The 226315-nt window shown below is 71.3% G+C and carries 206 protein-coding genes, 2 tRNA genes, 1 pseudogene and 1 riboswitch (2 of these 210 running past the window's edge); of the genes and pseudogenes, 80 read left to right on the top strand and 129 right to left on the bottom strand.

The window, feature by feature from the left end; translation table 11 throughout:
- Positions 1–64, top strand: partial view of a multifunctional oxoglutarate decarboxylase/oxoglutarate dehydrogenase thiamine pyrophosphate-binding subunit/dihydrolipoyllysine-residue succinyltransferase subunit gene (locus tag AMK10_RS05080; RefSeq protein ID WP_073745151.1) — the 3' portion only. Its footprint begins 3740 nt before the window's first position; 64 of the gene's 3804 nt are visible here — the last part of the coding sequence; the start codon falls outside the window, past its left edge; it ends in the stop codon at positions 62–64.
- Between the two features lie 90 nt (positions 65–154).
- The gene (locus tag AMK10_RS05075) at positions 155–337 is read left to right on the top strand and encodes a DUF6104 family protein (RefSeq protein WP_003961784.1); all 183 of its coding nucleotides are present in this window, start codon (positions 155–157) and stop codon (positions 335–337) included.
- Here AMK10_RS05075 and AMK10_RS05070 read toward each other — a convergent pair whose 3' ends face one another.
- The gene (locus AMK10_RS05070) at positions 338–1195 is read right to left on the bottom strand and encodes a hypothetical protein (protein WP_073745149.1); all 858 of its coding nucleotides are present in this window, start codon (positions 1193–1195) and stop codon (positions 338–340) included.
- A gap of 166 nt (positions 1196–1361) precedes the next feature.
- On the opposite strand from AMK10_RS05070, the gene AMK10_RS05065 reads away from it, so the two are divergent.
- Positions 1362–2219 (top strand): DUF4097 family beta strand repeat-containing protein, encoded by an 858-nt coding sequence (locus tag AMK10_RS05065; protein ID WP_073745147.1) that lies wholly within the window; start codon positions 1362–1364, stop codon positions 2217–2219.
- 1 nt (position 2220) lies between these two features.
- Positions 2221–3195 carry a PadR family transcriptional regulator gene (locus AMK10_RS05060; protein ID WP_073745145.1) on the top strand — a complete coding sequence of 325 codons (975 nt, stop codon included), beginning with the start codon at positions 2221–2223 and terminating at the stop codon, positions 3193–3195.
- A 256-nt stretch (positions 3196–3451) separates the two neighbouring features.
- Here AMK10_RS05060 and AMK10_RS05055 read toward each other — a convergent pair whose 3' ends face one another.
- From AMK10_RS05055 to AMK10_RS05035, 5 genes are all read right to left on the bottom strand, one after another.
- Positions 3452–4024: a Clp protease N-terminal domain-containing protein gene (locus AMK10_RS05055; protein WP_073745143.1), complete on the bottom strand. Its 573-nt coding sequence runs from the start codon at positions 4022–4024 to the stop codon at positions 3452–3454.
- On the bottom strand, positions 4024–4233 hold the full coding sequence (locus tag AMK10_RS05050) for a helix-turn-helix domain-containing protein (RefSeq protein WP_073745141.1): 210 nt from the start codon (positions 4231–4233) through the stop codon (positions 4024–4026). Before AMK10_RS05050 ends, AMK10_RS05055 begins: the two co-directional genes overlap by 1 nt.
- A gap of 31 nt (positions 4234–4264) precedes the next feature.
- Positions 4265–4810, bottom strand: a complete 546-nt coding sequence (locus AMK10_RS05045) for a GNAT family N-acetyltransferase (RefSeq protein WP_073745139.1) — start codon at positions 4808–4810, stop codon at positions 4265–4267.
- Positions 4807–5772, bottom strand: coding sequence for a zinc-binding dehydrogenase (locus AMK10_RS05040; protein ID WP_073745137.1), 966 nt, complete (start codon positions 5770–5772; stop codon positions 4807–4809). Before AMK10_RS05040 ends, AMK10_RS05045 begins: the two co-directional genes overlap by 4 nt.
- A 152-nt stretch (positions 5773–5924) precedes the next feature.
- Positions 5925–7160, bottom strand: a complete 1236-nt coding sequence (locus tag AMK10_RS05035; protein WP_073745135.1) for an NAD(P)-dependent malic enzyme — start codon at positions 7158–7160, stop codon at positions 5925–5927.
- Positions 7161–7682: 522 nt separating this feature from the next.
- Here AMK10_RS05035 and AMK10_RS05030 point away from each other — a divergent pair.
- From AMK10_RS05030 to AMK10_RS05020, 3 genes are read left to right on the top strand one after another with little or no spacing between them, the layout of a single operon-like run.
- Complete coding sequence (locus AMK10_RS05030; protein WP_073745133.1) at positions 7683–8642, top strand: ABC transporter substrate-binding protein; 960 nt, start codon at positions 7683–7685, stop codon at positions 8640–8642.
- 29 nt (positions 8643–8671) lie between these two features.
- The gene (locus AMK10_RS05025) at positions 8672–9613 is read left to right on the top strand and encodes an amino acid ABC transporter permease (protein ID WP_073745131.1); all 942 of its coding nucleotides are present in this window, start codon (positions 8672–8674) and stop codon (positions 9611–9613) included.
- Positions 9610–10371: an amino acid ABC transporter ATP-binding protein gene (locus AMK10_RS05020; RefSeq protein ID WP_073745129.1), complete on the top strand. Its 762-nt coding sequence runs from the start codon at positions 9610–9612 to the stop codon at positions 10369–10371. The genes AMK10_RS05025 and AMK10_RS05020 overlap by 4 nt, the downstream gene beginning before the upstream one ends.
- An 80-nt stretch (positions 10372–10451) precedes the next feature.
- On the opposite strand, the gene AMK10_RS05015 is transcribed toward AMK10_RS05020, so the two are convergent.
- The 3 genes from AMK10_RS05015 to AMK10_RS05005 all read right to left on the bottom strand — a co-directional run bounded on the left by AMK10_RS05015 (position 10452) and on the right by AMK10_RS05005 (position 12614).
- Positions 10452–11234 (bottom strand): hypothetical protein, encoded by a 783-nt coding sequence (locus tag AMK10_RS05015; RefSeq protein WP_073745127.1) that lies wholly within the window; start codon positions 11232–11234, stop codon positions 10452–10454.
- Complete coding sequence (locus AMK10_RS05010) at positions 11231–11722, bottom strand: SigE family RNA polymerase sigma factor (RefSeq protein ID WP_073745125.1); 492 nt, start codon at positions 11720–11722, stop codon at positions 11231–11233. Before AMK10_RS05010 ends, AMK10_RS05015 begins: the two co-directional genes overlap by 4 nt.
- A gap of 136 nt (positions 11723–11858) precedes the next feature.
- Positions 11859–12614 (bottom strand): class I SAM-dependent methyltransferase, encoded by a 756-nt coding sequence (locus AMK10_RS05005; RefSeq protein WP_073745123.1) that lies wholly within the window; start codon positions 12612–12614, stop codon positions 11859–11861.
- 102 nt (positions 12615–12716) lie between these two features.
- Here AMK10_RS05005 and AMK10_RS05000 point away from each other — a divergent pair, with 102 nt between their 5' ends.
- Positions 12717–13346 (top strand): CGNR zinc finger domain-containing protein, encoded by a 630-nt coding sequence (locus tag AMK10_RS05000; protein WP_073745121.1) that lies wholly within the window; start codon positions 12717–12719, stop codon positions 13344–13346.
- Here the strand turns inward: AMK10_RS05000 and sodX are convergent.
- On the bottom strand, positions 13250–13687 hold the full coding sequence (sodX, locus tag AMK10_RS04995) for a nickel-type superoxide dismutase maturation protease (RefSeq protein WP_073745119.1): 438 nt from the start codon (positions 13685–13687) through the stop codon (positions 13250–13252). The genes AMK10_RS05000 and sodX overlap by 97 nt on opposite strands.
- 180 nt (positions 13688–13867) lie before the next feature.
- Here sodX and sodN point away from each other — a divergent pair, with 180 nt between their 5' ends.
- Positions 13868–14263, top strand: a complete 396-nt coding sequence (sodN, locus tag AMK10_RS04990; protein ID WP_073745117.1) for a superoxide dismutase, Ni — start codon at positions 13868–13870, stop codon at positions 14261–14263.
- 128 nt (positions 14264–14391) lie between these two features.
- Here sodN and AMK10_RS04985 read toward each other — a convergent pair whose 3' ends face one another.
- The 7 genes from AMK10_RS04985 to AMK10_RS04955 all read right to left on the bottom strand — a co-directional run bounded on the left by AMK10_RS04985 (position 14392) and on the right by AMK10_RS04955 (position 20703).
- Positions 14392–15273: an SDR family oxidoreductase gene (locus AMK10_RS04985; protein WP_073745115.1), complete on the bottom strand. Its 882-nt coding sequence runs from the start codon at positions 15271–15273 to the stop codon at positions 14392–14394.
- Positions 15270–15623: a DUF952 domain-containing protein gene (locus tag AMK10_RS04980; protein WP_073745113.1), complete on the bottom strand. Its 354-nt coding sequence runs from the start codon at positions 15621–15623 to the stop codon at positions 15270–15272. Before AMK10_RS04980 ends, AMK10_RS04985 begins: the two co-directional genes overlap by 4 nt.
- Positions 15624–15632: 9 nt before the next feature.
- Positions 15633–16637, bottom strand: a complete 1005-nt coding sequence (locus AMK10_RS04975; RefSeq protein ID WP_241839473.1) for an NAD-dependent epimerase/dehydratase family protein — start codon at positions 16635–16637, stop codon at positions 15633–15635.
- A gap of 82 nt (positions 16638–16719) precedes the next feature.
- On the bottom strand, positions 16720–17388 hold the full coding sequence (locus AMK10_RS04970; RefSeq protein ID WP_073745106.1) for a DUF6304 family protein: 669 nt from the start codon (positions 17386–17388) through the stop codon (positions 16720–16722).
- Positions 17389–17466: 78 nt separating this feature from the next.
- The gene (locus AMK10_RS04965) at positions 17467–18063 is read right to left on the bottom strand and encodes a GNAT family N-acetyltransferase (RefSeq protein ID WP_073745105.1); all 597 of its coding nucleotides are present in this window, start codon (positions 18061–18063) and stop codon (positions 17467–17469) included.
- A gap of 94 nt (positions 18064–18157) precedes the next feature.
- Positions 18158–19201 carry a family 2 encapsulin nanocompartment cargo protein polyprenyl transferase gene (locus AMK10_RS04960; RefSeq protein ID WP_073745104.1) on the bottom strand — a complete coding sequence of 348 codons (1044 nt, stop codon included), beginning with the start codon at positions 19199–19201 and terminating at the stop codon, positions 18158–18160.
- A gap of 95 nt (positions 19202–19296) precedes the next feature.
- Positions 19297–20703, bottom strand: coding sequence for a family 2B encapsulin nanocompartment shell protein (locus AMK10_RS04955; protein ID WP_073745103.1), 1407 nt, complete (start codon positions 20701–20703; stop codon positions 19297–19299).
- A gap of 268 nt (positions 20704–20971) precedes the next feature.
- Between AMK10_RS04955 and AMK10_RS04950 the strand changes: the two genes are divergently transcribed.
- Entirely contained in the window at positions 20972–22117 is a 1146-nt protein-coding gene (locus AMK10_RS04950) for a questin oxidase family protein (protein ID WP_079180609.1), read from the top strand.
- A gap of 55 nt (positions 22118–22172) precedes the next feature.
- On the opposite strand, the gene AMK10_RS04945 is transcribed toward AMK10_RS04950, so the two are convergent.
- Positions 22173–23600, bottom strand: coding sequence for an FAD-binding oxidoreductase (locus AMK10_RS04945; RefSeq protein ID WP_198959624.1), 1428 nt, complete (start codon positions 23598–23600; stop codon positions 22173–22175).
- Between the two features lie 99 nt (positions 23601–23699).
- Between AMK10_RS04945 and AMK10_RS04940 the strand changes: the two genes are divergently transcribed.
- The 4 genes from AMK10_RS04940 to AMK10_RS04925 all read left to right on the top strand — a co-directional run bounded on the left by AMK10_RS04940 (position 23700) and on the right by AMK10_RS04925 (position 27231).
- Positions 23700–24152, top strand: a complete 453-nt coding sequence (locus AMK10_RS04940) for an RrF2 family transcriptional regulator (RefSeq protein WP_073745101.1) — start codon at positions 23700–23702, stop codon at positions 24150–24152.
- 129 nt (positions 24153–24281) lie between these two features.
- A complete protein-coding gene (locus tag AMK10_RS04935; RefSeq protein ID WP_073745099.1) occupies positions 24282–25478 on the top strand; it encodes a globin domain-containing protein in 1197 nt (398 codons plus the stop codon).
- A gap of 143 nt (positions 25479–25621) precedes the next feature.
- Entirely contained in the window at positions 25622–26212 is a 591-nt protein-coding gene (locus AMK10_RS04930) for a peptidoglycan recognition protein family protein (RefSeq protein ID WP_198959623.1), read from the top strand.
- 83 nt (positions 26213–26295) lie between these two features.
- Entirely contained in the window at positions 26296–27231 is a 936-nt protein-coding gene (locus tag AMK10_RS04925; protein ID WP_073745097.1) for a 1-aminocyclopropane-1-carboxylate deaminase/D-cysteine desulfhydrase, read from the top strand.
- On the opposite strand, the gene AMK10_RS04920 is transcribed toward AMK10_RS04925, so the two are convergent.
- The gene (locus AMK10_RS04920) at positions 27207–28808 is read right to left on the bottom strand and encodes a Na+/H+ antiporter (RefSeq protein ID WP_073745095.1); all 1602 of its coding nucleotides are present in this window, start codon (positions 28806–28808) and stop codon (positions 27207–27209) included. The two genes, AMK10_RS04925 and AMK10_RS04920, sit on opposite strands and share 25 nt — an antisense overlap.
- Before the next feature lie 35 nt (positions 28809–28843).
- Between AMK10_RS04920 and AMK10_RS04915 the strand changes: the two genes are divergently transcribed.
- From AMK10_RS04915 to AMK10_RS04905, 3 genes are all read left to right on the top strand, one after another.
- Positions 28844–29104 carry a UBP-type zinc finger domain-containing protein gene (locus AMK10_RS04915; protein ID WP_073745093.1) on the top strand — a complete coding sequence of 87 codons (261 nt, stop codon included), beginning with the start codon at positions 28844–28846 and terminating at the stop codon, positions 29102–29104.
- Positions 29105–29334: 230 nt separating this feature from the next.
- Positions 29335–29748, top strand: coding sequence for an anti-sigma regulatory factor (locus tag AMK10_RS04910; protein WP_073745092.1), 414 nt, complete (start codon positions 29335–29337; stop codon positions 29746–29748).
- The gene (locus AMK10_RS04905) at positions 29745–30707 is read left to right on the top strand and encodes an RNA polymerase sigma factor SigF (protein WP_382563541.1); all 963 of its coding nucleotides are present in this window, start codon (positions 29745–29747) and stop codon (positions 30705–30707) included. The genes AMK10_RS04910 and AMK10_RS04905 overlap by 4 nt, the downstream gene beginning before the upstream one ends.
- A 57-nt stretch (positions 30708–30764) precedes the next feature.
- On the opposite strand, the gene AMK10_RS04900 is transcribed toward AMK10_RS04905, so the two are convergent.
- The gene (locus AMK10_RS04900; RefSeq protein WP_198959622.1) at positions 30765–31214 is read right to left on the bottom strand and encodes a hypothetical protein; all 450 of its coding nucleotides are present in this window, start codon (positions 31212–31214) and stop codon (positions 30765–30767) included.
- Between the two features lie 320 nt (positions 31215–31534).
- Between AMK10_RS04900 and AMK10_RS04895 the strand changes: the two genes are divergently transcribed.
- Positions 31535–32503 carry a diacylglycerol/lipid kinase family protein gene (locus AMK10_RS04895; protein WP_073745090.1) on the top strand — a complete coding sequence of 323 codons (969 nt, stop codon included), beginning with the start codon at positions 31535–31537 and terminating at the stop codon, positions 32501–32503.
- A 320-nt stretch (positions 32504–32823) separates the two neighbouring features.
- Complete coding sequence (locus tag AMK10_RS04890; RefSeq protein ID WP_003953983.1) at positions 32824–33081, top strand: WhiB family transcriptional regulator; 258 nt, start codon at positions 32824–32826, stop codon at positions 33079–33081.
- Positions 33082–33261: 180 nt separating this feature from the next.
- Here AMK10_RS04890 and AMK10_RS04885 read toward each other — a convergent pair whose 3' ends face one another.
- On the bottom strand, positions 33262–34743 hold the full coding sequence (locus AMK10_RS04885) for a sensor histidine kinase (protein ID WP_073745088.1): 1482 nt from the start codon (positions 34741–34743) through the stop codon (positions 33262–33264).
- A 546-nt stretch (positions 34744–35289) separates the two neighbouring features.
- Between AMK10_RS04885 and nagB the strand changes: the two genes are divergently transcribed.
- The gene (gene nagB / locus AMK10_RS04880; RefSeq protein WP_073745087.1) at positions 35290–36075 is read left to right on the top strand and encodes a glucosamine-6-phosphate deaminase; all 786 of its coding nucleotides are present in this window, start codon (positions 35290–35292) and stop codon (positions 36073–36075) included.
- Between the two features lie 69 nt (positions 36076–36144).
- Here nagB and AMK10_RS04875 read toward each other — a convergent pair whose 3' ends face one another.
- The 4 genes from AMK10_RS04875 to AMK10_RS04860 form a co-directional block, all read right to left on the bottom strand.
- Complete coding sequence (locus AMK10_RS04875) at positions 36145–37671, bottom strand: glycoside hydrolase family 3 protein (protein ID WP_073745085.1); 1527 nt, start codon at positions 37669–37671, stop codon at positions 36145–36147.
- Positions 37672–37680: 9 nt separating this feature from the next.
- The gene (locus AMK10_RS04870) at positions 37681–38553 is read right to left on the bottom strand and encodes a carbohydrate ABC transporter permease (protein WP_073745083.1); all 873 of its coding nucleotides are present in this window, start codon (positions 38551–38553) and stop codon (positions 37681–37683) included.
- Positions 38550–39566, bottom strand: coding sequence for a carbohydrate ABC transporter permease (locus tag AMK10_RS04865; RefSeq protein WP_073745081.1), 1017 nt, complete (start codon positions 39564–39566; stop codon positions 38550–38552). The genes AMK10_RS04870 and AMK10_RS04865 overlap by 4 nt, the downstream gene beginning before the upstream one ends.
- 123 nt (positions 39567–39689) lie before the next feature.
- On the bottom strand, positions 39690–40988 hold the full coding sequence (locus tag AMK10_RS04860; RefSeq protein WP_073745079.1) for a sugar ABC transporter substrate-binding protein: 1299 nt from the start codon (positions 40986–40988) through the stop codon (positions 39690–39692).
- Between the two features lie 283 nt (positions 40989–41271).
- Here AMK10_RS04860 and AMK10_RS04855 point away from each other — a divergent pair, with 283 nt between their 5' ends.
- From AMK10_RS04855 to AMK10_RS04830, 6 genes are all read left to right on the top strand, one after another.
- Positions 41272–42042, top strand: a complete 771-nt coding sequence (locus tag AMK10_RS04855) for a GntR family transcriptional regulator (protein WP_073745077.1) — start codon at positions 41272–41274, stop codon at positions 42040–42042.
- 212 nt (positions 42043–42254) lie between these two features.
- The gene (locus tag AMK10_RS04850) at positions 42255–42518 is read left to right on the top strand and encodes a DUF3311 domain-containing protein (RefSeq protein WP_073745075.1); all 264 of its coding nucleotides are present in this window, start codon (positions 42255–42257) and stop codon (positions 42516–42518) included.
- On the top strand, positions 42515–44149 hold the full coding sequence (gene mctP, locus AMK10_RS04845; protein ID WP_073745073.1) for a monocarboxylate uptake permease MctP: 1635 nt from the start codon (positions 42515–42517) through the stop codon (positions 44147–44149). Before AMK10_RS04850 ends, mctP begins: the two co-directional genes overlap by 4 nt.
- Positions 44150–44272: 123 nt before the next feature.
- Entirely contained in the window at positions 44273–44773 is a 501-nt protein-coding gene (locus AMK10_RS04840) for a GNAT family N-acetyltransferase (protein WP_073745071.1), read from the top strand.
- A 53-nt stretch (positions 44774–44826) separates the two neighbouring features.
- A riboswitch (cobalamin riboswitch) is annotated at positions 44827–44949 on the top strand.
- 141 nt (positions 44950–45090) lie between these two features.
- Positions 45091–47487, top strand: a complete 2397-nt coding sequence (locus AMK10_RS04835) for a ribonucleoside-diphosphate reductase subunit alpha (protein WP_073745069.1) — start codon at positions 45091–45093, stop codon at positions 47485–47487.
- The gene (locus AMK10_RS04830; protein ID WP_073745067.1) at positions 47487–48503 is read left to right on the top strand and encodes a ribonucleotide-diphosphate reductase subunit beta; all 1017 of its coding nucleotides are present in this window, start codon (positions 47487–47489) and stop codon (positions 48501–48503) included. Before AMK10_RS04835 ends, AMK10_RS04830 begins: the two co-directional genes overlap by 1 nt.
- Here AMK10_RS04830 and AMK10_RS04825 read toward each other — a convergent pair.
- Positions 48500–48712: a hypothetical protein gene (locus AMK10_RS04825; RefSeq protein WP_073745065.1), complete on the bottom strand. Its 213-nt coding sequence runs from the start codon at positions 48710–48712 to the stop codon at positions 48500–48502. The two genes, AMK10_RS04830 and AMK10_RS04825, sit on opposite strands and share 4 nt — an antisense overlap.
- 81 nt (positions 48713–48793) lie before the next feature.
- On the opposite strand from AMK10_RS04825, the gene AMK10_RS04820 reads away from it, so the two are divergent.
- Positions 48794–49768, top strand: a complete 975-nt coding sequence (locus AMK10_RS04820; RefSeq protein ID WP_073745063.1) for a GlxA family transcriptional regulator — start codon at positions 48794–48796, stop codon at positions 49766–49768.
- Between the two features lie 25 nt (positions 49769–49793).
- Here AMK10_RS04820 and AMK10_RS04815 read toward each other — a convergent pair whose 3' ends face one another.
- The 9 genes from AMK10_RS04815 to AMK10_RS04775 all read right to left on the bottom strand — a co-directional run bounded on the left by AMK10_RS04815 (position 49794) and on the right by AMK10_RS04775 (position 58218).
- The gene (locus AMK10_RS04815) at positions 49794–50531 is read right to left on the bottom strand and encodes a D-Ala-D-Ala carboxypeptidase family metallohydrolase (protein WP_073745061.1); all 738 of its coding nucleotides are present in this window, start codon (positions 50529–50531) and stop codon (positions 49794–49796) included.
- A gap of 185 nt (positions 50532–50716) precedes the next feature.
- Complete coding sequence (gene def, locus AMK10_RS04810; protein WP_073745059.1) at positions 50717–51355, bottom strand: peptide deformylase; 639 nt, start codon at positions 51353–51355, stop codon at positions 50717–50719.
- An 80-nt stretch (positions 51356–51435) separates the two neighbouring features.
- On the bottom strand, positions 51436–52428 hold the full coding sequence (locus AMK10_RS04805) for a tetratricopeptide repeat protein (protein ID WP_073745057.1): 993 nt from the start codon (positions 52426–52428) through the stop codon (positions 51436–51438).
- 91 nt (positions 52429–52519) lie between these two features.
- The gene (locus tag AMK10_RS04800; protein WP_073745055.1) at positions 52520–53767 is read right to left on the bottom strand and encodes an HD-GYP domain-containing protein; all 1248 of its coding nucleotides are present in this window, start codon (positions 53765–53767) and stop codon (positions 52520–52522) included.
- Complete coding sequence (locus tag AMK10_RS04795; RefSeq protein ID WP_073745053.1) at positions 53764–55146, bottom strand: HD-GYP domain-containing protein; 1383 nt, start codon at positions 55144–55146, stop codon at positions 53764–53766. Before AMK10_RS04795 ends, AMK10_RS04800 begins: the two co-directional genes overlap by 4 nt.
- A 282-nt stretch (positions 55147–55428) precedes the next feature.
- On the bottom strand, positions 55429–55749 hold the full coding sequence (gene rsrA, locus AMK10_RS04790; protein WP_073745051.1) for a mycothiol system anti-sigma-R factor: 321 nt from the start codon (positions 55747–55749) through the stop codon (positions 55429–55431).
- Entirely contained in the window at positions 55746–56402 is a 657-nt protein-coding gene (locus tag AMK10_RS04785; protein WP_198959621.1) for a sigma-70 family RNA polymerase sigma factor, read from the bottom strand. The genes rsrA and AMK10_RS04785 overlap by 4 nt, the downstream gene beginning before the upstream one ends.
- Before the next feature lie 330 nt (positions 56403–56732).
- On the bottom strand, positions 56733–57386 hold the full coding sequence (locus tag AMK10_RS04780; RefSeq protein ID WP_073745047.1) for an alpha/beta hydrolase family protein: 654 nt from the start codon (positions 57384–57386) through the stop codon (positions 56733–56735).
- A 16-nt stretch (positions 57387–57402) separates the two neighbouring features.
- The gene (locus tag AMK10_RS04775; RefSeq protein WP_073745045.1) at positions 57403–58218 is read right to left on the bottom strand and encodes an SOS response-associated peptidase; all 816 of its coding nucleotides are present in this window, start codon (positions 58216–58218) and stop codon (positions 57403–57405) included.
- A gap of 74 nt (positions 58219–58292) precedes the next feature.
- Between AMK10_RS04775 and AMK10_RS04770 the strand changes: the two genes are divergently transcribed.
- From AMK10_RS04770 to AMK10_RS04755, 4 genes are all read left to right on the top strand, one after another.
- A complete protein-coding gene (locus tag AMK10_RS04770) occupies positions 58293–59006 on the top strand; it encodes a M50 family metallopeptidase (protein ID WP_073745043.1) in 714 nt (237 codons plus the stop codon).
- Between the two features lie 115 nt (positions 59007–59121).
- Positions 59122–60501, top strand: a complete 1380-nt coding sequence (gene aroA, locus AMK10_RS04765; RefSeq protein WP_073745041.1) for a 3-phosphoshikimate 1-carboxyvinyltransferase — start codon at positions 59122–59124, stop codon at positions 60499–60501.
- A 4-nt stretch (positions 60502–60505) separates the two neighbouring features.
- Complete coding sequence (gene rsgA, locus AMK10_RS04760; protein WP_073745039.1) at positions 60506–61522, top strand: ribosome small subunit-dependent GTPase A; 1017 nt, start codon at positions 60506–60508, stop codon at positions 61520–61522.
- A gap of 153 nt (positions 61523–61675) precedes the next feature.
- Positions 61676–61999: a DMT family transporter gene (locus AMK10_RS04755; RefSeq protein WP_073745037.1), complete on the top strand. Its 324-nt coding sequence runs from the start codon at positions 61676–61678 to the stop codon at positions 61997–61999.
- On the opposite strand, the gene AMK10_RS04750 is transcribed toward AMK10_RS04755, so the two are convergent.
- Positions 61891–62532, bottom strand: coding sequence for a TetR/AcrR family transcriptional regulator (locus AMK10_RS04750; protein ID WP_073745035.1), 642 nt, complete (start codon positions 62530–62532; stop codon positions 61891–61893). The genes AMK10_RS04755 and AMK10_RS04750 overlap by 109 nt on opposite strands.
- A gap of 128 nt (positions 62533–62660) precedes the next feature.
- Between AMK10_RS04750 and hisN the strand changes: the two genes are divergently transcribed.
- Positions 62661–63461, top strand: coding sequence for a histidinol-phosphatase (gene hisN, locus AMK10_RS04745; protein ID WP_073745033.1), 801 nt, complete (start codon positions 62661–62663; stop codon positions 63459–63461).
- An 86-nt stretch (positions 63462–63547) separates the two neighbouring features.
- Here hisN and sigJ read toward each other — a convergent pair whose 3' ends face one another.
- Positions 63548–64477: an RNA polymerase sigma factor SigJ gene (sigJ, locus tag AMK10_RS04740; RefSeq protein ID WP_073745031.1), complete on the bottom strand. Its 930-nt coding sequence runs from the start codon at positions 64475–64477 to the stop codon at positions 63548–63550.
- A 147-nt stretch (positions 64478–64624) separates the two neighbouring features.
- Here sigJ and AMK10_RS04735 point away from each other — a divergent pair, with 147 nt between their 5' ends.
- Positions 64625–65704, top strand: coding sequence for a nuclear transport factor 2 family protein (locus AMK10_RS04735; protein ID WP_073745029.1), 1080 nt, complete (start codon positions 64625–64627; stop codon positions 65702–65704).
- Between the two features lie 152 nt (positions 65705–65856).
- Positions 65857–66258 (top strand): CBS domain-containing protein, encoded by a 402-nt coding sequence (locus tag AMK10_RS04730; RefSeq protein ID WP_073745027.1) that lies wholly within the window; start codon positions 65857–65859, stop codon positions 66256–66258.
- Positions 66259–66358: 100 nt separating this feature from the next.
- Here AMK10_RS04730 and AMK10_RS04725 read toward each other — a convergent pair whose 3' ends face one another.
- Complete coding sequence (locus AMK10_RS04725; RefSeq protein WP_073745025.1) at positions 66359–67813, bottom strand: catalase; 1455 nt, start codon at positions 67811–67813, stop codon at positions 66359–66361.
- Between the two features lie 176 nt (positions 67814–67989).
- Here AMK10_RS04725 and AMK10_RS04720 point away from each other — a divergent pair, with 176 nt between their 5' ends.
- Positions 67990–68409, top strand: coding sequence for a Fur family transcriptional regulator (locus AMK10_RS04720; protein WP_073745023.1), 420 nt, complete (start codon positions 67990–67992; stop codon positions 68407–68409).
- Between the two features lie 148 nt (positions 68410–68557).
- Here AMK10_RS04720 and AMK10_RS04715 read toward each other — a convergent pair.
- The 4 genes from AMK10_RS04715 to AMK10_RS04700 form a co-directional block, all read right to left on the bottom strand.
- Positions 68558–68631 (bottom strand) — tRNA-Met (locus AMK10_RS04715).
- Positions 68632–68915: 284 nt separating this feature from the next.
- Entirely contained in the window at positions 68916–70955 is a 2040-nt protein-coding gene (locus AMK10_RS04710) for an SEL1-like repeat protein (protein ID WP_073745021.1), read from the bottom strand.
- Between the two features lie 212 nt (positions 70956–71167).
- Positions 71168–71241 (bottom strand) — tRNA-Met (locus AMK10_RS04705).
- 42 nt (positions 71242–71283) lie between these two features.
- Positions 71284–74208: a UPF0182 family membrane protein gene (locus tag AMK10_RS04700; protein WP_073745019.1), complete on the bottom strand. Its 2925-nt coding sequence runs from the start codon at positions 74206–74208 to the stop codon at positions 71284–71286.
- A gap of 127 nt (positions 74209–74335) precedes the next feature.
- Here AMK10_RS04700 and AMK10_RS04695 point away from each other — a divergent pair, with 127 nt between their 5' ends.
- The gene (locus AMK10_RS04695) at positions 74336–74905 is read left to right on the top strand and encodes a PPA1309 family protein (protein ID WP_241839472.1); all 570 of its coding nucleotides are present in this window, start codon (positions 74336–74338) and stop codon (positions 74903–74905) included.
- A 21-nt stretch (positions 74906–74926) separates the two neighbouring features.
- Here the strand turns inward: AMK10_RS04695 and AMK10_RS04690 are convergent, their stop codons facing one another.
- The 4 genes from AMK10_RS04690 to AMK10_RS04680 form a co-directional block, all read right to left on the bottom strand.
- The gene (locus tag AMK10_RS04690; RefSeq protein WP_073745017.1) at positions 74927–76030 is read right to left on the bottom strand and encodes a YlbL family protein; all 1104 of its coding nucleotides are present in this window, start codon (positions 76028–76030) and stop codon (positions 74927–74929) included.
- A gap of 183 nt (positions 76031–76213) precedes the next feature.
- Positions 76214–76384, bottom strand: coding sequence for a hypothetical protein (locus AMK10_RS37615; protein WP_014048224.1), 171 nt, complete (start codon positions 76382–76384; stop codon positions 76214–76216).
- 127 nt (positions 76385–76511) lie between these two features.
- Positions 76512–76973, bottom strand: coding sequence for a molybdenum cofactor biosynthesis protein MoaE (locus tag AMK10_RS04685; RefSeq protein ID WP_073745015.1), 462 nt, complete (start codon positions 76971–76973; stop codon positions 76512–76514).
- Positions 76974–77085: 112 nt separating this feature from the next.
- Positions 77086–78228 (bottom strand): SDR family oxidoreductase, encoded by a 1143-nt coding sequence (locus AMK10_RS04680; protein WP_073745013.1) that lies wholly within the window; start codon positions 78226–78228, stop codon positions 77086–77088.
- 191 nt (positions 78229–78419) lie between these two features.
- Here AMK10_RS04680 and AMK10_RS04675 point away from each other — a divergent pair, with 191 nt between their 5' ends.
- Positions 78420–79868, top strand: coding sequence for a zinc-dependent metalloprotease (locus AMK10_RS04675; RefSeq protein WP_073745011.1), 1449 nt, complete (start codon positions 78420–78422; stop codon positions 79866–79868).
- On the top strand, positions 79865–80410 hold the full coding sequence (locus AMK10_RS04670) for an NUDIX hydrolase (protein WP_073745009.1): 546 nt from the start codon (positions 79865–79867) through the stop codon (positions 80408–80410). The genes AMK10_RS04675 and AMK10_RS04670 overlap by 4 nt, the downstream gene beginning before the upstream one ends.
- A 90-nt stretch (positions 80411–80500) precedes the next feature.
- Here AMK10_RS04670 and AMK10_RS04665 read toward each other — a convergent pair whose 3' ends face one another.
- The 4 genes from AMK10_RS04665 to AMK10_RS04650 form a co-directional block, all read right to left on the bottom strand.
- Entirely contained in the window at positions 80501–81256 is a 756-nt protein-coding gene (locus tag AMK10_RS04665) for an AIM24 family protein (protein WP_073745007.1), read from the bottom strand.
- 18 nt (positions 81257–81274) lie between these two features.
- Positions 81275–81955 (bottom strand): AIM24 family protein, encoded by a 681-nt coding sequence (locus AMK10_RS04660; protein ID WP_073745005.1) that lies wholly within the window; start codon positions 81953–81955, stop codon positions 81275–81277.
- Between the two features lie 11 nt (positions 81956–81966).
- The gene (locus AMK10_RS04655; RefSeq protein WP_073745003.1) at positions 81967–83586 is read right to left on the bottom strand and encodes a TerD family protein; all 1620 of its coding nucleotides are present in this window, start codon (positions 83584–83586) and stop codon (positions 81967–81969) included.
- A gap of 106 nt (positions 83587–83692) precedes the next feature.
- Positions 83693–84316 carry a M48 metallopeptidase family protein gene (locus AMK10_RS04650; RefSeq protein ID WP_198959620.1) on the bottom strand — a complete coding sequence of 208 codons (624 nt, stop codon included), beginning with the start codon at positions 84314–84316 and terminating at the stop codon, positions 83693–83695.
- 181 nt (positions 84317–84497) lie between these two features.
- On the opposite strand from AMK10_RS04650, the gene AMK10_RS04645 reads away from it, so the two are divergent.
- Together AMK10_RS04645 and AMK10_RS37920 are read left to right on the top strand one after the other, a co-directional pair.
- The gene (locus tag AMK10_RS04645; protein WP_073745001.1) at positions 84498–85646 is read left to right on the top strand and encodes a ThiF family adenylyltransferase; all 1149 of its coding nucleotides are present in this window, start codon (positions 84498–84500) and stop codon (positions 85644–85646) included.
- Positions 85647–85709: 63 nt separating this feature from the next.
- Positions 85710–87371 (top strand): ABC1 kinase family protein, encoded by a 1662-nt coding sequence (locus AMK10_RS37920; protein WP_079180608.1) that lies wholly within the window; start codon positions 85710–85712, stop codon positions 87369–87371.
- A 94-nt stretch (positions 87372–87465) separates the two neighbouring features.
- Here AMK10_RS37920 and AMK10_RS37610 read toward each other — a convergent pair whose 3' ends face one another.
- From AMK10_RS37610 to AMK10_RS04615, 5 genes are all read right to left on the bottom strand, one after another.
- Positions 87466–87624, bottom strand: coding sequence for a hypothetical protein (locus AMK10_RS37610; protein WP_198959619.1), 159 nt, complete (start codon positions 87622–87624; stop codon positions 87466–87468).
- 287 nt (positions 87625–87911) lie between these two features.
- Positions 87912–88250, bottom strand: a complete 339-nt coding sequence (locus AMK10_RS04630) for a hypothetical protein (RefSeq protein ID WP_073746055.1) — start codon at positions 88248–88250, stop codon at positions 87912–87914.
- Positions 88251–88267: 17 nt separating this feature from the next.
- A complete protein-coding gene (locus AMK10_RS04625) occupies positions 88268–88636 on the bottom strand; it encodes a WhiB family transcriptional regulator (protein WP_073744999.1) in 369 nt (122 codons plus the stop codon).
- Positions 88637–88806: 170 nt separating this feature from the next.
- Entirely contained in the window at positions 88807–89130 is a 324-nt protein-coding gene (locus AMK10_RS04620) for a hypothetical protein (protein ID WP_073744997.1), read from the bottom strand.
- Between the two features lie 167 nt (positions 89131–89297).
- Positions 89298–91526, bottom strand: a complete 2229-nt coding sequence (locus tag AMK10_RS04615; protein WP_073744995.1) for an ATP-dependent DNA helicase UvrD2 — start codon at positions 91524–91526, stop codon at positions 89298–89300.
- 188 nt (positions 91527–91714) lie between these two features.
- On the opposite strand from AMK10_RS04615, the gene AMK10_RS04610 reads away from it, so the two are divergent.
- Positions 91715–91957 carry a mycoredoxin gene (locus tag AMK10_RS04610; RefSeq protein WP_073744993.1) on the top strand — a complete coding sequence of 81 codons (243 nt, stop codon included), beginning with the start codon at positions 91715–91717 and terminating at the stop codon, positions 91955–91957.
- Positions 91958–92023: 66 nt separating this feature from the next.
- On the opposite strand, the gene nudC is transcribed toward AMK10_RS04610, so the two are convergent.
- The 5 genes from nudC to AMK10_RS04585 form a co-directional block, all read right to left on the bottom strand.
- Positions 92024–92971 (bottom strand): NAD(+) diphosphatase, encoded by a 948-nt coding sequence (gene nudC / locus AMK10_RS04605; RefSeq protein ID WP_073744991.1) that lies wholly within the window; start codon positions 92969–92971, stop codon positions 92024–92026.
- Between the two features lie 44 nt (positions 92972–93015).
- A complete protein-coding gene (locus AMK10_RS04600) occupies positions 93016–94410 on the bottom strand; it encodes a dipeptidase (protein ID WP_073746052.1) in 1395 nt (464 codons plus the stop codon).
- A gap of 19 nt (positions 94411–94429) precedes the next feature.
- The gene (locus tag AMK10_RS04595) at positions 94430–98017 is read right to left on the bottom strand and encodes an ATP-dependent DNA helicase (protein WP_073744989.1); all 3588 of its coding nucleotides are present in this window, start codon (positions 98015–98017) and stop codon (positions 94430–94432) included.
- A 60-nt stretch (positions 98018–98077) separates the two neighbouring features.
- Positions 98078–101440 carry an ATP-dependent helicase gene (locus AMK10_RS04590; protein ID WP_073744987.1) on the bottom strand — a complete coding sequence of 1121 codons (3363 nt, stop codon included), beginning with the start codon at positions 101438–101440 and terminating at the stop codon, positions 98078–98080.
- 397 nt (positions 101441–101837) lie between these two features.
- On the bottom strand, positions 101838–102254 hold the full coding sequence (locus tag AMK10_RS04585) for an MGMT family protein (protein WP_073744985.1): 417 nt from the start codon (positions 102252–102254) through the stop codon (positions 101838–101840).
- 216 nt (positions 102255–102470) lie between these two features.
- On the opposite strand from AMK10_RS04585, the gene AMK10_RS04580 reads away from it, so the two are divergent.
- From AMK10_RS04580 to AMK10_RS04570, 3 genes are all read left to right on the top strand, one after another.
- Complete coding sequence (locus AMK10_RS04580) at positions 102471–105206, top strand: lysylphosphatidylglycerol synthase transmembrane domain-containing protein (RefSeq protein ID WP_073744983.1); 2736 nt, start codon at positions 102471–102473, stop codon at positions 105204–105206.
- 123 nt (positions 105207–105329) lie between these two features.
- Positions 105330–106922: an alpha/beta hydrolase gene (locus AMK10_RS04575; RefSeq protein WP_073744981.1), complete on the top strand. Its 1593-nt coding sequence runs from the start codon at positions 105330–105332 to the stop codon at positions 106920–106922.
- A 94-nt stretch (positions 106923–107016) separates the two neighbouring features.
- Positions 107017–108567, top strand: a complete 1551-nt coding sequence (locus AMK10_RS04570) for an alpha/beta hydrolase (protein ID WP_073744979.1) — start codon at positions 107017–107019, stop codon at positions 108565–108567.
- Between the two features lie 118 nt (positions 108568–108685).
- Here AMK10_RS04570 and moeZ read toward each other — a convergent pair whose 3' ends face one another.
- From moeZ to AMK10_RS04515, 12 genes are all read right to left on the bottom strand, one after another.
- Complete coding sequence (moeZ, locus tag AMK10_RS04565) at positions 108686–109864, bottom strand: adenylyltransferase/sulfurtransferase MoeZ (RefSeq protein ID WP_073744977.1); 1179 nt, start codon at positions 109862–109864, stop codon at positions 108686–108688.
- 84 nt (positions 109865–109948) lie between these two features.
- Positions 109949–110776 carry a spherulation-specific family 4 protein gene (locus AMK10_RS04560; RefSeq protein ID WP_073744975.1) on the bottom strand — a complete coding sequence of 276 codons (828 nt, stop codon included), beginning with the start codon at positions 110774–110776 and terminating at the stop codon, positions 109949–109951.
- Positions 110764–111729, bottom strand: a complete 966-nt coding sequence (locus AMK10_RS04555) for an NAD-dependent epimerase/dehydratase family protein (RefSeq protein ID WP_073744973.1) — start codon at positions 111727–111729, stop codon at positions 110764–110766. The genes AMK10_RS04560 and AMK10_RS04555 overlap by 13 nt, the downstream gene beginning before the upstream one ends.
- Positions 111730–111863: 134 nt before the next feature.
- Entirely contained in the window at positions 111864–113075 is a 1212-nt protein-coding gene (locus tag AMK10_RS04550; protein WP_073746050.1) for a hypothetical protein, read from the bottom strand.
- 34 nt (positions 113076–113109) lie between these two features.
- The gene (locus AMK10_RS04545; protein WP_073746048.1) at positions 113110–114927 is read right to left on the bottom strand and encodes a DUF3492 domain-containing protein; all 1818 of its coding nucleotides are present in this window, start codon (positions 114925–114927) and stop codon (positions 113110–113112) included.
- Between the two features lie 189 nt (positions 114928–115116).
- The gene (locus tag AMK10_RS04540; RefSeq protein WP_073744971.1) at positions 115117–116838 is read right to left on the bottom strand and encodes a dipeptide ABC transporter ATP-binding protein; all 1722 of its coding nucleotides are present in this window, start codon (positions 116836–116838) and stop codon (positions 115117–115119) included.
- Positions 116835–117824 (bottom strand): ABC transporter permease, encoded by a 990-nt coding sequence (locus AMK10_RS04535; RefSeq protein WP_073744969.1) that lies wholly within the window; start codon positions 117822–117824, stop codon positions 116835–116837. Before AMK10_RS04535 ends, AMK10_RS04540 begins: the two co-directional genes overlap by 4 nt.
- The gene (locus AMK10_RS04530; RefSeq protein ID WP_073744967.1) at positions 117821–118828 is read right to left on the bottom strand and encodes an ABC transporter permease; all 1008 of its coding nucleotides are present in this window, start codon (positions 118826–118828) and stop codon (positions 117821–117823) included. The genes AMK10_RS04535 and AMK10_RS04530 overlap by 4 nt, the downstream gene beginning before the upstream one ends.
- Before the next feature lie 2 nt (positions 118829–118830).
- On the bottom strand, positions 118831–120561 hold the full coding sequence (locus AMK10_RS04525; RefSeq protein ID WP_073744965.1) for an ABC transporter substrate-binding protein: 1731 nt from the start codon (positions 120559–120561) through the stop codon (positions 118831–118833).
- A gap of 201 nt (positions 120562–120762) precedes the next feature.
- The gene (locus AMK10_RS38585; protein ID WP_323179282.1) at positions 120763–120858 is read right to left on the bottom strand and encodes an Ms4533A family Cys-rich leader peptide; all 96 of its coding nucleotides are present in this window, start codon (positions 120856–120858) and stop codon (positions 120763–120765) included.
- Between the two features lie 91 nt (positions 120859–120949).
- Positions 120950–122284, bottom strand: coding sequence for a DUF3152 domain-containing protein (locus AMK10_RS04520; RefSeq protein WP_073744963.1), 1335 nt, complete (start codon positions 122282–122284; stop codon positions 120950–120952).
- Between the two features lie 8 nt (positions 122285–122292).
- Positions 122293–123258 carry an alpha/beta fold hydrolase gene (locus tag AMK10_RS04515; RefSeq protein WP_073744961.1) on the bottom strand — a complete coding sequence of 322 codons (966 nt, stop codon included), beginning with the start codon at positions 123256–123258 and terminating at the stop codon, positions 122293–122295.
- 110 nt (positions 123259–123368) lie between these two features.
- Here AMK10_RS04515 and AMK10_RS04510 point away from each other — a divergent pair, with 110 nt between their 5' ends.
- The 4 genes from AMK10_RS04510 to AMK10_RS04495 all read left to right on the top strand — a co-directional run bounded on the left by AMK10_RS04510 (position 123369) and on the right by AMK10_RS04495 (position 125230).
- Positions 123369–123584 carry a hypothetical protein gene (locus AMK10_RS04510; RefSeq protein ID WP_073744959.1) on the top strand — a complete coding sequence of 72 codons (216 nt, stop codon included), beginning with the start codon at positions 123369–123371 and terminating at the stop codon, positions 123582–123584.
- A 170-nt stretch (positions 123585–123754) separates the two neighbouring features.
- Positions 123755–124396: a TetR/AcrR family transcriptional regulator gene (locus AMK10_RS04505; protein ID WP_073744957.1), complete on the top strand. Its 642-nt coding sequence runs from the start codon at positions 123755–123757 to the stop codon at positions 124394–124396.
- A gap of 137 nt (positions 124397–124533) precedes the next feature.
- Complete coding sequence (locus tag AMK10_RS04500; RefSeq protein WP_073744955.1) at positions 124534–124761, top strand: DUF3107 domain-containing protein; 228 nt, start codon at positions 124534–124536, stop codon at positions 124759–124761.
- A gap of 196 nt (positions 124762–124957) precedes the next feature.
- Entirely contained in the window at positions 124958–125230 is a 273-nt protein-coding gene (locus tag AMK10_RS04495) for a hypothetical protein (RefSeq protein ID WP_073744953.1), read from the top strand.
- Positions 125231–125283: 53 nt separating this feature from the next.
- Here AMK10_RS04495 and AMK10_RS04490 read toward each other — a convergent pair whose 3' ends face one another.
- On the bottom strand, positions 125284–126030 hold the full coding sequence (locus AMK10_RS04490) for a ferritin-like fold-containing protein (protein ID WP_073744951.1): 747 nt from the start codon (positions 126028–126030) through the stop codon (positions 125284–125286).
- A gap of 474 nt (positions 126031–126504) precedes the next feature.
- Between AMK10_RS04490 and AMK10_RS04485 the strand changes: the two genes are divergently transcribed.
- Both AMK10_RS04485 and AMK10_RS04480 read left to right on the top strand, forming a co-directional pair.
- Positions 126505–128454 (top strand): DEAD/DEAH box helicase, encoded by a 1950-nt coding sequence (locus AMK10_RS04485; RefSeq protein WP_073744949.1) that lies wholly within the window; start codon positions 126505–126507, stop codon positions 128452–128454.
- A gap of 105 nt (positions 128455–128559) precedes the next feature.
- Complete coding sequence (locus tag AMK10_RS04480) at positions 128560–129411, top strand: alpha/beta fold hydrolase (RefSeq protein ID WP_073744947.1); 852 nt, start codon at positions 128560–128562, stop codon at positions 129409–129411.
- A 10-nt stretch (positions 129412–129421) separates the two neighbouring features.
- On the opposite strand, the gene AMK10_RS04475 is transcribed toward AMK10_RS04480, so the two are convergent.
- A complete protein-coding gene (locus AMK10_RS04475) occupies positions 129422–130333 on the bottom strand; it encodes an NYN domain-containing protein (RefSeq protein WP_073744945.1) in 912 nt (303 codons plus the stop codon).
- A 210-nt stretch (positions 130334–130543) separates the two neighbouring features.
- Here AMK10_RS04475 and AMK10_RS37605 point away from each other — a divergent pair, with 210 nt between their 5' ends.
- On the top strand, positions 130544–130696 hold the full coding sequence (locus AMK10_RS37605; RefSeq protein WP_014154223.1) for a hypothetical protein: 153 nt from the start codon (positions 130544–130546) through the stop codon (positions 130694–130696).
- A 130-nt stretch (positions 130697–130826) separates the two neighbouring features.
- Here AMK10_RS37605 and AMK10_RS04470 read toward each other — a convergent pair whose 3' ends face one another.
- The 3 genes from AMK10_RS04470 to AMK10_RS04460 all read right to left on the bottom strand — a co-directional run bounded on the left by AMK10_RS04470 (position 130827) and on the right by AMK10_RS04460 (position 133148).
- On the bottom strand, positions 130827–131432 hold the full coding sequence (locus AMK10_RS04470) for a MarC family protein (protein ID WP_073744943.1): 606 nt from the start codon (positions 131430–131432) through the stop codon (positions 130827–130829).
- A gap of 102 nt (positions 131433–131534) precedes the next feature.
- Positions 131535–132401 (bottom strand): PHP domain-containing protein, encoded by an 867-nt coding sequence (locus tag AMK10_RS04465; protein ID WP_073744941.1) that lies wholly within the window; start codon positions 132399–132401, stop codon positions 131535–131537.
- Between the two features lie 108 nt (positions 132402–132509).
- Complete coding sequence (locus AMK10_RS04460) at positions 132510–133148, bottom strand: DUF6758 family protein (protein WP_073744939.1); 639 nt, start codon at positions 133146–133148, stop codon at positions 132510–132512.
- Between the two features lie 157 nt (positions 133149–133305).
- Between AMK10_RS04460 and AMK10_RS04455 the strand changes: the two genes are divergently transcribed.
- Complete coding sequence (locus AMK10_RS04455) at positions 133306–134538, top strand: MFS transporter (RefSeq protein ID WP_073744937.1); 1233 nt, start codon at positions 133306–133308, stop codon at positions 134536–134538.
- 82 nt (positions 134539–134620) lie between these two features.
- Here AMK10_RS04455 and AMK10_RS04450 read toward each other — a convergent pair whose 3' ends face one another.
- Entirely contained in the window at positions 134621–135205 is a 585-nt protein-coding gene (locus AMK10_RS04450; protein ID WP_073744935.1) for a suppressor of fused domain protein, read from the bottom strand.
- Positions 135206–135617: 412 nt separating this feature from the next.
- Here AMK10_RS04450 and AMK10_RS04445 point away from each other — a divergent pair, with 412 nt between their 5' ends.
- Together AMK10_RS04445 and AMK10_RS04440 are read left to right on the top strand one after the other, a co-directional pair.
- Positions 135618–136733, top strand: a complete 1116-nt coding sequence (locus AMK10_RS04445; RefSeq protein ID WP_073744933.1) for a magnesium and cobalt transport protein CorA — start codon at positions 135618–135620, stop codon at positions 136731–136733.
- 12 nt (positions 136734–136745) lie between these two features.
- The gene (locus tag AMK10_RS04440; RefSeq protein ID WP_073744931.1) at positions 136746–137261 is read left to right on the top strand and encodes a hypothetical protein; all 516 of its coding nucleotides are present in this window, start codon (positions 136746–136748) and stop codon (positions 137259–137261) included.
- A gap of 11 nt (positions 137262–137272) precedes the next feature.
- Here the strand turns inward: AMK10_RS04440 and AMK10_RS04435 are convergent, their stop codons facing one another.
- Positions 137273–138025, bottom strand: a complete 753-nt coding sequence (locus AMK10_RS04435; protein WP_073744928.1) for a hypothetical protein — start codon at positions 138023–138025, stop codon at positions 137273–137275.
- Between the two features lie 171 nt (positions 138026–138196).
- On the opposite strand from AMK10_RS04435, the gene AMK10_RS04430 reads away from it, so the two are divergent.
- From AMK10_RS04430 to AMK10_RS04420, 3 genes are all read left to right on the top strand, one after another.
- Positions 138197–139471, top strand: coding sequence for a magnesium transporter MgtE N-terminal domain-containing protein (locus AMK10_RS04430; protein ID WP_073744925.1), 1275 nt, complete (start codon positions 138197–138199; stop codon positions 139469–139471).
- Entirely contained in the window at positions 139461–140039 is a 579-nt protein-coding gene (locus AMK10_RS04425) for a DUF1003 domain-containing protein (RefSeq protein WP_073744923.1), read from the top strand. The genes AMK10_RS04430 and AMK10_RS04425 overlap by 11 nt, the downstream gene beginning before the upstream one ends.
- 79 nt (positions 140040–140118) lie before the next feature.
- Entirely contained in the window at positions 140119–141252 is a 1134-nt protein-coding gene (locus AMK10_RS04420) for an Mrp/NBP35 family ATP-binding protein (RefSeq protein ID WP_073744921.1), read from the top strand.
- Positions 141253–141320: 68 nt separating this feature from the next.
- Here the strand turns inward: AMK10_RS04420 and AMK10_RS04415 are convergent, their stop codons facing one another.
- The 5 genes from AMK10_RS04415 to sigE all read right to left on the bottom strand — a co-directional run bounded on the left by AMK10_RS04415 (position 141321) and on the right by sigE (position 146460).
- Positions 141321–141983, bottom strand: coding sequence for a hypothetical protein (locus AMK10_RS04415; protein WP_073744919.1), 663 nt, complete (start codon positions 141981–141983; stop codon positions 141321–141323).
- A 126-nt stretch (positions 141984–142109) separates the two neighbouring features.
- Positions 142110–142577: a sec-independent translocase gene (locus tag AMK10_RS04410; protein WP_073744917.1), complete on the bottom strand. Its 468-nt coding sequence runs from the start codon at positions 142575–142577 to the stop codon at positions 142110–142112.
- A 119-nt stretch (positions 142578–142696) separates the two neighbouring features.
- Positions 142697–144649, bottom strand: coding sequence for a S1C family serine protease (locus AMK10_RS04405; RefSeq protein WP_073744915.1), 1953 nt, complete (start codon positions 144647–144649; stop codon positions 142697–142699).
- Between the two features lie 90 nt (positions 144650–144739).
- On the bottom strand, positions 144740–145702 hold the full coding sequence (locus tag AMK10_RS04400; RefSeq protein ID WP_073744912.1) for an anti-sigma factor family protein: 963 nt from the start codon (positions 145700–145702) through the stop codon (positions 144740–144742).
- Positions 145699–146460 (bottom strand): RNA polymerase sigma factor SigE, encoded by a 762-nt coding sequence (sigE, locus tag AMK10_RS04395; protein WP_198959648.1) that lies wholly within the window; start codon positions 146458–146460, stop codon positions 145699–145701. The genes AMK10_RS04400 and sigE overlap by 4 nt, the downstream gene beginning before the upstream one ends.
- Positions 146461–146637: 177 nt before the next feature.
- Between sigE and AMK10_RS04390 the strand changes: the two genes are divergently transcribed.
- Complete coding sequence (locus tag AMK10_RS04390; protein ID WP_073744908.1) at positions 146638–147303, top strand: O-methyltransferase; 666 nt, start codon at positions 146638–146640, stop codon at positions 147301–147303.
- Positions 147304–147422: 119 nt separating this feature from the next.
- Here AMK10_RS04390 and AMK10_RS04385 read toward each other — a convergent pair whose 3' ends face one another.
- Positions 147423–147590, bottom strand: a complete 168-nt coding sequence (locus AMK10_RS04385) for a DUF3117 domain-containing protein (RefSeq protein ID WP_018105485.1) — start codon at positions 147588–147590, stop codon at positions 147423–147425.
- Positions 147591–147904: 314 nt separating this feature from the next.
- On the opposite strand from AMK10_RS04385, the gene AMK10_RS04380 reads away from it, so the two are divergent.
- Positions 147905–148714 (top strand): enoyl-CoA hydratase/isomerase family protein, encoded by an 810-nt coding sequence (locus tag AMK10_RS04380; protein WP_073744906.1) that lies wholly within the window; start codon positions 147905–147907, stop codon positions 148712–148714.
- 30 nt (positions 148715–148744) lie between these two features.
- Here the strand turns inward: AMK10_RS04380 and AMK10_RS04375 are convergent, their stop codons facing one another.
- Positions 148745–149329 (bottom strand): DNA-3-methyladenine glycosylase I, encoded by a 585-nt coding sequence (locus AMK10_RS04375; protein WP_073744904.1) that lies wholly within the window; start codon positions 149327–149329, stop codon positions 148745–148747.
- Positions 149326–149718 (bottom strand): DivIVA domain-containing protein, encoded by a 393-nt coding sequence (locus AMK10_RS04370; protein WP_198959646.1) that lies wholly within the window; start codon positions 149716–149718, stop codon positions 149326–149328. The genes AMK10_RS04375 and AMK10_RS04370 overlap by 4 nt, the downstream gene beginning before the upstream one ends.
- A 96-nt stretch (positions 149719–149814) precedes the next feature.
- On the opposite strand from AMK10_RS04370, the gene folP reads away from it, so the two are divergent.
- Positions 149815–150687 carry a dihydropteroate synthase gene (gene folP / locus AMK10_RS04365; RefSeq protein WP_073744902.1) on the top strand — a complete coding sequence of 291 codons (873 nt, stop codon included), beginning with the start codon at positions 149815–149817 and terminating at the stop codon, positions 150685–150687.
- Between the two features lie 132 nt (positions 150688–150819).
- Here the strand turns inward: folP and AMK10_RS04360 are convergent, their stop codons facing one another.
- Both AMK10_RS04360 and dapE read right to left on the bottom strand, forming a co-directional pair.
- Complete coding sequence (locus AMK10_RS04360; RefSeq protein ID WP_073744900.1) at positions 150820–151605, bottom strand: TIGR00730 family Rossman fold protein; 786 nt, start codon at positions 151603–151605, stop codon at positions 150820–150822.
- 85 nt (positions 151606–151690) lie between these two features.
- Entirely contained in the window at positions 151691–152770 is a 1080-nt protein-coding gene (gene dapE, locus AMK10_RS04355) for a succinyl-diaminopimelate desuccinylase (protein ID WP_073746044.1), read from the bottom strand.
- Positions 152771–152832: 62 nt separating this feature from the next.
- On the opposite strand from dapE, the gene AMK10_RS04350 reads away from it, so the two are divergent.
- Both AMK10_RS04350 and AMK10_RS04345 read left to right on the top strand, forming a co-directional pair.
- Positions 152833–153738 carry a hypothetical protein gene (locus tag AMK10_RS04350; protein WP_073744898.1) on the top strand — a complete coding sequence of 302 codons (906 nt, stop codon included), beginning with the start codon at positions 152833–152835 and terminating at the stop codon, positions 153736–153738.
- A gap of 307 nt (positions 153739–154045) precedes the next feature.
- A complete protein-coding gene (locus AMK10_RS04345) occupies positions 154046–154378 on the top strand; it encodes an ATP-binding protein (protein WP_073744896.1) in 333 nt (110 codons plus the stop codon).
- 100 nt (positions 154379–154478) lie between these two features.
- On the opposite strand, the gene dapC is transcribed toward AMK10_RS04345, so the two are convergent.
- Both dapC and fdxA read right to left on the bottom strand, forming a co-directional pair.
- Positions 154479–155582: a succinyldiaminopimelate transaminase gene (dapC, locus tag AMK10_RS04340; protein ID WP_073744894.1), complete on the bottom strand. Its 1104-nt coding sequence runs from the start codon at positions 155580–155582 to the stop codon at positions 154479–154481.
- 101 nt (positions 155583–155683) lie between these two features.
- The gene (gene fdxA / locus AMK10_RS04335) at positions 155684–156004 is read right to left on the bottom strand and encodes a ferredoxin (RefSeq protein ID WP_014154250.1); all 321 of its coding nucleotides are present in this window, start codon (positions 156002–156004) and stop codon (positions 155684–155686) included.
- Between the two features lie 118 nt (positions 156005–156122).
- Here fdxA and AMK10_RS04330 point away from each other — a divergent pair, with 118 nt between their 5' ends.
- The 3 genes from AMK10_RS04330 (at position 156123) to AMK10_RS04320 (ending at position 158629) form a co-directional block, all read left to right on the top strand.
- The gene (locus AMK10_RS04330; protein ID WP_073744892.1) at positions 156123–157124 is read left to right on the top strand and encodes a GNAT family N-acetyltransferase; all 1002 of its coding nucleotides are present in this window, start codon (positions 156123–156125) and stop codon (positions 157122–157124) included.
- A gap of 139 nt (positions 157125–157263) precedes the next feature.
- Positions 157264–158115 (top strand): transglutaminase-like domain-containing protein, encoded by an 852-nt coding sequence (locus AMK10_RS04325; RefSeq protein WP_073744890.1) that lies wholly within the window; start codon positions 157264–157266, stop codon positions 158113–158115.
- An 82-nt stretch (positions 158116–158197) separates the two neighbouring features.
- A complete protein-coding gene (locus AMK10_RS04320; RefSeq protein ID WP_107428369.1) occupies positions 158198–158629 on the top strand; it encodes a MarR family winged helix-turn-helix transcriptional regulator in 432 nt (143 codons plus the stop codon).
- 43 nt (positions 158630–158672) lie between these two features.
- Here AMK10_RS04320 and AMK10_RS04315 read toward each other — a convergent pair whose 3' ends face one another.
- Complete coding sequence (locus AMK10_RS04315) at positions 158673–159767, bottom strand: NAD(P)/FAD-dependent oxidoreductase (RefSeq protein WP_073744886.1); 1095 nt, start codon at positions 159765–159767, stop codon at positions 158673–158675.
- Positions 159768–160003: 236 nt separating this feature from the next.
- Here AMK10_RS04315 and AMK10_RS04310 point away from each other — a divergent pair, with 236 nt between their 5' ends.
- The gene (locus AMK10_RS04310; protein ID WP_073744884.1) at positions 160004–161818 is read left to right on the top strand and encodes a coagulation factor 5/8 type domain-containing protein; all 1815 of its coding nucleotides are present in this window, start codon (positions 160004–160006) and stop codon (positions 161816–161818) included.
- Between the two features lie 76 nt (positions 161819–161894).
- Here the strand turns inward: AMK10_RS04310 and AMK10_RS04305 are convergent.
- The 6 genes and pseudogenes from AMK10_RS04305 to AMK10_RS04280 all read right to left on the bottom strand — a co-directional run.
- Positions 161895–162113: pseudogene (locus tag AMK10_RS04305) on the bottom strand (RNA polymerase subunit sigma-24); the annotation flags it as partial.
- Positions 162114–162260: 147 nt separating this feature from the next.
- Positions 162261–162698 (bottom strand): VOC family protein, encoded by a 438-nt coding sequence (locus AMK10_RS04300; RefSeq protein ID WP_073744882.1) that lies wholly within the window; start codon positions 162696–162698, stop codon positions 162261–162263.
- Between the two features lie 128 nt (positions 162699–162826).
- Positions 162827–164869 carry a hypothetical protein gene (locus tag AMK10_RS04295; RefSeq protein WP_198959618.1) on the bottom strand — a complete coding sequence of 681 codons (2043 nt, stop codon included), beginning with the start codon at positions 164867–164869 and terminating at the stop codon, positions 162827–162829.
- A gap of 174 nt (positions 164870–165043) precedes the next feature.
- Entirely contained in the window at positions 165044–165505 is a 462-nt protein-coding gene (locus tag AMK10_RS04290; protein WP_073744878.1) for a DUF6113 family protein, read from the bottom strand.
- Entirely contained in the window at positions 165502–166413 is a 912-nt protein-coding gene (mshB, locus tag AMK10_RS04285) for an N-acetyl-1-D-myo-inositol-2-amino-2-deoxy-alpha-D-glucopyranoside deacetylase (RefSeq protein ID WP_073744876.1), read from the bottom strand. Before mshB ends, AMK10_RS04290 begins: the two co-directional genes overlap by 4 nt.
- Positions 166414–166484: 71 nt before the next feature.
- On the bottom strand, positions 166485–166679 hold the full coding sequence (locus tag AMK10_RS04280) for a hypothetical protein (RefSeq protein ID WP_014154257.1): 195 nt from the start codon (positions 166677–166679) through the stop codon (positions 166485–166487).
- A gap of 166 nt (positions 166680–166845) precedes the next feature.
- On the opposite strand from AMK10_RS04280, the gene AMK10_RS04275 reads away from it, so the two are divergent.
- On the top strand, positions 166846–168972 hold the full coding sequence (locus tag AMK10_RS04275) for a S9 family peptidase (protein WP_073744874.1): 2127 nt from the start codon (positions 166846–166848) through the stop codon (positions 168970–168972).
- An 8-nt stretch (positions 168973–168980) separates the two neighbouring features.
- Here AMK10_RS04275 and AMK10_RS04270 read toward each other — a convergent pair whose 3' ends face one another.
- The 16 genes from AMK10_RS04270 to AMK10_RS04195 all read right to left on the bottom strand — a co-directional run bounded on the left by AMK10_RS04270 (position 168981) and on the right by AMK10_RS04195 (position 189770).
- Complete coding sequence (locus AMK10_RS04270; RefSeq protein ID WP_073744872.1) at positions 168981–170105, bottom strand: hypothetical protein; 1125 nt, start codon at positions 170103–170105, stop codon at positions 168981–168983.
- A gap of 206 nt (positions 170106–170311) precedes the next feature.
- Positions 170312–171517, bottom strand: a complete 1206-nt coding sequence (locus AMK10_RS04265; RefSeq protein WP_073744870.1) for an ABC transporter ATP-binding protein — start codon at positions 171515–171517, stop codon at positions 170312–170314.
- Positions 171507–172484 carry an ABC transporter ATP-binding protein gene (locus AMK10_RS04260; protein WP_073744868.1) on the bottom strand — a complete coding sequence of 326 codons (978 nt, stop codon included), beginning with the start codon at positions 172482–172484 and terminating at the stop codon, positions 171507–171509. Before AMK10_RS04260 ends, AMK10_RS04265 begins: the two co-directional genes overlap by 11 nt.
- 13 nt (positions 172485–172497) lie before the next feature.
- Complete coding sequence (locus AMK10_RS04255) at positions 172498–173490, bottom strand: ABC transporter permease (RefSeq protein WP_073744866.1); 993 nt, start codon at positions 173488–173490, stop codon at positions 172498–172500.
- Entirely contained in the window at positions 173483–174406 is a 924-nt protein-coding gene (locus AMK10_RS04250) for an ABC transporter permease (RefSeq protein ID WP_014154263.1), read from the bottom strand. Before AMK10_RS04250 ends, AMK10_RS04255 begins: the two co-directional genes overlap by 8 nt.
- A 130-nt stretch (positions 174407–174536) precedes the next feature.
- A complete protein-coding gene (locus tag AMK10_RS04245; protein WP_073744864.1) occupies positions 174537–176168 on the bottom strand; it encodes a peptide ABC transporter substrate-binding protein in 1632 nt (543 codons plus the stop codon).
- Positions 176169–176328: 160 nt separating this feature from the next.
- The gene (locus AMK10_RS04240) at positions 176329–177471 is read right to left on the bottom strand and encodes an ABC transporter ATP-binding protein (RefSeq protein WP_073744862.1); all 1143 of its coding nucleotides are present in this window, start codon (positions 177469–177471) and stop codon (positions 176329–176331) included.
- A complete protein-coding gene (locus AMK10_RS04235) occupies positions 177464–178522 on the bottom strand; it encodes an ABC transporter ATP-binding protein (RefSeq protein ID WP_073744860.1) in 1059 nt (352 codons plus the stop codon). Before AMK10_RS04235 ends, AMK10_RS04240 begins: the two co-directional genes overlap by 8 nt.
- Positions 178523–178533: 11 nt before the next feature.
- Positions 178534–179475: an ABC transporter permease gene (locus tag AMK10_RS04230; protein ID WP_073744858.1), complete on the bottom strand. Its 942-nt coding sequence runs from the start codon at positions 179473–179475 to the stop codon at positions 178534–178536.
- Positions 179468–180397: an ABC transporter permease gene (locus AMK10_RS04225; protein WP_073744856.1), complete on the bottom strand. Its 930-nt coding sequence runs from the start codon at positions 180395–180397 to the stop codon at positions 179468–179470. The genes AMK10_RS04230 and AMK10_RS04225 overlap by 8 nt, the downstream gene beginning before the upstream one ends.
- A 121-nt stretch (positions 180398–180518) precedes the next feature.
- Positions 180519–182147: a peptide ABC transporter substrate-binding protein gene (locus tag AMK10_RS04220; RefSeq protein WP_073744854.1), complete on the bottom strand. Its 1629-nt coding sequence runs from the start codon at positions 182145–182147 to the stop codon at positions 180519–180521.
- A gap of 443 nt (positions 182148–182590) precedes the next feature.
- Positions 182591–184465: a translational GTPase TypA gene (gene typA, locus AMK10_RS04215; protein WP_073744852.1), complete on the bottom strand. Its 1875-nt coding sequence runs from the start codon at positions 184463–184465 to the stop codon at positions 182591–182593.
- Positions 184466–184799: 334 nt separating this feature from the next.
- Positions 184800–187076, bottom strand: coding sequence for an ABC transporter family substrate-binding protein (locus AMK10_RS04210; RefSeq protein ID WP_073744850.1), 2277 nt, complete (start codon positions 187074–187076; stop codon positions 184800–184802).
- Between the two features lie 196 nt (positions 187077–187272).
- Positions 187273–187824, bottom strand: coding sequence for an isochorismatase family protein (locus tag AMK10_RS04205; RefSeq protein ID WP_073744848.1), 552 nt, complete (start codon positions 187822–187824; stop codon positions 187273–187275).
- A 51-nt stretch (positions 187825–187875) separates the two neighbouring features.
- Positions 187876–189276 carry an MFS transporter gene (locus tag AMK10_RS04200; protein ID WP_073744846.1) on the bottom strand — a complete coding sequence of 467 codons (1401 nt, stop codon included), beginning with the start codon at positions 189274–189276 and terminating at the stop codon, positions 187876–187878.
- Between the two features lie 20 nt (positions 189277–189296).
- Positions 189297–189770: a MarR family winged helix-turn-helix transcriptional regulator gene (locus AMK10_RS04195; protein ID WP_073744844.1), complete on the bottom strand. Its 474-nt coding sequence runs from the start codon at positions 189768–189770 to the stop codon at positions 189297–189299.
- Positions 189771–189988: 218 nt separating this feature from the next.
- Here AMK10_RS04195 and AMK10_RS04190 point away from each other — a divergent pair, with 218 nt between their 5' ends.
- The 8 genes from AMK10_RS04190 (at position 189989) to AMK10_RS04155 (ending at position 200600) form a co-directional block, all read left to right on the top strand.
- Positions 189989–191044 carry a LacI family DNA-binding transcriptional regulator gene (locus tag AMK10_RS04190; RefSeq protein WP_073744842.1) on the top strand — a complete coding sequence of 352 codons (1056 nt, stop codon included), beginning with the start codon at positions 189989–189991 and terminating at the stop codon, positions 191042–191044.
- 384 nt (positions 191045–191428) lie between these two features.
- The gene (locus AMK10_RS04185) at positions 191429–192673 is read left to right on the top strand and encodes a sugar ABC transporter substrate-binding protein (RefSeq protein ID WP_073744840.1); all 1245 of its coding nucleotides are present in this window, start codon (positions 191429–191431) and stop codon (positions 192671–192673) included.
- Between the two features lie 5 nt (positions 192674–192678).
- Complete coding sequence (locus tag AMK10_RS04180; RefSeq protein WP_073744838.1) at positions 192679–193671, top strand: carbohydrate ABC transporter permease; 993 nt, start codon at positions 192679–192681, stop codon at positions 193669–193671.
- Positions 193668–194537, top strand: a complete 870-nt coding sequence (locus AMK10_RS04175) for a carbohydrate ABC transporter permease (RefSeq protein ID WP_073744836.1) — start codon at positions 193668–193670, stop codon at positions 194535–194537. The genes AMK10_RS04180 and AMK10_RS04175 overlap by 4 nt, the downstream gene beginning before the upstream one ends.
- A 79-nt stretch (positions 194538–194616) precedes the next feature.
- Positions 194617–195819, top strand: coding sequence for a glycoside hydrolase family 1 protein (locus AMK10_RS04170; protein ID WP_073744834.1), 1203 nt, complete (start codon positions 194617–194619; stop codon positions 195817–195819).
- A gap of 328 nt (positions 195820–196147) precedes the next feature.
- Positions 196148–197614 carry a glucoamylase family protein gene (locus AMK10_RS04165; protein ID WP_073744832.1) on the top strand — a complete coding sequence of 489 codons (1467 nt, stop codon included), beginning with the start codon at positions 196148–196150 and terminating at the stop codon, positions 197612–197614.
- Positions 197615–197692: 78 nt separating this feature from the next.
- A complete protein-coding gene (locus AMK10_RS04160; RefSeq protein ID WP_073744830.1) occupies positions 197693–199789 on the top strand; it encodes a TPM domain-containing protein in 2097 nt (698 codons plus the stop codon).
- Between the two features lie 97 nt (positions 199790–199886).
- A complete protein-coding gene (locus AMK10_RS04155) occupies positions 199887–200600 on the top strand; it encodes a PspA/IM30 family protein (RefSeq protein WP_073744828.1) in 714 nt (237 codons plus the stop codon).
- A gap of 114 nt (positions 200601–200714) precedes the next feature.
- On the opposite strand, the gene AMK10_RS04150 is transcribed toward AMK10_RS04155, so the two are convergent.
- The 6 genes from AMK10_RS04150 to AMK10_RS04125 all read right to left on the bottom strand — a co-directional run bounded on the left by AMK10_RS04150 (position 200715) and on the right by AMK10_RS04125 (position 207881).
- The gene (locus tag AMK10_RS04150; RefSeq protein ID WP_198959645.1) at positions 200715–203297 is read right to left on the bottom strand and encodes a SpoIIE family protein phosphatase; all 2583 of its coding nucleotides are present in this window, start codon (positions 203295–203297) and stop codon (positions 200715–200717) included.
- A gap of 193 nt (positions 203298–203490) precedes the next feature.
- Positions 203491–203928: an ATP-binding protein gene (locus AMK10_RS04145; RefSeq protein ID WP_073744824.1), complete on the bottom strand. Its 438-nt coding sequence runs from the start codon at positions 203926–203928 to the stop codon at positions 203491–203493.
- A gap of 471 nt (positions 203929–204399) precedes the next feature.
- Complete coding sequence (locus AMK10_RS04140) at positions 204400–204804, bottom strand: (deoxy)nucleoside triphosphate pyrophosphohydrolase (RefSeq protein WP_073744822.1); 405 nt, start codon at positions 204802–204804, stop codon at positions 204400–204402.
- Between the two features lie 30 nt (positions 204805–204834).
- A complete protein-coding gene (locus tag AMK10_RS04135; protein WP_241839470.1) occupies positions 204835–205017 on the bottom strand; it encodes an SPOR domain-containing protein in 183 nt (60 codons plus the stop codon).
- A 198-nt stretch (positions 205018–205215) separates the two neighbouring features.
- Complete coding sequence (locus tag AMK10_RS04130) at positions 205216–206946, bottom strand: purine-cytosine permease family protein (RefSeq protein ID WP_073744818.1); 1731 nt, start codon at positions 206944–206946, stop codon at positions 205216–205218.
- 182 nt (positions 206947–207128) lie between these two features.
- A complete protein-coding gene (locus tag AMK10_RS04125; protein ID WP_073744816.1) occupies positions 207129–207881 on the bottom strand; it encodes a GntR family transcriptional regulator in 753 nt (250 codons plus the stop codon).
- 278 nt (positions 207882–208159) lie between these two features.
- On the opposite strand from AMK10_RS04125, the gene AMK10_RS04120 reads away from it, so the two are divergent.
- Positions 208160–209503, top strand: coding sequence for a glycoside hydrolase family 18 protein (locus tag AMK10_RS04120; RefSeq protein WP_073744814.1), 1344 nt, complete (start codon positions 208160–208162; stop codon positions 209501–209503).
- A gap of 85 nt (positions 209504–209588) precedes the next feature.
- On the opposite strand, the gene AMK10_RS04115 is transcribed toward AMK10_RS04120, so the two are convergent.
- The gene (locus AMK10_RS04115) at positions 209589–211175 is read right to left on the bottom strand and encodes a S8 family peptidase (RefSeq protein WP_073744812.1); all 1587 of its coding nucleotides are present in this window, start codon (positions 211173–211175) and stop codon (positions 209589–209591) included.
- A gap of 246 nt (positions 211176–211421) precedes the next feature.
- Here AMK10_RS04115 and AMK10_RS04110 point away from each other — a divergent pair, with 246 nt between their 5' ends.
- Positions 211422–212552, top strand: coding sequence for a threonine synthase (locus tag AMK10_RS04110; protein WP_073744810.1), 1131 nt, complete (start codon positions 211422–211424; stop codon positions 212550–212552).
- A 7-nt stretch (positions 212553–212559) separates the two neighbouring features.
- Here the strand turns inward: AMK10_RS04110 and AMK10_RS04105 are convergent, their stop codons facing one another.
- Entirely contained in the window at positions 212560–213042 is a 483-nt protein-coding gene (locus AMK10_RS04105) for a cupin domain-containing protein (RefSeq protein WP_073744808.1), read from the bottom strand.
- A gap of 90 nt (positions 213043–213132) precedes the next feature.
- Between AMK10_RS04105 and AMK10_RS04100 the strand changes: the two genes are divergently transcribed.
- Positions 213133–215733, top strand: a complete 2601-nt coding sequence (locus tag AMK10_RS04100; RefSeq protein WP_073744806.1) for a glycosyl hydrolase family 65 protein — start codon at positions 213133–213135, stop codon at positions 215731–215733.
- A gap of 87 nt (positions 215734–215820) precedes the next feature.
- Positions 215821–217083, top strand: coding sequence for an LmeA family phospholipid-binding protein (locus tag AMK10_RS04095; protein ID WP_443333118.1), 1263 nt, complete (start codon positions 215821–215823; stop codon positions 217081–217083).
- 95 nt (positions 217084–217178) lie between these two features.
- Here AMK10_RS04095 and AMK10_RS04090 read toward each other — a convergent pair whose 3' ends face one another.
- Both AMK10_RS04090 and AMK10_RS04085 read right to left on the bottom strand, forming a co-directional pair.
- The gene (locus tag AMK10_RS04090; RefSeq protein ID WP_073744802.1) at positions 217179–218294 is read right to left on the bottom strand and encodes a PP2C family protein-serine/threonine phosphatase; all 1116 of its coding nucleotides are present in this window, start codon (positions 218292–218294) and stop codon (positions 217179–217181) included.
- Between the two features lie 9 nt (positions 218295–218303).
- Positions 218304–219293, bottom strand: a complete 990-nt coding sequence (locus AMK10_RS04085; RefSeq protein WP_073744800.1) for a GlxA family transcriptional regulator — start codon at positions 219291–219293, stop codon at positions 218304–218306.
- Positions 219294–219381: 88 nt separating this feature from the next.
- On the opposite strand from AMK10_RS04085, the gene AMK10_RS04080 reads away from it, so the two are divergent.
- Positions 219382–220314, top strand: coding sequence for an NADP-dependent oxidoreductase (locus tag AMK10_RS04080; protein WP_073746042.1), 933 nt, complete (start codon positions 219382–219384; stop codon positions 220312–220314).
- Positions 220315–220420: 106 nt separating this feature from the next.
- On the opposite strand, the gene AMK10_RS04075 is transcribed toward AMK10_RS04080, so the two are convergent.
- From AMK10_RS04075 to AMK10_RS04055, 5 genes are all read right to left on the bottom strand, one after another.
- The gene (locus AMK10_RS04075; RefSeq protein ID WP_073744798.1) at positions 220421–221452 is read right to left on the bottom strand and encodes a LacI family DNA-binding transcriptional regulator; all 1032 of its coding nucleotides are present in this window, start codon (positions 221450–221452) and stop codon (positions 220421–220423) included.
- Positions 221453–221541: 89 nt separating this feature from the next.
- Complete coding sequence (locus AMK10_RS04070; protein WP_073744796.1) at positions 221542–223281, bottom strand: glycoside hydrolase family 43 protein; 1740 nt, start codon at positions 223279–223281, stop codon at positions 221542–221544.
- A gap of 26 nt (positions 223282–223307) precedes the next feature.
- Positions 223308–224231, bottom strand: coding sequence for a carbohydrate ABC transporter permease (locus AMK10_RS04065; RefSeq protein ID WP_073744794.1), 924 nt, complete (start codon positions 224229–224231; stop codon positions 223308–223310).
- 27 nt (positions 224232–224258) lie between these two features.
- Positions 224259–225212: a carbohydrate ABC transporter permease gene (locus tag AMK10_RS04060; protein ID WP_073744792.1), complete on the bottom strand. Its 954-nt coding sequence runs from the start codon at positions 225210–225212 to the stop codon at positions 224259–224261.
- Between the two features lie 156 nt (positions 225213–225368).
- Positions 225369–226315 carry the 3' portion of an ABC transporter substrate-binding protein gene (locus AMK10_RS04055; protein WP_073744790.1) on the bottom strand. 334 nt of this gene lie beyond the right edge of the window, so only the last 947 of its 1281 coding nucleotides appear in the window; its start codon lies beyond the right edge, outside the window; it ends in the stop codon at positions 225369–225371.

Genomic DNA, 226315 nt, shown 5'->3' with positions numbered 1-226315 from the left:
CGGCTCGGCCAAGCGCCACCAGGCCGAGCAGGCCCAGCTGGTCGCCGAGGTCTTCGAGGCCTGATCAGCGGCTGTACGTCACCGGAGGGCCCGGTCCCGCGAGATGCTCGCGGGGCCGGGCCCTCGGGCTGTCCGGGCTCGTTATTCTTGAGCCATGTACTTCACGGACCGTGGCATCGAGGAACTGGAGAAGCGGCGCGGCGAGGAGGAGGTCACCTTCGAGTGGCTCGCCGAGCAGCTCCGTACGTTCGTCGACCTCAACCCCGACTTCGAGGTGCCCGTAGAGCGCCTCGCGACCTGGCTGGCGCGGCTGGACGACGAGGACGAGGACGAGTAGTCACCTTCCGGGACCGCTTCCCCCTGGGGACCTGTAGCGGTTGTAGGCGAGCCCGAGAACGCCCTGGACGAGCAGGACCAGGCCTGCGGCGACCCAGCCGCCGCTGCGCCGGCGGGCGCCCCACAGGGTGAGCGGCAGACCGGCGGCGACCTGCGCGGTCGCCACGGCGCGGGCCCTGGGGCCGAGCATCCAGGGACCCAGGCCGCTGCTCTCCACGGCGTCGAGCTCCACGCGTACGGCATCGCGCCAGCCGGCCCACTCGATGGGTTCCGCCTCCGGGTGGACTCCTGCGACCGAGCGCAGCCGGTCGGCGGGCTCGCCGGGCGAGAGTCCCTGGGGCAGGACGACTCCGGCCCGGCTGACCACGGCGATCAGGCCCCGCAGCCGGGCGTCGGCGTCCGCGTCGGGGTCCGCGCGGGTGAGCGCCTCCAGCTCCTGGACGTCCTGTACGGGGTCGAGGCCCAGCCGGGCCGCGAACGTGCGCATGGCCTCGTCCTCGGCGGCGGGGGTGCCGTCGGCCAGCCAGATGTATCCGACGGGGCGGCGGAATCCCGAGGCGAGGGTGTAGCCAGAGCGGTCCCCGTCCCACCACAGGGCTAGCACCGGCCAGGTCGAGCCCACCGCGAGCGCTGTGGCCCAGCCGCCGACGACCCGGTCGACGGGCTCGGCGCCTGCTCCGGCCGCCGCTCCGCTCCCGTGCGCGTCGGTCCGCCAGGGCTTTCCCTCGGGGACGAGCACGCTCCAGCCGTCCCCGGCGGGCATCAGCAGCATGCGCTCCTGGAGCAGGTGGGCCACGGGCCGTACGGTCTCGGGTTCGGCCCGGCAGAGGAGCAGGGCACCCACGGATGTCGCGGTCATGCGTCACACGCTAGGGCAATTTGCCCATTGATGAACCATTTACCCCCTCGCCTCACCCCCGCTGAGCCCTCTCCGGATTCACCCTTGACTTCCCCGAACCACGATATATCGTGTTGGAAAGAGACGCGATATGTTGCGTCGCTCCACCCAGTGGGAGGTCGGATCCATGCCCGAGTCGACGTGGACGGTCGCCGAGCCGCAGAAGCTCACCTTCGACGACCCCGTGACGGCGCTCCATGTGCGCATCGTCGACGGCGCGGTCAACGTGGTGGGCACCGACGAGTCGACCGCCCGGCTGGAGGTGTCGCGGATCGACGGGCCTCCGCTGATCGTGACTCAGGAGGGCGGCACCCTCACCGTCACCTACGAGGACCTGCCGTGGCGCGGGCTGCTCACCTGGCTCGAGCGCAAGAAGCCCCGTCACCGCGCGGAGGTGTCCCTCGCCGTGCCGGCCGGCGCGACGGTGGAGGTCGGAGTGGTCGGCGCGGAAGCGGTCGTCTCGGGAGTCCGGGGCCGCACCGAGCTCCGTGGCGTCACCGGCGACAGCACCCTGGTCGGCCTGCCCGGCGCGGTCCGGGCCGAGACCGTGTCCGGCAATCTGGAGGCCCAGTCCGTCACCGGCGACCTCCGCTTCCAGTCCGTCTCGGGTGATCTGACCGTCATCGAAGGCGCCGGCACATCGGTCAGGGCCGAGTCCGTCAGCGGCCACATGGTGCTCGATCTGGACACCTCGCCGGAGCCGACGGACATCCGGCTGACGTCGGTCTCGGGCGAGATCGCCATCCGGCTGCCGCACCCGGCCGACGCGAAGGTCGAGGCGAACACCGCGAGCGGCGCCGTCTCCAACGCCTTCGAGGACCTCCGGGTGGGCGGCCAGTGGGGGGCGAAGAAGATCACCGGCACCCTGGGCGCGGGCACGGGCACACTGAGGGCGACCACCGTCTCGGGCTCGATCGCCCTGCTGCGCCGCCCACCCGCCCAGGACCACGCACACGATGCCGAGCCGACCGGAAAGGTGCTCTGACATGCCCCCCGTTTTCGCCCACGGCCGTCTGCGCCTGTACCTCCTGAAGCTGCTGGACGAGGCCCCCCGCCATGGGTACGAGGTGATCAGGCTCCTGGAGGAGCGCTTCCAGGGTCTGTACGCACCGTCGGCGGGCACCGTGTATCCCCGGCTGGCCAAGCTGGAGGCCGAGGGGCTGGTCACCCATGCGACCGAGGGCGGCCGCAAGGTCTACTCCATCACCGACGCCGGCCGGGCCGAGCTGGCGGGCCGCGGCGGCGAGCTGGCCGATCTGGAGCTGGAGATCCGCGAGTCGGTCTCCGAGCTGGCTTCCGAGATACGCGAGGACGTGCGAGGGGCTGCGGGCCGGCTCCGCAAGGAGATGCGTGCGGCGGCTTCCGAGTCCCGCCAGGGCTCCGGCGCCAAGGGGAGCGGCTGGGACGCCGGCTTCGGGGACAACGAGGCATGGCGCACGGCGAAGGAGGAGCTGCGCAAGGCCAAGCAGGAGTGGAAGGAGCAGGCTCGCAGGGCGAAGGACGAGTCACGCAGGGCCCGTGAGGACGCCGAGCAGGCGCGCCGTCAGGCCCAGGAGGCTCACGAGAAGGCGCGGGAACAGATGCAGACCGCCGCGCGCCAGGTCCAGGAGCACTTCTCGCGGGGCGACTGGCCGAAGGGCGTGCGGGAGGGCCTGGCCGAGATCACCGGCCAGCTCGGCAGTTTCGCGAGCACCGGCGCCTGGCACTACACCAGGCCGGCCCCCGAGGAGCCGGACGTCGAGTGGGCTTCCGACGCCACGAGCACGGGCGATCCCGCCCGGGACCTGGACCGCCTGCTGGACCGCTTCCGCGACGACATCCGGGACGCGGCCAGGGACCACGGGCTGACCAAGTCCCAGCTCACGGAGGCCCGCCACCATCTGGCCACGGCCGCGACGCAGATCGGCAGACTGCTGCGGGACCCGGCCGACCGGCCGAAGGGCTCCTCCGGCAGCGCCTGAGGGCGGGGCGGCCCTCCGGAGGCGGCCGGGCCGACGGGCCCGGATCCGCCGCCCGGAACGGGGTGAGCCCCGGGGGCAGCCGTCCGGGACGGGTGAGCGCCGGGGAGCAGTTGGCCAGGACCGACGGGCCCGGATCCGCCGGCCAGGACGGGGGACCTGGGGCCAGGTCCGGGACAGGCGAGCCCCCGGGGGCCGGCCGACCGGGACGCGGGTGAGCCCGGAGGCCGCGGCCGGCCGGCGACGAGCGGGCCCGGGATCAGGAGGCCAGGGCCTGGCCCTGGCCTCCTGTGCCGTAGAGCGCGCGTTCCACCGTCGCGTATGTCGCGCCGTGGTCGGCGAGCACGTCGGCGACGACACCGGGGCGGGCCGTCAGGGCCAGCAGCAGATGCTCCTCGCCGATGAAGCGGTCGCGTCGGCCGAGGGCGATGCGCAGGGACTTCTCCAGGATGCTCTTCGCTCCCCCGGTGAAGGCACGGTGCCCGGACCACCGCCGGCGGCTCCGGCGGTCGCCCGCCAGGACACCCTCCCCGTGCTCCCCCTCGACCCGGGCGACGATCGCCCCGACGTCGATACCGATGCCGGCCAGCGCCTCCGTGTCGGCCTTGGTGAGACCGCCCCGGCGGCGGGCTTCCGCCAGAGCGGTCTCGATCGAGGCGCGGCGGTCGGTGAGCCCGAGGGCGGCGACGGCGAAGGCGGCACGGCCGCCCTCCTGGTCCAGCAGGGAGAGCAGCAGGTGTTCCTCGGTGACGGAGTCCGATCCGGCCCGCTCGGCGTGGGTCACCGCACCGGTCACGGTGGCGCGGGCACCCTTGGTGAATCGCTCGAACATCAATGCCTCCCGTACTTCTTGTGCACGGCCTGCCTGCTGACACCCAGCTCGGCAGCGATTTCCTGCCAGGACCATCCCTTGGCACGGGCGCTTCTCACCTGGACGGCTTCGAGTTGCTCCAGCAGGCGCCGCAGCGCGGCGACGGCCCGCAGCCCGACGCGCGGGTCGTGGTCACCGGCACGGGCGGCGAGATCCGTTGCTTCGGTCATGACGTCAACTTACGTTGACATCGAAGTACTGTCAATCATCGTTGACAGGATCGGTGGCGAGGCGGGCGTGCCGCTCCACGTCGAAGCGTTCGTCGCCGTAGCGGAGCTTCTGCCGGTCGACGCCCTCGACGGCGAAGCCGGCCCGCCGGGCGACCGTGCAGGAGGCGGGGTTGTTCGTCCGGTGTCCGAGTTCCAGCCGGTACAGGCCCAGTTCGCCGAAGGCCCAGCGGGCCAGCGCCCGTACACCCGTCAGGGCGACGCCTCTCCCCCGTGCCGACTCGACGGTCCAGTACGAGACCCAGCCGGTGTCGTGGACGTGGTTCACCGCCGCCACGGCCACGGACCCGAGCGGGACGTCCTCGCTGACGACGGCCCATGTGTACGCGGTGCCCGCCGCCCGCTCCTCATCCCGGGCAGCCACCCAGTCCAGGGCCTCGGTCATGGTCGTGACGGACCTGCCCGCCTGGCGGGCCATCTCCTCCGGCACGAAGGCGCGGAGGACGGCAGGCGCGTCATCGGGACGCCAGGGCCGCAGCAGCAGTCCCTGAGGTGTGGGCAGCTCCTCCGCCCCGCTCATGACGTGGTGAGGACGATCTTCCCGAACAGGTCCCCGGTGGCGAGGCGCTCGAAGCCCTCGCGGGCCCGGTCCAGCGGCAGGGTCGCGTCGATGACGGGCCGCACCCCGGTGGCCGCGCAGAACGACAGCAGGTCCTCCAGCTCGTCCTTGGAGCCCATCGTGGAACCGACGACCTTGAGCTCCAGGAAGAAGATCCGGGTCAGCTCGGCGTGCGAAGGCCGGTCACCGCTGGTGGCACCCGAGATGACCAGGGTGCCGCCGGGCTTCAGCGACTTGACCGAGTGGGACCAGGTCGCGGCCCCCACCGTCTCGATGACGGCGTCGACGCGCCCCGGCAGCCGCGCTCCCGGCTCGTACGCCTCGACGGCCCCCAGTTCCACCGCGCGCTTGCGCTTGCCCTCGTCACGGCTGGTGGCGAACACCCTGAGCCCCGCGGCCTTGCCGAGCACGATCGCGGCGGTGGCGACACCGCCGCCCGCTCCCTGCACGAGGACGGAGTCGCCGGGCCGGACACCGGCGTTGGTGAAGAGCATCCGGTACGCCGTGAGCCAGGCCGTGGGCAGACAGGCGGCCTGCTCGAAGGTGAGCTCCCTGGGCTTGGGCAGCACGTTCCAGCTGGGGACGGTGACCTGCTCGGCGAAGGTGCCCTGATAGCGCTCGGTGAGGATGGAGCGCGGCTCGTCCGGGCCGACACCGTGTCCCGTCTGGCCGATGACGGAGTGCAGGACGACCTCGTTGCCGTCCTGGTCGATCCCCGAGGCGTCGCAGCCGAGGATCATGGGCAGCTTGTCCTCGGCGAGGCCCACCCCGCGCAGGGACCAGAGGTCGTGATGATTGAGGGACGCGGCCTTGACCCGGACGGTGGTCCACCCGGGCCGGGCCTCGGGTGCGGGGCGTTCCCCCAGCTCAAGCCCTTCGAGGGGCCGGTCACGGTCGATGCGGGCTGCGTAGGCGGCGAACATGGCACGACGATAGGACGTGACGCGCCGTGACGTAACCGTTCGATGGTGTGACACACGCCCCAGCTCGCGTGCGGGGCAGCGCCCCGACACGAAGAAAGGGCGGGGGGTGACGCGGCCGCACGGACCGCCTCACCCCCCGCCCCGGCCGGGCGTCAGCGCCGGGCCACACCCTCCGCACGGGCGGCGGCGGCCACCGCGGCCGTGACGGCCGGGGCGACCCGCTCGTCGAACGGCGACGGGATCACGTAGTCCGCGGCGAGCTCGTCGCCGACGACGTCCGCCAGCGCGTTCGCCGCCGCGATCTTCATCCCCTCGGTGATCCGGGAGGCCCTCACCTGGAGCGCCCCCGCGAAGATGCCGGGGAACGCCAGCACGTTGTTGATCTGGTTCGGGTAGTCCGACCGTCCGGTCGCCACCACGGCCGCGTACTTGTGCGCGACGTCGGGGTGGACCTCGGGGTCGGGGTTGGCCATGGCGAACACGAACGCGCCGGGAGCCATCGAGGCCACGGCCGCCTCGGGGACCGTACCGCCGGAGACGCCGATGAAGACGTCGGCGCCGGCGAGCGCCTGCTCCAGGGAACCGGTGATGCCGGCCCGGTTGGTGAGCTCCGCCAGCTCGCGCTTGACGTCCGTGAGGTCGTCGCGGTCACCGCTGACGATGCCCTTGCGGTCGGCGACGGCGACGTCGCCGATGCCGGCCTCCAGCAGGAACTTCGCGATGGCCACACCGGCCGCGCCCGCGCCGGAGATGACGGCGCGCAGGTCGCCGAGCGTCCGGCCGGACAGCTTGGCCGCGTTGCGCAGGGCCGCGAGTGTCACCACGGCCGTGCCGTGCTGGTCGTCGTGGAAGACCGGGATGTCCAGCCGTTCCTGGAGCTTGCGCTCGATCTCGAAGCACCGGGGCGCCGAGATGTCCTCCAGGTTGACCCCGCCGAAGGACGGCGCGAGCCGCACGACGGTGTCGACGATCTCGTCCGCGTCGGTGGTGGCGAGCGCGATCGGCACCGCGTCGACCCCCCCGAACTGCTTGAACAGAATCGCCTTGCCCTCCATCACGGGGAGGGATGCCTCGGGACCGATGTCCCCCAGGCCGAGGACGGCGGTGCCGTCCGTGACGACGGCCACGACCTGCGACTTCCAGGTGTAGTCGTGGACGAGCTCGGGATTCTCGGCGATGGCGCTGCACACCTTCGCCACTCCGGGCGTGTACGCGAGGGACAGGTCGTCCTTGTCGCGGATCGGAACGGTGGCCTGCACGGCCATCTTCCCGCCGCGGTGGAGGGCGAAGGCCGGATCGAAGGGCTCGTCCGCCCCGATGGTCCCTGCCGCCCCGGCCGTGCCGTGCGTCGTGCTGTCGCTGCGAGGATTGACGATCTCCGCTGCCATTGTGTTGACCCCTTAAGTCTTCATCAGTTGAGGGTGGCCACTCCTGGTTGAGGAGGGGTGGGCGGGCACCGCGTACGTTCCCTGCACCGAGCGGTTGGCCCGCTCCGGCAGGGGAGACACATACGCGCGGGCGCGCCGCACACGCGCCCTGAGCCCCGGATGAGGGGTGTAAACGTCTTTCTTACCGGACGGACCGGTCCTCTTACGAGTCGGTATCGACTCGGTGACATGACTCATAGCCGAATATCTGGACAAGTCCACTAAGGACCACAAAGGCCGTCCGAAGGCTGAGACGCACCGGAGATTCTCCGGAGGAGTGCTCGCTTTTCAGCAGATGGTCCGGCCTTGCCGTGCCACGCCGTTGAGGTTCGGGGGTCGCCCGTTACCCGATTTTGACATGACCGGCCCCCTGAATGGGCGAGTCCGAATGGCAAGATGCCCTAATCACACAAGGTGGCGACACTCGAAGGTGCGTGCTTGCCCGCCTGACCAGCATTCCCTCACCGCCGGAGGATTCCGATCATGACCGCAAGCACCCTCTGCCGTACGGCCGCGAAGTCCCGGATTGCCGCGGTCTGCGCAGTCGCGGTCGCCGGCACCCTGCTGCTGACCGCGTGCGGCGACCAGACCGACAGCGCGAGCACCAAGGAGTCGGGCGCGGCCGCCACGAAGGACGCACCGCTCGCCGACCTGCTCCCCAAGGCCATCAAGGACAAGGGTGAGATCAAGGTCGGATCGGACATCGCCTACCCGCCGGTGGAGTTCAAGGACGAGTCCGGCAAGACGGTCGGCATCGACCCCGACCTCGCGGACGCCCTCGGCAAGCAGCTGGGCGTGAAGTTCGTCTTCGAGAACGGCACCTTCGACACGCTGCTCACGGGCCTGCGCTCGAAGCGCTACGACCTGGCGATGTCGGCCATGACCGACACCAAGGACCGCCAGGAGGGTGTCGACTCCGAGACGAAGAAGAAGGTCGGCGAGGGCGTCGACTTCATCGACTACTTCACCGCGGGCGTCTCCATCTACACGAAGAAGGGCGACGACAAGGGCATCAGCACCTGGTCGGACCTCTGCGGCAAGAAGCTGGTCGTGCAGCGCGGCACGGTCTCCCACGACCTCGCCAAGGCCGAGAGCGCCAAGTGCGGCAGCAAGGGCAAGATCTCCATCGAGGCGTTCGACAACGACCTGGAGGCCCAGACCCGGCTGCGTGGCGGCGGCGCCGACGCCGGCTCCTCCGACTTCCCGGTCGCGGCGTACGCGGTGAAGACCTCGGGCGGCGGCAAGGACTTCCAGCTGGTCGGCGAGCAGGTCGAGGCGGCCCCGTACGGCATCGCCGTCGCCAAGGGCAACGACGAGCTCACCAAGGCCATCGAGGCGGCCCTGAACGCGGTCATCAAGAACGGCGAGTACGACAAGGTCATCGCCAAGTGGGGCGTCGAGGCCGGCGCGGTCACCGAGGCCAAGATCAACGGCGGGTCCTGACCGGGTCCCGGCGCTGAAAGGCATCATCTGTGACTGACATCAAGAAGGCGGACCCGGCGGCCACCCCGCCCACCCCGTCGGCGGGGCCGGAGGCGATCAAGGCCATCCCGGTGCGCCACTACGGACGGTACGTCTCGGCGATCGTCGCCCTCGGACTCCTGGCCTCGCTCGTCTACGCGTTCGCGCAGGGCGACATCAACTGGAACGCGATCCCGGACTACTTCTTCGACGACCAGATCCTCGAAGGCGTCAAGAACACCGTCATCATCACGGTCCTGGCGATGATCATCGGCGTCGTGCTGGGCATCGTCCTCGCCGTGATGCGGCTGTCCAAGAACCCGGTGACGACCTCCATAGCCTGGGGCTACATCTGGTTCTTCCGCGGCACCCCGGTCTATGTGCAGCTGCTGGTCTGGTTCAACCTCGGCATCGTGTTCGAGTACATCAACCTCGGGCCGGTCTACAAGGACGAGTGGTCGTCCTTCATGACGCCGTTCCTCTGCGCGCTGCTCGGTCTCGGGCTCAACGAGGCCGCGTACATGGCGGAGATCTGCCGGGCCGGCCTCCAGTCGGTCGACGAGGGGCAGACCGAGGCGGCGCACGCGCTGGGCATGAGCCACGCCAAGACGCTCCGCCGGATCGTCGTCCCGCAGGCGATGCGCGTGATCGTGCCGCCGACGGGCAACGAGGTCATCAACATGCTGAAGACCTCCTCGCTCGCGGTCGCCGTCCAGTACACCGAACTGCTGCGTTCCACCCAGAACGTCTCGCAGACCTCGGGTGCCACCGTGGAGATGCTGTTCCTGGCCGCGGCCTGGTACATGGTGCTCACCTCGGTGCTCAGCGTCGGCCAGTACTACCTGGAGCGGCACTACGCACGCGGCTCCAGCCGCAGCCTGCCGGACACCCCGTTCCAGAAGATCAGGGCCACCATGCTGTCGCTGGGCCGCCCGAAGGGAGGCGCCGCATGACCGCCATGGTGAAGGCCGAGGGCGTCCACAAGTCCTTCGGCCCCGCGCACATCCTCAAGGGCATCGACCTGGAGGTCGCACCCCGTGAGGTCTTCTGCCTGATCGGCCCGTCCGGCTCCGGCAAGTCGACGTTCCTGCGGTGCATCAACCACCTGGAGCAGATCAACGCCGGCCGGCTGTACGTCGACGGCGATCTGGTCGGCTACCGCCAGAAGGGCGACAAGCTCTACGAGCTCAAGGACAGCGAAGTCGCTCTGAAGCGCCGGGACATCGGCATGGTCTTCCAGCGCTTCAACCTGTTCCCGCACATGACGGCCATCGAGAACGTCATGGAGGCCCCGATCCAGGTCAAGGGCGAGACCAAGGCCGTCGCCCGGGCCCGCGCGGAACGCCTGCTGGACCGGGTCGGCCTGTCCGACAAGGCGAAGAACTACCCCTCCCAGCTCTCCGGCGGACAGCAGCAGCGCGTGGCCATCGCCCGCGCCCTGGCCATGGAGCCGAAGCTGATGCTCTTCGACGAGCCGACCTCCGCGCTCGACCCGGAGCTGGTGGGTGACGTCCTGGACGTCATGCGCGGACTGGCCGAGGAGGGGATGACGATGATCGTCGTCACCCACGAGATGGGCTTCGCCCGCGAGGTCGGCGACGCGCTGGTCTTCATGGACGACGGCGTCGTGGTCGAGTCGGGCCACCCGCGCGAGGTCCTGGGCAACCCGCAGCACGACCGGACGAAGTCGTTCCTGTCCAAGGTGCTCTAGCACCTGGGCGGAGGACGGCGAGGAGGGCGGTACGGACCTGGTCCGTACCGCCCTCCTCGTCGTCCTCCCCGTACCGTCCGCTACTTCGCGGTCCCCCCGGCCGGCACCAGCTCCGGCCTCAGCAGCAGGTCACGCAGCTGCGTCCGGTCCAGCGGCGGGCTCTCCAGCAGCGGCCCCTGCGACCTGTCCCCCTCGTAACCGGTGCTGGAGCGCGCGGCCAGCAGCGATCCGTCCTTCAGGACGAGGCGGGCGGTGAACTCGGGCCCCCACTGCGGGGTGCCGTCCCCGTAGTCCATGGAGTCGTGCCAGATGGTCAGGATCCGGCCGTCCGGCAGTTCCTCGCGTACGCAGTCGACGCGGGGCGGCTCCTTCCCCCGGACCACGCAGAGGTCGGCCGCGGGGTCGAAATCGGGGGACTTCCTGGCGACCTGCGCCCGGTGCGTGTACGAGAGGGTGAGGAAGCCGACGCCTCCGTCCCTGCGGACGGAGTACTGCCCGTCCAGCGGACCCACGTACGTCTCCTTGGCTTGTTCCGGAGTGGCGTTCTTGATCAGGACGGCGAGGGACACCTGCTCGACGGTCCCCACACCGGAGGGCAGCAGCGCGGTCAGCCGCCCGGCCCTGTCCTCCTTGCCGCTCTTCTCGGCGGGTGCCGCCACCGAGGTCCGTTCCGTCCCCGGCCCTGCGGCGAATCCGGGGAACGCGACCACTCCCGCCGCCACGACGGCCAGCGCCGCCCCCGAGACGGCGGCACGACGGCGCCTGCGCACCCTGCCGGCCCTGGCGTACACCGCGTCGGTGGTGAGCCCCGGGTGTCCCGCGCCTTCGGCGGCCCGCCCCAGCAGTTCGCGTACGTCGTTCATACGAGTTCCTCCGCCATCTCGGCGCGCAGCGCCGCCAGTCCCCGTGCCGTGTGGCTCTTGACCGTGCTCTCCCGCATCCCGAGCAGTTCGGCCGTGGCCTGGACGCTCAGGTCCTCCCAGTAGCGCAGCACCAGCACCGCCCGCTGCCGGGCCGTGAGCCGGGCGAGCGCCGCCCGGATCATCAGGCCGGTGTCCGAGTCGGCCTGGTCTCCGACGGTGTCGGGCAGTTCGCCGTACGGCCGCTCCCGCCGCCAGAAGCGACGGCGTGCGGCGATGTGTGTGTTGACCAGGGTCTTGCGCGCGTACGCCTCGATGTTGTCGAGCCGCCCGTGCCTCCTGCCGCCCAGTACGACCTTGACCAGCGTCGTCTGGACGAGGTCCTCGGCCTCGTGCCGGTCGCCGCACAGCAGGTAGGCGCTGCGGAACAGCGCCGTGCGTCTGCTCTCCACGAAGGCGTGCAGCGCGGCGTCGTCGTCGGTCCGCGTCATCGGCGCCCCTCTCCGGGTCCGCGGGCGCGGACCGTCTCACCCTTCCAGTGCGGTGGGGCGGTCAACAGGTTGCGGCGGAGGGGGAAACGGCTGAGGGGCGGCCGGAGCCGCCCCTCGTCCCCTGGTCGCGCGGACCCTACTTCAGTGCGAGCACCATGCTGTCCGAGGGGGAGGACCAGACCGCGCGCGCCTCGGCGAAGCCCGCCTCGCGCAGGGTGCGGGCGTGCCAGTGGACGGAGGGCATGTCGCCGTCCGCGTGCTCGCCGTAGATGACGAACCGCTCGGCCGTGGGCGCCGCGAGGGCCGGGTCCTCGGCGGCCAGGGCCCACCACTCGGCCCAGTCCACGGCACCGCCGGCCTTCGCCCGGTCCATGACGGCGTGCCGGTGGGCGCGTTCGGCCGCGTTGATGCGGGGGGTGTCGGTGTCGATCATGTGGTCCGCGTTCATGAACACCCCGCCGTCCCTGACCAGGCCGCCGATCTGCCCGTACAGGGCCGCGAGCGGTTCGGTGTGCAGCCAGTGCAGGGCGGTGGCGGTGAGCACGGCGTCGTACGAGGTGTGCGGGAGCCGCTCGGTCCAGCCGCTGTCCTTGAGGTCGGCCGTCACGAAGGTGACCCGGTCGTCGCCCTCGAAGGTGCCGCGCGCGATGGCGAGCAGCGCGGGGTCGAGGTCGACACCGGTGCTGGTGGCCTGCGGGAACCTCTTGAGGAGCCGGTCCGTAATACTGCCCGTACCGCACGCGAGGTCGAGCACCCTCGGTTCGGGCCCCACGACGGCCCCGACCATGTCCAGCATCACCCGGAACCGCTCCTCGCGGTCCGGCATGTACCACTCCTGCTGCCGGTCCCAGCTCTCCTGCCAGGACTGCCAGTCGGTGCCCGTAGCCGTCATCCGAACCTCCACCTGTACCCCCATGCGTAAGCCTCGTTAAGCACGACCGACCATTACACTGGTCGACACAGCGACCATAGACCGACGCCGTAAGGACTACAAGTGGAACTGGACCATTACTCGGACTACGCCGTGCGTCTGGTCAACACCGAGGAGCCGGCCCGTGGCAAGGACTCCCTCACGACGGTCGAGTCCGTGCGCGAGCTGTTCGGTGCCAACCAGCAGGCGGCCCGCCGTGCGACCGACGCGGACGTGACCCGCTTCCGGTCCGTACGGGCGCGGCTGCGCGCGGTCTTCGATGCGGCCGACGGCGGCGAGGCGACCCTGGCGGTCGACCTGCTCAACTCGCTGCTGCTGGAGTTCCCCGTGAGCCCGCAGATCTCCGGCCACGACACCCGGGACGAGGACGGCGAACCGGACTGGCACATGCATCTGACCGACCACCCGTCGAACGCGACAGCGGGGTTCGCCGCGATCGCGGCGATGGGCCTGGCCTTCCATCTCACCTCGCACGGCGTGGACCGGCTGGGCCTGTGCGAGGCGGTGCCGTGCCGCAACGCCTACCTCGACACGTCCACCAACCGCTCGCGGCGCTACTGCTCGGACCGCTGCGCCACCCGGGCCAACGTGGCGGCCTACCGGGCCCGCAAGCGCCTGGAGACGGACCGCTCCGGGGAGACCCGGCGCACCGCGGACGCCGCCCAGCCCAGCAGCCCGAGCACCGATCGCTGATCCTTCCTCAGAGGCCGGTAGCGGGCCCGCACCCTGGCCAGGACCAGCTCCTCCGGGACGGTTCCGTAGTCCGTGCTGTCGCCCCCCGCGAACGAGTTGTCGCCCAGCACCCACCAGCCCTTGCCGCGCCGCTCGGCCGCCCGCTTGACGACCAGAAGATCCTGCTGGAACGGGTGACGCAGGATCACCACGTCCCCGGGGCGCACCGGCGCCCCGTGCTGCACGAGCAGCCAGTCCCCGTGGTAGAGCGTGGGCACCATCGAAGGCCCCGTCACCTCCACCACCTGGAACGGCCTGCGCTCCGCACGCCCGCTCCCTGCTCCCTGCGCCGGTTCCGGCATGTGTGGCACCTCCCGGGTCCATCCTCCAGTACACCGCCGCGCGCACCGTCCGTCTTTTCGGCCGGCGGTCCCAGCCGCACCCTGGACTTTTGGCCTAAGCCCCAGGGGGCAGCCGCAAAAAGCGGCTCCCTACGGAGTAATGTCCCACCTGAGAAGACGATCACGAGGAAGGACAGCTCCATGCTTTCCCGCCTGTTTGCCCCCAAGGTGAAGGTCAGCGCCCACTGCGACCTGCCCTGCGGTGTGTACGACCCGGCCCAGGCCCGCATCGAGGCGGAGTCCGTCAAGGCCGTCCAGGAGAAGTACCAGGCCAATGAGGACGCGGACTTCCGCACGCGCGCCGTTCTGATCAAGGAACAGCGTGCCGAGCTCGCGAAGCACCACGTCTCGGTGCTCTGGAGCGACTACTTCAAGCCCCCGCACTTCGAGAAGTACCCTCAGCTGCACCAGCTGGTCAACGACACCCTGAAGGCGCTCTCCGCGGCCAAGGGCTCGAACGACCCGGCCACGGGCCAGAAGGCTCTGGACCTGATCTCCGAGATCGACAAGATCTTCTGGGAGACCAAGAAGGCTTGATCCATGCCTGGGAGACCCGGCCCGCGCTCCGCGGGATCCGGACGCCCCGGCTGTCCGCACCCGGCCCGCAGGCCGCCGAGAACGGCGTCCACGCAGGCCGGGTGCGGTCGTTTCCCGCCCCTGGAGGCTCAGGAGTCCGGCAGGAGGTGGCGGTAACTGTCCGGGTTCTCCTGGAGGTAGCCGGCCAGGCTCTGCGCCGGGCGGCCGGTGAGGGTGGGAACGGCGTCCGAGACGGTCTCCAGCTCGCCTGCGGCGATCGCCTCGTACGAGGTGACCCAGCCGGCCACCTCCCAGTCCTCGGCGCCGTAGTGGGCGCGGGAGGCGTAGGCCTCCTCCCGTGTCTCGGGGACGTACCGGATCGTGCGGCCCGTGCGCCGGCTCAGCTCCTCGGCCGCCTCCGCGAGGGTGAACGCCTCGGGGCCCGTGAGGTCGTACGCCGTGCCGTCGTGGCCGGTCCCGCCGTCCAGCAGGACCGCTGACGCCGAGTCCGCGATGTCCTGGTGGGACACGGCGGAGACCCGCCCGTCGCCGCCCGGCCCGCGCAGGACGCCGTCGGTGCCCGTCATCGCGGGAAGGGCGGCCAGATACCAGCTGTCCCGCAGGAAGGTGTGGCGCACGCCCGCCACCCGGATGTGCGCTTCGGTGTGCCAGTGGTCCCGCGCGAACGTGAACGTCGCGTCGGGTGCGGCGCCGAGGAACGACACGTAGACGATGCGCTCGATGCCCGCCGCGAGGGCGGCGTCCACCGCCGTGGTGTGTTCGAGGACCCGGCCGGGGCTCTCGTGCGCCGAGACGAGGAACAGGGTGTGCGCGCCGTCGAGTGCGCGGCGCATGGCCTCACCGTCGCCGTACGGAGCGGGAGGCGCGGCGTCCGCGCCGGGCAGCCGGGGCAGCCGCGAGGGGTCCCGGCCCAGCAGCCGTACGGGGGCGCCGGACCTGGCCAGCCGCGCCGCGACCCGGCCGCCGACCGCTCCGCTCGCGCCGGTCACCGCTACGAGGGGGACGGTCATCGCGCCTCGCCCTCCTCACGCGCCGCGGCCCCGGACCAGGGGCGCACCTCCACGACCGCGCTGGTCGGCAGCGGGCCGTAGATGTGCGGGAACTCCTCGCCGCCGGGCCGCAGGGCCTCGTAGCGCACGGGGGCGGGGAGCAGGTCCTCGTCGATGACCAGCACCACCAGTCCCTGGTCGTCGGTCCCGTACAACGCCCGGACCACGGCGGGGAGCTGGTGGGGCAGCGAGCAGTGGATGAACCCTTCCTCGCGCAGGGTGCGGCCCCTGGTCGACATCTCGTACGTCCCCGCCCTGCGGGCGGCCTCCCACAGGGGTTCTTCCGTGAGGTGCAGCAGTTGTCCGGTCATCGGGCCACGCTAAGCGCTGCCGGGCGCGGCGAGGAGCTTCGCCTCGGTCCGCGCGTCGAGACCGACGGCCGGGCGGTCGGGCCGCAGCGGGGCCGTGCCTCCTCTCCCGGACAGCCAGGCCCAGGTGTCGGCGACGGTCTCGCCGACGGGTCTGCACCGGAGGCCGGCGGCGTGCGCCTTGGTGGCGTCGCCGCGGTGCAGGGTGTCGTGGAGCTCCCCGGCGGGCAGCCAGACCGGCAGGTCCGTCCAGGGCTCGACGCCTGCCGCGAGGAGCGCCTCGGGGTCCGTCCAGCGCAGCCGCGCCCGGGCGCCGGTGACCCGGACGCAGGTGTCCAGGAGCTCGCCCATGGTGGTGTGTCCCGGGTGGCTCACCGTGTTGTACGCCCCGCCGAGTCCGCTCGCCGCGGCGTCCAGCAGCCAGTCGGCGAGGTCCCGTGCGTCGATGTACTGGAGTCCGGCACCGGGCGGTCCCGGCGCGATCACGTCACCGCCCCGCGCGATCCGTGTCAGCCACCAGGGCAGGCGGCCGATGTTCTCCCCCGGGCCGAGGATCAGCCCGGGCCGGGCCAGCAGTGCCCGGTCCCCGAAGGCGTCCTGGACCGCCAGCTCCCCGCCTCGCTTGGCCTGGGCGTACGGGACGTCGGGGCCGTCGTCCGGGGAGGCCCCGGCCACCAGCGGCCCGTCCTCCGCGAGCCCCGCCGCGGCCGGGTACGCGTGCACGGACCGGCTGGAGACATAGCTGAAGTGCCCCGCCCTGCCCGACAGCAGCCGGGCGGCGTCCCGCACGGCCGAGGGCGCGCCGCTCCAGGTGTCGACGACCAGGTCCCAGGTGCCCTCGGCCAGCGCGGCGAGGCCCGCCCCGCCTTCCGTCCGGTCACCGGTGAGCGTGCGCGCCCCGGCGGGTGGTGCGTGACGGCCGCGGTGGAACACCGTGACCTGCCATCCCCTGCCGAGTGCGGCCTCGGTGACGGCGCGCCCGACGAATTCCGTGCCACCCAGCATCAAGAGCTTCATGCGGTGAGCGTGCCCCGCGCCGCGCGCGGGGGAAACGGGAACTCGCCCTCGGCAGAACGGGGAACTCCCGGCCCGGGGCCCTTCAGGCGTGTTCGAGCGGGAAGGCTCCCCGGTGCCCCGTGCCCGCGCCGTGCGCGGGGCGCGGTTCGAACTCCCGGCAGCTCCATATCTCCTGGACGAACCCGGTGCGCCGGTCCCACAGCCCGGCGACGTCCTCGCCGCCCGCCACGTCGCGGTAGGCGTCCTTCGCACCGCGGAAGCAGGCGAGCCCGCCCGAGAGCCCGCGGACCGGAGCCGGGAAGTAGTCGGAGAAGGCGCAGGCGATGCATGTCTGCAGATGCATGTCCGGCGGCAGGATCCGCTGGACCGTGGCCAGCGCGGCGGCGAAGTCGCCCTCGGCGCGGTTGGACTCGTAGACCGCGCCGTCCAGATGGAGCGCGAGATACAGGTCCGGGTCGGCCCTGCGCAGCGACAGCAGGCACCCGAGCGTGGCCTGGCGGACCGTGCCGGACACGAGGACCGGGAGCGGGAGGTCCCACTCCAGCACACAGTCGCCGAGCACACCGTCCACCAGGTCGAACACCCCGTCCTGGACCTGTGCGCCGGCCACCGGGCCGAGCGCGTCGAAGCTCTCGCCCTCGAAGTCCGTGCCCCGGACGCGGATACGGAGCTGCTGCCCGTCCGTGGTGAAAACGACGGCCGCGGAACCATGACGGTCCCGGTACCAGCCTGCCCACGACTCATCTGTCATGAGCAGGGACTGTAGCCCGTGCCCCCGCCCCTTCCCGGCGGCACCCTCCCCTTTGTCCGCCCGGTGACTGAATACCGGTCAGCGGGGCTTCGGCTCACGCCACATGGGCCACATGGCCGGGCCCTCCGGCAGATCGACCGTCCGTCCCATGAAGGTGAACCCGAGCCGCTCGTAGAGACCGCGGCTGCGCTCGCTGCTCGCCTCCAGATAGACGGGGGTCCCCTCCCTGTCGCACTGCTCGAGGACCCCTCTCATCAGCTCCTCGCCGAGGCCCTCCCCCTGGCGTTCGGGACGGACACCGATCATCAACAGGTAGGCGTGCGCGCGGTCGTGGGGATGGACGGCACCGGTCAGTCTGCCCACCAGCTCCGCCCGTTCGTTGTCGGGGTCGGCGGTCTCCCTCATGAGCGCGGGGGTGTCGTCCTCCTCCTCCGGTTCGCCGGCGGGCACCGAGAGCCAGAGCGCGGCGGCGACGCCGTCCTCCAGCAGGTCGATACGGCCCTCCTCCAGCGCGACGTCGGCGAAGACACCGAGGAACCTGCCGTGCACCGCCCGCCGGTGGTCCTCGTCCGGGAACACCCAGCTGCTCACCGGATCATCGTGGAACGCCTCTTCCAGAATCCCTACGACCTGGCCCCTGTCCCGCTCGTCCGCCTGCCGTATCCGTACGCCCATGACCGGTCCCGCCCCCATCGATTCCCTGGTTCTGACCCAACTGACGCAGGGAATCCTAGAGTTGTGCGCCGGGGCCGGTCACGGGCGCCCACGGTCAGTGCGTCCTGCGGGTGACGAACTCCGCCAGGGCCAGCAGATCTCCGGCAGCGGACGTGCCGGGCACCGCGACGGACAGATGGTGGACCGCTCGGGCCATCCGGTCGGCGGCGGCGGTCTGCGCCCAGTCCCGTCCGCCGGCCCGGTCGACCGCGTCGGCGGCCCTCCTCACCTCTTCCTGGGTGTTCATGGCGCCTCTGTAGAGCGCCGCAAGCTCGTCCGAGGCCGGGGTGCCCGAGGTGAGCGCCGCGACCACCGGAAGAGACTTCTTGTGGGCGGTCAGATCCGCCCCGGCCGGCTTCCCCGTGCGGTCGGTGTCCCCCCAGATGCCGATCAGATCGTCGATGAGCTGGAAGGCGAGGCCCGCCTCCCGGCCGAAGCCGTCCATGGCCCGCACCACCCGCTCCTCCGCCCCGGCGTAGAGGGCGCCCATGGCGCAGGCACAGCCGAGCAGGGCGCCCGTCTTGGCCATCGCCATGGCCTGGCACTCGTCCAGCGTGACGTCCTCCGGGCCACGCTCCTCCAGGGCGCAGTCGGCCTGCTGTCCCGCGCAGAGCTCGACGATGCAGGTGGCGAGCCGCACGGAGGCCTGCACGGAGGCGGGGTCCGGGTCGTCCGCCAGCAACCGCAGCGCCAGTGCGAGCATGGCGTCGCCCGTGATGACGGCGTCCGGCACACCGAACACCGCCCAGGCCGTGGGCCGGTGGCGACGGGTGGTGTCCTCGTCGATGACGTCGTCGTGGAGCAGGGTGAAGTTGTGCGCGAGCTCGACGGCGACGGCCGCCCTCATCGCGGCCTCCGGGTCGCCGCCCAGCGCACGGACGGCGGACAGCACGAGTGCGGGTCTGATGGCCTTGCCGGCCTGGCCGGACGCGGGTGTCCCGTCGGCGTTCTGCCATCCGAAGTGGTACATGGCGACCCGGCGGATCGCCCCGGGCAGGGATTCGACGGCTGCTCTGAGATGGGGGTCGACGGCACTGCGGGTGTGCTCCAGGAGCACGGCGGCCTTGCGCCCCTCCATCGCGGCATCCGTACTGGTCATGGTCACGGTCACTCCTTCCGGGCGCCTCGGGGCACCTTGGTCGCGGCCTCGGCCTGCCAGGGCCCGGGCGGACACCGCCCGGGCCCCGGGGAGCGTCACCGCCAGCGGCTCACCTCCACGTTCTCCAGGACGCCGAGGGCATCGGGCACCAGGATCGCGGCGGAGTAGTACGCCGTGACGAGGTAGGAGATGATCGCCTGCTCGTCGATGCCCATGAAGCGGACCGAGAGGCTCGGCTCGATCTCGTCCGGGATTCCGCTCTGCTGGAGTCCGATGACTCCCTGGTTCTCCTCACCGGTCCTCATGCAGATGATCGACGTGGTGCGGGCGTCGGTGACCGGGATCTTGTTGCACGGGAAGATCGGCACCCCGCGCCACGCGGACACATGCTGTCCGCCGACCTCGACGGTCTCCGGCACGAGGCCGCGCTTGTTGCACTCGCGGCCGAAGGCGGCGATGGCCCGGGGATGTGCGAGGAAGAGTTTCGATCCGCGCCGCCTCGACAGGAGTTCGTCCATGTCGTCGGGGCCGGGCGCTCCGTCGTGCGGCTGGAGCCGCTGTCCGTAGTCGCAGTTGTTGAGGAGTCCGAACTCCCTGTTGTTGATGAGCTCGTGCTCCTGGCGCTCACGCAGCGCCTCGACCGTGAGCCGCAACTGCTGCTCGGTCTGGTTCATCGGCTGGTTGTAGAGGTCGGCCACCCTGCTGTGGACCTTCAGCACGGTCTGGGCGACGCTCAGTTCGTACTCGCGTGGCGCCGCGTCGTAGTCCACGAAGGTGTGCGGGACGACGGCCTCCCCCACATGCCCGGCGGAGAGGTCGATCTCCGCCTCGCCGTAGCGGTTGGTGCGCTGGTGCGGGATGGCGAGCAGCCCGGCGAGGTGGTCGCGGAGCGAGTCCGCGCGGGCGGCGAGATTGAGCACGTCCGACCGGCGCAGGGTCAGCAGCGTGCAGGCGGTCACCGCGCGGGCCGTGTACTCCCAGGTCGCGTCCCCGTCGACCAGGACGTGGTCGCCGAAGTAGGCGCCGTCCGCGAGGACTCCGAGCACCGTCTCGTCGCCGTACGGGCCGGAGCCGATCTTCTCGATCTTGCCGTGGGCCAGCAGATGGACGCGGTCCGCCGCGTCGCCCGCGGCGGCGAGGACCTCGCCCGCCTCGACATCACGCTGTTCGCACCTGCGCGCCAGCTCGGCCAGCACGTCCTCGTCCCCGAAGTCGCGCAGGGCGGGAAGCTCGCCGAGCTCGGCGGGGATGACCGTGACCCGGTCGCCCGTCTGGACGAACGTCACCCTGCCGTCTCCGACCGAGTAGCTCAGCCGGCGGTTCACCCTGTACGTGCCGCCCTGCACCTGCACCCACGGCAGCGTGCGCAGCAGCCACCGGGAGGTGATCTCCTGCATCTGCGGGGCGGACTTGGTGGTCGTCGCGAGGTTCCGCGCAGCCGCTGTGCCGAGACTCTGCTGCGGCGGCGGCTGCGTGTCGCGAACCTCTTCACCAACGGACATCCGACATCCTCTCGATCATGAGCTGACCTGCGAGAAGAAGCCTTCCAGCCGGAGGACGCCGTGCGCTATTACACAAAAGAGTGTGACTAATCGGGCTTGGGCGGGGCACATTGCCCGCACCCGGCCGCGGACATGTCGGGCGGACGGGCGCCGTCGTACGGACCGCGGGAGAGCCGGAACCGGGCCCCCGGACCTAGGACCCCGGTCCGCCGCGGCTGGGGCTTCCGACCGTTACGCCGCCGAGGCCCGGCCGCCTAGCGTTCCCGGCATGGATACGACCGGCACACTCGACGCGAAGACGACCGGAACACCCGGCACGGACACGGCCCGAGCATCCGGAACGGACGCGTCCGGCACGCCCCGCACCACAGCGGCCGGCGCGGACACGGACCGAGCACGCGGCGCGGACACGACCGGCACCCTCGACGAAGCCCTCCAGCGCCTGCACACCTCCGGCCCCGAGCGGCTCGGCAGGCTCACCAACCACGCGCCCATGGCCGTGGAGGCGCTCGCAGCCAACGGACAGGCGCGCTCGGTGCACCGCTGGCTCGATGTGTACGCCTCCAGGCTGGAGGAGTTCCCCCCGGCCGTGAAGCCGGTCACGGACCTCGACTGGCATGACGCACTGGGCGATCCGCGCCGCGCCGCCGACTGGATCGGCTACTTCGGCCGGGAGATCGCCGAGCGCCCCTGGCGCGACGTGCTCGCCCAGTGGTGGCCCCGGCTCCTGCCCGGCATGTACGGGGGATCGACGCACCCCGCGATCCGCGTCGGCCACGCGGTGCGCACCCTGCTGGCCGGCGAGAGCACCGGTCCGAGGCTGGACGAGCTGGCGCACGGCCTCGGTTACTGGGCCGCACGCCACCATCCCGTCACCGGCCTGGCCCCCGTCGCGGGCGCCGACAGCGCCGCCGGGGCCCTCGACGCCGTACGGCCCATCGCCGAGCGGGAGGGCGGGTTCCCCACCCGGCTCGGGCGCGTGACGAGCCTGCCGGTGTGGGCCGCCTCCGTCACCGACCCGGACGAGGCGCACCGCCGGCTCACGGAGCTGGTGCGGGCGGCCACCCACCGGTACGCCACCCACGGGCACGGCCAGGAGACGATGATGGTGCACGCCGCGACGGCCCCCAACGCCGTCCTGCGCACCCTCCCCGCACTCCCCCGCGCCCTGTGGGTGCCGAGCCTCCGGGCGGCCTGGACCGCGTCCGCCGCGGTCACCGCCATGTACGCGCCCGACGCGGCGGTGGTCCACGTCCCGCCGGTCTCCCTCACGCCCGAGGAGGTCTTCGAACAGGCCCTGGCGCACGGCGACGAGCACGTCATCAAGCTGACCGACACGGCGCTCGACGTCGGCGACGAGCAGGCGCTCGCGGCGGCTCTGCGGGCCGTCGAACTCAGCGAGCCCCTGCGTTAGCGCGGCCGGACGGACGGCGGCGCCCCGACGCGCGACGGCCTTGCCCGGGCCGGGGTCAGCCGGACAGCGGCGCCCCCGACGCGACGACCTTGCCCGGGTTGAGGATGCCGTACGGGTCCAGGGCGGCCTTGACCGCGCGCTGCATGGCGAGGTTGACCGTGCCCACCTCGCGGTTCATGCCGCCCATCTTCAGCAGGCCCACACCGTGTTCACCGGTGACGGTCCCGCCGAAGGAGATCGCCGCGTCGAGGATGTCCTCGAAGGCGAGCTGGGCGCGTGCCCGGGCCGCCTCGTCGCCGGGCTCGGTGATGATGAGGGGGTGGAGGTTGCCGTCGCCTGCATGGGCGATGTTGGCGATGCGTACGTCGTGCTCGCGGGCGATCTCCTCGACGCGCGCCAGCATCCGGGGCACCAGGGCCCGCGGTACGACGACGTCCTCGGTGAGCACCGGGCCGAGCCGCTCCAGCGCCGGGTAGGCGAGCCGCCGGGCCTGGAACAGGGCGTCGGCCTCCGCCTGGTCGGTGGACACCTCGGCCCAGGCGGCGCCCGCCGCCGCGAAACAGGCCCTGATCGCCTCCGCCTCGGCGTCCCCGGCGGCCCCCGGGGTGTCCACACGGCCCAGCAGGATCGCGTCCGCGTCGGCCGACAGCCCCATGTTCTTCCAGTCGTCGACGGCCTTCAGGCAGTGCCGGTCCAGGAGTTCGAGCGCTGAGGGCACGATGCCCGCCCCGGTCACCCTGCTCACCGCGTCGCCGGCCGCCACCACCGAGTCGAAGAAGCCCGCCACCGTGCGCTCGGCGGGCCGCGCGCCACGCAGCTTCACGGTGATCTCGGTGATCACGCCGAGGGTGCCCTCGGAGCCGACCAGCAGCCCGCACAGGTCGTACCCGGCGACGCCCTTCGCGGTCTGCCGCCCCACCCGCACGACCTCGCCGAGGCCGTTGACCGCTTCGAGCCCGAGTACGTAGTCCCGGGTCACGCCGTACTTGACGCAGCACATGCCGCCCGCGTTGGTGGCGGCGTTGCCGCCGATGGTGGACCACGGGGAGCTGGCGGGGTCCGGCGGGTACCAGAGGCCCTGTTCGGCGCACGCGGCGCGCAGGTCGTCGTTGACGACGCCCGGCTGGACGACGGCGAGCCGTTCCACCGGGTCGATGCGCAGGATCCGGTTCATGTCCTCGAAGGAGAGGACGACCGCGCCGTCCACCGAGTTGGCCCCGCCCGACAGCCCCGTGCCCGCGCCGCGCGGCACCACGGGGATGCGGTGCTCGACGCAGTACGCGACGACGGCCCGCACCTCGTCCGTGTCCTGGGGCCGCACGACGGCGAGCGGCCGTCCGGCCGGGGCCCACTCCGCCTCGTCGTGTGCGTAACGGCCCAGGCTGTCCGGGTCGGTGATGACCTTGCTCGCCGGTATCCCGTCGGCTGCGTTCGGCTTCGGCACGGCCGCTGACCACCTTTCTCGCACTCGCGCACCCCGCATCCTCCGCGGAGCCGCACCCGTCCATCATGACGCCCTCGGTGCGGCGGCGGATGGGCGGTCTAAGTTGCATCCCTGATGCAACTTATCTATTCTGCCGCCATGCGGCTGACGCGATTCACCGATGTGGCGCTGCGGGTGCTGATGCGCCTCACCGTCACGACAGAGGGCGAGGACCCGCCGACCACCCGCGAGGTGGCGGACACCATGCAGGTGCCGTACACCCACGCGGCCAAGGTCGTCGCACGCCTCCAGCACCTCGGCCTCGTCGACGCGCGCCGCGGCCGCGGCGGGGGGCTCTCCCTCACCACCGCCGGGCGGTCGGCGTCGATCGGCGCCCTGGTCAGGCAGCTGGAAGGGCCGGGCGAGGTCGTCGAGTGCGAGGGCAGCACGCCGTGCCCCCTGCGCTCGGCCTGCCGACTCCGCTCCGCGCTGCGCCAGGCCGAAGAGGCCTTCTACGCCTCCCTCGACCCGCTGACGGTCGGCGATCTCACCGCATCCCCCACCGGCCCGCTGCTGCTCGGCATCAGCCGCAGCCGCCCCGCGCCCGTCTGATCCCCCCTCACTCCACTCGTGCGCTCCCGACACCGCACGGGCGGCGTCACGCCACACAAAAATAGGCATCTCACTTACCAATTAACCGGGCGACCGTCGCACGGCGCCTCCGGACAGAGGAGTCAACGCATGCTCTCCGAGACCTCGACCGTCACCGTCCGAGCCACGCTCCCCGCCGTCGGCGCGGCCATCGGGGACATCGCGGACCTCTTCTACCGCAAGCTCTTCGAGGCCCACCCGGAGCTGCTCCGGGATCTGTTCAACCGGGGCAACCAGGCGTCCGGCTCCCAGCGCCAGGCGCTCGCCGGGTCCATAGCCGCCTTCGCCACACAGCTCGTCGAACACCCCGGCACCCGGCCCGACGTGATGCTGGGCCGGATCGCCAACAAGCACGCCTCCCTGGGCATCACCGCCCCCCAGTACGAGATCGTGCACACCCACCTCTTCGCCGCCATCGCCGAGGTGCTCGGCGACGCGGTCACCCCCGAGGTCGCCGCGGCCTGGGACGAGGTCTACTGGCTGATGGCCAACGCCCTGATCGCGATCGAGGAACGGCTCTACGCGCAGCAGGGCGTGGTGGCGGGCGACGTGTGGCGTGAGTGGACGGTCGTCTCCCGCAGCGAGGAGACGGCCGACGTGGCCACCTTCCGGATCACCCCGTCCGACGGCGCGCCGGCGCCCGCGTTCCGGCCGGGCCAGTACGTCTCCGTGCAGGTCGAACTCCCCGACGGCGCGCACCAGATACGCCAGTACAGCCTCATCGGCGCGCCCGGTGCAGATCTGCGGTCCTTCTCGGTGAAGCGGGTCCGCGACGGGAGCGGACCCGAGGGCGAGGTCTCGGCGCACCTGCACGCGCGGCTGCGCGCCGGTGACCGGCTCCGCGTCTCGGCACCGTACGGCGACCTGGTGCTCGACGGCTCCGACGCCCCGCTGCTCCTCGCGTCCGCCGGCATCGGCTGCACCCCGATCCTGTCGATGCTGGAGCACCTGGCGGCCGAGGGACACCGTTCGCCCGTCACCGTCGTGCACGGCGACCGGTCGCCCGCCGACCACGCCCTGCGCACCGAGCACACGGCACTGACGGCCGGACTTCCCGACGCCTCCGCGCACTTCTGGTACGAGCACCCGGAGCCCGGAAGCAACGGCGAGCGGACGGGCACGGTGGACCTGAGCGGCCTTCCCGTCGCCCCGGGTACGCACGCCTACCTCTGCGGGCCGTTGCCGTTCATGCGCGCCGTCCGCTCCCAGCTGCTCACCAAGGGGGTCGCCGCCGCCGACATCCACTACGAGGTGTTCGGCCCCGACCTGTGGCTCGCCCAGGACTGACCACCGCGGACTCCCCGTTGCTCGCGGACTGTCCGGATCGGCTCGCACAAAGCCCGGCGCACATCCGAACAGGTTTGCCGGAGCCCGTCGTTCCGGTAGAAGCGCTGTACGGACACGCTCCCCGAGCACCGAAGGAGTCGGCCATGTCCTCACCCATGTCCGCGAGCAACTTCCTCAAGGCCCTGAAGGACGAAGGTCTCACCGTCGTCCAGGTGGGCGACTGGCGTACGCACAACCGCAACCACCAGGGCCCCTGGGGACCCGTGCACGGGGTGATGCTCCATCACACCGTCACCCGGGGCACGGCCCGCACGGTCGAGATCTGCCGTGACGGCCACGCGGGGCTTCCGGGCCCGCTCTGCCACGGCGTGATCGCCAAGGACGGCCGGGTGCATCTGGTCGGCTACGGCCGCACCAACCACGCGGGCCTCGGCGACGACGACGTCCTGCGCGCCGTCGTCGCCCAGAAGCGCCTGCCGACGGACAACGAGTCCAACACCGACGGCAACCGGCACTTCTACGGCTTCGAGTGCGAGAACCTCGGCGACGGCGACGACCCCTGGCCGGCGGTGCAGCTCGAAGCCATCGAGAAGGCGGCGGCGGCCGTCTGCCGCTTCCACGGCTGGGACGCCCCCTCGGTCGTCGGGCACCGCGAGTGGCAGCCGGGGAAGGTCGACCCGCGCGGCTTCTCGATGAGGGGGATGCGCAACCGGATCCACGACCGGCTCAAGTAGGACGCTCCCGGGGCCCCGCGCGCCCCGGGAGCGGCCTCGGGGGCCGCCGACCGCAGAGACCCCGGGCGGCCCACAATGAAGGCATGCCCGACGAACCGCTCGACCTCTCCCCGCTGCGGCCGGCGCTCCCCTCGCCCCTGCGGCCGGCCGAGGACGAGCGCTTCGCCCGGTACGGGGTGACGCTGCTGCTGAAGCGCGACGATCTGATCCACCCCGACCTGCCGGGCAACAAGTGGCGCAAGCTCGCGCCCAATCTGCGGGACGCCGGCGGGCGCACCGTGCTGACCTTCGGCGGGGCCTACTCCAACCACCTCCGGGCCACGGCCGCCGCCGGGCGGCTGCTGGGCTTCCCCACCGTCGGTGTCGTACGGGGCGACGAGCTGGCCCGCCGTCCGCTGAACCCCTCGCTGGCGCAGTGCGCCGCCGACGGCATGCGGCTGCACTTCGTGGACCGCACGACGTACCGCGCGAAGGCCGCTCCGGAGGTCCTGGAGGGCCTGCTGAGCCTCTTCGGTCCGTGCGTGGTCATCCCGGAAGGGGGCAGCAACGCGCTCGCCGCACAGGGCTGCACAGAGCTCGGCCGGGAACTCCGCGGGCGGACCGGGACGGTCGCGGTGGCCTGCGGGACCGGCGGTACCCTGGCGGGCCTCGCCGCCGGACTCGGACCCGGTCAGCGCGCCCTGGGCATCCCCGTCCTGCGCGGCGGCTTCCTCGGGGACGCGGTGCGCACCCTGCAGCGGGAGGCCTTCGGGTCCCCGGCCGGGCGGTGGGCCCTGGACGAGCGCTTCCACTTCGGCGGGTACGCCCGGACGACCCCCGAGCTGGAGGCCTTCGCCGAGGACTTCGAGGACCGGCACGGGCTGCCCGTCGAGCGCGTCTACGTGGCGAAACTCCTGTACGGGCTGACCGTGCTCGCCGGGGAGGGCGCCTTCGCGCCGGGCTCCACGGTCACCGCGGTCGTCACCGGCAGCCCCTGGGACGGCCGGGCGCCCGGTCACGCGCCGTCCGACTCCCGGTAGGCGGCCGCCTCCTCCAGATCCAGCCTGCGCAGCAGGGCGCGCAGCATCTCGTCGTCGATCTGCCGCGCGTCCCTGAGGCGTACGAAGACCTCGCGCTCGGCGGCGATCATCTCCCTGGCCAGCCGCCGGTAGGTGTCGTCCGCCGACTCCCCCGAGACCGGGTTGGCCGCGCCGAGCCGTTCCCACACGGCGTTGCGGCGCCGCTCCATGACGGTGCGCAGCCGCTGGGTGAGCGGGTCGGGCAGCGCGTTGCGCGGGTCTTCCATCAGGGCCGCGAGCCGGGCGTCCGCGGCCTCGGAGGCCTCGCTCTGCGCCTGGGCCTCGGCCAGCGTCTCCGCGCGCTCGCTGCGGCGGGGAAGCTTCAGCACGCGCACCAGGAGCGGCAGGGTGAGTCCCTGGACGACCAGGGTCCCGATGACGGTGGTGAACGTCAGGAACAGCACGAGGTTGCGCGCGGGGAAGTCCTCGCCGTCGTGGGTGACCAGAGGGATGGAGAAGGCGATGGCGAGCGAGACGACGCCCCGCATACCGGCCCAGCTGACGATCAGGGGCGAGCTCCGGGCGAGGGGGGCCTCACGCTCCCTGATGCGCCTGGACAGCCACAGCGGCAGATAGCTCGCCGGGTACACCCAGACGAAGCGCACGACGACCACGGCGATGAACACGAGGACCGCGTAGCCCAGGGCCTCGGCCACGCCGTAGGAACCCAGTCCCTTGAGCACGAAGGGCAGCTGCAGCCCGATGAGCGCGAAGACCGCGGACTCCAGGATGAAGGCGACCATCTTCCAGACGGCCGCCTCCTGGAGCCGCGTCGCGAAGTCGACCTGCCAGGAGCGGTGGCCCAGGTAGAGCGCCACGACGACGACGGCGAGCACACCGGAGGCGTGGACCCGCTCGGCGGCCGCGTACGCCACGAACGGGATCAGCAGCGACAGGGTGTTCTGGAGCAGCGCCTCCTTGAGGTGCGTGCGCAGCCAGTGCAGCGGCACCATCAGCAGCAGGCCCACGCCGACGCCCCCGACGGAGGCCAGCAGGAACTCGCCGACCCCCTCGCCCCAGCTCATGCCCTCGCCGACGGCCGCGGCGAGCGCGACCTTGAAGGCGGTGATCGCGGTGGCGTCGTTCACCAGGGACTCGCCCTGGAGGATCGTGGTGACCCGGGCGGGCAGTCCGACCCTGCGGGCGATCGCCGCGGCCGTGACGGCGTCCGGCGGGGCGACGACGGCACCGAGCACCAGCGCGGCGGTCAGCGGCAGGTCGGGGACGAGCAGATAGGCCAGCCACCCCACGGCGAAGGTCGCGAAGAGCACGTACCCCACGGAGAGCAGCGCGACCGGCCGCAGATTTGCCCGCAGGTCGAGGTACGAGCTGTCGACCGCGGCGGTGTACAGCAGGGGCGGCAGCAGCAGGGGCAGCACGACGTGCGCGTCCAGCGTGTAGTCCGGCACCCCCGGCAGATACGCGGCGAGCAGGCCCGCGGCGACCAGCAGCAGCGGCGCCGGCACCGGCGTCCTGCGGGCGGCCCCCGCGACCGCGGCACTGACCGCGACGAGTGCCACCAGCGGCAATGCGTCCATCTCACCGTCCCCGCATCCGACGTAACGTGGCCATCATGAGTGAGTGCCTCCACGTTGACGAACTGCCGCGCCCCGAGCCCGCCCCGCTCAGCGACACCTGCCTGGAGTGCCGGGCGGCCGGGACGCATCCCGTACAGCTGCGGCTCTGCCTCGTCTGCGGCCATGTCGGCTGCTGCGATTCCTCGCCGCTGAAACACGCGACCGCGCACCACGAGGAGACCGGCCATCCGGTGATGCGCAGCTTCGAATGCGCGGAGAGCTGGCGCTGGTGCTTCGAGGACGGTTCGATCGTCTGACGTCTGGGTACGTCAAACCGGCGCCGGTTCTTCGCAATTGACCGCCGCAGACCTCTAGCCACTGTGTGTACTCATATGCCTACCATGAGTAACGACGGGGTTGGAGTCTCGGCGACACGGCATCATGGGGCGCGATAGCGTCGCCGAACCACAGAACCGACGACGGACCGCACGGCCCCGGGCACTCGTCCCGGAGCCTCGAACGAGTTTGTGCCACCTTGGAGGTGAGGGTGTCCCAGATCGCAGGCGAGCCCGGGAACCAGGACTTCGTAGAGGTCCGGCTGCCCGCTGCGGGTGCCTACCTGTCGGTGCTGCGTACGGCCACGGCCGGTCTCGCAGCGCGCTTGGACTTCACTCTCGACGAGATCGAGGATCTCCGTATCGCGGTCGACGAGGCCTGCGCGATCCTGCTCCAGCAGGCCGTGCCGGGCTCCATCCTCAGCTGCGTCTTCCGCCTCGTCGGGGACTCCCTCGACGTGACGGTCTCGGCCCCCACCACGGACGGCCGCGCCCCCGAGCGCGACACCTTCGCCTGGACGGTGCTCTCCGCGCTGGCCGGCAAGGTCGAGTCCACGGTCGCCGACGACCGTACGGTCAGCATCAGCCTCTACAAACAGCGCGGCGCGGGACCCGGGCCGGCGTGAGCGACGGGAACGGGGACGGTCCTGTGCGGGACGAGACGATCCGGTCCGAGGCGGTGCGCCCCGCCGCCCTGCCGGAACAGCAGGCCCGGCCGCATCCTGAGGTCGGGGCGGACGGCGCGGACGGAGAGCAGGACGGTCCGGTCGCGGGGGAGCAGTCGCAGGCGGAGCGGGCGGGCCAGATGAGCGAGCACAGGCAGCACGATCCACACGACCGGAGCGGGGCGCGGGCGCTCTTCGTCGAGCTGCGGGAGCTTCCCGACGGCTCGCCCGAGAAGGCCGAGCTGCGCAACCGGCTGGTGCGGATGCATCTTCCGCTCGTGGAGCACCTGGCCCGCCGCTTCCGCAATCGCGGCGAGCCGCTGGACGACCTCACCCAGGTCGCCACGATCGGCCTGATCAAGTCGGTGGACCGGTTCGACCCGGACCGCGGCGTCGAGTTCTCGACGTACGCGACCCCCACGGTCGTCGGCGAGATCAAGCGCCACTTCCGGGACAAGGGGTGGGCGGTGCGGGTTCCGCGCCGTCTCCAGGAGCTGCGGCTGTCGCTGACCACGGCAACCGCCGAACTCTCCCAGCAGCACGGCCGCTCGCCGACGGTGCACGAGCTGGCGGAGCGTCTGGGCATCTCCGAGGAGGAGGTCCTGGAGGGGCTGGAATCGGCCAATGCCTACAGCACGCTCTCCCTGGACGTGCCGGACACGGACGACGAGTCGCCCGCGGTGGCGGACACCCTGGGCTCCGAGGACGAGGCCCTGGAGGGCGTCGAGTACCGGGAGTCCCTCAAGCCGCTCCTGGAGGACCTCCCGCCGCGCGAGAAGCGGATCCTGCTGCTGCGCTTCTTCGGCAACATGACCCAGTCGCAGATCGCGCAGGAGGTCGGCATCTCCCAGATGCACGTCTCCCGGCTCCTCGCCCGCACGCTGGCACAGCTGCGCGAGCGGCTGCTCGTCGAGGAGTAGCCGAGGACGGGGGCGCGGCGCCGGGCCGGCCGGCCGCGGCGCGCCCTCCGGTCCGCGTCAGGCGTCCGGGGTCGTCCGCGGCCCGCGGATGCCCAGCTCCTTCGTGGTGGCCGGGTTCAGCAGCAGCACGAGGGCCGTGACGGCGACCGCGGCGAGCACGATGCCGGCGGGGATCATGGCGCCCTGCGCCCTCAGCAGCGTCCAGGCCACCGGCATCGCCATCAGCTGGGTGATGAGCGCGGGGCCGCGGCTCCAGCTGCGCCGCAGCAGCAGCCCGCGGGCGGCGAACAGCGGGATCAGGCCGAGCGCCACCAGGGTGAGCCCTCCCATCTCCGCCTGCTGGATGCTGTCGGGCCTGCCGAGCAGCCCGACGGCCAGCATGTAGATCCCGCCGACGGCGAGCGCCGCGCCTTCGAGCGCGGTGAGTGCGGCCAGGGCGGCGATCCTGCCCGGCTTCCCGACGCCGGCCGAGGGCGACGGGGAGGGCGTGTTCTGCTGAGTGCTCACGCCATTCAGACTGGCATCCCGGGCCACCGAAAGCGAAGCCGGGGCCGGAGCCGGACCGGAACCCCATGACCGGAGCCGGAACCGGGACCGCGCCCGGAGCCGGGACCGAGCCCGAAGCCCGAACCGGAGCCGGGACCGGGCCCGGAGCCGAAGGCGGGCCGAGCCCGGAACCACCGCCCATGACCGGAGCCGGGACGCCCACCGGCCGACCCGCACCGCGACGGAGTCGCCGACCGGCCTACGTCACTCTCCGTACACGCACCCGCACCCCATGGATCAGGACTTCAGGGCGGTACCGCGCGGTAGGTACTCTGGCGGACATGCGCGCACTCCTCGTGGTCAACCCAGCTGCCACCACTACCAGTGCGCGGACACGCGACGTGCTGATCCACGCGCTGGCGAGCGAGATGAAGATCGAGGCCGTCTCCACGGAGTACCGCGGGCACGCCCGCGACCTGGCACGCCGGGCCGCCGACTCCGACGAGATCGACCTGGTGGTCGCGCTCGGCGGTGACGGCACGGTGAACGAGGTGGTCAACGGGCTGCTGCACCGTGGCCCCGACCCGGAGAACCTGCCGAGCCTGGCCGTGGTCCCCGGCGGATCGACCAATGTCTTCGCCAGGGCCCTGGGCATCCCCAACGACGCCGTGGAGGCGACCGGCGCCATCCTGGACGCCCTCGCCGACCGCAGCGAGCGCACCGTGGGCCTCGGCCTCGCGAGCGGCACGCCGGGCACACGGGACGAGGCCGTCCCGGAACGCTGGTTCACTTTCTGCGCCGGGCTCGGATTCGACGCCGGCGTGCTCGGCCGGGTCGAACAGAAGCGGGAGCGCGGCAAGCGTTCGACCCATCCGCTGTACGTGCGCCAGGTGGTCCGGCAGTTCATGGAGGAGCCACACCGGCGCAACGGCCTGATCACGCTGGACGTGCCCGGCCAGGAGCCCGTCACGGACCTCGCGCTCTCCATAATCTGCAACACCGCGCCCTGGACCTACCTGGGGAATCGTCCGATGTACGCCGCTCCCAAGGCCTCCTTCGACACCGGCCTGGACGTCCTCGGACTGAAGCGTCTGACGACCGCCGCGGTGGCCCGGTACGCCACTCAGCTGCTCACTTCGAGCCCGGAGAAGGGCCCGCACGGCAAGCACGCCGTCTCCTTGCACGACCTCACCGACTTCACCTTGCATTCAAAGGCGCCGCTGCCCTTCCAGATGGACGGCGACCACCTGGGACTGCGTACGAGCGTGACGTTCACAGGCGTACGCCGTGCACTGCGTGTGATTGTGTGAGTGGAAGGGGCCAAAGTCCTTTGACTCGAACGTTTGGGCTGGCCCCCACCCCTTAGAAGTACGGCTGTGACCTAGTCGACACCGAGGAATCAAAAAAAACTTTCCAGAAGGGGTTGTATCCGCCGCCGAGGTTTGCGAATCTCTACATGGCGATCGGGACGGCCCGCAACATCGGCCTCCACTGAGAGCCAGAACCCCTCCTCACCACAACAGGACCACAACCAGTTCATCTGGGCGTCGGACCTTCGTCTGCGGGGGGATTCGTGAAAGCGTTCACATTCACAAGCACCAGCATGTAATACCAAGGAGAGGTAGCAGCCATGGACTGGCGTCACAACGCCGTTTGTCGTGAGGAAGACCCCGAGCTGTTCTTCCCCATCGGCAACACCGGTCCTGCGCTGCTGCAGATCGAGGAAGCCAAGGCCGTCTGCCGTCGCTGCCCCGTCATGGAGCAGTGCCTGCAGTGGGCGCTCGAGTCCGGTCAGGACTCCGGCGTCTGGGGTGGCCTCAGCGAGGACGAGCGCCGCGCAATGAAGCGCCGTGCCGCTCGCAACCGGGCGCGTAACGCCAGCGCCTGACCGACGCCCCCCGCACGACGAGCCTCAGCCCGGCGGCGCGTACAGAGCGTACGCACAGCCCCGCCTTCGAGTCGCAGCGCGCAGTACCCCCGAAGCGCATCGCACCGTGAGCACCACGCAGTGGGCCCGGACCGTTACCACGGTCCGGGCCCACTGCTGTGTCCGCCGAGCGGTGCTCCGCTACTTCTCGTTCCGGGCGGGGGCGTTCCGGACGGGGATGTCGAGCACGACCTGTGTGCCGCGCACCGGCGCGGGGACCATGCCGAAGGTGCCGCCGAGTTCGCCCTCGACCAGCGTCCGCACGATCTGGAGTCCCAGATTGCCGGCCTTCTGAGGATCGAAGCCCTCGGGCAGGCCCCGCCCGTCGTCCGTCACGGTGATCAGCAGCCGGCCGTCGGCCGATGAGCCGCCGCGCACGGCGGACACCTCCACCGTGCCCTGCTCGGCGACGGTGAACGCGTGCTCCAGCGCGTTCTGGAGCACCTCGGTGAGCACCATCGAGAGCGGAGTGGCCACTTCCGCGTCGAGGATGCCGAAGCGCCCCGTGCGGCGGCAGGTGACCTTCCCGGGCGAGATCTCGGCGACCATCGCGATCACCCGGTCGGCGATCTCGTCGAACTCGACCCGCTCGTCCAGATTCTGGGACAGCGTCTCATGCACGATGGCGATCGAACCGACGCGCCGTACCGCCTCGTTGAGCGCCTCGCGGCCCCGCTCCGAGTCCATCCTGCGCGCCTGGAGACGCAACAGGGCGGCCACCGTCTGGAGGTTGTTCTTCACCCGGTGGTGGATCTCCCGGATGGTGGCGTCCTTCGTGATCAATTCCCGCTCGCGGCGCCGCAGTTCCGTGACGTCGCGGAGCAGGACCAGGGAGCCGATGCGGACGCCCTTGGGCTTGAGCGGGATCGCCCGCAGCTGGATGACTCCACCCGCTCCTTCGACCTCGAACTCCCTGGGCGCGTATCCGCTCGCCACCTTGACCAGGGCTTCGTCCACCGGGCCGCGCGAGGGCGCGAGTTCGGCGGTCGTGGCGCCGAGGTTGTGGCCGACGAGGTCCGACGCCAGGCCGAGCCGGTGGTAGGCGGAGAGGCCGTTGGGGCTGGCGTACTGCACGATGCCGTCGGCGTCGAGCCTGATCAGCCCGTCGCCGACCCGCGGCGAGACATCCATGTCGACCTGCTGACCGGGGAACGGGAAGGTCCCGGCGGCGATCATCTGGGCCAGGTCGGAGGCGGACTGGAGGTAGGTGAGCTCCAGCCTGGACGGCGTGCGCACGGTGAGCAGGTTGGTGTTGCGGCCGATGACCCCGAGGACCCGGCCCTCCCTGCGTACGGGGATCGACTCGACCCGGACGGGCACCTCCTCACGCCACTCCGGATCGCCCTCGCGCACGATGCGGCCCTCGTCGAGGGCCGCGTCCAGCAGCGGGCGGCGGCCACGCGGCACGAGGTGGCCGACCATGTCGTCCTGATAGGAGGTGGGGCCGGTGTTGGGCCGCATCTGCGCCACGGACACATAGCGGGTCCCGTCGCGGGTGGGCACCCACAGGACGAGGTCGGCGAAGGAGAGATCGGAGAGCAGCTGCCACTCCGAGACCAGCAGATGGAGCCACTCGAGGTCGGTGTCACTGAGGGCTGTGTGCTGGCGGACCAGATCGTTCATGGAGGGCACATGTGCGAGCGTACCCGCGGAAACGAAGAGGTTCCGAACCGATCGGCCCTCCGATGCGTGACACTGTGGGAGGGGCGCACCTCGACAGGAAATTCCGCGCCCATGGATGGACACGGGCTATTGGTCTAGTCCACAATGCACCGTGTAGGGACGTCACACTCAGGAGACGTCCCGTACACGACAGACCTCCGTTCTCCCCGCACAGGAGAACGGACCGGGGTACCCGGCGCTCTCTGCCCTGACTGCGCCGGTGCCTCACATGGCCGGAGGCACCGCACACCGCCGGCCAGGAAACTCCGGGCTGCGGTGCCGGACGGGCTGAGGGTCCCGTCCCGGCGCCGCGGCCCGCGGGTGTTTCCGGGGGTCCCGCGAGGCCCTCCGAGGGGCTTGCGCCCCCGCGGACGTGATCGTCCGCCGACAGGGCGACAACCAGCGACCCGTATACGGACGGTTCACCTTCGGGCCGCCCCGTTCTGCTAGATTGGGCGCCTAGATTGGTCTATACCACCCGCCACTCTTCAGATCGGCAGGCACAGCGTGGAAGTTGTCATCGTCCCGGACGCCTCGGCAGGCGGAGAACTCATCGCGGAGGCCATCGCGGCCCTGCTGAGCCGCAAGCCCGACGCCCTGCTCGGCGTTGCCACCGGCTCGACCCCGCTGCCCATCTACCAGGCCCTCGCGGCGAAGGTCCGTTCCGGCGCCGTGGACGCGTCGGACGCCCGCATCTGCCAGCTCGACGAGTACGTGGGGCTGCCCGCCGGCCACCCCGAGTCCTACCGCTCCGTCGTGCTGCGCGAGGTCGTCGAGCCGCTCGGGCTGTCCGAGAAGTCCTTCATGGGCCCCGACGGCAGCGCCGAGGACGTCCAGGCCGCCTGCGAGGCGTACGACAAGGCGCTCGCCGAGGCGGGCGGAGTGGACCTCCAGCTGCTCGGCATCGGCACCGACGGGCACATCGGCTTCAACGAGCCGTGCTCCTCGCTCGCCTCCCGCACCCGCATCAAGACGCTGACCGAGCAGACCCGGCTCGACAACGCGCGCTTCTTCGACGACGACATCGCGCAGGTGCCCCACCACGTCATCACCCAGGGCATCGGCACGATCCTGGACTCGCGCCACCCGATCCTGCTGGCCACCGGCGAGGGCAAGGCCGAGGCCGTGGCGCGCACGGTCGAGGGCCCGGTGGCCTCCGTCGTCCCCGCCTCGGCGCTCCAGCTGCACCCGCACGCCACGGTCGTGGTCGACGAGGCGGCCGCGTCGAAGCTGAAGCTGGCGGACTACTTCCGCGCCACCTACGCGGCGAAGCCGCAGTGGCAGGGCCTCTGAGCCTCCCCGTACGCGTGAGGGCCGGGTCACCTGTGCGGTGACCCGGCCCTCACGCGTTGCCCGGCCGGTTCAGGACCCGGTGCGCCCCGTGATCACTTCCGCCGCCGCGACGCCGCACACCCGCGCCGCGCCGTACGTCGCGATGTGCCGCGCACCCCGGGGCGGCGCCTCGGGCAGGCCCATCTCGACCACGACCGTGTCGGGGCGGGCCGCCACCAGGGCGTCCACGGCGGCGGCCATCCAGGCGTGCCGGTGGAGGTCGCGGACGACGGCGACGACGCGCCGCTCCCCCGCCGCCCTCAGCACCTCGGCCGCGGGCGCCTCGCTGTCGCTGCCGTAGGTGTCCGTCGTGGTGCCCGGCAGCATCCGGGACAGCTCGGCACCGAGGCCCCAGGGGGTCTCCGCGCCGACCGCGATGTTGGCGACCGGGGTGAAGGCCGCGACGTACGCCGGCTCGGTCAGCGGCTCGGCGGAACCCGTGACCGTGACGGCACGGCGGGCCGCGATCAGCCCGATGCCGGCTCCGGTGCCGGGCGCGGTCCCCTCCTGCGTGTCCGCGCCCGGCTCCGAGGCAGCCCCCCTGGCCCCCCGCGTCCACGACGCGAGGGTCCGTACACGTGCGGCGGCGTCGGCCAGCCGCTCCTCGGGCAGTTCTCCGGTCCGCACCGCCGTCACCAGCGCGTCGCGCAGCCGTAGCACGGTCTCCTCGTCGGCCAGCCCGCCGCCGACGCAGATGGCGTCGGCGCCCGCGGCTATGGCGAGTACGGACCCGCGCTCGATGCCGTACGTGCCGGCGATGGCGTCCATCTCCATGCCGTCGGTGACGATCAGCCCGTCGTAGCCCAGCTCCTCGCGCAGCAGACCGGTGAGGATCTGCGGGCTCAGGGTCGCGGGCCGGGTCGGGTCGAGTGCGGGTAGCAGGATATGTGCACTCATCACTGATTTGGAACCCGCTGCGAGAGCCGCCCGGAAAGGCACCAGCTCACGGGCGTGCAGGGTGTCCAGGTCCACATCGATGCGGGGCAGCGAGAGGTGCGAGTCGACCGCGGTGTCGCCGTGCCCGGGGAAGTGCTTGGTGCACGCGGCGACGCCGGAGGCCTGGAGCCCCTCGACGTACGCGGCGGTGTGCCGGGCGACCAGCGCGGGATCGGCGCCGAAGGAGCGCACTCCGATGACCGGGTTGCCCGCGTTGGAGTTGACGTCGGCGGACGGCGCCCAGTTGAGGTTGACGCCGCACTCGGCCAGCCTGCGGCCGAGCTCCCGGGCGACGGCCCGGGTCAGCTCCACGTCGTCGACGGCGCCGAGCGCGAGGTTGCCGGGGAAGGAGGAGCCGTCGCGGACCTCCAGCCTGGTGACGTCGCCGCCCTCCTCGTCGATCGCGACGAGTACGTCGTCCCGCTCGGCCCGCAGCCGGGCGGTGAGCGCGGAGAGCTGCTCGGGAGAGTCGATGTTGCGGCCGAACAGCCCGACGGAGGCCAGGCCTTCGCCGACCCTGCGCAGGAGCCAGTCGGGGGCGGTCGTGCCGGTGAAGCCGGGCTGGAGGACCGCGAGCGCGTCACGTGTGACGGTGTCCGTGGTGGATACGAGGGTGGTCATGGGGCTGCGTTATCCCTTCACGGCGCCGGAGGTGAGCCCCGTAGCCATCTTCCCCTGGATGATCATGAAGAAGATGACGACCGGGATGGAGATGAGCGTGGACGCCGCCATCAGCGCGCCGTAGTCCGTTCCGCGCTCGGTGGTGAAGGTCATCAGCCACACGTTGAGCGTGTACTTGGAGTTGTCGTTGATCAGGATGTACGCGAACAGGTACTCGTTCCACGCGTTGACCAGCGCGAAGATGGACGCGGCGGCGAGCCCCGGCGCCAGCAGCGGGAAGATGACCCGGCGGAAGGCCCCCATGCGGGTACAGCCGTCCACCATGGCGGACTCCTCGAGCTCCACCGGGATGTTGATCACGAACCCGCGGATCATGATGGTCGCGAAGGGCAGCGTGGAGACGAGGTAGACGACGATGAGTCCCCAGTACTCGTCGATGCCCCCCATCGCGTTGAGCTGGAGGTAGATCGGGATCAGCATCGCGGTCGGCGGAAGCATCTGGACGAGGATCATGATCATCATCAGTGCCTTCCGCCCGAAGAAACGGAAGCGTCCGATGGCGAGCGCCGCGAGCGTCGCGATGATCATGCCACCGAGGACGGCGGTGACCGAGACGATGAGGCTCGACTGGATCGCCGTGGCGAAGTTGTCCTGCTTCACCGCGCGCGCGAAGTTGTCGAAGGTGAGGGACGACGGCCACAGCGTCTGGTCGTAGGACCGGATCTCGTGGTTCGGGCGGAGCGAGCTGACGATCAGCCAGTAGACCGGGAAGGCCATGACACCGGCCGTGACCAGCGCCAGGATGTTGTAGCCGAGGCGGTTCCTCTTGCGGTCGGGCCTCAGGACCTGGGCCGGCGCGTCGGTGGGTGTGGAGGCGCTCATTCGACCTCTCCCGTCTTGATCAGCTGGCGCAGGTAGTAGACGGCGACGCCGGAGAGCATCACGACGGTGATCAGCGCGATCGCACTGCCCTGGCTGAAGGAGGTGGACTCGAACGCCTTGGAGAAGGAGTAGAGGCCGAGGGTCTCGTACTCGGGTTCGGGCTTGTTCCCGCGGAGCAGCCAGATCTGGCCGAACACGTTGAAGTCCCAGATGACCGAGAGCGTGGCGACCATCGTGAACACCGGCTTGATGACCGGCCAGGTCACATAGCGGTACACGCCGAACGCGGTGGCGCCGTCGAGGGAGGCGGCCTCCTCCAGCTCCTTGGGGACCTGGGTGAGCGCGGCGTACATGGTGATCACGACGAACGGGATGGCGCCCCAGACGACCAGGAGCGTGATGATGCCGAATCCCTGCCAGGGGTCCAGGAACCAGTTGTGGCCGAGCCACCGGTCCTCGTTGCCCGTGATGTCCGCGAGCAGGGTGTTGATCAGGCCGTAGTCGGAGTCGGAGAGCCAGCGGAACACCGAGGCGGCCACCATGAGGGGCATGGACCAGGCGGCGATCAGCGCCACGGTGAGGACCAGCCGCACCCAGGTGGAGAGCCTCAGCATCATCAGGGCTATCAGCAGGCCGATGCCCATGGTCAGCACGACGCAGACGGTCATGAAGACGATGGTCCGGCCGACGACCGACCAGAACTCGGGGTCGCCGAGGATGTTGGTGAACTGCTCCAGGCCGACCCATGGCGTCTCGCCGTTGCCCCAGAGAGCCGCCCGCCCCATGTCCTGGAAGGACATGATCACGGTCTTGATCAGCGGGTAGACGTAGACGGCGGCGATGGCGAGGATCGCCGGCAGGATCAGGAAGTAGGGAAGGAGTTCCCCCTTCCTCCGCCGCTTCTTCGGGCCCGGCCCGGCGGCTTCCTGCTCGGAGGGCGGGTTCCCGGTCTTCTCCGGGACACCCGGTACGGGAACCGGTGGACCGGCGGCCTTGGTGTCGGCAGCAGTCACGTGACTGACCTTCCATCGGGATTCCCGGGGTCTCTACCCGGGAATCACGGCGTTCTCAACCTAAGAAAGGGACGGGGGCCCGGTGTTCGCCGGGCCCCCGCCTGGAGAGCCGAAGGCTCGCGACTACTTGTTGATCAGCTCGTTGATCTTGTCGTCGGCCTTCTTGGCGGCGTCGGCCACCGAGGTGCCCTTGAGGATCTCCAGGAGCATGTTCTCCAGGACCTCCTCCTTCTCGATCGAGGTCCAGCCCGGCGCGATCGGCGTGAACCAGGCGTCCGGCACCGCGTTGGCGACGGCGGCCGTCTCAGGCTTCGACTTCAGCGGCTCGAGCTGCTTCTCGTTGTTCGGGAGGATGTTCTTGGAGGCGAGCACCTCCTGCGACTTCTCGCTGGTGAAGAGCGAGACCCACTCCTCGCCCAGGTCGGTGACCTTGGACTTCGCGGTCACCGCGAGGTCCGAGCCGCCGATGAAGGACGGAAGCGCCTTGCCCTCGGGGCCGGGCATTCCGGCGGGCGCGATCTTGCCCTCGAGCTTCGGGTTGCCGTTGTTGGCACCGTCGACGACGGAGCCGGCCTCCCAGCCGTTGCCGTAGATCAGGGCCGCCTTCTCGTTGGCCATGACGTTGGCGTGGTCCTGCTCGTCCTTGGTCTGGTCGGCCTTGTTGTACTTCTTGACCAGGTTGACGAAGTGCTCGATGCCCTTCAGCGACTCGGGGGAGGAGAGGTTGCCCTTCCACTCCTTCGCGCCCTCGTCGTACTCGGCGATGGAGCCGCCGTAGGCCGCCACGTAGGACATGGCCGCGTACCAGTAACGGCCCGGCAGGTAGAGGGACGAGAAGCGCTTGTCCTTCTTCGTGTACTCCGCCGAGACCTTGTCGAGCGCGGCGAGCAGCTCGTCCTCGGTCTCCGGGAGCACGTCGCTGCCGGTGCCCTTCTTGAACATGTCCTTGTTGTAGATCGCGACACGGGCGCCCGCGTAGTAGGGCACGCAGAACTGCTTGCCCTCGAAGGTGCAGGTGTCCTTCAGACCCTTGATCCAGGTGTCCGAGTTGTCGTACTTCTTGGGGTCGATCTCGGCAAGGGCGCCGTTCAGGATGTACTGCATCGTCTCGGTGTTGCCGAGCTCGACGACATCCGGGAACTTGTCGCCGCCGAGGGCCGTGTCGAGCTTCTTGGCCTTGTCCGCCCACTGCTGGTACTGGACGTTGACCTTGACCTTCGGGTACTTCTTCTTGAACTGCGCGTTGACGTCCTTGACCAGTTCCGGCCAGGTGCTCTGCGCGTCGACCATGAGCCAGACCGTCAGGCTCTCGGTGCGGTCCTTCGGGTCCTTCGAGGCGTTTTCATTACTGTCCCCACCACACGCCGCGATTCCGGTCATCATCGCTGCGACGCCTACTGCCGCAATGAGCTTGCGCTTCATGCCACACCCTCCTCAGGGATACCAGCAACCCCCCGCCCACCGCGAAGACGTAAGCCTGGTGCCTGTGGGGCTGGGACCTGGTCTTTAATGGTTTAGACCAGTACCGGGAGCTTGGCCTAGACCTTTAGGGGTGTCAAGGGTGTATAAGAAGTGCACTCGCGTCCGTTATCGGACCGACACCTGAGGGAGGGCGACGACCCGTGACCGGACCGTGCCACCATGTGAGCCGCGACAGACGGAGGAGCCGGTGACGGCAGCAACGCAGCAGTCGGGAAGGCGGGCCATGGGTGCCGACGGGGCCAGCAGTACGAGCGAGACCGGTACGGGTGCGGGTGCGCGTACGGCCCGCGTCCCCAAGTACTACCGGCTCAAGCGCCATCTCCTCGACATGACGGACACCATGCCGCCGGGCACCCCGGTGCCTCCCGAGCGGACCCTGGCCGCCGAGTTCGACACCTCGCGCACCACCGTGCGCCAGGCCCTCCAGGAGCTGGTGGTCGAGGGCCGACTGGAGCGCATCCAGGGCAAGGGCACCTTCGTGGCCAAGCCGAAGGTCTCCCAGGCCCTGCAACTCACCTCGTACACCGAGGACATGCGCGCCCAGGGCCTGGAACCCACCTCCCAGCTGCTGGACATCGGCTACGTCACGGCGGACGACACGCTCGCCGGACTGCTGGACATCACCGCGGGCGGGCGGGTGCTGCGGATCGAGCGGCTCCGGCTCGCCAGCGGGGAGCCGATGGCCATCGAGACCACGCACCTCTCGGCCAAGCGCTTTCCCGCGCTGCGCCGTTCGCTGGTGAAGTACACCTCGCTCTACACCGCTCTGGCCGAGGTGTACGACGTCCGGCTGGCCGAGGCCGAGGAGACCATCGAGACCTCGCTCGCGACCCCGCGCGAGGCGGGGCTGCTCGGCACGGACGTCGGCCTTCCGATGCTCATGCTCTCCCGTCACTCGATCGACGGACACGGCGAACCCGTGGAGTGGGTGCGCTCGGTGTACCGGGGCGACCGCTACAAGTTCGTGGCGCGCCTGAAGCGTCCCACCGACTGAGACCGCCCCGGCCTCCTCGCCCACGATCCCCTCGCGCCCGCGCGAGGGGATCGGTCGTTCCGGGCACCGGCGGGTTCCGGCCACGCCTGTTCCCGCGCTCCGGCGGACCGTTGCAGGACCGCAATGCGGACGGGGGGTGACGGTGGCCGGACCTCTCCCCTAGATTTCCTGCGCATTACACCAGGTGATCAGCGAGGGGACGGAGTCGCCACATGCCGGAAGAAAACGAAGCGAACCCACCGACAGGACCCACGGTGACACCCGTCAGGGTGGTCATCGCACTCTGTCTGGTGGCCCCGTTCGTGGCGATGCTCTGGGTGGGCTCGTACGCGAAGATCGAACCGACCTTCATCGGCATCCCGTTCTTCTACTGGTACCAGATGCTCTGGGTGCTCATCTCGACCTCGCTCACCATGGTCGCGTACAAGCTGTGGCAGCGTGACCAGCGCGCCCGCAAGGGGGGTGCTTCCGCATGAAGGACGGCGTGAACGGCGTCGCGCTCGCCGTGTTCATCTTCTTCTTCCTGGCCGTCACGGTCATCGGATTCATGGCCGCGCGCTGGCGCAAGGCCGAGAACGAGGCCAGCCTCGACGAATGGGGCCTGGGCGGACGGTCGTTCGGCACCTGGGTGACCTGGTTCCTGCTGGGCGGCGACCTCTACACGGCGTACACCTTCGTCGCGGTGCCCGCGGCGGTCTACGCGGCGGGGGCGGCCGGCTTCTTCGCGGTCCCCTACACGATCCTCATCTATCCGCTCATCTTCACCTTCCTGCCGCGTCTGTGGTCGGTCTCGCACAAGCACGGCTACGTCACCACCTCGGACTTCGTCCGGGGGCGCTTCGGCTCGAAGGGGCTCTCGCTGGCGGTCGCCCTCACGGGCATCCTCGCCACGATGCCGTACATCGCGCTCCAACTGGTCGGCATCCAGGCCGTGCTGGACGTCATGGGCGTCGGCGGCGGCGAGACCACGCACTGGTTCATCAAGGACCTGCCGCTGCTGATCGCGTTCGCGGTCCTCGCGGCCTACACCTACTCCTCCGGCCTGCGCGCGCCGGCGCTGATCGCGTTCGTCAAGGACGGTCTGATCTACCTCGTCATCGCGGTGGCGATCATCTACATCCCGATAAAGCTGGGCGGCTTCGACAGCATCTTCGCCGCGGCGAACGAGAAGTTCTCGGCGGCGAACGAGGCGGCGGGCAAACCCGTGGCCGGGCTCGCGCCGGGCGCCTCCGGCCAGTGGGTGTACGCCACCCTGGCCCTGGGCTCGGCACTGGCCCTCTTCATGTATCCGCACTCGATCACGGCGACGCTCTCCAGCCGCAGCCGTGAGGTGATCCGGCGCAACACGACGATCCTGCCGCTGTACTCGCTGATGCTGGGTCTGCTGGCCCTGCTCGGCTTCATGGCGATCGCCGCCGGGATCAAGGTGGACAACGGGCAGCTCGCGATCCCGCAGCTGTTCGAGAACATGTTCCCGGACTGGTTCGCTGGCGTGGCCTTCGCCGCGATCGGTATCGGCGCGCTGGTGCCGGCCGCGATCATGTCGATCGCCGCGGCGAACCTCTTCACCCGCAACATCTACAAGGACTTCATCAAGCCCGACGCGACCCCGGCCCAGGAGACCAAGGTCTCCAAGCTGGTCTCGCTGCTGGTGAAGGTCGGCGCGCTCGTCTTCGTCCTCACCATGGACAAGACGGTCGCGATCAACTTCCAGCTGCTGGGCGGCATCTGGATCCTCCAGACGATGCCCGCCCTGGTGGGCGGCCTGTTCACCCGGTGGTTCCACCGCTGGGCCCTGATCGCCGGCTGGGCGGTCGGCATGATCTACGGCACGGTGGCCGCGTACGGTGTCGCCAGCCCGACCCAGAAGCACTTCGGCGGGTCCTCGAAGGAGATCCCGGGCATCGGCGAGATCGGCTACATCGGTCTCACCGCGTTCGTGCTGAACGTCGTCGTCGTGCTCGTGCTGACCTTCGTCCTCAACGCGGTGAAGGCCCCGGCGGGTATCGACGAGACGTCCCCGTCCGACTACACGGCGGACGTGGGCGACCCCGGCGTCCAGAAGACGCTGCCGCCCGCCACGGTGGGCGCCCCGGGCGGTCACTGACCCCGCGGGCACCAGGAGCGCGGCGCCGTCCCGGCAGGGCCCACCCTGCCGGGACGGCGCCGTTCATGCCCCCCCCCGGAGACAGAGAGGCGTCCCCGCGTCCGGCTGCGGCAGACTGCGCCCATGGACCTATCGATCAGGCGGATCCGGCCCTCGCAGTACGCGGCCCTGGGCGAGATCACCGCGGAGGCGTATCTCAGGGACGGACTCCTGGACTTCGGCGCCGACGACCCGTATCTGGAGAAGCTCCGCGCCGTCGGGCAGCGGGCGGCCGAGACCGAGGTGCTGGTCGCGGTCGACGGCGACGGCCGGCTGCTGGGCGGCGTCACGTACGTCGCGTCCGGTGGCCCGTGGGCGGACGTCGCCACCGCGGACGAGGCCGAGTTCCGGATGCTCGCCGTCTCCCCGGAGGCTCGTGGACGGGGCGCGGGCGAGGCGCTCGTACGGGCGTGCGTGGACCGGGCGAGTGCCGCCGGAGGGCGTTCCGGAATCGTCCTGTCGACACAGCCGGCCATGCGCGGCGCCCACCGGATCTATGAGCGCCTCGGCTTCGTACGGACCCCGGAGCGGGACTGGAACCCGCTGCCGGCCCTCCGGCTGCTGACGTACCGCCTGGCGCTCTGACTCCTCCGCGACACAACATGTGGGGGCTGCCTGAATGGGCAGCCCCCACATGTATGCTCGACCTCGCTGTCGCCGCAGGGGAATCCGGTGTGAATCCGGAACTGTCCCGCAACGGTGTGATCGGTGCGCTCATCCGCACCCGAAGTCCGAAGACCTGTCGACAGTGCGTCCGGCTCGACCGAACCGGACGCCGAGACGTCCGGGCCCCGCGGAGGGCCGGTGGACGCCGTGCACGCCGTGCTGCCCTCTCGTGGGCGCAGTCGTGCCCCGGCTGCCCCCGCTCCCGCAGGCCCAGAGCCGAGCGAGGGATAGCCCCAGTGACCATCGCGCCAGCCGATCCGGTTTCAGCCGAGGAATCCGAAGGCCTTGCGGCCGACGCCCCCGGGACCGCCCTGCTGCGGACCCTGACCGGTCTCACCGCCGATCTGCCCGACACCGACCCCGGACGGGTCGCGGCCGCCGCGCTGCGCGGCCGGAGCGCGCGGGCGGACGAGGCCGAGCTGCGCTCGCTGGCCACCGAGGCCGCCGCCGGCCTGATCTCCGAGGACCCGGCCTACTCCCGGCTCGCCGCGCGGCTCCTCACCCGCACCATCGCGGACGAGGCGGCCGGACAGGGTGCGGTCTCCTTCTCGGCCTCGGTCGCCACCGGGCACCGCGAGGGCCTGATCGCGGACCGTACGGCGGAGTTCGTCACGCTGCACGCCGCCGCTCTGGACGCGCTGGTCGAGCAGGCGCTCGCCGACGGGGCGGACGACCGCTTCGGCTACTTCGGGCTGCGGACGCTGTACAGCCGCTATCTGCTGCGCCACCCGCTCACCCGCGAGGTCGTCGAGACCCCGCAGCACTTCATGCTGCGCGTCGCCGCCGGGCTCGCCGAGGACACCTCCGAGCGCGCCCTGGAGGAGGTCGCGGCCCTGTACGGCCTGATGAGCCGGCTGGACTACCTGCCCTCCTCCCCCACCCTCTTCAACTCCGGCACCCGGCACCCGCAGATGTCCTCCTGCTATCTGCTGGACTCGCCGCTGGACGAGCTCGACTCCATCTACGACCGCTACCACCAGGTGGCGCGCCTCTCCAAGCACGCGGGCGGCATCGGCCTCTCGTACTCCCGCATCCGCGCCCGGGGTTCCCTGATCCGGGGGACGAACGGGCACTCCAACGGCATCGTGCCGTTCCTGAAGACGCTCGACGCCTCGGTCGCGGCGGTCAACCAGGGGGGTCGGCGCAAGGGTGCCGCCGCGGTCTACCTGGAGACCTGGCACGCGGACATCGAGGAGTTCCTGGAGCTGCGCGACAACACCGGCGAGGACCAGCGGCGTACGCACAACCTCAACCTGGCGCACTGGATCCCGGACGAGTTCATGCGCCGGGTCGACGCGGACACCGAGTGGTCGCTGTTCTCCCCGGCGGACGCCCCCGAGCTGGTGGACCTGTGGGGCGAGGAGTTCGACGCCGCGTACCGCGCCGCCGAGGCCAAGGGGCTGGCCCGCAAGACCCTGCCGGCCCGTGAGCTGTACGGGCGCATGATGCGCACCCTCGCGCAGACCGGCCAGGGCTGGATGACGTTCAAGGACGCGTCCAACCGCACGGCGAACCAGACCGCCGAGCCGGGCAGGGTCGTCCACTCCTCGAACCTCTGCACCGAGATCCTGGAGGTCACCGACGACGGTGAGACGGCCGTCTGCAACCTGGGGTCGGTCAACCTCGGCGCGTTCGTCGCCGACGGCACCATCGACTGGGAGCGGCTGGACGCCACCGTGCGTACGGCGGTGACCTTCCTGGACCGCGTCGTGGACATCAACTTCTACCCGACCGAGCAGGCCGGGCGCTCCAACGCCCGCTGGCGCCCGGTGGGTCTGGGCGCGATGGGCCTCCAGGACGTCTTCTTCCAGCTGCGGCTGCCCTTCGACTCTCCCGAGGCCCGCGCGCTCTCCACGAAGATCTCCGAGCGGATCATGCTCGCCGCCTACGAGGCCTCCTGCGTTCTCGCGGAGAGGTCGGGCCCGCTTCCTGCGTGGTCCGAGACCCGCGCCGCCCGGGGCGTGCTGCACCCCGACCACTACGCCACCGAGCTGAACTGGCCGGAGCGCTGGGACGCCCTGCGCGCCCGGATCGCGAAGAGCGGGATGCGCAACTCGCTGCTGCTCGCCATCGCGCCGACGGCGACGATCGCCTCGATCGCCGGGGTGTACGAGTGCATCGAGCCGCAGGTCTCCAACCTCTTCAAGCGCGAGACGCTCAGTGGTGAGTTCCTCCAGGTCAACGCCTACCTGGTGGACGAGCTGAAGAGGCTCGGCGTCTGGGACGCCCGGACCCGCGAGGCACTGCGCGAGGCGAGCGGCTCCGTGCAGGGCTTCGCCTGGATCCCCGAGGACGTGCGGGCGCTGTACCGCACGGCGTGGGAGATCCCGCAGCGCGGTCTGATCGACATGGCGGCGGCCCGTACGCCGTTCCTCGACCAGAGCCAGTCGCTGAACCTGTTCCTGGAGACGCCGACGATCGGCAAGCTCTCCTCGATGTACGCGTACGCCTGGAAGCAGGGGCTGAAGACGACGTACTACCTGCGTTCGCGCCCGGCGACCCGGATCGCCCGCGCGGCGTCCGGGACGGCCGTCGCCGCCGCCCCGATTCCCGTGCAGCAGGCCGCCGCTCCCGACGCGGACGCGATCGCCTGCTCCCTCGAAAACCCCGAGTCCTGCGAGGCCTGCCAGTAATGAGCACCACCGAGAACAAGAACCTGCTCGACCCGGGCTTCGAGCTGACCCTGCGTCCCATGCGCTACCCGGACTTCTACGAGCGCTACCGGGACGCGATCAAGAACACCTGGACCGTCGAGGAGGTCGACCTCCACTCGGACGTCGCCGACCTCGCCAAGCTGTCGCCGGGTGAGCAGCACATGATCGGCCGGCTGGTCGCGTTCTTCGCGACGGGGGACTCGATCGTCTCCAACAACCTGGTGCTGACGCTCTACAAGCACATCAACTCCCCGGAGGCGCGCCTGTACCTGTCGCGCCAGCTGTTCGAGGAGGCCGTGCACGTCCAGTTCTATCTGACGCTGCTCGACACCTATCTGCCCGACCCGGAGGACCGTGCGGCGGCCTTCGACGCGGTCGAGGAGATCCCTTCGATCCGCGAGAAGGCGCAGTTCTGCTTCCGGTGGATGGACTCGGTCGAGAAGATCGAGCGGCTGGAGACGAAGGCCGACCGCCGCCGCTTCCTGCTCAATCTGATCTGCTTCGCCGCGTGCATCGAGGGGCTGTTCTTCTACGGCGCGTTCGCCTACGTCTACTGGTTCCGCTCGCGCGGTCTGCTGCACGGCCTCGCCACGGGCACCAACTGGGTGTTCCGTGACGAGACCATGCACATGAACTTCGCGTTCGAGGTCGTGGACACCGTCCGCAAGGAGGAGCCGGACCTCTTCGACGACGAGCTCCAGCAGCAGGTCACCGACATGCTGAAGGAGGCCGTCGAGGCGGAGCTGCAGTTCGGCCGCGATCTGTGCGGCGACGGCCTGCCGGGGATGAACACCGAGTCGATGCGCCAGTACCTGGAGTGCGTAGCCGACCAGCGGCTCACCCGGCTCGGCTTCCCGCCGCTCTACGGCTCCGAGAACCCGTTCTCGTTCATGGAGCTCCAGGGGGTGCAGGAGCTGACCAACTTCTTCGAGCGCCGGCCCTCCGCGTACCAGGTGGCGGTGGAGGGGTCGGTCGGCTTCGACGACGACTTCTAGATCCTGGCCCAGGACCTGAGGTGGGGGCGCCGCGTGGCCGCGAAAGGCCGCGCGGCGCCTGCCGTTTCCGGGGGTTGCGCCTCGTGGCGGCGTTCCGCCTCCCGCAGCTCGCGGTCGATGCGGAGCTCGCGGGCGAACCCGAGAACCGCGGGCAGCACGACGAGGGCGAAAAGTACGGCTATGGACAGGAAGCTCAGGAATGTGTTCATGGCTCTACTGTCGTCCGTCCGGATCGATTCCGGCAGTGGCAGGACTGTCATACAGCATCGAATTACTGCCACACTCGCCTCATGCTGAAGAATGTCGCCGCTCTGCTGCTCGACGAGGTCCATCCCTTCGAACTCGGGGTCCTGTGCGAGGTGTTCGGCCTCGACCGCTCCGACGAGGGGCTGCCGGTCACCGACTTCGCGGTGGTGTCGGCCGAGGGCCCCGTCCTCCGGACGCACGCCGGGTTCACCATCAGCACCCCCTACGGTCTCGACCGCCTGGAGGAGGCCGACCTCGTCGCCGTACCGGCGGGGAGCCACTTCGTGGGGCGGGAGTATCCCGTGGAGGTCCTGGACGCCCTGCGCCGGGCCGTGGAGCGCGGGGCGCGGGTGCTGAGCGTCTGCTCCGGCGCGTTCGTCCTCGGCGCCGCCGGGCTGCTGGACGGCCGCCGCTGCACCACCCACTGGCGGCACGCACAGGAGCTGGCCCGCCGCTTCCCGGAGGCCCGGGTGGAACCGGACGTGCTCTACGTCGACGACGGCCCGGTCATCACGTCGGCGGGCACCGCAGCGGGGATCGACGCCGCCCTGCACCTGGTCCGCCAGGCGCACGGGCCCGCCGTCGCGAACGCCGTCGCCCGCCGCATGGTGGTCCCGCCGCACCGGGACGGAGGGCAGGCGCAGTACATCAAGCGGCCGCTGCCGCGCACCCGGTGCGACACGGTCGGCGAGACGCTCGCCTGGATGGAGGCCCATCTCGACCAGGAGATGACCGTCGAACAGCTGGCGGCCCAGACCCACATGTCGCCGCGCACCTTCGCCCGCCGCTTCCAGCAGGAGACGGGCACCACGCCGTACCGCTGGCTGCTCCGGCAGCGGATGCTGCTGGCGCAGCACCTCCTGGAGACCTCGGACGAGACCATGGACACGATCGCGGGGCGGACCGGCTTCGGGAACGCGGCGGCACTGCGCCATCAGTTCGTACGCGTTCTCGGTACGACACCGAACGCGTACCGCCGCACCTTCCGGGGACCGGCCGAACTGACCGAGGTGGCCTGAGCGGACGGCCCCGGAGCGGTGCCGGTCAGATACCGCAGCTGGAGGCGGACCAGAAGTGGCTCGGCCCCTGGTTCACGTGGATGTGGTCACCGTGGCCGGGGTAGCCCGGGCCGAGGATCCCGTTGAATCCGTGGTTGCGGGCCTGCTTGGCGATGGTGCACAGCGAGTGCGGTCCGGCGCCGAGGTCGACGGCGTCACCGTAGAGATGGCGGCTGTTGGTCGCCCCGCCGACCGCCGCGTTGCAGCTGGTGGACCGGAAGCCGCTGGTGACACGGAGGGGCTGGTCGCCCAGCGCGTGCCGCAGCGCCTGCAGCTTCCACATGCTGCTGAGGGCGTTGGCCTTGGCCGTGCCCGCGGCGACCGCTCCGCCCGCCCAGGTGCTGTTGCACTGGTTGAGCTCGGGGTAGGTGAAGTTGACGGGGGTGCAGTCGTCGTCCTGGAGGGCGTAGAGCTTGGACTGCGTGGCCGGGCCCGCGATGCCGTCGGCGGCGAGGCCGTAGGCGGACTGGAAGCGCTTGACCGCGGCCGTGGTGGCGGGGCCGTACGAACCGTCGATGGCGAGCACGGAGTTGTATCCCGGATAGCCGGCCACCCGGATCTGGAGCTGTGTGACGTCGTTGCCCGTGGCGCCCGGCGAGAGTGTGCGGGTCCAGGTGTAACAGCCGTCGGCCTGAGCCGTGCCGGCGGTGACGAGGGCACCGCCGACCGCGAAAGCCATGGTCATGACAAGGCCGAGCAGCAGATGTGCGGTACGTCTGAGCATTGGGGGTCTCCCTGTGCTGTGAGGTCTGGCCGTGAAGCGTGGGAGAGAGCCTGTCGGACGGGTCGACGCGCGTCAACCACGCCCGGGAGAACACTGGCCGGCGAACACCCCACGCCCGCACCGGACACGCGAAAGGGGCCCCGCCATGGGCGGAGCCCCGTCATCACCGTCCCTCGGGGGCCGGATCAGTCGTTCGGGACGACCTCGTAGCGCGGCGTGCCCTCGGCCATCTGCTTCAGCGCGTCCTTGCGGTCCCGCTTGGAGAGCCGGTCGATGTAGAGGTAGCCGTAGAGGTGGTCCGTCTCGTGCTGGAGGCAGCGCGCGAAGTACCCGGTGCCCCGCACCTTCACCGCGTTGCCCCGGGCGTCCTGACCGCGCACGACCGCGTAGTCGGGGCGCGCGAGCGAGGCGTACGCCGTCGGCACGGAGAGGCAGCCCTCGTTGGAGTCGTCCAGAACGCGCCGCTCCGGCGCGAGCTCCTCCAGCACCGGGTTGCAGATGGCGCCGACATGGCGCACACCGTCGTCGTCCGGGCAGTCGTAGACGAAGACCTTGCGGTCCACACCGATCTGGTTGGCGGCCAGGCCCACGCCCTCCGCCGTCCGCTGGCTCGCGAACATGTCGTCGATCAGCTGCGCGAGCTCGTCACCGAACTCCGTGACGTCGCTGCACTCCTTGTGCAGGACCGGGTTGCCGACCACCGTGATGGGGCGGGAGGTGCCGCGCTCGCGGTGCGCCGCCTCGCGCGCCTCGCAGTCCTCGGTGTCCACGAGGAATCCCTCGTCGTCCACACCGGCCTGCTGGTCCGTCTCCTGCTGCGACATGTCCGCCGTACGCCTTCCTGCAACCTGAACCCGTGAGTACCCGCACCGCAATCGGTGCCCGTACAGCCTACGGGCACCGCTCAGCAGACTTCTTCCAGATCCCGCCACTCACGGCTGTCCGGACTGTCCGCGACCCAGCCGTCCAGCAACCCGCGCACCAGCCCGGCGGGGGCCGCTATGCCGCACTCCCGCTCCGGCACCCAGAGGTCTCCCGCCGTGCGATGCCCCAGGGGCCCGGGGTGGCCCGGCTCGCTGTGGTCGTGCGGGTCCAGGTGCTCGCCGTCGCCCTCATCGCTCTCCATCCGGCTCTCCGAACAGGCACGGCAGAGCAGCCGCACGGAGGACGACCAGTCCTCGGCGGCGAAACCGGCGTCGGAGGCGAGCTGCTCCAGCGCGTCCCTGTCCTCCTCGGTGGCGGCCTCCAGGAGCACCACCCAGGTCGGCACGGGAGAGGGCGCCCACAGCTCGATCTCGTCGAAGACGGGGTACGCGGGCCCGGCGGCCGTGATCCGCTCGCCGTTCGGCACGCCGTCGTGCAGGACGACCTCGCCCCAGCGCCGCCCGGAGGACGGCAGGGGGATCGACAGCACTTCCATCCGCGCCGGGTCGAGCCTGCGGCCCCAGACGACCTCGGCCTCGCCCTCGGGCGAGAGCCGCACGGCCGCGCTGCCCAGCTCCATGCCCGTCGGCTCGCTGTTGGACGCCGCGTTGTGCTGGCCACTGCCCGGCACCTTCAGCCCGTACGCCTGCCATGCCCTGCGGGCCAGCGGCCAGTCCTGGAGCGCCGTGGCGGCGATCCCGACGTTCCACCAGTCCGGGGCGCCGGACTCACGGTCGAGCAGGGCGACGGCCCGCAGACCCGCGGCCCTCGCCTGCTCCCAGTCGTGCCTGAACTTGTGCAGCAGCGCGAGATTGAACCAGGACTCGGAGAGCCAGGGCTCCAGGTCCGCCGCGCGTGTCAGCAGCGCCCCCGCGTCCTCGTACCGGCCGTCGCCGATCAGCGTGAACGCGCGGTCCGTGGCCTGCCGCCAAGAGGCGGACGGCCGATGCCGTACCTTCCCGAAGATCCTCACGATTCCCGCCTGTCCCGACTGGGCACCCTCGTTTTCCGCTCTCCTTCGCATCCAACCATGCCGGGCCGGACGCTCGCTCATTACCCATGGGTTACCCCGCACGCACCGGGGCCAGACCACCTCGCGCCAGGACTCTGGCCAGCGCTTCGACGACCTGTGGCTGGTAGTCGCGGCCGGTGCCGAGCCTGAGCTGCTCCAGCGCCCCCAGAGGGCCCTTGACGCCTTCCCCGCACAGGTCGTCGTACGCGTTGACCGCACGGACGATCCTGGCGGCGGTCTGCTGCTCCCTGTACGGATCCGCCTGCTGTTCCACCACCAGGGCGACCGCGGGGTCCACCCCGGTCTGCCGGACCACCGCGCCTCCGAGCAGCGCGATACGGCGCTGCTCGGAGGCGGGCAGGACGGCCGTCGCACCGTCGGCCACCGGGTCGACGAGCGAGAGCTGCCCGATGTCGTGCATCAGCGCCGCGTACTCCAGGACGTTCAGCTCGGGCCCGGCCAGGCCCAGCTCCCGGCCCACGGCCGTCGAGAGGTCGGCCACCCTGCGGGCGTGCCCGTGCGGGGTGTAGCCCGCGATCTCGGTGGACCGGGCCAGTGAGGCGATGGTCTGCCTGTACGTCGTACGGACGGAGACGTACCTGCGGAAGGACAGCTGGGTCAGCAGCAGCGGCACACACAGCACGGGCAGTGCCCACAGCCCCGCCGCGGCGACCCCGAGCGCCATCACCACGCCGGTCGCGCAGACGGCCGACCCGATGCCGCTGAGGGCCCGGAGCTCGTCGCGGAGCTGCGGGCCGAACGGGCGGTCCGTCCCCGCGGTGAGCGCCGCGAGGACGGCGTCGCACAGGGCGGTGAGGAGCAGCAGCAGGAGCAGGAAGAGGGCGGCGTACGGGCCCTCGCCGAGCCAGCGCTCCGAGAGCCCCGACCGGTGGAGCGGCTGGAAGCACACCGCGGCGAAGGCGACGGTCAGGACGCGGCGGGCCAGCTGGTCCGGGCCCGGGCCCCTGCCCCGCGCCACATGGGGCACGGAGGCGAGCAGCTGCGCCGCGACGACGACGGTGACCACCTGGAGGACGCCCTGTGTGGTCGCCTCACCGCCGCTGCGCCCGAGCAGCGCGTAGGCGAGCGCCCCGGCCGCCCCCAGGGGCGCGGGCTCGCGCTCCCCTGGCAGCGCGCCCCAGCGGGCCAGCTCGCCGACGGCGACCAGGAGGCCGAAGGCGAGGGCGTGCCCGGGCTCGACGACGCCGTTCCACAAGGTGTGGCCGAGCGCGACGACGGCGAGGAGCAGCGCGGCGGCGCGGACCACGAGGACGGCCAGCGCCGGCCGCCGGGGCGTCACCGGGGCCGTCCGGGCCGGCCGGCGGTCCCGGTGCGCTCCCCCGCCCGCTTCTGCGAGGGCAGACCGGGCGGCTCCTCGTCCGAGGTGACCGTGTTGGCCGCGGCGGACCAGCCGTGGCGGTCCAGCGCGCGTGCCAGGGCGCGCACCATCCGCGGGTCGAACTGGCTCCCGGCGCAGCGCTCCAGCTCCTCGACGGCCACCGGGACGGGGCGCCCGCGACGGTAGGAGCGGGTCGAGGTCATGGCGTCGAAGGCGTCGGCGACGGCGACGACCCTGGCGAACTCGGGGATCCGGTCGCCCGCGAGGCCGTACGGATATCCGCTGCCGTCGAGGCGCTCGTGGTGGTGGAGGATCGCGGCGCGTGCCTCGTCCAGGAAGCCGATGCCCCGGACGATCTCGTGCCCGTACTCCGGATGCAGTTCGATCACACGGCGCTCCTCGGGGGTCAGCGGCCCGTCCTTGCGCAGGACCCGCGTGGGGACGCCGAGCTTGCCGACGTCGTGCAGGATCCCGGCGAAGCGGAGGGCTTCCATCCGGCTCTCCTCCATGCCGAGTTCACGGGCGATCAGCTCGGACGCGCGCCCCACCCGCTCGCTGTGCCCCCGGGTGTAGCCGTCCTTGATGTCGACGGCCTGGACGAGCGCCCTGATGGTGGCGCGGTGGGCGGCGTGCTCGCGGTGGTACTGCGCGAACACCCAGCAGGAGATGTACATCGGCAGCAGGACGACCAGGGCCGACACCGGGCCGTACGAACTGCGCCAGAGGACGGCCATCATGAGCCCGGCGAGCGCGTGCACCAGGTGCGGCCCCACGGAGCCCGCGACCGCTCCGCGCCACGCGTGCCGGAGGGCCACGCGCTCGGCCAGGGCGAGGATGCCGCCGTCCAGCGCGGCCGGCACGAGGCTGAAGACGAGCGCCGCGGCGCAGGCCGGGAGGAGGGCGTACGGCAGGTCGGGCACGGCGCCCCCGGCCGCGCCGCCGAGGGTGGCGGGCCCGCTCAGGAGCGCATGGGTCCAGGAGGCCGCCCCCACGGTCAGGGCGAGCTGCGCGGCCCGCCAGATCCGGCGGGCCGTCGCGGGCGGCTGCTCGACCCGGCCGGCGAGCGCGCCGGGCACGGCGACGAGCACGGCGGCGGACGGAGGGAGCAGGAAGGCCGCGGCGAGCAGCAGAGGGAAGAACGATCCGGCGCTCATGGGGACGGAGCTGCCGAAGAAGGGGCAGCGGCCGGGAAGCTCGCAGACCAGGTAGAGCGCGGTGAGGAGGCCGAGCGTGCCCCAGGGGGTCTCGGCGCCCGGGGACAGCGCGGGAAGGGCGCAGAGTGCGGCGCAGACCGCCACACACAGGATGTAGACGCGCGCCGCCGCCGGTGTGCCCCTCACCCGTACCGCCCGCCCCCCGACCTGATCAATGAGGGCGCCAGGCTAGCGAGTTGGGCGTGCAAGAGGTTCCGAACGAGTCGGATTAGCACATTCGGGTGACACGACCGGCCGCCGACGGGGACGGGCGGCGCTTCGGCGGCACGCAGTCAGTGGGGACGACCGGCCGTCGACGGGGACGACCGGCCGCCGGCACGACGGACCACCGGCGGGAACGGCCGGCCGCCGGCGTCACACGCCGACGGCCCGGGCGGGCGGCGGGCCGTCAGCCCGCCGCGACGGCCGTCACTCGGCGGTGGCGGCCGGACGGTCGGCGCCGCCCAGGGCGACGTCCTGCCCGGGCACCGCCTGACCGGAACGGATCAGGTCGATCCGCCCCATCACCTTCGAGCGCAGATCGGCGGGGACGTCGTCCTGTCCGCAGCAGCGCTTGACCAGCTTCTTCACGGCCTGTTCGAGGCCGTACTTCTCCAGGCAGGGGGAGCACTCCTCGAAGTGCACCTCGAACTTGGTGCAGTCGCCCTCGGGCATCTCATGGTCGAGAAACTCGTAGAGATGATCGAGAACCTCTGAGCAGTCCGTCTCGTGCGGCTCTCCGCAGCTCATGAGGCCGAGCCTTTCATGTCGTCCGACTCACCGGCTCCGGCCGGGACGAGCCCGCGCTCACGCGCGTAGTCCTCGAGCATGCCGCGCAGCTGACGGCGCCCACGGTGCAGCCGGGACATCACCGTACCGATGGGTGTCCCCATGATGTCCGCGATCTCCTTGTAGGCAAAGCCCTCTACATCGGCGAGATACACGGCGATGCGGAACTCTTCGGGGATCGACTGCAGCGCGGACTTCACGTCGGAGTCCGGCAGGTGGTCGAGCGCCTGGGACTCGGCCGAGCGCAGACCGGTCGACATGTGCGACTCCGCACGCGCCAGCTGCCAGTCCTCGATCTCCTCGGCGGCGCTCCGCTGGGGTTCGCGCTGCTTCTTGCGGTACGAGTTGATGAAGGTGTTGGTGAGGATGCGGTACATCCACGCCTTGAGGTTCGTGCCCTCACGGAACTGGTGGAAGGAGCCGTAGGCCTTCGCATACGTCTCCTGGACCAGGTCCTCGGCATCCGCGGGGTTGCGCGTCATGCGCAGCGCGGCCGAGTACATCTGGTCGAGATATCCGAGGGCGTCCCGCTCGAAGCGCGCGTTGCGCTCGGCAGTCGTCTCCTGCGCACGGCCGTCGTCGGTCCCTGTGTCGGTCCCAGTGACCGGACCCACCTCCTCCAACGATGTGGCGGAACCGAGACCGGACCCGCTCGCATCGGAGAATAGTCGACCTTGCTTCCGCGCGGGCTGTCGATCGGCACCGCCCTGGGCGCGCGCCGGGGTGCTCTTGGCCGCGTGGAGCACCGTCCACTCAAGCTCGGCGGCGTTCGAGCGACTCGGGCAGATGGTCGAACCCATGCGGCGGACTCCCTCTCGACTAACGGCGTTGTCGTACCGACACCACCGACAACAGCCGCCCCCCGCGCCGCATTCCCGGGGGTGCCCGCGGGCGCCGGGAGTGTGAGGAGGACTACGGGCCGGACGCGTTCGGGACGGGGTGCCTCAGGAGAGACCGTCCAGCCATCCGGCCACCGCGTCCGTGAGGATTTCCACAGCCTGATCCTGGGTCAGCGGGGCCTTCTTCGGTACGGCGAAGCCATGATCCGCGTACGGCACCTCGACGAGCCCGTGCTCGCCCGGGGGGAATTCCTCAGGCCGCCCGAACGGGTCACGTCCGCCCTGCACCACGAGGGCGGGCCGCCCCGCGCCGAGCAGTTCGCCGGCCCGGGACTTCTCCGGCCGGCCCGGTGGGTGCAGGGGGAAGCTCAGCGCCAGCACCGCGCGGGCGCCCAGCTCCTCGGCCGTGCGGCAGGCCACCCGGGCCCCGGCGCTGCGGCCCCCCGCGACGACGGGGGGCCCGGCGGCGGCCAGCGCGGGCCACAGCCCGCGCCAGCCGGTGTCCAGGGTTCGGGGCGCCGGGGCGACCTTCTTCCCCGCCACCCGCCACGGCTGCTCGACCAGCGCCACGGTCACCCCGCGCTCCGGCAGGACGGCGGCCAGTGCCTGGAGATCGCGGGCCTCGATGCCGCCTCCCGCGCCGTGGCCGACGGCGAGCACCAGCCGGGCCTTCTTCGCGGGGAGCCAGGTGATCCTGGCGTCCCCGGCGTCGGTGGAGACGGTCTCGGCGCGCTGGGCTGTCCCTGGGATACGGCTCACGGTTCCATCCTGCCGGTCAGAAGAGGGTGCCGACCTCAGGCGCGGCCAGCTCCTCCAGGAGTTCCGGGCCGTTGTTGCGGACGTTGCTGACGGCGGTGGCCACCGGGTAGGCCCGCATGAGTCCGCCGGGCGGCGGCTCCAGCAGCCCCTTCAGCTCGTCGACGTCCGTACGCGCGGGGTCGAGCCAGGCGTCCCAGCGGTCCGGGGTGAGCATCAGCGGCATCCGGGGGTGGATGTCGGAGAGCGAGGACGGGCCCTCGGCGGGGGCCACGGCCAGGGGTGACGTCTCCGCCTCCGTGGTGATCACGGAGCAGGTGACCCACCAGGCCTGCGGGTGGTCGTCGGGAAGCGTCCGGTCGCGCCAGAACTCGTACAGCCCGGCCATGGCGAAGACGGAGCCGTCGGCGGGCGTCACGAAGTACGGCTGCTTGCGGGGGCGCTTCTTCCTCCCCTTCTCCTCCAGCTGCCTCTCGTCCGCGCCGGTGACCCACTCGTAGTAGCCGTCGGCGGGCAGGATGCAGCGCCTGGACACGAAGGGACGGCGGAAGGACGGCTTCTCGTGGACCGTCTCCGCACGGGCGTTGATCATGCGGGCGCCGCCTTCCGGCGATTTGGCCCAGGACGGCACGAGTCCCCACTTCAGGGCGCGCAGCTGGCGAACCGGACGCCGGTCCTCTGCGTCCTTCACAGGACGGTCGAGGACCGCGTAGACCTCCTTGGTCGGCGCCACGTTCCAGTCGGGCTCCAGGGTCTCGGTGGGTTCCCACTTCTCCACTCCGAAGAGCCCGGTCAGATCCTCCGGGCGTCGACTCGCCGCATACCGTCCGCACATAAGTGCCAGACTGCCACGACCCGCCGGCCGAGTGGACGCCGATCCCTCGACGACCTCAAGGAGCCGCTCGCACCATGGACAGCACCGAACTGGGCGATCTGTGGGATCGCGTCTTCGGAACCCAGCCCGCGCCCGAGCAGTGGCTCGTCGTCGTCACGGCCACGGCGGCACTGATCGCCGTCGTACCGAACCTCATATGGCGGCTCTCCCGCAACGCGATCACCATCGCGCACGAGGGCGGCCACGGACTGGTCGCCCTGCTCACCGGGCGGCAGCTCTCCGGCATCCGGCTGCACTCGGACACCAGCGGCCTCACCGTGAGCCGCGGCAAGCCCACCGGCATCGGCATGATCCTCACCGCGGCGGCCGGCTACACGGCGCCCCCGCTGCTCGGCCTGGGCGGCGCCTGGCTGCTGACCAACGGCCGGATCACCCTGCTCCTGTGGCTGGCGACCGCACTGCTGGCCGTGATGCTGGTGATGATCCGCAATCTGTACGGGGCGCTCACCGTCATCCTCACGGGTACGACCTTCCTGCTGGTGTCCTGGCTGACCTCGGCCGACGTACAGTCCGCCTTCGCGTACACCGTGGTCTGGTTCCTGCTGCTCGGCGGCGTACGCCCGGTGTTCGAGCTGCAGTCCAAGCGCAGGTACGGCGGTGCGCCCGACTCCGACGCCGACCAGCTCTCCCGGCTGACGCACGCCCCGGCCGCGATCTGGCTGTTCCTCTTCCACGCGGTGTCGCTGAGCTCGCTGATCGGCGGCGGACGCTGGCTGCTCGGGCTGTGAGGGTGCGCGAGCGGGCGGAGCCGGGAGGCGGCCCCGTACCACCCTTGCGTTACGCCCTGGTTTCATACCATTTGATCAGGATCTGGGATTGCGCCGAGCCACTAAAGTGAGGGGCATGACCGAAAGTTCCGTGCACCCCGCCCTCTGGCCCGCCCCCCGTGCGACCGGGGCTGTCGACGCGACCGTCACCGTGCCCGGATCGAAGTCGGTCACCAACCGCGCCCTGGTCCTCGCCTCGCTCTCCTCCGAGCCCGGCTGGCTGCGCCGCCCGCTGCGCTCCCGCGACACCCTGCTGATGGCCCAGGCCCTGCGCGCGATGGGCGTCGGCATCGAGGAGGGCGTCGGCCCGGACGGCTCGGGCGAGGCCTGGCGGGTGATCCCGGCCGGCCTGCACGGCCCCGCCCGCGTGGACGTCGGCAACGCGGGCACGGTCATGCGCTTCCTGCCGCCGGTGGCCTGCCTGGCGGACGGCCCCGTCCACTTCGACGGGGACCCCCGGTCCTACGAGCGGCCCCTGCACGGCGTGATCGGCGCGCTGAAGTCCCTGGGAGCCAGGATCGACGACGACGGCCGCGGGACGCTCCCCCTGACCGTGCACGGCGCGGGCGCGCTGGACGGCGGCCCGGTGTCCATCGACGCCTCGTCCTCCTCCCAGTTCGTCTCGGCACTGCTGCTCTCCGCCCCCCGGTTCAACCAGGGCGTGGAGGTGCGCCACACCGGCTCGGCCCTGCCCTCCATGCCGCACATCCGCATGACCGTCGACATGCTGCGCTCGGTCGGCGCCCAGGTCGACGAGCCGGAGTCGGGCGGCGAACCCGATGTCTGGCGGGTCTCCCCCTCCGCTCTGCTGGGCCGCGATCTGACCGTCGAGCCGGACCTCTCGAACGCCCAGCCGTTCCTGGCCGCCGCGCTGGTGACCGGGGGCCGGGTCACCGTCCCCGACTGGCCGCTGAGGACCACCCAGCCGGGTGACGCGCTGCGGGAGATCTTCACCGCAATGGGTGGCGCGTGCGAGCTGACCGAGCGGGGACTCACCTTCACGGGCTCCGGCACGGTCCACGGCATCGACGTCGACCTGAGCGAGGTCGGCGAGCTGACGCCCGGCATCGCGGCCCTCGCCGCCCTCGCGGACTCCCCGTCCACGCTCCGCGGCGTCGCCCACCTGCGGCTGCACGAGACGGACCGGCTGGCGGCGCTCACCAAGGAGATCAACGGCCTCGGCGGTGATGTCACGGAGACCGCCGACGGTCTGCGGATCACGCCCCGCCCGCTGCACGGCGGCGTCTTCCACACGTACGACGACCACCGGATGGCGACGGCGGGCGCGATCATCGGCCTCGCCGTGGCGGGGGTGGAGATCGAGAACGTCGGCACGACGGCCAAGACCCTGCCGGACTTCCCCGAGATGTGGACCGGCATGCTCGGGGAACCCTCCGGCGCCGTCGGCGTCTCATCGGGGGCGCTCGGCGCCGCCGCGGCAAGGCGCGGGGTCTGAGGGCATGCGCCGCTACGGGAAGAACCCCGACGAGGACGACATCCGCGTCCGCCCCAACCCCAAGGGCAACCGGCCCCGCACGCACACCCGCCCCAAGCACGAGGACGCCGAGGACGGCATGGTCCTCACCGTCGACCGGGGCCGGCTCACCTGTCTGGTCGACGACCGCACCGTGGTGGCCATGAAGGCCCGCGAGCTCGGCCGCAAGGCCGCCGTCGTGGGCGACCGGGTCTCGCTCGTGGGCGACCTCTCAGGCGACAAGGACACCCTGGCGCGCATCGTGCGCATCAGCGCGCGCACATCGGTGCTCCGCCGCACCGCGGACGACGACGACCCCTTCGAGCGGGTGGTCGTCGCCAACGCCGACCAGCTGGCCATCGTCACCGCGCTCGCCGATCCCGAACCGCGCCCCCGCATGATCGACCGCTGCCTGGTGGCGGCGTACGACGGCGGGCTCACCCCGCTCCTGGTGCTGACCAAGTCGGACCTGGCCTCGGCGGACAAGCTCCTGGAGGCGTACACCCCGCTCGGGGTCCCCTACATCGTGACCAGCCGCGAGGAGCTCGAGAACGGCGACGCCGCCGACCGGGTGCGCGAGCTGCTGAACGACAAGGTGACCGCGTTCGTCGGGCACTCCGGGGTCGGCAAGACGACCCTGGTCAACGCCCTGGTGCCCAAGGACAGACGGCGTACGACCGGGGTGGTCAACGCCGTCACGGGGCGTGGCAGGCACACCACCACATCGGCGCTCGCGCTTCCGTTGCCGGACGGCCGGGGCTGGGTGGTCGACACCCCGGGTGTGCGCTCGTTCGGACTGCACCACGTCGATCCCTCCCGGGTCATCAACGCCTTCCCCGATCTCCAGCCGGGGACGGAGAACTGCCCGCGCGGCTGCACCCACGACTCCCAGGAGCCGGAGTGCGCCCTCGACGCCTGGGTCGCGGACGGCCACGCCGACCCGGCCCGGCTCGACTCGCTGCGCCGGCTCCTGTCGACGCGGGAGCGCCGCGAGGGCGACTGACGCAGGGGTCCGGGAGAGCGACCGGCCCAGGCGTCCGGGAGGGCGACGAAGCAGGACTGCCCGACTCGCGCACGTTTGCGAGCTACCGGGGCTGGTAAGGGCATAATCGCGTCGAGCGGGACGAAGCATCACCTACGTGGGAGGCACCTGACGATGGCGTGGTTGCTGGTCGTGGTCGCTGGACTGCTGGAGACCGGCTTCGCTGTGTGCCTGAAGCTCTCCCACGGATTCACCCGGCTCTGGCCGACGATCGCGTTCTGCGCGTTCGCGCTCGGCAGCTTCGGTCTGCTGACGCTGGCCCTCAAGAAGCTCGACGTCGGCCCGGCCTACGCGGTGTGGACGGGCATCGGCGCGGCGGGGACGGCGATCTACGGGATGATCTTCCTGGGCGATCTGGTCTCCGCGCTCAAGCTGGTGTCCATCTCGCTGGTGATCATCGGCGTGATCGGTCTGCAGCTCTCCGGTTCGGCGCACTGACCCCCGGGGTACGCCGGGACCAGCGTGTAGGAGATCGCGAGCCGCAGCGCCGTCTCACAGGCGATCTCCAGCTCGGCGCGGTCCCGCGACAGGGAACGGTCCCCCATCACGGCCACGGCCCTGTCCCGTACGAGCGCGAGCAGTTCGGCGGGCGTCGGCGGGGCCGGATGTGCGCGGCGGCCGGGGGAAGGATCTCCCGGCCTGGGTAACCGGTCCCCCCAGACCCCCGTGAGCAGCGCCTCGACCAGTGCGTCGGCCCTGGCCGCCCGGACCGTCCAGCGGGCCAGTTCCGCGGGCCCGTCCCCGGTGGCACGGGACGCGCCGAGCACCTGTTCCACCCCGGCCAGATAGCCGTCGGCCGCGCGATGGATCAGTGCGCGGGCCAGACCGGCCTTGCTCCCGAACTCGTTGTAGAGGGTCTGCCGGGACACCCCCGCCGCCGCGGCCACGTCGACCATGCGCACCGCCGTCCAGGGCAGCCGGGAGAGCGCCGAGTCTGCGGCGTCCAGCAGAGCTTCTCGCGCCGTAGGCATCGTCGCCTCCCACGCCAGGGGGACCTGCGATTCAGAGTTGACGCGCTCCGGGGCACTGTCAAGGGTCCGCGCACCGCCCGGCCCGGGGCCGTGTAGCCCGGGCGGGTGGCTGTGGATACTGTGACGGCATGCCCGATTACCACGATGATCTGCGCCTCGCCCATGTCCTGGCGGACGCCGCCGACGCGGCGACGATGGACCGGTTCAAGGCTCTGGACCTCAAGGTCGAGACCAAGCCGGACATGACCCCGGTGAGTGAGGCCGACAAACACGCCGAGGAGCTGATCCGCGGGCATCTGCACCGGGCGCGCCCGCGCGACGCGATCCTGGGCGAGGAGTACGGCATCGAGGGCACGGGGCCGCGGCGCTGGGTCGTCGACCCGATCGACGGCACCAAGAACTACGTACGGGGCGTGCCCGTCTGGGCCACGCTGATCTCCCTGATGGAAGCGGGCGAGGACGGCTTCCAGCCCGTGGTCGGCGTGGTGTCGGCCCCCGCGCTGAACCGCCGCTGGTGGGCGGCCAAGGGTGCGGGCGCGTTCACCGGCCGGAGCCTGACGTCCGCCACGCGGCTGCGGGTGTCGAAGGTCGAGCGGATCGCGGACTCCTCGTTCGCGTACTCCTCGATGACCGGCTGGGAGGAGCAGGGCCGGCTCGACGGGTTCATGGACCTGACGCGGGCCTGCTGGCGCACCCGGGGTTACGGGGACTTCTGGCCGTACATGATGGTCGCCGAGGGCTCGGTGGACATCTGCGCGGAGCCGGAGCTCTCCCTGTGGGACATGGCGGCGAACGCGATCATCGTCCAGGAGGCGGGCGGCCTGTTCACCAGCCTGGACGGGGTCTCCGGTCCGGGCGGCGGCAACGCGGCGGCGTCCAACGGCCTGCTGCACCACGAGCTGCTCGGATACCTCAACCAGCGCTACTGAGGGCCACTCGTCCGGATCGTGCGGGGCCCGCTCCCCGGGCCTTCCTGATCCGGACGAAGACCCCGGGGCCGTCCGGGCGGCTCTCCTCAGCCGGTCTGCCAGGGGCGGAGCTTCTCGGGGTTCCGCACCGCCCAGATGTGCCTGATCCGGTCGCCCGCGATCTCGAACGCGTACACGGTCACGGTGGTGCCGTCCTGCCGCGCCACCAGGCCGGGCAGGCCGTTGACCGTCCGTTCCAGGAACGTCGTGCGGTCGCCCGCCAGGCGCGCGATCTCGGCGTAGGCGCGGGCGATCCGCTCTCCGCCCAGGATCGGGTGGAGGTGGGTGACGGCCAGCCCGCCGCCGTCGGCGGTCGCGGTGGCGCCGGGGTCGAGCAGAGCGATCAGGGCCTCGATGTCCTTGGCCTCCCACGCGGTCCTGAACCGCCTCACGATGGCGGCCTGCTCCGCGCCCGGTGCCGCGGGGGCCTGGGCGCTGCGGATGCGGCGACGGGCCGACGAGGCCAGCTGGCGGCACGCCGCCGGGGTGCGGCCGACGATTCCGGCGACCTCGCCGAAGGGGTAGCGGAAGACGTCGTGCAGGACGAAGGCGACGCGTTCGGCCGGGGTCATCGAGTCGAGGACGACCAGGAAGGCCGTCGTCACCGACTCGTCGAGGGTGACCCGGTCGGCGGGGTCGGTGCCGGGGCGCCCGGTGATCCACTCCGTGGGCTCGGGCAGCGGCTCCGGGAGCCACTCCCCCACGTACGTCTCCCGCCTGGCCCGTGCCGAGCCGAGCAGGGTGAGGCAGACGCGGCCCGCGACGGTCATCAGCCAGGCGCCGGGCGACTCGATGGCCTGCTGCTCCCGGACGGACATGGCGTACCAGCGGGCGTAGGTCTCCTGCACGACGTCCTCGGCGTCGGCGAGGGAGCCGAGGAGCCGGTAGGCGAGGTTGAGCAGCCTGCGCCGCTCGCTCATGATCACGCCGAGGTCCGGATCGTTCCGGTCGTCGCCCGGCTCGGCTCTGCTGGTCATGGTCCGGTCTCTCCCTCGCTCGTTCCCCGGCCGTCACCCGATACGACGGAACAGCCCCGCGGAATGTGAGGCGGCTCTCCGGCCTGACATTCCGAAGGGCCGCGTTGTCGTAACGGTGACGACGACAACGAGAGGGAGCGGACTTCCATGAACGACTTCCAGGCCATCGCGGACCGCGTCGAGATCGAGGCGCTGCGGGGCGAGTTCACCGACGCGGCGATGATGCGCGACCGGCCCCGCCTGGCTTCGCTGTTCACACCGGACGGCACCCTGCGCATGCCCGACATCCCCGCCGAGTTCGTCGGCCGCGAGGAGATCCGGGCCGGGGGCGAGCGGCTGCAGAGCCAGTGGGACTTCTTCGTGCAGACCACCCACCCCGGCACGATCGTGCTCGACGGCGACACCGCGACCGGCCGCGCCTACATCCAGGAGATCGCACGCACGCTCGACGGACGCCAGGGGCTGAACTACGCCGTCTACCACGACCGTTACCGGCGTACCGAGGAGGGCTGGCGGTTCGCGGAGCGGGTGTACGAGGTCCGGTATCTCGACACCTCCCCGCTGGCGGGGGCGGCACCCGGGGCCGCCGAGGACGCGGGGACCGGTACGGCTCCGGCCGGGTCCTTCGCCTGCCCCGCGTCGGCGGAACGGCTGGAGCGGACAGCCGCCGCGCTGCGCGCCAACGGCTTCGCCGCCGAGATCCTGGACGACACCGTGGCCGCGCGCGCCCGCGTCGGGGAGCTGATCCCCGAGGGCGCGGTGGTGTTCACCGGAGCCAGCGAGACCCTCCGGCTGTCCGGCATCGACGAGGACATCGACACCGGCGGCCGGTACGACGCCGTGAGGCCGCGCGTCCTGGCCGTGGACCGGGTCACCGGCGCAGACGAGATCCGCAGGCTGACCGCCTGCCCCGACTTCGTCGTCAACAGCGTCGCCGCGGTCACCGAGACCGGCTCGCTCGTGCTCGCCTCGGGCAGCGGCAGCCAGCTCCCCGCCAACGCGGGCGGTGCCGCGTACGCGGTCTGGGTCGTCGGCGCGCAGAAGGTGGTGCCCGACCTGGGCACGGCGCTGCGCCGCGTCGAGGAACACGCCCTCCCACTGGAGGACGCCCGCGCCCGTGCGGTGTACGGGACGCCCAGCGCGGTCAACCGCCTGCTCGTCCTCCACGCGGAACCCCGCCCTGGGCGTGGCACCGTGCTGCTGCTCCGGGAGGCCGTCGGTCACTGACCCGGCTCCACTGCCGCCCGGGACGCGGGTGCGGGGCCCCTTGTTGAGTTCCCCGAGGGGTGCCACTCTGAAAGTCCCCCCACTTGTGAACTTGTGAATCGCCTCACTAGGGCCGCTTCGCAGCTCACTCCTCGAAGGAGGTGGCTCCCTTCATGCTCGTCCGCGACGCCATGAGCACGCTGGTCCTGACCATCGGGCCGGCCCACACGCTCCGCCAGGCGGCCCGGCTGATGTCGGCCCGTCGTATCGGAGCGGCCGTCGTCCACGACCCGGACACCTGCGGTCTCGGCATCATCACCGAACGCGACATCCTCGACGCGGTCGGGGCGGGGCTGGACCCGGACGCGGAGACCGCGTCCACCCACACCACCACCGATGTGGTCTTCGCCTCTCCCACCTGGACCCTGGAGGAGGCGGCGGAAGCCATGACGCACGGCGGCTTCCGGCATCTGATCGTGCTGGACGGCGACGGCCCCGTCGGCATCGTCTCGGTGCGCGACATCATCCGGTGCTGGGCTCCGTCCAGGCGGCGCCCCGCGGGGATCGCCCTCTGACCGGTGGCGCCTCCTCCGTCCGCGCGGGTCCTCAGACGACTGCGGGCCGGACCCCCTGAGCTGTCCAGGGGTGTCCGGCCCGCCGCCGACGGCAAGCGTCCTACTGGCCGCGCAGGGCCTGGACCGCGGCTTCCAGCCGCTTGCCGAAGTCTCCGTCGGCCTGACGGAAGTTGTTGATCGCGCGCTCGGCGATGTCGTCGCGCGAGACCTTGGAGATGAACCCGGCCAGGTTGTCGATCAGCCGGGCCTTCTCGTCCTCGGAGTACAGCCGGTAGAGGTTCCCCGCCTGGACGAAGTCGTTGTCCTCGGCGTGGCTCGGGGCCTCGTGGTTGCCGGTGCCGCCCGTGACGGGCACGGACTCCCAGAGCGGCCTGTCGGTCTGGACGGGGCCGCCGAAGCTGTTCGGCTCGTAGTTCTTCGTGCCCTTGTGGCGGCCGTCGTAGAGGTAGCCGTCACGGCTGTTGGTCCGCGCCTCGGTGGCGTGCGGGCGGTTCACCGGCAGGTGGTCGGCGTTGATGCCGACGCGGTAGCGGTGGGCGTCGCCGTACGCGAAGAGACGACCCTGGAGCATCTTGTCCGGGGACGGGCCGATGCCGGGCACGAAGTGCGCCGGGCTGAAGATCGACTGCTCGACCTCGGCGAAGACGTTCTCCGGGTTGCGGTTGAGCTCCAGCTTGCCGATCTCGATCGGCGGGTAGTCCTCGTGCGGCCACACCTTGGTGAGGTCGAACGGGTTGAAGCGGTAGTTCGCCGCCTCCGCCGCGGGCATGATCTGGACCTGCACGGTCCAGGTCGGGAAGTCACCGCGCTCGATGGACTCGCGCAGGTCGCGCTGGTGGCTGTCCGGGTCGACGCCGGAGAGGCGGACCGCCTCGTCGGAGGTGAGGTTCTTGATCCCCTGGTCGGTCTTGAAGTGGTACTTGACCCAGAAGACCTCGCCGGCCTCGTTGTTCCACTGGAAGGTGTGCGAGCCGTAGCCGTTCATGTGGCGGTACGAGGCGGGGATGCCGCGGTCACCGAAGAGCCAGGTCACCTGGTGCGTGGACTCGGGCGACAGACCCCAGAAGTCCCAGACGTTGTCCGCCTCCTGCGAACCGGTGTACGGGTCGCGCTTCTGGGTGTGGATGAAGTCGGGGAACTTGATGGCGTCCTTGATGAAGAACACCGGGGTGTTGTTGCCGACGAGGTCGTAGTTGCCCTCTTCGGTGTAGAACTTCAGCGCCCAGCCGCGGGGGTCCCGCGCCGCGTCGGCGGAGCCGAGGTTGCCCGCGACGGTGGAGAAGCGCAGGAAGGTCTCGGTCTCCTTGCCGACCTCCGAGAGGAACTTCGCGCGGGTCCACTGCGAGACGTCCCGGGTCAGCGTGAAGGTGCCGTACGCGCCGGCGCCGCGGGCGTGCACGACACGCTCCGGGATGCGCTCACGGTTGAAGTGGGCGAGCTTCTCCAGAAGCGCCTGGTCCTGAACGAGAACCGGTCCACCCGGGCCAGCGGTCTCGCTGTTCTGATTGTCGGCAACCGGAGCGCCGGCCTCCGTGGTGAGCGGTCCCTGAGTCACGCGCGCCTCCTGCGTCTTGTCCTGCGCAGCGTCGTTCCCTGCGCAGCCTGTTCTCGGCCGCAGCCTGTCCTTGGCCAGTACGCCACCGATCCTACAATGGACTTTGTCCAAGTCAAGCAAACATCTAAAGTCACACCTACTCGGGACTTGTTCACTCCACTGTTAGGCTGGTGCCCATGAGTGACCTCTTGGAACGACTCCGTGGACGCGGCTGGCGCATGACGGCGCAGCGCCGCGTGGTGGCCGAGGTCCTCGAGGGGGACCATGTGCATCTGACGGCGGACGAGGTCCACGCGAGGGCCGTCGACCGGCTGCCGGAGATCTCGCGCGCCACGGTGTACAACACCCTGGGCGAGATGGTGTCCCTCGGCGAGGTCATCGAGGTCACCACCGACCGCCGCGCCAAGCGGTACGACCCGAACGCCCACCGTCCCCATCACCACCTGGTGTGCGGGCGCTGCGGAGCGATCAGGGACGTGCACCCGTCGGGCAATCCGCTGGCAGACCTGCCGGCCGAGGAGCGTTTCGGCTTCACCGTCTCCGAGGTCGAAGTGACCTACCGGGGCATCTGTCCGAACTGCGCCGCCACCGGCTGACGCGGCGCGACGGTCCGCCGGGGGGCCTTCGTTCGCCACCGATGACTGTGCCGCTCCGCGCCCGACCGACAGCTCCGCTGCGGGCATCTTTGCGCGGGCATACGACAGAGGCCCGGATCCTCGAAAGGATCCGGGCCTCTGTCTTCAGTAGCGGGGACAGGATTTGAACCTGCGACCTCTGGGTTATGAGCCCAGCGAGCTACCGAGCTGCTCCACCCCGCGTCGTTGTGAGTGCAACACTACGGCACCGCCACCGACCGGAGCAAATTCATTCCCTGGACACCCGCACGAACCCTGGGCGGGCGGGGCGGCTCGCGCCTGCTCGGGCCGGTGGACCCGGGGCCTTGCCCGGCTCGGGCCGGTGGGCCCGGGCCGGACCGGCTCGGACCGGCTCGGACCGGCTCGGCCAAGTGGGGCCGGGCCGGCTCGGGGGATCAGATCAGCTCAACCCGGGCCCTGCTCGGCTCAGCCCGGGCCCTGCTCGACTCGGGCCGCCGGGCCCGGGTTCACGCGGTGAGCTCCTGGTGCAGCGCCTCCAGCAGCCGTGCCGCGCGCTCGGCCACCTCCGCCGGCCCCAGTTCGACCGCGCGGGCGCACCAGCGCTGCCCCTCGGTGAGCTCGCCCCGGCGGGCGGCGAGCAGCGCGAGGCGCAGGGCGGCCCTGCCGTGCCCGTCGTTGGCGGCGCGGCTCCACCACAGGGCCGCCTCGCGCTCGCTGCCCTCGCGGGCGAGAAGCAGGCCGAGGTTGAAGGCCCCGTTGCGGCTGCCGGCCTCGGCGGCCTCGCGATACCAGCGGGCCGCGCTCGCCATGTCACCGCGCGCGGCGGCCAGCATCCCGGCCCTCACCTGGGCACGGCGATGGCCCTGCTCGGCCGCCCGCTCGTACCACTCCTCGCACTCCGTCTTCTCAGGCATCGGCTCCCCCAGGGCGGGAGGACCCGGCGCCGGCTGGCGCAGGTCGAGGACGCCGGCCAGCCGGAAGGCGGCCTCCGCGCTGCCACCGCCCGCGGCGCAGCGCAGATGGCGCTCGGCCTCCTGCTCCTCGCCGTCCCGCAGCAGCGCCATGCCGACCTGGAGCGCGGCGTCGGTGTGCCCGGCCGCCGCCGCCCGCTGGTACCAGCCGAGTGCCGTACGGTCCTCGTCCCGTCCGGCGTGCAGGATGCCGAGGTTGAAGGCGGCGTCCACGCTGCCCGCCTCGGCCGCCTTGGAGAACCAGGGCTCGGCCCCGGTCGCGTCCCCCGCCTGGAGCAGCAGCACGGCCAGCGCGTTCGCCGCCTCGCGGTGTCCGGCGTACGCGGCCCTGCGGTACCACTGCTCGGCCTGCGGAATCCGGTCCTGGGCGGCGCAGAGCAGCCCGAGGTTGTAGGCGCCGTTGACGTCGCCCGCGTCCATGGCCGCGCGGTACCAGCGCTCGGCCGTCTGCTGCTCGCCCCTGGCCGCGTGCAGCGCGCCCAGGGCGTTGGCCGCGTTGCCGTCGCCGTCCTGGGCAGCGCGCAGCCACCACACCGCCGCGCTCTCCTCGTCGCCCGCGTCTCGCAGCAGGAAGCCGAGGGCGCATGCCGCGCGGGGCTCGCCCTCCTTGGCCGCCGTGAGATACCAGCGGCCGGCCTCCTTCAGCTCCCCGCGCTGTTCGAGGATGGCGCCGAGATGCAGCGCGGCACGACGGTGGCCGCGGGCGGCGGCCTGGCGGTACCACTGCTCGGCCTCGCCGACCCTTCCGGCGTCGGGTCCGGCGACGGGGCCGTCCCGCTTCGACCGCGTGCCAGCCGCCAGCCCGCGGGGGCCCTCGCCCACGACACGGCCCAGGCCGAAGGCGTCGTGGGCGTCTCCGACCGCATTGCGTTCGATCGCGCGGGCCAGCCGGTACGCGGCTTCCCTGTGCCCCTGCTCCGCGGCGGCGCGCAGCCAGCGCTCGGCGCCCACGTCACCGCGGTGTTCCAGGAGATCGGCCAGGGCGTACGCGCCCAGCGCGTGTCCCTGCTCGGCGGACTGGCGCAGCCAGTACTCGGCTCCGGGCTCGTCGCCGCGCTCCCGGAGGTGACGGCCCAGGGCGTGCGCCGCGGCGGCGGAGCCGGCGACGGCGGCGATCCGCCACCAGCCGGCCGCCTCGTCCGCGTACCCCCGCTGGTGGAGGAGGACCCCGAGGTTGTTGGCCGCGGCCCGGTCGCCCTCCGCGGTGGCGGCACGCAGATTGGCCTCGGCGCCGTCCAGGTCGCCCCGGCGGAGCAGGAGGGCGCCCAGGACGCTCATGGAGGCGATGTCACCGGCCTCCGCGGCACGCCGGTGGCGCGCCTCGGTCTCGTCGGCGTGGTCCGCGGCGTCCGTGGTGTCCGCGCTCTCGGTGGCGTCGGTCGCGTCCTTACCGCCCGTCTCGTCGTCGGCGTACGCGGTGACGGCAGTGGTCTCGCGAGCGCGCTCGGCGGTGTCGGCGACCTCGGCGACGGCAGCGGCGAATACCGCATCTTCCACGTTTTCCGTCGTCCGTACGCGTCGCTGCACAAACCGCCCTGTCTCCAACAGAGTTGCCCTGTCCCCCATAAATACCATCGTCGCACCACCTGCAACCCGCGTACACCTGGTATACCGCGCCCAGTGAGGTCACTTCAGCGTTTTGTCGACATGCCCACAGAGAGACAAGTGAAACACGGCCGAGCTCAACTCGTGCCCCGCGAACCGCACTTCACTCCGACTACTTGAGAAAACGGCTCGCGACATGACGAAGGCCCGGATCTCAAAGGATCCGGGCCTTCACCATTCAGTAGCGGGGACAGGATTTGAACCTGCGACCTCTGGGTTATGAGCCCAGCGAGCTACCGAGCTGCTCCACCCCGCGTCGTTGTGTTCAAACCGTACCACGACGCGGGGTGCGCTCTTCTCAGCTTCCCTGGTCGGCGCCCTCCGGCTCGGTCGCGCCCTCGGTGTCCGAGGAGCTGCCCGCCTTCGGCTGGGCCGCGGCGGCCCGCTCCAGCGCCTCCTGGAGGTCGGCCTGGGCCTTGCCGTAGGCCTCCCAGTCCTGCTCCTTGAGTGCCGTCTCGCCCGCCGTGTACGCCTTCTGGGCGTCCGCGATGGCCTTCTTGAGAGCGGCGTCCCCGGTGGCCGGCGGCTCCGTGGTGTCACCCGGCGGCTCGTCCGGCTCCGTCGGTGGCGTGGTCGGGTCGGATCCCTCGACCCCGAAGACCGCGTTGAGCGCCTCCCCGAGACTGTTCTCGAAGACGATCTTCGACCCGTACGAGGCGGCCACCTTGCGCAGCAGCGGGTAGTTCTGCGTGCCACCGCGTGTGTAGACCGGCTCGATGTAGAGGAAGCCCCCGTCGAGCGGCACCGTCAGCAGGTTGCCGTACTCGATGTCGGAGTCGGTGCCCTTGAGGTTTCTCACGAACTCGGCGACGTCGTCGTTGCCGTTGAGCTCACTCTGCACCTGGCCCGGGCCCTTCACCGTGGTGGTGACTCTCAGGAGCCTTATCGTGCCGTAGTCCTTGCTGGCCGCGTCCGCGTCCACCGCCATGAACGCCCCGAGGTTGGGCCGTCCTCTCGGTGTGAACGTCGTGGTCAGTGAGAACTTCTGGGTGTCCTGACCCGGCATCTTCATGCTCAGGTAGTACGGCGGGACGGCCCCGGGCTCCTTGTTGGTCGGGTCGTCCGGCACCTGCCAGGCGTCACTGCCGCTGTAGAACTGCGCGGGGTCCTCGACGTGGTAGCGCGTGAGGAGCTCCCGCTGGACCTTGAACAGGTCCTGCGGGTACCGCAGGTGGTCCATCAGGTCCTGCGGGATGTCGCCCCGGGACTTCACGGTCCCCGGGAAGGCCTTGCGCCACGTCTTGAGCACCGGGTCCTCGGTGTCCCACTCGTAGAGCGTGACCTTGCCGGTGTAGGCGTCGACGGTTGCCTTCACCGAGTTGCGGATGTAGTTGACCTGGTTCTGCTGGGCGACGACCGCGCGCTGGTTGGTGGTCAGCGAGTCGGCCGTGGTGTCACCGAGCGTCGTACGCGAGGCGTACGGGTAGCCGTTGGTCGTGGTGTACGCGTCGACGACCCACTGGATGCGCTTGCCGACGACCGCCGGATAGGCGTCGCCGTCGATGGTCAGCCAGGGGGCGACCGCCTCGACGCGCTCCTTGGGTGTCCGGTTGTACAGGATGCGCGATCCCTCGCCGATGGCCCCCGAGTACAGGATCTGCGGCTCGCTCATGGACACCGCGTAGGCGGCGCGGTTGAAGGCGTTGGAGAGACTGACCCCGCTGTCGCCCTTGTAGCTGGTGGTCTTCTCGCCGTCCTCCTCGTAGTCGAGCTCCTTCTGGGGCCCGCCGACGATGGAGTACTGCTCGGTCTTCTCGCCGTAGTAGATCCGCTGCTCGTACTCCCCCAGCTCTCCGGTGGTCGGCAGACCCGACTCCGTGAAGTCCGGGGACCCCGACGGGTTGGTGCCCGTCGTGGTGCCCCGGGCCGCGATGGCGCCGTAGCCGTGGGTGTACGTGAAGTGGTCGTTGATCCAGTTCCGCTTGGGGAGGCCGTCGAGGTTGAGCTCGCGCAGGCCGATGACGGTGTCCTGCTCCTTGCCGTCCTCGCCCTTGTAGCGGTCGACGTCCAGCGTCTTGGGGAACTGGTAGTAGTTCCTCCTCTGCTGGAGCTGCTGGAAGGCCGGGGAGACGACGTTCGGGTCCATCACCCGGTAGCTCGCGGCCTCGTTCGCGGAGGTGCGCAGCTTGGCCGCGTCGGTCGTCGTGCTCTTGCCGGAGTAGTCGTCCACCTGCGCGTCGTCGATGTCGTAGGCATCACGTGTCGCGTCGATGTTCTTCTGGATGAACGCCGCTTCCTTGGCCTGCTCGTTGGGCTGGACCTGGAACTTCTGCACGATCGCCGGGTAGAGCCCGCCGATCAGGATCGCCGACAGCACCATCAGCCCGAAGCCGATCACCGGCAGCTGCCAGGTGCGGCGCCAGAGCGTCGCGAAGAACAGCACGGCGCAGATCACGGCGATGCAGAACAGGATCGTCTTCGCCGGCAGGTAGGCGTTGGCGTCGACGTAGCGCAGGCCCGTCCAGTTGTCCGTGGCCTTGAAGTCGCTGGACTTCACGGCCAGGCCGTATCGGTCGAGCCAGTAGGCCACGGCCTTCAGCGAGACGAAGCTGCCGAGCAGCACGGAGAGGTGGCCTGTGGCCGCCCCCGTGGCCCGCGCACCGGGGCTCGTGACCCTCAGCCCGCCGTACAGGTAGTGGGTGACGGCCGCGGCGATCAGCGACAGCACGACGGCCGCGAAGCCGAACCCGAGCAGGAAGCGGTACCACGGCAGGTCGAAGGCGTAGAAGGACACGTCCAGCTTGAACTGGGGGTCCTTCTGCCCGAACGGCACGCCGTTGACGTACATGAGCCATGTGCGCCACTGGCCCGACGCGGAGGCGCCGGCGATCAGTCCGACGAGCGCGGTGATCGCGAGCAGCACCCACTTCTTATACGGGGCGACGCTCATCCGGTAGCGGTCCAGGCTCTGCTGCTCCAGGGACATCGCGCTCAGCGGCGGCCTGAGCCGGTGCGCGAGCCAGATGTTCACACCGATGGCCACGGCCATCAGCAGTCCGAAGACGAGGAACAGTCCGATCTTGGTCCACAGGGTGGTGGTGAAGACGGACGAATACGCGACCGACCTGTACCAGAGCCAGTCCGTCCAGAACCCGGCGAACATGACGAAGGCCATGGCGAGAACCGCCAGGACGCCCAATGTCATGAGCAGGGTACGGACGCGCCGGGACGGGCGGCCGACTCTGATCCGTGGCCCGGTCGGGCCTCCGCCGCGGTCCGGCATCTGGAAAGCCAACGTGCGCACCTCGAAGTTCGCGGTCGTGTTGTGCAGGCCCAGCGATCGTAGAGCCCACCTATGCAACTTACTGAGGCTTTACCTAGTTCCCGTTACCGGGGCGGAAGGAGGCAGGATGTTGGGCATGCCCAACGTTTCCCCCTCAGGCCCCCCGATGGCCTCGAGTCCACTGACCGTCGCCGTCCTCGAAATCGACGCCTACGCCGCAGGTCTCGGCTGGGACCAGCCCGCCCGGCTGTTCGCCCTGGTCGACACAGCCCGGCTGCGTGCCCACGAGCCGGGCCTCGCCGCACAGCTCGGCCTCGACGACGCCGCTTCCACGACCGCCACCCTCACCCCTGTGGAGCAGGAGGAGCTCCCCGACGGCACCGCGCTGGACGAATTCCTCGCCACGATCGCGTGGCCGGACGCCGTCGTCGGCTGCGCCATGACCGTGGAACGGATGATGCTGCCGCCGTCCGCCGAGGCTTCCGTGCCCGAGGGTCTCAGCGATGCCCAGCTGACCAAGTGGGTCGCCGAGCACCCGGACCGCCAGGAGGTCCGGATGACCGTGGCCGTGCTCCGGGACGGGGCCCGGGACTCCGCCGTCCGGCTGCGGGAGAAGGACTCCCCCACGGAGGTCCTGACCGGTGCGGGGCTGGTCCCGGGGCTGGCCGACGCGCTCGCGGCCACCTTCGAGTCCTGACCCTCGCGGCGGGGGCCGGCCTCAGCTCGCCGAGCAGCTGGGCAGTGCGGCCGTGTCCCCCGCGCGGATCTTGTCCAGGGACTTCTTCGCGTCGTCGAGGGTCTTCACCCGCACCAGGGTGAGACCGCTCGGAGTGTCGGACGCCGCGGCGGCGCAGTTGTCGTCCGGCGTCAGGAAGTACTGGGCGCCCGCGTCCCGTGCGCCGACGAGCTTCATGTTGATCCCGCCGATGGGACCGACCGCGCCGTCGTCGTCGATCGTTCCGGTGCCGGCGATGAACTTTCCGCCCGTCAGCTTGCCGGGCGTCAACTTGTCGATGATGCCGAGCGAGAACATCAGCCCCGCGCTCGGGCCACCGACGTCGGCGAGCTTGATGTCGATCTCGAACGGGAACGTGTGGTCCGTCCCCGCCTGGATGCCGACGATCGCCCGGTCCTCAGAGGGGTTGGCGGGGTCCACGGCCTTCCGTGTGGTGAGGGTGACGTCACGGGAGCCCTCGGGCTCCTTGCCGGCCTTCTCGGCGGCGGCCGCGGTCTTGGCGGGGATGACGGTGAAGACGACGTCCTCGCCGGGCTTGTGCTTCGTGACCAGCTTCGCGACGTCCTCGGGCTGCTTCACCGCCGTACCGTCGACTGCCTTGATCACGTCGCCCGCGTGCAGGACGCCTTCGGCGGCGCTGTCCTTGACGACCGTCGAGACCACCACACGGGAGGTGACGGGGATCTTCAGCTCCTCCAGGGCGGCGACCTTGGCGCTCTCCTGGGACTGGCTGAACTCCTCGGCGTTCTCCTGGGTGGACTCCTCCTCCGTCTTGCCGTCCGGGTAGAGGGTGTCGTGCGGCACGATCACGCTGTCGTGCGCCAGCCAGCCGTAGACCGCCTCGACGATGTTCATGTCGTACTCCGCGCCGGTGACACGGACCGTCGTCATGTTGAGGTTCCCGGACGTCGGATACGTCTTGTGGCCACTGATGTGGAGCACCGGCTCGCCGCGGGCGTCACCGAGGGTGTTCACGGTCGGGCCGGGGGACATCTCCGAATACGGCACGGGGATCAGCACGCCTGCGCAGAGCAGCGCGATCAGGATGAGGGTCGAGGCGAGCATCGTCGCGGTGCGGCGTGGCATGGAACGACAGTACGGGAAGGGCCAGTCAGTGCACCGTCGGGGCCGGTCCGTACGAGGAGGGGGATCCGGGGTGTCCCGGGGAGGCCGGAAGGGCGTCGCCGGCTCGCTCGCCTCGCGGAGTACTCGCGCGTACGGAGAGCGGACGCTGTGCCGGATTGGCAACTGCGTACGACGGCCGGAGTCTCAGACGGCCTCGGAACCGGAGTGCGACTTCTCCATCGCCTCACGGAACCTGGCGTAGCCGGCGAGTTCGGTGACATCGCCGGTCGTTCGATTGCGGGCTGCCCACCCGCCCCATATCGCCGCGCCAAGAGCAGCTATAAGCGGAATCAAGAGCCAAGCGAGTGCTGCCATCACGACCTCCCTACCCCATGAGCGACCGCAACTGACGATCAGAAGATTAACCACGTGCAGGACCAACGCTCGTGGCAGGGGTGGGGTTACGCAAATCGGGGCTGATGACCCCCGGGGCGGTTTGCGCTCAGCAGGCTCCGACCCACTCCTCCGTGCCGTCGGAGAAACGCTGGTGCTTCCAGATCGGGACCTCGTGCTTGAGGTCGTCGATCAGCTTGCGGCAGGCCTCGAAGGCCTCACCCCGATGGGGGCACGAGACGGCGACGACCACCGCCAGATCGCCCACGGCCAGTTCACCCACCCGGTGGACGGCGGCCAGCGCACGCACGGGGAACTGCGCCACGACCTTCTCGGCCACCCTGCGGAGCTCGTCCACCGCCGTCGGATGGCAGGAGTATCCGAGGGCGCCGACGTCCTGTCCGCCGTCGTGGTTGCGCACCGTGCCGACGAAGAGCGCCGTGCCCCCCGCGGCGTCGTCCCCGACCGCGCGGAAGACCTCGTCGACGGAGAGCGGAGTGTCGCGGATGTCCAGGAGCCGGATGGGGTCCTGGGCCGCCTGCTCGCCGGGGTGATCGTGAGTGCGTTCCATGGGGCCATCGTGCCGCACGGCACCGACATCGCGGAATAGCGTTTTCGACCGGCGGCGCGCCGGTCCGCTTGGAGCCTCCTACCAGGGGGCGTCGGAAGGGAGAGGGGTCCTCCTAGAAGCGGCGGCGTGCCTTGCGGGCCCGCCTGACCAGCGCCGCCGTGCCGAGCAGTGCGACCGTGGCCCCCGCGGCACCCGCGGCGGTGGCGTCCTTGCGGCCGAGCCGGCGGCCCGCGACGGTGTGGCGCCCCTCGACCTCTTCGAGGAGGGCTGCGAGCACCTCCTCGTTGGTCCACCGGGGACGCCATCCGACGTCGTGCAGCCTGCTCACGCTGACGACCCAGGGGTGCATGGTGTAGGCGAGATCGCCCGCCGGTGAGGGGGTGAGGCCGATCCGGTGCAGCCTGGCGGCGGCGCCGAGGGCGACGGCGGACGGCAGCTCCATGCGGCGTACGCCCGAGAGCTCCTCCACCTCCTCCTGCTCGAGCCAGCCGTCGCAGCCGACCGCGAACTCGCCCTCGATCTTCTCCAGGGCCGCGTACTCCAGGGCAGTCACCAGGTCGTCGACGTGGCAGAACTGCCACGCCGGGCGGGAACCGGCGACGACCAGGAGCCTGGGCGACTCGAAGTAGCGGGTGAGTGCCGTGTCCGTGTTCCCGACCAGGACCGTGGGGCGCACCACCGTGACGTTGAGACCGGGGTGGGCGCGGGGCGCGCGGCGGCCGAGCCGTTCGATCTCCAGCAGGTCGCCGACGCCGGTGGCCTCGGCCGTGGCCCGCAGCTCGGCGTCCTCGGAGAGCGGGATGTCGTTGTCGGGCAGGGCTCCGTAGACCATCGCCGAGGTGCAGAGCACGACCCGGTGGACGCCCACGGCGGCGGCGGCCGTCAGCACGGTCTGCGTACCGCGTACGTTGTACGCGGTACGGGCGGCGGGGTCGGTCTCCAGGTCGAGGTCGAGCGCCAGGTGCACGACGACGTCCGCGCCGCGCAGCTTCTCGGCGATGGCGGGGTCCCGTACGTCCAGGATGTGCCAGGTCGCCTCGGAGACGTCCCCCCGGCGCTCGTCGATGGCGATGACCTGCTTGATCTCGTCGGATGCGGCGAGATGGGCGGTGAGCAGCTCACCGACGCCGGTCGCGGCACCGGTGACCGCAACGACGGGGCCGCGGCTTCTGGGACTTTTTTTCGTGGGCTTGCTTTCGGGCGAGGGGTCGGCCAGGTTTCGCGCTGCGCGAACCTGCGGATCTGGGGAACTCACCGGGCGTCTCCAGCGGTTGTCTTCAGTACGTACCCGAATGACGCGTACGTACCAGGTGGCGTCCATCCTGCCGCAGGCCGGGAGCCGGCGGAGCACTGAGGCCCCAAGCGGTCTTTGGTGTCTACGCTGGATGGTGATGTCGGGCAGTCGCCGTCGGTTCGAGCCGGCGGCCCTACGAGCCGAGGAAACCCGTGAGTGACACCCCATTCGGATTCGGCCTTCCGCCGGAGGAGCCGGAAGACGGCGACGAAGGCAAGAAGAAGGACCCCACCGGTGCTGGGCAGGGCTCGGGCGGGCCGGCGAACCCGTTCGGCTTCGGGCCGGGCGCGGGCGGCGACAACCCGTTCGCGGCGATGTTCGGCTCGATGAACCCGAACGACCTGGGTGCGGCCTTCCAGCAGCTCGGCCAGATGCTGAGCTACGAGGGCGGGCCGGTCAACTGGGACATGGCCAAGCAGATCGCCCGCCAGACGGTGTCGCAGGGCACCGCGGACGGAAGCAAGGACGCGAGCGTCGGCCCCTCGGAGCGGTCCTCCGTCGACGAGGCGCTGCGGCTCGCCGACCTCTGGCTCGACGGTGTGACGTCGCTCCCCTCCGGTTCCGTCTCGACGGTGGCGTGGAGCCGCGCCGAGTGGGTCGAGGCCTCGCTGCCGGCCTGGCAGCAGCTGGTCGACCCGGTGGCCGAGCGCGTCGGACTGGCCATGGGTGATGTCCTGCCGGAGGAGATGCAGGCCATGGCGGGCCCGCTGATCGGCATGATGCGCTCGATGGGCGGTGCCATGTTCGGCCAGCAGATCGGGCAGGCCGTGGGCGTCCTCGCGGGCGAGGTCGTCGGCTCGACCGACATCGGTCTTCCGCTCGGTCCGGCCGGCAAGGCGGCGCTGCTTCCGCTGAACGTCGAGCGGTTCGGCAAGGACCTGAGCGTGCCGCAGGACGAGGTGCGGCTGTATCTGGCGCTGCGCGAGGCGGCCCACCAGCGGCTCTTCGCCCACGTCCCGTGGCTGCGCTCGCATCTCTTCGGCGCGGTCGAGGCCTATGCGCGCGGCATCAAGGTCGACACCAGCAAGCTCGAGGACGTCGTCGGTCAGTTCGACCCGTCGCAGCCCGAGCAGTTGCAGGACGCGCTTCAGCAGGGCATGTTCCAGCCGGAGGACACTCCCGAGCAGAAGGCGTCGCTGGCCCGTCTGGAGACCGCTCTCGCCCTGGTCGAGGGCTGGGTGGACGCGGTGGTGCACGAGGCCGCGAAGTCCCGGCTGACCTCGGCGGACGCGCTGCGCGAGACGATGCGCAGGCGCCGTGCGACCGGCGGTCCCGCCGAGCAGACCTTCGCCACCCTCATCGGGCTCCAGCTGCGTCCGCGCCGGCTGCGGGACGCGTCGCGCCTGTGGGCCTCGCTCACGGACGCCCGGGGCGTCGACGGCCGGGACGGGCTCTGGGGCCACCCGGACATGCTTCCGACGGCCCAGGACCTGGACGACCCGGACGGCTTCGTCCACCACGAGCAGCTGGACTTCTCGGAGCTGGACAAGATGCTCGGCGAGGCGGCGAAGGGCACTCAGCAGCCGGCCGCCGAGGAGCGGAGCGAGGACGAGCCCGGGGACGGCTCCAAGGGTGACGGCAAGGGCGATTCCGACCGGTGAGCCTGTACGACGACGCGGTTTCCGTACTCAAGGAGTACGACGGGGACGACGCGCAGCAGTCCGAGCTGCGGCTGACGTATCTGGACCACCTGGCGGCGCACCCCGACGGCATGTGGAAGGCGTGCGGAGCCGGGCATCTGACGGCCAGCGCGCTGGTCGTCGACCCGGAGCGCGGCCGGGTCCTGCTGACCCTGCACAGGAAGCTGCGGATGTGGCTGCAGATGGGCGGGCACTGCGAGCCGGGGGACAGCACCCTGGCGGCGGCCGCCCTGCGTGAGGCCACGGAGGAGTCGGGGATCGCCGGGCTCACCCTGCTGCCCGGTGGTCCGGTCCGGCTGGACCGGCACCCGATCCCGGCTCCCTGCCACTGGCACCTGGACGTGCAGTACGCGGCGACGGCCTCGGCCGGGGCCGTGGAGCGGATCAGTGACGAGTCGCTCGATCTGCGCTGGTTCCCCTACGACGAGGTGGCGGGGGTGGCGGACGCCTCGGTCGTACGGCTGCTGGAGAGCACCCGCGCCCGGGTGGAGCAGGTCGGCTAGAACCCTTTCGTCCCAGGGCCCCGGGGCCCTGGACCCGCCGAGGGGCGGTCTCCCCCACGGGAGACCGCCCCTCGGGCTGTGCCGGACCGCTCAGTTCCAGGCGTTGTTCTGGTTCTGGCCGTGGGAGCCGTGCTGGCCCACACCGAACTGGGCGGCGGCCCCCTGGCCGATCTGGGCGTTCTGCGGAGGCAGCACCTCGCTCGGCTGGACGAGGGCGAAGCCCTGGCCCAGGAAGCTCAGCTCCCAGCCCTCCCCCGTGTTGCCCCGGCGCCGGAAGACACCCGAGGAGTGCGTCTGGGCCTGCATCTGCACCCTCAGCCCGGAGGACCAGGCGACGATCGCGTCGGCGTCGGCGTTGACGTACTTGTCGGGCGTGACCTGCATCATCAGCGGCTGGCCCGAGGTCATCAGCGCGACCTTGCCGTTCCCGGAGATGTTGAGCTGGTACTTGCCGGTCCCGGAGATCCCGTACTGGCTGTCCACCGCGATGACCTCGGTGTGCAGCGAGGAGTCCAGCGCCAGGACGTAGGCGCTGTCGACGGTGATCCCCTCGTGGTCGACGTCGATGACGTGGATGTACTGGGCGAGGTTGGCCAGATAGACCGTGCCCTGCCCCGAGCAGCGCATCAGGTCCAGGCCCTCGCCCGTGTTCCTGCGGGCGCGGCGCTGGCCCTGCGACTGGTACTCGCCGTCGAACTCCATGAGGCCCTGGTAGGCGACCATGGCGCCCTTACGGGCGAGCACGTCGTCGTGGCCGGTCAGCGAGACCCGCAGGAGCTGCGGGTTCTGGACGGTGTACCGGTCCTGCGACTGCTGTTCGGTGTGGCTGAAAAGCGGACTCTGCATGATGTGTTCTCCCCCCGCTCAGTGCCGGATCCGCAGGCGGTCCGTACTGTCCTCGCTCGGCTGGACGACGACGATGCCCTGGCCCGAGAAGGCCATCTGGTAGGCCTCTCCGCTGCCCCGCCCGATGAGCGAGCCCGCCTTGAAGCTGCGCTTGCCCTTCACCTTGAGGTTCGGGGACCACGCGACGAGGGCGTCCGGGTCGACGTACGTCTCGTCGTCGCCCCGGCCGCAGTCGACGACGATCGGCGTGCCGCGTGAGGTGATGGCGACCCATCCGGTGCCCTGGATCCCGACGTTCCACAGGCCCTGGCCGGCGAACTTCGCCATTCCCTTGACCCGCTCCACGCCCCAGCTGAGGTGGCCGTCGAAGGCCAGGAGGTTGGTGCCGTTGACCGAGAGGGCGTCGTTGTTGAGATTGATGACGACCACGTCGGCGCCGTAGTCGGCGAGATAGAGCAGTCCGTCGCCCGCGCACTTCATCAGGGGCGTGCCCTCGCCCGAGATCCACTGGGAGGCGATCTGGCGGACGGCGGGCGGGTTGGGCTCGTACTGGATGAAGCCCTCGTACGCCACCATCGAGCCGGTACGTGCGTAGAGGTCCTGGCCGGTGGCCATGGCGACCTTGAGCATCGTGCGGCCGTGGTTCTCCATGCGGGCCGTGACGGGGGTCGGGGCGAAGCCCGCGAGTTGCTGATTCATGACGGGCTCCCTCAGACCTCGTAGGGCTGGACGACGATGAAGTTCCCGGGCGCTCCCCGGAACTGGAGGTTCACGGTCTCCCCGCTGTGCCCCGGGTACGCGTTGCGGCGCAGCCGGACCTGGCTGGAGAGGATGACCTGGGACGCGGACGACCACGCGACGACGGCGTTGCAGTCCGCGAAGGTCGTCGGGGTGACCGGCAGGACGACGGGAACGCCGTGCGTCTTGACGACGACGGTGCCCGAACCCTGGAACTGCATGGTGAACAGGGCGCCGCCGGGGATGCCGTGGCCCTCGATCCTGCGGACCTCGTACTGCAGGGACTCGTCGAACGCGAGGACGCTCTCCGCCGATACGCAGATGCCGTCGCCCTGCAGCTCGATGGGATGCAGATGCGAACCCTCCTCGGCGAGGAAGACCTGGCCCCGGCCGGTGCAGCGCATCAGCTGCATCTCCTGGCCCGTCGCGTTGCCGACCATGCGGCCCGCGAAACCCGCGCCCTTGTAGCCGAAGTCGACCTTGCCCTGGTACATCACCATGCTGCCCTGGCGGGCCAGCACCGGGGTGCCGCCCATCGTGAGGTCGACGCGCATGAGCTGCTGGTTCTGCGAGGTCCAGCGCTGCCCGGTGGGCGCCTCCTTGTAGGGCTGCAGCGCGGCCTGCAGTCCGGCGCCGCCCTGCGGGACACCCTGGGGCACGCCCTGCGGCATGCCGGGCGGCTGCTGCCCGAAGGGCGCCGGGGGCTGCTGTCCGAACGGCGGGGCCGTCGGAGGCTGCTGACCGAACTGCGGAGCTGCCGGGGGCTGCTGCCCGAACGGCGGCGCCTGCGGCGGTGCGGCCTGGCCCGGGACCTGCCCGAACTGGGGCGGCTGAGGGGGCTGTCCGTACGGAGCCGGAGTCTGCGGCGCCAGGGGGGCCGCGATCGTCGGGGCGGCGTGCATCGGCTGCTGCTGCGGGGCGGGAGCCGGTGCCGCCGGGGCACCGAACGCCGGTGCGGGCTGAGGCGCCTGGGGAGCGGACGGGGCTCCGAAGGCGGGCGGCGCTGAGGCCTGTGCGGGCGGGGCGAAGCCGGGGGCGGCGCCCTGGGGCTCCGGTTCGGCCTCCTCGGCGACCTCGCCACCGAAGTTCTTGAGCAGGGCGTCGAGCCCGCCGTCGAATCCCTGGCCGACCGCGGCGAACCGCCAGACGTCCTTCAGATAGAAGTCGCCGAGCATGACCGCGCGCTCGGTCGTGAACTCCGAACCGGTGAACGCGTACTTCACCACTTCTTCTCCGCCGGCGACGATCCGGATGTATCCGGGGCCGACCTGCGACATCTGCCCGGCACCGTCGACAGTGGCGGTGAAGGACAGCTTGTGGATGTTCGCGGGAATGCGGTCGAGGGTGACGCGGAACGACTCGGTGTCACCAGCCTGGGCACCGAGAAGCTGAATGGACTCCTCGGGTGATTTGGGCTGATTGAAGAAGATGAAATAACGGTCGTCCGAGAGCTGCTCATTGGCGTCGAGACCGAAGCAGCTGATGTCGAACGTCAGGCCTGGGCCCGCGATCTGCACGCCTACGTACAGATCCGTCCCTGACGTGAGATCACTGATCTTGGCCTTGTGGCCGCGTTGGAATTCCCTGGCCATGCGTAACGACCGTCCCCCATCCCGAAGGTGAATGCGTTGCGTCAGGCTAACCGCAAACCGCGACAATGAGCCAAGTCGGTACAGAGCCGGTACAGAATCGGCGACGTCACTCTTCGCGGGCGGCGGGCAGGTGGGGGAGCCGGTCGGCCGCCACGACACCTTCGAGATACCCGCGGGCGCGCTCGGTACGCGGGTAAGCCTCCAGCAGTCTCCAGAACCCCGGTCCGTGACCGGGGACCAGCAGGTGGGCCAGCTCGTGGAGGAGGACGTAGTCGACGACGTACTCCGGCATGCCCTGCAAACGGTGCGAGAGCCGGATGCTGCCCTCGGCCGGGGTGCAGGAGCCCCAGCGGGTGTTCTGGTTGGTCACCCAGCGCACGGACGCGGGGCGCGCGCGGCCGTCGAGGTACTGGATGGAGAGCCGCTCGGCCCGCTCGGCGAGCTCGCCGTCGCCGATGACGCGCTTGCTCTCCTGTGCCGCGAGCTTGTCGAGCATCACGCCGACCCAGCGCTGCTCCTCGGCCTCCGACATCCGGGCGGGGATGAGCACGATGGTGCGGTCACCCTCGCGATACGCGGAGACCGTTCGTCTGCGCCGGGAGCTCCTGCGGACCTCGACCGCGCTCGTCACCGAAGCGCGGGGCTGCTGGATGGCTGCGCTGCGCTGCTGACGTCCGGCGCTGCGCGCGGGGATCTCCCCGGCGAGACCGGGAGAGGAGTCGACGGGCACGACACGACGTTACCCGCTGCCGGTGCGGGAAGTCGCGCCTCCTCCACTGTTCAACGTTGATCCACTTCTCGGCTTGCACCATTTGAACGACTAATGCCCCAGCCTGTGGATAACTTTCGGCCCGGCGCACGGCCCACGTTGCATTCTGGCAACGGATCCCGACACCGACCTGGGAGAAGTCATGCATCCGATGCTGAAGCCCGCGCTCCGCCGCGCCTGGCGCGGACGGAACACCGTGCAATTCGGTGTGACGCCCGCCCACGCGGTAACGCTCGGCCCGATGGATATCGCCACCGGAAGCTTTCTGGAACTGCTCGACGGAACACGCGGACTGCCTCTGCTCCGCGAAGAAGCCAGGGCTCTGGATCTGTCGGACCGTCACGTGGACATTCTCGTATCCCGTCTTACGGAGGCGGGTCTGCTGGACGATCCGGACGCGGGTGGGCCGGAGGCGGATGCCTTACGCCGACGGGCCGAGACCCTCGATCGCCAGCGTCCGGACGCGGCTGCCCTCTCCGTCGTCCACCCGGCCCCCGGCAGCGGGCTGCGCCGACTCGCGGCGCGGCGTGCGATGCGGGTCCAGGTGCGCGGTGCGGGCCGGGTCGGTGCGGCGATCGCCGCGCTGCTGTCCGGCTCCGGGGTGGGGCAGGTCGAGGTGCTCGACGGGGGCCGGACCGAGCCGTGGGACGTCGCGCCGGGCGGTCTCCCCGCCGCGTCGGTCGGGGAGCGCAGGGACACGGCGGCCCGCCAGCTGGTCCGCAGGTCCGCGGTCGGCGGCCCTCCACGGGCCGGTGGGCAGGACCCGTCCCCCGCCGGTGGCGGGGCCGCGTTGTCCCTCGTCGTCATGGCGCCCAGGGACGGCCTGTCGGTCTACGCCCCCGATCCCGGCACGGCGGCACCGTGGATCACTTCGGGTACGCCGCATCTCTACGCCGGAGTGATCGAGGCCACCGGCGTGGTCGGGCCGTTGGTTCTGCCCGGAGGCACCGGCTGCGCGGGCTGCCTGGCTCTGCGGCGTGCGGAGGCGGACCCGCAGTGGCCTCGGATGCTCGCGCAGTGGAGGTCGGGGCGGCGGAGTCACGGCGTGCAGGCCTGCGATCTGGGGCTCGCGACCGCGGTGGCCGGGCTCGCCGCCGCCCATGCGCTGTCCTTTCTGGACGGTGAGCTGCCGGCCAGCACGGGGGCACGGTGGGAGGCGGCCATGCCGCTGTTGGACTGGCGGTCGGACCGGCTGGATCCGCACCTCGACTGCGACTGCGGTGCCGCCGGGCACACTGAGGGGGAGCTCACCTCCGCAGCCGGCGCCCCGCAGGACACAATGGCGGGGTGACCGCCGCCGACGGAGCGGAGGCCGTACTCACGCGGCACGGCAGTCTGGGAACTGGAGGGGCACATGTCTGATCTTCCCCGGAAGGCGGTCACCCGTACCGCGAAGCTGGCAGCACTGCCGCTCGGCTTCGCCGGCCGTGCCACATGGGGGCTGGGCAAGCGGATCGGCGGGAAGTCCGCGGAGATCGTGGCCCGGGAGGTCCAGCAGCGCACGGCCGATCAGCTCTTCAAAGTGCTGGGCGAGTTGAAGGGTGGTGCGATGAAGCTGGGTCAGGCCCTGTCCGTCTTCGAATCCGCACTGCCCGAGGACGTGGCCGGCCCCTACCGAGCGGCGCTGACCAAGCTTCAGGAGGCCGCTCCGCCCATGCCGACCCGCACGGTCCACGGGGTGCTGGCCGAGCGGCTCGGGGAGAACTGGCGGGAGTTGTTCGCCGAGTTCGACGACCAGCCTTCCGCGGCGGCCTCGATCGGGCAGGTCCACCGGGCCGTGTGGCACGACGGTCGGGATGTGGCCGTGAAGGTGCAGTATCCGGGCGCGGGCGAGGCTCTGCTCTCGGATCTCACCCAACTCAGCCGCTTCGCGAAGCTGTTCGGCCCACTGGTGCCGGGGATGGATATCAAGCCCCTCATCACGGAACTGCGGAACCGGGTCTCCGAGGAGCTGGACTACGAGCTGGAGGCGCGGTCCCAGCAGGAGCACGCGGCGGAGTTCGAGGACGATCCGGATGTGGTGATCCCGGGGGTCGTGCACCAGAGCGAGCAGGTGCTGGTGACGGAGTGGATCGACGGAATACCTCTGTCGGAGGTGATCGCCGACGGCACACCGGAACAGCGTGACCGGGCGGGCCAGTTGCTGGCACGCTTCCTGTTCTCGGGCCCCGCTCGCACGGGCCTGCTGCACGCGGACCCGCATCCGGGCAACTTCCGGCTGCTGCCCCCGCTGGACTGGGACGCCTCGGTACCGGACGGCGAGGAGGCGGGCGTCTCGGACCTGCATGTCCCAGGCCAGGATGTTCCGGGTCGGGACGCCTCGCACCTGGACGCCTCGGACGCGGATGCCTCGGGCCAGGACGGCGAGGGCGTGAGTGCGTCGGGCCGGGACGGCGTAGTGGTGGGCGGCCCGGGCGGGGATCCCGGCCGGTGGCGCCTGGGAGTGCTGGACTTCGGCACGGTGGACCGGCTGCCCGGGGGCTTGCCGCACACCATCGGCGACGCCCTGCGGATGACGCTGGAGGGTGACGCGGAGGGCGTCTACGCGATGCTCCGCGAGGCCGGCTTCGTCAAGGAGTCGATCGAGCTCGACCCGGACGCCGTGCTCGAGTACCTCCTGCCGATCATCGAGCCCGCCCAGGTCGAGGAGTTCACCTTCACCCGTTCCTGGCTGCGCAGTCAGGCCGCCCGCATCGCCGATCCGCGCTCCCCCGCGCACCAGTTGGGCAAGCAGCTGAACCTCCCCCCGTCCTATCTCCTGATACACCGGGTCACGCTCAGCACGATCGGCGTGCTGTGCCAGCTGGGTGCGACCGTCCGGCTCCGGGACGAACTGGAGTCCTGGCTTCCGGGGTTCCTCCTGGAGTACGCGCCGGACGAAGAGGGAGCGGAGGAGGCGGAGGCGATGACCGGGGAGAAGGCCGGCGAGCTCTCCGTGCAGGGCACGGAGAGCGAGACCAACACCGCCGCCGAGGCCGACGCCAATGCCGAGGAGAGCACCGCGGTCCAGGCGTAGGCGGCCGAGCGACGGGCCCAGGTAGGTGTGGGCCGGCGGTCCGCTCAGTACGGCGGCCGTCGTCACGGCGCTGTGCGGTCGGTGCTGCCGCGTGTCACCACCAGCTGGAGTCGAGCCGGCTCTCGATCGCCCTGATGTGCTCCCGGGCGCAGTTGTCGCAGACGTACTCGCGCCTGCCGTTCTCCACGGAGCAGAGCCAGGTGGGAGGCGGGTCCTCCCCCTCCGCCCCGGTACCGCAGCGAGCACACTTCACGCGGTCCGGTCCTGGGCCGGAGTCCGGGCCGGAGTCCGGGCCGGAGTCCGGGTCGAGGTTCTGGCCTGGGCCGGAGTCCGGGCCTGGGCTGCGGCCGCGACCGGGGTTCGCGGGGTGATGAGTCTCCTCGTCCACCTCGCGACGATAACGCCGCCGACCGGCCGGGGCGCGGGGAACGCACTGCGGGGCCGGTCCGTCGGACCGGCCCCGCAGAAGGGGAGGGTGGCTGCCGTGAGTGGCGGAGCGGTTGCCCGGCAGCCGGGGTGCGCCGTGGCGCGGTGCGGCTGTCAGTGCATGACGGCCATGGCGAGCGCACGGCGGGCGCGCATCGAAGCGCGCTCCGCCCGGCGCTGCATCCGCCGAGCGGCGACCAGGCGCTCGGCCTGGCGTCCTTGCTCGGCTTCCCTCAGGCGCTCGTGCATATGCGCACGGGCCAGGGCTTCTGGGATGAGTTGCATCTCGCGGGTCCTGTTCTGACGCGAGTCGTTCGCGCCGATGATGGTGACGTCCGGGGTGGCGGAGCCGACGGGCTCCCTCGTGGGGGTGGTCATTGGTGCCTGATTTCGGGGGTCATGGGTGTGGGGACGGTCGATGGTTCCGATGCGCTTCGTTCGTGTGGGGGACATGACCCCCAGGCCGGCGGTCACGCCGCGACCGGGTTCTTGCGCGGACGGCCACGCGGACGCTTGCGGGCGACGACGACGCCCTGGACGAACAGCTCGCCACCCCAGACGCCCCACGGCTCGCGACGCTCTTTGGCTCCGGCGAGGCAGGCCTCCATGAGCGGGCAGGTCTGGCAGAGGGACTTGGCGTACTCGACGTCGGCCGGCGACTCGGCGAAGAAGACCTCAGGGTCGTAGGAGCGGCAGGGGACGGGTACGCCGAGGTTCTCGATGGCGTCGTCGAGCGCGGTGAGCGCGGTGAGCGGGATCAAGGTGGAGTCCTCCGTGAGGCCGGGCGGGGAGATCGTGTCGGAAGGCGGTACGGACGGGGCGTGCGTCTCGAGTTGCACGGTGGCGTTGTCCTCGTCTGGTCGTGCCGGCCTGTTGGCCGGTTGGCGGCTGGTACCAGGTCCTGCTGTCCCGAGGCTCCTTCGTCTCGTCTCATCCGTTCGGACAAAACAAAAGGGCCGCGGATCCCGAGTGGGGTTCCGCGGCCCTGAAGGCGCCGGCCTGATTCGCATCAGGCTGGATCACTCCAGGGTTCAGGCCCACGGAAGGCCCACATCGTGTGGTGCTGCGTCGTCTGCTGCTTGGCTCCGGCACCGGCTGCCGCAAAGGCATAGGCCTTGGCCTGGACCTTCACTACTGCTGCTTCCGGTGCCTCGGTCGGTCGCTCATTGCGCTCCCGCACGGGCAGGCTCGCCAGGGACAGCGGGCTGACGGCGGAGACGCCGGACGCACCGATGCCACGGAGGGAGAGAGCCGAAGAACGGGTGAGGCCGAGCGAGCAGGTGGAGACGACCGACGGATCGGTCATTTTGATGGTGTTGATGATGCTGATCACGACAATCGCCTCCTCTCGGCGTCTCAAGGGACCGGCCGGGGCCGATCCTGCGGTATTCGGATAAGTACAGCACGGAGTCAGGGCTTCAGAGAAGTCGCTGTTCCCGTGGTTAAGAACCTATGGTGATGACTGCTGCGCGCGCAAACTATTTTCTGGACGAGTTTTTCTCACACCTCGCCGTCGCCCTCCTCCGGCTCCGGATCAGAGTCCCGACCTGCGCAAATGGCCAGCACATCGTCGCCGAACCTGGTGAGTTTCCGGTTGCCGACCCCGGCGATGACCACGAGCTCCCCCTCGCTGGCCGGCGCCGCCTCGGCGATGGCCATCAAGGTCTTGTCGGTGAACACGCAGTAGGCGGGCTGGCTGATCTCCTTGGCCGTGGACGCGCGCCACTCACGCAAGCGCTCGTAGAGCCCCTCGTCCATGTCCGACGGGCAGTCCTCGCAGCGCATCAGCTTCATCTCACCGGCATCGGTGAGCGTCCTGCCGCAGACCCTGCACCGCACCGGCCCGCGCCGCCCCGGCCTGGCCTGTGCCTCCCTGCCCGTGCCGCCCTGCCCCGCGCCCGTGCGGGAGCCGCGGTCGATACCGCCGCCTCCTCCGGCGCCGCCCCGGGTGCCGGGCGCGGCCGAGCCGGGCCGCAGCCCGTTCAGGAAGCGGGTGGGCCGGCGGCTCGCCCGCCCGCCGGGCGACCGGGACACGGCCCAGGACAGCGAGAGGTGGAAGCGTGCCCTGGTGACTCCGACGTAGAGCAGGCGGCGTTCCTCCTCGACCTGCTCGTCGGTCTTGGCGTAGGCGATCGGCATCATGCCCTCGGTGAGTCCGACCAGGAACGCCGCGTCCCATTCCAGGCCCTTCGCCGAGTGGAGCGACGCCAGCGTGACTCCCTGGACGGTCGGCGCGTGCTGGGCGGCGGCCCGCTCGTCGAGCTCGGCCACCAGATCGGAGAGCGTCGCGCCCGGCTTGGCCTGTTCGAAGTCCTCGGCCAGCCGCACCAGCGCGGCGAGCGACTCCCAGCGGTCCCGCACCGCCCCCGAGCCGGCGGGCGGCTTGGAGGTCCAGCCCTTGGTGGAGAGCACCGCCCGCACCTCGGAGGGCAGGTCGTCGGCACCGTCGAGCAGCGAGTCGTTGCCCCCGGCCCGGGCGGCGCCGCGCAGGGCGACGCCCGCCTCCCGCACCTCGGGACGGTCGAAGAAGCGCTCGGCACCGCGCAGCTGGTAGGGCACGCCCGCGTCCGCGAGCGCCTGCTCGTAGACCTCGGACTGGGAATTGACCCGGTAGAGCACGGCGATCTCCCCGGCCGGGACACCGGCGGCGATCAGATCGCGGATCCGGCGGGCGGTGCCCTCGGCCTCGGCGGGCTCGTCCGGATATTCGGTGTGGACGGGCTCGGGACCCTTGTCGCGCTGCGAGACCAGCTCCAGCCGGTGTTCGGCCGCCCTGCCCGTGGCCTGGCTCAGGATGCCGTTGGCCAGGTGGACCACCTGAGGTGTGGAGCGGTAGTCCCGCACCAGCTTGACCACGGTCGCGTTCGGATGGCGGGTGCGGAAGTTCAGCAGGTGGTCGGGGGTGGCACCCGTGAAGGAGTAGATCGTCTGCCCCGCGTCACCGACGACGCAGAGGTCGTCCCTGTCGCCGAGCCAGAGGTCGAGCAGCCGCTGCTGGAGCGGGCTGACGTCCTGGTACTCGTCGACGACGAAGTGCTGGTACTGGCGGCGCACATGATCGGCGATGTCGTGCCGGTCCTGGAGGATGCCGACGGTGAGCAGCAGCACGTCCTCGAAGTCGATCACCGACCGGTCGCGCTTCAGCTGTTCGTACATCGCGTAGATCTGGGAGAGCTCCGCCGGGTCGCGAGGGGCGTCGCGCCGGGTCTTGGCCACGGCGGCCGGATAGTCGGCGGGGACGGTCTGGGTGACCTTGGCCCATTCGATCTCGCTCGTGGCGTCCCGCAGTTCGTTGCGGTCCAGCCGGATTCCGCAGCGGGCGGCGGCCTCGGCGACCAGCTGGACCTTGCGCTCCACCAGGCGGGGAAGCTCGCCACCGACCGCTTTCGGCCAGAAGTACTGGAGCTGGCGCAGGGCCGCGGAGTGGAAGGTGCGGGCCTGCACCCCGGTCGCGCCGAGCTGGCGGAGCCGGCCCCGCATCTCGCCCGCCGCGCGGTTGGTGAAGGTGACGGCGAGCACGGTCGTCGGCTGGAGGATCCCGGCACGCACCCCGTAGGCGATGCGGTGCGTGATCGCCCGTGTCTTCCCCGTCCCGGCTCCGGCCAGCACGCACACCGGTCCGCCGAGGGCCGTCGCGACCTCGCGCTGCTCCGGGTCGAGCCCGTCGAGCACGGCGTCCGCGGAGTCGGGGACCTGGGGGAAGAGGGTGGAATGCGTTGCTGCTGTCACCCCGCCATGCTGCCAGGTCGCAGGGGGCCGGTGCGGCGGTTGTCCACAGGGCCCGCCGTTCGTCGTACCGGTCGGGGCGGCCGGGAATGGCCGTCGGCCGCCGTGCGTTGGCTCAGTGCGGGAAGGTACGTGCGCGTACGCGTCCCGCCTTCCCAGTGAGACGTACGAGACAAGGGAGCACCGACGACATGCCGGGCACTGTGACGATGTACAGCACCACGTGGTGCGGCTACTGCCGCCGGCTCAAGGGCCAGATGGACCGCGAAGGCATCGCGTACACCGAGGTCAACATCGAGCTGGACCCGGAGTCGGCAGCCTTCGTCGAGAAGGCGAACGGCGGGAACCAGACGGTTCCGACCGTGCTCTTCCCCGACGGTTCGACGCTGACGAACCCCTCGCTCGCCCAGGTCAAGCAGAAGATCGGCGCCTGACCCGCCTGCCGTGTACGACGAAGGCCCCCGCCGAGGCGGGGGCCTTCGTCGTACACGCAGTGGCCGTCAGGCCGTGTTGCCCGGCCTGGGGAGCGGCTTGCCGTACCAGAGCTCGATCAGCCGGGCCGCGATCGAGACGCCGAACGGAGGCAGCACCTCGCCCGAGTCGAAGGCCTCCGTCAGCTCCTCGCGGGAGAACCAGCGGGCCTCCTCGATCTCCTCGCCGTCCACGGTGATCTCGGAGGACGCGGCCCGGGCCATGAAGCCGAGCATCAGGCTGGAGGGGAACGGCCAGGGCTGGCTGGCGACGTACTCGACCTCGCCGACGGTGACGCCCGCCTCCTCGAAGACCTCGCGGGCCACGGACTGCTCGATCGACTCCCCCGGCTCGACGAAGCCCGCGAGCGTCGAGAAGCGGCCCTCGGGCCAGTGCACCTGGCGCCCCAGCAGCGCGCGGTCCTGGTCGTCGGTGACGAGCATGATCACCGCGGGGTCGGTCCGCGGGTAGTGCTCCGCCCCGCATGCCTGGCAGCGGCGGATGTGGCCGGCGGCGGCGATGACGGTGCGCTCACCGCAGCGCGAGCAGAAGCGGTGCAGCCGCTGCCAGTTCTCCAGGGCGACGGCGTGCACCATCAGTCCGGCGTCGCGCGGGCCGAGGAGCATGCCCGCCTCGCGCAGCCCGGCGGGCCTCGCGGACTGGTCCATGCGGCCCGGCAGGGAGTCCTTCTGGAGCGCGAAGTAGCGCACGCCGTCCGCGTCGGTGCCCAGGAAGTAGCGGTGGGTCTCGGTGAGCGGCGCCTCGAAGGAGGGCGTCATCACGAGCTCGGTGCCGCCGTCGGCGGTGTCGTCGATGAGGGCCTGGCCCCCGGAGACGACGAAGACCCTGGTCGTCGGGTGGCTCCAGGCAGCGGCGAGCCAGGCCTCGTCGAGCCGGTGGTGCGCCGCGCGGTCGATACCGCTGGGCGCGGTGAGACCGATCGGACGGTCTGCGGTGGCGTTGTCGAAGGTGCTCACAGGTGCTTCCTACTCCCCCGGGGGTGGATCGGGCGTTCAGAGATTCAGCGGAGTGCGGTGGCCAGCTCGCCCCACAGATGGGCGGTGGTCTCCACGCCCTTGAGGAGAAGATCCAGTTCGACCTTCTCGTCGGGTCCGTGCCAGCCGTCGGAGGGTACGGAGATGCCCAGGAAGAGCACGGGTGCTCCGAGGACGTCCTGGAGGTCGGCGGCGGGGCCCGAGCCTCCCTCGCGGGTGAAGAGGATCTTCGTGCCGAAGGCCCGTCCCATGGCCCGGGCGACCGCCTGGAGCGCGGGGTGGTCCAGCGGCGTCAGACAGGGGCGGGTGGCGGGGGAGAAGGTGATCCGGTGGCCGACACCGGCGGGGACCCGGGCCTCGGCCCAGGCGCGAACCGCTTCCTGGACCCGCTCCGGGTCCTGGCCCGCGACCAGCCGGAAGCTCAGCTTCACGAAGGCGGAGGAGGGGATGACGGTCTTGCTGCCCGCGCCCTGGTAGCCACCGCCGATGCCGTTGACCTCGGCGGTGGGGCGGGCCCAGACGCGCTCCAGGGTGGAGTAGCCGGCTTCGCCCGCGGTCGCCCGCGAGGAGGCCGTGCGCAGCCAGGTGTCCTCGTCGAAGGGCAGCTGGGCGAAGAGCTCCCGCTCGGTCTCGGTGAGCTCGGTGACCCCGTCGTAGAAGCCGGGGACCGCGACCCTGCCGTCCTCGTCGTGGAGGGCGGCGACGAGACGGGCGAGCGCGGTCGCGGGGTTGGGGACCGCGCCGCCGAAGGACCCGGAGTGGATGTCCTGGGCGGGGCCCGTCAGCTCGATCTCGCATTCGGCGAGGCCGCGCATCCCGGTGCAGACGGTCGGGGTGTTCTCGTCCCACATGCCGGTGTCGGAGACGATCACGACGTCGGCGGCGAGCCGTGCGGCCCGCTCCTCGGCCAGCGCGCGGAAGTGGGGTGAGCCGGACTCCTCCTCGCCCTCGACGAGGAGCTTGAGGTGCACGGCGGGGGTGGTGCGGCCGGTCGCGGCGAGGTGGGCGCGGACGCCGAGTGTGTGGAAGAACACCTGGCCCTTGTCGTCGGCGGCGCCCCTTCCGTACATCCTGCCGTCGCGGATCACCGGTTCGAACGGGTCGCTGTTCCAGCCGTCCTCGCGGGCCGCGGGCTGCACGTCGTGGTGGCCGTAGACGAGGACGACGGGTGCGTCCGGGTCCTGCGAGGGCCACTCGGCGAAGACCGCCGGGGCGCCGGGCGTCTCCCACACCTCGGTGACGGGAAAACCGGTCTCCGCCAGCTTCTTCGACAGCCACTCGGCACTGCGCCGTACGTCCCCGTCGTGCTCCGGCTGAGCGGACACGGAAGGGATGCGCAGCCACTCGGCGAGGTCGTCGAGGAAGGCCGCGCGGTGCTTCCGGGTGTACGTGTGGACGGCGCTGTCCGGGGTGTCGCTCATGCTCATGAGCCTATCGGCCTCATGGAGGTGGCTCGTCCAGCAGGAGCTTCTCCAGCTCCTCCCGGCCCGGCAGACCGGTGGGACGGACGGTCTCCCCGGTGCGCACGTAGAGGAAGGTCGCGGTGACCGAGTCCAGCGGCAGACCGTGCAGCTCGGCCCAGGCCAGCCGGTAGACGGCGAGCTGGAGCGGGTCGGCCGTGCGGTGCCTGGTCGTCTTCCAGTCGACGATCTCGTAGGTGTCCCCCGTGCGGTAGACCGCGTCGATCCGGCCCCGGATCACCCGGCCCCCGAGCGCGATCTGGAACGGGGTCTCGACGCGGTACGGAGTGCGCCGGGCGTACGCGGTGCGCTCGAAGGCCTCCTTGAGTTCGGCGAGGTCGCGTTCGTCCGCGATCTCCGCGTCGCTCTCATCGCCCCCCGGGAGCTCGTCCGGGCCGAGCATGGGCAGCGGCAGTTCCTCGAACCTGGACTCCACCCAGGCGTGGAAGCGGGTCCCCCGGCGTGCGGCGGGCTGCGGGGGCCTGGGCATGGGGCGGGCGAGCTCCCGCGCGAAGCCCTCCGGGTCGTCGGCGAGGTGCAGCAGCTGGGTGGCGGAGAGCGTCGCGGGCACGACGACGTCCCGCACGGTGGCGCGGGCGCGGCGCAGCTCACCGGCGAGGGCGTCGAGATCGCGGTCCCAGGAGGCGAGGGTGCGGGACTCCTCCGGGGTGAGGCCCGCGTCCGCCGGGGCACGGGCGGCGGGTACGTGCGGCACGGGGGCGGCGGAGCGCGGATCTCCTCCCGGAGCCGGGCCGTCGACGGGGTACGGGCCTTCGGCGGAGAACGGCCCGTCGGCGGCAGGGGACGGACCACCCGCACGGACCGGACCACCGGTCCGGACCGGACCGCCGGACGGGAACGGATCGCCGTCCGGGAACGGGTCGTCGTACGGGGCGCCTGCCTCGTCGTAGGCGGGCTCCTCGTCGGCGTACGGAGGCTCGTCCCCGTACGGAGGCTCCTCGTCGTGGGGAGGCTCCTCGTCGTACGGCTCGTCGGTGACGTGGGGCGGCCAGGTGGCGTACGCCGGGTCCTCGTACACATCCGGTACGGGCGTGGCCGCCAAGGTCTCCAGGTGGGCCAGCACCGTGTCCCGGGCGGCGCGGCGGCGGGCCATGGCGGTGTCGTCCAGCGGGAGCGGCCAGGCCTGGTCGGCGTCCTTCTCCTGGAGCGCCGGGTTCTCCTCGTCCTCCTCCGGCTCGTCCGCCCAGACCTCGATCTCGCCGTGTCCGGCCGCGCAGTGCTCGTACAGCGCGTCGAGGAAGGCCGAGGGGCCCCTGGGCTTCTTCTGGGAGGGGCCCCACCAGTGGCCCGAACCGAGGAGCAGGCTGCGGGGGCGGGTGAAGGTGACGTAGCCGAGGCGGAGTTCCTCGGTGTGCTGGTGCTCCTTCATCTCCTCCTTGAACGCCTTGAGGCCCTTGGCGTCGAAGGCGTCCAGGGCGGGCAGCGTGGCCGTGTCGCCACGCAGGGCGTGCGGCAGGACCTGCGGCTGCGAGGTCCACGCCTCCCGGCTCCGCGCGCTGGGGAACTGGCCGGTGACGAGGCCGGGGACCGCGACCACGTCCCACTCCAGGCCCTTGGACTTGTGGGCGGTGAGGACCTTCACGGTGTTCTCGCCGCCGGGAAGGGCGTTGTCCAGGCCCTTCTCGTACTGCGCGGCGGTGCGCAGGAAGCCGAGGAAGGCGAGCAGGGTCGCGTCCCCGTCCACCGCGGCGAACCCGGCCGCGACGTCCAGGAAGTTGGCCAGGGTCTCCCGGCGCCGGGCGGCCAGGGCGTGCGGCGAAGCGGAGAGCTCCACTTCGAGTCCGGTGGTGGCGAGGACGCGGTGGAGTACGTCCATCAGGGGGTCGGCCAGCGAGCGGCGCAGGTCGCGCAGTTCGGTGGCGAGGCGGGCGAAGCGGACGCGCGCCTCGGCGGAGAACGGCAGCTGGTCGTCCTCGGCCCCGCCGGACTCCAGGAAGGTGTCGAGGGCGTCGGCGAGCGAGATCACCTCGGCCGGGTCGGTGCCCTCGACGGCCTCGGCCAGACGCAGATCCGGGTCGGCGTCGTCGCCCGCGGTGGAACGGTGGACGAGGAGACGGGCCCGGCGTCCGAGGAGGGCGAGGTCGCGGGGGCCGATGCGCCAGCGGGGGCCGGTGAGCAGCCGGACCAGGGAGGCGTTGGCCCCGGGGTCCTGGAGGACCTCGCAGACGGCGACGAGGTCGGCGACCTCGGGCAGGTGCAGCAGTCCGGACAGGCCGACGACCTCGACCGGGATGTCCCGGGCGACGAGTGCGGCCTGGATCCGGGGGAAGTCGCCCGCGGTCCGGCAGAGCACGGCGATCTCCCCGGGCGCCGTGCCGGTGCGCACGAGGTGGGCGAGCGAGTCGCCGAGCCACTCGATCTCCTCGGCGTGCGTGCGCAGCAGGGCGCAGCGGACCGTGCCGTCCCTCTCCGCCCCGGGGGCGGGCCGCAGTGCCTCGACGCCTTCGTGCATGGCGCGCAGGGGCTCGGCGAGGCCGTTGGCGAGGTGGAGGAGACGGCCGCCGCTGCGGCGGTTCTCGCTGAGGGAGTAGCGGGTGGCGGGTGTCCCGTCGGCGTGCGGGAAGTGCCGGGGGAAGTCGTCGAGGTTCGCCACGGACGCACCGCGCCAGCCGTAGATCGCCTGGCAGGGGTCGCCGACCGCGGTGACGGCGTGGCCCGTCGTGCCGCTGCCGCCCCCTCCGCCGAAGAGCGCGGCCAGGAGCCGCCGCTGGGCCACGGAGGTGTCCTGGTACTCGTCGAGCAGGACGACCCGGAACTCGTCGCGCAGGATCGCCCCGACCTCGGGCCGGGTGAGGGCCAGCTCAGCGGAGAGGGCGATCTGGTCGCCGAAGTCGAGGAGGTCTCGGCCGCGCTTGGCGTCGCGGTAGCGCCGGGTCAGTCCGAGGAGCTCGCGGCGGGCTCCGGCGGCCTCCGGGATCTTGCGCAGCTCGGCGTTGGTGAGCCGGGCCGTCTCCAGGGTGCGGAGCAGCTCGGTGTCGTACTCCGCGAGCTGTTCGGGCCGGACGAGATGCTCGGCGAGCTCGGCGTCCAGGGCCAGCAGGTCGCTGACGAGCGTGGGGAAGGACCTGGTCAGCGCGGGGTAGGGGCCGGGGGCCTCGCGCAGCACCCGGGCGGCGAGCTGGTAGCGCGTGGCGTCGGCGAGGAGCCGGGTGGTGGGTTCGAGGCCGATGCGCAGGCCGTGCTCGGTGAGGAGCCGGCCGGCGAAGGCGTGGTAGGTGGAGATGCTCGGCTCGCCCGGGGGGTCGTCCGGGTCGATGACGTCCGGGTCGGTGACCCCGGCCGCGACGAGTGCCTTGCGGACGCGCTCGGCGAGCTCGCCCGCGGCCTTGTTCGTGAAGGTCAGCCCGAGAACCTGCTCCGGGGCGACCTGGCCGGTCCCCACCAGCCACACCACCCGGGCGGCCATCACCGTGGTCTTCCCCGAGCCGGCTCCGGCCACGATCACCTGCGGGGCGGGCGGCGCGGTGATGCAGGCCGTCTGCTCCGGGGTGAAGGGAATCCCGAGGAGCTCCTTGAGCTGCTCGGGATCGGTGATACGGGAGGACACTCCAGAGAGGCTAACCGGAGGCACCGACAACGCCATCCGGCACCGATTCCGTCAGGGCGTTCATTCGATGATCTGACTGCCTTCGGGCTGCGCGCTGCACGACGCCTTGAAGGCGCAGTGGGTGCAGTGGGTTCCCGTCGTCGGGGTGAACCGCTCGTCCAGGACCCGGCCCGCCGCCGTCGCGAGCAGGTCGGAGACCCACTCCCCCGCCAGGGGTTCCTGGGCCTGCACCTTGGGAAGGGTGTCGCCGCCCTCCTTCTTCGGGGCGGGCTGCCGCAGCTGGACGAGTTCGGCGCCCCCGGGTTCGGGCCGGCGGCCGTCGAAGACCTCGTCGACGGCCCCTTCCCTGACCGCCAGCTGGTACACGGCGAGCTGGGGGTGGGAGGCCACCTCGTCCTTGGCGGGCGCGCTCTTGCCGGTCTTGAAGTCGACGACGTACGCCCGGCCCTCGGTGTCCTGTTCGACCCGGTCCATCGAGCCCCGGATGCGCACGGCGTACTCACCGGCTTCGAGGGTGACGTCGAAGTCGTGCTCGCTCGCGGCGGGCGTGCGCCCGGCGCGGTCCATGACATGCCAGCGCAGAAAACGCTCCAGGGCGGCGCGCGCCTGGTCCTTCTCCTGGTGCGACTTCCAGGGCGCGTCGAAGACCAGGCCGTCCCATACGGAGTCCAAGCGTTCCATCAGGACGTCGAGATCGGCGGCGGTACGCCCCGAGGCCACCTCGTCGGCGAGCACGTGGACGACGTTGCCGAAGCCCTGTGCCGCCGTCGCGGGGGCGTCGGCCTTGACCTCGCGGCCCAGGAACCACTGGAGGGCACAGGTGTTGGCGAGCTGGTCGAGCGCGCTCCCGGAGAGCGTGACGGGGCGGTCCCGGTCGCGCAGCGGGACCTCGGAGCGGGTGGGCTCGTTCAGCCCCCACCAGCGGTGCGGATGGGCTGCGGGCACCAGCGGCTGGCCCTCGTCGTCGGTGAGCGCGGCGAGCCGGGCGAGCCGGTGCGCGGCGGCGTCGCGCAGGGTGTCGGACGCGGCGGGATCGACGGTCGTGGCACGGAGTTCGGCGACGAGCGCGGCGACCGCGAGCGGGCGGCGGGGGCGGCCGGTGACGTCCCTGGGCTCGGCGCCCAGCTCGGTGAGGAAGCGGGACGGCTGGTCGCCGTCGTCGGCGGGGGCCTTGACCGCGGTGACGACGAGCCGTTCACGGGCGCGGGTCGCGGCGACGTAGAAGAGGCGGCGCTCCTCGGCCAGGAGCGCCCCCGGGGTCAGCGGTTCGGCGAGGCCGTCCCGGCCGATCCGGTCCGCCTCCAGGAGCGATCCGCGCCTGCGCAGGTCGGGCCAGAGCCCTTCCTGGACTCCCGCGACGACCACCAGGGGCCATTCCAGGCCCTTGGAGCGGTGCGCGGTCATCAGGCGTACGGCGTCGGGGCGCACGGCGCGCCGCGAGAGGGTGTCGGCGGCGATGTCCTGGGCGTCGATCTCCTCCAGGAAGTTGAGCGCGCCACGTCCTCCGGTGCGTTCCTCGGCCCGCGCGGCGGTGTCGAAGAGGGCGCACACGGCGTCGAGGTCCCGGTCGGCGTTCCGGCCGCCGGCGCCGCCGCGCAGCGCGGCCCGCTCCAGCCGGCCGGGCCAGGGGGTCCCGTTCCACAGGGTCCACAGCGCCTCCTCGGCGGTTCCGCCGCCTGCCAGGAGTTCGGTGGCCTTGCGCAGGAGCGCGCCGAGACGCTGGGCTCCGCGGGCGTACGCCGGATCGTGCGTGACCAGTCGCTCGGGCTCCGCGAGCGCACGGGCCAGGAGCTCGCCGGAGGGCGGCGGTACGCGGTGCCCGGCGGCCCGCTCCTCGTCGCGCAGGGCACGGCCGAGTCGGCGCAGATCGGCGGCGTCCATGGAGCCGAGGGGCGAGGCGAGGAGGGCGAGGGCGGTCTCGGTGTCGAGCGCGCCGGGCGCCGCCTCGCTCCCGTCGTCCCCGTCGTCGTCCTCCTGGTCGTCGGGCACCGCGCGGTGCAGCGCGGCGGTGGCGACGGTGCGCAGCGCGGTCAGCAGCGGGGCGACCGCGGGCTCGTGGCGCAGCGGAAGATCGTCGCCGTCCACCTCCAGGGGGACACCGGCCGAGGTGAGCGCCCGGCGCACGGCGGGGATCGAACGGCCGCCGGCGCGCACGAGGACCGCCATGTCCCTCCACGGCACGCCCTCCTCCAGATGCGCGCGCCGGAGCAGATCGGCGATGTTCTCCAGTTCGGTGGAGGCCGTCGGATAGGTGTACGCCTCGACCCGGCCGCCCTCGCGCACGGCGGACAGCTCCCGATGGGCCCGGACCTTGGCCGAGGGCAGCCGGGTGAGCGGCATCCGGCGGGTGAGCAGCCGGGTCGCTTCGAGCAGCCGGGCGCCGGAGCGGCGTGAGGTGGTGAGCACGCCGACGGGGGCGGGCGCGCCGTCGGCGCGGCGGAAGACGTCGGGGAAGTCGAGGATGCCGTTCACATCGGCGCCCCGGAAGGCGTAGATCGACTGGTCGGGGTCGCCGAAGGCGATCAGTGTGCGCCCCCCGCCGCTGCCCGGGGCACCGCTCCCCCGGTTCCCGGCCAGCGCGTGCAGCAGCCGCACCTGGGCCGGGTCGGTGTCCTGGTACTCGTCGACGAGGACCACGTCGTAGCTCCGGGCCAGCACCTCCGCGACCTCGGGCCGCTCGGCGAGCAGGACCGCGCGGTGGACCAGTTCCGCGTAGTCGAGGACCCCCTGGGCGTCGAGGACGTCCAGGTACTCGGCGAGGAACTGCGCCGCGGCGCTCCAGTCCGGGCGGCCGGTGCGCCGGGCGAAGGCGCCCAGCGCGTCGGGCCCGAGGCCGAGCTCGCGGCTGCGGGCCAGCACCGCGCGCACCTCGTCCGCGAAGCCCCGGGTGGTCAGGCAGGCACGCAGTTCGTCGGGCCAGCGGACATGGGCCAGCCCCGACTGCTCCAGGCCGAGCTGCCCCGCGAGGAGCTCACGGACGGTGACGTCCTGCTCGGGGCCGGAGAGCAGACGCAGCGGATCGGCGAACAGGTCCGCGTCCTGGTGGGCGCGGACCAGGGCGTAGCAGTACGAGTGGAAGGTGGTGGCCTGCGGGCCCCTGGGCCCGCCGAGCCGGGCGGCCATCCGGTCGCGCAGCTCGACCGCCGCCTTGCGGCTGAAGGTGAGGACGAGGATGCGGGCCGGGTCGGTGCCGTCGGCCACGCGCCGCGCGACCGCCTCGACCAGGGTCGTGGTCTTGCCGGTGCCCGGCCCGGCGAGGACCAGCAGCGGGCCGCCCCCGTGGTCAACCACCGCGCGCTGCGGCGCGTCCAGGAGAGGGGGGTCCACGGAGCCGGGAGGCGTGCGCACCAGCCGGTACGCGCCCGGGGCCCGCCGCCGTGTCTGACGGTGCGGGCTGTTCCGGGTGGTGGAGGAGGAGCTCACGTGGGTCGCCGGTCCTGGTGGGTGTACTCGGTCTGCTCGGTGGCCGGCCCGGTGATGAGGGCCGGTGGGCCTCGTGACGACGGCCGGTCGGTTACGGCCTCGTGGAGACGGCCTGACGGTGACGGAACGGAAGGGGGAGCGGAGCGTGCCGCGTGTGGACGACGCTACGCCAGCGGCGGGGCGGAAAGCAGGCGATGGGCCGCGTCGCCCGTCACATGTGCGCCCCCTGACGTGGGTGCGTCCCTCGTCACATGCGCGCCTCGTGCCACGGACATGTCCCCCGTCACATGCGCACCCCGTGCCACGGACGCGTCCCTCGTCGCATGCGCACCCCGTGGCACGCCCGCTTCCCCGTCGGCCCGGCGCCTGTCCCGCCGGGGCCCGATGGCGGAAGCTGTCAGATGTGAGCTTCCTCGCCCGTGTCCGGATCACCGGCCACGCCGTCCCACCTGGCCCGCTTCATGTCGAGGCGCGGTACGTGCCCGTCCGCGCCGGGCGGGGCGGCCCGGAGCGGGGTGCCCTCCTCGCGGTAGTGGTCCAGCGCCCGCGGTTCATGACCCGGCAGCAGCGTGCCGTCGGACCGCACCACACGCCACCAGGGGGCGGCGGAGCCGTACAGCGCCATCACCCGGCCGACCTGCCTCGGCCCGCCGTCGCCGAGCCACTCCGCGATGTCCCCGTACGTCATGACGCGGCCGGGCGGGATCAGGTCCGCCACGTCCAGGACCCGCTCCGCGTAGACGGGCAGCTCCGGGGCCTCGGGGGTGGCGGGCGCGGCACCGGTCCTGTCGCCCCTCGTCCGGTCTTGGCTCATCCGTCACATCCTGCCGTACGCCACCGACAGCCGGGAGCTCCAGATCTCGGCCTGGTCACAGAGCGTGCAAGCCGGGGCGAAGCCGCGTATGTTGCGCATCGCGCTCGTGCCATGCACCCTGATGCCCCTCTCTGTCCGCTGGCCGTGCCACCATCATGCGGGCGGTGACCGGTGATACGAGAACACGAAGATCCATCAGAGGCGAAGGAGCAGGGCGTGCAGCCACCGAAGGCGGCGGACGCCTCTGACGCCGAGCCGCGCCCGGACGCGCCCGGCGCCCCGGAACCGGCAAAGGAGACTCCCGAGCCCGGCACCGAGCCCCTGGCGGGCTCGACGCTCGCGTCGGCCGACGCCGCGCTGACCGACCGCGTCTCGGGCGACGAGCCGCTGCTGCCCGCCCGGGTGCACCGCCCGTCCGATCTGCTGCGGCTCCTCGTCGGTGTCCTCGCGATCGCTCTGCTCTTCTCCATCGCCGCCTTCGCCCAGGGCACCACCACCGGTCTCGAGGACGACATCTCCAAGGGCACCGACCAGGCGCCCGACCTGCTGATCAAGCTCGCCGGTCTGGTGTCCAGCATCGCCGTGCTCCTCGTGCCGGTCGCCTTCGCGATCGAGCGCCTGGTCAAACGCGACGGACTGCGGATCGCGGACGGCGTGCTCGCCGCCGTGCTCGCCCACGGTGTGACCCTCGCCACCGATCTCTGGGTGGCCCGGTCGGCCCCCGGCACCATCCGGGAGGCGCTGACCCAGCCCCAGCCGGGGGACGCGCTCACCGACCCCGTGCACGGCTATCTCGCACCCGTCATCGCCTATATGACGGCGGTCGGGATGGCCCGCAGACCCCGCTGGCGGGTCGTGCTGTGGGTGGTGCTGCTCCTGGACGCGTTCGCGATGCTGGTCGGCGGCTACACCACGCCCTTCTCGATCGTCCTCACCGTGCTGATCGGCTGGACCGTGGCGTACGGCACGCTGTACGCGGTCGGCTCGCCGAACGTACGCCCGACCGGTCAGCACCTGATGGCCGGTCTGCGCCACGTCGGCTTCCGCCCGGTCGCCGCGATGCGCACCGAGGACGCCCACGACAACATCGACCAGAGCGACCGGGGCCGCCGCTATCTGGTCACCCTGGAGGACGGCCCACCGCTGGACGTGACGGTCGTCGACCGTGAACAGCAGGCCCAGGGCTTCTTCTACCGGGTGTGGCGCAGGCTCACCCTGCGCAGCATCACCCAGCGCCGCTCCATCCAGTCGCTGCGGCAGGCACTGGAGCAGGAGGCGCTCCTCGCGTACGCCGCGATCGCCGCCGGGGCCAACGCCCCCAAGCTGATCGCCACGTCCGAACTCGGCCCCGACGCCGTGATGCTCGTGTACGAGCACATCGGCGGGCGCTCGCTGGACGCCATGGAGGACGAGGAGATCACCGACGAGCTGGTGCGGGGCGCCTGGCGGCAGGTGCGGGCCCTCCAGTCGCGGCGGATCGCGCATCGCAGGCTGACCGGCGACGCCATCCTGGTCGACCGTTCCGGCACGGTGTTCGTGACGGATCTGCGCGGCGGTGAGATCGCGGCGGGCGACCTGATCCTGCGGATGGACGTCGCCCAGCTGCTCACCACCACCGGGCTTCGCGTGGGCGCCGAGCGGGCCGTCGCGGGGGCTCTCGCCGTGCTCGGGCCGGATGCCGTCGCCGACTGCCTGCCGCTGCTCCAGCCGATCGCGCTGAGCCGCTCCACGCGGGCGACGCTGCGCAGACTCGCCCGGGAGCGTTCGCAGCGCGAGCGCGAGGCGGTGCTGGAGGCCTCGCAGGCGGCGAAGCAGGCGAAGGCCGAGGAGCACGAAGCCGCGGCGGCCAACGACCGCAAGGCCGCCCGCAAGTCGCTGCGCACGGAGAAGCAGGCCGAGAAGCGGGCGATGGACGACGCCCTGGAAGAGGCCCGCGAGGAGGACATGCTGGCCCAGATCCGCCGCGAGGTGCTGCTGATCAGGCCGCAGGCGCCGGTCGAGCCGGTCCGTCTGGAACGCATCAAGCCGCGGACCCTCTTCAGCTTCATCGCCGGTTCGATCGCCGCCTACTTCCTGATCTCGCAGGTCACCGAGGCCGATTTCGGCACGGTGGTGGAGCAGGCGGAGTGGGGCTGGGTGGCGGCGGCACTGGGCTTCTCGGCCCTGAGCTACGTCGCCGCGGCCATGAGCCTGCTGGGCTTCGTGCCGGAGCGGGTGCCGTTCGGGAAGACCGTGCTGGCGCAGGTGGCCGGGTCGTTCGTGAAGATCGTGGCCCCGGCGGCGGTCGGCGGTGTGGCGCTGAACACGCGCTTCCTGCAACGCGCCGGAGTGCGCCCGGGTCTCGCGGTCGCGAGCGTCGGCGCGTCCCAGCTGTTCGGCCTCGGCTGCCACATCCTGCTGCTCGCCCTCTTCGGCTATCTGACGGGTACGGAGAAGACACCGGACTCGCTCACCCCCTCCAGGACGGTCATCGCGGGGCTGCTCACCGTGGCCGTGCTCGTGCTGGTGGTCACCGCGATCCCGTTCCTGCGGAAGTTCGTCGTCACCCGGGTGCGGTCCCTGTTCGCCGGAGTCGTGCCCCGCATGCTCGACGTGGTGCAGCGCCCGCAGAAGCTGATCACCGGCATCGGCGGCATGCTGCTGCTGACCGGCCTGTTCGTGCTCTGCCTGGACGCCTCGATCCGCGCGTTCAGCGGTCCGGACGTGCCGCAGCTCAGCTACGCGAGCATCGCGGTGGTCTTCCTCGCGGGCAACGCGCTCGGTTCGGCTGCGCCCACCCCGGGCGGTATGGGCGCGGTCGAGGGTGCGCTGACCCTGGGTCTGATCGCGGTCGGCCTGCCGAAGGAGGTCGCGGCTCCGGCGGTGCTGCTGTACCGCGTCATGACCCTCTGGCTGCCGGTGCTGCCCGGCTGGATCTGCTTCAACCAGCTCACCCGGAAGGGCGAGCTCTAGGGGCTCCCGTCCGGATACGGCCGGACGGGACTCCGAGGACCGCACGAACACCTGCACGAGGGTGCTCCACCCGCATGGCCCACGCCCCGCGCGGCACCTCGTGCCCCGCCGCACGATGGGGTCATGAGGACTTCCCCCGCCCTGCGTGCCGCTGCCCTCGCCGCCACCGCCACGGTGCTGCTGCCCCTGACGGCCTGTTCGGACGACGGTGACGGGGGTACGGAGTCGACGCCGTCGACCGCCTCGACGGCGTCCCCCACCGCCACCTCGAAGGAACTGTCCTCCCAGAAGCTCGACTGGCAGCCCTGCCCCGCCCCCAGCACGGCCCAGGGCAGCGGCACGGCCCCCACGCCGCTGCCGGGCGGCGCCGCCTGGCAGTGCTCCTTCATGGACGTACCGCTCGACTACGCGGACCCGGACGGCCGGACCATCGAACTGGCCCTCATCCGCGCACCCGCCAGGAACAAGGACCGGCGGATCGGCTCGCTCGTCTTCAACTTCGGCGGGCCGGGCGCCTCGGGCGTCGCCACGCTGCCGTCCTTCGGCACCGACTACGACTCCCTGCGCACCCGCTACGACCTGGTGAGCTTCGACCCGCGCGGGGTCGGCCGCAGCGAAGCCGTCCAGTGCGCGGACGACGCGGAGCTCGACGCCCGTTACGAACAGGACGGCACCCCGGACGACGCCGAGGAGGAGAAGCGGTTCGCCGAGGACCAGAAGTCCTACATCGCGGCCTGCGAGGAGAACTCGGGGGACGAACTCCCCTTCGTCGGCACGACGAACGCGGCCCGGGACATGGACCTGCTCCGCCAGGTGCTCGGCGACGACAAGCTGAACTACTTCGGGATCTCCTACGGCACCGAACTGGGCGGCGTCTACGCCCATCTGTACCCCCGGAACGTCGGCCGGGCCGTCCTGGACGCCGTCGTCGACCCCACGGAGAACTCCCTCGAATCCTCGCTCGGCCAGGCCGAGGGCTTCCAGCTGGCCCTGGACAACTTCACCGCCGACTGCGCGGAGCGCGACGACTGCAAGCTCCCGGGAGCCACCGCGAAGGAGGTCCAGGACTGGATCGCCGGCCTCCTCGCCAAGCTGGAGGAGAAGCCCGTACCCGGGCTCGGCGAACGGGAGCTGACGCAGACCCAGGCCACGACGGGTATCGCCTCGGCCCTCTACTCCCAGGAGACCTGGCCGCTGCTCGAACAGGGCCTCGACGAGGCGGACGGTGACAACGGCGGGCTGCTGCTGGCACTCGCCGACTCGCTGAACGGCCGCTCCGAGGACGGCCACTACGACAACTCGAACGCGGCCAACACCGCCATCAACTGCGCCGACTCCGAGGAGCGGTTCAGCCTGGAGCAGACCAGGAAGGCACTCCCCCGGTTCCGCGAGGCCTCCCCCGTCTTCGGCGACTACCTGGGCTGGGGCCTGATGGCCTGCACCGGCTGGCCCGTCGCGGGTGCCTGGGACACCCCGGACGTGAGCGCGCCCGGCTCCGCCCCGATCCTGGTCATCGGCAACACCGGGGACCCCGCGACGCCGTACGCCGGCGCGAAGGCGATGGCCGCCGAACTCGGCAAGGGCGTCGGCATCGAGCTCACCTACAAGGGTGAGGGCCATGGGGCGTACAACAGCGGCAGCACCTGTGTGCAGAGGGCCGTGGACGGTTATCTGCTGGAAGGAAAGGTGCCGAAGTCGGGAACGGTCTGCGAGTGACCGCTCGTTGGACGGCCGGACAGAGGTGACCGGCACCGGTGGCCCCGGACCGCTCCGGGTGCCGGCCTCCGGGCCCCGGGGGGAGGGAGCGCGCATGCGCGTACGCGTAGGGACCCGCGCGGGTGCGGCGACGGCCGGAGCGGCCCTGCTGCTGGTGACCGCGGTCCTCACGGGGTGCGACGACGGCCCGGCGCCCCCTCAGTCGTCCAAGGGCTCGTCGCCCCGGGCGTCCGAGGAGTCCTCGAAGGCGTCCGGGGCGCCGCCCGCGCTGGACTGGAAGCGCTGCGAGGCCCCCGAGGGCGGCACCGAGCCCGGTCCCGGGTGGCGGTGCGCCACCCTCGACGTGCCCCTGGACCACGCGGCTCCCGACAGCAGGACGATCGGCATCGCGCTGATCCGCAAGGCCGCCACGAGGAAGAGCGAGCGGCTCGGCTCGATGCTCTTCAACTTCGGCGGGCCCGGCGGCTCCGGCGTCGGCATCCTGCCGCGCGCCGCGGGTTCGTACAGGGAGCTCAACACCCGCTACGACCTGGTGGGCTTCGACCCGCGCGGGGTCGCCGCCAGCTCGGGCGTCCATTGCAGGAGCGACAAGGACCAGGAGACGGCCTACCGCGAGGTCGACATGACCCCGGACACACCGGCGGAGGAGGCCGCGTTCATCGCGGACGGGCGGGACTTCGGCGCCGGCTGCGCGCGTCTCTCCGGCACGGTGCTCCCCCACGTCGGCACGGCGAACGCCGCCCGGGACATGGACGCGATCCGCCGGGCGCTCGGCGACGAGAAGCTGTCGTACTTCGGCATCTCGTACGGCACGGAGCTCGGCGGGACCTACGCCCATCTCTTCCCCGAGAGAGTGGGGAGAGTGGTGCTGGACGCCGTCGTCGACCCGACGGCGGACTCGGTGGGCCACGCCCGCAACCAGGCGACGGGCTTCCAGCGGGCCCTGGAGAACTATCTGAAGGACCGCGGGCAGGACCCCGCCGCCGGCACCCGGCGCATCGCGGCCCTGCTGGAGCGGATCGACAGGAATCCGCTGCCGACCTCGTCCGGCCGGGAGCTCAACGAGTCGCTGGCCGTCATCGGCATCGTGAAGCCCCTCTACTCCAGGAGCGGCTGGCCCACCCTGACGGCCGCGCTCGACGAGGCCGAGGACAGCGGCAGGGGCGACCGGCTGCTGGAGCTGGCCGACGCCTACAACGGCCGGGACGGCAGCGGGCACTACGACACCCAGAACCACTCCCAACGGGCGATCTCCTGCGCCGACGCCAGGGCCAGGCCGACGGCGGCCGAGGCCCGGGCCCTGCTCCCCGAGTTCCGGAAGCTCTCACCGGTCTTCGGCCCGTTCCTGGCGTGGGACACGGCGGGCTGGTGCGCCCACTGGCCGGTGGAGGGGGAGCACGACACCCCCGAGGCGAGCGCGCCGGGCGCCGCACCGGTCCTCGTCATCGGCACCACGGGCGACCCCGCGACACCGTACGAGGGCGCGCGGAGGATGGCCGACGAGCTGGGTGACGGGGTCGGCGTGATGCTGACCAACAAGGGCGAGGGGCACGGTTCGTACGGCGTGAGCCCGTGCGTGACCTCGATCGTCGACGCCTACTTCCTGGAGGGGAAGGTCCCGGCGGACGGACGCACCTGCTCCTGACCACGGCACGGCACGCGAAGAGCCGGCCCCGTCACGACACGCGAAGGGGCCGGCCCCGTCTCCGGAGCCGGCCCCTTCACAGATGCCGGTGCGTCACACCGAGCCGTGGTCCAGCGGCCTAGTAGACCGGCTTCTCCGGCTCGATCTGGTTGACCCAGCCGATGACCCCGCCGCCGAGGTGCACCGCGTCGGCGAAGCCCGCCGACTTGAGGACCGCCAGGACCTCGGCGCTGCGCACACCGGTCTTGCAGTTCAGGACGATGCGCCTGTCCTGCGGGAGGTCCTGGAGGGCGTTGCCCATCAGGAACTCGTTCTTCGGGATCAGCCGGGAGCCGGGGATCGAGACGATCTCGTACTCGTTCGGCTCGCGGACGTCGATGAGGTCGATCTTCTCGTCGGCGTCGATCCACTCCTTGAGCTGCTTGGGAGTGATCGTGGAACCGGCCGCCGCCTCCTGGGCCTCCTCGGACACGACGCCGCAGAAGGCCTCGTAGTCGATGAGCTCGGTGACGGTCGGGTTCTCGCCGCAGACCGCGCAGTCGGGGTCCTTGCGGACCTTGACCTGGCGGTACTGCATCTCCAGCGCGTCGTAGATCATCAGACGGCCGACGAGCGGGTCACCGATACCGGCGAGCAGCTTGATGGCCTCGTTGACCTGGATGGAGCCGATGGACGCGCAGAGCACACCCAGGACACCGCCCTCGGCGCAGGACGGAACCATGCCGGGGGGCGGCGGCTCCGGGTAGAGGCAGCGGTAGCAGGGACCGTGCTCGGACCAGAAGACGGACGCCTGGCCGTCGAAGCGGTAGATCGAGCCCCAGACGTACGGCTTGTTCAGCAGGACCGCGGCGTCGTTGACGAGATAGCGGGTGGCGAAGTTGTCCGTGCCGTCCACGATCAGGTCGTACTGGGCGAAGATGTCCATCACGTTGTCGGCTTCGAGCCGCTCCTCGTGAAGGACGACGTTCACCAGGGGGTTGATCCCCTGCACGGTCTCCTTGGCCGACTGGGCCTTGGACTTGCCGATGTCGGCCTGGCTGTGGATGACCTGGCGCTGCAGGTTCGACTCGTCGACCTCGTCGAACTCGACGATACCGAGCGTGCCGACACCGGCCGCGGCCATGTACATCAGGGCCGGCGAGCCGAGACCGCCGGCTCCGACACAGAGCACCTTCGCGTTCTTCAGCCGCTTCTGTCCGTCCATCCCGACATCCGGGATGATCAGGTGGCGGGAGTACCTGCGGACCTCATCGACGGTGAGCTCGGCAGCCGGCTCGACCAGGGGTGGCAGCGACACAGGAACCTCAACAATGCAGGTGGTCGGTTTCTACGTACTTCATCTACGTACGGTTGTTCTCCCGTAACACTGCCACGCCGCTTCTCATTCCGAGATACCGGGTCCGATCCGCGAGACGAATTCGTCCCAGTAGCTGGGCAGTGCCGCGAATGGGTCGCTTTGTCCCCTCGTGCCGTCCCGGTCGGTGAAGAAGATCGTGCCCGCTCCCTGCCAGCGCGCGATGCGCATGGCCTCCTCCAGATGGGTGCGCGGGACCCCGTGGACGAGGTGCGCGAAGCGGCCCGGCTCGTACGCGGCCGTCCACTCGGCCACCTGCGACCAGCGGTAGTCGGTCCAGGGCCCCCGGAAGGTGACCAGCTGGTCGGCGGCCTCGGCGTACCCCGGGTGGGGGTGCGTTCCGTGGCCCAGGACCAGCCGCCCGCCCTCCTCGTCCGAGCTGTCGCTGTCGGCGAGGAGCGCGGTGAGGGTGCTGGTCAGCCGGCGGACCGCGGGGAGGCGGTCGCGTTCGGCGGGGCACCGGTCCAGATAGAAGCCGCCGACGCGGTACCAGTCGAGGTATGACTGCGCGTCGGCGATCAGCTCCCCGAAGGGGCGGTCGCCGTGGGCCAGGTCGAGGTGGCCGAGCAGCCTCCCCCCGGAGGCCCTGACGGTGTCGTCGGGTGCCTCCCCGTGCAGGGCGCGCTCGCGGGCGTTGCGGAGGCGGCCCGCCGCTTCCAGGCAGTGCGGGTCGGGGCGGGCGCCCGGCCCGTTGTCGATGTTGAGCACCGCCCAGTGCAGGGGTGTGCCCGGGCGGTTGAGCCCGTCCCATTCGGTGGGTGCGAGCAGCGGATGGGCGTAGCCGGGCACGCCCACCCCGAGCCCCTCGTCCGCATCGGCCCGCAGGACGGAGCCGGTGCTCGTCAGATACGGCACGCCGCCTCCATCCAGATGTCGGCGAGCGACTCCTCCAGATTGATCCGGGGCCGCCAGCCGAGCCTGTCCCGTGCGGTGCGGACGTCGGCCTGCTGCCAGGCGCCGCAGCCGTCCGGGTACGGGGAGGGGGTCGCGGCGAGGTGCTCCACGACGGACTCCGTCGAGGCGCGGGGCGCGCCGATGGGGAGCCGGGCGGGGGGTGTGTCCAGCTCGTGGAGCGCGCCCGCGTATCCGGCGACCCTGGCCAGGACCGCCGCCGCGTCGCGCAGCCGCACGGCACGGCCGGTGCCGATGTTCACGACGCCCTGGGCCGCGGAGAGCGAGGCGGCGTGGACGGCGCGCGCGACGTCGCGTACGTCGACGAAGTCCCGCTGCACACCGAGGCCGCTGAGCTTGAGCTCGGGGTCGCCGGACTGCATGGCACGGCGCATCGTCTCGGCGAGCCTGCCGAGCGGGGAGCCTGCCGGGGTGCCGGGCCCGACGGGAGAGAAGACCCGGAGCACGACCGCGTCGAGACCGGAGCCGAGCACCAGCTCGGTGGCGGCGAGCTTGCTGACGCCGTACGGACCTCCCGGACGGGGCACGGCGTCCTCGGCGGTGGACGAGCCGGGCTGGGAGGGCCCGTACTCGGACGCGCAGCCGACCTGGACGAGCCTCGGGCTGCATCCACTGCGGCGCATGGCCTCGCAGACCGTCGCGACGGCCACGGTGTTGTGGCGGGTCAGGTCGCGGGCGCCGCCCCGGGTGGCCCCCGCGCAGTTGACGACGACCCCGGGGTGGACGGCGTCCAGGAAGCGGGTGAGCGCCCCGGGGCTGCCGCCCGCGAGGTCGAACCGTACGTCGGCGTCGTCGCCCCGGCCGAGCGCCGTGAGGTGCACGGCGGGGTCGGCCAGCAGGCGGTCGGCGACGAATCGGCCCAGGAATCCGTTGGCTCCGAGCAGCAGAACCCTCATCGCGCGCCCCCTCGGTGCCGACGGCGTGCTGCCGGTGAGAGGGATTGGGGGGTCATGTCCGGTGTCTCCTTGAGGAAAGAGGTGAGCGGGGGGGAAGCCCGCGGCGTCGGCTCCGCGGGATGGGGAGGGGTCCGCTACGCCGAGGCGTGGGCGGACGCCCGGGTGAGGGTGACCGATGCGTGGATCAGCAGCCCCAGCGCGGCGGCGCCGCATGCCAGGGCGGGTACGCCGCCGGGACCGGCCGAGGCGACGACGGCCTCGACCGGGCGGGCGACGGGATCGAGGCCGGGCAGCCGTCCGGCGAGGACCAGGAAGGGGGCGGCGACCTCGACGGCGCAGGCGGCGGCGAGTCCGGTGGCGGCGGGTTCCGGGAAGCCGTGCACGGCGAGCAGCCGGGCCAGGAAGAGGAGTGCTCCGAGGGCGACGGGTGCGGCCGTGACCATCGGGGCGCCGTCCTCACCGGGGTGGCCGAGCCCGGCGAGGAGGAGCAGCGCGGTCAGCGCGCAGAGGAAGAGCGCGAGTACGCCGAAGAGCAGCGGGCGTACGCCGGCGCCGAATTCCGAGAGCGCGTGGGACCCGGCGAGCCGGCTCCGCGCGTGGGCGGCGAACAGATGGGCGCACCAGGCGGCGGGCGCCAGGGCGAGGGCGAGACCGAGGAGGGGGGCGGGCGTAGCGGCCCAGTTGCCGTCGGGGCCTCCGCTGATGACCTGGGTGAGGAGGTCGTCGCCGTACACGGCGTATCCCAGGAGGCAGCAGACGTAGAGGGTGATGCCGCCGGTGCCTTCCGGGGCGCGCAGGGGGCCGCCGCGCAGGCAGAGCCGGAGTCCGAGGACGACGAGCAGGGCTCCCAGGGCGGTCACCGCGCATCGGGCCTCCCCGCCGAGGACTCCCTCGGTGGCCCGGAGCGCCCCGGTGGTGGCGAGGCAGGCGGCGCCGGGCAGCAGCGCGGTCAGCGTCCACGCGGCCCGTGCCTCCGTGCCGGACTCCGGCCTCGGCTCGGGTCCACCGGGGCGCGCCGCCCTGCCGGAGCCGGGGATGCGCGCGTAGAGCTCCTCGGCGAGCGAGAAGACGTCACGGTGCCGGTAGCGCGCGGCGGCCCGGTCGGTGAGTCCGTGGGCCTCCAGGCCGGCGGCGATCTCCAGGGGGTCGACGGCACGCTCGCAGAGGTCGCGGTGTCGGTGCATCAGCACCTTGACCGGGTCCGCCGTCCCGCGCCGGGCGGCGGACCGCCGGGCGGGGTGGTGGGCGATCTCGGGGGCCCTGACGGCGGACCGTACGGTTCCCGGTTCCCCCTCCGGCGCGCCCGGAACGGCGTCGAGAGAAGGGGTTTGGGCCGGTCTGCCCATCGGGGCACCTCCGTGGTCGTGGTCGTTCGTGTCGTCACGCATCGCCGTCCCCCGCTCCGCGTGCGCCCGCGCACACGCCCTCGGCGCCGATGGCCCAGCTCGGCACCCTGGACGCGCCGGAGGCGACCGGTTCGAGCGGCAGGCCGCCCAGCACATGGGCCTCCGGGGGCGTGGCGAAGGGGCGGGGCGGGCCGGCCGGGTCCCGGGTGTCCGGCGGTGCCGACCACCTGGCCGGGGCGTGGCCCACCAGGTCCAGGTAAATGCCGCGAAATGCCGCGAGGTTCTGTTCCACGGTGAAGAGCTCCAGTGCCCTGGCGCGCGCCGCCGCACCCAGGCGCGCGCGGCGCTCGGGGTCGCGCAGCAGCGCGAGACAGGCGTCGGCGAGCGCCTTCGGGTTGCGCGGGGGCACCACCAGTCCCGTACCGCCGACGACCTCGACCACGGCGCCGACGTCCGTCGAGACGGTGGCCCGGCCGCAGAACATCGCCTCGACCAGGCTGATGGGGAAGCCTTCGACGACGCTCGACAGGACGACGACTCCGCCCGCCGCGTAGGCCTCGGCGAGGTCGGGCACCTCGGGGCCGCCGATCTCCTCGAAGGTGACCGGGCAGGCGCCGACGGCGTGCGCGTCCGCGGCCTCGTCGGGGAAGAGCTGGGCGGCGAGCGCCTGGCACCGGGCGAGATACGTCTCGCCCTCACCGCCCTGGACCGGGGCGCCGAAGATCCTCAGCCGGGCGTCCGGTTCGGCCCTGTGGACCTCGGCGAAGGCGTGCAGCAGCGCGATCAGGTCCTTGGCGGGCTCGATCCGCCCGATCCACACCAGCGTGCCGGGCCCGCCCTCGTCGTCACCCTCACCGACGGCCCCGAAGCGCTCCGCCTCCATGCCCGGGTAGACGGTGCGCAGCTTGTCCCGGTCGGCCCCGAACCGCTCCTGCCAGCGGCGCACATGGGTGTTGCCGGGGGTGATGAGGGCGGCCTGGCGGTAGACCTCGGCGGCCAGCAGGCCGTGGAAGTTGGCCAGCAGGGCGCGCACCGGCGCACCGAGCGGGGCCTCGGGCGCCGCCAGGTAGTGGGCCCGCAGCGGCACACCGTGCTCGGTCACCAGCAGGGGCACGCCGAAGAAGCGTTTGGCCAACAGCCCCGGCAGGGCGGCCGCCCCTCCGGAGGCCGCGTGGCAGAGGTCGACCGCGCCGAGGCCGTCCTCGTCGTACCAGTCGAGGGACAGGGGGCGCAGCGCGCGCTCCAGCTCGGCCGCGAAGGCCAGGTAGTCGGGGACGGTGGCACTGTGGACGGTCCGCCCGGTGCCGGGTGCCCGGCAGGCCGACTCCACGATGCGTACGGTCGCCTCGGAGCGCAGGGCGGTGTGCAGTCCGCCGTGCTCCTGGGCCAGTTCGGCGAGGCCGTAGAGGCCCTCGGTGAAGAGGTCCGCCACCGCGGTGTCCTGGCCGAGGGGCTCGGGCCCGGGGACGGACCCGGCAGCCCCGCCGGCCCCGGGGGCGGTCTCCTGACCGGCGCAGACCGCGCCGACGAGCGCCGTCACGTGCGCCGTGAAGCGCCGCCTGTCCCGCCGCCCGTACGCGCGCCCCAGACCGGTGGCGATCCGGCCCGTCAGTCCCCGGGGGCGGCCGGTGTTCCGGGCGTCCTCCTCGTGCGTCCACAGCGGGGCCGTCCGCACCCGGCCGACCCGGTCGGGAAGCCTGACCCAGCCGCGTCGTTCCTGGTCGGCGGAGCGGCTCAGCGCGAAGAGGTCGAACTCGTGCTGGGGCAGACCGCGCACCAGACGGTCGCACCAGAGTCTGGACTCACCGGTCGCATACGGATAACCACCGTCCGTGAGGAGTCCGATCCGCACGAGCACACCCCCGATCTCCCTTGTGGGCGGCCGCCGTTGATCGGCGACTCGCAGCGGGACGACCGTAAGCGGATTCGCAGGTGGTGCGACGGACGGTTGTCCGTCGCACCACCGAAAGGGGTGAACCGGCGTAACTTTCACGCCCCGGTCGCGTTCTGTTGCGACAATGGGGCGTTCGGTTACGCGGAGTCAGGCTGCGGCCAGCTCCCTGCGGGCCGCGCGACGTGCCGCGGCGAGCGCGGGATCGAGTGCGGGCACCGCCGCCAGGAGCTGCCGGGTGTACGGGTGCTGCGGCGATCCGTACACCTCGTCGGCCTCGCCCTGTTCGACGATCCGGCCCTGCCGCATCACGGCGACCCGGTCGCTGACCTGCCGCACGACCGCCAGGTCGTGGGCGATGAAGACGAGTCCGATGCCCAGCTCGCGCTGGAGCTCGCCGAGGAGCGCGACGACCTGGGCCTGGGTCGTGACGTCGAGCGCGGAGACCGGCTCGTCGCAGACGATCAGCTTCGGCTCGGCGGCGAGCGCACGCGCGATGCCGATCCGCTGGCGCTGCCCGCCGCTGAACTCGTGCGGGTAGCGCTCGTACCGCCCCGCGTCGAGGCCGACCCGCTCCAGCAGCTCGCGCACCCGGTCCCGGATCCGCGCCTCGTCGGTCTCCCCAGCCGCGCGGATCGGGTCGGCCACGGACTCCCCGACGGAGCGGCGCGGGTTGAGCGAGGAGACCGGGTCCTGGAAGACCATCTGGAGCTCGCGGCGGAAGGGGCGCAGGCCCTTCTCCGGGAGCGAGCCGATCTCCGCGCCGGAGTAACGGAGGCTTCCCTCCGTCGGGTCGAGCAGCCGCACGAGCATCCGCCCGAGGGTCGTCTTGCCGCTGCCGCTCTCCCCCACGATGCCGAGGGTCTCGCCCGCGTGGAGGGTGAGGGAGACGCCGTCCACGGCGGTGACCCGGTCGCGGCCCCGGCCGAACTCGCGCCGGAGGCCGACGGCTTCGAGCAGGGGCCCGCCCCGCTCCTCGGCGGCACGCGGCGCCGGGACCGTGAGCTGGGCGGGGACCCGGGCAGGGCCCGTGACCGGCGCCGCGGCCCGGGCGGGGGCCGGGACCTGGGCCTGGGCCGGGACCACCCGTTTCCGGTCCACCCGGGGCACCGACGCCAGGAGTTCACGGGTGTACGCCTGCCGGGGCGCCCCCAGCACCTCCGCGACCGGGCCGCGCTCAACCGCGCGCCCGTGCCGCATGACCAGGATGTCGTCCACGCTCTCCGCGGCGACGCCCACGTCATGGGTGACCAGCAACAGGCCTGTGCCCGTCTCGCGGCGCAGCTCGTGCAGCAGGTCCAGGACCTGGGCCTGCACGGTGACGTCCAGGGCCGTGGTCGGCTCGTCCGCCACGATCAGGCGCGGTTCGCAGGCCAGGGCCATCGCGATGAGCGCCCGCTGCCGCATCCCTCCGGAGAACTCGTGCGGCCTGGAGCGCGCGCGGCGGGCCGCGTCCGGGATGCCGACCCGGTCCAGGACCTCGACGGCGCGGGCCCGCGCCGCCCGCCGGGAGACGGGGTTGTGCACCCTGTACACCTCGGCGATCTGGTCACCGACCGTGTAGTACGGGTCGAGCGAGGAGAGCGGGTCCTGGAAGACCATCGCGGCCTTGGCACCGCGCAGCGCCCGGAGCCCGGCCTCGTCCACCGCGTTCACGTCCGTGCCGGCGACGCGGACGGTCCCGCCGACCCGCGCCCCCGTGCCCCGGTGCAGCCCGAGCAGGGCGGACGCGGTCGCGCTCTTGCCCGAGCCGGACTCGCCGACGACCCCGAGGGCCGCGCCGGCGTCCAGGGTGAAGGAGAGCCCGTCCACGGCGCGGACGCTCCCGAAGTCGACGGTGAGGTTCTCGACCCGCACCAGCGGTGATGTCATGACAGGACCACCCGTCGGTCGGCCAGCGCGTACAGGACGTCCGCGACGGCATTGGCGAGCACCACGAAGAAGCCGGCCACCAGCACCATGCCGACGACCACCGGCAGGTCGACGACCTTGACGGCGTGGACCAGTTCGCGCCCGATGCCCGGTATCCCGAAGAGGGACTCGGTCAGGACCGCGCCGCCGAACATGCTGCCGAAGTCGAGCGCGCTGAGCGCGATCACGGGTGCGAGGGCGCCGCGCAGCGCGTGCCGCCCGATGACGGCCCGCTCACCGACGCCGTACGCCCGGAAGGTGCGCACATGGTCCTCGGCGAGCGTCTCCAGCATGGAACTCCTGGTCAGCCTCGCGTACTTGGCGGACTCGATGAGCGCCAGGGAGGCCCAGGGCAGCAGCAGCCCCCAGGCCCACTGCTCGGGGTTCTCGCTGAAGGGCACATAGGTCGGCGACGGCAGCCACTGGAGCGTGGAGCAGAAGATGATGATCAGCAGCAGCCCGATGACGAACACGGGTGTGGCCGTCCCTGCCAGGGTCAGCCAGGTCAGGACCCGCTCGGTGATGCCGCCCCGCCGCCAGGCGGACAGCACCCCCGTGCCGACGCCGAGCAGTATCCAGCCCGCGAACGCCCCGATGACGAGGGAGCCGGTGACCGGGAGCTTGGCCAGGATCAGCCGCATGACCTGCTGGTCGCTCTGGTACGAGACCCCGAGGCAGGGCGCGGCGCAGTGGTCGACGCCCGTACCGGTGGAGAAGTCGCGTCCGGCGACGATGCCCTGGAGGAAGTGCCCGTACTGCGTGTACACCGGGTCGTCGAGCCTGAGCTGCTCGGTGACCTGGGCGACCTGGGCGGGAGAGCAGCGCGGACCGCAGGCGATCTGGGCGACGTCGCCCGGGGCCACGTAGAAGACGGCGTAGAGGACGACGGTCAGGGCGAGGAGCACGAAGACGGCTCCGCCCGCCCGCCGCAGCAGGAATCCGGTCACGCGGCCTTCTCCTTCCCGCGTTCCGCGCGCTTCTCGCGTCCGGTGCCGATCCTCAGCCGGGACTCGGCACGCGGGTCGAGCGCGGTGCGGACGCCCTCGCCGAGAACGGTCAGCGCGAGCACGGTGACGAAGAGCAGCCCGGCGGGCAGCAGGAGATAGGTGGGGGCCGACTGGTACCAGGTGTCGGCCTCGGTGAGCATCTGCCCCCAGGACGGTGTCGGCGGTTTGATGCCCACGCCGAGGAAGGACAGCGCCGCCTCGACGGTGATGTTGACGGGGAAGAGCAGCGCGGCGTACGTGATGACGGGCGCGGCGAGCGAGGGCAGCAGCTCCCGCCGGGCGATGCTCCACCGCCCGCGCCCGCTGAGCCGGGCGGCGGAGACGAAGTCGAGGGACTTGAGGGCGAGGGCCTGGGCGCGCACGATCTTCGACGTACCCGCCCAGTTGATGCCGCCGATGACCAGCGCGATCAGGACGGGGCGGGGGAAGGACGCCGGCACGACGGCGAGCAGCCCCAGGGCGATGACCATGAGCGGGAGGGCGACGTTGATGTCGGTGATCCTGCTGAGGACCTGGTCGACCCAGCGGCTGCCGAGGGCCGCGGCGAGCCCCACGATCACGCCGATGGTGACCTGGAGGACGGTGGCCACGACGGCCACGCCGAGCGAGACGCGGGCTCCGTACACGATGCGGGCGAAGAGGTCGCGGCCGGTCTGCGGCTCGACGCCGAGCCAGTGGTCCGCGCCGATGCCTCCGAAGGAGCCGATGGGGACCCCGCCGGCCGCGGAGTCGACGAGGTCGGGATGGAAGGTGTCGGGGTCCTGGCCCGCGAGTGCGGACAGCAGCGGCGCGGCGATCGCGGCCAGGAAGAGCAGGAGGACCACGGCCGCCGCGGCGGTGGCCGCGCGCTGTGCGCGCAGCCGCCGCCAGAACTGCCGGGCCCCCGAGGCGGGGGCGGCGACCGGCGCCGCTCCCGCCTCCTGGACCAGAAGTGCTTCGGACATGGCTACTTGACCGCGACCTGTGAGATGTCGAGGACGCCGGTCCAGTCACTGATGATGACGTTCTTGATGTCCTGGCCGTAGAGCCGCTTGTAGACCGGGTGGAAGAGCGGCACGGTCAGCGCCCGCTCGCCGATCTTCTTGTCGAGGGCGCCCCAGCGCTGGGCGGCGGCGTCCAGATCGGTGAGCTTGTTGATCTCGTCGATCTCCTTGTTGACCGACGGGTCGTTCAGGAAGCCGCTGTTGAAGTTGGCGCCGTCCTTCACGATCTGCCGGCCGTCGAAGATCGGCGCGAGGAACGGGCCGCCGGACGGCCAGTCGGCACCCCAGTGGGCGAGGAAGAAGCCGGGCTCCTTGGACGCGCTGTGGATGGTGTCGGAGTAGTCGTTGCTCTCCAGGCCCTCGAGCTCGACGGTGATGCCGGCCTTCTTGAGCGCGGCCTGGAGCGCCGTGGCGATCTCCGGGCTGGTCTCGAAGTCCTTGTCGTTGGAGTGGGTGAGGGTGACGGTCAGGCCCTTGGCGTGGCCCGCCTCCTTCAGCAGCTCCTTGGCCTTGGCCGCGTTGCCGGTCTCGCCCGCCGGGAAGTGGTCGTAGGGCGTGTAGCCGAAGGACTTCTGGTTCGGCAGATAGGTGGTGGCGGGCTCGGCGAGCGAGGAGCCGCCGGCCGCGTTGATGACCGAGGAGCGGTCGACGGCGTACGCGATGGCCTGGCGCACCTTCGGGTTGTCGAAGGGCTTCACCTTCGGGTTGAAGGCGATGTAGTTCGTGTAGCCGAAGTGGCCGGTACCGACGCGGGCGGCGAGCTGCTTGTCGCCGGAGACCTTGGCGAGCTCGGCCGGGCCGAGGTTGGTGTCGGTGGTGACGGCCGCCGCGTCGGCGCCCTGCGAGGCGGAGAGCCGCTGGTTGATGACGGCGGAGTCGAGCCCGGAGCGTACGTCGATCCTGTCCGGGTACGCCTTGCGCTCCTCGTCGGTCCCGGCCGACCAGTGCGGGTTGCGCTCCAGGACGAGCCGCTCGCCGTCGTTCTCGTTGGAGACGACCTTGTACGGCCCCGAGGAGACGGGGTGCTCCTCGTACGTGGTGCCGGTGTCCTTGGCCTGGGGCACCGGGGTGGTCTGGGTCTGCGTCGCGAGGTACGGGAACTCGCCCTCGGGCTTGTTCAGGTGGAAGACGATGGTCTTCTCGTCCGGCACCTCGATCGAGTCGAGGCCCTTCTTGTCCTTGTACGGGCCCTGGTAGTCGGCGCCGCCGATCAGCCAGTCACGCAGGTAGGGGGCACCGCCGGAGAGTTCGGCGGCGAAGGACCGCTCGATGCCGTACTTGATGTCGGCGCTGGTGATCGCGGTGCCGTCCTCGTACTTCAGCCCGTCCTTGAGGGTGTACGTCCAGACGGTGGCGTTCTTGCTGGGCGTGCCCAGGTCGGTGGCCAGGTCGGGGACGACCTGGGCGCCGGCGGCGCCGTTCTCCCGGTTGCGGGTGGTGAGCGTACGGAAGACGAGGGAGGGGACGTTGCCGCCGCCGGAGGTGTAGAGCCGCGCCGGGTCGAAGTCCTCCTGCGGGTTGCTGTTGAGGACCGTGAGGGTGCCGCCCTTGGCCGGCTTGGCGGAGGCGCCGGACGTACCGCCGCTCCCCCCGTTGTCCTGAGGTCCGGCGCAGGCCGTGAGCCCGGCGGCCAGGGCGAGGACGACCGCGGCGGCGGTTGCCACGCGGCGCGATATGACGGACGGCTGACTCATCGGAGGACGACCTCTCGGATCACTGCGGGAAGTGGGGGCATGCCCGCGGCGGCGCGACGAGGCCTCGTCCCGGTGACGGGAAGGGAGCCGGAAACATGAAATGCCGCGCCTGCGGGCGGAGTACGCCCGGGCGCGGAGGTCAGGAGGGACCGGGGAGCCGGAAAACGGCTCGCCGGACGTCGACGCGCGCTCGAGCAGGCGTCAGCGACAGAGAACGTCGGCTACGCAGTGCCCGGCCACGCCGAAGAGCGCCAGCTCGATGGCGGCGCGCTCGGTGGATGCGGGGCTGCGTGACATGCGGAGAAATATGAAGGACCCGCTCCCCGGATGTCAACGCGCAATGAGACGCGCATCTCGGAATGCGGGAACCCCTCCTCCCGGGCCGGGCTCAACTGCCCGGATACACCCACGGGTTGGGGCGGCACTTGATGCCGTCCAGGTCCAGGGTCTTGGTCTGCTGCTGCATCACGGGCGCGAGGGCGCCGGGGGTGCGGCAGCTCACATGGTTGTGTCCCAGCCGGTGGCCGACCTCGTGGTTGATGAGCATCTGACGGTACGGCAGGAGCTTGTCGGGGCCGAAGGTCGCGGCGCCCTGCGCCCAGCGGTAGGCGTTGATCATCACGCGGTCGGTGGCGGCGGAATCGCAGGAGACGTTGTCCTCGGTGGTGTCCAGGCCCGACTTCTCGCACCAGACCGCCGTGGTGCCGGGGCTGGCGAGCGTGATCACGAAATCGGCCTTGCCGGAGGAGACCCGCTCGAAGGTCATGGCGCCGTTGTGCGCCCAGCTGCGGTCGTCGTTCAGCGTCTTCTGCACGGCCTCGGCGAAGAGCCCGGCGTCGAGGCCGAGACCCTTCTCCACATCGATCCGGTACCGGTGCAACTGGCCCTTGCCCGGAGCCTTGGCGAGTCCCGGCACCGCCTCGAACGCGCCGGACCCCTTGAGGTCCGCCGCCAACGGGAAGGCCGTGGCCATCTTCTGGGCGTACGACAGAGGCTCGACCTGCTGCTGCTTCACCTCGGGGGCCGGCCGGTCCACCGAACGGGAGGCGTCCTCCGCGTCCTGCCGGTCGACGCCGGTGCTCTTCGGGGTGCTCGGCGCGCTCCCGGAGTCCTGTGCCACCTGCCCGGCCACCACGACCGCGAGGACCGTGGTCACCGCGGCGGCCGCGATCCCGGTGAAGGTGCGGCCCTTCCCGCCCTTCGCCTCCCGGCCGTCCGGGTCGTCGGGTCCGAGGGGCCCTTCCGGTCCGCCCGGTCCGGCGGGGGTCCCGGACGCGTCCTCGGGCGCGAACGGCGGCTCGGGACGCGAGGGCGTGGTGTCGAACGCCTCCACGAACTCCCTGCGCGGGCCGGGTATCAGAGGGGTGGTGCCGGTCTGCGGGCCGGACGTGCGCCGCCCCTCCGCCAGCCGCTGCGCGGCCTGCTGCCGCGCGATCGCCGCCTGCCGGGCGTGGTGGGCCTCCTGGCCGCCCGGCCCCGCTGGGCGCGGGCGGGGGTCGAAGGCCGGGACGGGCCCGGTCCCCCAGCCGCCGCCGGGCTCACGCTGTTCGGGATGCCCGCCGCGCACCTGGGGAGCGTCGTGGAACGGTCCGGCGGTGCCGCCGGCGGGCTGGGCGGGGTTCCGCCCGCGTCGGCCGGTGCCCCGCCCGACGGCGGGTGTGCCCCCGGTGGTGCCGGTGTCCCGGCCTGTGGCCTCGGGGCCCTTTCGGCTGTGTCGTCCCACGCCCCGGATCAGCTCCCGCCGCGTTCGTCGAGCAGTTCCCGGAACGCCTGGGCGACCGCCTCCGGGTACTCCATCATCGCCACGTGCCCGGCCTCGGGCAGTGTCAGCAGGCGCGAATCGCGAAAGGCCGCGGACGCCCTGCGTGCCATCCGGTACGAGACGAGCTGGTCCCGTCCGCCGTACACCAGCAGGGTCGGTGCGAGCACCCTCTCGGCCTGGCGCCACAGTCCGTGCTGTCCGCCCAGTGTGTAGGCATCGACGATGCCCCGGGCCGAGCGCGTCATGGCGTCCCAGAAGTACGGCAGTTCCAGCCTGCGCTCCATCTCGGCCACCGCGTGGCGGAAGGCTTCGTCGGAGATGCGCGCCGGATCGCCGTAACAGAGTGCCATGGCTCCGCGGGTGCGCTGCTCCGCCGTCCACTCCCGGGTGAGCCTGGCGAACAGGGAGGCGACGCCCGGGAGTGCGAGCAGCGCCGTCGGCACGGCCGGCCGCTGGACCCGGATCTCGGGCAGAGCAGGGGAGATCAGGGTGAGGGTGCGCACCAGATCGGGCCGCACGGCCGCGACCCGGGTGGCGACGGCGCCGCCCAGGGAGTTCCCGAAAAGGTGAACGAGACCGCGCCGTCCCGCGTCCAGCAGCCGGATCACGGCCCGGGCGTGTCCGGTGACCGAGTAGTTGCCGTCGTCCGGCGGCGGGGAGTCCCCGAAGCCGGGCAGGTCGACCGCCTCGGAGTCGAGCAGGTCCCCCAGCAGGGGCATCAGGGCCGACCAGTTCTGGGAGGAGCCGCCCAGGCCGTGCACGAAGAGGGCGGGCGCGAGCCCCGCCGTCCCCGCCGGGCGTGCGCGGACGGTCAGGGTGAGCCCGGGCAGCGCGACGGAGCGCAGCTCCTCCCCCTCCGCGACCCTGACGGCACCGGTCTTGGGTGCCACCGCGGCAGCGGCGGCGTGGATACCGGGCAGCTCGGTCGAAGACATGCGGCAATGTTACGAGACGATCACGCGGTGGTTCATGTGTTCGCGGTCACAAGCCGCATAGCGTCCCCGGGGGGTTGCTCCTAGGCTGCAAGGGAGGGAAGGGAGCCGCCATGAAGGTCGACCCGAGCGACCCCGAGACATTCGAGGACACCCAGCCGGACGATCCGGACCCCGAGGCCCCCGAAGCGGACGCCGCCGAACAGCAGGCCCCCGTCCGTTCCGAGCGCGACGAGCCCCTCACCGGCATCGACACGGGTGCGGCGAACGAGGCCGATGCGGCCGAGCAGGCCCGCGTCGTCGCGGAAGATGAGGACGATTACCGGTAGATCGCACCGCTTTGCGGTGTCGGGCGGGTTATCTGCGGCTACCGCAGCCGTCCGGTCCGTGAAATTCTGCGTCCGCGCCGCGCGCACCCGGGTTACTCAAAAGTACGATGGCACCACGGCGCAGCGTGCACGGTACGACTGTGCTCGATCACGAACTTTTGGGAGGCGGCGTGACAGCCATCGAGCAGACAGAGGCGGCGCGCCCGCGGGGCACTCGGCTGCCCCGCCGTGCCCGACGCAATCAGCTGCTGGGCGCCGCGCAGGAGGTCTTCGTCGCGCAGGGTTACCACGCCGCCGCGATGGACGACATCGCCGAGCGCGCGGGCGTCAGCAAGCCGGTGCTCTACCAGCACTTCCCCGGAAAGCTGGAGCTCTACCTCGCCCTGCTCGACCAGCACTGCGAGTCGCTGCTGCAGGCGGTCCGCACGGCGCTCGCGTCGACGACGGACAACAAGCTGCGCGTCGAGGCGACGATGGACGCCTACTTCGCGTACGTGGAGGACGAGGGCGGCGCCTTCCGTCTGGTCTTCGAGTCCGACCTGACCAACGAGCCGGCGGTCCGCGAGAGGGTCGACCGGGTCTCGCTCCAGTGCGCGGAGGCCATCTCCGACGTCATCGCGGGTGACACGGGCCTGTCCAAGGACGAATCGATGCTGCTGGCGGTCGGCCTCGGCGGCGTCTCCCAGGTCGTGGCGCGCTACTGGCTCTCCAGCCCGTCCGGCATTCCGCGGGACACCGCCGTCCAGCTGCTGACCTCCCTGGCCTGGCGGGGCATCGCGGGATTCCCGCTGCACGGCGTCGATCAGCACTGAGCCCCCGGCGGGGGCGGCGGCCGGTGTTCGCTGCGGGCGTTGCCGGTCGACCCGTGGTCGGTCCCTTCACCGGGCTAATGTGTGCTGCGTACGGCGCGGTTCACCGCGCAGAGACGGACCGTCGGAGGGACATAGCCGTGGAGGTCAAGATCGGGGTGCAGCACACGCCCCGCGAGATCGTTCTGGAGAGCGGACTTTCCGCCGAAGAGGTCGAGAGCGCGGTCGCCGAGGCGCTCAACGGCAAGGCGCAGCTGCTCAGCCTCACGGACGACAAGGGCCGCAAGGTCCTGGTGCCGGCCGACCGGATCGCGTACGTGGAGATCGGCGAGCCCAGCACCCGTCGGGTGGGGTTCGGCGCGCTGTAGCACGCACGACGCGGAAGAACGGGTGGAGGCCCGGCGGACATGTCCGCCGGGCCTCCACCCGTTCCACGCCGGATCTCCCCCCGGACGTCCCTCGGTGGGGTTCACGCGGGGCACAGGAGGGTTGCATTCCGGGGGCCACGGGTAGGACCGCCTGTGACCGATTGCCCGCCGCACCATCAAGCGAGGTGACCCCTCTGTGCTCTGGGAATCCATCAGCTCCGTCGTGCTCGGACTGGCCCTCTCGTGGGTCGCGCTGCGCTCCCTGCCCGGCCGGCTCCCGTCCTCCCGCGTCGTGTTCGTCACCGGTGCGCTCGGCGCCCTGTTCGGCGCGTATCTGACGCAGGCGACGCTCGGCTCCGGTCATCTCCTGGCGACGCCGGCCGGCGCGGTCCTGGTGGGGGCGGTCACCCTGTCCCTGCTGATCCGCCCGCGACGCCGCCGGCCGGTGCGGTCGGTGACGGCGCAGTAGCCCGGCACACCCCGCCCCGGCCGTTCCCCGGCCGCGGCTCGGCCCCCGGCCGCTCAGGCGGCGAGGCCGAGCGCGGCCATCCGCTTGGTGTGGGCCTCGGTGATCCGGGAGAACATCCTGCCGACCTCGGCCAGGTCGAAGCCGTCCGCGACACCGCCCACGAGCATGGTGGACAGCGCGTCGCGGTCCGCGACGACCCGCTGCGCCTGCGAGAGCGCCTCGCCCATGAGCCTGCGCGCCCACAGGGCGAGCCGTCCGCCGACCCGGGGCTCGGCCTCGATCGCGGCCCGCACCTTCTCGACCGCGAAGTTCCCGTGTCCCGTGTCGTCCAGCACGCCGAGGACGAGGGAGCGGGTGTCCGAGTCGAGCCGGGCGGCGATCTCCCGGTAGAAGTCACTGGCGATCGAGTCGCCGACGTATGCCTTGACCAGGCCCTCCAGCCAGTCGGAGGGAGCGGTCTGGCGGTGGAAGTCGTCGAGCGCCTTGGCGAAGGGCTCCATGGCTTCGGTCGGCTCCGCCTCGATCGCGGTGAGCCGGTCGGTCAGCTGCTCGAAATGGTGGAATTCGGCTGAGGCCATCTTCGCCAGGGCCGCCTTGTCACCGAGTGTCGGCGCGAGTTTGGCATCCTCCGCGAGCCGCTCGAAAGCCGCGAGCTCCCCGTAGGCCAGCGCGCCGAGCAGATCCACGACCGCGGCGCGGTACTGCGGGTCGGCTGAGGCGGTGGCCCAGTCCTGGGCGGCGATTCCGGTCGGTGCGGGCGCTTCGTCGGATGCTTCAGTGGCGTTGTCAGGCGTCTCCATGGAGCGCAGAATAGCCCGCCGTGCCAGGGACGGAAGGGCCTGGTCAGCGGGAGACATCACACCGTTCCGATGAATTCGTCCAACACACATGCGCGAATCCGGGGTACAGTGGTATTGCGCTTACTGAGCATTTTCTTGTGCCAGGAGCGCGACCTTGAATGAGGATGCCCGGTCGGTGGCCCGATCGGCTCCGACCCGACAGCCCTCCACGCGGGGCGTACACCGTGTACGCCCGCAGATGAGGGGCCCCCTCAGCGGCACGAGCGCTCGAGCGACGGCAGTGGTCCCGCGCCACCCGGCCCATCCACGGCCGGATGACCAACCCCGGCACGGTACGACCCCCAGCGTTCGCCTCGGGCCGCGTCTCACAGAAGAGGCAGCACCCTGACTACGTTCCGCGACCTCGGAATTCTCACCGAGACGGCCGAAGCCCTCGAGGCTGTCGGCATCACGTCCCCCTTCCCGATCCAGGAGATGACGCTCCCCGTGGCGCTCTCCGGCTCCGACGTCATCGGCCAGGCCAAGACCGGCACCGGCAAGACGCTCGGTTTCGGCCTGCCGCTTCTGGAGCGCGTGACCGTCCCCGCCGACGTCGAGGCCGGCCGCGCCGCGCCCGAGAAGCTGACGGACGCGCCCCAGGCCCTGATCGTCGTACCCACCCGTGAGCTGTGCCAGCAGGTCACCAACGACCTGCTGACCGCCGGCAAGGTCCGTAACGTCCGCGTCCTCGCGATCTACGGCGGCCGGGCGTACGAGCCCCAGGTCGAGGCCCTCAAGAAGGGCGTCGACGTGGTCGTCGGCACCCCGGGCCGGCTGCTCGACCTGGCGGGCCAGCGCAAGCTCGACCTCTCGCACATCCGCGTCCTCGTCCTGGACGAGGCCGACGAGATGCTCGACCTGGGCTTCCTGCCCGACGTCGAGCGCATCATCACGATGCTGCCGGCGAAGCGCCAGACGATGCTGTTCTCGGCCACCATGCCCGGTGCCGTCATCAGCCTCGCCCGCCGCTACATGTCGCAGCCCACGCACATCAACGCCACGTCGCCCGACGACGAGGGCACGACCGTCAAGAACACGGCGCAGTTCGTCTACCGCGCCCACTCGATGGACAAGCCCGAGATGGTCTCGCGCATCCTGCAGGCCGAGGGCCGCGGGCTGGCGATGATCTTCTGCCGCACGAAGCGGACCGCCGCCGACATCGCGGAGCAGCTGGAGAAGCGCGGCTTCGCCTCCGGCGCGGTCCACGGCGACCTCGGCCAGGGCGCCCGTGAGCAGGCACTCCGCGCCTTCCGCAACGGCAAGGTGGACGTCCTCGTCTGCACCGATGTCGCCGCGCGCGGCATCGACGTCGAGGGTGTGACCCATGTCATCAACTACCAGTCGCCGGAGGACGAGAAGACCTACCTCCACCGCATCGGCCGCACCGGCCGCGCGGGCGCCAAGGGAACCGCGATCACGCTGGTCGACTGGGACGACATCCCGCGCTGGCAGCTGATCAACAAGGCCCTGGACCTGAAGTTCCCGGACCCGGCCGAGACGTACTCCACGTCTCCGCACCTCTTCGAGGACCTCGGCATCCCGGCGGGCACCAAGGGTGTCCTGCCGCGCGCCGAGCGGACCCGTGCGGGTCTGCGCGCGGAGGAGATCGAGGACCTCGGCGAGACGGGCGGCCGTGGCCGCAAGTCCTCGTCGTCCGCCCCGGCCCCCCGCGAGGAGCGCGCTCCTCGCACCCCGCGTCAGCGCCGGCGCACCCGTGGCGGCAGCAGCGTCGAGGAGGGTGCCGTCACCGTGCCCGCGCCGTCCGCCGAGGCTGCGGGCGAGGACGCCGCCGAGCCGCGCACCCCGCGCCGCAGGCGCCGTACGCGTGCCGCCGTGCCCGAGGGCGTGTCGGAGGCGGCGGTGGCCGTGGCCGAGGCGCCGGCCGTCGAGGCCGCTCCCGTGGCCGAGGCGGAGCCCGCGGCGGAGGCGAAGCCCCGTCGTCGCCGTACGCGCACCGCTGCCGCGAAGCCGGCCGTCGAGGCGGCCCCGGCCGCCGAGCCCGTGGTGGACTTCCAGACCGTGGCCATGGCCGCTCCGGTGGCCGAGCCCGCGGTCACCAAGCCGCGCCGTCGTACCCGGGTCGTGAAGCCGGCCGACGAGGTCGACTTCCAGATCGCCCCGGTCTCCGAGCCCGTGAGCGAGACCAAGCCGCGCCGGCGCACCCGTGCCGCCGCCAAGCCGAAGGCCGAGGTCGTCGTCGAGAAGACGGCCATTGCCGAGGAGGTCGCGGAGACCAAGCCGCGCCGCCGCCGTCCCCGTGCCGCGGAGAAGGCGCAGACCGCCCCGGTGACCGAGGCCGTGGCGGACGGCGAGGCCGCGCCCGCCAAGCCGCGCCGCCGCCGTGCCCGCGCGACGACGGCCGCCGCCGAGTCCGCCGAGGGCTGATCCTCAGCAGCAGCCCTGCCCGTACGGCCCCGGTTCCCGCACTGCGGGGGCCGGGGCCGTACGGCTGCCCGGGCACGCTCCCGCCCCCGGCGATACGCTCGGCCCATGAGCCGGCCGCCCACCTTCACCCCGCCCTCCTGCGCCCGTTCCCGCGTACTGCGTACCGCGCGCGGGGACTTCGCCGTGCTGGACGCCGTGCCGTCCGGCGGCGCGCACTCCACCGCCCTCCTGCTGCCCGGGTACACCGGCAGCAAGGAGGACTTCATCGCGCTGCTCGAACCCCTCGCCGACGCCGGTTTCCGGGTGCTGTCCGTCGACGGCAGGGGGCAGTACGAGTCCGAGGGGACGGGCCGTCAGGAGTCCTACGCACAGGGCGAGTTGGCCCGGGACGTGCTGGCGCAGGCCGCTGCGGACGGCGTCCCGGTGCCCGGCGGAATCCACCTGCTGGGGCATTCCCTGGGCGGCCAGATCGCCCGCGCCGCCGTCCTGCTGGACGGCACGCCCTTCCGCTCGCTGACCCTGATGTCCTCGGGGCCCGCCGAGATCGATCCCGCCCAGCAGAAGAAGGCGCAGATCCTCGGCGACGCCCTCGGCCGGTGGGGCATGGACGAGGTCTGGCAGGCGATGCGCGCGCTGGACCCGCCGGAGGACGCGGACACCGGGGACGGCGAGGATCTGCGCCGCCGCTGGATGCGCCACGACCCGGCGCAGCTGATCGCCACGGGCGCCCAGCTCTCCCGCGAGCCGGACCGGGTGGCCGAGCTCGCCGCGCTGCCCCTCCCGGTGCATGTGGTCTCGGGCGAGCGCGACGACGTCTGGCCGGTGCCGCTGATCGACACGATGGCGCGGCGGCTGGGCGCCCGCCGGACCGTGATCGAAGGCGCCGAGCACTCCCCCAACACGGCCCGGCCGCTGGAGACGGCGGCGTCCCTGGTCTCGTTCTGGAACAGCGTCTGACCGCCGTCTGTCAGAACTGCGCCTGGAGGTGCTGCCAGAAGCCGTCGCGCAGCGCCCTGCGCAGATGGGCGTGGCCGCGCAGCGAGTGCTGGAGGAGCCGTTCGGCCTCGACCAGCAGGTCCTGGTCGACGGAGCCCGGCAGATAGGGGTGTCCCGGCAGCAGGTCGGCGAGGGCCTCGCGGCCGCGCGTGGAGAGCCAGCCGGCGGCGATCTGCGCGCCGACGAAGCGGACGTCCTCGCGCGCGGGGGCGGGGCTGTCGTCGTCGTACATCGTGACGGAGCGCCGGTTCACGTACGGCCGGCAGAAGTCGAGGTCGAAGGTGCGCTGGCTGTCGACCTCCCAGAGCAGCGGCTCGGCCTGGTTGCGGCCCTCGCCCGCCTCGATGCCCCAGAGGTGGACGCGGGCGCCGTAGCCCTGCGCCGCCTCGACGGCGGAGACCAGGTCCTCGTCGCCGCCGACGAGCGCCGCGTCGCTGATGGCGCGGTGCCGGGCGAGTGACTCCAGGTCGGTGCGGATGAGTGAATCGACGCCCTTCTGCTGGTTGTTGGCGTTGAGGTTGCCGAGCCGGACCTTGACGTCGGGGAGTTCGGCGATGGACTGCTGCTCGACGGTGTGGATGCGGCGCCTGGCACCGTCGTACCAGTACACGCGGAGCAGCCTGCTGTCCGCGAAGATCGTGCGGGCCTTGTCGATGAAGGCCTCGATGAGCCCTTCCGCGTCCAGGTCGAACGAGCGGCGGTCCTCGGTGCCGGTGACGAGCAGTCCGGCCGCCGCGTAGACGTAGCCCGCGTCCACGAAGATCGCGTGGGTGGAGGGGGTCTTCGAGACCTCGGCGAGTACGCGCTGGAGAAGTGCGTTCGTGCGGTCCAGCTGTTCGCGGATGTCCTGTCCTTCGTCCGTCCGCGTGTCCGCGTGGTTCATGCGGACCTCATCGTCCGCGCACAGGTGGTGACCAACGGGTACTTAGACATCCAAAAAATTTCCTTAGCGTAGGGAATGTTTGCTGTAGGCAAGCCGTTGTACCCCTTGTGGAGCACGAGGCGCCGACGCCTTGCGCTCCACATCCTTGCGGACGGCGAGCCCGTCCTCCCAGTAGTTCTCCAGCAGGAGGATCAGACGAAGGGAAGCCATATGCGCTTCGAGATCATGCGACTCGACGATGTCGACGGTACCGCCGTGGACAGCACCGTCGTGGACGCCGCCTCCGTCAACCGGATCGTGCAGCAGGCCGCGGCAATGGGCCAGCGCATCTACATCCGGCCGGCCGACACCTCGGCTTCGTAACACCTTGTTCTGTTTCGCGTCGCTGACGACAAGCGCATGACGAACTGATGAGACGAGAAGCGCCCCCGCACGGAAGGCCCGTGCGGGGGCGCTGTGGTGTCCGGGACCTCGCCCGGGGGCCCGGGGGGTCTCAGGAGCTCTGGATGACCTGGGTGACGCCGTTGATGATCTGCTGTACGGCGATGGCCGAGAGCATCATCCCGGCGAGCCGGGTCACCAGCACCACGCCGCCGTCCTTGATCACACGGATGATCAGCAGCGAGTAGCGCATGACGACCCAGAGCACGAGGTGCATCGCGACGATCGCCGACCAGACGGAGATCTGCCCGCCCACCCCGTCGGCGTGCTGCACCGCGAGGATCACCGAGACGATCGCGCCGGGCCCGGCGAGCAGTGGCATGCCCAGCGGCACGAGCGCCACATTGACGTCCTTGGTCTGGGTGGGCTCGTCCGTCTTGCCGGTCAGCAGGTCGAGCGCGATCAGCAGCAGGAGCAGCCCGCCCGCGATCATCAGCGCGGGCACGGAGACATGCAGATAGGCGAGGATCTGCTGGCCGAGCAGCCCGAAGACGGCGATCACGCCGAAGGCGACGGCGACCGCCTGGAGGGCCATCCTGCGCTGGACCTTGGCGGGGCGGCCCGCGGTGAGGGCCAGGAAGATCGGGGTGATTCCGGGGGGATCCATAATCACAAAAAGGGTGAGAAAAAGGGATCCGAAGACAGCGATGTCGAACACGGTGAGCCTTGCGAGAGAAGAGCGGGCCGAACAGGGAGGTGCGCGCGCCGGCGCGTGATGACGGCCGGGCGTGCGGAGGGAAGCGGAGAAGAAGGTGCCCCGTTACGCGGGGAGCGGTCCGCCGGCACCCGGCACGGGGAAGGCTCCCGTGGCGCGCCGGGTGATCTCGCCGTAGATCTCGGGGTCGGTGGTGTACTCCCCGAGCCGGACGGTCTTACGGGTGCCGTGGTAATCGCTGGAACCGGTGGGCAGCAGCCCCAGTTCGGCGGCGAGGCCCCGCAGCCGGGCCCTGGTGGGCTCGTCGTGGTCCATGTGGTCCACCTCGATGCCGTCGAGCCCGGCGGCGGCCAGCCGCGCGATCACGGACTCGGGGACCACGGAGCCGCGCTTGACGGCGAGCGGGTGGGCGAAGACGGTGACGCCACCCGCGGCCTTGACCAGGCGGATCGCGTCGAACGGGTCGAGCTCGTGCTTGCCGGCGTACGCGCGCCCGCCGTCGGCGAGCCACTCCGGGACGAAGGCGTCGGAGACCGAGCCGACGACGCCGAGCTCCACGAGGGCGGTCGCGACGTGCGGGCGGCCGACCGAGCCGTCCCCCGCGATCCGCGCGACCTGCTCCCAGGTGACGGGGACACCCAGCTCCTGGAGCTTGCGCACCATGGTCCGCGCGCGCGGCACCCGGTCGTCCCGGACGAGCTCGCGCTCGCGGGCGAGTTCGGGTTCGGCCGGGTCGAAGAGGTAGGCCAGCATGTGCAGGCCGATGCCGTCGACACGGCAGGAGAGCTCGGCGCCGGTGACGAGGGTGAGGCCCTCGGGAAGGGCCGCGAGGGCTTCCGCGTGGCCGCCCACCGTGTCGTGGTCGGTCAGGGCGACGACGTCGAGACCCGCGGCGGCGGCGTTGGCCACCAGTTCGGCGGGGGTGTCCGTGCCGTCCGAAGCGGTGGAGTGGGTGTGCAGATCGATGCGCACGACGCGTACTCCGGTGCTGGTGGACGGACAGGGGACGCTCCAGGATAACCGCCGGACGTCACCCCTTCGGCCCTCGCCCCGGGCGGCCCGCCCCGCGCCCCGCGCCGGTCAGGGCTGGGTGAGCAGCCGGGGGGTGAGCGCTCCGCACGGCAGGAGGTCCACCTCTCCGCCCGCGTCGCGCAGGTCGGTCAGGACGAGTTCGTCGTACATCAGGAGCCCGGACTGCTCGGGCCAGACGATCGCCCAGAGCCACAGACCCCTGGCCTCGCCGGCGAAGACCGCCCGGTCGCCGGGGGCGTCCTTGACGTGCCAGAGGGGGGCGGGGCGTCCCGCCGCGAGCACCTTGGCGTCGGGCGCCGCGTCGACGTTCAGACCGGGGTCGAGGCCGTCGATGCCCGCGTAGCGCGCGCCGAGGCCGACGCCGAGCTCCTCGGCGACGAGCAGCAGCTCCCCTATCCCGCCGAGCGGGCCCGGACCGGAACAGGCGACGGCGGTGGCCCGGCCGCCGCTGCGGTCGTCACCCGCGTACGCCGCGCCCGTGAAGAGCCAGCCCACCGGGAGCGGCCAGGGCATCCACACCGGCACCTGGGCCCGGTGCACCACCACTCCCAGCGCCTCGACGCTGGGCGGGACCACCGGCTGCATCGGGTGCACCTGGCCGTGCTCGGCGCACTGCCAGGCATCGGCGAAGAGGCCGGGCGCCCTGACCCGGCCACCGCACTTCGGGCAACTGGGTTCGCCCCTCATACCGCCCCACGGTCCTCTCCGGTCGTCGTCGCGTCAAGGACGATCACCCGTCCGCAGCGCGGCTCCGACCTGGAGAGATAGATGCAGCTTGCACTTATTAGAGTGTCTAACTTATTCTGTGTATAACGCAACGACCTAGTGGAGAGCGAGAGAAACCATGCGGGGAGAGGATCCGCTCGACGAAGGGGCGACCAGCATCCTGCGCCAGCCGAAGGCCGTCTGGGCCACGGCGGGCGCCTCGGTCGTGGCCTTCATGGGGATCGGGCTGGTGGACCCGATCCTGCCGTCCATCGCGAAGGGGCTGGAGGCCACGCCCAGCCAGGTCTCCCTCCTGTTCACCTCGTACTTCCTGATCACCGCCGTCGCGATGCTCGTGACCGGCTTCGTCTCCAGCCGCATCGGCGGCCGCAAGACCCTGCTGACCGGTCTCGCGCTGGTCGTCGTCTTCGCCGCGCTCTCCGGCACCTCCTCGTCCGTGGGCGAGCTGGTCGGCTTCCGGGCGGGCTGGGGTCTGGGCAACGCCCTCTTCGTCTCCACCGCCCTCGCGGTGATCGTCGGCGCCGCGGCGGGCGGCAGCGCGGCGGCGATCCTGTTGTACGAGTCGGCGCTCGGCCTCGGCATGGCGTGCGGGCCGCTGGTCGGGGCCCTGCTCGGTGACGCCAGCTGGCGTTACCCGTTCTTCGGCACCGCCGTGCTGATGGCGATCGGCTTCCTCTGCATCACCGCGTTCCTGAAGGAGCAGCCCAGGCCGGCCCGGAAGACCTCGCTGCTGGACCCGGTCAGGGCGCTGGGCCACGGCGGGCTGGCCTCGGTCGCGACCTCGGCGTTCTTCTACAACTACGCGTTCTTCACGATCCTGGCCTTCACACCGTTCGTGCTCGACATGTCGCCGTACAGGTCGGGCGCGGTGTTCTTCGCCTGGGGCCTGCTGCTCGCCGTCTTCTCGGTGCTGGTGGCCCCGCGCCTCCAGCGGCGCTTCGGCTCGCTAAAGGTGGTCGGCGGTTCGCTGGTGCTGCTCGCGGCCGACCTGGTGATCCTCGGATACGGCAGCCACACCACGGCCATCGTCTGCACCATCGTCTCCGGCGCCTTCATCGGCATGAACAACACCGTCTACACCGAACTGGCCCTCGGGGTCTCGGACGCCCCGCGCCCCGTCGCGAGCGCCGGCTACAACTTCGTCCGCTGGTTCGCCGCCGCGGCGGCGCCCTACCTCGCCCCGAAGATCGAGGAGTGGACCGACATCCACATCCCGTTCGTGGTCGCCGCGGTCGCCGCCCTGTTCGGCGCGGCGGTCGTCTGGATCCGGCGCTCGGCCCTGACCCACGAGGCACGGGATCAGGAGCCCCGGCACGCCACCGAGGACGGCGTCACCGTCTTCGCCGACTGACCGCCGGTCACCCCCGCCCGCCCCGCCCGCGGTTCCCCCTCCTGGCCGCGCGGCGGGGCCTTCCCCGTGCGCGGCCGGTGCCTCAGTCCAGGGCCACGGACGCGCGCAGCGGGTCCCGCAGGTCCGTGCCCTGCGACAGCCAGCGCTCCTGGAGCTCCTGCGCTCCCCTGACCCGCTTCCAGGCGGCCTCGTTGTGCGTCATCGGCAGCAGCGGCAGGAAGCGCACCGGCTCCATCGGGGCGTCCAGCTCCAGGTCCTCGACCAGGCCGCCCGGTTCGGCGACCAGGACGGAGCTGAAGGGCGCGCCGGTCCACAGCGGCCTTCCGAGGTCCAGGGACGCCCCCGGAGCCACGATCAGACCCTCGACCTGCGGGGACGCCGCGAGCACCGCGAGGGGCCGCAGCACCTCGTCGGTCGCGGCGATCCCCACCCGTACGGACAGGACCAGCTCGGCGCGCGGGCCCTTCACCGGGTCGGCGAGCGGCGAGGTGGGGTCGGCCATCGGCTGGGCCGACATGCCGAGTGTGGCGTAGCGCACCACATCGCCGTCGATGAAGCGGAGCACCTCGATGCGGTCCGTGCCGAGGAACGTCACATCGGCGCGCGCGTCCGGCTCCCCGAGCGCCGTACGGAGCCGGGCCTCGACCAGATCAAGAATTTCTCCCATGCCGCGAGCATAGAACGCGTTGTGAACGGGCAAAGGAAGGGATTGGCCCCGAGTCGGACTGATAGCCTGGGCCGTCGGTCGGGACAGCACGCAGAAGCGTCGCTCTCAGTCCTGACAACACGTGATCCCCCACGGGGGACCGGCCGGAGGAGGTGGGGCTGCGGTGGATCCAAGTCGACCGTGCAGTACCAACCGCTCTTCCGCACGACGCCTTCCTTCTGTGATCTGACGCTCCTTCCCGACGTCACCACGGCAGTTCGCGCACCGGAAGAGCCCCTCGTTTTTGCCTGTCTGTAGCGAACGCCGTCATCGTGCCCGCGCGGTGCCGCCCGCTTTGCGGACGTGAGCGCACGTCCCCATTCCGGGCTGTTCCACGCCCCCGCCGACGGCCCTCCGTGAAGAGGAGCCAGCCATGTCGATGATCCGTGACCTGCGCGCCGCCGTGCGCCCGTCCCTGCGCAAGAGCAACACCCCGTACAGCACGTACGACACCACCCGTGACCCCTCCGCCTCCAGCGCCGTTGTCGACTGCGCGGTCTACCGCGACGGACGCCGGGTCACCGAGGGCGCCTGCCAGACCCCGCGTGAGGCGATGCTGCGGGTACGGGAGGACGGCGGCTTCGCCTGGATCGGCCTGCACGAGCCGACGGAGGAGGAATTCGCCGGTATCGCCCGGGAGTTCGGGCTGCACCCGCTCGCCGTGGAGGACGCCGTCCACGCCCACCAGCGGCCCAAGCTGGAGCGCTACGACGACACGCTCTTCACGGTCTTCAAGACGATCCACTACGTCGAGCACGCCGAGCTGACCGCGACCAGCGAGGTAGTCGAGACCGGCGAGGTGATGTGCTTCACCGGCCGGGACTTCGTCATCACCGTCCGGCACGGCGGGCAGGGCTCGCTGCGCGCGCTGCGCCACCGCCTCCAGGAGGACCCCGAGCTGCTCGCCAAGGGCCCCTCCGCCGTGCTGCACTCCATCGCCGACCATGTCGTCGACGGCTACATCGCGGTGGCGGGGTCGGTGCAGGACGACATCGACGAGGTGGAGATCGACGTGTTCTCCACCCCGGCGAAGGGCGGCGCGCGCGGCTCGGACGCCGGCCGGATCTACCAGCTCAAGCGTGAGGTGCTGGAGTTCAAGCGGGCGGTGTCACCGCTGCTGCGGCCGATGCAGCTGCTGAGCGAGCGTCCGATGCGGCTGATCGACCCCGACATCCAGAACTACTTCCGTGACGTGGCGGACCACCTGGCCAGGGTGCACGAGGAGGTCATCGGCTTCGACGAGCTGCTGAACTCTATCCTCCAGGCCAACCTCGCGCAGGCGACCGTCACGCAGAACGAGGACATGCGCAAGATCACGTCCTGGGCGGCCATCATCGCCGTACCGACGATGATCTGCGGGGTCTACGGCATGAACTTCGAGCACATGCCCGAACTGCGGTGGACGTACGGCTATCCGATGGTGCTGGCGCTCATCGGCGTCGTCTGTTTCTCCATCCACCGCACGCTCAAGCGCAACGGCTGGCTCTAATACAGTTCGGGCATGACTGCTGACGCGTTGCTGTCCCGGGCTCTCGTCGAGGAGGCCACCAAGAAGTCCGGCCTCGTCTGGGTGCGGGGCTCCGGCCCCTCCCGGGCTCTGTGGCACGTGTGGCACGAGGGTGCGGCCGTGCTCGTCGGGGACGGCCCCGGGGAGCAGCCGCTCCCCGCGGGTCTGGACGCCGGCGCCACCGCCGAGGTGACCGTGCGCAGCAAGGACAAGGGCGGCAGGCTCGTGGCCTGGACCGCCGGCGTCGCCGTCCTGGAGCCGCACTCCGAGGAGTGGGAGGCGGCGGTCGCCGAGCTCAAGGGCAAGCGGCTGAACGCCCCGGACGCCGAACAGCTCACCGAGCGCTGGGCGCGTGAGTGCCGGGTCGTACGGCTGACGCCCGGCGCCTCCAGCACCGACCTGCCGGACACCTCGCTGGCCGCGCCGCCGCTGCCCACCGGGGCGACGACACGGCGGACGGCGCCCGCCGCACTGCCCCGGCTGCTGCTGAAGCGCCGCCGGAGGCGCTGAGGCCCCCGGGGTCAGCCGGAGGACCTGGGCAGCTCGCCGCCGTAGTCCACGGTGTCGTCCTCGGCCGGGGCCTCCAGCGGGAACGTCCTGCCCCAGTCGGCGAGCCTGATCGTGCCGCCGCCCCCGCCGCGTGCCACACGCAGGGGGTACGGAGTGCCCTCCAGGGAGACGTCCAGCGCGCCTCCCTCACCCTTCCCGCCCATGATCTGCACGGTGCGCACCCCGCCGACCGTGTCCCGGTCGCCCTTGTTGACCTTGCCGTGCAGGGCGAGCATCCCGTCGAGCAACGTCTTCTTCTCCGTGAAGCCGCGCAGTTGCTCGTAGGTGGGATCGTCCTCGGGGACCTTGACGAACTTGCCCTGGAGCTTGTCGGCGGCCTGGTCGCTCTCGTCGTCGGCCTTCTCGTCCTTCCAGAAGCCCGCGTCGGCCTTGAGATAGAGCTCGTCACCGATCCGCAGCAGCGCGAAGGTGTTCTGCTTAGAGGTGACCGAACCCGTGCCGCCCTTGCTGCTGAGCTGCATGTTCAGGGTGTACGTGCCGCCCTTGCTGACCAGCTTGCCCGTCAGCCGGACGGCGGCGGCGGCATCGGCGGCGGCCCGCGCCTTCTTGTCGATCTGTGCGGCGGTCAGCTTGCCGACGCCGTTGGTCCCCTTGTCCGGGTCCTCGCCCGCGCAGGCCGTGAGCGCGGTGGTGAGCCCCGCGCAGAGCACCACGGCGAAAACGGTCCGGCTACGGGCCCGGACGGCCGGGGCGGAAGAGGTCACGGCGCACTGCCTCTCATCTGTGTGTCTGGGGGTGGCAGACGGCAGCGTACCCGTGCCGCGTACGCCGTTCGGCAGAGCTCCTCACGGACGGTCCGCCGAGGCGCCCCGGACCGGTACGGGCTAGCCTGATCACGGCAAAGGAGGACGCGGGGGACGAGGGAGGCGCACAGGATGGCGGCAGGCGCTCCCAGGGTTTTCGTCTCGCACCTCTCCGGCGTACCGGTGTTCGACCCCAATGGCGACCAGGTCGGCCGGGTCCGCGACCTGGTGGCGATGCTCCGGGTGGGCGGCAGGCCGCCGCGGCTGCTCGGCATGGTCGTCGAGGTCGTGAGCCGGCGGCGCATCTTCGTGCCGATGACCCGGGTGACGGGGGTGGAGTCGGGCCAGGTCATCACCACCGGTGTCGTCAACATGCGGCGCTTCGAGCAGCGTCCGACCGAGCGACTCGTCCTCGGTGAGTTCCTCGACCGGCGGGTCCGTCTCACGGAGACGGACGAGGAGGTGACCGTCCTCGACGTCGCCATCCAGCAGCTCCCGGCCCGCCGCGACTGGGAGATCGACAAGTTCTTCGTACGCAAGGGACGCGGCGGCGCGCTGCGCCGCAAGGGCGAGACGCTGACGGTGGAGTGGTCGGCCATCAGCGGCTTCTCGCTGGAGGAGCACGGGCAGGGCGCCGAGAGCCTGGTGGCGACCTTCGAGCGGCTGCGCCCGACCGATGTCGCCAACGCCATGCACCATCTGACGCCCAAGCGCCGGGCCGAGGTCGCCGCGGCCCTGGACGACGACCGGCTGGCGGACGTCCTGGAGGAGCTCCCCGGGGACGACCAGGTGGAGATCCTCGGCAAGCTGGAGGAGGACCGCGCGGCCGACGTCCTGGAGGCGATGGACCCGGACGACGCGGCGGACCTCCTCTCGGAGCTCCCCGAGGCCGACAAGGAGCGGCTGCTGGCCCTGATGCGCCCGGACGACGCGGCCGATGTGCGGCGCCTGCTGTCGTACGAGGAGCGCACGGCGGGCGGGCTGATGACGACGGAGCCGATCATCCTGCGGCCCGACGCGACCGTCGCGGACGCCCTGGCCCGCGTCCGTCAGCAGGACCTCTCCCCCGCGCTCGCCGCCCAGGTGTACGTCTGCCGGTCGCCGGACGAGACGCCCACCGGGAAGTATCTGGGCACCGTGCACTTCCAGCGGCTGCTGCGCGATCCCCCGTACACCCTGGTCAGCTCGATCGTCGACAGCGATCTCGTGCCACTGGCGCCGGACACCCCGCTGCCCGCAGTGACGAGCTATCTGGCGGCGTACAACATGGTCTCGGTGCCGGTGGTGGACGAGAGCGGCTCGCTGCTGGGCGCGGTGACCGTCGACGACGTGCTGGACCACCTGCTCCCCGAGGACTGGCGCGAGACCGACTTCCAGGGCGAGGAGGGGATCGCCGGTGGCCGCTGAGGACCGTGCGAGGGCCGTGCCGACGGGCGCCTCGGGCATCGTGCGCCCCCCTCGGCCCCGGCTCGACCAGCCGAAGGCGCCCAGGCGCCGGCTGCTGCCCGAGTACGACCCCGAGGCGTTCGGCCGGTTCTCCGAGCGCATCGCCCGCTTCCTGGGCACCGGACGGTTCATCGTCTGGATGACGCTGATCATCATCCTGTGGGTGGTGTGGAACATCTTCGCGCCGCCGGACCTGCGGTTCGACGAGTACCCGTTCATCTTCCTGACGCTGATGCTGTCCCTCCAGGCCTCCTACGCGGCCCCGCTCATCCTGCTCGCGCAGAACCGCCAGGACGACCGCGACCGGGTCACCCACGAGCAGGACCGCAAGCAGAACGAGCGCTCCATCGCCGACACCGAGTTCCTCAGCAGGGAGATCGCCGCGCTCCGCATGGGCCTCGGCGAGGTGGCGACGCGCGACTGGATCCGCTCGGAGCTGGAGGCCCTGGTGAAGGACATGGAGGAGCGCCGGATGTTCCTGCCCGCCGAGAGTGACGAAGGCGACCGCGGAGGGGCTACCCGCCCGTAGGGACCGGCGCCGTACCTCCCTCCCGTCGCCCGCCACCACCCTTCCGAGGAGCGCTGCGCGCGCACCGTACTATCGATGTATGGCTACGGAAGACGCGGTGCGCGAAGCACTGGCGACAGTGAACGACCCGGAGATCCACCGACCGATCACCGAGCTGGGCATGGTGAAGTCGGTCGAGATCGATCCTGACGGTGTAGTCGCTGTCACCGTGTATCTCACGGTCTCCGGCTGCCCGATGCGCGAGACGATCACCAAGAACGTGACCGACGCGGTGGCCCGCGTCGAGGGCGTGTCGCGGGTCGAGGTCACGCTCGACGTGATGAGTGACGAGCAGCGCAAGGAGCTCGCGTCCGCGCTGCGCGGCGGCACGGCGGAGCGGGAGGTGCCCTTCGCCAAGCCCGGCTCCCTGACCCGGGTCTACGCGGTCGCGTCCGGCAAGGGCGGCGTCGGCAAGTCGTCGGTGACGGTGAACCTCGCGGCGGCCATGGCGGCGGACGGACTCAAGGTCGGCGTGGTCGACGCGGACATCTACGGGCACAGCGTGCCCCGGATGCTCGGCGCCGACGGCAAGCCCACCCAGGTCGAGAACATGATCATGCCGCCGTCCTCGCACGGCGTGAAGGTCATCTCCATCGGGATGTTCACCCCGGGCAACGCCCCGGTGGTGTGGCGCGGCCCCATGCTGCACCGCGCTCTCCAGCAGTTCCTCGCCGATGTGTACTGGGGCGACCTGGACGTCCTGCTGCTCGACCTGCCGCCGGGCACCGGTGACATCGCGATCTCCGTGGCGCAGCTCGTGCCCAACGCCGAGATCCTGGTCGTCACGACCCCGCAGCAGGCAGCGGCCGAGGTCGCCGAGCGGGCCGGCTCCATCGCGGTGCAGACCCACCAGAAGATCGTCGGCGTCGTCGAGAACATGTCGGGCATGCCGTGCCCGCACTGCGACGAGATGGTCGACGTGTTCGGTTCGGGCGGCGGTCAGCGGGTCGCCGACGGGCTGACGCGGACGGTCGGTGCCGAGGTGCCGGTCCTCGGGTCCATCCCGATCGACGTACGGCTGCGGGAGGGCGGCGACGAGGGCAAGCCCGTCGTCCTGTCCGACCCCGACTCCCCCGCGGGCTCGGCCCTGCGGTCCATCGCGGAGAAGCTGAGCGGCCGTCAGCGCGGCCTGTCCGGCATGTCGCTGGGTCTCACCCCGCGCAACAAGTTCTGAGCGTCCGAGCGGGCGGGGACGGCCTCTTCAGGAGGCCGTCCCCGCCCGCTCGTGCGTGTGCGTGTTGCTCAGTTCTCGTACGACGCGATGTCGCCGATCACCGCGAAGCCCAGGCCGTACGCGCTCATGCCGCGTCCGTACGCCCCGATGTGCACCCCGTCGGGGGCGGAGCCCGCGAGGACCCAGCCGAACTCCGACTCGCGGTAGTGGAACTCCACCGGCACGCCGTCCACCGGGAGCGAGAGCGTCGACCAGGGCGCCCGGCCCAGGTCGTCGGCGAGCTCGAACGCGGTCTCCGTCTGCTGGTTCAGCCATTCGCCACGCAGCGTGTGGTCCATCTGCGGGGGCCAGGTGCAGTCCAGCAGGCCCGAGCCGGCCAGCCAGGCCGCGGACGAGACCGTGGTGGCGTCCAGCACCCCCAGCCCGTCGTCGCTGTCCCGCACGGGACTGCTGCCCACGGTCACGACCACCGCGAAACGCGCCTTCTCCGCCCCGGCGTCGGCCCGTACGACCGGCTCCTCACCGTGTCCGGTGGAACCGTGCTGCACCGTGTCGTCCGCCGCGGCGGTGACCTGCATCAGCCAGCGCGGGCCCGTGAAGGCCCCGTCCAGCCCGTACCAGGGGAACGGCGCCTTCAGATAGCCGTCGACAGTACGCCGGGTCGCCGGCACCCCCTCTGCGGTGACTGCGCTGGGCGCACCGTCCGCCCCTGCCCGACTCGTCGTCTCCATCTGCCCGGCCGCCTCCTCGATCTTGCACTGATCCGGAGCGGCCCTCCCCCCGTGGGCATGGGCAACCTCGCAACCGGACAGATGGAGAATAGCCATACCGTCCGGACGAGTCGGGATTGACGGGTCTCAGGTGGCGTCTGCGTCGAAGGGCGGGCGCTCGTCCTTGGCGGGCTGCGCGGGCTTCTTGAGCAGGTCGGGCGCCCCCGCGGCGGCGGCACCGGACGCGGCAGCCGCCGCGGTTCCGGCGGAGGCGGAGGACGCGCTCTCACGGCCGTTCACCGCGTCGGTGACGTCGGCCATCTCCTTGCGGAGGTCGAAGCTCTCGCGGATCTCCTTGATCCCCAGCTCGTCCTTGCCGTCCGCGAGCTGCTTGCGGAGGTAGGTCTTGGGGTTGAGGTCCTCGAACTCGAAGTCCTTGAACTGCGGGCCGAGCTCCGAGCGGATGTCTTCCTTGGCGCTGTCCGAGAACTCGCGGATCTTGCGGATCGTGCGCGTGACGTCCTGGATGACCTTCGGGAGCTTCTCCGGGCCGAATACGAGCACGGCGAGAACCACGAGCGTCAGCAGCTCGAGTGCGCCTATGTCATTGAACACCTTGCTGCTCCTCGTGTTCTCTGCGTGTTCTCCGCGTGGTCTCCGCCGCCAGGTCGTCAGGGCCCGGGCCGCTCCACGGTACCCGGCGAAGCTGTCCGGACGGTACCTGCCGGTGGCCGTCAGGTGCCGCTCGCCGACCCCAGCGTCAAAGTCATGGACAGGTCTTTACCGCCGCGGGTCAGCCGCAGGTCCAGCTGGTCGCCCGGCCGGTGGGCCCGGATCTTGACGATCAGCTCCTCGCCGCTGTGCACGCGCTGGCCCTCCACCTCGGTGATGACGTCGCCCGATCGGATGCCCGCCTTCGCCGCCGGGCCCCCTTCGGTGACGGCCGAGCCGCCGTCGGTGGCCTTGCCTCCCACCTTGGCCCCGTCACCCGTGAACTCCATGTCCAGCGTGACGCCGATCACGGGGTGGGTGGCCTTGCCGGTGTTGATCAGTTCCTCGGCGACCCGCTTGCCCTGGTTGATCGGTATCGCGAAACCGAGGCCGATGGAGCCCGACTGGCCGCCGTCGAGACCTGACGCGCTGTCGGCGGCGCGGATGGCGCTGTTGATGCCGATGACGCGGGCCTTGGAGTCGACCAGCGGCCCGCCGGAGTTGCCCGGGTTGATCGGGGCGTCGGTCTGCAGGGCGTCGACGTAACTGACGTCGGTGCCGTCGCCCTTCTCGCCGCCGGCGGTGATGGGCCGCTGCTTGGCGCTGATGATCCCGGACGTGACCGTGTTGGACAGGTCGAAGGGGGCGCCGATGGCCACCACCGGGTCGCCGACCCGCACGTTGTCGGAGTTGCCGAGCGGCAGCGGCTTGAGCCCGGACACGCCGGTCACCTTGACCACGGCCAGGTCGTATCCGCTGTCCTTGCCCACGATCTCGGCGGAGGCGCTCTCACCGCCGCTGAAGGTGACGGTGATGTCGCCGCTGGAGCCAGCGGGGGCGACCACGTGGTTGTTGGTGAGGATGTGGCCCTTGTCGTCGAGGACGAAGCCGGTGCCGGTGCCCGACTCGGCGGAGCCGCTGACGTGCAGGGTGACGACGCTGGGCAGCGCGCTGGCGGCGATGCCGGCGACGCTGTCGGGGGCACGGCCGCCGCTGTCGAGGCCCGCCTGGGGGAGCTCGACCGAGGTGAGGCCGCCGTTGCGCTCGACATAGGCGCCGATCCCGCCGCCTATCCCTCCCGCGACGAGGGCCAGCAGCGCGGCACCGACGAGGACGGACCCCCGGCGGCTCCTGCGCGGTCTGTCCTCGGCCCCCTGGACGGGTCCTGGGTGGCTCAGGGGCTGCTGGGCCTGCGGCCCCTGCTGGGGCGCGCCCCAGGGGTCGTATCGCAGCCACTGCGAGGGCTGCTGCGACTCCGGACCGGGCTGGGGCTGCTGACCGTGCTCCGGGGACTGCGCGGGCCGGGGCGCGGTGTGCTGCTGCTGATGCGGCAACGGCGGGGGCACGGGCGCGCCGTGACCGTTCGTGCCCGCGTACGGTGGGGGCACGGGCGCGCCGTGACCGTTCGTCCCCTCGTACGGCGGGGGCACGGGCGCGCCGTGACCTTCCGTGCCCGCGTACGGCGGAGGTACGGGCGTGCCGTGACCGTTCGTCCCCTCGTACGGCGGAGGTACGGGCGTGCCGTGCGCCGGGGTGGCCACCGGGCGCTGTACGGGCGGCGCGGGCGCCCAGGGCCCCGGGCCGCCGTAGGGCGGGGTGCTGTAGGCGTCGGGCGCGTGCAGCGGCTGCGCACGGGGCACGGGGCGGGCCTCCGGCTCGGCGGCGGCCGGAGGCCCGGGCGTGTAGTCCTCGGGCTCGGTGGCGGGCGGCGCGGTGGCGGTCCGATCGGTGGCGGGCGGGGCGGGCCTGTAGTCCTCGGGCCCGGCGTCCGGCGCGGCGGCGGCCGGGGGCGCGGGCGTGTAGTCCTCGCCGGCGGACCCGGGCGCGGTGGCCGCGTCCGTCCCCGTACGGCCGGCCGCTTCCTGCCCCGGATCGGCTGCTGTCGCGGCGCCCTCCGGACCGGCCTGGCCGGACCGTCCCGTCGAGGGACGGCTCCACCACTTCGTCTTCGGCCCGCTGGGCTTACCGTCGTCCATGCTCTCCCCGCAACTGGCCCTTGCGCGCCCCCACAGAGGCGTCCCTCCCGGAATTCAACCAGGTTTGCGAATCGGTGCGCAGGCTCCTGGTCAGCGCAGCGGGGAAAGCGGCATCGCGCGGTCGTAAACCGGCGGTGCGGAGGCCGTCGCGGACGGCGTGGCCGGCTGCGGGTCCGCTCCCCCGGCGGGCGACCCGGAGTAGAGCGGGCCGGCGTCGGTCGGGCGTATGAGCGGCGGCACGGACACGTTCAGCACGGGGAAGGTGTAGGTGCCCCCGGTGAAGGCCGAGGTGCTGAGCAGGGAGGGCGCCGGGGCCAGCGCCGGCTGTGCCGACGAGGAGGGCGCGGGTGTTCCGGGCCCGGTCCGGCTGTCTCCCACCGCGAGGGCGCCACCACCGCTGCGACTGGCGGCGGCACTGGCGCTGCCGGTCCGCTCCTGGGCGTCGAGCGGGGTCGTGCCGCTGCTCGCGCCCTCGGCGCTGAGCGGCGCCTCGGGGCTGTAGTCGAGAGGGAGGGCGCCTCCGAGCGCGATGGCGGCGAACGAGACGGCACTGGCCGCGGCGAACGCGAAGCGCCGGGCGCGCCAGGGCGAACGGTCGGCCTCGCGGCCGACGTCGTGGATACGGAAGCCGCGGCCGGACGATCCGCCCGGGAGCACGGCGGTCGAGCCGTGGGCCGTGGGGAGATATCCGAAGCCGTCCAGCGGCGAGCGTCCGGAGTCGGGGCTGCTGCCGGGCTGCATGACGGGGAAGATGCCGTCGCCGAAGCGCCGGCCGCCGCCGAAGGGGCCGTCCGAGCCGTCGTCGTCGGCGCCGGAGCCTCCGGGGAGGCCCTGGAGACGGGCGAGGAACCCCTCGGAGGGGGACGGGGCCGCGGACGTCGCGAAGGCGCTCTTCAGCCGCCGCTGGGCGTCGGCCTCGGCCTTGCACCGGGAACAGGTCGCCAGATGCGCGAGGACCCGCTCACGGGCGTCGTGTTTGAGCTCGCCGTCGACAAGCGCGGCGAGCCGGTCCCCGAGATGCTGCTCCGCGGGGGTCGGACCTGTGCCGCTCACGCCGTTCCGCCCTCCCCTGCCAGGACCGCGTCCGCCAGGGAACGCTGCTCGGCGCGAGCCTCGGGCGAACGGTGCTGGAGTGCCTTGCGCAGGTGCGAGCGGCCGCGGTGGATGCGGCTGCGCACCGTGCCCAGCTTGACGCCGAGCGTCGCGGCGATCTCCTCGTAGGAGAGGCCCTCGATGTCGCAGAGTACGACGGCGGCACGGAATTCGGGTGCGAGGGTGTCCAGCGCCTGCTGGACGTCCGCGTCGAAGTGCGTGTCGTTGAAGACCTGCTGCGGAGACGGCTCACGGCTCGGCAGTCGCTCGGCCGCGTCGTCGCCGAGCGAGTCGAAGCGGATCCGCTGCTTGCGGCGGACCATGTCCAGGAAGAGATTCGTCGTGATCCTGTGCAGCCAGCCCTCGAAGGTGCCGGGCGTGTAGGTCGACAGCGACCGGAAGACGCGGACGAAGACTTCCTGGGTGAGGTCCTCGGCGTCGTGCTGGTTGCCCGTCAGCCGGTAGGCCAGGCGGTACACCCGGGCGCTGTGCGTGCTGACGATCTCTTCCCATGAGGGCGGGGTCCACGCCTGAGAATCCGCATCTGAGGCGAAGGTCGCGGTCGGTGCGGAATCGTTGGAAGAACGGTCAGCAATGTTGGTCACGGATTTCGGCTCACCCGCCGACCTGAGAAAGCGCCGCAGCACTCCTCCCCGATCCACAGGCGCAGCCGCACCTCCCCTATCGGCTCTGGTGGTGTCCAGTGGAGCCCCTACCATAGCCACCTCGCCCGTTAGCTCCGGATAAGCCTTTTCCCTGCTGGTGCCCCGGTCCCGCCGGGGGCAAGAGGCACATTCCGGGCCCGGCCCCACGGCCCGGTCCAGGTGTTCCCCTCTGCCCCCTCCTAACGCCTGGTCCCATCTGCGGGTTCCCGGGTCCAGCGGATACAGTCACCGTTGCGCGAACTACGGGGACAGGAGAGGGTCATTACCGCCAACCGGCAGACGAGCTGGGCATTCGCCGACGCCTTTGTCGCCGAGGAAGAAGCTCTGCTCTGGGCGCGGGACCGGGCCGAGGAGTCAGGGCTCCGCCCGGTGTCCTCGGGCACCGGCGCGGCACTGCGCCTGCTCGCCGCCACGGCGGACGCCAAGGCGGTGGCCGAGATCGGCACCGGAACCGGCGTGTCCGGCATCTATCTGCTCCAGGGCATGCGCCCGGACGGCGTACTGACCACCGTCGACCCGGAACCCGAGCGCCAGCAGTTCGCCCGTGAGGCGTTCCGCGCGGCAGGCTTCGCCACGAACCGGGCTCGCTTCATCCCGGGGCGCGCCCTCGACGTACTGCCCAGGCTCGCGGACGGCGGTTACGACCTCGTCTTCTGCGACGGCGACCGGCTGGAGAGCCTGGACTGCCTCGCTGAATCGTTGCGCCTGCTACGACCCGGCGGCCTGGTCTGCTTCGAGGGCGTCTTCGCCGACGGCCGCACGATCGACTCCGCCGCGCAGCCGGCCGAGGTGCTGCGCCTGCGCGAGCTGCTGCGGGCGGTGCGCGAGAGCCAGGAGCTCATGGCGACCCTGCTGCCGGTGGGCGACGGACTGCTGTGCGCGGTGCGGCGCGGCTGACCGCGTCCCCGCCGTCCGGCCGTGTCCTGGCGCGGCCCGGTCGCGCCCGGTCCCTGACGCACCACTGCCCCGGCACGGAACCCGTGCCGGGGCAGTGGTGAAGTGTGGGCGCTCGCGCCTCAGCCGACGACCTGCTTGAGTGCGTCGCCGAGTGCGTCGGCCTCGTCCGGAGTCAGCTCGACGACAAGCCGACCGCCGCCTTCGAGCGGAACGCGCATGACGATGCCCCGCCCCTCCTTTGTCACCTCGAGCGGGCCGTCGCCCGTCCGCGGCTTCATGGCCGCCATGCTCGTTCCCCTTCCTGAAACCAGCTCATCGCAGCCGGCGGCTCCATGACAGGCGCTGCCTCACCGGCGTCGAACACAATGCTTCCTACGCATTATCCCGCATCAAAGACCCCGATGACCAACATCGGTCGGCATCGCTTGCGCAACGCGCTTTCTCAAAACCACCCAATTCGGCGATCCGGCTGCGATACTGCGCCGCCCCCGGCCCCCAGCCGAGAGCCAATCGTTAGACGCAGGTCACATGTCCGGCTCGCCGGAAGTCCGCCATGCTGGCCTGGACAGGCACAATGCCGGAGCCCGAAGGAGACCCAGCGATGGCCGACCCGGCCGACACCGTGCTCACCGATGTGAGCGACGGACTCGCGACGATCACGATCAATCGCCCCGACGCGATGAACGCCATGAACACCGCCGCCAAGGTCGCGCTCCGCGACGCGCTCCTGACGGTGGCGGACGATCCCGCCGTGCGGGCGGTTCTGCTCACCGCCACCGGGCGCGCCTTCTCCGTCGGCCAGGACCTCAAGGAGCACGTCTCCAAGCTCGCCGAGGCGAGCGGGTCGGGCGGCGGCGACGCGCTGAGCACGGTGCGGGAGCACTACAACCCCATCGTCCGCGCGCTCACCGAGATGGAGAAGCCGGTGGTCGCGGGTGTCAACGGGGTCGCGGCCGGAGCCGGCTTCGGTTTCGCGCTCGCCGCGGACTACCGCGTGGTCGCCGACACCGCCGCCTTCAACACCTCGTTCGCCGGCGTGGCGCTGACCGCCGACTCGGGCGTCTCCTGGACCCTGCCCCGGCTGATCGGCACGAGCCGCGCCATGGACCTGCTCCTCTTCCCCCGCTCGATCTCCGCCCAGGAGGCGTACGAGCTGGGCATCGCCAACAAGGTGGTGCCCGCGGCCGACCTGGCCCAGGAGGCCCTGGCGGTGGCCCGGGCACTGGCGGACGGCCCCACGGTGGCCTACGCCGCGCTGAAGAGGTCCGTGGCGTACGGCGCGTCGCACAGCCTCGCCGAGGCGCTGGAGAAGGAGGACGAACTCCAGACCAGGGCGGGCGCGTCGCAGGACCACACGATCGCGGTCGAGGCCTTCCTCGCCAAGCAGCCGCCGAAGTATCTCGGCAAGTAGGGCCGCCGGCGTGGCCCTGCGGGACAGCCCTCAGCTGCCGCCGCCCCGGGCCACGCAGTCGGCCAGGTGGTCGTCGACCAGACCGCAGGCCTGCATGAGGGCGTAGGCGGTGGTGGGGCCGACGAAGCGGATGGACCGCTTCTTCAGCTCCTTGGCCAGCGCGGTGGACTCCGGGGTGACGGCCGGGACGTCGCCGAGCGTGCGGGGGGCGGGGCGGGTCGCCGGGTCCGGGGCGTACGACCAGATCAGCGCGTCCAGCTCGCCCTCGCCCCAGCCGGCCAGCACCTTGGCGTTGGCGAGCGTGGCGTCGATCTTCGCGCGGTTGCGGATGATCCCGGCGTCGGCGAGGAGCCGCTCCTTGTCGGCGTCGGTGAACTCCGCCACCGCGGAGATCTTGAAGCCGGCGAACGCGCTGCGGAAGCCTTCGCGGCGGCGCAGGATCGTCAGCCACGACAGCCCGGACTGGAAGGCCTCCAGGCAGAGCCGTTCGAAGAGGTGGTCGTCGCCGTGGACGGGCCGGCCCCACTCGGTGTCGTGATAGGCGAGGTAGTCCTCGGTGGACAGGCCCCAGGGGCAGCGCAGGCGTCCGTCCGCCGCCGGTTCGGCCCCGCTCACCTCTCGCCCTCCTCGCCCTGCGGCCCGTTCTCGCCGGTGAGCGGCTCGCCGGGGCGCTTGAAGAGGTCGGGCCCCGTCACCGCCGTCGCCTGGGCACCGGCGAGCGCCGACTCCAGCTCGGCGATGTGGGCGTCCCGCTCGGCGAGCTCGGCGGCCAGCCGGTCGAGGGCCTCGTCCACATCCGCCATGCGGTAGCCGCGCACGGCCATGGGCAGCCTCATCGCTTCGATGTCGGCGCGGCCGAGCGGGCGGTTCGCGGGCAGCGGGTCGGTGAGCCGCTCGGGCTCGACGTCCTGCAGCACCGCGCTTCCGCCCCCACCGACCACCGCCAGCGTGACCGCGGCCACGACCACGGCCATCGTGAGCAGCAAGAACCAGAACACGTCCATCTCCCCGGAAGCGGAATACCTGTCCGGGTCAGATCGTGCCATGCGCCACTGACAGTTAGGGTCGCAGGCGCAGGCGATCTACAGGAGGAACCAGGGATGCGAAGCGGGGCGCTCAGGCTGGGGCGGCGGGAATTCGGGCCGGACGAACCGGTGATCATGGCGATCGTGAACCGGACTCCCGACTCCTTCTACGACCAGGGCGCGACGTTCCGCGACGAGCCGGCGCTCTCCCGGGTCGAGCAGGCCGTCGCCGACGGCGCCGCGATCATCGACATCGGCGGGGTGAAGGCCGGCCCCGGTGAGGAGGTCACCGCCGAGGAGGAGGCACGCCGCACGGTCGGTTTCGTCGCCGAGGTGCGCCGCCGCCACCCGGACGTGGTGATCAGCGTGGACACCTGGCGGCACGATGTGGGCGACGCGGTCTGCGAGGCCGGCGCGGACGTGCTGAACGACGCCTGGGGCGGTGTCGACCCGAAGCTCGCCGAGGTGGCCGCGCGCCACGGAGCGGGGCTCGTCTGCACCCACGCGGGCGGCGCCGAGCCCCGGACCCGGCCGCACCGGATCGCGTACGACGATGTGATGGGGGACATCCTGCGGGTCACCCTGGGGCTGGCGGAGCGGGCCGTGGAGCTGGGGGTCAGGCCGGACGGGATCATGATCGATCCGGGTCACGACTTCGGGAAGAACACCCGGCACTCGCTGGAGGCGACGCGCCGCCTGGACGAGATGGCGGCGACGGGCTGGCCGGTGCTGGTGTCCCTCTCGAACAAGGACTTCGTCGGCGAGACGCTCGACAAGCCGGTCAAGGAACGCGTGCTCGGCACGCTCGCGACGACGGCCGTGTCGGCGTGGCTGGGGGCCCGGGTGTACCGGGTGCACGAGGTCGCCGAGACCCGTCAGGTCCTGGACATGGTGGCGTCCATCGCGGGTCACCGGGCCCCGACGGTCGCCCGGCGAGGGCTGGCCTGAGCCCTCCCGGCACGGGGACGGGCGTGGCCGGCCCGAGTCCTCCCCGGCCCGGGAACGGGCGGCCCCGGCAGGGGTCCGCCCGCAGCCTCGGACCGGACGCGTCACGAGCCGGCAGGGTCCGGAAGAGACGGCCTACCGGCCGACCTCCTTGGTCACCAGCCGGACCGCCTCGTCCACGTCGTCCGTGACGTGGAACAGCATCAGGTCGCGCTCGGACGCCTTGCCCCCCGCGACCACGGTGTCCCGCAGCCAGTCGACGAGCCCGCCCCAGTACGCCGTGCCGAACAGGACGATCGGGAAGCGCGTCACCTTGCCCGTCTGCACCAGGGTCAGCGCCTCGAAGAGCTCGTCCAGGGTGCCCAGGCCGCCGGGCAGGACGACGAAGCCCTGCGCGTACTTCACGAACATCGTCTTGCGGACGAAGAAGTAGCGGAAGTTCACGCCGATGTCCACGTGCGGATTCAGGCCGGACTCGAAGGGCAGCTCGATACCGAGTCCCACGGAGACGCCCTTGGCCTCCCGCGCCCCCTTGTTCGCCGCCTCCATGGCCCCCGGTCCGCCACCCGTGATGACGGCGAATCCCGCCTCGACGAGCGCCTTGCCGATCTGCACGCCCGCCTCGTAGTCCGGACCGCCCGCCGGGGTGCGGGCGGAGCCGAAGACGCTGATGGCGCTGGGCAGTTCGGCCAGCGCGCCGAAGCCCTCGACGAACTCCGACTGGATCCGCATGACCCGCCAGGGGTCGGTGTGGACCCACTCGGAGTCGCCCTCGGAGTCCAGCAGCCTCTGATCGGTCGTGCCGGGCTGGACCTGGTCCCTGCGGCGCAGCACCGGACCCAGTCGCTGTTCCTCCGGCATCACCGCACCCTCGGGAATCTGCGCGCCCTCGGGGATCCGTGCGTCCTCCGGGTTGCCCATGACCTGCTCCCTCCGCCGACCTGCGATGTGCGTGTGTCGCTTCAGCCTAGATCGGTGGAGGTTACGCGCAGGGGAATGCCGTGAGTCAGCTCGTGAGCCAGGAGCGGAGGCGCTCCTCGCAGTGGGTGATCCGGTCGACGGCCACGTGCTCGTCCCGCTTGTGCGCGAACAGCGCGTCCCCGGGGCCGTAATTCACCGCGGGCACCCCCAGTGCGCCGAACCGGGACACGTCGGTCCAGCCGAACTTGGGCTGGGCCGTCCCGCCGACCGCGTCCATGAACGCCTTGGCGGCGGGGTGCGAGAGGCCGGGCATCGCGGCGCCGGAGTGGTCGTCGAGGGTGAACTCGACGACTCCGCAGTCCGCGAAGACCTCCCGGACGTGGGCTTCGGCCGCCTCGGCGCTGAGGTCGGGGGCGTACCGGTAGTTGACCACCACGGTGCAGGAGTCCGGGATGACGTTGGTGGCGACGCCGCCCTCGATGCCCACGGCGTTGAGCCCCTCGCGGTACTCCAGGCCGTCGATCACCGGGCGGCGCGGTTCGTACGCGGCGAGCCTGGCCAGCACGGGCGCGGCAGCGTGGATCGCGTTGGAGCCCATCCAGCTGCGCGCGGAGTGGGCCCGCTCCCCCTCCAGCCGCAGGTGCACCCGGATCGTGCCCTGGCAGCCGCCCTCGACCTGCGCGTCGGAGGGCTCCAGGAGGACGGCGAAGTCCCCTTCGAGCCACTCGGGGTGCGCGTCGGCCACGTGCCCGAGGCCGTTGAGGTGCGCGGCGACCTCTTCGTTGTCGTAGAAGATGAAGGTGAGGTCCCTGTTGGGCTCGGGCACCGTCGCCGCGATCCGCAGCTGGACGGCGACGCCCGACTTCATGTCGGAGGTCCCGCACCCCCACAGCACGCCGTTCTCGTCGAGCCTGGACGGCACGTTGTCCGCGATCGGCACGGTGTCGATGTGCCCGGCCAGCACGATCCGCTCGGCCCGGCCCAGCCGCGTCCTCGCCACGATGTTGTTCCCGTGGCGGTCGACGGTCAGGTGAGGGAGCGGGCGCAGGGCCGCCTCGATGGCGTCGGCGAGGTCCTTCTCCTGCCCGCTGACCGACGGGAAGTCGACCAGCCGGGCGGTGAGCGCCGGGCCGTCCAGGGCGAGGTCGAGCGAGTGTCCATCCATGGTCACGAGCCTAAGGGACTTCGGTCGCGGGCCCCGTCCTACCCTCCAGTACGGTGGGCCCCGTGCCCCGGACCGCCTCCACTCCCCGCCGCAGCCGCTTCCTCCGTGTCGTGGCCGCCTTCGCCGTGCTCGTGGCCCTCGCCGGCTATCTGGCCGTGCAGTACCTCTCCGGCTACAAGGGGGCTCCCCGCTGCACCGTGGGTTCCTCCGACGGGGGCGAGGGGCGTACGTACGAGCTGAGTCCGGAGCAGGCCGCCAACGCCGCGACGATCTCCGCCGTGGGCATGACGCGGGGGCTCCCGGAGCGGGCGGTGACGATCGCCCTGGCGACCGCCATGCAGGAGTCCGCCCTGCGCAACATCGACCACGGCGACCGGGACTCGCTCGGGCTCTTCCAGCAGCGCCCCTCGCAGGGCTGGGGAACGACCGAGCAGATCATGGACCCGGTCTATTCGTCCGGGGAGTTCTACGAACATCTCGCCGAGGTCCCGGGCTACTCCCGGCTGCCGCTGACCGTCGCGGCCCAGCGGGTGCAGAAGAGCGGTTTCCCGCAGGCGTACGCCAAGCACGAGCCGGACGCCACGCTGCTCTCCGCCGCGCTGACCGGGCGCGCGCCCGCCTCGCTGACGTGCTCGCTGTCGACGGGCAAGGGCGCCGAGGCGGCTGCCCCGGGCGACGCCGCCGAGGTGCGGGCCGATCTGGTGCGCGCCTTCGGCAAGGGTGTCCTGCCCTCGGCGAAGTCGGCGGGCGCCGCCTCCGCGAGCACGGTCTCGGTGCCCGTGCGGAGCGAGGAAGAGGCGACCTCCCGGCGCGGCTGGGAGCTCGCCCACTGGGCGGTCGCCCGCGCCGGCGCGCTGCGGATCGAGGAGGTCTCGTACGACGGCCGGATCTGGACCAGTGACACGGGCTGGCGGACGGAGCGCGGGGAATCGGCCACCGGCACCGTCCGAATGAGGCTCGCTCAGTAGTACGACCTGTCCCCCGTGCAGGGCCTTCCGCCTTCACCGGAGGAGGGTCGGCACCCGCGCTTCGACACCCCCGCCCGCCGGGCCAATTCCCTTACGCGTACAGGGAAGTGACGGTACGTCGAGCGTAAGCGGAATGCACTGTTCGACCAGGTTCCTCCATTGCGGATTATCCGACGCATTACTCACTCTTTACCTCGGTGCCCCGCAACCTTCCCCGCCCCCGGAGCGGTTGTTCAGTGCGTCCGATCACCGGACAGGCGGATTCCACATCGCCTCGTACCTGTTGACGTCCCGCCGAAGGAGCATCATGTCCCTCCCCCTGACCCGTCGGATCGCCCGTGCAGCGCTGCTGATCGCCGCGGGTGCGGCCCCCGTGGTCGGCGCGGCCGGTGCCGCGGGTGCCGCGGGGCTCCCGCAGACCCCCGCGCTCGGCGGCCTCACCTCGCTCGACGGAGCCGGCCTCAGCAGCACGGTGGACTCCACCGCGAAGCAGGGCTCCGAGGTCGCGAACGAGACCGGCGGCAAGGTGGTCGGCACGACCCTGCCCGCCGCCGGCAAGACCCTGCAGAAGGCCGGCGGCGTGGCCGACGGCGAGCTGACGTCCGACACCCTGCCCACCAAGGGCCTGCCGATCGGCTGATCCGCCGGCACGCACACGGCACACACGCCGTACGGACGCGAAGGGGCCTCGGGAGTGCGCACTCCCGAGGCCCCTCGGCACATCCCTGGACGTACGGCCCCTACGAGAGGCGCTTGACCGCCGCATCCACGCGCTCGTCCGTGGCCGTCAGCGCCACCCGCACGAAGCGGTCCCCCGCGGGCCCGTAGAAGTCGCCGGGCGCCACCAGGATGCCGAGCTCCGCGAGATGCGCCACGGTCTCCCAGCACGGCTCGTCGCGCGTGGCCCAGAGGTAGAGGCTCGCCTCGCTGTGCTCGATCCGGAAGCCGTGGGCCTCCAGCGCCGCGCGCAGCACCGTGCGCCGCCGTGCGTAGCGCTCACGCTGCTCGGCCACGTGCGCGTCGTCGCCCAGCGCCGCGACCGTGGCCGCCTGGACCGGGGCGGGGGTCATCATCCCGCCGTGCTTGCGGATCTGGAGCAGTTCGCCGAGGACGGCCGCGTCGCCCGCGACGAAGGCCGCGCGGTAACCGGCCAGGTTGGACCGCTTGGAGAGCGAGTGGACGGCCACGATGCCCTCGTACGAGCCGCCGCAGACGTCCTCCTGGAGCACGGAGACGGGCTCGGCCTCCCAGCCGAGCTCCAGGTAGCACTCGTCACTGAAGACCAGCACGCCGTGCTCGCGCGCCCAGGCGACGATCCGGGTCAGCTCGTCCTTCGGCAGCACCCGGCCCGTCGGGTTGGAGGGCGAGTTGAGCCAGAGCAGCTTCAGGCCCTCGGGGTCCAGCTCCGTCGGGTCGTCGTAGACGACGGGCTCGGCGCCGCAGAGCCGTGCGCCGACCTCGTACGTCGGGTAGGCGAGCCGGGGGTAGGCCACCTTGTCGCCGGCGCCGAGACCGAGCTGGGTCGGCAGCCAGGCGACGAGCTCCTTGGAACCGACGACCGGCAGCACGTTCTCGTGCCGCACGCCCACCGCGCCGAGCCTGCGCTCCACCCAGCCGGTGAGGGCGTCACGCAGCGCCTCGGTGCCCCACACCGTCGGATAGCCGGGGCTGTCCGCGGCGTCGATCAGCGCCCGCTGGATCAGCGCGGGCACCGGGTCCACGGGCGTGCCGACGGACAGGTCGACGAGACCGTCCGGGTGGGCGACGGCCGTCGACCTGTAGGGCGCGAGCTTGTCCCAGGGGAAGGCCGGGAGACGGGAGGAGACGGGAACTGCTGCGGACACGGAACTCTGCTTTCTCGTACGGGGGCGTGGCTGCCGGAAAACACCTCGGTCCCGCACGGTGACGAGCCGTACGGGACCGGGCGGCGCTCGTGCGGCCGCTGCTACTGGTTCTGCGGCGGCAGCGCGGCGATGAACGCGTGGTCGCGCTCGATGAGACCCAGCTTGGACGCGCCACCCGGCGAGCCGAGGTCGTCGAAGAACTCGACGTTCGCCTTGTAGTAGTCCTTCCACTCCTCCGGGGTGTCGTCCTCGTAGAAGATGGCCTCGACCGGGCAGACCGGCTCACAGGCTCCGCAGTCGACGCATTCGTCCGGATGGATGTACAAGGACCGTGAGCCCTCGTAGATGCAGTCGACGGGGCACTCTTCGATGCAGGCCTTGTCCTTCACGTCGACACAAGGCTGCGCGATGACGTAGGTCACGCTGTCGTTCCTCCTCGGTAGGGCGTTGGCTCTCGCGCGGGAGCGCGGCGTCGTCGATGCCCGCCACCTAGTATCTCCGTTCCGGGGCACGATCCGAACAGGAGGGGCGTACAGAGCTGTGGAATTCACCATCGGCGGACAACTCGAGGTTCGCATGACAGCTGCTGACGTGGGCAAACGCGTCTCCGTGCGGCGCGCCGTCGATGCCTCCGGCACGGGCGCGAAGTTCACCGACACCGTCGGGGTTCTCACATCGTGGGACGGCGGAGTGCTGTCCGTCACCACGAAGAGCGGCGAGAGCGTCCGCATCGAGGAATCCTCGCTGGTGGCGGGCAAGGTCGTGCCTCCGGCCCCGGCGCGCCGCCGCGGACCCGCCGCCGCCTTCGAGGAGATCGCCCCGGTCGTCGCCCGCGCCTGGGAGCCCGTGGAGAGCGAACCGCTGGGCGACTGGACGCTGCGCGCGGCCGGCGGATTCACCCGGCGCGCCAACTCGGCGCTGCCGCTCGGCGATCCGGGGCTTCCGCTCGGCGAGGCGCTGGCGCGCGTCCGGCAGTGGTACGGCGAACGCGGCCTGCCCGGCTACATCCAGGCCGCCACGGGTGCAGAGGGCACCCAGGAGCTGCTCTGCGCGGAGCTGGAGGAGCACGGGTGGCGGCGCGAGGTGACGGCCGAGGTGCGGATCGCGGCGCTGGCACCCGTCGGGGACCTGGACGCGGACGTCTCCGCGGTGTCCATGTCCCGGGACGTGGACACCGCGTGGCTCTCCCGCTACCAGCGCTTCGAGACCCCGGGGCCCCATGTCCTGAAGGTGCTCGGGAGCGGCCCTTCGGTGTGGTTCGCCTCCGTGCCCGGCGAGGACCCGTCAAAGGCGCCTGCCGCGATCGGACGCTGCGTGGTGGACGGCCGCTGGGCCGGGTTCATGGCCGTCGAGGTGGGCCCCGAGTACCGCCGCCGCGGCCTCGCGACGACCGTCATGGCGGCGCTGGCCCGCAGGGCGCTGGACGAGGGCGCGTCGGCGGCGTGGCTCCAGGTCGAGACGGACAACGAAGGCGCCCGCGCGCTGTACGACCGCATGGGCTTCGGCGTCCACCACAGCTACCACCACTTCCGTTCCGCGTAGGCGGGACACGGCAGTTCCGTTCCACACGGGCGGTCAGCGGTTCCGTTCCACACCGGCGGACAGCGCTTCCGTCCCATGTGGCGCACACGGCAGTTCCGTTCCACACGGGCGGACACAGCGGCAGGGGTACGTGTCACACATGAGCACCGAGGATCCCGGCACGGCGGAACTCCGGCGGCGGTTCGCCGAAGAGGCGCGCGCCGAACGGCCGGACGTCGCGCTGCTCTGTCTGCTGCTGGGCGCGGAGGCGCTGCCCGCGACGGCCGGGGGCCCCGATCCGCACGGCATCGACGCCGCGCAGATCGAGCTCGACCGGCTCGCCGGACTCCTCCCGTACGGTGTGCGCGGACCCCGCGTCTGGGCGTCCGCCCTCGCCGAACTGCTCGGGGAGCGCTGCGGTTTCGCGGGGTCGTCCCAGGACTACCAGCGGCTGGACTCCTCGGTGCTCCAGCAGGTGCTGCGCCGCAGCAGGGGGCTGCCCATCCTGCTGTCCGTGGTCTGGACCGAGGTCGCGCGACGGGCCGGCGCACCCGTGTACGGGGTGGCGCTCCCCGGGCACTACGTGGTCGGTTTCGGCGACCCCGCCGAGCGGGTGCTCGCCGACCCCTTCGCCGGCGGGGCCCCGCTGAGCGGTGAGGACGCGGAGCTGATGGTGGCGAGCGCGACCGGGGGGCCGCTGGAGCCGTCGATGCTGGTGCCCGCCAGGCCGCTGGAGACGGTGCTGCGGATTCTGAACAACATCCGGGCCTGGGCCGCCGCGCGCCCCGAGCGCACGGATGTGGCGCTGTGGGCGCTCGACCTCTCCCTGCTGCTGCCCTCGCACCCGGCCAGGCTCCGCTACGAGCGGGCCCAGCTCCTCGTGCAGCGCGGGGAGTTCCTGCGCGGGGCGGCGGAGATGGACGAGTACGCCGACATCGTCGACGGCATCGAGCCGACGGCGGCGGAGGCGATCCGCCACCGCGCCCAGGCCGCCCGGGCCCTGCTGAACTGAGCCGCCGGGTAATTCGCTGTGCGAACCAGGCGTCCTGGACCACCTGCCGTATTCTGTCCGCATGGGGAATCAGGAATCGCGCATGAGTATCGCGACCGCGTTGGTGCGCGCGTCATTCCTGGTGAATGCCGCCTACGCGGAATCGAGCCGGGCATTCGGACTGACCCCTCAGCAGGGCCAGCTGCTCTGCGTGCTGATGGCCCAGCCGTACGGAATGGGTGAGCTCGGTTCGGTGCTGGGGCTCGCCAAGTCGAGCCTCACGGGACTCGTGGACCGCACCGCCCAGCACGGTCTGGTCCGCAGGGAGCCGGACCCTCTGGACGGGCGCGCCGTCAGGATCGCGCTCACGGAGAAGGGCGGCGAGCTGGTGGAGGAGTTCTACGCCGCGACCTGCCGCCGGGTGGAGGCGCTGCCCGCCTCCCTGAGCACCCCCGAGCGGGAGGCGCTCGCGGAGATGCTCGCCCGGGTGGTGCTGGACAACAAGGTGCCGGTGGTCTTCATGGAGCAGGACTGAGGGCTGTCCGGTGATCTCCGCCGGGCGCCCGACGACAGCCGGGTCAGGCCGTGCCGAACAGCTCGACGAAGCGCCCCGTGAACAGGTCCGCGCCCTTGTACGCCGCCACCGTCTCCGCCGGCAGGAGGCTCACGCCCTCCTCGGGTGAGGGCATCTGCCCCACACCGCCGTGCGGCCCGAGCGGCAGGAGCACGGAGGGGACGGGCGACGGCCGGTAGACGGCCTCCGGCCTCCCGCCCCGGACCTGGGCGAGGATGTTCTCGGCCACCACCCCGGCATGCTTCATGGCGTGGGCCGCCATCTTGGCCTCGTCGAGATCGGTGAGGTCGCCGAGGGCGTAGACATGGCCGTGGCCGGGAAGAGCGAGCGTCTCCGTGACCCGGACCCGCCCCCGGGGATCGCTCAGCCCGGCGAGCTCCCCGGCGAGGTAACCGCCGAGGACGCTGCCCCCGTGGCAGCGGAACCAGATGTCGGCGGCCAGCACGTCACCGGCGGTGGTGGGGACGGTGAACGCCTTCGTCTCGCCCGGCGCGGTCGGCGGCTCGCTCTCCAGCGAGGTGCCGAGCAGCACCTCGACGCCGAGGCGGGCGAGCTGGCCCTCCAGGTCCTCGCGCAGGGCTGCGTCGAACCCCGGGAGCAGCTCTTCGGCCGGGTCGACGAGCGTCACCCGCTTGCCGGGCCAGACGGCCTTGATCTCACCGGACAGCTCCAGGCCGACGGGTCCCGCCCCGACGATCAGCACCCGCTCTCCGCACGAGAGTTCGGCGTGCGTGCCGCGCAGCCGCTCCAGCGCGTCGGCCGCGACGTCGGTGTCCATCTTGGCCGGGTAGGGATATCCGGAGCCGGTCGCGAGGACGAGGTAGTCGGCCTCGATCCGCTCACCCGAGTCCAGGGTGACCCCGCGCGGGTCCACCGAGGCGGCCCGGCCCTTCACGATCCTGCCGCGCCTGAGCAGTTTGTCGTACGGGAAGAAGATGTTGCCCGCCCAGTCAGGCTTCACCAGGGCGCGCAGGGACCCTGCCGCATGGACGAACGCGTCCTTCGGCTCGACGAGGACGACATCGGCCTCCTCGTCGAGGGCCTTTGCCACTGCGGCTCCCCCATAACCTCCGCCGATGACCACCACGGTACGACTCATATGCCCCAGCTCCCTCTTGCGCAATTGTTAGTTCGTTCCACGAACCATATTGGTTCGTTACGCGAACTACAACCCCGACTCCCCCCGCCCGCGACCCGCCCGGAACCCGGAACACCCCACGCACCCCTTGACGTGTGCAGGGCAACAGCGTTTACATCGGGCCCACGAGAGAGCGCTCTCTCGCCTCTCGGAGGGTTCCGTCGTGCACCCGCACCACGACTCAGGAGACGTCATTCATGCAAGTTCCCCCCACGAACTCCGCACTCCCCACCACCGCCGCCCCGCCCCCCACCACACCCCGCAGGCACCGCCGGTCCAAGGCGCTCGGTTTCGCCGCGCTCACCGTCTCGCTGCTGATGGCCTTCCCCACGGCCCAGACGGCGTTCGGCGAAGTGGCCGAGGAGCTGCCCGGCGGCGGTGACCTCGGACCGAACGTCCTGGTCTTCGACCCCTCGACCCCGAACATCCAGGGCAAGGTCGACGAGATCTTCAAGAAGCAGGAGTCCGCGCAGTTCGGCAGCGACCGCTACGCGCTGATGTTCAAGCCCGGCACCTACAACAACATCAACGCCCAGATCGGCTTCTACACCTCCATCGCCGGCCTCGGCCTGAACCCCGACGACACCACCTTCAACGGCGACGTCACCGTCGACGCCGGCTGGTTCAACGGCAACGCCACCCAGAACTTCTGGCGCTCCGCCGAGAACCTCGCCCTCAACCCCGTCAGCGGCACCAACCGCTGGGCCGTCTCCCAGGCCGCCCCCTTCCGCCGCATGCACGTCAAGGGCGGCCTCAACCTCGCCCCCGACGGCTACGGCTGGGCCAGCGGCGGCTACATCGCCGACAGCAAGATCGACGGCCAGGTCGCCCCCTACTCCCAGCAGCAGTGGTACACCCGCGACAGCTCCATCGGCAGCTGGGGCAACGGCGTCTGGAACATGACCTTCTCCGGCGTCGAGGGCGCACCCGCCCAGAGCTTCCCCGAACCGCCCTACACCACCCTGGACAACACCCCGGTCTCCCGCGAGAAGCCCTTCCTCTACCTGGACGGCGACGACTACAAGGTCTTCGTCCCCGCCAAGCGCACCAACGCGCGCGGCACGTCATGGGCCGACGGCACCCCCGAGGGCGAGTCCATCCCGCTGAGCCAGTTCTACGTCGTGAAGCCGGGCGCGACCGCGCAGACCATCAACGCGGCCGTGGACCAGGGCCTGCACCTGCTCTTCACCCCGGGCGTCTACCACGTCGACGAGCCCATCGAGATCGACCGGGCGAACACCGTCGCGCTGGGCCTCGGCCTCGCCACCATCATCCCGGACAACGGCGTGAGCGCGATCAAGGTCGGCGACGTCGACGGCGTCAAGCTCGCCGGACTCCTGGTCGACGCGGGCCCGGTCAACTCGGAGACGCTCGTCGAGGTCGGCCCGGAGGGCTCCTCGGCCGACCACGCGGCGAACCCGACCAGCCTCCAGGACGTCTTCGTACGGGTCGGCGGCGCGGGCCCCGGCAAGGCGACGACCAGCATCGTCGTCAACAGCGACGACACGATCGTCGACCACACCTGGGTCTGGCGCGCGGACCACGGCGAGGGCGTGGGCTGGGAGACCAACCGGGCGGACTACGGCCTCACCGTCAACGGTGACGACGTACTGGCCACCGGACTGTTCGTCGAGCACTTCAACAAGTACGACGTCCAGTGGAACGGCGAGAACGGCAAGACGATCTTCTTCCAGAACGAGAAGGCCTACGACGCACCCGACCAGGCCGCCATCCAGAACGGCGACATCAAGGGATACGCCGCCTACAAGGTCGCCGACTCCGTCACCACCCACGAGGGCTGGGGCATGGGCAGCTACTGCTACTTCAACGTCGACCCGACCATCCGCCAGCAGCACGGCTTCCAGGCACCCGTGAAGCCCGGAGTGAAGTTCCACGACCTGCTCGTCGTCTCACTCGGCGGCAAGGGGCAGTACGAACACGTCATCAACGACACCGGTTCCCCCACGTCCGGTGACACGACCGTCCCGTCCCAGGTGGTGTCCTTCCCCTAGGGCCCTCCTCCGGCCCATGCCCCGTCCCCCGGCCCCGCGGATCACGCGGGGCCGGGGGACGGACGCTCGACGGGCCTCAGCCCTCCGGCGACCACGGCCGCAGCTTCTCCGGGTTGCGTACCACCCAGATCCGGGTGACACGGCCGTCGGCGACCTCGAACGAGGCAACGGTCGCGACGACGCCGTCGCGCAGGGCCACCAGGCCCGGCAGTCCGTTGACCGTCCGCTCCAGGAGTTCGAGCCCCGGGGCCCGGTCGGCGATGGCGACCATGTACGCGGCGATGCACGCGCCGCCGGCTTCCTCGTCCTCGCCTCGGTCCAGGTCGTGCTCGGCATCGCGCACGTGCCGTCGGTCCATCTCCCCCTGGGCGTCCTGATGTTCGGACTGAGCCTGCTGGCGCCGGCGCGGCGCTGACGTCCGCACGGGAGGGGCCGGGACGTCTCAGAGCACGCAGAACACGTGGCCTTCGGGGTCGGCCATCTCGACATGATCGGGCCGACCCCCCAGCTCGTGCTCCCGGACGACCGTCGCACCGGCGGCCGTCAGCCTCTCCACCGCCTCGGTCACCCGCGGCCACCGGATCTCCCACGGGGTCTCGCGGCCACCGCCCACCCGCACGTCGATGTGGAGCCGGTTCTTGGACGTCCTGGGCTCCGGGACCTTCATGAAGGACAGGGTCGGGCCCACGCCGTCCGGGTCGGACAGATAGGCGCCGTCGTCCCACTCCTCCTCCGGCACGTCATGGTGGGCGAACCACTCCTCCCAGCTGCCGAACCCGGCGGGCGGGGGCGTCTCCACGTATCCCAGGGCCAGCGCCCAGAAGGACGCCAGTGCCTTCGGGTGCGCGCAGTCGATCGTCAGACTCCATCGGGTGGACATGGAACCCTCTCCTCCCGGACCGGTCTCGTGGACGGCCCCGCGCCGTCCGGGCGCTCCGGGGCCGTACGGCTCCGCCCCCGTCCGGGGAGCCGGGCGGGGGCGGGTTGTACGCGTGTCGCGCGGGCCTGTCAGCCCTCGCCGTTGAGCTCGATCGCGACGGTGCGCTCGGCGGGGGTCTTGCCGAGCAGCGCGCCCTGCATGGCGTGGGCCACGTCGTCGGGGCTGACCGGGTACTGCTTCCCGTCGCCCTTCGTGATCATGATCCCGTCGAAGACGCCGTCCAGCAGGGTCTCGATCGCCTTCTTGTCGTAGACCGCGACGAGCTTGCCGTCGATCGGCTTCATGGACAGGATCTGCGGCAGCGACCTGGCTGGCCCGAAGTCGATCTGCTTCTGCCCGGCCTTGATGGTCACCAGACCAGACATCGCCGGCTGGGCGAACTCCTTCATCGCCCGGTCCAGTTCGGCCTTGGTGATGGTGGGTTCGGTTGCGGCGACCGGCAGTTCGACGACGGCCGGCTCACCGGTCTGGACCTGCGCGCGATAGGCGTCGCGTACGGAGATCAACGACCGGTTGACGTCCAGCGACTTGCCCGACTTGCCGGGGACGGCGACGGCCTTGTTCGGCTCGAACTTGATCGTGCCGTCGTTCGCGGAGCCGGAGACGCCCGCCAGATCGGTCAGCGCGACCCCGAGCTTCTCCTCGTCGACCGGGATCACCGGGTCGGCGGAGCGCGCTCCGCCGAACAGGGAGCCGATCACGGAGACCGGGTTGTAGTCGCTGCCCGCGGCGCCGCGTACGGTCTCCTGGCTGTCCAGGGTCAGACCGGCCTTCTCCGGGGAGAGCTTCTCCTCCTTGCCGTCGACGGACAGCTGGAGAGGCGCCTTGGCGCGCTTGCCGAGGGCGGCCTCCAGCTTCGTGACCGCCTCCTCCTTCGTGCCACCGCCGATGTCGACGCCGAGCACCGTGGTGCCCTTCGGGACCTCGGAGTGGTTCATCAGCAGTCCCGCGCCGTAGGCGACGCCGAACAGCACGAACACGGCGACCCCCAGGAGGACCAGCTTGGAACGGCCCTTCCTGGCGGGCGGCGCGGGCTGCGGAGCCGGCCTCGGGGCGGGCGCGGGCGCCGCGGGGGCACCCGGGTCGGCGGGTCCGCCACCCAGGGGGCCCTCGGGGCGCAGTCCGCCGGGCCCGCCGGGGAAGGGCGAGCGGGAGTCCGAGGGGATGACGGGGATGCCGCTGGTGAGCGTGTCACCGGAGACATGGCCGCCCGGGCCGTTGCCGGGACCCGGTGCCGGGGCCTGCGGCGTCAGGATCGCTGTGTCGTCGGACATCCGCGGCGGTACGCCGCCGGGTCCGCCAGGCCGGGGGCCCGCCGGGCCGCCGGGGAGGCCGTCGAGGTCCGGCGTCAGCGCGGAACTGCCGGTGGCCGGGCCGGTGGTGGGCCCGGAGGGTCCGGGGCCGCCGGGCGGGCGCATGCCGGGGTTCGGCGTGGGACGCGGACCGCCGGGGCCGCCCGCGCCGAGTCCGTCCAGGGCGCTGCCGCCCTGGCGGGCACCGGTCGGCGCACCCTCCGAGAAGTACGGCGAGTCCGCGCGGGGCGGCGGCGTGGGCCCGGAACCGGGCGCCCCGGAAGGGCCGCCCGACGAGGGGCCGCCGGAGCCCTGGCCCGGGTTCGGCCCGGGGGCACCCGGAGCCGGGGCCGCGCCCGCGGCGGGGGCCGGAGCCTTGCGCGGGGCGAACCAGTCGCTGCCGCTCTTCTCCTTGGCCGGGGGCTCGGCGGCCGGGCCGCCGTCACGCGCCTCCGGGCCGGGGCCGCCGGGCGCACCGCCGGGCGAGGGCACGGGAGCGCCGGGCCTCGGGGTGCTGCCGGTCCGCTCGGCGGCGGGGCCGCCCGAGGGGTCGGTGTCACTCATCGGCGTACGCATCACGACGGGCGGGATCGGACGCGAGCCCGGAATGTTGATCCGGATGCGCGTCGTCAGCGTCGTCTCTGTTCTGGGCTCCTCGGGCTGAGGCGGATCCGCAGGCTCCGGAGTCTCATCCGGCCCGTCCTGAGACGGGTGCAGCGACGGATACTGGCGTGATCCGTACGGCGGCGTACCCGACGGGTACGCGGCTCCGCCGCGCCCCTGGGGCCCGGAGGACGAACTGTCAGTTTCACGACTCAAAGCAGGTTCTCCCGATTGGCTCCGCCGCCCGTACTTCCCCCATGCCGCAGGCCAGGGGACGGCTCGGCGCGCGCACCACCATACTGGCCGCCGCCGAAAGACTCTCCGCGCCCGGGGGAATCAAGGATGCACCCACCGCTGCGCGGAGGGGCGACCGGGAGCGGACATACCACATCACGTGCCAGGTCGACCGGTGTCGTTGGCCGGATCAGGCAGCCGCGACATCGTGGCACACATCACAGCGACGGCCATCCCTCCGAGCATGAAGAGCGCGAGGCCGATCTCCTCGGCGAAGACGAAGTCGCCCTCGGGGCGCCCGCCGAGCAGGACGATGACGGCGATGAACCAGCCCACCGCCGGTACCAGCGCGCCGAGCTGTGTGCGGGTCAGCACCCGGCCGCCGTAGAACACCCCGGCCGACGCGGCCAGCGCGAGCAGCAACCCGCCCGGGAACAGGGCCGCCTGGACGAGGGTGCCCGTGAACCCGACCGCCGCACCCAGCACCGCGAGGCCGACGTACAGCGGGATGCGCCGGGGGTTCGGGGGCGCGGCGAGCCCGGTGGGCGCGGGGCTCCTGGGCGGGGCGTTGGTGCGCGGCGACTGTGACGAGGCGCGCGGCCTCTGCCTGCTGCTCATGTCTGTGCTCCTGGTGCGAGGGGCGCGTCCGCCAGGCCCGCGAAGAGGTCGTTCTCCCGCAGACCATGGTCCACGCCGCTGTCGCCTCGCACCAATTGGTAGTACTCGGTGGTGAAGACGGGCTGCCCGAGATCGTTCGAAAGAGCGAAGAACGGGCCGTCCACGGCGATCTGGGTGGCGTGCGCCCGCATGGCCGCGGTCTTCGCCGCGGCGTACGCGGAGCCGTCGATCTCGGCGGTGATCTCCGTGTCGTCCACCACACCGGGTACGTCGTCGATCGCGGCGATCCCCGGGAAGGCGTCGGGGGCGGTCTCCCGCAGCCGGGCGAAGCCCTCCGCGGCGACGGAGCGGGGCACCCGGTTCCAGTAGATCTTGGCGATGGTGTGCGGGGCGCCGTCCCCGTACGCGGGATCGGCGGCCAGGTCCGCGGCGCGCATCGCGACGCGGTGCGCCTGGATGTGGTCGGGGTGGCCGTATCCGCCGTCGGGGTCGTAGGTGACGAGGACCTGGGGCCGCAGGGCCCTGATCACTCCGACGAGGTGGCCCGCCGCCTCGTCGAGGCGGGCGTCCCAGAAGGCGCCGGGCCTGTGGTTCTGCTCGGTGCCCATCATCCCGGAGTCGCGGTACGTGCCGGGGCCGCCCAGGAAGCGGTGGTCGCTCACGCCGAGCTCCCGCATGGCCGCCGCGAGTTCGCCGACGCGGTGGGCGCCCAGGCCGCCCTCCCGGTCCTCGGCGAGATGCGCCAGGCCGGGCGGGATGACCTCGCCCTCCTCGCCGAGGGTGCAGGTCACCAGGGCGACGTGGGCGCCCTCGGCCGCGTACCTGGCCATGGTGGCGCCGTTGTTGATCGACTCGTCGTCGGGGTGCGCGTGCACCAGGAGCAGACGGCGGGCGGGAAGGTCCTTCATGGGACCACCCTACGAGCAGCCCGCCCCCCGCACGGACCGCCCCACGGTGTCCCGGCCTCCCGGCCCACCTGTCAGAACTTGATGCCCCCGATCATTCCTGCCACGTTCGACGTCACCTCCGAGATGGTCGGGGCGATCGACGAGCTCGCGAGATAGAACCCGAGCAACATGCAGACCACCGCGTGTCCGCCCTTCAGTCCGGATTTCCGGATCAGCAGGAAGACGACGATCGCCAGCAGCACCACCGCCGAAATCGAGAGTGCCACGGCGGTTCACCTCCATCAGTACGGTCGGGACAGGCAGCACACATGGAGCCAGCAGGTTCATACCCACCGAGCGCTACGGATCATAACTATCCGTGCCGACGCATTGATCGGGGCACAGCAGCACGAGGGGCGCACGGACCGCCCGTCGACGGCTAGGTTCGGTGCCATGACCTCGCAGAAGCTGTCTTTTCCGCGCCAGCACGCCCGGACCCAGCGGTTCACTCTCGGCGCACCTCGCGCGTTCACCGTCTCGAGGGACGGGACGCGGGTGATCTTCCTCCGCTCGTCGTCGGGCACCGACCGGACGAACCGGCTCATGGTGCTCGACACCCTGACCGGTGAGGAGCGGGTCGCCGCCGATCCCTCGGTGCTGCTGGGGGGTTCGGCGGAGAAGCTGTCCCCCCAGGAGCGCGCGCGGCGCGAGCGGACCAGGGAGGGTTCGGCGGGAATCGTCGGCTACGCGGTCGACGAGGCCGCCGAGTTGGCCGCTTTCGCGCTCTCGGGCAAGGTGTACGTCGCGGAGTTGAGGGCGGGCACGGCCCGCGCCCTGCCGGTGCCGGGTCCGGTCATCGACCCGCGCCCCTCCCCCGACGGCCGGCACATCGCCTATGTCTCCCGGGGCGCGCTCCGCGTGGTGGGTGCGGACGGCGAGGGCGACCGCCCGGTCGCCGAGCCGGAGGACGCGCAGGTCTCCTACGGGCTGGCCGAGTTCGTCGCGGCCGAGGAGATGGGCCGCTACCGGGGTTTCTGGTGGTCGCCCGACTCGGAGCGCCTGCTCGTCGCCCGCGCCGACGACAGCGCCGTACAGCGGTGGTGGATCGCCGATCCCGCGAACCCCGGGAGCCGGCCGGCCGAGGTGGGCTATCCGGCGGCGGGGACGGCCAACGCCGAGGTGCGGCTCTTCGTGACGGACCTGGAGGGGGCGCGCACGGAGGTCGTCTGGGACCGCGCGCGCTTCCCCTATCTGGCCCGGGTGCACTGGTCGTCGCACGGCGCGCCGCTGCTCCTGGTGCAGGCCCGCGACCAGCGCAGCCAGCTGCATCTGGCCGTGGACACGGAGAGCGGTGCGACGCGGACCGTACATGTGGACGAGGACGAAATCTGGCTCGATCTTTTCGCCGGCGTGCCCGCCTGGGCGCCGGACGGGCGTCTCGTACGGGTCGCCGACGAGGGGGGCGCGCGGGTGCTCTCGGTCGGCGACCGCCCGCTGACCGGTGACCAGCTGCACATCCAGGCTGTGCTGGACATCGGGGAGTCGGACATCCTGGTGCAGGCCACGGCGGGCGAGGGCGCGGCCGATCCCGAGACGGGGCAGAGCCATGTCTACCGGGTCGGCGAGCTGGGCGTCGAGCGCGTCAGCGAGGGCGCCGGGGTGCACTCGGCGGTGCGCTCGGGCGACGTGACGGTGCTGGTCTCGGCGACTCTGGAGCAGCCGGGAGCGGCCGTACAGGTCCTGCGGGACGGCAAGCGGATCGCCACCGTGGCCGGTCTCGCCCAGGAGCCGACCCTGCGGGCACGGGTCCAGCTGACCGAGGGGGGCGCACGGCGCATCCCGTGCGCCGTGCTGCTCCCCTCCGGCTACAAGGAATCGGACGGCCCTCTTCCGGTGCTGATGGACCCGTACGGCGGTCCGCACGGCCGGCGGGTCGTCGCCGCGCACAATCCGCACCTCACGTCGCAGTGGTTCGCCGACCACGGTTTCGCCGTGATCGTCGCGGACGGCCGGGGCGCTCCCGGCCGCTCACCCGGCTGGGAGAAGGCGGTCAGGGACGACTTCACCCTGACCCTCGACGACCAGGTGGAGGCGCTGCACGCGCTGGCGGAGCGCTTCCCGCTGGACCTCTCGAAGGTGGCGATGCGCGGCTGGTCGTACGGCGGATACCTCTCGGCGCTCGCGGTGCTGCGGCGCCCGGACGTCTTCCACGCGGCGGTGGTCGGCGCGCCGGTGACGGACTGGCGGCTGTACGACACCCACTACACCGAGCGCTATCTCGGTGACCCCGCCGCGCGGCCCGAGGTGTACGCCCACAGCTCCCTGGTGACGGACGAGGGGCTGTCCGAGCCGGCCGGCGAGGTGCGGCCGATGATGATCGTCCACGGCCTGGCCGACGACAACGTGGTGGTCGCCCATGCGCTGAGGCTCTCGTCCGCGCTGCTGTCCGCCGGGCGCCCGCACGAGGTGCTGCCGCTGAGCGGGGTGACGCACATGACCCCGCAGGAGCAGGTCGCCGAGAACCTGCTGCTGCTCCAGGTGGACTTCCTCAAGCGGTCACTGGGGCTGGCCCGGGGGTAGCCGGGCCCTCACCAGCTGGGCGGCCGGGAGCTGGGCGGCGGCGGGGCGGCGGGCCCGCCGCCGCTGCCCGGGTAGCCGTAGCCGGGGGTGCCGCCCTGCGGATAGCCGTAGCCCGGGGTGCCGCCCTGCGGATAGCCGTAGCCCGGGGTGCCGGTCTGCGGGTAGCCGTACCCCTGGGAGCCGGACTGCGGATAGCCGTAGCCGCCGTACCCCTGGTCCTCGCCGTCGGACACCTCGAAGCCCCTGCGTGCCAGGACGAGCAGGGTCAGGAGCCCGGCGAGGGCGAGCAGGAACCAGGTGAGGACGAGGAGCTGGTACTCCACGTCGAGCTCGCCGAAGTGGTCCAGCATCCGCTCGTGGACGGCCTGGGCGATCCCGGCGCCGCCCGAGACCAGCAGGAATCCGGCGGCGATCATGCCGAGCGGCCGTGAGTGGACGGCCCGGAAGAGTGCCGCCCAGGCCACCACCAGGCAGACGGCCGCGAGCGCCAGGCTGTCCCAGCCGGGCGGCGCGTCGATCAGTCCCGTCCGGATGGTGCGTCCGCCGATGAACCAGTCCGGGTAGACGTCCGCGCGCAGGGTGACGAACTGCCGTACCTCCCAGGCGATCAGGACCGCCCCGGAGACACCGAGCAGCAGGAAGGTGGTGACACCGGCTCCCTGGCCCGGCCGGGTGGGCCGCCGCTCGTAGGAGTCCTCGGGCTGTCTGCGGCCCGCGGCGCCGGTGATGATCAGCGCGAGGGCCGCGGCGAGGACGGCGAAGGTGCCGACGAGGGCGCGGGTGCGCAGCTCGTCGCCGAAGCGTCCGTCCATCCAGGAGGCGCCGATGGTCCAGACGCCGGGCAGCCGCATCACGAGGGTGACCACACCGGTGGTGACCAGCACGGACGCGGCGATCGACGAGCGGAGCGCGGCGACGAGGGCGAGGACGCTGACGACGAGCAGCACCGGGTCGGCCTGCGTCGTGGCGGGGAGCTGCTTCGGCCGGGCGTCCACGAAGGCGGCCCAGTGGCGCAGCAGCTCGGCCGGATCGCCGACGGCCCGCAGATCACGCACGATCCAGGCCGCGGTGACGGCCGCGAGCACGGCGCAGAGCACCGCCCCGGTGATTCTGGCTCCCCGTGTGAGTATCACCCCAGCGATACTCCCCGGCGGTCCGCCGATGGACAAGGGGACCTCTGGGGGCGGCGGGGAACGGGTAACCGGCCGGGGCGACGTGATGAACGCCCCGGCCGGTTCACGGCACCCGCACGGCCGTACGTTGTTCATGGTGAGGCGTTCGTATATCGGAGCCGAGACGGTCAAGTTGCCTCTGTGTTAACGAAGATGAGGCCCATTTATCACTCTTTGCCACCCGCCTCGCCCTCGGGCGGGGTCGAGGGCCGGGACGGTGGGGCGTCCTGAGGCTCCGGCGTCCCCGCCGGCCCCTCCTTGGGCACCACCGTCTTCTCCTCGGCGAAGTGACACGCCGAATCGTGCCGGGCGGGTGTCTCCGCGCCCCGGAAGACCGCCGGCACGGCCAGCAGCGGGACCTCCAACTCGCACCGCTCCTGGGCCTTCCAGCAGCGGGTGCGGAAGCGGCAGCCGGACGGGATGTTCGCGGGGGACGGCACGTCGCCGTGCAGGATGATCCGCTCGCGGTGCTCCCGGGCCGTCGGGTCGGGCACCGGGACGGCGGACAGCAGCGCCTGGGTGTACGGGTGCGTGGGGTGGTCGTAGATCTGCTCGTCCGTGCCGATCTCGACGATCCGCCCGAGGTACATCACGCCGACCCGGTCGGAGATGTGCCGGACGATCGACAGGTCGTGCGCGATGAACAGGAAGCTCAGGCTGAACTCGGCCTGGAGCCGGTCCAGCAGGTTGACCACCTGGGCCTGGACCGACACGTCGAGCGCCGAGACCGGTTCGTCGGCGACGATGATCTCGGGGTTGAGCGCGAGGCCGCGGGCGATGCCGATGCGCTGGCGCTGACCGCCGGAGAACTGGTGCGGGTAGCGGTTGATGTACTCCGGGTTCAGACCGACGACGTCGAGCAGGTCCTGCACCTTCTGCCTGCGGTTCCCCTTGGGCGCCACCTCGGGGTGGATCTCGTACGGCTCCCCGATGATGTCGCCGACCGTCATGCGGGGGTTGAGCGAGGTGTACGGGTCCTGGAACACCATCTGGATGTTGCGGCGTACGGCCTTCAGCGCACGGCCGGACAGCTTGGTGACGTCCTCGCCCTTGTAGCGGATCACTCCCCCGGTGGGCGGCTCCAGGTGCACCAGCATCTTGGCGACGGTCGACTTGCCGCAGCCGGACTCCCCCACGATGCCGAGCGTCTCGCCCGCCGCCAGGTCGAAGTCCACGCCGTCGACGGCCCTGACCGCGCCGACCTGCTTCTTGAAGAGGATGCCCCGGGTCAGCGGATAGTGCTTGACCAGGCCGCGCACCTCCAGGATCGGATCGCCCTCGGCGTACGGCCGCGTGCGGTCCGCCTCCCGCGCCTCGGAGAGCAGCGTGGAGCCTCCTGCGCCGTTCCCGCGTTCCGCGTCCTCAGCGTGCATCGAGCGTCTCCTTCCAGAAGTGGCAGGCGCTCCGGCGCTCCTCGTCCACGGTGTAGAGCGGCGGCACGTCCGTGCGGCACACGGCCTGGGCCATCGGGCAGCGCGGGTGGAAGGCGCAGCCGGGCGGGATGTGCAGCAGGTTGGGCGGCAGCCCCTTGATCGCGTAGAGCTCCTGGCCCTTCTGGTCCAGCCTCGGGATCGAGCGGAGCAGGCCCTTGGTGTACGGGTGGGCGGGGGCCTTGTAGATCTCGTGGACCGGGGCGGTCTCGACGATCCGGCCCGCGTACATCACGGCGATCTTGTCGGCGACGTCGGCGACGACACCGAGGTCGTGGGTGATCAGGATCAGGCCCATGTTGAGCTCGCGCTGGAGCTCCGCGAGCAGGTCCATGACCTGGGCCTGGACGGTCACGTCGAGCGCCGTGGTGGGCTCGTCCGCGATGATCAGGTCGGGCTCCAGGGCCAGCGCCATCGCGATCATGATGCGCTGGCGCATACCGCCGGAGAACTGGTGGGGGAAGTTGCCGACCCGCTCGCGCGCGGCGGGGATGCGCACCCGGTCCATCAGCTCGATGGCCTTGGCCTTGGCGTCGCCCCGGGACATCCCGCGGTGGACGACGAACATCTCGCCGAGCTGCTCCCCCACGCTCAGCACCGGGTTCAGCGAGGACAGCGCGTCCTGGAAGATCATGGCCATCTCCTGGCCCCGGACCTTGCGGCGCTCCTCGGGCTTGAGCTTCAGCAGGTCGCGGCCCTGGAAGAGGATCTCGCCCCCGCTGATCTTCCCCGGAGGGGTGTCGAGGATGCCCATGATCGCCTGTGCGGTGACGGACTTGCCCGAACCTGACTCGCCGAGCACGGCGAGCGTCTCGCCCTCGGCCACCGAGTAGTTGACCCCGTTGACGGCCTTGGCGACACCGTCCCGGGTGTGGAACTCCACGTGCAGATCGCGCACTTCGAGCAACATGGCAGCGGACTCCTCAGCGCAGCTTGGGGTCGAGGGCGTCGCGCACCGCGTCGCCGAGCATGATGAAGGCGAGCACGGTGACGGCCAGTGCTCCGGCGGGCCAGAGCAGCATGTGCGGCGCGTTGCGGACGTACTGGGAGGCGGCCGAGATGTCGATGCCCCAGGAGACGGCCGGCGGCTTCAGCCCGACGCCGAGGTACGAGAGGGTCGCCTCCAGCGAGATGTACGTCCCCAGGGCGATGGTCGCGACGACGATCACCGGCGCGATGGCGTTGGGCATGATGTGGCGGAGCATCATCCGGGTGTTGGAGGCGCCCAGCGCCCGGGCCGCCTGGACGTAGTCGTTCTGTTTGGCGGTGATGACGGAGCCGCGGGCGATGCGGGCGATCTGCGGCCAGCCCAGCAGCACGATGAAGCCGATCACCGGCCAGACGGTGGAGCTGGTGACGACGGACAGGAAGACGAGTCCGCCGAGGACCACCGGGATGCCGAAGAAGACGTCCGTGATGCGGGAGAGCACGGCGTCCCACCCCTTGCCGAAGAAGCCGGCGAGGCCGCCGAGCACGCCGCCGAGCAGCGAGACCCCGAGGGTGGACAGGACGCCGACGGTCACCGACGTACGGGCGCCGTAGACGGTGCGGGTGTAGACGTCGCAGCCCTGGCCGTCGAAGCCGAAGGGGTGCCCCGGCTGGGACCCCTCCTGGGCCTTGGCGAGGTCGCAGTCGAGCGGGTCCTGGTCCGCGATCAGGGACGGCCAGATCGAGATGACCACCAGGAACAGGATGATCAGCCCGGAGATGATGAAGACCGGGTTGCGGCGCAGATCGCGCCAGGCGTCGGACCAGAGGCTGCGCGGCTTGCCGGCCGGGCCGGTGCCCTCGGGGCCGCCGGGCGTCTTCTCCAGCGTGGTGCCCTCGTCCACCGCGAGGTCCATCGCCCCGCCCGCACCGGCCCCCGAGATCGCTCCGCTGCCTGTCGTCTCGTCCCACGGCTGCTGTTCAGGCATAGCGGATCCTCGGGTCGAGTACGGCGTACAGGAGGTCGACGATCAGGTTGGCCGCCAGGAAGACGAGGACCAGGACGGTGACGAATCCGACGACGGTCTGGGAGTTCTGGCGCAGGATGCCCTGGTAGAGCTGGTAGCCGACGCCGTGGATGTTGAAGATGCGCTCGGTGACGATGGCCCCGCCCATCAGGGCGCCCACGTCCGTGCCGATGAAGGTGACGACGGGGATCAGGGAGTTGCGCAGCAGGTGCCGCACGACCACCCGTCGTCTGGGGAGGCCCTTGGCCACGGCGGTACGGACGTAGTCGGCGCGGGCGTTCTCCGCGATCGAGGTCCTGGTGAGCCGGGTGACGTAGGCCAGGGAGACGGAGGCCAGGACGAGGCCGGGCACGATCAGTTCGTCGACCGGGGCCTCGGAGGAGACGGAGGGCTTGATGATGCCCCACTCCACCCCCAGGAGGAGCTGGAGCAGCAGGCCGGTGACGAACGTGGGGACGGCGATGACCACCAGGGTCAGGATGAGCACCACGGTGTCGACGGGCCGTCCGCGCCGCAGTCCGGTGACCACACCGAGGCTGATGCCGATGACGATCTCGAAGACGATCGCGACGATGGTGAGCCGGATGGTGATGGGGAACGCCGTGGCCATCAGCTCGGTGACCTTCTGGCCGTTGAAGGCCGTCCCGAAGTCGCCGGTGAAGATGTTGCCCATGTAGGTCAGGTACTGCTGCCAGACCGGCTTGTCGAGGCCGAACTCGGTGCGCAGCTGGGCGGCGGTCGCGGGGTCGCACTGGCGGTCGCCGCAGAGGCCCGCGATGGGGTCGCCCATCACGTTCACCATGAGGAAGATCAACAGCGTGGTGCCGAAGAAGACCGGGATCATCTGCAGCAGCCGCCGGATCACATAACGTCCCATGAGGGGCTCCGGGGGTTTGGGGGTGTCCTTCCGGGGCGGCCGGCAGGGCACCTCTCAGGCGAACGGGCAAAGGGACCGGAAAGCCGCGTGGCCGGTGCGGTACGCCGCACCGGCCACCGGCTTCAGTGGGTCACTTGACCTTGATCTGGTCGTAGACCGGGACGCTGAAGGGGTTCAGCGAGACGTTCTCGACCCTGTCCGAGTAGCCGGCGCTGCCGTTCTGGTACCAGAGCGGGATGACGGGCATCTGCTCGACGAGGACCTTCTCCGAGTCCTGGAAGGTGGAGACGGCCTTGGCCTTGTCGCTCTCCGCGTTGGCCTTGTCGACCAGGTCGTCGAACTCCTGGTTGCTCCACTTGCCGTCGTTGGACGGGGCGTTGGTGTAGTAGAGCGGCTGGAGGAAGTTCTGGATCAGCGGGTAGTCCATCTGCCAGCCGGCGCGCCAGGCACCGGTCAGCTTCTGGGTGGAGACCTGGCTGCGGAAGTCGGCGAAGGTGCCGACCGGGCCGCCCACACAGGCCTTGTTGTTGCCCATGACGTTGTTGATGCTGTTGCAGACCGCGTCGACCCACTCCTTGTGGGAGCCGGTGTCGGCGTTGTACGAGATCTTCAGCTGGCCGCCGGGGATGCCGCCGCCCTCCTCGATCAGCTTCTTGGCCTCCGCCTTGTCGTACTCGCAGGGGGAGCCGCAGAGGCCCTCCTTGAAGCCGCCCTCCTCGCCGAGGACGGGCGAGGTCCAGTCGGAGGCGGGGGTGCGGGTCTTCTGGAAGATCTGGTCGGTGATCTGCTGGCGGTTGATCGCCATCGACAGGCCCTGGCGGACCTTGATGGCGCCCGGGGTGTCCCAAGCCTTCTCGTAGAAGGGGAAGGCGAGCGTCTGGATGATGCCGGCCGGGGTGTTGATGTAGCGGTCGCCGAGGTCCGCCTCGACGTTCTTGAGCTGCGAGGCGGGCACGTCGTCGACCAGGTCGAGGTTGCCCGCGGTCAGGTCGGTGTAGGCGGTGTTGTTGTCGGTGTAGACCTTGAGGTCGATGCCACCGTTCTGCGCCTTGTCGTCACCGGGGTAGTCGTCCCATTTGCGCAGGTTCATCGACGAGCCCTTGGCGTACTGGTCGATGGTGTAGGGCCCGTTGCCGATCGGCTTGGAGAGCCAGGCGTCGTGGTCGTCGTAGAAGGCCTGGGGCAGCGGCACGAAGGCCGCGTAGCCGAGGGTGTCGGGCCAGAGCGAGAACTTCTGCGACAGCTTGACCGTGAAGGTCGTGTCGTCGACCACCTTGAGGCCGGAGAGGGTGTCGGCACTGGCCGAGCCCGACTCGGGGTGGACCTTGTCGTAACCGTCGATGTACTGGAAGAAGTAGGCGTTCTTCTGGTTGTTCTTCAGCGCGGCACCGTAGTTCCAGGCGTCCACGAACGACTTCGCGGTGATCTTCTCGCCGTTGCTGAAGGTCCAGTTGTCCTTGATCGTGACGGTGAAGTTCTGCGAGTCCTTCGTGTCGATCTTCTCGGCGATCTCGTTCTGGGCCTCGCCGGTCTTGGGGTCGTAGCGCACGAGCCCCCGGAAGACCATGTCGAGGACCTTGCCACCCTGGACCTCATTCGTGTTCGCGGGCTCCAGCGGGTTCTGCGGGTCGCCCCAGGACGAGCTCACGATCCCGTCGGCGCCACCGCCACCGCCCCCGTCGTCCCCTCCGCCGCATGCCGTGGCCGTCAGGGCGACAGCGACGGCACATGCGGCCCACCTGGCCTGTGTGGCTCCGCGCATGAAGTGCCTCCTAGGGTTCCCTTGAGTGGCTCAATGCCTCATATCACCCCATATGACACTTCGTCGCATGTCGGCCTACGCCGTACGCCGTACGTGGCCCCGGAACGCGAAAACGCCCGGCCCCTCGGGGGCCGGGCGTCCTCGTGGGACCGGTCGGGTGCTACGCCGCGTGAACGACGTCCTTCTCCTCGGCGAAGTGGCAGGCCGACTCGTGCGCGGCGGGCGTGTCCGAGGCCTTGAAGCGCTCGGGGATCGCCAGCAGCGGCACCTCGGTGGCGCACTTCTCCTGGGCCTTCCAGCACCGCGTCCGGAAGCGGCAGCCCGACGGCGGGTTCGCCGGCGACGGGACGTCACCGGAGAGGATGATCCGCTCGCGGCCCTCACGGGCATCGGGGTCCGGCACCGGGACCGCCGACAGCAGCGCCTGGGTGTAGGGGTGCGTCGGGTGGTCGTAGATCTGCGTGTCCGTACCGATCTCGGCCATCTTGCCGAGGTACATGACGCCGACCCGGTCCGAGATGTGCCGGACGATCGACAGGTCGTGCGCGATGAAGAGGTAGGAGAGGTTGAACTCGTCCTGGAGCTTCTCCATCAGGTTGATGACCTGCGCCTGCACCGACACGTCGAGCGCGGAGACCGGCTCGTCGCAGATGATGATCTCCGGGTTGAGCGCGAGGCCGCGGGCGATGCCGATGCGCTGGCGCTGACCGCCGGAGAACTGGTGCGGGTAGCGGTTGATGTACTCCGGGTTCAGACCGACGACGTCCAGGAGGTCCTGCACCTTGCGGCGCCGCTCGCCCTTCGGGGCCACCTCGGGGTGGATCTCGAAGGTCTCCCCGATGATGTCGCCGACCGTCATACGCGGGTTGAGCGAGGTGTACGGGTCCTGGAACACCATCTGGATGTTGCGGCGTACGGCCTTCAGCGCGCGGCCGGACAGCTTGGTGATGTCCTGGCCCTTGTAGAAGACCTCACCCGCGGTGGCCCGCTCCAGCGTCATCAGGAGCTTGGCGACCGTGGACTTGCCACAGCCGGACTCGCCCACGATGCCGAGGGTCTCGCCCTGGTACAGGTCGAACGAGATGCCGTCGACGGCCTTGACCGCGCCGACCTGCTTCTTGAACAGGATGCCCTGGGTCAGCGGGAAGTGCTTGACCAGGTTGCGCACCTGGAGGATCGGCTCCCCCTGCGACACCGGCGCCTCGATGGCGGCGACGGCCTCCGTCTCGGTGGCGGCGTTGACGGTCGCCACCTCGGTGACGTTCGGGGTGGCGTCCACGGGCCCCTTCTCGAGGTCAGCCATGGATCGTCTCCTTCCAGAAGTGGCACGCACTGCCGCGGCCGACGAGCTCGCTGCCGTCCTGCTCGGTGACCGGGCGCAGCGCCGGGATCTCCGTACGGCAGATGTCCTGCGCCATCCCGCAGCGCGGGTTGAAGGCGCAGCCGGAGGGCACGTGCAGCAGGTTGGGCGGCAGGCCCTTGATCGCGTAGAGCTCCTGACCCTTCTGGTCCAGGCGCGGGATCGACTCCAGCAGACCCTTGGTGTACGGGTGCGCCGGGCGCTTGTAGATCTCGTGGACCGGGGCGGTCTCGACGATCCGGCCCGCGTACATCACGGCGATCTTGTCGGCGACGTCGGCGACGACACCGAGGTCGTGGGTGATCAGGATCAGGCCCATGTTGAAGTCGCGCTGGAGCTCCGCGAGCAGGTCCATGACCTGGGCCTGCACGGTCACGTCGAGCGCCGTGGTGGGCTCGTCCGCGATGATCAGATCGGGCTCCAGGGCCAGCGCCATCGCGATCATGATGCGCTGGCGCATACCGCCGGAGAACTGGTGCGGGTAGTCGTTGACCCGCTCCTTCGCCGCCGGGATGCGCACGCGGTCCATCAGTGCGATCGCCTTGGCCTTGGCCTCCTTCTTGGAGAGGCCCTGGTGGACGCGGAACATCTCGCCGAGCTGGTAGCCCACGGAGAGCACCGGGTTCAGCGAGGACAGCGCGTCCTGGAAGATCATCGCGATCTTCTGGCCGCGGATCTGCCGGCGCTCCTCGTTGGACATCTTGAGCATGTCCTGGCCGCGGAAGAGGATCTCGCCCTTCGGGATGCGGCCCGGGGGCATGTCCAGGATGCCCATGATCGCCTGCGCGGTCACGGACTTGCCGGAGCCGGACTCGCCGAGCACGGCGAGGGTCTCGCCCGCGCTGACGCTGTAGTTGACTCCGTTGACGGCCTTGGCGATGCCGTCGCGGGTGTGGAACTCCACGTGCAGGTCGCGGACTTCGAGCAGCGGGCCGCTCTCGTCGTTCGAACCACGCGGAGCAGGAACATCCGCCGTCTTGTCGATGATGGTCATGTACGCCTCCCTCAGCGCAGCTTGGGGTCGAGGGCGTTGCGTACCGCATCGCCGAGCATGATGAACGCCAGGACGGTGATCGACACCATGACCGACGGGATGATCAGCACGAACGCGGCGTTACGCAGCTGCTCCTGGCCGGAGGAGATGTCGACACCCCACGACACGGTCGGCTCGGCGAGACCGATGCCCAGGAAGGACAGGGTGGCCTCCGCCGAGATGTAGCCGCCGAGCGCGATGGTCGCGACGACGATCACCGGGGCGATCGCGTTGGGCAGGATGTGCCGGAGCAGGATGCGGGTGGTCGAGGCGCCGAGCGCCTTGGCCGCCATCACGTAGTCCGCCTGCTTGATCGTCAGGACGGAGCCGCGCGCGACACGGGCGATCTGGGTCCAGCCGAGGAAGGCCAGCGCCAGGATGACGACCCAGATCTTGCGCTCCTCGAACGAGGTCAGGACGACCATCGCGCCGAGGATGAAGGGCACGCCGAAGAAGATGTCGGTGACCCGGGACAGGATCGTGTCGATCCAGCCGCCGAAGTAACCGGCGAGCATGCCGACGACGGTCCCGAGGATCGTGACCAGGGCGGTGACGACGACGGCGACGGTGATCGAGGCCCGTGCGCCGTAGACGACACGCGCGTAGATCGAGCGCCCCTGGATGTCGTACCCGAACCAGTCCTCCTGGAAGAAGTTCCCCCACTTGGGCTTCTGCAGGTAGTGGTGGGCCAGGTCCGCGTAGCGCGGGTCGGCGCCGGTGAACAGGCCGGGTGCTATCGCCATCACCAGGAGGAAGACGATGAGGATCGCCGAGACGACGAACAGCGGGCTGCGCCGCAGGTCGTGCCAGGCGTCCGACCAGAGGCTGCGCGGCTTGCCGACCGGGGCGGCGGCAGCGGGTGCGGCCACGGCCTCGGTCTTCTCCGCGGTGGTTTCCTTGAGCGTCTCAGGCATAACGGATCCTCGGGTCCAGGACCGCGTAAAGCAGGTCGACGACCAGGCTGGCGACGAGATAGACGATGACGATCAGCGTCACGATGCCGACGACGGTGGCGCCTTCGCGGTGCCGGAGCGCGTCGAAGACGTTGTAGCCGACACCCTTGACGTTGAAGATGCCCTCGGTGACGACGGCGCCGCCCAGCAGGGCACCGAGGTCGGTACCGAGGAAGGTGACCACGGGGATCAGCGAGTTGCGCATCAGGTGGACCCCGATGATGCGGCGGCGCGGCAGCCCCTTGGCCACGGCGGTGCGCATGTAGTCGGAGCGCAGGTTCTCGGCGACCGAGGTGCGGGTCAGTCGTGCCACATAGGCGAGCGACAAGGACCCGAGCACGACGGCGGGCAGGATCAGCTCGCTGGATGTCGCTTCCAGACTCACGTTGGGCTGGACCCAGCCGAGCTGGAAGGCGAAGAAGTACTGGCCGAGGAAGCCGAGTACGAACGAGGGAACCGAGATGAGCAGGAGGGTCAGCACGAGCAGACCGCGGTCACGAAGGGTGTCGGCCTTCAGACCCGCGAAGATGCCCATGGAGATACCGACGACGACCGTGAAGATGAAGGCAAACAGGGCCAGCCGGACCGTGATCGGGAACGCTTCCGAGATGATGTCGGCGACCGGCCGACCGCTGGCGATCTGCGTGCCGAAGTCACCCTGGAACAGGTTCACGAGGTAGTTCCAGTACTGATGCCAGAGCGGCAGGTCGAGCCCGAGCTCCTTCTTCATTTCCGCGATCTGCGTGGGGTCCACGGTCTGTTCGCCCGCGAGCGCGCGCACGGGATCGCCGGGCAGCGCGTACATCATGGCGAAGACCAGCAAGGTTGACCCGAGGAAGACCGGGATCATCTGGAGCAGTCGCCGCGCGACGTAACGCCCCATGTTTGCCTCCGATAGGGGATAAAGCAGCCCAGGGGCCGCTCTCCCGATAGGAAGAGCGGCCCCCGGGACCTACTGCCTGGTGTGGGCGGCTGATGGCCGAGTGGGGGCCCTCAGGCGTGTGTTACTTGACGACCGTGACTTCGGTGATGTTGTAGTCACCGTGGAAGTCGATGGTCACGTTGTCGACCGACTTCGAGTAGCCACCGTTGGTCTTGTACTCCCAGAGCGGGATCGCCGGCATCTTCTCGAGGACGAGCTTCTCGGCGTCCTGGTAGGCCTTGATCGACTCGTCCAGGGAAGCCGCGTTGTCGCCCTTCTTGAAGGCCGCGTCGACCTCCTTGTCGGAGAACCGGCCGTTGTTGGCCTCGGCGGTGGTGCCGTACAGCTCCCGCATGAAGTTGACGTTCAGCGGGTAGTCGGCCACCCAGCCACCGCGGTACATCGACTTGACCTCGTCGTTGTCACGCGCTTCCAGGTCGGTCTGGAAGTCCGGCTTGGCGTCCGGGATGCAGTCGACCCCGGTCGAGTTGCGGATGGACTCGCAGACCGCGGTCACCCACTCCTTGTGGCCACCGTCGGCGTTGTACTGGATCCAGATCTTGTTGCCCGGAACGCCGCCGCCCTCGGTGACGAGCGCCTTCGCCTTGGCCGCGTCGAACTTGAACACGTCGGTGCCCAGGTCCTGGTTACCGGCGACGCCCGGAGGCGTGAAGCTGGTGGCGGGCTTGCGGGTGCCGTTGAGCACGGTCTTGGTGATCGTGTCACGGTCGATCGCCATCGACAGACCCTGGAGGACCTTCGGGTCGATGTCCTTGAAGGTCTTCGAGTAGAAGGTCGGGACCAGCGACTGGATGGCCGCGTACGGCTCGTCGATCGCGCGGTCGCCGAGGTCCGTCTTGTACTTCGGCAGGTCCTTCGGGCCGACCTGGCGGATCATGTCCAGGTTGCCGGAGAGGAGGTCCTGGTACGCGGCCTCGACGGTCGCGTAGTTCTTGAAGAGGACACCCTTGTTCTTGGCCTTGTTCGGGCCCTGGTAGTCAGGGTTGGCCTTGACCTGGATGAGCTTCTTGTGGTCCCACTTCTCGAAGACGTAGGGACCGTTGCCGACCGGCGCCTGGCCGAACGCCTTGGTGTCCTTGTAGAACACCTCGGGCAGCGGGGCGAAGGTGGTGTAGCCGAGCTTGTACTCGTAGTACGGAACCGGCTTGTTGAGCTCGATCGTGAAGGTGGTGTCGTCGACAGCCTTCAGGCCGGACATCTCCGTGGCCTTCGGGTCACCCTTCTCGGGGTGGACGTCCGCGTAGCCCTTGATGTCCTCGAACCAGAACGCGTTCTGCTGGGCGTTCTTGACGTTCGCGTACCAGTTCCAGGCCTTGATGTAGGACTCGGAAGTGACCGGGGTGCCGTCGTGGAACTTCCAGCCCGCCTTGAGCTTGACCGTCCACGTCTTGTTGTCCGTCGACTTCACGGACTCGGCGTTCGTGTAGACGATGTTGCCGTCCGCGTCGAAGTCGAGCAGCTGCGTGAAGATCGACTGGATGACGTAGCTGCCGAGCGACTCGTTCGTGTCGGCCGGGATCAGCGGCTTCTGCGGCTCGCCGACGTCGATGGAGACGTAGCCCGCGGGCTTGCCCTTCTCCTTCGAGGCCGAGTCGCTGCTGTTGTCATCGTTGCCCCCGCCACAGGCAGTCGCGGCCAGGGCGATGATTGCCGCTCCCGCGACCCACTTGGCGCTCTTGGCACCGCGCATGGGTTTCCTCCTCATGAGTCCACTTTTGACTACAAGAGGGGCACTGGAGTGATCGACCGACACCCCTGACGGCGATCGTTTCAGTGCCCCGAGTGTGCTCGTGAGTCCGCACTCCCCACAGTGCGCCGACCCATTGACCCGAGCTCAATGCAGCCAACTATTAAGGAACACCGGGCTGTAAACCACACTTAAAGGGTCTCGGTTTGACAACATCGAGAAGGGCTGGTTGCCCGAAATCCGGACAAAGTGATCCCAGACAGACACCCCCGAAACGGACCGTTAACACATGTTCCGGAGAGCGACGCACGATATGCGGACACCTCGGTCAGGAAAACGGGTTGACGAAAGGCCCGGACCCCCACAGTGTCTGCGGGGGTCCGGGCCTCATGTCAATGACTCGATCCGACGGTTCGCCGACCAGTTTCGGACGGCTCCGGCGAGTGTCAGCCGTTCTTCGCGCGCGAGGCCGAACGGCCGCGCTGCTTGGCGTCCAGGACGACCTTGCGGATGCGGACGGTCTCCGGGGTCACCTCGATGCACTCGTCGTCGCGGCAGAACTCCAGGGACTGCTCCAGGGAGAGCTTGCGGGCGGGCACCACGTTCTCCGTGGTGTCCGCGGAAGCCGCACGCATGTTGGTGAGCTTCTTCTCCTTGGTGATGTTCACGTCCATGTCGTCGGCGCGGGAGTTCTCGCCGATGATCATGCCCTCGTAGACCTCGGTGCCGGCCTCGGTGAAGATGACACCGCGCTCCTGGAGGTTGACCATCGCGAACGGCGTGACCGAGCCCGCGCGGTCGGCGACCAGCGAGCCGTTGTGACGGGTGCGCAGCTCGCCGAACCACGGCTCGTGGCCCTCGAAGATGGAGTGCGCGATGCCGGTGCCGCGGGTCTGCGTCAGGAACTCCGTACGGAAGCCGATGAGGCCGCGGGAGGGCACGATCCACTCCATGCGGACCCAGCCCGAACCGTGGTTCGTCATCGTCTCCATGCGGCCCTTGCGGGTCGCCATCAGCTGCGTGATGGCGCCGAGGTGCTCCTCGGGCGAGTCGATGGTCATGCGCTCGATCGGCTCGTGCGTCTTGCCGTCAACCTGCTTGGTGACGACCTCCGGCTTGCCGACCGTGAGCTCGAAGCCCTCACGGCGCATCTGCTCGACCAGGATCGCCAGCGCGAGCTCACCACGGCCCTGGACCTCCCAGGCGTCCGGGCGCTCGGTGTCCAGGACGCGCAGCGAGACGTTACCGATGAGCTCGCGGTCCAGACGGTCCTTCACCTGGCGGGCGGTGACCTTGTGGCCCTTGCCGCCCTTGCCGACGAGCGGCGAGGTGTTCGTGCCGATGGTCATCGAGATGGCGGGCTCGTCCACCGTGATCAGCGGGAGGGCGATCGGGTTCTCGGGGTCGGCGAGGGTCTCACCGATCATGATGTCCGGGATACCGGCGATGGCGCAGATGTCGCCCGGGCCCGCCTTCTCGGCCGGCTTGCGGGTGAGCGCCTCGGTCATCAGGAGCTCGGTGATGCGCACGTTGGAGACCGTGCCGTCACGCTTGATCCAGGCGACCGTCTGGCCCTTGCGCAGCTCGCCCTGCTCGACGCGGCAGAGCGCGATACGGCCGAGGAAGTTGTCGGCGTCCAGGTTGGTGACGTGGGCCTGCAGCGGGGCGGCGTCGTCGTACTCCGGCGCGGGGACCGTGGAGAGGATCGTCGTGAAGAAGGGCTCCAGGTTGTCGCTGTCCGCGGGGACGCTGCCGTCCTCCGGCTTGGTCAGCGACGCGACGCCGTCACGGGCGCAGGCGTAGACGATCGGGAACTCGATCTGGTCCTCGTCGGCGTCCAGGTCCAGGAAGAGGTCGTACGTCTCGTCGATGACCTCGGCGATCCGGGAGTCCGGCCGGTCCGTCTTGTTGATGCAGAGGATGACCGGCAGCTTGGCCGTCAGCGCCTTGCGCAGGACGAAGCGGGTCTGGGGCAGCGGGCCCTCGGAGGCGTCGACCAGCAGGACGACCGCGTCCACCATCGACAGACCACGCTCGACCTCGCCGCCGAAGTCGGCGTGGCCGGGGGTGTCGATGATGTTGATCGTGATCGGGTCCCCGCCGTCCTTGGGGTGATACTTCACCGCCGTGTTCTTGGCGAGGATCGTGATGCCCTTCTCACGCTCCAGGTCGTTCGAGTCCATCATGCGTTCGTCGAGGTTCTCGGCGGCGTGCGCGGCGAAGGCGCCGGCCTGCTTGAGCATGGCGTCGACCAGGGTGGTCTTGCCGTGGTCGACGTGGGCGACGATGGCTACGTTACGGATGTCGTGGCGCGTGGGCATGGGTGGCTTGCGCTTCTCTCGGATCGTGGGATCAGGCGTCTCAGTCGGTCTCGAGTCCTCGTACGCCCGCCGGGCGGCACGCCACGGCTAGTCCAATGGTACGGGCCCGACGGGTCCGGGGCTTCCCGGCCCGATCCACAGGGCCTGGCTTCAGCCACTGTTCAGCCGATATTCAGCCGGTATTACGTCATCATCCGGCCGGAGTGCGGACGGACGGCAAGGGGTGTGAGAAGACGAGCAGCCCGGGTCTGGGCGGACACCACCTTGCCCGCCGGCGGCTTCGGCGGGCAAGGGAATTGAGCTGTATCTGAGCTTCGAATATGGCTTTGACCTGCTACTTCTTACGATTCGCGGGGGAACCTGCCGCTTGTCGCGCGGTGAATCCGATGTCCTCGTACCGGGGAGCGGCGAAGCCGAAGGCGCCGATGTTCGCGAGCTTCTTGTCGACGGCGACCAGCTGTGGCCTCTGATACAGCGGAATCGATCCCGCCGCCGCCCAGATCCGTGCGTCGGCCTGCTTCAGGAGGTCCCTGGACTTCGTGGCGTCGAGCTCGGAGACCGCACGGTCGAAGAGCTGGTCGATGTGGTCCGAACCGACCCGGGTGTAGTTCTGCTCGACGAGCAGCGAGCCGTCGGTGGCGGGCTCCGGCTTGGCGAAGATCGGACGGCCGTCGGTCGCCGGGTAGGCGGTGGCGGGCCAGGAGTACAGCGCCATGTCGTAGTCGCCGGACGCGATGTGGTCCTTGAAGTAGCTCTCGTCGGAGACCTTCGTGATCTGGGTGCCGATCCCGATGGAGTCGAGCATCTCGACGATCTTCTCCCCGACGCTGCGCAGCGGCTGCGATCCGGGGCCCGACGGCAGGACGAAGCGCAGGGTCAGCGGCTTGCCGGCCTTGCCGATGCGGGTCTTCGCCGCCGCGGGGGCGGGTGCGGCGGTGCCCGCGGGGGCGTAGGCACCGGCGGCGCCGCCGGGCCGCTTGTCCTGGGCGGTCACCTCGCCGTCACCGGCGGGCCGGTCGCCCGGCTTCTCGTCGCCGACGACGTACGTCCCCTCGTCCCGCGAGGCCGTGCCGTCCTTCTCCGCCTTCTCGGTCTTCTCCGTCTTCTCCGTCTTCTCCGTCTTGTCGGCCGCCTTCTCGTCCTTCCCGGCCTTCTCCCCCGCCTTCTCCTCGGCCTCGGCCTTCTCGCCGGCCTTCTTCTTCTCGGCCTCGCTGCCCGCCTTGGTGTCCTGGGTCCTGCGGACGGCTCCGGCCGGGGTCCATCCCGCGTCGGCCAGGAGCGCCTGCGCCTCCTTGGCGTCCTGGTCGCCGAGCGCTCCGCTGCCGTCCTTGTACGCGGGCTGCCCGGCCAGGGCCAGGTGGCTCCCGGGCGGCTCGGCGGACAGGCCGAGCGGCTTCAGCACGATGTCGGCGAGCTCCTGCCGGTCCAGCGTGCGGGCGATGGCGCGGCGCACCCGGTCGTCGGAGAGGGGCCCGGACTCGCCGTTCAGCGCGAGCTGCGTGTAGGCGGGCTCCAGGGACTTGCGTACGTCGAAACCGCGCAGCGTCTTCTGCTCGGCCGCGTAGACCGCGATGGCTGCCTGGTTCTTCTTCCGGGCGGCGCGTGCCGTCTCCGCGGCCTCCTCGTCCGAACCGTTGGCCAGGGCCCAGGAGCGCAGGGCGGCGGCCGGGGTGATGTCGGCGCCGGGGCCGTGGGCGGGCGGGCCGGCGCTCCCGCTGCGGTAGCGGGCCGCGAGGGCGATGCGGCCGGCGGTCGCGGTGTCGATGTCGGCGACGTCCACCGTGCCCCCGGTCAGCGCGTCCGCCCGGTCCTTGGGCTCGACGGCGCGGAACACCAGGGATTCGAGCTTGGCCTCGTTCCCCCACCAGCGCGGGTTCCGGTCGAGGACGACGGTCCCCTTGCTCTTGTTCACCCCGCGCAGCCGGAAGGGCCCTGCCGTGTTCTTGAGGGTGGTCCTCGCGCCGTCGTTGAAGGTGCCGGGCGAACCCGTCACCTCCTTCGGGTAGAGCGGCGAGAAGAGCGAGCGCCAGTCGGCGTACGGCTTCGAGAAGGTGACGCGGACCTGGAGGTCGTCCTTGCCTCGCTCGATCTTCTCGATCCGCTCGTAGCCCGCGTTGCGCGCGGTCCAGAACGCCGAGTCCTTGCCGCTCAGCGCGCGCCACTGGGCGACGAAGTCCGGGGCGCCGATCTCGCGGCCGTCGCTCCACACGGCCTGCTGGTTCAGCTTGTAGAGGACGACCTGCTTGGGCTCCTGCTCGATGACCTTGGCGGACTCCAGGTAGTCGGGGTTGAGCCTGGGCTCGCCCCTGGCGTCCATCGGGAAGAGGGAGGGCAGCACGGCACCGGCGATGCGCGCGGTCGCCCCGTCGGCGTCGGCCTGGAAGGCGTTGAGGGTGGCGGGCACCGCGTCGATCGCCCAGGTGAGCGTGGAGCCCTCCGCCACCCGGTCCCGGGCGGCCGGGGAGATGTCCTGCGGGACGGCCACCGGGGCGGGGCCCTCGCTGTCCGAGGTGCAGCCCGCCAGTACCGGGATCGTGAGCACACCTGTCGCCAGGAGCGCGACCGAGCGGCGCTTTCGGGCCGTCCCGCGCGGGACGCCGACGTGGGCCATGGCTGATACCTCCGGGGCCGGCCCGGTCCACCCCGTACCGGAATGGACCGGATGATGCGTTCTGGTGGCATTTGCAGTTGATCAGACTGATTCGCTGATCCACTGAACGCACTTTCACGCGCGGGCGGAGGCAGACGCGGCCGGTGGGGCCGCCGACGTCACCCGTGCGGCCCCGCGTCCGGCCCCGGCCGGGAGGTCAGCCCAGCAGCTTCACGATCGCGTCGGTGGTGTCGGTCTCGCCGAGCCTCGGGAAGATCTTCTCGACGCTGTTGCGGTGGGCCTCGCCGTCCATGTCGGTGACGGCGTCCGTGGCGACGGTGACGTGGTAGCCGTGCTCGTGGGCGGCGCGGGCGGTGGACTCGACGCCGATGCTGGTGGCGATGCCGGTCACCACGACCTGCGTGATGCCCCGGCGGCGGAGTTCGAGGTCGAGCGCGGTGCCGTGGAAAGCGCCCCACTGCTGCTTGGTGACGACGGTGTCGCCGTCGAGCGGGCCGAGCTCGGGCACGATCTCGGCCCAGTCGGCGGCGGGCTCCCGGGGCGGGACGCGGCTCTCGTTGCGGCCGGGGGCGCCGCCGGTCACACGGACCAGGAAGACAGGGAGGCCCTTGGCCCGGAAGGCGTCGGCGAGGGTGGCCGAGCGGGCGACGACGCCGTCCGCCGGGTGGGCCGTCGGAAGGGCGACGATGCCCTTCTGCAGGTCGACGACGACGAGTGCCGTACGGGGGTCGAGGACGGTGGCGGTCATGTGCGTGCTCCTTGGGGTGGTGCTGTGCGGGTGCGTGCGCGTGGCGCCGGGTCAGGCCCGGGCGCCCAGGGCGCGGTCGGTGAGGGTCAGGACGGTCAGCAGGACACCGAGGACGACGGCCACGGCCGCCATGAGGTGGAGTCCCGCGTCGCTCGCCGCGTCGGCGTAGGCGAGGGCGATCAGGCTGGAGGCGGTGATGGCGCCGATGTACTGCGCGGTGCGCTGGAGCCCGGCGGCGGCCCCGATGCTCTCGGGGGGCGCGTAGGCCTGGACGGCCGCCTGGTTGCTGGTGCCGACGAGCCCCTGCGGTGCGCCGAAGCAGGCCCCGGCGACGAGCAGTACGGCGAGCGGGGTGTCGCCGGAGAGGAAGCAGAGGAGTCCCGCGCCGGCGGTGAGCAGGACGCACGCGACGGTCAGCGGTCCCCGCAGCCCCTTGGTACGGGCCCCGAGCAGCGAGCAGACGAGCGCGGTGACGGACATCGGCAGCATGAGGAGCCCCGCGTGGCCCGAGGAGTAGCCGCGCACCTCCTCCAGCCACTGCGTGAAGCCGTACATCACGCAGTAGATGAGCAGATAGCTCAGCCCGTGGCGCACGTACGTCCGCAGCAGCGCGCCGTTGCCCGCGAGCATCCGGAGGTCTATGAACGGCTGCGGGGCGCGCAGCTGCCACCTGACCAGGACGGCGGTCAGCACGGCGAAGGGGGCGAGCAGCCACCACTGCGGACGGGCGAGGTCGAGCAGGAAGAAGACCAGCACCGTCAGCGCGGCGGTGAACAGGCCGATGCCCAGCGGGTCGAGCGAGGTCTTCGGCGCGCTCCCGTCGGCGGCCCGCTCGCGCGGCGGGTCGGCGGGGACCCAGAGCAGTGCCGCGCCGAGGGCGAGCAGCGCGATCGGCACGTTGACGGCGAAGATGCCGCGCCAGCCGACGACCGTCACGAGCAGGCCTCCGAGCGCGGGGCCGACGGCGGCGCTGCCGAGGGCGGCGAAGGAGAGCCGGGCGAGCACGGGGCGGGGGGTGGGGCGGCCGAGGCGCCGGGACTCGTCGCGCAGGACGGCCATGGCGGCCGGATAGGCGGCCGAGGTGCCGATGCCGAGCAGCAGCCGGGAGACGATCAGCATGCCGAAGCCGGGGGCGAGGGCGCCGACCAGCCCCGACGCGATCACGACGAGGAGACCGGCCAGGAAGACCTTGCGGGGACCGAGGGTGTCCGCGAGCTTGCCCAGGACGGGCTGGGCGACCGCACTGGCGAGATAGAGGACGGAGATCAGCCACGCGGTGTCGGCGGCCCCGATGCCGAAGGAGTGCCCGATGGACACCAGGGCGGTGGAGATCATCGTGGTGTTGAGCGGGTTGAGCAGGGAGCCCATCAGGAGCGGGGCGGTGAGCCTGACGCCGAATCCGGGGGCCGAGGAGGTCTCCGCCTCCGCCACGGCCGGTCCGGCCGTACGCACTCCGGAGGCGCCCGGCCGGCTCACCTGTCGACCAGGCGGGCGATGAGCTCGGTGGCCTCGGCGAGCGCGCGGCGCTCCGCGCCGTCCAGTTCGCCCGCGATCGCGTCCGCCAGCCAGTTGCGCTTGGCGGCGCGCACCCCTGCCAGGGTGGCGCTCCCCCGCTCGGTGACGGAGACCAGCGACTTGCGGCCGTCGGCCGGATCGGGAGCCCGGCTGACGAACCCCTGGCTCTCCAGCGCGCCGAGTGTCAGCCGCATCGACTGCGGCCGTACGAGCTCGGCGCGGGCCAGTGCCGCCGTGGTGGCGGGCCCGCCGTCCGCGAGCCGGGCCAGGACGGACCGCTGGGAGGGGGTGAGCAGGCTGTCGGCCGATGAGCTCCGGAGCCGCCTGAGCAGCCTGCCGACCACGGCGGAGAGATCGGCGGCCACGCGTTCGGCGCCGGGATCGGGGTCGGCGGGGTGCTGGATCTGAGGGCCCTCGGAGCTGCTGGACATGTGTCCCACCGTAAAGATGGACAGGAAAGCTTGCAAGGCAGCCTGTCTATTTTTCGGCAAACTCGACCGCTCTGGTACGGGGCCTCCGGACGACGCGCGGAGCCGGCCGCTGTTGCCCGCCACCGGGCACGCGATCTAGGGTGAATGCGCTTTCAGAACAGGACGGCTCCCGCAGCGGTGGGTGCCGCGTACGGAACAAGAAGCGGACGGACCATCGAGTGAGCGCCCCCACGGTGTACGACGTCGCCGAGCGGTCGGGCGTCTCGATCGCCACGGTTTCCCGGGTCTACCGCAACCCCGATTCGGTGCGCGCCCAGACGCGCGAGCGGGTCCTCGACGCGGCACGCGAGCTCGGCTACGTACCGAGCGGGAACGCCCGGGGGCTGGCCAGCCGCACCACCGGAGTGCTGGGGCTCTGCTTCCCCGACTACTCCGATCCGGACGCCGAGGCCGACGCGGAGTCCGACAGCGAGGCCGACGACGCGGCGATGCTGTACTCCGACCAGATCATCCGGGGCATGGAACGCGCGGCGCGGCGCCACGGCTACGCCCTGCTGATCGCGGCCTCGCTGGAGGGCGGCCCGGAGAGCCTCGTTGCGAAGGTCGCGGGGCGGGTGGACGGCTTCGCCGTACTGGCGCAGACCGTGCCGACCGGGGATCTCGACGTCATATCGCGCCGGCTGCCCGTGGTGATGCTCGCCGGACCGCGCGAGATCGACCATCTGGACCACATCGTCGTCGCGAACGCGGCGGGGGAACGCGAGCTGACCCGCCATCTGATCGAGGACCACGGACTGCGCAGGCTCGCCTTCGTCGGCGGCGATCCGGAGTCGCCGGACGCCGAGGCCCGGTTCCGCGGCTTCCAGGACGCGTGCCGGGACGCCGGGCTGCCCGTCCCCGGGGCACCGGACCTGCGGACCGGGATGATGATGCGGGCCGAGGGGGCGCGGGCCGTCGAGACGCTGCTCGACCGGGGCGCCGAGCGGCCGGACGCGGTGCTCTTCGCCAACGACCAGATGGCGGTGGGCGCGCTGCGCGCGCTGGAGCGGCGCGGGGTGCGGGTGCCCGAGGACATCGTCGTGACCGGCTTCGACGGAATCCCGCTGAGCCGGATCGTGCGGCCGTCGCTGACGACCGTGCGCCAGCCGATCCGCCTCCTGGGCGAGCAGGCCGTGGAGTTGCTGGTGCAACGCCTGGCCGACCCGGGCCGGGCCCCGGTGTCGCTGGAGCTCCCCGTCACCCTGGCCCGCCGGGCGAGCTGCGGCTGCGGCTGAGCGCGGCACCGCGCGCCCGGCCCCCGGGGGCGCGTGCAGCGCGCCCGGCCTCTTGGCCGCGTACACCTGCCGGGCCCTTCCTCCGGGTGCAGGCGGCGGTGGGCCCGCACGGACTCGCCGCTGCCGGCCGCAGGTCAGGGTGAGCCGAGGAAGCGGCCCGCGAAGACCCCGCCCCGGAATCCCGCGAAACAAGCGGAATCGGTCACATCCACTTCAATTCCGCAAACAGTGTGCATACGGTGCCACGACGGGGCTTCCAGATGTCGAGCACGTTGCACGAGTGTGACCCAGCACCCTCTTGCGGATTCCCGAGCGACTGTCGCAGAGTGATGTATGCGCTTACAGGCAGCGCATACATTCGGATTGCTCGAGGAGGAGCCCTCCATGTCCCGCACCGCCAGAACCGCCTCCGCCGCCATCACCGTGGCGCTCGCCCTCGGCCTCTCCGCCTGCGGCAGCTCCGGTGGCGACGACGTCGCCGCGGACGCGAAGCAGACGCTCACCGTCTGGGCCATGGGCGCCGAGGGCGAGAAGCTCGCCGAGGTGGCCGAGGTGTACGAGAAGGCCAACCCGAACGTCACCGTCAAGGTGACCCCGGTCGGCTGGGACGTCGCCCACCAGAAGCTCGTCTCCGCCGCCGCGGCCGGCACCATGCCGGACGTGGCGCAGATGGGCGGCAGCTACATGGGGGAGTTCTCCGAGCTCGGTGTCCTGGAGCCGGTCGACACGAAGGTCTTCGACAAGGCGGACTTCTTCCCCGCCGGCTGGAACCAGGGTGAGGTGGACGGCACCGCGTACGGCGTGCCCTGGTACGTCGACACCCGCGTCCTCTACTACCGCACCGACCTCGCGAAGAAGGCCGGCGTCGACAAGGCGCCCGCCGACTGGCAGGAGATGCAGGCGCTGGCCACCGCGTACCAGAAGAAGGCCGGCACCAAGTGGGGCCTGTCCATCCAGCCGAGCGGGCTGGACACGGTGCAGAACTTCTACCCGTTCCTCTACTCCGCCGGCGGCACGATCCTCGACGACGACGGCAAGGCCGCCATCGACAGCCCCGAGGCGGTCGAGGCGCTGAAGGAGTACGGCACGTACTTCGACAAGGGCCTCGCCAACAAGTCGGTGCCGCCGGGCTACGACGTCGTGAAGGACTTCGGCAACGGCCGCGTCCCCATGTTCTTCGGCGGCCCGTGGCACGTCACCCTGCTCGACGAGGGCCAGCCGCAGATCAAGGGCAAGTGGGCCGTGGCCCCCGTCCCGGCGGACAAGTCCTCCGTGTCGATGGCGGGCGGCTCCTCCCTGGTGATCTCCAAGGACAGCGAGCACAAGGCCGCCGCCACGGAGTTCATCAAGTACCTCACCGACACCGAGGGCCAGGCCGACTGGTACGAGCGGACCAAGGACCTCCCCGCGAACACCGCGGCCTGGGAGTCCGGCACGCTCGCCGACGACGCGAACCTCCAGGTCTTCAAGAAGCAGATGGACACCGCCAAGTCCTCCCCCTCCACGGCCACGCTGACGGAGATCACCGACAAGGTCGACCAGGCCATCGCGAAGGTGACACAGGGCAAGGCTTCCGCCGAGGACGCGCTGAAGACCGCGCAGTCCGAGATCGAAGGCCTCGTGAAGTAGGAGCCATGGGCACCACGACCTCAACGGCCGCGCAGCCGGCCACGGTGAAGGACGGTTCCGGGGCGCTCCCGCCCCGGGCGGGCCTGGCCGGATCCGGACCGGGGCGCAGGAAGCGCTCGATGGGCGTACAGAACGCGGCGGGCTGGCTGTTCTCCATGCCCTTCCTCGTCGTGTTCACCGTCTTCATGGCGTTCCCGATCCTCGCCACGCTGCTGATGAGCTTCACCGACTTCGGGCTGCGCAACGTGACGCGCCCCTGGGAAGCGAACTTCATCGGCTTCGAGAACTACACCGAGCTGTTCGGCGACGAGAAGTTCCTCAAGTCGCTCTTCAACACGGCGTACTTCGTCGTGGTGGGCGTCCCGCTCACGATCGCGATCGGGCTGGTCGTCGCCGTACTGCTGAACAACGGCATCGACCGGGCGAGGACCTTCTTCCGGGTCGGTTTCTACGCCCCGGTGGTCACCACCATCGTGGCCGTGGCCGTGGTGTGGCGGTTCGTGCTGGACCCGAGCGACGGGCTGATCGCGGGCCTCTTCTCCGAAGTGGGCCTCACCGCACCGGACTTCCTCGGTTCCGAGGCGCTGGCGATGCCCTCGATGATCGCGATGGCGGTCTGGCGCAACGTCGGTACGGTCATGGTGCTCTTCATCGCGGGCCTTCAGGCCATCCCCACCGAGGTCCGTGAGGCCGCGCGGCTCGACGGCGCCGGGGTGTGGCAGGAGTTCCGGGGGATCACGGTGCCGCTGCTGCGGCCGACGCTCCTCTACGCCACGGTGATCACCACCATCGGCTACCTCAACGTCTTCGAGGAGCCGTTCGTGATGACGCAGGGCGGCCCCTCCGACTCCACGCTGACCGTGTCGCTGAACATGTACCGCGAGGGCTTCAACTTCTTCCACATGGGCTACGCGAGCGCCATGGCGTATGTGCTCTTCGTGGTGATCATGGGCATCACGGTGCTGCAGCTCCGACTGCTGAAGGACAACACCAAATGACCGTCGGCCAAGCACCCGCGCGCACGGCCCCCACGGGCAGGTCCCGGAACCTGAGGCGTCCTCTGGTCTACATCCTGCTCTCGCTGGGCCTGCTGATCATGTCGGCGCCGTTCCTCTGGATGGCCGTGTCGTCCTTCAAGACGACGAGCGACCTCTCGGCCAGCCCGCCGGTGTGGATCCCCACCGAGTGGACCCTGGAGAACTTCCGGCAGCTGCTCGACAAGCTGGACCTGCCGCTCTACTTCATGAACTCCGTGATCGTGGCGGTGCTGGTCACCGTCTCGAACCTGGTCTTCTGCTCGATGCTCGGCTACGCCCTGGCCAAGCTGAGGTTCGTCGGCCGCAACAAGATCTTCGGCGTCGTCCTGGGCGCCCTGATGGTGCCCGGCAACCTGATGCTGCTGCCGCTGTTCGTGCTGATGAGCAAGCTCAAGCTGATCGACTCGTACGCCGGTCTGGTGCTGCCCTTCGCCGCCGGAGCCTTCGGGGTCTTCCTGATGCGGCAGTTCATGCAGTCGATCCCCGACGAGCTGCTGGAAGCGGCCCGGATGGACGGCGCCGGCGAGTGGTACATCTTCTGGCGGATCGTCATGCCGCTGGTGAAGCCCGCGCTCGCGACGCTTTCGATCTTCACCTTCCTCGGCTCCTGGAACAACTTCGTCTGGCCGCTGATCGCGACCAACGACCCGGACAAGTACACCCTCCCGGTCGCCCTGGCCACCTTCGCGACCGACCCCAACAAGGCGGGCGGCTCCAACGGCATGCTGATGGCCGGAGCCTTCCTCGTCGTCCTGCCGGTGCTGATCCTCTTCATCGCCCTGCAGCGGCACTTCACGCAGGGCATCGCCACGGCCGGCATGAAGTAGCCCGCCCGCCCACGTACGCACACGAGGCCGCACCCCGCACCGCGGCCGCACCCCTTCACGCACAGAAAGACACTCCGCGATGACGCACGCCTCCGTCCCGTTCCCCGAAGGCTTCCTGTGGGGCGCCTCCACGGCCGCCCACCAGATCGAGGGCAACAACACCAACAGCGACTGGTGGGTCAAGGAGCACTCCACCGGCACCCACATCCAGGAACCCAGCCTGGACGCCTGCGACAGCTACCACCGCTGGCCCGAGGACATGGACCTGCTGGCGTCCCTCGGCTTCACCGACTACCGCTTCTCCATCGAGTGGGCGCGCATCGAGCCCGCCGAGGGGCAGTTCTCCCGGGCCGAGCTGGCGCACTACCGGCGCATGGTCGAAGGAGCGCACGCCCGCGGTCTGCGCCCGATGGTCACGCTGCACCACTTCACGGTGCCCCAGTGGTTCGAGGCGCGCGGCGGCTGGACGGCCGACGGTGCCGTCGAGCTGTTCGCCCGTTACGTCGCGGCCTGCGCACCGGTGATCTCCGAGGGCGTCAGCCATGTCTGCACGATCAACGAGCCGAACATGATCGCCGTCATGGCCGGGCAGGCGAAGCGCGGCGACATCGGCTTCCCGCCCGCCGGTCTGCCCACCCCGGACGACGAGACCACCGAGGCGGTCATCGCCGCCCACCACGCGGCGGTGAAGGAGGTCCGCGCGCTCGACGCCGGCATCCAGGTCGGCTGGACGATCGCCAACCAGGTCTACCAGGCGCGCCCGGGCGCCGAGGACGTCACCGCCGCCTACCGTCAGCCGCGCGAGGACGTCTTCATCGAGGCCGCCCGCGGCGACGACTGGATCGGCGTCCAGTCCTACACCCGTACGGAGATCGGCGCCGACGGCCCGATCCCCGCGTCCGACGACGTCGAGCGGACGCTGACGCAGTGGGAGTACTACCCCGCCGCCGTCGGACACGCCCTGCGCCACACCGCCGAGGTCATCGGCGCCGGCATGCCGCTGATCGTCACGGAGAACGGCATCGCCACCGCCGACGACGCCCGCCGCGTCGACTACTACACGGGCGCGCTCAACGAAGTTGCCTCCGCGATCGAGGACGGGCTGAACGTCCAGGGCTACCTGGCCTGGAGCGCCCTCGACAACTACGAGTGGGGCTCGTTCAAGCCGACGTTCGGCCTGATCGGCATCGACTGGGAGACGTTCGAGCGGACCGCGCGTCCCTCGGCCGAGTGGCTGGGCTCCCTCGGCCGCACCCGTGAGCTGCCCCGCGACGCCGACTGAGACCGGCCCACGACCGGGACCGCCTGACAGGTCCCTCCGGTCCGGGCACCGTCGGCACCTGACCGCCGTCGGCGCCCGGACCACCACGCGGTACGGGCGCCCGCAACGCAACGCCCCGCACCACGGGCGCCCGTACCGCGCACCACCAGCGCTTTCCCTCACCACGCGGCGCCCTCTTCGCACCACCCGGCGCCGTTCCCGCACCCCCGGCGCCGTTCCCGCACCACCCGCGTCCCGACCCCGGCGTCACTCGCCGCCCGGACCGCGTCCAGGAACTCCGCGTTCCGCTCACCGTGCCAGTCGACGCACCTTCTCCGAGAGGTTTCCGATGGACCGCCGCACGTTCCTCACCGCTGCCGGAACCGGGGCCACCGCCCTGTCGTTCGGAGCCCTCACCGCCGCCCCCGCCGCGGCGGGGCCCGCCGGCCGTTCCGACACCGAGCAGCTCCTGAGCTGGTTCCGTGACACCTACCGCTCGATCGAGGCGATGACGACCGACCTCGGTCTCACCGCCGACAAGATCGATGTCAGCGGCACCGTCCCCGTCGTCTCCCGCCAGACCTCGCCCACCAACATCGGCTGCGGCCTCTGGTCGGCGGTGGCCGCCGAGGGGCTCGGCGTGATCGGCCGCGCCGAGATGCTCCGCACCCTGGAGCGGACCGTGTCCGCCGTCGAGAAGCTGGAGCGCCACCACGGGTTCTGGCTCAACTGGTACGACGCCCACGACGGCTCCGTACTGACCGAGTGGCCCGGCACCGGGGACCCCGTCCGCCCGTTCCTGTCCTCGGTCGACAACGCCTGGCTGGTCACGGGGCTGCGGATCGCGGCCGACGCCGCGCCCTCGCTGCGCCCCCGGGTCGCCCGGCTCCTCTCCACCGCCGACTGGTCGTACTACTACACGCCGTACGACCCGGCCGACCCCGTCGCCGGCCCCGGCCAGCTGCGCGGAGGCTTCTGGACCGACACGCAGGAGCCGACCGCCCACCACTACGGCGCGCTCAACACCGAACCGCGCATGGCAAGTTACCTCGGCATCGCGGACGGCTCCCTCCCCACCGAGCACTACTGGCACCTGCTGCGCACGATGCTGCCCGAGCACGAGCAGGAGCAGCACCCGCAGGGTGCGTACGCCGTGATGGACGGTGTGCGGGTCTGGCAGGGGCACTACACGCACGGCGGGCGGAAGATCGTCCCCACCTGGGGCGGGTCGATGTTCGAGGCGCTGATGGTGCCGCTGTTCGTGCCCGAGCCCGAGTGGTCCCCGCGGTCCTGGGGCCGTAACCACCAGCGCTACGTCCGCAGCCAGATCGAGCACGGTCTGCGGGAGGCGGAGTACGGATACTGGGGCTTCTCCCCGGCCAACGTGCCCGAGGGCGGCTACCAGGAGTACGGCGTGGACGCGCTCGGCATGCAGGTCGACGGCTACGCGTCCAACACCGACCGCACGTACACCACGGACGGCGCACCGCTGCCCGATCCGTCGGCCTTCACCCACGGCGTCGTCACCCCGCACGCCTCGTTCCTCGCGCTGCCGTACGCCCGCCGGGAGGCGCTGGACAATCTGCGGGCACTGGACCGCGACTTCGGGGCGTACCACGAGGGATACGGCTTCCGGGACTCGGTCGACGTCAGCAACGGGCGGGTCAGCGACTTCCATCTGGCCCTCGACCAGGGCATGATCGCGGCGGCGCTGGCGCAGGAGCTCCGGCCCGGACTGCTGCAGCGGCCGTTCCGGACGGGTGGCTTCCGCTCACGCGTGCGCCCGCTGCTGGCCGGGGAACGCTTCAGCATCTGACGGCCATCCGCCGGGTCGCGGGCGGCAGAGGGCGGACATAGCCTCCCACATGTGACGCCGCCTGCGAGCCGTACCGGGATGTCCCGGCATTCGATACCCGGCAGGGTCCTCCTCGCCGCGCTGGCCGCGGTGCTCTGGATCGCCCTGCCGGGCGCCCCGGGCGCCCGGGCCGAGGATCCCGTCGAGCTGTCCCGCGACGGGCAGATCACCGACCGGGTGGACGCGCTCGGCGACCGCGAACCCCAGGTCGCGGCCGCCCTCGACAACCTGTTCGACGAACGCCGGGTCCAGCTGTTCGTCGTGTACGTACGCGACTTCTCCGGCCGCTCCGCCCAGACCTGGGCCGACGAGACGGCGGACCGCAACGGCCTCGGCCAGGAGGACCTGCTGCTGGCCGTGGCCACGCACGACCGGCAGTACGCCTACTCCGTCGACCAGGGCTCGCGGCTCACCGACGCCCAGCTCCAGGACGTGGCGAACACGGCGATCGAGCCGGCGCTCCGGCAGAACGACTGGGCCGGTGCCGCGATCGGCGCCGCCGACGGCTATGCGGCCGTCCTGGCGGGCGACCCCGTCCCGACCCCCGCCATCACCCCGGGCGCGGCGGACCCCGGCGGCTCCGACAGCGGTGCCTCCGTGAATCTGATCGTTCCGCTGGCCCTGGTCGTCGTCGCGGGCGCGGTGGCCCTCTTCGCCTTCACCCGCCGCAGACGGCGTACGGCGACCAGGACGACCCCGGCGGCGGGCGGCGGCTGGGGCGGCGGGGCGGCGGCCGAGGACCGGGTCCCGCTGCCGGAACTGGACGCGCGGGCGAAGGCCGATCTCGTCGACACGGACGACTCCGTGCGCACCAGCGAGGAGGAACTCGGCTTCGCGACGGCCCAGTTCGGCGAGGAGGCCGCCGCTCCGTTCGCCGAGGCGGTCGCGCACGCGAAGACCGAGCTGACGGAGGCCTTCCGGCTGCGCCAGCAACTGGACGACGCGTTCCCCGAGGACGACGCGACACGGCGCCGCATGCTCGACGAGATCGTCAGCCGCTGCACGGACGCCAACGAACGCCTGGACGCCATGTCCGAGGACTTCGACCGGCTGCGCGCCCTCGAACAGACCGCGCCCCGGGCCGTGAGCACGGCCGAGACCACCTTCCGCGAGCTGATCGCCCGCGTCTCCGCCACGGAGAACGCGCTCACCGCGATGCGCGAGCGGTACGCGGTCTCCGCCACCGCTCCGGCGGCCGAGGACATCGAGCAGGCCAAGGACCGGCTGGTCTTCACCACCTCCAGCCTCAACCAGGCACGCCAGGCCGTGGACAGCGGGAACAACTCCGAGGCCGCGGTCTACGTCCGGGCCGCCGAGGGAGCCATCAAACAGGTCTCCACCCTGGTGGACGCCGTCGACCGGCGGGCCGGTGAGCTGGCCGAGGCGGCACAGAAGCTCCCGGGCGCGCTCACCGAGACCGAGACCGACCTGGCCGATGCCGGGGGGCTGCTCGGCGGCACCCCTGAGGGCGTGTCCACCGCGGATCTGCGGGGCAGGGTGGCCCGCGCGGAGGCGGTGATCGCCGACGTGAAGGGCGAGACGGCCTCCGGGCCGTACGACCCGATCGACGCGCTGCGCAGGGTGGAGGAGGTGGACGCGGCCCTGGACGAGGCCCTGGCAGGGGCGCGCGAGCAGGAACACGGGAACCAGCGGGCCCGCTCGCTCCTCGATCAGGCGATGCTCACCGCGCGGGCGGCCATCGGTGCCGCCACCGACTTCGTCACCACCAACCGGGGTGCCGTCGGCAGCCAGGCGCGCACCCGGCTCGCGGAGGCCCAGCGGAGGTACGAGCGGGCCGGGGAGCTGTCCGGTGCGAGCGATCCGCAGGGCGCCCTGGCCGAGGCCCAGCAGGCGGACGCGCTGGCCGTGCAGGCCAGAAGCCTGGCCGAGCAGGACGTACGGAGCTACCGGGACCGGAGCGGCTTCGGCGGCCCGCGCGGAGGGGGCGGGGCGGGCGGCGCCGTGCTGGGCGGCATCATCCTGGGCGGCCTGCTCGGCGGGGGCGGACGCGGCGGAGGGCTGGGGGGAGGCTTCGGCGGCGGATTCGGCGGGGGCGGGGGCGGGTTCGGCGGCGGGCCCGGCAGCTTCGGCGGCGGGGGGACCCGCGGCCGGCGTGGCGGCGGAGGACGCTTCTGACCGCTCTCCCTCCGGGCCTCGCCCTCCCGGGCCGGACCTCATGTTCCGTACACACATCGCGCACGTCGCAGTCGTATGCCGCACAAGGAGAGGTGCCATGAGCAAGCAGACCGTCCTCGGCCGAGTCACCCAGCTGGCGCGGGCCAACATCAACGCCCTGATCGACCAGGCGGAGGACCCGCAGAAGATGCTGGACCAGCTGATCCGCGACTACACGAACAACATCGCGGAGGCCGAGCAGGCGGTGGCCGCGACCATCGGCAACCTGCGGCTGATGGAGGAGGACCACAGGGAGGACGTGGACGCGGCCAGGGAATGGGGCCAGAAGGCGCTCGCCGCGAGCAGGAAGGCCGACGAGCTGCGGGCCGCGGCGGCGGGCGCGGAGGCCGACACGTTCGACAACCTCGCCAAGGTCGCCCTGGGGCGGCAGCTCCAGTCGGAGCAGGAGGCGAAGACGGCGGAGCCCACGATCGCGTCGCAGACCGTGGTGGTGGACAAGCTGAAGTCGGGCCTGGACCAGATGAAGAACAAGCTGACCCAGCTGAAGGCCAAGCGCGACGAACTCGTCGCCCGTGCCGCGTCCGCGCAGGCGCAGAACCGGATGATGGACGCGGTCAAGAGCATCGACGTCATGGACCCGACGAGCGAGCTCGGCCGCTTCGAGGACAAGGTGCGGCGCGAGGAGGCCAGGGCGGTGGGCAAGCAGGAGCTCGCCGCGTCGTCCCTGGACGCCCAGTTCGAGCAGCTGGACAGTCTCGGGGACAGCGCGGAGATCGAGGCCCGGCTCGCAGCTCTGAAGTCCGCCTCGTGACCGGAACGCCGTGCGGGACCGGAGCCCGCCGCGTCACCCGAGCGGGCTCCGGGGTCCGTTCCGGGACGGGAGGGTACTCCGGGAGGCGGCCGGGGGCTCTCCGTACCGCCCCGGTCAGTACATGCTGAGCAGCTGCTCCACGGAGAGTTCGGGCGCGGGCTCTCCGTCGGGCAGCGCCAGCTCGAACCACACCGTCTTGCCGCGCGGGGTGCGCCGTGAGCCCCAGGCCGCACTGAGCAGCCCGACCAGCTGGAGCCCCCGTCCGCCCTCGTCGGTGTCGCGGGCGCGCCGCCGCCTCGGCTGGACGAGGCCCGCGTCCCAGACCTCGCAGACGAGCGTGCGGTCGCGCAGGAGCCGGAGCCTGATCTCGCCCTCGCCGTAACGCAGGGCGTTGGTGACGAGTTCGCTGACGAGCAGTTCGGTGGTGTCCACCAGGTCGCCCAGGCCCCAGTCGATCAGCTGTTCGCGGGCCAGCTCACGGGCCAGGCCGACGGAGCGGAGCTCACGCGGGAGCCGCCAGTCCCCCACCGCGTCCGGCGCCAGCCCCTGGATACGGGCCATCAGCAGGGCGATGTCGTCCTCGCCGTGCCGGGTGTCCAGGGTCGACAGCACGTGGTCGCAGACGTCTTCGAGGGGCTGCGACGGCTCGGCCAGGGCCAGCCGGAAGGCGTCGAGGCCCTCGTCGAGCGGATGGTCGCGGGACTCGACGAGCCCGTCGGTGTAGAGGGCGAGGAGGGAACCTTCCTTCAGCTCCACCTCGACCTCCTCGAAGGGTTCGCCACCGACACCGAGCGGCATGCCCGGCGGTACGTCGAGGAGCAGGGCGGGTTCGCCCGGCTCGGCGACCACCGGCGGGAGATGGCCGGCGTTGGCGAAGGTGCACCGGCGGGTGACCGGGTCGTACACCGCGTACACACAGGTCGCCAGATAGACCTCGGAGAGGTCCGCCTCGCGTGACTTGTGGGCGGCCCTGGAGGGCCACTGGGCCCCGCCGCCCGCGCCGAATCCGTCGCTCCGCTCGCCCCCGCCGGGGGTGCCGAGCCCCCTGGCGACCTCGTCCAGGGCCGAGAGCACCTCGGCGGGTTCCAGGTCCAGGAGCGCCAGCGTGCGTACGGCGGTGCGCAGTTCGCCCATGGCGACGGCGGCGCGCAGTCCGCGGCCCATGACGTCGCCGACGACCAGCGCCGTGCGGTGGCCGGGGAGCTCGATCACGTCGAACCAGTCTCCGCCGACCTCGGTCGCCGTGTTGCCCGGGAGGTAGCGGCAGGCGATGTCGAGACCCGCCGCCTCGGGGTCGCCCGGCGGGAGCAGGCTGCGCTGGAGGATGAGCGCGCGCTCGTGCTCCCGGCGGTAGAGGCGGGCGTTGTCGATACAGACCGCGGCGCGTGCGGCGAGCTCGGTGGCCAGGGCGCGGTCCCGCTCACCGAAGGGCTCGCTGCCCTTCGTACGGGAGAACTGGACGAGGCCGACGACGATGTCGTGGGCGACCATCGGCACGGCGAGCGTGGAGTGGACGAATCCGCGGTCGTCCCCGGGTACGTCGGTGGCGCGTCCGGTGCGCAGGGCCACGGCACAGGGTGAGTGGAACGGGTAGCGGTGGACGGAACCGAGGGCGGGCGGGCCGGTGTCCCCACCGGACGCCAGGCCCTCGCCGGTGCGGGCGCCCGGGACGACCCCGGGAAGCCCGTCGGACACGGCGCTGGCATGGGCCACCCTGCGCAGTTCCGCCGAACCCGTGCCCGTCTCCTGGTGGTGCCGGCCCCAGCTCGACGGCGAGGCCTCCTCACCCGTGAGGAGGCCTTGGTACAGGTCGACGGAGGCGAGGTCGCAGAAGCCGGGCACGGCGACGTCGAGCAGCTCCCTGGCGGTGGTCTCCAGGTCGAGGGAGTTGCCGATGCGGGCGCTTGCCTCGTTGAGCAGGGCGAGATTGCGACGCGCGCTGGCGGCCTCGCGGGCGGCGATGTGCCGTTGCGTGACGTCGGTCGCCAGGCCCGCGATACCGATGGGGCGCCCCGAACCGCTGTGCACGCGGTAGAGGTTCATGGACCAGTGACGCCGGGCGGGGGCGCCGGGCGGAATTCCGACGAGCTGGAGATCGGTGACGGAGTCGCCCGTCTCCAGGACACGCCGGAGCGTGGCCGAGAGTCGCTCGGCCTCCGGACGGGCCAGATAGTCCTCCACGGTGCGCCCGCGGTGGTCGTCGGCCTCGCCGCCGAAGACGGTGGCGAACCTCTGGTTGGCCCGCACGACGGTGAAATCGGTGCCGAAGAGGACGAACCCGAAGGGAGATTGGCCGAAAATCGCCTGTGAGGCCGCGAGGTCGGTCTCGATCCGCCGCAGCGCTCTGACGTCCACGACGATGCAGAGCGCGGCCCGCTCGCCGGTCCCCGTCTCGCTCGGCATGACATAGATCTCGGCGAGCCCGTGGACCCCGTTCTCACCTGGAATCCGGAACGGGACGAGGCCCGTCCACTCCTTGCCGTCGAGGATCTCGCCGACCCGTCTGTGGGCGTCCGGACGCACCTCGGCAGGCATGAAGGCCTCGACCGGGTCCTTCCCTACCACCTCGTCGGAGGCCATGCCGAACAGACCCGCGGCCCGTCGGCTCCATTGCTCGATCAGCCCGTCGGGCCCGATCGAGAACGACGCGACCCTTATGTACTCATAGATCGAGCCAGGCGGGCTGCTCTGCCACACGACGTCGCCCGCTGTCCCAGGTATCTCGCTCACGCGACCGTCCCCTCCAGCTCACACACCGGACCGGTCCTGCCCGCAGTATTCAGCACTACGGGCCTCACCGGCACGGCGTTCACGATCACAGCACGGTCTCAGTCCCTTTCAGCCAGGTCCTGCCCGACCTCTGGTGATCGCTGTGCGTCCCTCCCCACTCCTAACCAGAGAGAGGGAGCTCGAACCACACGGTCTTGCCGGTCTTTCCGCGCCGGGTCCCCCAGCGGCGCGCAGAACAAGCCACCAGCTGCAGCCCGCGACCCCCTTCGTCCTCGGGCCCGGCATTGCGTTCGGTGGGCGGATCCGGAACCGGATCGGAGACTTCGACCAGCAGATGCCGCTCCCCGGCCGCACCGGCGGGCTCGTCGCCGTCGGGATGCGGCCACACCAGCCGGACACCGATCGGACCCGAGGCATAGCGCAAGGAATTGGTCACCAGTTCACTGACGAGGAGCACGGCGACATCGCCCACCGCCGCGTCGAACCCCCAGTAGTGCAGCGCGTCACGGACCGCGTGCCGGGCACTGCGCACGGAGCCCGGCACCGCCGGAAAGCTCCACTCGGCGCAATCGCCTTCGGTATCGGTCACGCCGATCACTTCCCAGGGCCGGCTGCGGGGTGCATGCGCCTTCAAGGGTCTTATCGGCACATACCCGATATTCAGCACAACCTATCGCCGAAGGTGACGGATGGGGCGTACGGGTGTACGCGGCCACGTCGGCACCCGGGCCCTGACGGGCAGTGGGGGGCGCACGGGGCGTACGGCGGCCGGGAGCCCTGACGAACGATGAGGGAAGGCCGGGCAGGCGCAGCCGCGTGGGCAGGGCGGCGCGGACTCGGACCGAAAGCACCGGTACGGACAGATCGGCGCACGGACAGAACGTTGCCCGGGCGGACGGTGCACGAGAAGGCGGCGCGGGCACGCGCAGGCGAGCGGGCACGCGCAGGCAAGGCAGGCGCAGGGCGAGCGGGCCGGCCAGGTGCAGGCGGCCAGCGCGCCTGCGGGGGCACCGGGCAGCACAGGCGAGCCGGACACGGGTGCCCGGTCGCGCGCCCGCACCGCCGCGGGTCAGACGGCGCGGTCCCCGCTCAGACGGCGTACCGCCTCGGCCACCGCCGGGCGGTCCTGGTCCAGCCAGTCGACGGTGTCCGCCTCTTCCGGCGCGAGCCAGCGCAGTTCGTCGTGGTCCTCCAGCGGGCTCGGCTCGCCCGACACCAGTCGGACCATCCAGACCCGCAGCACCAGGCCGGGCTTCAGCGGCCACTCCCCCGGGATACGCTCCAGCGGCTCGGCCTCCACGCCGAGTTCCTCCCGGAGCTCCCGCACGAGCGCCTGCTCGCCGCTCTCGCCGGGCTCCAGCTTGCCGCCGGGCAGCTCCCAGCGGCCCTTCAGCTCGGGCGGGGCGCTGCGGCGGGCGGCCAGGAGCCGTCCGCGATCACAGACGGCCCCGGCCACCACCACGGAATCACTCATGCGCCGGAGCGTAACCGCTGTCCCGTCCTGCTATGGGCGCGCGCTCCGGCTCGTGCGTTCCACCCAGTAGAGCTGCTTGTGCCCGTTACGGTCCAGGCCGTCCGCGATCTTCTGCGCCTCGTCCTGCGTCGCATAACGGCCGACGCGATACCTGTTGCCGTTGTCGTCCTGTCTGATCACCAGCCAGGGGAGCACGGCGCCGCTGTCGGTCATGGCGTTCCTCCCCAGCATCTCGCCCCTCTCCCCACTGGTGTGCACGTCTCTAAGGATCCCCAGGAAACCGCAGTACGCATATGCCCGAGCGTACGCCTGACCTTCACTCAGCGGATGCGTCTTTGCACAAAGAGACACACATCCGGCCACACCGAAGGGGGCGCACTCCCCCGAATGCGCCCCTGCCTCCTCTTTCGGTCAGCCGGCCGGCGTCCGCGCGGGCGGCAGGGTCGGCACCGGCATCAGCACCGGGCCCGCGGCGGGCTCCTTGCGGCAGACGTCCCCGCACTCCGCGTCCAGCGAGCAGCACAGCGAGCAGATCGGCCCCGACTGGACCGGGCAGTCGGCGATGTCGGGCAGTTCGTAGGCGGTCTCGCACACCGTGCAGCTGTGCGTGGCGGTGATGTCGGCGATCTCGACGTCCGGGCCGTTGACCGGGTTCGGCCGGGCCAGGTAGTACTTCCCCTTCGTCAGCCAGGCGATCAACGGGCAGAGGATCAGGGAGAGTCCGGCCGCGATGAAGGTGGAGAAGGCCTCGGCGTACCTGCCGAACAGTCCGAAGAAGGCGAGGATCGAGACGGTGGACGCGATGACCATCGCCCCGAAGCCGGCCGGATTGACGGCGTAGAGGTAGGCGCGCTTGAACTCGATGTAGCGGGGGCTCAGCCCGATCCGCTTGTTGATGACCAGATCGGCGGCGACGGCCGCGATCCAGGCGATGCCCACGTTGGAGTAGAAGCCGAGCAGCTTGTTCAGCGCGGCGAACATGTTCATCTCCATCAGCGTCAGCGCGATGGCGAGGTTGAGGAAGATGTACCAGACCCGGCCCGGGTGCTTGTGCGTGATGCGGGAGAAGAAGTTCGACCAGGACAGCGAACCGCTGTAGGCATTGGTCACGTTGATCTTGATCTGGGAGACGATCACGAAGACGGCGGCGGCCGGCAGCGCGAACGATCCGAGCCAGGGCTTGAGGGCTTCGATCTGCGGTGCGATCGGCTCCAGGGCGTGCGTCTTGCCGACCGCCTCCAGCGCGACGAAGGCGAGGAAGGCTCCCCCGAGCTGCTTGGCCGCCCCGATGACGACCCAGCCGGGACCGGCGGCCAGGACGGCCAGGTTCCACCGCCGCCTGTTGGCCTCCGTCTTGGCGGGCATGAAGCGCAGGTAGTCGGCCTGTTCACCGATCTGGGCGATGAGCGAGAGCGCGACGCCGGTGCCGAGCCCGAAGGCGATCCAGGAGAAGCCGGAGCCGGCCCCCTCCGTACCTCCGAAGGAGCTGAACGCGCCCCAGGAGTCCGGCGCCTCGAAGGCGAGCACCACGAAGGGCAGCACCATGCCGATGATCCAGACCGGCTGTGTCCAGGCCTGCACCTTGGCGAGCGCGCCCATGCCCCGGAACACGATCGGGATGACGATCAGCGTGGTGACCAGGTAGCCGATCTCCACGGGCAGCCCGATCGCCTGGTGCATGGCCTGGGCCATGATCGAGCCCTCGAGGGCGAAGAAGATGAAGGTGAAGGACGCGTAGATCAGCGAGGTCAGGGTGGAGCCGAAGTAGCCGAAGCCCGCCCCGCGCGTGACCAGGTCCATGTCCAGGCCGTACTTCGCGCAGGCCCGGGCGATCGGTATGCCGGTGAGGAAGATGATCGCCGCCGCCGCCAGGATCGAGGCGAACCCGCTGGTGAATCCGTAGGTGAAGACGATGGAGGCGCCGATCGCGAAGTCCGCCAGATACGCGATGCCGCCGAGCGCCGTCCCCGCGACCATCGACGGCGACCACCGCCGGAACGAGTGCGGGGCGTAGCGCAGGGAGTAGTCCTCACGGCTCTCGTCGGCCGCGAGCTTGGCGTAGCTGCGCCGGGGCTCCCGGGGGCCTTCCTGCGGCTCCTGGGGCGGCGCCTCGCCCGGCGTGGGCGTTGCGATGTCCGTCATCGGTGACTTCCCGTTCGTCGGTCCAATGTGCGGGTGACGAACGGGAAGGTAAGAGCTGGACATGACAAGTCGTCGCGACGGGGCGTTGCCCGCCGGTTAAGCGCGACGCGCGGGTGTTAACTCCGCATCACCAGCGGCGGACACGCCATCGCTCCCACCGGTCACCACGACTGCCCCACCGGTCACTTGACCGGCAGATGGTAGGCGATCCTGTAGCGGTCGGCGGGCACCACGACATCGGCCGTCTCCACCGCGAGCCCCGACGCGTAGTACGTCCGCCCGATCACCATCACCACATGACCCGGCACGCCGCCGAGCGCCAGGAGCTCCTCCGCCAGCCCCGGGCGCGCGCCGACCTCCTCCGCGACGTTGTCCACGACGACGTCGATCGCCGCCATGCGGTCCACCACCCCGCAGCCGCCGAGCGGGCCCTCCTCCGGCAGCATCACCGGCGTGCGCCCGGTGACCGCCAGGGGCTCCCAGGACGTGGAGAGCATGATCGGCTCGCCCGCCTCCCGGAAGACGTATCGCGTGCGCATCACGCGGTCGCCCGGCTCGATCCCGAGCCGCTCGGCGATCTCCGCGCTCGCCCCCTCCTGCTCGCTGCGGGACTCCCATGTCCCCCGGACCCCTTCCGCCGTCTGTTCCTGGCGGAACGGACTGGCTCCCACCCCCGGCCGGTAACCGGAGCGGGCGATCCGGCGCGGCACCGGGCGCTCCCGCACATACGTCCCCGAACCCGAGCGGCCCTCGACGAGCCCCTCGGCCATCAGCACCTTGCGCGCCTCCAGCGCGACGGTGTCCGAGACCCCGTACTCCTCGCGGATGCGGGCCTGCGACGGCAGGCGGGTATGGGGCGGCAGCGCGCCGTTGACGATCTTCTCCCTGAGATCGCTCGCCACGCGCAGATAGGCGGGCTGCTCACCGAAAGGCACAGGCCACTCCCAACAGGTTGACAGACAGCAACAGCGTCGCAACCGTGGGTTGAGTACCGCAAGCACGGGCCAGAGTTTCACTCGATGTGATGATTCCCCGTCGACCAGCGCATACCTGGCTCAGATCTGCGGCAGTTCGCCACCGAGCCTTGACCGCTTTTGGTCCAGACCAATACGTTCCCTGTGCACAGCACGGCTCCCGCTGCCCTTCGGCACCGGAACATCCCTCGGATCACGCACCCGGACCAACTCCGGGACTACGCACAGGAACGAGCCCCATGCGCCGAAGAACCCTGACCGGAACCCTCACCGCCGCCTGCGCCCTCACCCTGCTCGCCGGACTCGCCCCCGCCGCCACGGCCGACGGCTCCGACCGCGCCTCCGGCCACCGCGACCGCGCGTACCGGACCATCGGCTACTTCACCCAATGGGGCGTCTACGGCCGCGACTTCCAGGTCAAGGACCTGGACACCAGCGGCACGGCGGCCAAGCTGACCCACATCAACTACGCCTTCGGCAACGTCAGCGCCGAGGGCCGGTGCTTCACGGGCAATGTGCCCGGTGAGGCCGACGCCTGGGCCGACTACGCCCGCCCGCTGGACGCCGCGGGATCGGTCGACGGGGTCGCCGACACCGACACGCAGCCCCTCGCGGGCAACTTCAACCAGCTGCGCGAGCTGAAGGCCGCGCACCCCGGCCTCAAGGTGATGATCTCCCTGGGCGGCTGGAGCTGGTCCACGCACTTCTCCGACGCGGCCAGGACCCCCGCCTCCCGCAAGGAGCTCGTCCGGTCCTGCATCGACCTGTACATCAAGGGCAACCTGCCGGTGGACGGGGCACGCGGGGGCGACGGCGCGGCGGCCGGGCTCTTCGACGGCATCGACCTCGACTGGGAGTGGCCGGGCTCCGCCGGTGACACGGACACGGTGTACCGCCCCGAGGACAAGCGGAACTTCACCGCCCTGGTCCACGAGTTCCGCACCCAGCTCGACGCCTACGCGAAGAGCAGCCGGAAGGGCAAGCCGAAGCACTACGAGCTCTCGGCGTTCGTCCCCACCGCCCCCGCCAAGATCGACGCGGGCTTCGACGTCCCGCGCATCATGCGGGACTTCGACTTCGTCAACCTCCAGGGTTACGACTTCCACGTGTCGGGCGAGAAGACGACGGCCCAGCAGTCCGCGCTGTACGCCAAGGGCGACTTCAGCGTCGACCAGACGGTCCGCGACTGGATCAGGCGCGGCGCCCCGGCCCGCAAACTCGTGGTGGGCATGCCGTTCTACGGCCAGGGCTGGACGGGGGTCACCGGGGGCGGCGACGGGCTCGGACAGCCCGCCACCGCACCCGCCCCGGCCACGTACGCCGCGGGCTACGAGGACTACAAGGCGCTCAAGAAGATGGCCGACTCCGGGAAGTTCACGGTCCACAGGGACGCCCGCAACGGCCATGCCTGGCTATTCGACGGCACCACCCTCTGGACGTACGACGATCCGCGGGTGCTGCACACCAAGACCTCGTACATCCGCGACAAGGGCCTCGGCGGCGCGATGTTCTGGTCGCTGGACGGCGACACGGACGACGGGGAGCTGATGACCGCCGTCGACCGCGGTCTGCGCCGGGGCTGAGGGCCCTTCCGCCGGCTCGGGACGGCGGGCGCGGGGCGGGGCCGCCGCCCCGCCCCGCGCCCGCCCGCTCATCGAGCGGCACGCATCAGAACTGCAGGGCCCAGGAGTTGATCCGCCCGGTGTCGTAGGTGGCGTTGTCGGCCACCCGGAGCTTCCAGGTGCCGTTGGCGGTCTCGGACGAGGCGTTGACCGTGTACGTGGTGATCACGTTGTCGGCGCTGCCGCCCGTTCCGTACGCCTTCAGGTTGTAGACCGAGCCGTCGGGTGCGACCAGGTCGATCCTGAGGTCACCGGAGTAGGTGTGCGTGATGTTCACCGGGACGCTGAGCGCGGACGGCGCGTTGCCGGTGACGCCCGAGACGGTGATCGGGGACTCCACCGTGGAGTTGTCGGCGATGGCGTAGCCGGTCGTGCTCTCGAACTTGGTGCCGGTGGGCGGCGGGGTGGTGCCACCCGAGCCGACGTTCAGCAGCTTGTTCGGGGAGCCGGTGCCCGGGCTCGTCACCACACCGCTGGTCGCGGCGGCCACCAGTCCCGCGGAGACCTGTGCGGGCGTCTGGCCCGGGTGGTCGGCGAGGTACAGCGCCGCCGCACCGGCGACGTGCGGGCTCGCCATCGACGTACCGGAGATGGTGTTGGTGGCGCTGTCGCCGGTGTTCCACGACGAGGTGATGGAGGAGCCCGGCGCGAAGATGTCGACGACGCTGCCGTAGTTCGAGAAGCTGGAGCGGGCGTCCGTGCTGGTCGTGGAGCCGACCGTGATCGCGTCGGCGACGCGCGCCGGGGACTTGGTGGACGCGTTGGTCGACTCGTTGCCCGCCGCGACGGCGAAGGTGATGCCGGAGTCGATGGCGCTCTGCACCGCTGCGTCCAGCACGGAGTCGGCCCCGCCGCCCAGGCTCATGTTGGCGACGGCCGGCTTGACCGCGTTCGCCGTCACCCAGTCGATGCCCGCGACGACCTGGTCGGTGGTACCGGAGCCGCTGTTGTCGAGGACGCGCACGCCGACGATCTTCGCCTTCTTGGCGACGCCGTACGAGGTCCCCGCGACGGTGCCCGCCACGTGGGTGCCGTGGCCGTTGCCGTCCTGCGCCACGTTGTCGTCGTCGATGGCGTCGTAGCCGTTCGAGGCGCGCCCGCCGAAGTCGCTGTGGCTGATGCGCACACCGGTGTCGATGATGTACGCGGTGACGCCCGCGCCCGCCGTGTCCGGGTAGGTGTAGCTGCTGTTCAGCGGCAGGGCGCTCTGGTCGATCCGGTCCAGGCCCCACGAGGGCGGCGAGGGCTGGGTGCCCGAGATCGTGAAGGTGCGGTTCTGCACGACCGACTCGACGGCCGGGTCCGCGGCGAACTTCCTCGCCTGCGCGGCGGAGAGTTCGACCGCGTAGCCGTTGACCGCCGCGCGGTAGGTCTTCTTGATCTTCGCACCGTACTCCGCGGCGAGCGCCCTGCCCTCGCTGGAGCCGGCTTCGGCGGCGGACTCGTCGAGGGTGACGATGTAGCTGCCGCTGATGGCGCCCGGGGCGCCCGCGTTCTCGATCACGCCTTCCGGCGTGCCGTCGGAGGCGGCGGCGGGAAAGGCCGCGGCGGTCGCGAGCGCCAGGGCGGCGCCGGTTATGGCGCTGGTCGCGGCCAGTCTTCGCGCGTAGCGTGAGGGACGTTCGACTGCCATGGGGGGTCCTCCTCGGTTGCGGTGCACTGAGTGGGGATGCATGGGGGTGCATGGCCCGCATCGCGTCGCCTGGGGGTGCGTCAGGTGGGGTAACGCGGCAGGATCGATCATGAGCATGACAAATCAGACACGCCGGAACCGCGCTCCATGTGGCTTCATGTGAGCGGCACGCCGTGCTGTGCGAAAGATTGGCCGATCCATAGGAATCCCACAAGGGCGTCACGCCCTGGGCCATACATTGGCCACATGCATGACACACGGATGCCCACGGCGGTCTACGTCTGCCCGGAGGACGGTTCCCGGGCCGACGCCACCACGCTGACCTGGTGCTGTCCGGTGTGCGGCGGCCCCTGGGACCTCGACGCCGGCTCCCCTCCACCGGTCCGTCGCGACTCGCTCCCGGGGCGCGTCAATTCACTCTGGCGTTACAAAGAGGCCCTTCCGCTCGCCGCCCCGTCCGTCTCCCTCGGCGAGGGACGGACCCCGCTCGTCCCCCTCACCGACCGGGTCTCGGCCAAGCTCGACTTCCTGATGCCGACGCTCTCCTTCAAGGACCGCGGCGCCGTCATGCTGGCCGAACTCGCCCGCAGGCTCTCCCCGGAGCGGGTCGTCGCGGACAGCAGCGGCAACGCGGGCACGGCCGTCGCCGCGTACTGCGCCCGTGCCGGGCTGCCGTGCACGGTGTACGTCCCCGAGGGGACCTCTCCCAAGAAGACCGAGCAGATCAGGGCCCACGGCGCCCGGCTGGTGACCGTGCCCGGAGGGCGCGAGGCGACGGCCGCCGCCGCCCGGGCCGCCGCCCGGGAGCCGGGCACCTTCTACGCCTCGCACGTCTTCAACCCGTACTTCCTGCACGGCACGAAGACCTACGTCTACGAGATCTGGGAGGACCTCGGCGGCACCCTGCCGGACGCCATCGCCGTGCCCGTCGGCAACGGCACCCTGCTGCTGGGCGCCGCCCTGGCCACGGCGGAACTCCTGGCCCACGGTCTGATCGACCGCCGCCCCGAGCTGATCGCCGTACAGGCCGAGGCGGTGTCACCGCTGGCCGAGGCGTTCCGTGCGGGGGCGGACGGGCTCTCCGGCACGCCGGGGACTGCGGAGTCCACCCTCGCGGAGGGCATCGCCATCCCCCGCCCGCCGCGCGCCCGGCAGATCCTGGCGGCCGTGCGGGAGTCGGGCGGCACCTTCCTGACGGTGACGGAGGACCAGCTCCGGCACGCGCAGAGGGACCTGGCGGCCCGGGGCTTCTTCGTGGAGACGACCGGGGTCGCCTGCTGGGCCGCCGTGCGCGAGGTGGAGGACCGCAGCGTGGTCGTCCCCCTCTGCGGGGCCGGCCTCAAGACGGGCCTGGCGCCCCGGGGCCCGAGGCCCTGAGTGCCCGTCAGCCGGTCCAGTAGGTGTCGTGCTTGATGAAGAACTCCGCGCGTTCCTTCTCCGGCCAGTCGGAGACCTGGTGCACCTTCTCGAAGTACTCCTCGCGGGGCGCCCCCGGTGTGAAGAGCAGCAGCATCGACGCGGGCTCCTCGGAGTCGTTGCGGAAGGCGTGCAGGCCGCCCTGGGGTACGTACAGGAAGTCGCCCTGTGTGGCGTCGATCCACCGTTCGCCGTCGTAGATCCGCACCGTCCCGTCGAGGATGAAGAAGGACTCCGAGATCGACCGGTGGAAATGCTCGGCCGGGCCGCCGGCCTTCGGGCCCATGGTGATCCGGTAGAGCCCGAACTCGCCGTGCGTCGACTCGGCGGTGGCCAGGTAGTGGGTGCTGCCGCCGCTGCGTGTCAGCAGATTCGGGGCGGTGTCCGCGGGGCGGTAGTCCGCGCTGATCTCGCCCTCGCCGCCGGCGTAGAGGGGTTCGGGATACGACATGCCGCTCTCCCTGCCTCCGGTCGTGGACCGGTCCGCTTCTCCCGCGCGCCGCTCCCGCTCCGGCCGCGCCGTCTTCCCTACCTTCGTACGGTGAGCCTCAAGCGCATCTCCCTCCTCACGCCGTTGGTCGCGGGCGCGCTGATCGCGCCCCCGCCGCCGCTCTCGCACGCGGCCGGGCACGCCCCGGCACCCGTGTGCGGCCGGGCGGACTCCCCTTCCGACGCCTCCTGGGCGCCGACGTCCACGGTCTACGGCGAGGCCGGAGGATACGACCCCTACGTCGGCAACGGCTACCTGGGACACCGCGTGCCCGCCACCGGCGCGGGATACGCCGCCACGGGCGAGAAGACCGGCTGGCCCCTCTACACACCACGGTACGACGGTGCCTTCGTCTCCGGTCTGTACGGCCGCGACAAGGACCTCGCCGAGGGGCGCGAGGTGATCGCCGCGCTGCCGAGCTGGACCACCCTCGACGTGCGCGTGGGCTCCGAGACGTACGGCTCCGCGACCCCGGCGGGCAGGATCTCGCGCTACCGCCAGACCCTGCGTCTGCGCTGCGGCGTCGTGGTCACCTCCCTGCGGTGGACCACCGCCGACGGCCGTGCGACCGACCTGACCTACGAGGTGCTCGCCGACCGCTCCGACGTGCACACCGGCGCCGTACGCCTGCGGATGACCCCGCGCTGGAGCGGCACGGCCACGGTCACCGGGCGGCTGGACGAGCGCGGGGCGCGCCGGGTCACGGTGGCGGGCGACGGCACGTTCCGCACGCTCGGCACGGGCACCGAGGGGGCGATCGTCCAGCGGGGCACGGACGGCGCCCGCACCGTCCGGGTCAGGGCGGGCCGCTCGTACACCTTCGAGAAGTACGTCGGCGTCGACACCTCCCTCACCTCCCGCACCCCACTCGCCTCCGCCGGGGCCGCCGCGGACCGCGCGGCACGGCGCGGCTGGTCCGGGGTCCTCGCCCAGAACGCGGCGGCCTGGCGCGAGGCCTGGGCGTCGGACGTCAGGGTGCCGGGCAGCCGGGACCTCCAGACCTGGCTGCGGGCCGCACAGTACGGGCTGCTCGCCAACACCAGGACCGGCTCGTCGGACAGCGTCGCCCCGGCCGGGCTGACCAGCGACAACTACGCCGGCATGGTCTTCTGGGACGCCGAGACCTGGATGTATCCGGGACTGCTCGCCACCCGCCCCGAACTGGCCCGCTCCGTCGTCGAGTACCGCTACCGCACCCGGGACGCCGCCCGCGCGAACGCCCGGGAACTGGGCTACGAAGGGCTGTTCTACCCCTGGACGAGCGCGAGCGAGGGGCGGCTCGACTCCGAGTGCCAGAGCTGGGACCCGCCGCACTGCCTCACCCAGAACCACCTCCAGGGCGACATCGCGCTCGCCGTCTGGCAGTACTACCTGGCCACCGGCGACCGCGCCTGGCTGGCGGAGCGGGGCTGGCCGCTGCTCAAGGGCATCGCCGACTTCTGGCAGTCGCGCGCCACGGCGAACACCGACGGCAGCTGGTCGGTGAAGAACGTCGCGGGCCCCGACGAGTACAGCAACGGGGTCACGGACGGGGTCTTCACCAACGCGGTCGCCGCCACCGCCCTGCGCAACGCCACCCGCGCCGCCGCACTCCTCGGCCACACGGCACCCGCCAGCTGGACCCGGGTCGCCGACGGACTGCGCATCCCGTACGACGCCGGGCGGAAGGTCTTCCTCCAGTACGCCGGCTACAACGGCTCCACCATCAAGCAGGCCGACACGGTGCTGCTGGTCTACCCGCTGGAGTGGCCGATGGAGGCGGGCGCCGCGGCGGCGACGCTCGACTACTACGCCGCCCGCACCGACCCCGACGGCCCCGCGATGACGGACTCCGTGCACGCGATCGACGCCGCCGCGACCGGGGAACCGGGCTGCGCCACGTACACGTATCTCCAGCGCGCCGTGCGCCCGTTCGTCCGCGGCCCGTACAGCCTCTTCTCGGAGGCGCGGGGCGAGAAGTCCGGTGCCGAGGACCCGCTCTCCGGCTTCCCCGCCGAGGACTTCCTCACCGGGAAGGGCGGCTTCCTCCAGGTCTTCACGCACGGCCTGACCGGGCTCAGGCTGCGCGAGGACGGCGTACGCCTCGACCCGCTCCTGCCGCCGCAGCTCCGCGACGGCGTGGAACTGACGGGTCTGCGCTTCCGGGGCAGCACGTACGACATCGCCGTCGGCCCCCGGACGACCACGGTCCGGCTGACGGACGGCGCCCCCTTCACCGTCCACACCCCGACGGGCCCCCGCCGCCTCTCCGGCGCCCTCACCCTCCCCACCCGCCGCCCGGACCTCACCCCGACAGCCGACGCGGCCCGCTGCCGCCCCGCGACGGCCACCTCCGAGTCCCCCGGTCTGTACGCCGAGGCGGCGGTGGACGGCAGCCCGGCCACGTCCTGGTCCCCGGACGGCGCGGCCGGCACGCTGACGGTCAGCCTGCGCCGGGCGACCCGGATCGCGTCGCTCACCCCCCGCTGGACGGACATCGCCCCGGCCGCCCACACCCTGGAGACCTCCCTCGACGGCCGCGCCTGGCGCCCGTTCAGGCCCGGGGACACGGCGCGCCAGGTCCGGCTGACGGTCCGCTCGGCGGACGCGGAGAAGCCGACGGGGGTGACCGCGCTGACGGTCCGCCCGGACGAGCGGAGTGCCGGGGACTGACCGTGAGTTAGATCGCTTACTGCCAGTTCGGGTTGCGGACGGGGATGGTTCTCATGTTCGGATGAGGTGATGCACACCCCGCACCGCATGCATACGTCCCACCACCCCCACGACCCGTACGAGGAACTCGGAGCCCTCGCCGGCACGGCCCCGGGCGAGCGCCCCGGCGAGTACCCAGGACCGTTCCCGGGCGGGTTCCGCGGCTCGGACGACGTCTCGGACAACGGTGGGGACGGCGGTGGGGACGCCGGCCGGTGGCGGGCCTGGCGGGCGCGGGAGAGGACCCCACGTGCGGACCACCGCGGCTCCCGGCGCCGGCGCCGCCGTTTCGCGGCGCTGCCGCTCGCCGCGAAGGCGGTGGTGGGCCTGGTCACCCTCGCCGCGTTCGTCGCACTGGCCGACCGCTGGGCCGTGCTGTTCGCCGAGGACAAGGCGGCCGACACGCTCAAGGACCAGCTGGACCTGACCGCGGCTCCCGAGGTGGAGATCGGCGGTTTCCCCTTCCTCACCCAACTCGCCGACAAGAAGCTGGACTCGGTGAAGGTGACCGTGCCCGACCTGGCGGCCGACCGGGTGTCGCTGGCGAAGGTGTCGGCCACGGCCCACGACATCCGGCTGGACACGGACGGCCTCACGTCGATCCGCGGCGCCGACATCCCCCGGCTCGACGGTGACGTCCTGCTGTCGTTCGCCGACCTGAACCGCGAACTCGGCGCCTCCCAGGTGACGTTCAGCGGCGACGGCAGCGACCGGGTCAAGGCCAGGGGCACCCTGCCGGTCGCCGGGCACGATCTGCGGCTGCACGCGGAGGCCACGATCCGGCGGCAGGCCGAGCGGGGCATCGCCACGGACATCGGCGGCATGCGCCTGGACATCGGGGACCTGGCCACCTTCCGCCCCGGCCCACGCGCCTCGGACGGCCTGCACCTGACGAAGAAGGCGTCCGCCGACCTCGACCGGGAGACCCGCAAGGCGAAGGCGCTGCTGTCGGTCCCGGCGCTCGTGCAGCGGCTGGGGGTGCCGGAGACGACCGTGCGGGAGAGCCTGAACGACGACGGCAAGCTCGCGGAACTGACCGGTTCCCCGGACTTCGCCCGCGAGGCCCGAAACCTCAACCTCATCGACCTGGCGATGGACAACCCCGAGGTGCTCAGCGACCTGGGACTCGACCCGGACCTCCTCGACGCCCTCTCCCGCCTGACCCGCCCGGCCCTCGCCGACAGGCTGTCCCTGGCCTTCGAACTGCCGGAGCCCGAACACGGCGACGTGAGGCTCCGGGACGTCCGGGTCGGGGAGGACGGCATCCGCGTACGCCTCACGGGCTCGCAGCTGGCCGTGGGCGGCTCCTGAGCGGGCCGCTCCTGAACACGGGCGGCTCCTGAGCGCGGACAGCTTCCGAGCGCGGGCTTCCGTCGGCGAACCGGGGCGGTCGTGCCGCCGGGTGATCAGGACCGGGATGCGGCGGCGCGCTCGACGACGATCATCGCGGCGTCGTCGTCCAGCTGTCCGCCGACGTGCCGCAGCAGGTCGCGCCGGAAGCGGCCGAGGAAGGCGTCGGGGTCGCTCCCGGTCCAGCCGGTGACGCGCTCGGCGAGCGGATAGAAGGCGCCGGTGGAGTCGCGGGCCTCGGTGACACCGTCCGTGTACAGCAGCAGAAGGTCTCCGGGCTCGAAGTCGAAGCTGTCGACGTGGTAGCGCGGATGCGCCAGTTCACCCAGCCCCAGTGGAGGCGCGGGATGACGGGCCTCGATGGTCGTCGGCCGCCCGTCACGCAGGACCACCGGCGGCGGATGCCCGCAGGCCACCATCTCGACCCGGCCGTCCCGGTCGGGGATGTCCAGGACGGTGGCGGTGATGAAGGTCTCCCCGTAGCGGTCCGCCTCGCCCGGCTCCATCAGGTCCCAGCACACACTCCGGTCGAGGTAGGCGACCACCTCGCCGAGGCTCGCCTGACGGTGGGCCGCGCCCCGGAACGCCCCGAGCAGCAGGGCGGCGTCACTGACCGCGGTCAGCCCCTTGCCCCGTACGTCGCCGACGATCAGCCGGGTACCGGAAGCGGTGCGCACCGCCGCGTACAGATCCCCGCCGATCTGGGCCTCGGCCTCCGCTGCGAGGTAGAGGGAGCCGACGCGCAGCGGTCCGATCTCCCTGGGCAGCGGCGGCAGCACGACACGCTGGGCGGCCTCGGACACGTACCGCACCTGCGCCAGCTCCCGCGCGCGGCGCTCCCGCAGCACGCAGAAGACCACGAGACTCGCGCCGACCAGCACCAGGGCGATGATCTGTGCCTCGTGATTGGCCGAGAGCAAGTCGTCAGGATCGCGCAACACCCCGATGACGGTCTGCGCGACGACCGCCAGCGCGGCCACCAGCCCCACCGTCCGGGGCCCGCCGAACGACGGCGTGATCGCCGGCGCGGCAACGAGCAGCGGGCCCAGATGGATGTCGGGCGGTGCGAGGACGTCGATCACGGACACCGCGACGATCCACGCGATCGGTACGACGACCAGGGCACGCCCCGTCGGCGCCGCCCGGCGAGGCCCTTCGAGGCGCTGCGACATGACTCCTCTCTACACCGCCCCCACACGGCTCGCACGCCCACCCGCCTCTACGGCGACGGCACCCCGGAAGGTACGGCGGTAGGTCATCGGCGAGACGCCGATCGCCGCGTGGAGGTGTTCGCGCAAGGACGTGCCGGTGGCGAAGCCGACCTGTCCCGCGATGTCGTCGACGGAGAGGTCGGTGGTCTCCAGGAGGTACTGGGCCCGTGACACGCGCTGCTGGATCAGCCAGCGCCCCGGGCTCATCCCGACCTCCTCGCCGAAACGACGAGCGAAGGTGCGCAGGCTCATCCGGGCATGTCCGGCGAGCTGCGGCAAGGTCAGCGGCTCGTGCAGGTGCTCCAGCGCCCACTGGCGGGTGGCCGACGCGCTGTTGGCGGACGCCGGAGGCACGGGGTGCTCGATGAACTGGGCCTGGCCGCCGTCCCGCCACGGCGGCACGACACAGACCCGCGCCACGTGATTGGCTGCGGCCGCGCCGTGATCCCTCCGTACGAGGTGGAGACAGACATCGACACCGGAGGCGGCGCCGGCCGAGGTCAGCACGTCGCCGTCGTCCACGAACAGCACGTCCGGGTCGAGCTCGACCGCCGGGTACCAGGACCGGAAGACCTCGGCGACGGCCCAGTGGGTGGTGGCGGGACGGCCGTCGAGGAGTCCGGCGGCCGCCAGCACGAAGGCGGCCGTGCAGATGGAGACGATCCGGGTCCCGGGCCGGACCGCCGCGAGGGCCTCGGCCACTCCCGGCGCCGGCTCGCGCGAGAGCCGGGAGACGTCGAAGGGCGGCACCAGCACCGTGTCCGCCGTGGCGAGGACCTCCGGACCGTGTCCCACGGTCACCGAGAAGTCGGCGTTCGTGGTGACGGGACCGCCGTCGACGGAGCAGGTCAAGACCTCGTACCGGTCCTGGAGTTCACCGAAGATCCGGCTCGGGATGCCGAGCTCGAAGGGATACACCCCCTCCAGGGCGAGAACGACGACACGATGGACAGCGACCATGGCACGATCCCGTCGGAAGTTGGCATTTGTGCCATGGTACGCGGACGAGTACCCGGCGAGGCTGGTGCACATGACGAACCACACCACCATGCGCGCCATCAGCCAGGACGTGTACGGCTCCCCCGAGGTCCTCGCAGAGGTGACCCTGCCCCGTCCCGCGCCCGCCCCCGGCCAGATCCTCGTCGGCGTCAGCGCCGCGGGCGTCAACCCGACCGACTGGAAGCACCGCGCCGCCGGCCTCTTCCTCGGCCGTCTCCCGTTGGTCCTCGGCTGGGACGTGTCCGGCGTCGTCGAGGCGGTCGGCTTCGGCGTCACCCTGTTCGAGCCCGGCGACGAGGTCTTCGGAATGCTGCCCTATCCGCACGGTGTCGGCTCCCACGCGGAATACGCGACGGGTCCCGCCCGCGCCTTCGCGCACAAGCCCGCCGGCATCGACCACGTGCAGGCCGGTGCCCTGCCGCTCGCCGCCCTGACCGCGTACCAGGCGATCGTCGACACGGCCCAGGTCCGCGCCGGACAGCGCGTCCTGGTCCATGCGGCCGCCGGCGGGGTCGGCCACCTCGCCGTCCAGATCGCGAAGTCCCGTGGCGCGTACGTCATCGGCACCGCCAGCGCCCCCAAGCACGACTTCGTCCGCTCGCTCGGCGCGGACGAGGTCATCGACTACCGAACCACCGACTTCCGCGACTCCGTCCAGGACATCGACATGGTCCTCGACCCGCTCTCCGGGGACACCCGCACCCGTTCCCTGGACACCCTGCGTCCCGGGGGTGCCCTCGTCTCCCTGCTGCCGGGGACCGACCCCGAAGAGGCGGCCAGGGCCGCGGCACGAGAGGTCCGCGTCGAAACGCTCCTCGTCGAGGCCGACCACGCGGGCATGACCGCGGTCGCCGACCTGGCAGCCTCCGGCGCCCTGCGCGCCCACATCGAGGCCGTCTTCCCGCTCTCCGAAGCGGCGAAGGCCCACGCTCTGGGCGAGACGGGCCGCACGACCGGCAAGATCGTGCTGACCCTTCCCTGAGCCTGCCCGGCGCACGGCCGGGCCGGGCGTTCCGCTCGGGCCGTTCGTCCGCGCAGGTGGGCGGTGGCGGCGCGCCGGGGCAGCGGATCAGCCTGCTGCCTCCGGTTCAGGGGGCGGCGGTACTGCCTCGTACGACCAACTGGGTGGCCAGTTCCAGCCGGAACTGATCGGCCGGCTCCCCGTCGATGATGCGCAGCAGGGTGGTGGCGGCCAAGGAGGCCATCTCCAGCAGTGGTTGGCGGATCGTGGTGAGAGGAGGGTGGGTCCAGCGCGCGACCGGGAGGTCGTCGAACCCCACGATGCTCACCTCTCCCGGAATGGAGTGGCCGCGGTCGCGGAGTGCCTCGAAGGCGCCGAGCGCCTGGAGATCACTCGCGGCGAAGACCGCGGTGGGCGGCTGTTCACCTGCGGCCTCGGCCGCTTCCAGCAAGCGTTCCATCTCCCGGCGTCCCGAGGCGTCGTTGAACTCTCCGTGGAGTACCCAGCCTTCGGGAACGGGGAGTTCGGCTCCTTCCATGGTCGCGCGGAAGCCGTCCGCACGGGCTCGGCTGCACAGCACCTGACGCGGTCCGGCGAGGTGGGCGATCCGGGTGTGGCCGAGGTCGATCAGGTGCTGGGTGGCGCTCACGGCCCCCGCCCAGTTGGTGGCGCCGACGGTGGGGACCAGCGCGTCGACGTTGCCCACGGGGTCGAGCAGCACGAACGGCACGTCCAGGGCGGCCAGTCGCTTGCGCTGCTGCGGGGTGAGGTCGGAGACGACGAGGACGGCCCCGTTGCTGCGGCGGGAGGCGAGCTGGTCGAGCCATTCGCGGGTGTCGGCGCTGCGGCCGTGCACCGCGGACAGGACCATGCTGGCGCCCGCCTCGTTGAGCACCTCGTCGACCCCGCGGATGATCTCCACGGACCAGAGGCTGTCGAGTTCGTTCAGGACCAGGTCGATGACGGCTCCGCGGCGGCGGGTGGAGCGGCGTTGGTAGCCGAGGTGGTCCATGACGGCCTCGACGCGCTCCTTAGTGTCGGTGGAGACGTCGGAGCGTCCGTTCAGGACCTTGGAGACGGTGGAGACGGACACGCCCGCCTCGGACGCGATGATGTTGAGGGTGATCCTGCCCTGGGCGTCGGGCTTGTCCGCTGTCATCCGAGGTGTCCGTTCCGCTGCGTGCGTGATCCATGTTCTGGCGCTCCGGGCTGGTGACGGTCGAGTCTGTCATGGCCCGCCGGTGGGTCTCACCAGGTGCCGGGGCGGTCCGTGGATGCCTCCTCCGGGTGCTCCAGGTACTGCGCCCAGGCGAAGTCGGCGGCCATGGCCGTGCCGGTGAGGTCCTGTGCGGACAGGCCTGCGAACGCCCCGGTGAACCCCCAGGACGTGAAGTGTCCTGTCGCCGGATCGCCGAGCGTGGCGCTCTCGTCGGAGAGGCGGGTGACGTCGAGGTCCGGTCCGACGCGCTGCCAGCCGGAGTCCTGGTCGGTGCGCCAGGCGAAGCTGCCCTGCGGACCCCGGACGGAGAGCCGCAGCTCCACCGCGCCGTCGGGCACGGCCACGGCGGCTGCCGGTTCGGAGTACTCCCCGTGGGCGCACAGTCCGACACGCAGGACCCGGCCGAGGGTCTCGTCCCAGGTCAGGTGCAGGTAGTGCCACAGCGTGGAGTTGTAGTAGTGGACGATGCCGGCCATCTGGAGCGGCGAGCGGGGCTCCGCGGTCAGTCTCGCGGAGAAGTGGAAGTCCGTGGACTGCTGGCGGCGGGCCACGACACTCTGCCCGTGGGTGGAGCCGAGCGACTGGCCTCCGCGCAGTCTGAGATGGCCCGGGCGCTCGGTCAGGCTCATCCAGGAGGGATCCGGATGCCGCCGCAGGGTCGCCCAGGCGGTGTCGAGGGCGGTTCGGTCGAAATGGTCACGCGCCGGCCTGGGGGGCGAGGGCGCGGGCGGCAGCGCCGGCCCGGGTACGACGGTCCGTGGAAGAGAACCTCCCTCGTGGCCGGCCGGGGGCTCGCCGTCGAGGCGCGGCCAGCCGTCGGCCGTCCACACGACACGCTGGATGGCGGTCTCCCGGCCCAGGACGCAGGACCCCAGCGGGGTGAGGGGCCGGGCCGTGAGATGGGCCAGGAACCACTCACCGCCCGGGGTCGCCACCAGGCTGCCGTGCCCGGCCTTCTGGAGCGGCAGCCGGTCGTGTCCGGCGGAGGTGAGGAGCGGGCCCGCGGGGTCGGCCTCGTAGGGGCCGGTCAGGTTCCGGGAGCGGGCGACGGTGACGGCGTGCGACCAGGAGGTGCCGCCCTCCGCGGTCATCAGGTAGTACCAGCCGTCGTGGCGGTAGACGTGCGGGCCCTCGGTGTGCGCGAGCGGAGTGCCGGTGAAAACGCGGTGCATGGGGCCGGTGACCCGGCGCTCCACGCGGTCCCACTCCTGAAGGAGGATGCCGGCGAAGGGGTGACGGCCGGGGCGGTGGTCCCACTCCATCCACAGCGCCCAGCTCCGTCCGTCGCCGTCCGGGCCGTCGTCGTGGAAGAGGGACGGGTCGAAGCCGTGGGAGGGGAAGGGGGCCGGGTCGGACCAGGGTCCGTCGAGGGCGGGGGCGGTGATCACGTGGTTGCGTACGTCCTTGAAGGCGCCCGAGAGGTTGGTGACGTCGCTGTAGACGAGGTGGAAGAGCCCGTCGGTGTACGACAGGCAGGGTGCCCAGACACCGCCGGAGTCGGGCCGGCCGGTCAGGTCGATGAGCCGCTTCTCGCCCAGGATGCCTCCGAGCGAACGCCAGTTGACGAGGTCCCGGGAGTGATGGACGGCGACACCGGGGAGCCATTCGAAGGTGGAGGTGGCGATGTAGTAGTCCTCGCCGACGCGCAGGATCGAGGGGTCGGGGTGGAAGCCGGGCAGCACGGGATTGACGATGGCCGGGGTGCGGCCGTCGTCGGGCTTTCGCCGATCCGACCGGTCCTGATGGGAGGCGGTGGGCACGGCAGTCATAGGTCACTCCGGGAGGTGGGGGCGCTTCAGCCCTTGACGGCGCCGGCCATCACACCGGACACGATCCGGCGGGCGAGCACGGTGAAGACGACGAGGACGGGCAGTACGGAGACGACGACGCCGGCGAGCATCAGGGTGTAGTCGGTGTAGTAGCCGGCGGCCAGCTGGTTGAGGGCGATCTGCACGGTGCCGTTCTCGGGCGGCAGCGCGATCAGCGGCCAGAAGTAGTCGTTCCAGGCGAACATGAAGGTGAACATGCCGAGGACGGTCGCCGTGGTCCGCACTCCGGGCACGACCACGTACCAGTACGTGCGCAGGAGTCCGGCGCCGTCCATGCGGGCGGCCTCGATCAGTTCGTCGGGGATGTTCTCCTCGATCGCCTGGCGCATCCAGAAGACGCCGACCGCGGAGACCAGCGCGGGCACGATCAGCGCGGACAGCTTGCCGTACAGGCCCATGTCGGTGACCAGCATGTACAGCGGGATGACGCCGAGCTGGGTCGGCACCATCACGGTGATCACCACGCACACGAGCAGTGCGTTGCGGCCGGGGAAGGCGAGCTTGGCGAAGGCGAAGCCGGCCAGGGAGGAGAGCAGGACGTTGCTCACGGCGGTGGTGCCGGCGACGACGAGGGAGTTCCCGAGCGCCTGCCAGAAGGCCGAGAGTTCGAACACACGCTGGATGTTCTCGATCAGATGGCCACCGGGTATCAGCGGTGGCGTGGACCCGGCGAGGACGGAGTTGTCGTCGTGGGAGGCGACGACGAAGCTCCAGTAGAGCGGGAAGACGGACGCGAGGGTGATCGCCGCCAGGATGGCGTAGGCGAACGGGCCCGCCTTGTCGAGGCGGCCCGGACCACGCTTGGGGACCCTGCCGGGACGGCGGCGGCGCCTGTCGGGTGAGGCGGCCTGTGACGAGGGAGCGCGGGTGGGTGTGGTGGTGACGGCCATGGGCGTCTCCTTGTTGCCGGGTCGGGGTCAGCTGCGCTGGGAGCGGCGTGCGAGCAGGAAGTTGACGGCCGCGACGACCGCGATGACGAGGAAGAGGACCCACGAGACGGCGGAGGCGTATCCGGCGTCGTTGTTGATGAAGCCGTACTTGTAGAGCATCAGCGTCAGGGTCTGGAACTGGTGCTCGGCGCCGCCCTCCGCGTTGCCCTGCTGGTCGAACAGGAAGGGCTCGGCGAACAGTTGCAGACCTCCGATGGTGGAGATGACCACGGTGAAGACGACGGTCGGCCGGATGGCGGGCAGCGTGACCTTCCGGAACGTCAGGAAGCGCCCCGCGCCGTCGATCTGTGCGGACTCGTACAGATCGCGCGGCACGGCCTGCATGGCGGCCAGGTAGATCAGGGCGTTGTATCCCGTCCAGCGCCACATGACCATGAAACTGATCGCGAGGTGGGAACTCCACGTGTCAGCGGTCCAGTCGATCGGGTCGCTGATCAGTCCCAGGCCCTCCAGCGCCCAGTTGACGATGCCGAAGTCCCGGCCGAAGAGCTGGGAGAAGACCAGCGCGACCGCCACCACCGACACGTACTGGGGCACCAGGACGAGTGCCCGCCACACGCTGGGGGACCGCAGATGCCGGTCGAGCAGCCAGGCCAGGCCCAGGGCCGCGAGCAGCTGCGGCACCGTGGAGAGCACGAAGATGCTGAGGGTGTTGAAGGTGGCGGTGTAGAAGTCCGAGTCGTCCAGGAGCCGGCCGAAGTTGTCGAGGCCGACCCACTCCCCCGCACCGGCGAGGCGGTCCCAGTCGTGCAGGGACACCCAGAACGTCTGGAGCAGCGGGTACAGCCCGAAGACGCCGAAAACGACGAAGAAGGGAGCGATGAACAGGTAGGGCAGCAGGTGCTTGTCGGGGCGCAGTCGGCGGGGACGACTGCCGCCGGCGCTCTGGGCCGGGGTGGAGGAGGCGACTTGGAGCGCCATGGCGGTTCTCCGAAGTGGTGGGCGGACACGTGAACTCTGCGGGGGTGGTGCGACGCGGGGCGGCGGACGCGGGGCGGGCGCAACGCGGTGCGACGCGGGGCGGGCGCCACGCGGGGCGACGACCGGCGGAAGGCGGTGCCGCCGCCCCACGCGTCATCAGCGGAGGTTCTTGGCCGCTTCGTCGAGCGACTTCTCCCACGCCTCTTCCGGATCGGCCTTGTCCTGCTCGACGAGCTGGAGGGCGTTGCCGAACGGGATGCGTGCCTGCTGGTCCTTGGAGCCCCGGTAGTTGGGCTTGAGGCTCTTCGCCGAGGAGGCGTAGATCTCACCCGTCGGCGCGTCGCTGAAGTAGTCCGACGTCGCGCCCTTCACTTCGGGGTCCTCGAACACCGACACGAGGGAGGGCAGCGCGCCCACCGGACCGGTGAAGATCTTCTTCTGCGATGCCGCGGAGGTCAGGAAGTCGGCGAGCTCGGCGGCCTCCTTCGCGTGCTTGCTCTGCTTGGGCACGGCCAGGAAGGAGCCTCCCCAGTTGCCGCCGCCGCCCGGGACCGCCGCGATGTCCCACTTGCCGGCGTTCGCCTCGCCCGCGGCGACGGCGATCTGCCCGGTCATCCATGCGGGGCATGTCATGGTGGCCATCCGGCCGAGCTTGATGCCGGCGTTCCACTGCTGGCTGAAGGGCTGGAGGTTGGCGGACTGCTTGTCCGCCGTGGCCTCGGCCGTCGCCATGAAGAACTCACGGACCTTTGGGTTCTTGTCACCTATGTACTGGTCATCGGCGTCGAAGAATCCGAACTCGGTCTGATTCATCATCGCGGTGAAGATGTTGCCGGAGCTGTCGAACCACGCCTTGTCCTTGACCTTGTCCTGGAACTTCTCACCCGTGGCGAAGTAGTCCTCCCAGGTCGGCCAGAGCTTTCCCACCTCCGTCCGCTCGGTGGGCAGGCCGGCCTTCTCGAAGAGGTCCTTGCGGTAGCAGATGGCGAGACTGCCGACGTCGGTGCCGTAGCCCATGACGAAGTCGGGCGTGCCGAGTGTGCCCTGCTGCCACTTCCAGTCCAGGTACTCGCTCTTGCGGTTCATCGCCCCGTGATCGGCGA

This window comes from Streptomyces sp. CB02058, assembly GCF_001905505.1.
Classification (GTDB): domain Bacteria; phylum Actinomycetota; class Actinomycetes; order Streptomycetales; family Streptomycetaceae; genus Streptomyces.
This window is presented reverse-complemented; position numbering and strand designations above follow the sequence as displayed.

What these genes read in the sequence shown, in the direction of transcription:
- AMK10_RS05075 (WP_003961784.1), top strand. Translation starts at nt 155, where the DNA reads ATGTACTTCACGGACCGTGGCATCGAGGAACTGGAGAAGCGGCGCGGC.
- AMK10_RS05070 (WP_073745149.1), bottom strand. Translation starts at nt 1,195, where the DNA reads ATGACCGCGACATCCGTGGGTGCCCTGCTCCTCTGCCGGGCCGAACCC.
- AMK10_RS05065 (WP_073745147.1), top strand. Translation starts at nt 1,362, where the DNA reads ATGCCCGAGTCGACGTGGACGGTCGCCGAGCCGCAGAAGCTCACCTTC.
- AMK10_RS05060 (WP_073745145.1), top strand. Translation starts at nt 2,221, where the DNA reads ATGCCCCCCGTTTTCGCCCACGGCCGTCTGCGCCTGTACCTCCTGAAG.
- AMK10_RS05055 (WP_073745143.1), bottom strand. Translation starts at nt 4,024, where the DNA reads ATGTTCGAGCGATTCACCAAGGGTGCCCGCGCCACCGTGACCGGTGCG.
- AMK10_RS05050 (WP_073745141.1), bottom strand. Translation starts at nt 4,233, where the DNA reads ATGACCGAAGCAACGGATCTCGCCGCCCGTGCCGGTGACCACGACCCG.
- AMK10_RS05045 (WP_073745139.1), bottom strand. Translation starts at nt 4,810, where the DNA reads ATGAGCGGGGCGGAGGAGCTGCCCACACCTCAGGGACTGCTGCTGCGG.
- AMK10_RS05040 (WP_073745137.1), bottom strand. Translation starts at nt 5,772, where the DNA reads ATGTTCGCCGCCTACGCAGCCCGCATCGACCGTGACCGGCCCCTCGAA.
- AMK10_RS05035 (WP_073745135.1), bottom strand. Translation starts at nt 7,160, where the DNA reads ATGGCAGCGGAGATCGTCAATCCTCGCAGCGACAGCACGACGCACGGC.
- AMK10_RS05030 (WP_073745133.1), top strand. Translation starts at nt 7,683, where the DNA reads ATGACCGCAAGCACCCTCTGCCGTACGGCCGCGAAGTCCCGGATTGCC.
- AMK10_RS05020 (WP_073745129.1), top strand. Translation starts at nt 9,610, where the DNA reads ATGACCGCCATGGTGAAGGCCGAGGGCGTCCACAAGTCCTTCGGCCCC.
- AMK10_RS05015 (WP_073745127.1), bottom strand. Translation starts at nt 11,234, where the DNA reads ATGAACGACGTACGCGAACTGCTGGGGCGGGCCGCCGAAGGCGCGGGA.
- AMK10_RS05010 (WP_073745125.1), bottom strand. Translation starts at nt 11,722, where the DNA reads ATGACGCGGACCGACGACGACGCCGCGCTGCACGCCTTCGTGGAGAGC.
- AMK10_RS05005 (WP_073745123.1), bottom strand. Translation starts at nt 12,614, where the DNA reads ATGACGGCTACGGGCACCGACTGGCAGTCCTGGCAGGAGAGCTGGGAC.
- sodX (WP_073745119.1), bottom strand. Translation starts at nt 13,687, where the DNA reads ATGCCGGAACCGGCGCAGGGAGCAGGGAGCGGGCGTGCGGAGCGCAGG.
- sodN (WP_073745117.1), top strand. Translation starts at nt 13,868, where the DNA reads ATGCTTTCCCGCCTGTTTGCCCCCAAGGTGAAGGTCAGCGCCCACTGC.
- AMK10_RS04985 (WP_073745115.1), bottom strand. Translation starts at nt 15,273, where the DNA reads ATGACCGTCCCCCTCGTAGCGGTGACCGGCGCGAGCGGAGCGGTCGGC.
- AMK10_RS04980 (WP_073745113.1), bottom strand. Translation starts at nt 15,623, where the DNA reads ATGACCGGACAACTGCTGCACCTCACGGAAGAACCCCTGTGGGAGGCC.
- AMK10_RS04975 (WP_241839473.1), bottom strand. Translation starts at nt 16,637, where the DNA reads ATGAAGCTCTTGATGCTGGGTGGCACGGAATTCGTCGGGCGCGCCGTC.
- AMK10_RS04970 (WP_073745106.1), bottom strand. Translation starts at nt 17,388, where the DNA reads ATGACAGATGAGTCGTGGGCAGGCTGGTACCGGGACCGTCATGGTTCC.
- AMK10_RS04965 (WP_073745105.1), bottom strand. Translation starts at nt 18,063, where the DNA reads ATGGGCGTACGGATACGGCAGGCGGACGAGCGGGACAGGGGCCAGGTC.
- AMK10_RS04960 (WP_073745104.1), bottom strand. Translation starts at nt 19,201, where the DNA reads ATGACCAGTACGGATGCCGCGATGGAGGGGCGCAAGGCCGCCGTGCTC.
- AMK10_RS04955 (WP_073745103.1), bottom strand. Translation starts at nt 20,703, where the DNA reads ATGTCCGTTGGTGAAGAGGTTCGCGACACGCAGCCGCCGCCGCAGCAG.
- AMK10_RS04950 (WP_079180609.1), top strand. Translation starts at nt 20,972, where the DNA reads ATGGATACGACCGGCACACTCGACGCGAAGACGACCGGAACACCCGGC.
- AMK10_RS04945 (WP_198959624.1), bottom strand. Translation starts at nt 23,600, where the DNA reads ATGCGGGGTGCGCGAGTGCGAGAAAGGTGGTCAGCGGCCGTGCCGAAG.
- AMK10_RS04940 (WP_073745101.1), top strand. Translation starts at nt 23,700, where the DNA reads ATGCGGCTGACGCGATTCACCGATGTGGCGCTGCGGGTGCTGATGCGC.
- AMK10_RS04935 (WP_073745099.1), top strand. Translation starts at nt 24,282, where the DNA reads ATGCTCTCCGAGACCTCGACCGTCACCGTCCGAGCCACGCTCCCCGCC.
- AMK10_RS04930 (WP_198959623.1), top strand. Translation starts at nt 25,622, where the DNA reads ATGTCCTCACCCATGTCCGCGAGCAACTTCCTCAAGGCCCTGAAGGAC.
- AMK10_RS04925 (WP_073745097.1), top strand. Translation starts at nt 26,296, where the DNA reads ATGCCCGACGAACCGCTCGACCTCTCCCCGCTGCGGCCGGCGCTCCCC.
- AMK10_RS04920 (WP_073745095.1), bottom strand. Translation starts at nt 28,808, where the DNA reads ATGGACGCATTGCCGCTGGTGGCACTCGTCGCGGTCAGTGCCGCGGTC.
- AMK10_RS04915 (WP_073745093.1), top strand. Translation starts at nt 28,844, where the DNA reads ATGAGTGAGTGCCTCCACGTTGACGAACTGCCGCGCCCCGAGCCCGCC.
- AMK10_RS04895 (WP_073745090.1), top strand. Translation starts at nt 31,535, where the DNA reads ATGCGCGCACTCCTCGTGGTCAACCCAGCTGCCACCACTACCAGTGCG.
- AMK10_RS04890 (WP_003953983.1), top strand. Translation starts at nt 32,824, where the DNA reads ATGGACTGGCGTCACAACGCCGTTTGTCGTGAGGAAGACCCCGAGCTG.
- AMK10_RS04885 (WP_073745088.1), bottom strand. Translation starts at nt 34,743, where the DNA reads ATGAACGATCTGGTCCGCCAGCACACAGCCCTCAGTGACACCGACCTC.
- AMK10_RS04875 (WP_073745085.1), bottom strand. Translation starts at nt 37,671, where the DNA reads ATGACCACCCTCGTATCCACCACGGACACCGTCACACGTGACGCGCTC.
- AMK10_RS04870 (WP_073745083.1), bottom strand. Translation starts at nt 38,553, where the DNA reads ATGAGCGCCTCCACACCCACCGACGCGCCGGCCCAGGTCCTGAGGCCC.
- AMK10_RS04860 (WP_073745079.1), bottom strand. Translation starts at nt 40,988, where the DNA reads ATGAAGCGCAAGCTCATTGCGGCAGTAGGCGTCGCAGCGATGATGACC.
- AMK10_RS04855 (WP_073745077.1), top strand. Translation starts at nt 41,272, where the DNA reads ATGGGTGCCGACGGGGCCAGCAGTACGAGCGAGACCGGTACGGGTGCG.
- AMK10_RS04850 (WP_073745075.1), top strand. Translation starts at nt 42,255, where the DNA reads ATGCCGGAAGAAAACGAAGCGAACCCACCGACAGGACCCACGGTGACA.
- mctP (WP_073745073.1), top strand. Translation starts at nt 42,515, where the DNA reads ATGAAGGACGGCGTGAACGGCGTCGCGCTCGCCGTGTTCATCTTCTTC.
- AMK10_RS04840 (WP_073745071.1), top strand. Translation starts at nt 44,273, where the DNA reads ATGGACCTATCGATCAGGCGGATCCGGCCCTCGCAGTACGCGGCCCTG.
- AMK10_RS04830 (WP_073745067.1), top strand. Translation starts at nt 47,487, where the DNA reads ATGAGCACCACCGAGAACAAGAACCTGCTCGACCCGGGCTTCGAGCTG.
- AMK10_RS04825 (WP_073745065.1), bottom strand. Translation starts at nt 48,712, where the DNA reads ATGAACACATTCCTGAGCTTCCTGTCCATAGCCGTACTTTTCGCCCTC.
- AMK10_RS04820 (WP_073745063.1), top strand. Translation starts at nt 48,794, where the DNA reads ATGCTGAAGAATGTCGCCGCTCTGCTGCTCGACGAGGTCCATCCCTTC.
- AMK10_RS04815 (WP_073745061.1), bottom strand. Translation starts at nt 50,531, where the DNA reads ATGCTCAGACGTACCGCACATCTGCTGCTCGGCCTTGTCATGACCATG.
- def (WP_073745059.1), bottom strand. Translation starts at nt 51,355, where the DNA reads ATGTCGCAGCAGGAGACGGACCAGCAGGCCGGTGTGGACGACGAGGGA.
- rsrA (WP_073745051.1), bottom strand. Translation starts at nt 55,749, where the DNA reads ATGAGCTGCGGAGAGCCGCACGAGACGGACTGCTCAGAGGTTCTCGAT.
- AMK10_RS04775 (WP_073745045.1), bottom strand. Translation starts at nt 58,218, where the DNA reads ATGTGCGGACGGTATGCGGCGAGTCGACGCCCGGAGGATCTGACCGGG.
- AMK10_RS04770 (WP_073745043.1), top strand. Translation starts at nt 58,293, where the DNA reads ATGGACAGCACCGAACTGGGCGATCTGTGGGATCGCGTCTTCGGAACC.
- aroA (WP_073745041.1), top strand. Translation starts at nt 59,122, where the DNA reads ATGACCGAAAGTTCCGTGCACCCCGCCCTCTGGCCCGCCCCCCGTGCG.
- rsgA (WP_073745039.1), top strand. Translation starts at nt 60,506, where the DNA reads ATGCGCCGCTACGGGAAGAACCCCGACGAGGACGACATCCGCGTCCGC.
- AMK10_RS04755 (WP_073745037.1), top strand. Translation starts at nt 61,676, where the DNA reads ATGGCGTGGTTGCTGGTCGTGGTCGCTGGACTGCTGGAGACCGGCTTC.
- AMK10_RS04750 (WP_073745035.1), bottom strand. Translation starts at nt 62,532, where the DNA reads ATGCCTACGGCGCGAGAAGCTCTGCTGGACGCCGCAGACTCGGCGCTC.
- hisN (WP_073745033.1), top strand. Translation starts at nt 62,661, where the DNA reads ATGCCCGATTACCACGATGATCTGCGCCTCGCCCATGTCCTGGCGGAC.
- sigJ (WP_073745031.1), bottom strand. Translation starts at nt 64,477, where the DNA reads ATGACCAGCAGAGCCGAGCCGGGCGACGACCGGAACGATCCGGACCTC.
- AMK10_RS04735 (WP_073745029.1), top strand. Translation starts at nt 64,625, where the DNA reads ATGAACGACTTCCAGGCCATCGCGGACCGCGTCGAGATCGAGGCGCTG.
- AMK10_RS04730 (WP_073745027.1), top strand. Translation starts at nt 65,857, where the DNA reads ATGCTCGTCCGCGACGCCATGAGCACGCTGGTCCTGACCATCGGGCCG.
- AMK10_RS04720 (WP_073745023.1), top strand. Translation starts at nt 67,990, where the DNA reads ATGAGTGACCTCTTGGAACGACTCCGTGGACGCGGCTGGCGCATGACG.
- AMK10_RS04710 (WP_073745021.1), bottom strand. Translation starts at nt 70,955, where the DNA reads ATGGTATTTATGGGGGACAGGGCAACTCTGTTGGAGACAGGGCGGTTT.
- AMK10_RS04700 (WP_073745019.1), bottom strand. Translation starts at nt 74,208, where the DNA reads ATGCCGGACCGCGGCGGAGGCCCGACCGGGCCACGGATCAGAGTCGGC.
- AMK10_RS04695 (WP_241839472.1), top strand. Translation starts at nt 74,336, where the DNA reads ATGTTGGGCATGCCCAACGTTTCCCCCTCAGGCCCCCCGATGGCCTCG.
- AMK10_RS04690 (WP_073745017.1), bottom strand. Translation starts at nt 76,030, where the DNA reads ATGCCACGCCGCACCGCGACGATGCTCGCCTCGACCCTCATCCTGATC.
- AMK10_RS37615 (WP_014048224.1), bottom strand. Translation starts at nt 76,384, where the DNA reads ATGGCAGCACTCGCTTGGCTCTTGATTCCGCTTATAGCTGCTCTTGGC.
- AMK10_RS04685 (WP_073745015.1), bottom strand. Translation starts at nt 76,973, where the DNA reads ATGGAACGCACTCACGATCACCCCGGCGAGCAGGCGGCCCAGGACCCC.
- AMK10_RS04665 (WP_073745007.1), bottom strand. Translation starts at nt 81,256, where the DNA reads ATGCAGAGTCCGCTTTTCAGCCACACCGAACAGCAGTCGCAGGACCGG.
- AMK10_RS04660 (WP_073745005.1), bottom strand. Translation starts at nt 81,955, where the DNA reads ATGAATCAGCAACTCGCGGGCTTCGCCCCGACCCCCGTCACGGCCCGC.
- AMK10_RS04655 (WP_073745003.1), bottom strand. Translation starts at nt 83,586, where the DNA reads ATGGCCAGGGAATTCCAACGCGGCCACAAGGCCAAGATCAGTGATCTC.
- AMK10_RS04645 (WP_073745001.1), top strand. Translation starts at nt 84,498, where the DNA reads ATGCATCCGATGCTGAAGCCCGCGCTCCGCCGCGCCTGGCGCGGACGG.
- AMK10_RS37920 (WP_079180608.1), top strand. Translation starts at nt 85,710, where the DNA reads ATGTCTGATCTTCCCCGGAAGGCGGTCACCCGTACCGCGAAGCTGGCA.
- AMK10_RS04630 (WP_073746055.1), bottom strand. Translation starts at nt 88,250, where the DNA reads ATGTCCCCCACACGAACGAAGCGCATCGGAACCATCGACCGTCCCCAC.
- AMK10_RS04610 (WP_073744993.1), top strand. Translation starts at nt 91,715, where the DNA reads ATGCCGGGCACTGTGACGATGTACAGCACCACGTGGTGCGGCTACTGC.
- AMK10_RS04600 (WP_073746052.1), bottom strand. Translation starts at nt 94,410, where the DNA reads ATGAGCGACACCCCGGACAGCGCCGTCCACACGTACACCCGGAAGCAC.
- AMK10_RS04585 (WP_073744985.1), bottom strand. Translation starts at nt 102,254, where the DNA reads ATGAGCCAAGACCGGACGAGGGGCGACAGGACCGGTGCCGCGCCCGCC.
- AMK10_RS04575 (WP_073744981.1), top strand. Translation starts at nt 105,330, where the DNA reads ATGAGGACTTCCCCCGCCCTGCGTGCCGCTGCCCTCGCCGCCACCGCC.
- AMK10_RS04570 (WP_073744979.1), top strand. Translation starts at nt 107,017, where the DNA reads ATGCGCGTACGCGTAGGGACCCGCGCGGGTGCGGCGACGGCCGGAGCG.
- AMK10_RS04555 (WP_073744973.1), bottom strand. Translation starts at nt 111,729, where the DNA reads ATGAGGGTTCTGCTGCTCGGAGCCAACGGATTCCTGGGCCGATTCGTC.
- AMK10_RS04550 (WP_073746050.1), bottom strand. Translation starts at nt 113,075, where the DNA reads ATGGGCAGACCGGCCCAAACCCCTTCTCTCGACGCCGTTCCGGGCGCG.
- AMK10_RS04540 (WP_073744971.1), bottom strand. Translation starts at nt 116,838, where the DNA reads ATGACATCACCGCTGGTGCGGGTCGAGAACCTCACCGTCGACTTCGGG.
- AMK10_RS04530 (WP_073744967.1), bottom strand. Translation starts at nt 118,828, where the DNA reads ATGTCCGAAGCACTTCTGGTCCAGGAGGCGGGAGCGGCGCCGGTCGCC.
- AMK10_RS04525 (WP_073744965.1), bottom strand. Translation starts at nt 120,561, where the DNA reads ATGAGTCAGCCGTCCGTCATATCGCGCCGCGTGGCAACCGCCGCCGCG.
- AMK10_RS38585 (WP_323179282.1), bottom strand. Translation starts at nt 120,858, where the DNA reads ATGTCACGCAGCCCCGCATCCACCGAGCGCGCCGCCATCGAGCTGGCG.
- AMK10_RS04515 (WP_073744961.1), bottom strand. Translation starts at nt 123,258, where the DNA reads ATGTCTTCGACCGAGCTGCCCGGTATCCACGCCGCCGCTGCCGCGGTG.
- AMK10_RS04510 (WP_073744959.1), top strand. Translation starts at nt 123,369, where the DNA reads ATGAAGGTCGACCCGAGCGACCCCGAGACATTCGAGGACACCCAGCCG.
- AMK10_RS04490 (WP_073744951.1), bottom strand. Translation starts at nt 126,030, where the DNA reads ATGGAGACGCCTGACAACGCCACTGAAGCATCCGACGAAGCGCCCGCA.
- AMK10_RS04485 (WP_073744949.1), top strand. Translation starts at nt 126,505, where the DNA reads ATGACGCTCCCCGTGGCGCTCTCCGGCTCCGACGTCATCGGCCAGGCC.
- AMK10_RS04480 (WP_073744947.1), top strand. Translation starts at nt 128,560, where the DNA reads ATGAGCCGGCCGCCCACCTTCACCCCGCCCTCCTGCGCCCGTTCCCGC.
- AMK10_RS04475 (WP_073744945.1), bottom strand. Translation starts at nt 130,333, where the DNA reads ATGAACCACGCGGACACGCGGACGGACGAAGGACAGGACATCCGCGAA.
- AMK10_RS37605 (WP_014154223.1), top strand. Translation starts at nt 130,544, where the DNA reads ATGCGCTTCGAGATCATGCGACTCGACGATGTCGACGGTACCGCCGTG.
- AMK10_RS04460 (WP_073744939.1), bottom strand. Translation starts at nt 133,148, where the DNA reads ATGAGGGGCGAACCCAGTTGCCCGAAGTGCGGTGGCCGGGTCAGGGCG.
- AMK10_RS04455 (WP_073744937.1), top strand. Translation starts at nt 133,306, where the DNA reads ATGCGGGGAGAGGATCCGCTCGACGAAGGGGCGACCAGCATCCTGCGC.
- AMK10_RS04450 (WP_073744935.1), bottom strand. Translation starts at nt 135,205, where the DNA reads ATGGGAGAAATTCTTGATCTGGTCGAGGCCCGGCTCCGTACGGCGCTC.
- AMK10_RS04445 (WP_073744933.1), top strand. Translation starts at nt 135,618, where the DNA reads ATGTCGATGATCCGTGACCTGCGCGCCGCCGTGCGCCCGTCCCTGCGC.
- AMK10_RS04440 (WP_073744931.1), top strand. Translation starts at nt 136,746, where the DNA reads ATGACTGCTGACGCGTTGCTGTCCCGGGCTCTCGTCGAGGAGGCCACC.
- AMK10_RS04430 (WP_073744925.1), top strand. Translation starts at nt 138,197, where the DNA reads ATGGCGGCAGGCGCTCCCAGGGTTTTCGTCTCGCACCTCTCCGGCGTA.
- AMK10_RS04420 (WP_073744921.1), top strand. Translation starts at nt 140,119, where the DNA reads ATGGCTACGGAAGACGCGGTGCGCGAAGCACTGGCGACAGTGAACGAC.
- AMK10_RS04415 (WP_073744919.1), bottom strand. Translation starts at nt 141,983, where the DNA reads ATGGAGACGACGAGTCGGGCAGGGGCGGACGGTGCGCCCAGCGCAGTC.
- AMK10_RS04405 (WP_073744915.1), bottom strand. Translation starts at nt 144,649, where the DNA reads ATGGACGACGGTAAGCCCAGCGGGCCGAAGACGAAGTGGTGGAGCCGT.
- sigE (WP_198959648.1), bottom strand. Translation starts at nt 146,460, where the DNA reads ATGGTAGGGGCTCCACTGGACACCACCAGAGCCGATAGGGGAGGTGCG.
- AMK10_RS04385 (WP_018105485.1), bottom strand. Translation starts at nt 147,590, where the DNA reads ATGGCGGCCATGAAGCCGCGGACGGGCGACGGCCCGCTCGAGGTGACA.
- AMK10_RS04380 (WP_073744906.1), top strand. Translation starts at nt 147,905, where the DNA reads ATGGCCGACCCGGCCGACACCGTGCTCACCGATGTGAGCGACGGACTC.
- AMK10_RS04370 (WP_198959646.1), bottom strand. Translation starts at nt 149,718, where the DNA reads ATGGACGTGTTCTGGTTCTTGCTGCTCACGATGGCCGTGGTCGTGGCC.
- folP (WP_073744902.1), top strand. Translation starts at nt 149,815, where the DNA reads ATGCGAAGCGGGGCGCTCAGGCTGGGGCGGCGGGAATTCGGGCCGGAC.
- AMK10_RS04360 (WP_073744900.1), bottom strand. Translation starts at nt 151,605, where the DNA reads ATGGGCAACCCGGAGGACGCACGGATCCCCGAGGGCGCGCAGATTCCC.
- dapE (WP_073746044.1), bottom strand. Translation starts at nt 152,770, where the DNA reads ATGGATGGACACTCGCTCGACCTCGCCCTGGACGGCCCGGCGCTCACC.
- AMK10_RS04345 (WP_073744896.1), top strand. Translation starts at nt 154,046, where the DNA reads ATGTCCCTCCCCCTGACCCGTCGGATCGCCCGTGCAGCGCTGCTGATC.
- AMK10_RS04325 (WP_073744890.1), top strand. Translation starts at nt 157,264, where the DNA reads ATGAGCACCGAGGATCCCGGCACGGCGGAACTCCGGCGGCGGTTCGCC.
- AMK10_RS04320 (WP_107428369.1), top strand. Translation starts at nt 158,198, where the DNA reads ATGAGTATCGCGACCGCGTTGGTGCGCGCGTCATTCCTGGTGAATGCC.
- AMK10_RS04315 (WP_073744886.1), bottom strand. Translation starts at nt 159,767, where the DNA reads ATGAGTCGTACCGTGGTGGTCATCGGCGGAGGTTATGGGGGAGCCGCA.
- AMK10_RS04310 (WP_073744884.1), top strand. Translation starts at nt 160,004, where the DNA reads ATGCAAGTTCCCCCCACGAACTCCGCACTCCCCACCACCGCCGCCCCG.
- AMK10_RS04300 (WP_073744882.1), bottom strand. Translation starts at nt 162,698, where the DNA reads ATGTCCACCCGATGGAGTCTGACGATCGACTGCGCGCACCCGAAGGCA.
- AMK10_RS04290 (WP_073744878.1), bottom strand. Translation starts at nt 165,505, where the DNA reads ATGAGCAGCAGGCAGAGGCCGCGCGCCTCGTCACAGTCGCCGCGCACC.
- mshB (WP_073744876.1), bottom strand. Translation starts at nt 166,413, where the DNA reads ATGAAGGACCTTCCCGCCCGCCGTCTGCTCCTGGTGCACGCGCACCCC.
- AMK10_RS04275 (WP_073744874.1), top strand. Translation starts at nt 166,846, where the DNA reads ATGACCTCGCAGAAGCTGTCTTTTCCGCGCCAGCACGCCCGGACCCAG.
- AMK10_RS04265 (WP_073744870.1), bottom strand. Translation starts at nt 171,517, where the DNA reads ATGCACGCTGAGGACGCGGAACGCGGGAACGGCGCAGGAGGCTCCACG.
- AMK10_RS04260 (WP_073744868.1), bottom strand. Translation starts at nt 172,484, where the DNA reads ATGTTGCTCGAAGTGCGCGATCTGCACGTGGAGTTCCACACCCGGGAC.
- AMK10_RS04255 (WP_073744866.1), bottom strand. Translation starts at nt 173,490, where the DNA reads ATGCCTGAACAGCAGCCGTGGGACGAGACGACAGGCAGCGGAGCGATC.
- AMK10_RS04250 (WP_014154263.1), bottom strand. Translation starts at nt 174,406, where the DNA reads ATGGGACGTTATGTGATCCGGCGGCTGCTGCAGATGATCCCGGTCTTC.
- AMK10_RS04245 (WP_073744864.1), bottom strand. Translation starts at nt 176,168, where the DNA reads ATGCGCGGAGCCACACAGGCCAGGTGGGCCGCATGTGCCGTCGCTGTC.
- AMK10_RS04240 (WP_073744862.1), bottom strand. Translation starts at nt 177,471, where the DNA reads ATGGCTGACCTCGAGAAGGGGCCCGTGGACGCCACCCCGAACGTCACC.
- AMK10_RS04235 (WP_073744860.1), bottom strand. Translation starts at nt 178,522, where the DNA reads ATGACCATCATCGACAAGACGGCGGATGTTCCTGCTCCGCGTGGTTCG.
- AMK10_RS04230 (WP_073744858.1), bottom strand. Translation starts at nt 179,475, where the DNA reads ATGCCTGAGACGCTCAAGGAAACCACCGCGGAGAAGACCGAGGCCGTG.
- AMK10_RS04225 (WP_073744856.1), bottom strand. Translation starts at nt 180,397, where the DNA reads ATGGGGCGTTACGTCGCGCGGCGACTGCTCCAGATGATCCCGGTCTTC.
- AMK10_RS04220 (WP_073744854.1), bottom strand. Translation starts at nt 182,147, where the DNA reads ATGCGCGGTGCCAAGAGCGCCAAGTGGGTCGCGGGAGCGGCAATCATC.
- typA (WP_073744852.1), bottom strand. Translation starts at nt 184,465, where the DNA reads ATGCCCACGCGCCACGACATCCGTAACGTAGCCATCGTCGCCCACGTC.
- AMK10_RS04210 (WP_073744850.1), bottom strand. Translation starts at nt 187,076, where the DNA reads ATGGCCCACGTCGGCGTCCCGCGCGGGACGGCCCGAAAGCGCCGCTCG.
- AMK10_RS04205 (WP_073744848.1), bottom strand. Translation starts at nt 187,824, where the DNA reads ATGACCGCCACCGTCCTCGACCCCCGTACGGCACTCGTCGTCGTCGAC.
- AMK10_RS04195 (WP_073744844.1), bottom strand. Translation starts at nt 189,770, where the DNA reads ATGTCCAGCAGCTCCGAGGGCCCTCAGATCCAGCACCCCGCCGACCCC.
- AMK10_RS04185 (WP_073744840.1), top strand. Translation starts at nt 191,429, where the DNA reads ATGTCCCGCACCGCCAGAACCGCCTCCGCCGCCATCACCGTGGCGCTC.
- AMK10_RS04180 (WP_073744838.1), top strand. Translation starts at nt 192,679, where the DNA reads ATGGGCACCACGACCTCAACGGCCGCGCAGCCGGCCACGGTGAAGGAC.
- AMK10_RS04175 (WP_073744836.1), top strand. Translation starts at nt 193,668, where the DNA reads ATGACCGTCGGCCAAGCACCCGCGCGCACGGCCCCCACGGGCAGGTCC.
- AMK10_RS04170 (WP_073744834.1), top strand. Translation starts at nt 194,617, where the DNA reads ATGACGCACGCCTCCGTCCCGTTCCCCGAAGGCTTCCTGTGGGGCGCC.
- AMK10_RS04165 (WP_073744832.1), top strand. Translation starts at nt 196,148, where the DNA reads ATGGACCGCCGCACGTTCCTCACCGCTGCCGGAACCGGGGCCACCGCC.
- AMK10_RS04160 (WP_073744830.1), top strand. Translation starts at nt 197,693, where the DNA reads ATGTCCCGGCATTCGATACCCGGCAGGGTCCTCCTCGCCGCGCTGGCC.
- AMK10_RS04155 (WP_073744828.1), top strand. Translation starts at nt 199,887, where the DNA reads ATGAGCAAGCAGACCGTCCTCGGCCGAGTCACCCAGCTGGCGCGGGCC.
- AMK10_RS04140 (WP_073744822.1), bottom strand. Translation starts at nt 204,804, where the DNA reads ATGAGTGATTCCGTGGTGGTGGCCGGGGCCGTCTGTGATCGCGGACGG.
- AMK10_RS04135 (WP_241839470.1), bottom strand. Translation starts at nt 205,017, where the DNA reads ATGACCGACAGCGGCGCCGTGCTCCCCTGGCTGGTGATCAGACAGGAC.
- AMK10_RS04130 (WP_073744818.1), bottom strand. Translation starts at nt 206,946, where the DNA reads ATGACGGACATCGCAACGCCCACGCCGGGCGAGGCGCCGCCCCAGGAG.
- AMK10_RS04120 (WP_073744814.1), top strand. Translation starts at nt 208,160, where the DNA reads ATGCGCCGAAGAACCCTGACCGGAACCCTCACCGCCGCCTGCGCCCTC.
- AMK10_RS04115 (WP_073744812.1), bottom strand. Translation starts at nt 211,175, where the DNA reads ATGGCAGTCGAACGTCCCTCACGCTACGCGCGAAGACTGGCCGCGACC.
- AMK10_RS04110 (WP_073744810.1), top strand. Translation starts at nt 211,422, where the DNA reads ATGCATGACACACGGATGCCCACGGCGGTCTACGTCTGCCCGGAGGAC.
- AMK10_RS04105 (WP_073744808.1), bottom strand. Translation starts at nt 213,042, where the DNA reads ATGTCGTATCCCGAACCCCTCTACGCCGGCGGCGAGGGCGAGATCAGC.
- AMK10_RS04095 (WP_443333118.1), top strand. Translation starts at nt 215,821, where the DNA reads ATGCATACGTCCCACCACCCCCACGACCCGTACGAGGAACTCGGAGCC.
- AMK10_RS04090 (WP_073744802.1), bottom strand. Translation starts at nt 218,294, where the DNA reads ATGTCGCAGCGCCTCGAAGGGCCTCGCCGGGCGGCGCCGACGGGGCGT.
- AMK10_RS04085 (WP_073744800.1), bottom strand. Translation starts at nt 219,293, where the DNA reads ATGGTCGCTGTCCATCGTGTCGTCGTTCTCGCCCTGGAGGGGGTGTAT.
- AMK10_RS04080 (WP_073746042.1), top strand. Translation starts at nt 219,382, where the DNA reads ATGCGCGCCATCAGCCAGGACGTGTACGGCTCCCCCGAGGTCCTCGCA.
- AMK10_RS04075 (WP_073744798.1), bottom strand. Translation starts at nt 221,452, where the DNA reads ATGACAGCGGACAAGCCCGACGCCCAGGGCAGGATCACCCTCAACATC.
- AMK10_RS04070 (WP_073744796.1), bottom strand. Translation starts at nt 223,281, where the DNA reads ATGACTGCCGTGCCCACCGCCTCCCATCAGGACCGGTCGGATCGGCGA.
- AMK10_RS04065 (WP_073744794.1), bottom strand. Translation starts at nt 224,231, where the DNA reads ATGGCCGTCACCACCACACCCACCCGCGCTCCCTCGTCACAGGCCGCC.
- AMK10_RS04060 (WP_073744792.1), bottom strand. Translation starts at nt 225,212, where the DNA reads ATGGCGCTCCAAGTCGCCTCCTCCACCCCGGCCCAGAGCGCCGGCGGC.